At 49.2% G+C, this 230,686-nt stretch carries 203 protein-coding genes, 7 tRNA genes, 3 rRNA genes and 2 pseudogenes (1 of these 215 only partly in view); 122 read left to right on the top strand and 93 right to left on the bottom strand.

What is annotated here, in order from left to right:
- From HER31_RS08595 to HER31_RS18985, 3 genes and pseudogenes are all read left to right on the top strand, one after another.
- Window positions 1–252, top strand: the final stretch of a protein-coding gene (locus HER31_RS08595; protein ID WP_168660189.1) for a uracil-xanthine permease family protein. Its footprint begins 972 nt before the window's first position; only the last 252 of its 1,224 coding nucleotides appear in the window; the start codon falls outside the window, past its left edge; its stop codon occupies window positions 250–252.
- A gap of 122 nt (window positions 253–374) precedes the next feature.
- Window positions 375–503, top strand: coding sequence for a hypothetical protein (locus HER31_RS18895; protein ID WP_275060712.1), 129 nt, complete (start codon window positions 375–377; stop codon window positions 501–503).
- Between the two features lie 167 nt (window positions 504–670).
- A pseudogene (locus HER31_RS18985) lies at window positions 671–793 on the top strand (IS110-like element ISSpi6 family transposase); the annotation flags it as partial.
- A 633-nt stretch (window positions 794–1,426) separates the two neighbouring features.
- On the opposite strand, the gene HER31_RS08590 reads toward HER31_RS18985, so the two are convergent.
- Window positions 1,427–1,909, bottom strand: coding sequence for a hypothetical protein (locus HER31_RS08590; RefSeq protein ID WP_168660188.1), 483 nt, complete (start codon window positions 1,907–1,909; stop codon window positions 1,427–1,429).
- A gap of 472 nt (window positions 1,910–2,381) precedes the next feature.
- Between HER31_RS08590 and HER31_RS08585 the strand changes: the two genes are divergently transcribed.
- From HER31_RS08585 to HER31_RS08560, 6 genes are all read left to right on the top strand, one after another.
- A complete protein-coding gene (locus tag HER31_RS08585) occupies window positions 2,382–3,437 on the top strand; it encodes a DUF2066 domain-containing protein (RefSeq protein WP_168660187.1) in 1,056 nt (351 codons plus the stop codon).
- 45 nt (window positions 3,438–3,482) lie between these two features.
- The gene (hda, locus tag HER31_RS08580; protein WP_168660186.1) at window positions 3,483–4,190 is read left to right on the top strand and encodes a DnaA inactivator Hda; all 708 of its coding nucleotides are present in this window, start codon (window positions 3,483–3,485) and stop codon (window positions 4,188–4,190) included.
- Between the two features lie 97 nt (window positions 4,191–4,287).
- A complete protein-coding gene (locus HER31_RS08575) occupies window positions 4,288–5,196 on the top strand; it encodes a LysR family transcriptional regulator (RefSeq protein ID WP_168660185.1) in 909 nt (302 codons plus the stop codon).
- Between the two features lie 228 nt (window positions 5,197–5,424).
- The gene (locus HER31_RS08570) at window positions 5,425–6,489 is read left to right on the top strand and encodes an efflux RND transporter periplasmic adaptor subunit (protein WP_168660184.1); all 1,065 of its coding nucleotides are present in this window, start codon (window positions 5,425–5,427) and stop codon (window positions 6,487–6,489) included.
- Window positions 6,490–6,499: 10 nt separating this feature from the next.
- Window positions 6,500–9,550 carry an efflux RND transporter permease subunit gene (locus tag HER31_RS08565; protein WP_168660183.1) on the top strand — a complete coding sequence of 1,017 codons (3,051 nt, stop codon included), beginning with the start codon at window positions 6,500–6,502 and terminating at the stop codon, window positions 9,548–9,550.
- The gene (locus HER31_RS08560; RefSeq protein WP_168660182.1) at window positions 9,543–11,027 is read left to right on the top strand and encodes an efflux transporter outer membrane subunit; all 1,485 of its coding nucleotides are present in this window, start codon (window positions 9,543–9,545) and stop codon (window positions 11,025–11,027) included. Before HER31_RS08565 ends, HER31_RS08560 begins: the two co-directional genes overlap by 8 nt.
- A gap of 65 nt (window positions 11,028–11,092) precedes the next feature.
- On the opposite strand, the gene aqpZ is transcribed toward HER31_RS08560, so the two are convergent.
- From aqpZ to HER31_RS08545, 3 genes are all read right to left on the bottom strand, one after another.
- The gene (gene aqpZ, locus HER31_RS08555) at window positions 11,093–11,794 is read right to left on the bottom strand and encodes an aquaporin Z (RefSeq protein WP_168660181.1); all 702 of its coding nucleotides are present in this window, start codon (window positions 11,792–11,794) and stop codon (window positions 11,093–11,095) included.
- Window positions 11,795–12,210: 416 nt separating this feature from the next.
- A complete protein-coding gene (locus HER31_RS08550; RefSeq protein ID WP_168660180.1) occupies window positions 12,211–13,449 on the bottom strand; it encodes an NADH:flavin oxidoreductase/NADH oxidase family protein in 1,239 nt (412 codons plus the stop codon).
- The gene (locus HER31_RS08545) at window positions 13,446–14,069 is read right to left on the bottom strand and encodes a TetR/AcrR family transcriptional regulator (protein ID WP_168660179.1); all 624 of its coding nucleotides are present in this window, start codon (window positions 14,067–14,069) and stop codon (window positions 13,446–13,448) included. Before HER31_RS08545 ends, HER31_RS08550 begins: the two co-directional genes overlap by 4 nt.
- Window positions 14,070–14,298: 229 nt before the next feature.
- Between HER31_RS08545 and HER31_RS08540 the strand changes: the two genes are divergently transcribed.
- Window positions 14,299–15,093, top strand: coding sequence for a class I SAM-dependent methyltransferase (locus HER31_RS08540; RefSeq protein ID WP_168660178.1), 795 nt, complete (start codon window positions 14,299–14,301; stop codon window positions 15,091–15,093).
- Between the two features lie 75 nt (window positions 15,094–15,168).
- Here the strand turns inward: HER31_RS08540 and HER31_RS08535 are convergent, their stop codons facing one another.
- From HER31_RS08535 to bepA, 4 genes are read right to left on the bottom strand one after another with little or no spacing between them, the layout of a single operon-like run.
- A complete protein-coding gene (locus HER31_RS08535; RefSeq protein WP_168660177.1) occupies window positions 15,169–17,061 on the bottom strand; it encodes a hypothetical protein in 1,893 nt (630 codons plus the stop codon).
- Window positions 17,062–17,077: 16 nt separating this feature from the next.
- Complete coding sequence (locus HER31_RS08530) at window positions 17,078–17,458, bottom strand: DUF2069 domain-containing protein (RefSeq protein WP_168660176.1); 381 nt, start codon at window positions 17,456–17,458, stop codon at window positions 17,078–17,080.
- A complete protein-coding gene (gene arsC, locus HER31_RS08525; RefSeq protein WP_420811011.1) occupies window positions 17,455–17,805 on the bottom strand; it encodes an arsenate reductase (glutaredoxin) in 351 nt (116 codons plus the stop codon). The genes HER31_RS08530 and arsC overlap by 4 nt, the downstream gene beginning before the upstream one ends.
- Before the next feature lie 18 nt (window positions 17,806–17,823).
- Window positions 17,824–19,281 carry a beta-barrel assembly-enhancing protease gene (gene bepA, locus HER31_RS08520; protein WP_238786911.1) on the bottom strand — a complete coding sequence of 486 codons (1,458 nt, stop codon included), beginning with the start codon at window positions 19,279–19,281 and terminating at the stop codon, window positions 17,824–17,826.
- Window positions 19,282–19,420: 139 nt separating this feature from the next.
- Between bepA and HER31_RS08515 the strand changes: the two genes are divergently transcribed.
- The 3 genes from HER31_RS08515 to HER31_RS08505 all read left to right on the top strand — a co-directional run bounded on the left by HER31_RS08515 (window position 19,421) and on the right by HER31_RS08505 (window position 22,865).
- Entirely contained in the window at window positions 19,421–19,654 is a 234-nt protein-coding gene (locus tag HER31_RS08515) for a sulfurtransferase TusA family protein (RefSeq protein WP_168660174.1), read from the top strand.
- A 21-nt stretch (window positions 19,655–19,675) separates the two neighbouring features.
- A complete protein-coding gene (locus HER31_RS08510) occupies window positions 19,676–20,746 on the top strand; it encodes an AI-2E family transporter (protein ID WP_168660173.1) in 1,071 nt (356 codons plus the stop codon).
- Between the two features lie 565 nt (window positions 20,747–21,311).
- Window positions 21,312–22,865 carry an HAD family hydrolase gene (locus HER31_RS08505; protein ID WP_168660172.1) on the top strand — a complete coding sequence of 518 codons (1,554 nt, stop codon included), beginning with the start codon at window positions 21,312–21,314 and terminating at the stop codon, window positions 22,863–22,865.
- Between the two features lie 295 nt (window positions 22,866–23,160).
- On the opposite strand, the gene bcp is transcribed toward HER31_RS08505, so the two are convergent.
- Window positions 23,161–23,625 carry a thioredoxin-dependent thiol peroxidase gene (gene bcp, locus HER31_RS08500; RefSeq protein ID WP_168660171.1) on the bottom strand — a complete coding sequence of 155 codons (465 nt, stop codon included), beginning with the start codon at window positions 23,623–23,625 and terminating at the stop codon, window positions 23,161–23,163.
- A 10-nt stretch (window positions 23,626–23,635) separates the two neighbouring features.
- Window positions 23,636–24,175 carry a glycine cleavage system transcriptional repressor gene (locus tag HER31_RS08495; protein WP_168660170.1) on the bottom strand — a complete coding sequence of 180 codons (540 nt, stop codon included), beginning with the start codon at window positions 24,173–24,175 and terminating at the stop codon, window positions 23,636–23,638.
- A 167-nt stretch (window positions 24,176–24,342) separates the two neighbouring features.
- Here HER31_RS08495 and dapA point away from each other — a divergent pair, with 167 nt between their 5' ends.
- The 7 genes from dapA (at window position 24,343) to HER31_RS08460 (ending at window position 34,161) form a co-directional block, all read left to right on the top strand.
- Window positions 24,343–25,221: a 4-hydroxy-tetrahydrodipicolinate synthase gene (gene dapA, locus HER31_RS08490; protein ID WP_168660169.1), complete on the top strand. Its 879-nt coding sequence runs from the start codon at window positions 24,343–24,345 to the stop codon at window positions 25,219–25,221.
- 9 nt (window positions 25,222–25,230) lie between these two features.
- Window positions 25,231–26,313, top strand: a complete 1,083-nt coding sequence (gene bamC, locus HER31_RS08485) for an outer membrane protein assembly factor BamC (protein ID WP_168660168.1) — start codon at window positions 25,231–25,233, stop codon at window positions 26,311–26,313.
- A 530-nt stretch (window positions 26,314–26,843) separates the two neighbouring features.
- A complete protein-coding gene (locus HER31_RS08480) occupies window positions 26,844–27,917 on the top strand; it encodes an efflux RND transporter periplasmic adaptor subunit (RefSeq protein WP_168660167.1) in 1,074 nt (357 codons plus the stop codon).
- Complete coding sequence (locus tag HER31_RS08475; RefSeq protein WP_168660166.1) at window positions 27,918–31,040, top strand: efflux RND transporter permease subunit; 3,123 nt, start codon at window positions 27,918–27,920, stop codon at window positions 31,038–31,040.
- A gap of 736 nt (window positions 31,041–31,776) precedes the next feature.
- Window positions 31,777–32,802 (top strand): DUF2235 domain-containing protein, encoded by a 1,026-nt coding sequence (locus tag HER31_RS08470; RefSeq protein ID WP_168660165.1) that lies wholly within the window; start codon window positions 31,777–31,779, stop codon window positions 32,800–32,802.
- A 6-nt stretch (window positions 32,803–32,808) separates the two neighbouring features.
- Window positions 32,809–33,795 (top strand): alpha/beta hydrolase, encoded by a 987-nt coding sequence (locus tag HER31_RS08465; protein ID WP_168660164.1) that lies wholly within the window; start codon window positions 32,809–32,811, stop codon window positions 33,793–33,795.
- 207 nt (window positions 33,796–34,002) lie between these two features.
- Window positions 34,003–34,161 carry a hypothetical protein gene (locus HER31_RS08460; RefSeq protein WP_168660163.1) on the top strand — a complete coding sequence of 53 codons (159 nt, stop codon included), beginning with the start codon at window positions 34,003–34,005 and terminating at the stop codon, window positions 34,159–34,161.
- Between the two features lie 355 nt (window positions 34,162–34,516).
- Here the strand turns inward: HER31_RS08460 and HER31_RS08455 are convergent, their stop codons facing one another.
- The 9 genes from HER31_RS08455 to HER31_RS08415 form a co-directional block, all read right to left on the bottom strand.
- On the bottom strand, window positions 34,517–34,654 hold the full coding sequence (locus HER31_RS08455) for a TIGR02808 family protein (RefSeq protein WP_168660162.1): 138 nt from the start codon (window positions 34,652–34,654) through the stop codon (window positions 34,517–34,519).
- Window positions 34,655–34,668: 14 nt separating this feature from the next.
- A complete protein-coding gene (locus tag HER31_RS08450) occupies window positions 34,669–35,241 on the bottom strand; it encodes a NapC/NirT family cytochrome c (protein ID WP_168660161.1) in 573 nt (190 codons plus the stop codon).
- Between the two features lie 29 nt (window positions 35,242–35,270).
- Window positions 35,271–35,735, bottom strand: a complete 465-nt coding sequence (locus HER31_RS08445; protein WP_168660160.1) for a nitrate reductase cytochrome c-type subunit — start codon at window positions 35,733–35,735, stop codon at window positions 35,271–35,273.
- Between the two features lie 83 nt (window positions 35,736–35,818).
- On the bottom strand, window positions 35,819–38,305 hold the full coding sequence (gene napA, locus HER31_RS08440; protein ID WP_168660159.1) for a nitrate reductase catalytic subunit NapA: 2,487 nt from the start codon (window positions 38,303–38,305) through the stop codon (window positions 35,819–35,821).
- Window positions 38,302–38,577: a chaperone NapD gene (locus tag HER31_RS08435; protein ID WP_238786910.1), complete on the bottom strand. Its 276-nt coding sequence runs from the start codon at window positions 38,575–38,577 to the stop codon at window positions 38,302–38,304. Before HER31_RS08435 ends, napA begins: the two co-directional genes overlap by 4 nt.
- Window positions 38,574–39,059 carry a ferredoxin-type protein NapF gene (gene napF, locus HER31_RS08430; protein WP_168660158.1) on the bottom strand — a complete coding sequence of 162 codons (486 nt, stop codon included), beginning with the start codon at window positions 39,057–39,059 and terminating at the stop codon, window positions 38,574–38,576. Before napF ends, HER31_RS08435 begins: the two co-directional genes overlap by 4 nt.
- Window positions 39,060–39,737: 678 nt before the next feature.
- On the bottom strand, window positions 39,738–39,947 hold the full coding sequence (locus HER31_RS08425) for a DUF2897 family protein (RefSeq protein ID WP_168660157.1): 210 nt from the start codon (window positions 39,945–39,947) through the stop codon (window positions 39,738–39,740).
- Between the two features lie 4 nt (window positions 39,948–39,951).
- On the bottom strand, window positions 39,952–40,533 hold the full coding sequence (locus HER31_RS08420) for a cysteine hydrolase family protein (protein WP_168660156.1): 582 nt from the start codon (window positions 40,531–40,533) through the stop codon (window positions 39,952–39,954).
- Window positions 40,534–40,600: 67 nt separating this feature from the next.
- On the bottom strand, window positions 40,601–41,497 hold the full coding sequence (locus HER31_RS08415) for a LysR family transcriptional regulator (protein WP_168660155.1): 897 nt from the start codon (window positions 41,495–41,497) through the stop codon (window positions 40,601–40,603).
- 122 nt (window positions 41,498–41,619) lie between these two features.
- On the opposite strand from HER31_RS08415, the gene HER31_RS08410 reads away from it, so the two are divergent.
- Window positions 41,620–42,309, top strand: coding sequence for a type 1 glutamine amidotransferase domain-containing protein (locus HER31_RS08410; protein ID WP_168660154.1), 690 nt, complete (start codon window positions 41,620–41,622; stop codon window positions 42,307–42,309).
- A gap of 91 nt (window positions 42,310–42,400) precedes the next feature.
- Here HER31_RS08410 and HER31_RS08405 read toward each other — a convergent pair whose 3' ends face one another.
- Window positions 42,401–43,882: a peptide MFS transporter gene (locus HER31_RS08405; protein ID WP_168660153.1), complete on the bottom strand. Its 1,482-nt coding sequence runs from the start codon at window positions 43,880–43,882 to the stop codon at window positions 42,401–42,403.
- Between the two features lie 420 nt (window positions 43,883–44,302).
- Between HER31_RS08405 and recC the strand changes: the two genes are divergently transcribed.
- The 5 genes from recC to HER31_RS08380 all read left to right on the top strand — a co-directional run bounded on the left by recC (window position 44,303) and on the right by HER31_RS08380 (window position 55,832).
- Window positions 44,303–47,776 (top strand): exodeoxyribonuclease V subunit gamma, encoded by a 3,474-nt coding sequence (recC, locus tag HER31_RS08400; protein WP_168660152.1) that lies wholly within the window; start codon window positions 44,303–44,305, stop codon window positions 47,774–47,776.
- Window positions 47,773–51,360, top strand: a complete 3,588-nt coding sequence (gene recB / locus HER31_RS08395; RefSeq protein WP_168660151.1) for an exodeoxyribonuclease V subunit beta — start codon at window positions 47,773–47,775, stop codon at window positions 51,358–51,360. The genes recC and recB overlap by 4 nt, the downstream gene beginning before the upstream one ends.
- The gene (recD, locus tag HER31_RS08390) at window positions 51,353–53,428 is read left to right on the top strand and encodes an exodeoxyribonuclease V subunit alpha (protein WP_168660150.1); all 2,076 of its coding nucleotides are present in this window, start codon (window positions 51,353–51,355) and stop codon (window positions 53,426–53,428) included. Before recB ends, recD begins: the two co-directional genes overlap by 8 nt.
- Before the next feature lie 844 nt (window positions 53,429–54,272).
- Complete coding sequence (locus HER31_RS08385; protein ID WP_168660149.1) at window positions 54,273–55,190, top strand: polyprenyl-phosphate transporter; 918 nt, start codon at window positions 54,273–54,275, stop codon at window positions 55,188–55,190.
- Window positions 55,191–55,241: 51 nt separating this feature from the next.
- On the top strand, window positions 55,242–55,832 hold the full coding sequence (locus tag HER31_RS08380) for a DUF938 domain-containing protein (protein ID WP_168660148.1): 591 nt from the start codon (window positions 55,242–55,244) through the stop codon (window positions 55,830–55,832).
- On the opposite strand, the gene HER31_RS08375 is transcribed toward HER31_RS08380, so the two are convergent.
- Complete coding sequence (locus tag HER31_RS08375; protein WP_168660147.1) at window positions 55,829–56,974, bottom strand: GNAT family N-acetyltransferase; 1,146 nt, start codon at window positions 56,972–56,974, stop codon at window positions 55,829–55,831. The genes HER31_RS08380 and HER31_RS08375 overlap by 4 nt on opposite strands.
- A 315-nt stretch (window positions 56,975–57,289) precedes the next feature.
- Here HER31_RS08375 and HER31_RS08370 point away from each other — a divergent pair, with 315 nt between their 5' ends.
- Together HER31_RS08370 and HER31_RS08365 are read left to right on the top strand one after the other, a co-directional pair.
- Window positions 57,290–58,177, top strand: coding sequence for an aspartoacylase (locus tag HER31_RS08370; protein WP_168660146.1), 888 nt, complete (start codon window positions 57,290–57,292; stop codon window positions 58,175–58,177).
- 29 nt (window positions 58,178–58,206) lie between these two features.
- Complete coding sequence (locus tag HER31_RS08365; protein WP_168660145.1) at window positions 58,207–58,728, top strand: glycosyltransferase family protein; 522 nt, start codon at window positions 58,207–58,209, stop codon at window positions 58,726–58,728.
- A gap of 39 nt (window positions 58,729–58,767) precedes the next feature.
- Here HER31_RS08365 and HER31_RS08360 read toward each other — a convergent pair whose 3' ends face one another.
- Window positions 58,768–59,469 (bottom strand): SGNH/GDSL hydrolase family protein, encoded by a 702-nt coding sequence (locus HER31_RS08360; protein ID WP_168660144.1) that lies wholly within the window; start codon window positions 59,467–59,469, stop codon window positions 58,768–58,770.
- A 344-nt stretch (window positions 59,470–59,813) separates the two neighbouring features.
- Between HER31_RS08360 and HER31_RS18890 the strand changes: the two genes are divergently transcribed.
- Window positions 59,814–59,945: a hypothetical protein gene (locus tag HER31_RS18890; RefSeq protein ID WP_275060711.1), complete on the top strand. Its 132-nt coding sequence runs from the start codon at window positions 59,814–59,816 to the stop codon at window positions 59,943–59,945.
- A gap of 296 nt (window positions 59,946–60,241) precedes the next feature.
- A complete protein-coding gene (locus tag HER31_RS08355) occupies window positions 60,242–61,081 on the top strand; it encodes a 23S rRNA (adenine(2030)-N(6))-methyltransferase RlmJ (RefSeq protein ID WP_168660143.1) in 840 nt (279 codons plus the stop codon).
- Between the two features lie 101 nt (window positions 61,082–61,182).
- On the opposite strand, the gene HER31_RS08350 is transcribed toward HER31_RS08355, so the two are convergent.
- The 8 genes from HER31_RS08350 to HER31_RS08315 all read right to left on the bottom strand — a co-directional run bounded on the left by HER31_RS08350 (window position 61,183) and on the right by HER31_RS08315 (window position 66,839).
- The gene (locus HER31_RS08350; protein ID WP_168660142.1) at window positions 61,183–61,851 is read right to left on the bottom strand and encodes a M15 family metallopeptidase; all 669 of its coding nucleotides are present in this window, start codon (window positions 61,849–61,851) and stop codon (window positions 61,183–61,185) included.
- Window positions 61,845–62,978: a succinyl-diaminopimelate desuccinylase gene (gene dapE / locus HER31_RS08345; protein WP_202983619.1), complete on the bottom strand. Its 1,134-nt coding sequence runs from the start codon at window positions 62,976–62,978 to the stop codon at window positions 61,845–61,847. The genes HER31_RS08350 and dapE overlap by 7 nt, the downstream gene beginning before the upstream one ends.
- The gene (locus tag HER31_RS08340) at window positions 62,971–63,336 is read right to left on the bottom strand and encodes an ArsC family reductase (RefSeq protein WP_168660141.1); all 366 of its coding nucleotides are present in this window, start codon (window positions 63,334–63,336) and stop codon (window positions 62,971–62,973) included. Before HER31_RS08340 ends, dapE begins: the two co-directional genes overlap by 8 nt.
- A gap of 183 nt (window positions 63,337–63,519) precedes the next feature.
- On the bottom strand, window positions 63,520–64,029 hold the full coding sequence (gene crr, locus HER31_RS08335) for a PTS glucose transporter subunit IIA (RefSeq protein ID WP_168660140.1): 510 nt from the start codon (window positions 64,027–64,029) through the stop codon (window positions 63,520–63,522).
- Between the two features lie 267 nt (window positions 64,030–64,296).
- The gene (locus HER31_RS08330; RefSeq protein WP_168660139.1) at window positions 64,297–64,554 is read right to left on the bottom strand and encodes an HPr family phosphocarrier protein; all 258 of its coding nucleotides are present in this window, start codon (window positions 64,552–64,554) and stop codon (window positions 64,297–64,299) included.
- Between the two features lie 127 nt (window positions 64,555–64,681).
- Window positions 64,682–65,656, bottom strand: coding sequence for a cysteine synthase A (cysK, locus tag HER31_RS08325; protein WP_168660138.1), 975 nt, complete (start codon window positions 65,654–65,656; stop codon window positions 64,682–64,684).
- Between the two features lie 257 nt (window positions 65,657–65,913).
- Complete coding sequence (locus tag HER31_RS08320; RefSeq protein ID WP_238786909.1) at window positions 65,914–66,357, bottom strand: DUF3465 domain-containing protein; 444 nt, start codon at window positions 66,355–66,357, stop codon at window positions 65,914–65,916.
- An 8-nt stretch (window positions 66,358–66,365) separates the two neighbouring features.
- Window positions 66,366–66,839 carry a GFA family protein gene (locus tag HER31_RS08315; protein ID WP_168660137.1) on the bottom strand — a complete coding sequence of 158 codons (474 nt, stop codon included), beginning with the start codon at window positions 66,837–66,839 and terminating at the stop codon, window positions 66,366–66,368.
- Between the two features lie 482 nt (window positions 66,840–67,321).
- Here HER31_RS08315 and HER31_RS08310 point away from each other — a divergent pair, with 482 nt between their 5' ends.
- Window positions 67,322–67,855 (top strand): DUF4124 domain-containing protein, encoded by a 534-nt coding sequence (locus HER31_RS08310; protein ID WP_168660136.1) that lies wholly within the window; start codon window positions 67,322–67,324, stop codon window positions 67,853–67,855.
- Window positions 67,856–67,945: 90 nt separating this feature from the next.
- On the opposite strand, the gene HER31_RS08305 is transcribed toward HER31_RS08310, so the two are convergent.
- Window positions 67,946–68,866 carry a haloalkane dehalogenase gene (locus HER31_RS08305; RefSeq protein ID WP_168660135.1) on the bottom strand — a complete coding sequence of 307 codons (921 nt, stop codon included), beginning with the start codon at window positions 68,864–68,866 and terminating at the stop codon, window positions 67,946–67,948.
- A 563-nt stretch (window positions 68,867–69,429) separates the two neighbouring features.
- On the opposite strand from HER31_RS08305, the gene HER31_RS08300 reads away from it, so the two are divergent.
- Both HER31_RS08300 and HER31_RS08295 read left to right on the top strand, forming a co-directional pair.
- On the top strand, window positions 69,430–70,911 hold the full coding sequence (locus HER31_RS08300; protein WP_202983618.1) for an MATE family efflux transporter: 1,482 nt from the start codon (window positions 69,430–69,432) through the stop codon (window positions 70,909–70,911).
- Window positions 70,912–70,999: 88 nt separating this feature from the next.
- The gene (locus HER31_RS08295) at window positions 71,000–71,623 is read left to right on the top strand and encodes a LysE family translocator (protein WP_168660134.1); all 624 of its coding nucleotides are present in this window, start codon (window positions 71,000–71,002) and stop codon (window positions 71,621–71,623) included.
- A gap of 391 nt (window positions 71,624–72,014) precedes the next feature.
- Here the strand turns inward: HER31_RS08295 and cysZ are convergent, their stop codons facing one another.
- Window positions 72,015–72,767 carry a sulfate transporter CysZ gene (gene cysZ / locus HER31_RS08290; RefSeq protein WP_168660133.1) on the bottom strand — a complete coding sequence of 251 codons (753 nt, stop codon included), beginning with the start codon at window positions 72,765–72,767 and terminating at the stop codon, window positions 72,015–72,017.
- 141 nt (window positions 72,768–72,908) lie between these two features.
- Here cysZ and smc point away from each other — a divergent pair, with 141 nt between their 5' ends.
- The 4 genes from smc (at window position 72,909) to HER31_RS08270 (ending at window position 80,929) form a co-directional block, all read left to right on the top strand.
- Window positions 72,909–76,361, top strand: coding sequence for a chromosome segregation protein SMC (gene smc, locus HER31_RS08285; protein WP_168660132.1), 3,453 nt, complete (start codon window positions 72,909–72,911; stop codon window positions 76,359–76,361).
- A 29-nt stretch (window positions 76,362–76,390) separates the two neighbouring features.
- The gene (gene zipA / locus HER31_RS08280; RefSeq protein ID WP_168660131.1) at window positions 76,391–77,485 is read left to right on the top strand and encodes a cell division protein ZipA; all 1,095 of its coding nucleotides are present in this window, start codon (window positions 76,391–76,393) and stop codon (window positions 77,483–77,485) included.
- A gap of 75 nt (window positions 77,486–77,560) precedes the next feature.
- On the top strand, window positions 77,561–79,591 hold the full coding sequence (gene ligA, locus HER31_RS08275; protein WP_168660130.1) for an NAD-dependent DNA ligase LigA: 2,031 nt from the start codon (window positions 77,561–77,563) through the stop codon (window positions 79,589–79,591).
- 522 nt (window positions 79,592–80,113) lie between these two features.
- Window positions 80,114–80,929, top strand: a complete 816-nt coding sequence (locus HER31_RS08270; RefSeq protein WP_168660129.1) for an SDR family oxidoreductase — start codon at window positions 80,114–80,116, stop codon at window positions 80,927–80,929.
- On the opposite strand, the gene HER31_RS08265 is transcribed toward HER31_RS08270, so the two are convergent.
- Window positions 80,926–81,546 (bottom strand): helix-turn-helix transcriptional regulator, encoded by a 621-nt coding sequence (locus tag HER31_RS08265; protein WP_168660128.1) that lies wholly within the window; start codon window positions 81,544–81,546, stop codon window positions 80,926–80,928. The two genes, HER31_RS08270 and HER31_RS08265, sit on opposite strands and share 4 nt — an antisense overlap.
- A gap of 78 nt (window positions 81,547–81,624) precedes the next feature.
- On the opposite strand from HER31_RS08265, the gene HER31_RS08260 reads away from it, so the two are divergent.
- From HER31_RS08260 to HER31_RS18980, 4 genes are all read left to right on the top strand, one after another.
- Window positions 81,625–82,272, top strand: coding sequence for an SIMPL domain-containing protein (locus tag HER31_RS08260; RefSeq protein WP_168660127.1), 648 nt, complete (start codon window positions 81,625–81,627; stop codon window positions 82,270–82,272).
- A gap of 383 nt (window positions 82,273–82,655) precedes the next feature.
- The gene (locus HER31_RS08255) at window positions 82,656–82,922 is read left to right on the top strand and encodes a DUF4212 domain-containing protein (protein ID WP_168660126.1); all 267 of its coding nucleotides are present in this window, start codon (window positions 82,656–82,658) and stop codon (window positions 82,920–82,922) included.
- 9 nt (window positions 82,923–82,931) lie between these two features.
- Window positions 82,932–84,641 (top strand): sodium:solute symporter family protein, encoded by a 1,710-nt coding sequence (locus tag HER31_RS08250; protein ID WP_168660125.1) that lies wholly within the window; start codon window positions 82,932–82,934, stop codon window positions 84,639–84,641.
- A 192-nt stretch (window positions 84,642–84,833) separates the two neighbouring features.
- A complete protein-coding gene (locus tag HER31_RS18980; RefSeq protein ID WP_168660124.1) occupies window positions 84,834–85,160 on the top strand; it encodes a transposase in 327 nt (108 codons plus the stop codon).
- 28 nt (window positions 85,161–85,188) lie between these two features.
- Here HER31_RS18980 and HER31_RS08240 read toward each other — a convergent pair whose 3' ends face one another.
- Window positions 85,189–94,950, bottom strand: a complete 9,762-nt coding sequence (locus tag HER31_RS08240) for an FG-GAP-like repeat-containing protein (protein WP_168660123.1) — start codon at window positions 94,948–94,950, stop codon at window positions 85,189–85,191.
- 227 nt (window positions 94,951–95,177) lie between these two features.
- Between HER31_RS08240 and HER31_RS18795 the strand changes: the two are divergent.
- Window positions 95,178–95,745, top strand: a pseudogene (locus tag HER31_RS18795) (transposase); the annotation flags it as partial.
- Between the two features lie 789 nt (window positions 95,746–96,534).
- On the opposite strand, the gene HER31_RS08235 reads toward HER31_RS18795, so the two are convergent.
- On the bottom strand, window positions 96,535–96,762 hold the full coding sequence (locus HER31_RS08235; protein WP_168660122.1) for a hypothetical protein: 228 nt from the start codon (window positions 96,760–96,762) through the stop codon (window positions 96,535–96,537).
- A 49-nt stretch (window positions 96,763–96,811) separates the two neighbouring features.
- Here HER31_RS08235 and HER31_RS08230 point away from each other — a divergent pair, with 49 nt between their 5' ends.
- From HER31_RS08230 to HER31_RS08215, 4 genes are all read left to right on the top strand, one after another.
- A complete protein-coding gene (locus HER31_RS08230; RefSeq protein WP_168660121.1) occupies window positions 96,812–98,659 on the top strand; it encodes a DUF294 nucleotidyltransferase-like domain-containing protein in 1,848 nt (615 codons plus the stop codon).
- Window positions 98,656–99,327: a 3'-5' exonuclease gene (locus tag HER31_RS08225; protein ID WP_168660120.1), complete on the top strand. Its 672-nt coding sequence runs from the start codon at window positions 98,656–98,658 to the stop codon at window positions 99,325–99,327. Before HER31_RS08230 ends, HER31_RS08225 begins: the two co-directional genes overlap by 4 nt.
- Window positions 99,328–99,445: 118 nt before the next feature.
- Window positions 99,446–101,119: a GMC family oxidoreductase gene (locus tag HER31_RS08220; protein WP_168660119.1), complete on the top strand. Its 1,674-nt coding sequence runs from the start codon at window positions 99,446–99,448 to the stop codon at window positions 101,117–101,119.
- A gap of 112 nt (window positions 101,120–101,231) precedes the next feature.
- Window positions 101,232–101,810 carry a C40 family peptidase gene (locus HER31_RS08215; RefSeq protein WP_168660118.1) on the top strand — a complete coding sequence of 193 codons (579 nt, stop codon included), beginning with the start codon at window positions 101,232–101,234 and terminating at the stop codon, window positions 101,808–101,810.
- Window positions 101,811–101,920: 110 nt separating this feature from the next.
- Here the strand turns inward: HER31_RS08215 and HER31_RS08210 are convergent, their stop codons facing one another.
- The 8 genes from HER31_RS08210 to metN form a co-directional block, all read right to left on the bottom strand.
- Window positions 101,921–103,006 carry a ketoacyl-ACP synthase III gene (locus HER31_RS08210; protein WP_168660117.1) on the bottom strand — a complete coding sequence of 362 codons (1,086 nt, stop codon included), beginning with the start codon at window positions 103,004–103,006 and terminating at the stop codon, window positions 101,921–101,923.
- Window positions 103,007–103,045: 39 nt separating this feature from the next.
- Window positions 103,046–103,723, bottom strand: coding sequence for a GntR family transcriptional regulator (locus HER31_RS08205; RefSeq protein ID WP_168660116.1), 678 nt, complete (start codon window positions 103,721–103,723; stop codon window positions 103,046–103,048).
- Between the two features lie 150 nt (window positions 103,724–103,873).
- Window positions 103,874–104,656, bottom strand: coding sequence for an aldose epimerase family protein (locus tag HER31_RS08200; protein WP_168660115.1), 783 nt, complete (start codon window positions 104,654–104,656; stop codon window positions 103,874–103,876).
- Between the two features lie 61 nt (window positions 104,657–104,717).
- Window positions 104,718–106,484 carry a M48 family metallopeptidase gene (locus HER31_RS08195; RefSeq protein WP_168660114.1) on the bottom strand — a complete coding sequence of 589 codons (1,767 nt, stop codon included), beginning with the start codon at window positions 106,482–106,484 and terminating at the stop codon, window positions 104,718–104,720.
- Entirely contained in the window at window positions 106,484–107,074 is a 591-nt protein-coding gene (locus HER31_RS08190) for a LemA family protein (RefSeq protein WP_168660113.1), read from the bottom strand. Before HER31_RS08190 ends, HER31_RS08195 begins: the two co-directional genes overlap by 1 nt.
- A 404-nt stretch (window positions 107,075–107,478) precedes the next feature.
- A complete protein-coding gene (gene metQ / locus HER31_RS08185) occupies window positions 107,479–108,276 on the bottom strand; it encodes a methionine ABC transporter substrate-binding lipoprotein MetQ (RefSeq protein WP_168660112.1) in 798 nt (265 codons plus the stop codon).
- 52 nt (window positions 108,277–108,328) lie between these two features.
- The gene (locus HER31_RS08180; RefSeq protein WP_168660111.1) at window positions 108,329–108,982 is read right to left on the bottom strand and encodes a methionine ABC transporter permease; all 654 of its coding nucleotides are present in this window, start codon (window positions 108,980–108,982) and stop codon (window positions 108,329–108,331) included.
- Window positions 108,972–110,006, bottom strand: coding sequence for a methionine ABC transporter ATP-binding protein MetN (gene metN, locus HER31_RS08175; protein WP_168660110.1), 1,035 nt, complete (start codon window positions 110,004–110,006; stop codon window positions 108,972–108,974). The genes HER31_RS08180 and metN overlap by 11 nt, the downstream gene beginning before the upstream one ends.
- Window positions 110,007–110,200: 194 nt before the next feature.
- On the opposite strand from metN, the gene gmhB reads away from it, so the two are divergent.
- From gmhB to HER31_RS08140, 7 genes are all read left to right on the top strand, one after another.
- A complete protein-coding gene (gmhB, locus tag HER31_RS08170; RefSeq protein WP_168660109.1) occupies window positions 110,201–110,755 on the top strand; it encodes a D-glycero-beta-D-manno-heptose 1,7-bisphosphate 7-phosphatase in 555 nt (184 codons plus the stop codon).
- Window positions 110,756–111,202: 447 nt separating this feature from the next.
- Window positions 111,203–112,757 (top strand): 16S ribosomal RNA (locus tag HER31_RS08165).
- A gap of 95 nt (window positions 112,758–112,852) precedes the next feature.
- Window positions 112,853–112,929: transfer RNA gene (locus HER31_RS08160), tRNA-Ile, on the top strand.
- 34 nt (window positions 112,930–112,963) lie between these two features.
- Window positions 112,964–113,039: transfer RNA gene (locus tag HER31_RS08155), tRNA-Ala, on the top strand.
- Window positions 113,040–113,461: 422 nt separating this feature from the next.
- Window positions 113,462–116,350 (top strand): 23S ribosomal RNA (locus HER31_RS08150).
- 81 nt (window positions 116,351–116,431) lie between these two features.
- A 5S ribosomal RNA gene (gene rrf / locus HER31_RS08145) occupies window positions 116,432–116,546 on the top strand.
- Together the 16S, 23S and 5S rRNA genes with 3 tRNA genes alongside form the textbook arrangement of a ribosomal RNA operon.
- Before the next feature lie 47 nt (window positions 116,547–116,593).
- Window positions 116,594–116,670, top strand: a tRNA-Asp gene (locus HER31_RS08140).
- A gap of 1,338 nt (window positions 116,671–118,008) precedes the next feature.
- Here HER31_RS08140 and HER31_RS08135 read toward each other — a convergent pair.
- From HER31_RS08135 to HER31_RS08105, 7 genes are all read right to left on the bottom strand, one after another.
- Window positions 118,009–119,484: a DUF7467 domain-containing protein gene (locus tag HER31_RS08135; protein WP_168660108.1), complete on the bottom strand. Its 1,476-nt coding sequence runs from the start codon at window positions 119,482–119,484 to the stop codon at window positions 118,009–118,011.
- Window positions 119,485–119,757: 273 nt separating this feature from the next.
- A complete protein-coding gene (locus tag HER31_RS08130) occupies window positions 119,758–120,084 on the bottom strand; it encodes a hypothetical protein (RefSeq protein WP_168660107.1) in 327 nt (108 codons plus the stop codon).
- 115 nt (window positions 120,085–120,199) lie between these two features.
- A complete protein-coding gene (locus HER31_RS08125) occupies window positions 120,200–120,415 on the bottom strand; it encodes a TIGR02450 family Trp-rich protein (protein WP_168660106.1) in 216 nt (71 codons plus the stop codon).
- Window positions 120,416–120,435: 20 nt separating this feature from the next.
- Window positions 120,436–120,918 (bottom strand): DUF2878 family protein, encoded by a 483-nt coding sequence (locus HER31_RS08120; RefSeq protein ID WP_168660105.1) that lies wholly within the window; start codon window positions 120,916–120,918, stop codon window positions 120,436–120,438.
- Window positions 120,915–121,352 carry a nuclear transport factor 2 family protein gene (locus HER31_RS08115; protein WP_168660104.1) on the bottom strand — a complete coding sequence of 146 codons (438 nt, stop codon included), beginning with the start codon at window positions 121,350–121,352 and terminating at the stop codon, window positions 120,915–120,917. Before HER31_RS08115 ends, HER31_RS08120 begins: the two co-directional genes overlap by 4 nt.
- Window positions 121,342–122,670, bottom strand: a complete 1,329-nt coding sequence (locus tag HER31_RS08110) for a cryptochrome/photolyase family protein (RefSeq protein ID WP_168660103.1) — start codon at window positions 122,668–122,670, stop codon at window positions 121,342–121,344. The genes HER31_RS08115 and HER31_RS08110 overlap by 11 nt, the downstream gene beginning before the upstream one ends.
- A 1-nt stretch (window position 122,671) precedes the next feature.
- Complete coding sequence (locus HER31_RS08105) at window positions 122,672–123,619, bottom strand: YbgA family protein (protein ID WP_168660102.1); 948 nt, start codon at window positions 123,617–123,619, stop codon at window positions 122,672–122,674.
- Between the two features lie 176 nt (window positions 123,620–123,795).
- Here HER31_RS08105 and HER31_RS08100 point away from each other — a divergent pair, with 176 nt between their 5' ends.
- From HER31_RS08100 to HER31_RS08090, 3 genes are read left to right on the top strand one after another with little or no spacing between them, the layout of a single operon-like run.
- Window positions 123,796–124,296 (top strand): putative 4-hydroxy-4-methyl-2-oxoglutarate aldolase, encoded by a 501-nt coding sequence (locus HER31_RS08100; RefSeq protein ID WP_168660101.1) that lies wholly within the window; start codon window positions 123,796–123,798, stop codon window positions 124,294–124,296.
- The gene (locus HER31_RS08095) at window positions 124,296–126,137 is read left to right on the top strand and encodes an AsmA family protein (RefSeq protein WP_168660100.1); all 1,842 of its coding nucleotides are present in this window, start codon (window positions 124,296–124,298) and stop codon (window positions 126,135–126,137) included. The genes HER31_RS08100 and HER31_RS08095 overlap by 1 nt, the downstream gene beginning before the upstream one ends.
- Window positions 126,138–126,146: 9 nt before the next feature.
- A complete protein-coding gene (locus tag HER31_RS08090; RefSeq protein WP_168660099.1) occupies window positions 126,147–126,677 on the top strand; it encodes a BsuPI-related putative proteinase inhibitor in 531 nt (176 codons plus the stop codon).
- On the opposite strand, the gene HER31_RS08085 is transcribed toward HER31_RS08090, so the two are convergent.
- Window positions 126,674–127,378: a YIP1 family protein gene (locus HER31_RS08085; protein ID WP_168660098.1), complete on the bottom strand. Its 705-nt coding sequence runs from the start codon at window positions 127,376–127,378 to the stop codon at window positions 126,674–126,676. The two genes, HER31_RS08090 and HER31_RS08085, sit on opposite strands and share 4 nt — an antisense overlap.
- Before the next feature lie 66 nt (window positions 127,379–127,444).
- Between HER31_RS08085 and HER31_RS08080 the strand changes: the two genes are divergently transcribed.
- A complete protein-coding gene (locus HER31_RS08080; RefSeq protein ID WP_168660097.1) occupies window positions 127,445–128,239 on the top strand; it encodes an ABC transporter ATP-binding protein in 795 nt (264 codons plus the stop codon).
- The gene (locus tag HER31_RS08075) at window positions 128,239–129,432 is read left to right on the top strand and encodes an ABC transporter permease subunit (protein ID WP_168660096.1); all 1,194 of its coding nucleotides are present in this window, start codon (window positions 128,239–128,241) and stop codon (window positions 129,430–129,432) included. The genes HER31_RS08080 and HER31_RS08075 overlap by 1 nt, the downstream gene beginning before the upstream one ends.
- A gap of 68 nt (window positions 129,433–129,500) precedes the next feature.
- Here HER31_RS08075 and HER31_RS08070 read toward each other — a convergent pair whose 3' ends face one another.
- Both HER31_RS08070 and gloB read right to left on the bottom strand, forming a co-directional pair.
- Entirely contained in the window at window positions 129,501–131,066 is a 1,566-nt protein-coding gene (locus HER31_RS08070; RefSeq protein ID WP_168660095.1) for a lytic transglycosylase, read from the bottom strand.
- An 82-nt stretch (window positions 131,067–131,148) separates the two neighbouring features.
- Window positions 131,149–131,919 (bottom strand): hydroxyacylglutathione hydrolase, encoded by a 771-nt coding sequence (gene gloB / locus HER31_RS08065; RefSeq protein ID WP_168660094.1) that lies wholly within the window; start codon window positions 131,917–131,919, stop codon window positions 131,149–131,151.
- Between the two features lie 93 nt (window positions 131,920–132,012).
- Here gloB and HER31_RS08060 point away from each other — a divergent pair, with 93 nt between their 5' ends.
- Entirely contained in the window at window positions 132,013–132,771 is a 759-nt protein-coding gene (locus HER31_RS08060; RefSeq protein ID WP_168660093.1) for a class I SAM-dependent methyltransferase, read from the top strand.
- On the opposite strand, the gene rnhA is transcribed toward HER31_RS08060, so the two are convergent.
- The gene (gene rnhA / locus HER31_RS08055) at window positions 132,756–133,235 is read right to left on the bottom strand and encodes a ribonuclease HI (RefSeq protein WP_168660092.1); all 480 of its coding nucleotides are present in this window, start codon (window positions 133,233–133,235) and stop codon (window positions 132,756–132,758) included. The two genes, HER31_RS08060 and rnhA, sit on opposite strands and share 16 nt — an antisense overlap.
- Window positions 133,236–133,351: 116 nt before the next feature.
- Between rnhA and dnaQ the strand changes: the two genes are divergently transcribed.
- The 6 genes from dnaQ (at window position 133,352) to HER31_RS08025 (ending at window position 136,006) form a co-directional block, all read left to right on the top strand.
- Complete coding sequence (dnaQ, locus tag HER31_RS08050) at window positions 133,352–134,077, top strand: DNA polymerase III subunit epsilon (RefSeq protein WP_168660091.1); 726 nt, start codon at window positions 133,352–133,354, stop codon at window positions 134,075–134,077.
- On the top strand, window positions 134,058–135,329 hold the full coding sequence (locus HER31_RS08045) for a TIGR03503 family protein (RefSeq protein WP_168660090.1): 1,272 nt from the start codon (window positions 134,058–134,060) through the stop codon (window positions 135,327–135,329). Before dnaQ ends, HER31_RS08045 begins: the two co-directional genes overlap by 20 nt.
- A gap of 146 nt (window positions 135,330–135,475) precedes the next feature.
- Window positions 135,476–135,552, top strand: a tRNA-Asp gene (locus HER31_RS08040).
- 74 nt (window positions 135,553–135,626) lie between these two features.
- Window positions 135,627–135,703, top strand: a tRNA-Asp gene (locus HER31_RS08035).
- Between the two features lie 74 nt (window positions 135,704–135,777).
- Window positions 135,778–135,854, top strand: a tRNA-Asp gene (locus HER31_RS08030).
- 75 nt (window positions 135,855–135,929) lie between these two features.
- Window positions 135,930–136,006 (top strand) — tRNA-Asp (locus tag HER31_RS08025).
- A 164-nt stretch (window positions 136,007–136,170) separates the two neighbouring features.
- On the opposite strand, the gene HER31_RS18975 is transcribed toward HER31_RS08025, so the two are convergent.
- Window positions 136,171–136,452, bottom strand: coding sequence for a type II toxin-antitoxin system TacA family antitoxin (locus tag HER31_RS18975; protein ID WP_168660089.1), 282 nt, complete (start codon window positions 136,450–136,452; stop codon window positions 136,171–136,173).
- Window positions 136,453–136,816: 364 nt separating this feature from the next.
- Between HER31_RS18975 and HER31_RS08015 the strand changes: the two genes are divergently transcribed.
- Window positions 136,817–137,260, top strand: a complete 444-nt coding sequence (locus tag HER31_RS08015; protein ID WP_168660088.1) for an MbcA/ParS/Xre antitoxin family protein — start codon at window positions 136,817–136,819, stop codon at window positions 137,258–137,260.
- Window positions 137,261–137,403: 143 nt separating this feature from the next.
- Here HER31_RS08015 and HER31_RS18790 read toward each other — a convergent pair whose 3' ends face one another.
- Window positions 137,404–137,517, bottom strand: coding sequence for a YgjP-like metallopeptidase domain-containing protein (locus tag HER31_RS18790; protein ID WP_238786931.1), 114 nt, complete (start codon window positions 137,515–137,517; stop codon window positions 137,404–137,406).
- 412 nt (window positions 137,518–137,929) lie between these two features.
- Between HER31_RS18790 and HER31_RS08005 the strand changes: the two genes are divergently transcribed.
- From HER31_RS08005 to HER31_RS07985, 5 genes are all read left to right on the top strand, one after another.
- Window positions 137,930–140,806 (top strand): zinc-ribbon domain-containing protein, encoded by a 2,877-nt coding sequence (locus HER31_RS08005; RefSeq protein WP_168660087.1) that lies wholly within the window; start codon window positions 137,930–137,932, stop codon window positions 140,804–140,806.
- A gap of 201 nt (window positions 140,807–141,007) precedes the next feature.
- On the top strand, window positions 141,008–141,427 hold the full coding sequence (locus HER31_RS08000; protein ID WP_168660086.1) for a helix-turn-helix domain-containing protein: 420 nt from the start codon (window positions 141,008–141,010) through the stop codon (window positions 141,425–141,427).
- Window positions 141,428–141,717: 290 nt separating this feature from the next.
- Complete coding sequence (locus HER31_RS07995) at window positions 141,718–142,392, top strand: cold shock domain-containing protein (RefSeq protein WP_168660085.1); 675 nt, start codon at window positions 141,718–141,720, stop codon at window positions 142,390–142,392.
- A 131-nt stretch (window positions 142,393–142,523) separates the two neighbouring features.
- Window positions 142,524–142,790 carry a type II toxin-antitoxin system TacA family antitoxin gene (locus tag HER31_RS07990; RefSeq protein ID WP_168660084.1) on the top strand — a complete coding sequence of 89 codons (267 nt, stop codon included), beginning with the start codon at window positions 142,524–142,526 and terminating at the stop codon, window positions 142,788–142,790.
- Complete coding sequence (locus HER31_RS07985; protein WP_168660083.1) at window positions 142,781–143,284, top strand: GNAT family N-acetyltransferase; 504 nt, start codon at window positions 142,781–142,783, stop codon at window positions 143,282–143,284. Before HER31_RS07990 ends, HER31_RS07985 begins: the two co-directional genes overlap by 10 nt.
- 124 nt (window positions 143,285–143,408) lie before the next feature.
- Here the strand turns inward: HER31_RS07985 and HER31_RS07980 are convergent, their stop codons facing one another.
- The 10 genes from HER31_RS07980 to parM all read right to left on the bottom strand — a co-directional run bounded on the left by HER31_RS07980 (window position 143,409) and on the right by parM (window position 152,160).
- Window positions 143,409–144,191 (bottom strand): hypothetical protein, encoded by a 783-nt coding sequence (locus HER31_RS07980; RefSeq protein WP_168660082.1) that lies wholly within the window; start codon window positions 144,189–144,191, stop codon window positions 143,409–143,411.
- Between the two features lie 89 nt (window positions 144,192–144,280).
- Window positions 144,281–146,359, bottom strand: coding sequence for a flagellar biosynthesis protein FlhA (flhA, locus tag HER31_RS07975; protein WP_168660081.1), 2,079 nt, complete (start codon window positions 146,357–146,359; stop codon window positions 144,281–144,283).
- 5 nt (window positions 146,360–146,364) lie between these two features.
- Window positions 146,365–147,501 (bottom strand): EscU/YscU/HrcU family type III secretion system export apparatus switch protein, encoded by a 1,137-nt coding sequence (locus HER31_RS07970; protein ID WP_168660080.1) that lies wholly within the window; start codon window positions 147,499–147,501, stop codon window positions 146,365–146,367.
- 9 nt (window positions 147,502–147,510) lie between these two features.
- Window positions 147,511–148,284 (bottom strand): flagellar biosynthetic protein FliR, encoded by a 774-nt coding sequence (locus HER31_RS07965; protein ID WP_168660079.1) that lies wholly within the window; start codon window positions 148,282–148,284, stop codon window positions 147,511–147,513.
- Window position 148,285: 1 nt separating this feature from the next.
- A complete protein-coding gene (locus HER31_RS07960; protein WP_168660078.1) occupies window positions 148,286–148,555 on the bottom strand; it encodes a flagellar biosynthetic protein FliQ in 270 nt (89 codons plus the stop codon).
- A gap of 1 nt (window position 148,556) precedes the next feature.
- Window positions 148,557–149,297, bottom strand: a complete 741-nt coding sequence (gene fliP, locus HER31_RS07955; protein ID WP_168660077.1) for a flagellar type III secretion system pore protein FliP — start codon at window positions 149,295–149,297, stop codon at window positions 148,557–148,559.
- A complete protein-coding gene (locus tag HER31_RS07950) occupies window positions 149,290–149,646 on the bottom strand; it encodes a FliM/FliN family flagellar motor switch protein (protein ID WP_168660076.1) in 357 nt (118 codons plus the stop codon). Before HER31_RS07950 ends, fliP begins: the two co-directional genes overlap by 8 nt.
- A complete protein-coding gene (locus HER31_RS07945) occupies window positions 149,639–150,499 on the bottom strand; it encodes a FliM/FliN family flagellar motor C-terminal domain-containing protein (protein WP_168660075.1) in 861 nt (286 codons plus the stop codon). Before HER31_RS07945 ends, HER31_RS07950 begins: the two co-directional genes overlap by 8 nt.
- Complete coding sequence (locus tag HER31_RS07940; protein WP_168660074.1) at window positions 150,499–151,155, bottom strand: hypothetical protein; 657 nt, start codon at window positions 151,153–151,155, stop codon at window positions 150,499–150,501. Before HER31_RS07940 ends, HER31_RS07945 begins: the two co-directional genes overlap by 1 nt.
- A gap of 6 nt (window positions 151,156–151,161) precedes the next feature.
- A complete protein-coding gene (parM, locus tag HER31_RS07935) occupies window positions 151,162–152,160 on the bottom strand; it encodes a plasmid segregation protein ParM domain-containing protein (protein ID WP_168660073.1) in 999 nt (332 codons plus the stop codon).
- A gap of 684 nt (window positions 152,161–152,844) precedes the next feature.
- Here parM and HER31_RS07930 point away from each other — a divergent pair.
- The 8 genes from HER31_RS07930 to HER31_RS07895 are packed head-to-tail and all read left to right on the top strand — an operon-like array spanning window position 152,845 to window position 160,553.
- Window positions 152,845–153,792 carry a MotY family protein gene (locus HER31_RS07930; RefSeq protein ID WP_168660072.1) on the top strand — a complete coding sequence of 316 codons (948 nt, stop codon included), beginning with the start codon at window positions 152,845–152,847 and terminating at the stop codon, window positions 153,790–153,792.
- Entirely contained in the window at window positions 153,792–155,075 is a 1,284-nt protein-coding gene (locus HER31_RS07925) for a sigma-54 interaction domain-containing protein (protein WP_238786908.1), read from the top strand. The genes HER31_RS07930 and HER31_RS07925 overlap by 1 nt, the downstream gene beginning before the upstream one ends.
- Window positions 155,076–155,093: 18 nt before the next feature.
- Window positions 155,094–155,435, top strand: coding sequence for a flagellar hook-basal body complex protein FliE (gene fliE / locus HER31_RS07920; RefSeq protein ID WP_168660070.1), 342 nt, complete (start codon window positions 155,094–155,096; stop codon window positions 155,433–155,435).
- A gap of 8 nt (window positions 155,436–155,443) precedes the next feature.
- Window positions 155,444–157,120: a flagellar basal-body MS-ring/collar protein FliF gene (gene fliF, locus HER31_RS07915; RefSeq protein WP_168660069.1), complete on the top strand. Its 1,677-nt coding sequence runs from the start codon at window positions 155,444–155,446 to the stop codon at window positions 157,118–157,120.
- Window positions 157,121–158,131: a FliG C-terminal domain-containing protein gene (locus HER31_RS07910; RefSeq protein WP_168660068.1), complete on the top strand. Its 1,011-nt coding sequence runs from the start codon at window positions 157,121–157,123 to the stop codon at window positions 158,129–158,131.
- A complete protein-coding gene (locus HER31_RS07905; RefSeq protein ID WP_168660067.1) occupies window positions 158,131–158,805 on the top strand; it encodes a FliH/SctL family protein in 675 nt (224 codons plus the stop codon). The genes HER31_RS07910 and HER31_RS07905 overlap by 1 nt, the downstream gene beginning before the upstream one ends.
- Window positions 158,792–160,129, top strand: a complete 1,338-nt coding sequence (locus HER31_RS07900) for a FliI/YscN family ATPase (protein WP_168660066.1) — start codon at window positions 158,792–158,794, stop codon at window positions 160,127–160,129. The genes HER31_RS07905 and HER31_RS07900 overlap by 14 nt, the downstream gene beginning before the upstream one ends.
- Entirely contained in the window at window positions 160,119–160,553 is a 435-nt protein-coding gene (locus HER31_RS07895) for a flagellar export protein FliJ (RefSeq protein WP_168660065.1), read from the top strand. The genes HER31_RS07900 and HER31_RS07895 overlap by 11 nt, the downstream gene beginning before the upstream one ends.
- A gap of 3 nt (window positions 160,554–160,556) precedes the next feature.
- Here HER31_RS07895 and flgN read toward each other — a convergent pair whose 3' ends face one another.
- The 3 genes from flgN to HER31_RS07880 form a co-directional block, all read right to left on the bottom strand.
- Complete coding sequence (gene flgN / locus HER31_RS07890; protein WP_168660064.1) at window positions 160,557–161,000, bottom strand: flagellar export chaperone FlgN; 444 nt, start codon at window positions 160,998–161,000, stop codon at window positions 160,557–160,559.
- Complete coding sequence (gene flgM / locus HER31_RS07885) at window positions 161,000–161,305, bottom strand: flagellar biosynthesis anti-sigma factor FlgM (protein WP_168660063.1); 306 nt, start codon at window positions 161,303–161,305, stop codon at window positions 161,000–161,002. The genes flgN and flgM overlap by 1 nt, the downstream gene beginning before the upstream one ends.
- A gap of 128 nt (window positions 161,306–161,433) precedes the next feature.
- On the bottom strand, window positions 161,434–162,225 hold the full coding sequence (locus HER31_RS07880) for a flagellin N-terminal helical domain-containing protein (RefSeq protein ID WP_202983617.1): 792 nt from the start codon (window positions 162,223–162,225) through the stop codon (window positions 161,434–161,436).
- 736 nt (window positions 162,226–162,961) lie between these two features.
- Here HER31_RS07880 and fliD point away from each other — a divergent pair.
- From fliD to HER31_RS07830, 10 genes are read left to right on the top strand one after another with little or no spacing between them, the layout of a single operon-like run.
- Window positions 162,962–164,350: a flagellar filament capping protein FliD gene (gene fliD / locus HER31_RS07875; RefSeq protein WP_168660062.1), complete on the top strand. Its 1,389-nt coding sequence runs from the start codon at window positions 162,962–162,964 to the stop codon at window positions 164,348–164,350.
- An 18-nt stretch (window positions 164,351–164,368) separates the two neighbouring features.
- Complete coding sequence (fliS, locus tag HER31_RS07870) at window positions 164,369–164,749, top strand: flagellar export chaperone FliS (RefSeq protein WP_168660061.1); 381 nt, start codon at window positions 164,369–164,371, stop codon at window positions 164,747–164,749.
- Entirely contained in the window at window positions 164,742–165,050 is a 309-nt protein-coding gene (locus HER31_RS07865) for a hypothetical protein (RefSeq protein WP_168660060.1), read from the top strand. Before fliS ends, HER31_RS07865 begins: the two co-directional genes overlap by 8 nt.
- Window positions 165,028–166,233: a flagellar hook-length control protein FliK gene (locus tag HER31_RS07860; protein ID WP_168660059.1), complete on the top strand. Its 1,206-nt coding sequence runs from the start codon at window positions 165,028–165,030 to the stop codon at window positions 166,231–166,233. Before HER31_RS07865 ends, HER31_RS07860 begins: the two co-directional genes overlap by 23 nt.
- The gene (locus HER31_RS07855) at window positions 166,230–166,664 is read left to right on the top strand and encodes a flagellar basal body-associated FliL family protein (protein ID WP_168660058.1); all 435 of its coding nucleotides are present in this window, start codon (window positions 166,230–166,232) and stop codon (window positions 166,662–166,664) included. The genes HER31_RS07860 and HER31_RS07855 overlap by 4 nt, the downstream gene beginning before the upstream one ends.
- 9 nt (window positions 166,665–166,673) lie before the next feature.
- Complete coding sequence (gene fliA, locus HER31_RS07850; protein ID WP_168660057.1) at window positions 166,674–167,378, top strand: RNA polymerase sigma factor FliA; 705 nt, start codon at window positions 166,674–166,676, stop codon at window positions 167,376–167,378.
- 20 nt (window positions 167,379–167,398) lie between these two features.
- Window positions 167,399–168,271 carry a flagellar motor stator protein MotA gene (gene motA / locus HER31_RS07845; protein ID WP_168660056.1) on the top strand — a complete coding sequence of 291 codons (873 nt, stop codon included), beginning with the start codon at window positions 167,399–167,401 and terminating at the stop codon, window positions 168,269–168,271.
- Window positions 168,264–169,187, top strand: coding sequence for a flagellar motor protein MotB (locus HER31_RS07840; RefSeq protein ID WP_168660055.1), 924 nt, complete (start codon window positions 168,264–168,266; stop codon window positions 169,185–169,187). Before motA ends, HER31_RS07840 begins: the two co-directional genes overlap by 8 nt.
- A 50-nt stretch (window positions 169,188–169,237) precedes the next feature.
- A complete protein-coding gene (locus HER31_RS07835) occupies window positions 169,238–169,525 on the top strand; it encodes a hypothetical protein (protein ID WP_168660054.1) in 288 nt (95 codons plus the stop codon).
- Window positions 169,526–169,569: 44 nt separating this feature from the next.
- Window positions 169,570–169,869, top strand: coding sequence for a FliM/FliN family flagellar motor switch protein (locus HER31_RS07830; RefSeq protein ID WP_168660053.1), 300 nt, complete (start codon window positions 169,570–169,572; stop codon window positions 169,867–169,869).
- On the opposite strand, the gene flgA is transcribed toward HER31_RS07830, so the two are convergent.
- Window positions 169,866–170,519, bottom strand: coding sequence for a flagellar basal body P-ring formation chaperone FlgA (gene flgA / locus HER31_RS07825; protein WP_168660052.1), 654 nt, complete (start codon window positions 170,517–170,519; stop codon window positions 169,866–169,868). The two genes, HER31_RS07830 and flgA, sit on opposite strands and share 4 nt — an antisense overlap.
- A gap of 160 nt (window positions 170,520–170,679) precedes the next feature.
- On the opposite strand from flgA, the gene flgB reads away from it, so the two are divergent.
- The 13 genes from flgB (at window position 170,680) to HER31_RS07760 (ending at window position 182,876) form a co-directional block, all read left to right on the top strand.
- Entirely contained in the window at window positions 170,680–171,030 is a 351-nt protein-coding gene (gene flgB, locus HER31_RS07820) for a flagellar basal body rod protein FlgB (protein WP_168660051.1), read from the top strand.
- A gap of 4 nt (window positions 171,031–171,034) precedes the next feature.
- Window positions 171,035–171,451, top strand: a complete 417-nt coding sequence (gene flgC, locus HER31_RS07815) for a flagellar basal body rod protein FlgC (RefSeq protein WP_168660050.1) — start codon at window positions 171,035–171,037, stop codon at window positions 171,449–171,451.
- 2 nt (window positions 171,452–171,453) lie between these two features.
- Window positions 171,454–172,182, top strand: coding sequence for a flagellar hook assembly protein FlgD (locus HER31_RS07810; protein WP_168660049.1), 729 nt, complete (start codon window positions 171,454–171,456; stop codon window positions 172,180–172,182).
- A gap of 45 nt (window positions 172,183–172,227) precedes the next feature.
- Window positions 172,228–173,427 carry a flagellar hook protein FlgE gene (gene flgE / locus HER31_RS07805; RefSeq protein ID WP_168660048.1) on the top strand — a complete coding sequence of 400 codons (1,200 nt, stop codon included), beginning with the start codon at window positions 172,228–172,230 and terminating at the stop codon, window positions 173,425–173,427.
- Between the two features lie 2 nt (window positions 173,428–173,429).
- A complete protein-coding gene (locus tag HER31_RS07800) occupies window positions 173,430–174,161 on the top strand; it encodes a flagellar basal body rod protein FlgF (RefSeq protein WP_168660047.1) in 732 nt (243 codons plus the stop codon).
- A 5-nt stretch (window positions 174,162–174,166) separates the two neighbouring features.
- Entirely contained in the window at window positions 174,167–174,952 is a 786-nt protein-coding gene (flgG, locus tag HER31_RS07795) for a flagellar basal-body rod protein FlgG (RefSeq protein WP_168660046.1), read from the top strand.
- A 6-nt stretch (window positions 174,953–174,958) separates the two neighbouring features.
- Window positions 174,959–175,633, top strand: a complete 675-nt coding sequence (gene flgH, locus HER31_RS07790) for a flagellar basal body L-ring protein FlgH (RefSeq protein WP_168660045.1) — start codon at window positions 174,959–174,961, stop codon at window positions 175,631–175,633.
- Between the two features lie 8 nt (window positions 175,634–175,641).
- Complete coding sequence (locus HER31_RS07785) at window positions 175,642–176,745, top strand: flagellar basal body P-ring protein FlgI (RefSeq protein WP_168660044.1); 1,104 nt, start codon at window positions 175,642–175,644, stop codon at window positions 176,743–176,745.
- A 6-nt stretch (window positions 176,746–176,751) separates the two neighbouring features.
- Entirely contained in the window at window positions 176,752–177,162 is a 411-nt protein-coding gene (locus HER31_RS07780) for a rod-binding protein (protein ID WP_168660043.1), read from the top strand.
- Window positions 177,155–178,519 (top strand): flagellar hook-associated protein FlgK, encoded by a 1,365-nt coding sequence (gene flgK / locus HER31_RS07775; protein ID WP_168660042.1) that lies wholly within the window; start codon window positions 177,155–177,157, stop codon window positions 178,517–178,519. Before HER31_RS07780 ends, flgK begins: the two co-directional genes overlap by 8 nt.
- A gap of 8 nt (window positions 178,520–178,527) precedes the next feature.
- Window positions 178,528–179,442: a flagellar hook-associated protein FlgL gene (flgL, locus tag HER31_RS07770; protein ID WP_168660041.1), complete on the top strand. Its 915-nt coding sequence runs from the start codon at window positions 178,528–178,530 to the stop codon at window positions 179,440–179,442.
- Between the two features lie 2 nt (window positions 179,443–179,444).
- Complete coding sequence (locus HER31_RS07765) at window positions 179,445–180,443, top strand: hypothetical protein (protein WP_168660040.1); 999 nt, start codon at window positions 179,445–179,447, stop codon at window positions 180,441–180,443.
- Window positions 180,444–180,965: 522 nt separating this feature from the next.
- Window positions 180,966–182,876: an EAL domain-containing protein gene (locus HER31_RS07760; protein ID WP_168660039.1), complete on the top strand. Its 1,911-nt coding sequence runs from the start codon at window positions 180,966–180,968 to the stop codon at window positions 182,874–182,876.
- Between the two features lie 3 nt (window positions 182,877–182,879).
- Here the strand turns inward: HER31_RS07760 and HER31_RS07755 are convergent, their stop codons facing one another.
- The 3 genes from HER31_RS07755 to HER31_RS07745 all read right to left on the bottom strand — a co-directional run bounded on the left by HER31_RS07755 (window position 182,880) and on the right by HER31_RS07745 (window position 185,639).
- Complete coding sequence (locus tag HER31_RS07755; protein ID WP_168660038.1) at window positions 182,880–183,176, bottom strand: DUF3135 domain-containing protein; 297 nt, start codon at window positions 183,174–183,176, stop codon at window positions 182,880–182,882.
- A gap of 427 nt (window positions 183,177–183,603) precedes the next feature.
- Window positions 183,604–184,968, bottom strand: coding sequence for a sensor histidine kinase (locus HER31_RS07750; protein ID WP_168660037.1), 1,365 nt, complete (start codon window positions 184,966–184,968; stop codon window positions 183,604–183,606).
- On the bottom strand, window positions 184,965–185,639 hold the full coding sequence (locus HER31_RS07745; protein ID WP_168660036.1) for a response regulator: 675 nt from the start codon (window positions 185,637–185,639) through the stop codon (window positions 184,965–184,967). The genes HER31_RS07750 and HER31_RS07745 overlap by 4 nt, the downstream gene beginning before the upstream one ends.
- Window positions 185,640–185,875: 236 nt before the next feature.
- Here HER31_RS07745 and HER31_RS07740 point away from each other — a divergent pair, with 236 nt between their 5' ends.
- Together HER31_RS07740 and HER31_RS07735 are read left to right on the top strand one after the other, a co-directional pair.
- Window positions 185,876–186,697 carry a PhnD/SsuA/transferrin family substrate-binding protein gene (locus tag HER31_RS07740; RefSeq protein ID WP_168660035.1) on the top strand — a complete coding sequence of 274 codons (822 nt, stop codon included), beginning with the start codon at window positions 185,876–185,878 and terminating at the stop codon, window positions 186,695–186,697.
- Window positions 186,698–186,783: 86 nt separating this feature from the next.
- Window positions 186,784–187,086 carry a YebG family protein gene (locus HER31_RS07735; protein WP_168660034.1) on the top strand — a complete coding sequence of 101 codons (303 nt, stop codon included), beginning with the start codon at window positions 186,784–186,786 and terminating at the stop codon, window positions 187,084–187,086.
- Between the two features lie 401 nt (window positions 187,087–187,487).
- Here the strand turns inward: HER31_RS07735 and HER31_RS07730 are convergent, their stop codons facing one another.
- Window positions 187,488–188,600, bottom strand: a complete 1,113-nt coding sequence (locus HER31_RS07730) for an endonuclease/exonuclease/phosphatase family protein (RefSeq protein ID WP_202983616.1) — start codon at window positions 188,598–188,600, stop codon at window positions 187,488–187,490.
- A 183-nt stretch (window positions 188,601–188,783) separates the two neighbouring features.
- On the opposite strand from HER31_RS07730, the gene HER31_RS07725 reads away from it, so the two are divergent.
- Both HER31_RS07725 and add read left to right on the top strand, forming a co-directional pair.
- Complete coding sequence (locus tag HER31_RS07725; RefSeq protein ID WP_168660033.1) at window positions 188,784–190,568, top strand: ABC transporter transmembrane domain-containing protein; 1,785 nt, start codon at window positions 188,784–188,786, stop codon at window positions 190,566–190,568.
- Window positions 190,561–191,562 carry an adenosine deaminase gene (add, locus tag HER31_RS07720; protein WP_168660032.1) on the top strand — a complete coding sequence of 334 codons (1,002 nt, stop codon included), beginning with the start codon at window positions 190,561–190,563 and terminating at the stop codon, window positions 191,560–191,562. The genes HER31_RS07725 and add overlap by 8 nt, the downstream gene beginning before the upstream one ends.
- A 33-nt stretch (window positions 191,563–191,595) precedes the next feature.
- On the opposite strand, the gene HER31_RS07715 is transcribed toward add, so the two are convergent.
- The gene (locus tag HER31_RS07715) at window positions 191,596–192,477 is read right to left on the bottom strand and encodes a LysR family transcriptional regulator (protein WP_168660031.1); all 882 of its coding nucleotides are present in this window, start codon (window positions 192,475–192,477) and stop codon (window positions 191,596–191,598) included.
- Between the two features lie 181 nt (window positions 192,478–192,658).
- Here HER31_RS07715 and HER31_RS07710 point away from each other — a divergent pair, with 181 nt between their 5' ends.
- Window positions 192,659–194,602, top strand: a complete 1,944-nt coding sequence (locus HER31_RS07710) for a DNA topoisomerase III (protein WP_168660030.1) — start codon at window positions 192,659–192,661, stop codon at window positions 194,600–194,602.
- Window positions 194,603–194,610: 8 nt separating this feature from the next.
- On the opposite strand, the gene HER31_RS07705 is transcribed toward HER31_RS07710, so the two are convergent.
- Complete coding sequence (locus tag HER31_RS07705; RefSeq protein ID WP_168660029.1) at window positions 194,611–196,518, bottom strand: PAS domain S-box protein; 1,908 nt, start codon at window positions 196,516–196,518, stop codon at window positions 194,611–194,613.
- 390 nt (window positions 196,519–196,908) lie between these two features.
- On the opposite strand from HER31_RS07705, the gene HER31_RS07700 reads away from it, so the two are divergent.
- A complete protein-coding gene (locus HER31_RS07700; RefSeq protein ID WP_168660028.1) occupies window positions 196,909–197,742 on the top strand; it encodes an SPRY domain-containing protein in 834 nt (277 codons plus the stop codon).
- 298 nt (window positions 197,743–198,040) lie between these two features.
- Here the strand turns inward: HER31_RS07700 and HER31_RS07695 are convergent, their stop codons facing one another.
- Both HER31_RS07695 and pdxY read right to left on the bottom strand, forming a co-directional pair.
- Window positions 198,041–199,543: a hypothetical protein gene (locus HER31_RS07695; RefSeq protein WP_168660027.1), complete on the bottom strand. Its 1,503-nt coding sequence runs from the start codon at window positions 199,541–199,543 to the stop codon at window positions 198,041–198,043.
- A gap of 44 nt (window positions 199,544–199,587) precedes the next feature.
- Window positions 199,588–200,442 carry a pyridoxal kinase PdxY gene (pdxY, locus tag HER31_RS07690; RefSeq protein ID WP_168660026.1) on the bottom strand — a complete coding sequence of 285 codons (855 nt, stop codon included), beginning with the start codon at window positions 200,440–200,442 and terminating at the stop codon, window positions 199,588–199,590.
- Window positions 200,443–200,674: 232 nt separating this feature from the next.
- Between pdxY and HER31_RS07685 the strand changes: the two genes are divergently transcribed.
- A complete protein-coding gene (locus HER31_RS07685) occupies window positions 200,675–201,106 on the top strand; it encodes a BamJ family beta-barrel-assembly machinery protein (protein WP_202983636.1) in 432 nt (143 codons plus the stop codon).
- A gap of 348 nt (window positions 201,107–201,454) precedes the next feature.
- Here HER31_RS07685 and HER31_RS07680 read toward each other — a convergent pair whose 3' ends face one another.
- From HER31_RS07680 to HER31_RS07670, 3 genes are all read right to left on the bottom strand, one after another.
- The gene (locus HER31_RS07680) at window positions 201,455–201,847 is read right to left on the bottom strand and encodes a MerC domain-containing protein (protein WP_168660024.1); all 393 of its coding nucleotides are present in this window, start codon (window positions 201,845–201,847) and stop codon (window positions 201,455–201,457) included.
- 67 nt (window positions 201,848–201,914) lie between these two features.
- Complete coding sequence (locus HER31_RS07675; RefSeq protein ID WP_168660023.1) at window positions 201,915–202,325, bottom strand: hypothetical protein; 411 nt, start codon at window positions 202,323–202,325, stop codon at window positions 201,915–201,917.
- A 650-nt stretch (window positions 202,326–202,975) separates the two neighbouring features.
- Complete coding sequence (locus HER31_RS07670) at window positions 202,976–204,451, bottom strand: methyl-accepting chemotaxis protein (protein ID WP_168660022.1); 1,476 nt, start codon at window positions 204,449–204,451, stop codon at window positions 202,976–202,978.
- 302 nt (window positions 204,452–204,753) lie between these two features.
- Between HER31_RS07670 and pheS the strand changes: the two genes are divergently transcribed.
- The 3 genes from pheS to HER31_RS07655 are packed head-to-tail and all read left to right on the top strand — an operon-like array spanning window position 204,754 to window position 208,444.
- Window positions 204,754–205,737, top strand: a complete 984-nt coding sequence (gene pheS / locus HER31_RS07665; protein WP_168660021.1) for a phenylalanine--tRNA ligase subunit alpha — start codon at window positions 204,754–204,756, stop codon at window positions 205,735–205,737.
- A gap of 14 nt (window positions 205,738–205,751) precedes the next feature.
- Entirely contained in the window at window positions 205,752–208,139 is a 2,388-nt protein-coding gene (gene pheT, locus HER31_RS07660) for a phenylalanine--tRNA ligase subunit beta (RefSeq protein ID WP_168660020.1), read from the top strand.
- Window positions 208,140–208,141: 2 nt separating this feature from the next.
- Window positions 208,142–208,444, top strand: a complete 303-nt coding sequence (locus HER31_RS07655; protein ID WP_168660019.1) for an integration host factor subunit alpha — start codon at window positions 208,142–208,144, stop codon at window positions 208,442–208,444.
- A gap of 47 nt (window positions 208,445–208,491) precedes the next feature.
- On the opposite strand, the gene HER31_RS07650 is transcribed toward HER31_RS07655, so the two are convergent.
- From HER31_RS07650 to hisG, 9 genes are all read right to left on the bottom strand, one after another.
- Window positions 208,492–209,247, bottom strand: a complete 756-nt coding sequence (locus HER31_RS07650) for a hypothetical protein (protein ID WP_168660018.1) — start codon at window positions 209,245–209,247, stop codon at window positions 208,492–208,494.
- Between the two features lie 779 nt (window positions 209,248–210,026).
- Complete coding sequence (gene hisIE / locus HER31_RS07645; protein ID WP_168660017.1) at window positions 210,027–210,626, bottom strand: bifunctional phosphoribosyl-AMP cyclohydrolase/phosphoribosyl-ATP diphosphatase HisIE; 600 nt, start codon at window positions 210,624–210,626, stop codon at window positions 210,027–210,029.
- On the bottom strand, window positions 210,623–211,396 hold the full coding sequence (gene hisF / locus HER31_RS07640; protein WP_168660016.1) for an imidazole glycerol phosphate synthase subunit HisF: 774 nt from the start codon (window positions 211,394–211,396) through the stop codon (window positions 210,623–210,625). The genes hisIE and hisF overlap by 4 nt, the downstream gene beginning before the upstream one ends.
- Window positions 211,378–212,115, bottom strand: coding sequence for a 1-(5-phosphoribosyl)-5-[(5-phosphoribosylamino)methylideneamino]imidazole-4-carboxamide isomerase (gene hisA / locus HER31_RS07635; RefSeq protein ID WP_168660015.1), 738 nt, complete (start codon window positions 212,113–212,115; stop codon window positions 211,378–211,380). Before hisA ends, hisF begins: the two co-directional genes overlap by 19 nt.
- Window positions 212,112–212,699, bottom strand: a complete 588-nt coding sequence (gene hisH / locus HER31_RS07630) for an imidazole glycerol phosphate synthase subunit HisH (protein ID WP_168660014.1) — start codon at window positions 212,697–212,699, stop codon at window positions 212,112–212,114. Before hisH ends, hisA begins: the two co-directional genes overlap by 4 nt.
- Window positions 212,699–213,766, bottom strand: coding sequence for a bifunctional histidinol-phosphatase/imidazoleglycerol-phosphate dehydratase HisB (gene hisB, locus HER31_RS07625; protein WP_168660013.1), 1,068 nt, complete (start codon window positions 213,764–213,766; stop codon window positions 212,699–212,701). The genes hisH and hisB overlap by 1 nt, the downstream gene beginning before the upstream one ends.
- Complete coding sequence (gene hisC / locus HER31_RS07620; protein WP_168660012.1) at window positions 213,766–214,830, bottom strand: histidinol-phosphate transaminase; 1,065 nt, start codon at window positions 214,828–214,830, stop codon at window positions 213,766–213,768. Before hisC ends, hisB begins: the two co-directional genes overlap by 1 nt.
- Window positions 214,827–216,107: a histidinol dehydrogenase gene (gene hisD, locus HER31_RS07615; protein ID WP_168660011.1), complete on the bottom strand. Its 1,281-nt coding sequence runs from the start codon at window positions 216,105–216,107 to the stop codon at window positions 214,827–214,829. The genes hisC and hisD overlap by 4 nt, the downstream gene beginning before the upstream one ends.
- A gap of 5 nt (window positions 216,108–216,112) precedes the next feature.
- The gene (gene hisG / locus HER31_RS07610; RefSeq protein WP_168660010.1) at window positions 216,113–217,009 is read right to left on the bottom strand and encodes an ATP phosphoribosyltransferase; all 897 of its coding nucleotides are present in this window, start codon (window positions 217,007–217,009) and stop codon (window positions 216,113–216,115) included.
- 323 nt (window positions 217,010–217,332) lie between these two features.
- Here hisG and HER31_RS07605 point away from each other — a divergent pair, with 323 nt between their 5' ends.
- The 8 genes from HER31_RS07605 to fadD (HER31_RS07570) all read left to right on the top strand — a co-directional run bounded on the left by HER31_RS07605 (window position 217,333) and on the right by fadD (HER31_RS07570) (window position 226,856).
- Entirely contained in the window at window positions 217,333–219,240 is a 1,908-nt protein-coding gene (locus HER31_RS07605) for a DNA repair helicase YoaA (RefSeq protein ID WP_168660009.1), read from the top strand.
- The gene (tsaB, locus tag HER31_RS07600; RefSeq protein WP_168660008.1) at window positions 219,240–219,932 is read left to right on the top strand and encodes a tRNA (adenosine(37)-N6)-threonylcarbamoyltransferase complex dimerization subunit type 1 TsaB; all 693 of its coding nucleotides are present in this window, start codon (window positions 219,240–219,242) and stop codon (window positions 219,930–219,932) included. The genes HER31_RS07605 and tsaB overlap by 1 nt, the downstream gene beginning before the upstream one ends.
- Before the next feature lie 29 nt (window positions 219,933–219,961).
- The gene (locus HER31_RS07595; RefSeq protein ID WP_168660007.1) at window positions 219,962–220,231 is read left to right on the top strand and encodes a hypothetical protein; all 270 of its coding nucleotides are present in this window, start codon (window positions 219,962–219,964) and stop codon (window positions 220,229–220,231) included.
- Between the two features lie 96 nt (window positions 220,232–220,327).
- Entirely contained in the window at window positions 220,328–221,143 is an 816-nt protein-coding gene (locus tag HER31_RS07590; RefSeq protein WP_238786907.1) for a class I SAM-dependent methyltransferase, read from the top strand.
- 76 nt (window positions 221,144–221,219) lie between these two features.
- Window positions 221,220–222,092, top strand: a complete 873-nt coding sequence (locus tag HER31_RS07585; RefSeq protein ID WP_168660006.1) for an alpha/beta fold hydrolase — start codon at window positions 221,220–221,222, stop codon at window positions 222,090–222,092.
- Window positions 222,093–222,178: 86 nt separating this feature from the next.
- The gene (fadD, locus tag HER31_RS07580) at window positions 222,179–223,855 is read left to right on the top strand and encodes a long-chain-fatty-acid--CoA ligase FadD (RefSeq protein WP_168660005.1); all 1,677 of its coding nucleotides are present in this window, start codon (window positions 222,179–222,181) and stop codon (window positions 223,853–223,855) included.
- Window positions 223,852–224,964, top strand: a complete 1,113-nt coding sequence (gene rnd / locus HER31_RS07575) for a ribonuclease D (RefSeq protein WP_168660004.1) — start codon at window positions 223,852–223,854, stop codon at window positions 224,962–224,964. The genes fadD (HER31_RS07580) and rnd overlap by 4 nt, the downstream gene beginning before the upstream one ends.
- 224 nt (window positions 224,965–225,188) lie before the next feature.
- Window positions 225,189–226,856 (top strand): long-chain-fatty-acid--CoA ligase FadD, encoded by a 1,668-nt coding sequence (fadD, locus tag HER31_RS07570; RefSeq protein WP_168660003.1) that lies wholly within the window; start codon window positions 225,189–225,191, stop codon window positions 226,854–226,856.
- A 569-nt stretch (window positions 226,857–227,425) separates the two neighbouring features.
- On the opposite strand, the gene minE is transcribed toward fadD (HER31_RS07570), so the two are convergent.
- The 3 genes from minE to minC are packed head-to-tail and all read right to left on the bottom strand — an operon-like array spanning window position 227,426 to window position 229,173.
- Window positions 227,426–227,680 (bottom strand): cell division topological specificity factor MinE, encoded by a 255-nt coding sequence (gene minE / locus HER31_RS07565; RefSeq protein WP_168660002.1) that lies wholly within the window; start codon window positions 227,678–227,680, stop codon window positions 227,426–227,428.
- Between the two features lie 3 nt (window positions 227,681–227,683).
- Window positions 227,684–228,496 (bottom strand): septum site-determining protein MinD, encoded by an 813-nt coding sequence (gene minD, locus HER31_RS07560; protein ID WP_168660001.1) that lies wholly within the window; start codon window positions 228,494–228,496, stop codon window positions 227,684–227,686.
- A 14-nt stretch (window positions 228,497–228,510) separates the two neighbouring features.
- Window positions 228,511–229,173 carry a septum site-determining protein MinC gene (minC, locus tag HER31_RS07555; protein ID WP_168660000.1) on the bottom strand — a complete coding sequence of 221 codons (663 nt, stop codon included), beginning with the start codon at window positions 229,171–229,173 and terminating at the stop codon, window positions 228,511–228,513.
- A gap of 127 nt (window positions 229,174–229,300) precedes the next feature.
- Between minC and HER31_RS07550 the strand changes: the two genes are divergently transcribed.
- Together HER31_RS07550 and HER31_RS07545 are read left to right on the top strand one after the other, a co-directional pair.
- Window positions 229,301–229,591, top strand: coding sequence for a YcgL domain-containing protein (locus HER31_RS07550; protein ID WP_168663214.1), 291 nt, complete (start codon window positions 229,301–229,303; stop codon window positions 229,589–229,591).
- Between the two features lie 16 nt (window positions 229,592–229,607).
- Window positions 229,608–230,573 carry a lytic murein transglycosylase gene (locus HER31_RS07545; RefSeq protein ID WP_168659999.1) on the top strand — a complete coding sequence of 322 codons (966 nt, stop codon included), beginning with the start codon at window positions 229,608–229,610 and terminating at the stop codon, window positions 230,571–230,573.
- Window positions 230,574–230,686 lie beyond the last annotated feature (113 nt).

Below are 230,686 nucleotides of genomic sequence, written 5' to 3'. Positions count from 1 at the left end.
GTGCCGGTAGTAGTAATGGGCGGTATCATGATTTTGCTGTTTGGTTCGATTGCTGCTGTGGGCATGAATACACTGATTAAACATCAAGTTGATCTCACCGATGCGCGTAACCTAGTCATCGTTGCGGTTACATTGGTATTCGGTATCGGTGGCATGGTATTCCCACTCGGCGATTTTCAGCTGCAGGGAATTGCGCTGTGTGCGGTAACGGCGATTTTGTTAAACCTATTGCTGCCAAAAAGTCATACCTGATAGGTAACGATTGCTGTCCCAAAGCCCAGCGTTCCGTTGGGCTTAGTTCGATGGTCTGCCTCACCCTCAACCCACTAGGCTTGAGGGTGAATTCTTAATAGCCAACTTAAGGCTAACCATCTTTGAACATTTCAGTCCCAGGCATCGAGTTAGGCAAGCGCGCTTTTTACGTAGTTAGTCATGATGAGCGTGGCAATGAGCTACTTCCTAAGCAGCTTACTCGAGTAAAGCTACTCGCCTTGCTTCAGTAACATCCACCAATCACTGTTGTATTTGAAGCTTGTTGTGGTGCTCACTAGCTTGGTTGTCGTCGCCAGTATTCTGGGCATAACCTCAAACTTTCCCCTCCAATACGTTTGACCGTACGTTAAAACCAACAAAAATAACTTTGCTGATGCCGGCACCATTGCAAAAGTGGCTTTTAGGGATAAGTAAGCGGGGTAACCAATACCTGCGAACGATGTTTACCCTTGGGGCTAGGACTTTACTAACTCGGCCTGTATTAGCAGATAAACACATTGGTAATTGGATAACGGACTTGCTTGACCTTCTACGCAACGATTTAACCTCTGCGTTGGCAACTTCATAGCTAATCAGTCGGGTTAACTTAATGGGCAACGTCCGATTGGGTTGCTTCTGATGGATTCGGTGAACTCAATAGAATCAGATGAGTGCTGTTGCAGTGAGAGGCGGTAGTGACCCATATCTACGGCACCGTCGCATTGAAACCACGACGATGAATATCACCAGCAAATAATGCTGTGTACCAACTAAGTGTTGTTCTTTCCAATGCATTAAAGCACCGGCTAGGTAAGTTTCTATACAAGGGGAAAGCACTACCGCCGTTGATCTTATGCCGCATAGGAGCAGTCCAGCGAAGCGTTTTAGACTGCGACCTAAGGCAAAGTGGGATTTCAAAGGGGGACGGAGCTCCCCCCAAAAAAGGCATACAAGAATGTGCCGTCGCCACCGCGACATAGCCCCAAATAATGCCGATTAACGATTTTTGGCTGTTACTGCTGTTCTTCTAACCAATAGTTTTATCGTTATACCGAATGAAGCGCAAATGGTAATTTGTTACTTGTTTGGTTGAGATGCTTTAAAGAATTAGCTGTTATTTTTTGAGCGCAGCCAAGCTAGAATTCGACGGAGTCCTAGCTTGGTAAACAAGGCGTTAGTTTGCTTGTTTAATTGGCGAGTAGATGAGTGCAGTTTCGATAACCAGTTTGCCCATCATGGCATCAAGAGACTTTAGCCCCTCTTTTCCAAGTTGCTCTTCAACCATCGAGGTTAGTCGTTTCAAACCAGATGAGGCGATTTCGGTAACGCCGTGGCCTTCACTGATGTGGCTGATTAACAGGAATACAATATTTCGGAAGCCGGCGTCTTCAATGGCATTAATCCAAGTTTCTTCAAACTTCTCAATAGAGCTGAAGTCTAATTTTGAAGTGAAGTACGGAAAAGCTCTTCCGATTAGCGCGTTACCGAAAGTTTTAGTGGTGTGATATGGCTGCAAGCTACTCATGCTTAAGCCGGTTTTTAAAGAGATGTTTCTAAAGGTGAGCGAATTAAATCCCTTTTCTAGGAATAGCTCAAAAATTTGAGAGTTGATCCATTCCTCTTTTTCCGCTCGTGCAGCAGCAGTAATTCTAGCCATAACAATGAATTCCTGATTTTTCTATGTATACCGTAACTAGTTACACAACATTAGCACAGGTGCTTAAAAGAAACAGTGAACAGCAGTTCTCTTATCGATTCCATCACCTATAAATGGCTCAAAACTGCAGGTCAGATCACTTTATTGGTGGTTGGTTGGCTTGATGCTAAGTGACTACTATGTTGCGGGTGTGTTAATTGGTTGATTGTAACGTGGTTAGCTGTTGAAGTTTATCTTAAGGCTTCGGCTTCAGCGATTGCGGTGCTTTTAGAGGAGGACGTCGCGGTGGCGACGGCACATTCTTGCATCCCTTTGGGGGGAGCTGTTGGTTAACCTTAATCAGTAATGCGTAACTGGTTTGTTTCGCTACGCAGTCGACGTGCTGAATTGTTCGATGAGTTCGCTCTGGGCTGCGATCAATTGGCTTTGTCGTGATACACTTAACTTACTAATTGCCAAGGTAGGAACGCCCGTGCGCGCTGGTTTATTAATTGCTCTGTGTCTTTTCAGTTTGTCGTCTTATGCGGTCGAGTTTGCCGATCTGTATCGCGGCGAGGTCGAGGTTAATGAACGGGACAATGCGGCACGTAACGCCGGCGTTCGTTCGGCTTTAGCTAAGGTGTTGATAAGGGTTACTGGCGATGATGCACTTCCGAGTAGTGACGCCGGCAAGGCACTAATTCGTCGAGCTGATAGCTTCATGCTTACCTATGCATTTCAGACAACAGTGCCGATGACCCTATCGGTAAGCTTTGATAAAGCGAAACTGCAACAGCAAATGCGACAGATGGGGTTACCTATCTGGGGAGCCCAGCGACCAACCACCATTCACTGGTTGGCGTTGGAGCAACAAGATGGCCGCACTATTCTGATTAATGACGCAGTTGAACAGGGAGAGTTGGTGGCTAGTGAAGCTGAAGCGCGTGGTCTACCGCAACTGCTGCCGCTGCTTGATCTAGAAGATAGCCTTAAGGCCAATATCAATGACGTCAATGGTAACTTTCCTAAACCGGTGATCGAAGCGAGCCAGCGTTATGGCTCTGATTTCGTTTTGATGAGCAGCATCTATCCTGAGCAAGGGCAGTGGCACTACCGTATTAATCTCTATAGCGGCACCGTTGCCGATAGTGACTTCTATATCCCCCGCAGCCTGCTGCACAGCGATGGACAAGTAGCATCGGTTGAATTAGCAGTAGAAGCCTTGTTGGCTGAAGTGGCGAAATACTATGCGGATCGGTACGCCTCGGTCGTCAGTGCCGAGCGTCAGCAAACTCAGCTTCGTTTTACCTTAACTGGCGGAGTTGAGCAGTTGGTGGCCCTGCGAGGGTATCTGGTTAGCTTAGCGCCGGTGCAAGCCGCCCACGTTGTCGCCATTACTGGTACTCAAGTTGATCTTGAGCTCGACTTAGTTGGTGGCCTTGAAGAGGTCGAACAGCTGCTTAGCTTAGAGCGTCGCATCAGTAAAATAGAGGTGGTTGATCAACTGCAACAGCGTGATGTTCAATACCAATGGAGCGACCTTGACTAGACTTCAGTACAACGTTTTCACAATTAACAAAGGGCTGTGCCAATAGTGACACCAAGTTCTCCAATTCAACTCTCATTGCCGGTTCACCTACCGGACGATGAAACCTTTAATAGTTACCATCCTGCCGGCAACCAGCAATTGATTGAAAGCTTACGACTTGCTGCTGCAGGACAGGGGGAGCGCATTACTTATCTCTGGGGGGCAGGGAAGAGTGGGCGAACCCATCTGCTTCATGCTACCTGTGCACTTGCCAGCGATGCCGGTTTAAAGACATTCTATTTACCACTAGGCATTCATGCCTCGATGTCACCGGCGATTTTGGAAGGCTTAGAGCAACTCGATCTCATCTGTCTCGATGACATTGATCAGATTAGTCGCCATCCGGTTTGGGAAGAAGCGTTGTTTGATCTGTATAACCGAGTACATGAAAATAGAAATAGTCGCATTGTCGTGTCGGCCAGTGCCCCCGCCAAACAAACCGATTTCCTGCTGCCGGATCTGGTGTCCCGCTTGAGTTGGGGCATCCACTATCAGCTGCATCCATTATCTGACAGCGCTAAATTAGCGGCATTGCAAAATCGAGCCAAGGTGCGTGGATTGGAACTACCAGAAGATGTCGGGCGTTTTTTACTTACTCGGTTAGCGCGGGATCTCCGCACCTTGTTTGAGGTGTTGGACCGACTCGATAAAGCTTCGATGGTGGCGCAGCGTAAGTTAACGATACCGTTCGTGAAAAAAATTCTTCATCTCTGATTGACTTGGACACGACCGCATAAGCAGCGTTACCTACAAGCAAACTTCCTGAATCGAACCTTGCTATAATCCCAAAAAACGAAATAATAAATTCATAATGCCCATGAAATTAGATGATCTACGTTTATTCCATTTGGTCGTCGAAAGTCAGAGTTTTACTCGGGCCGCCGAACTAGCTGATTTACCGGTAACCAATGTTAGTCGGCGTATAAAAGCCCTTGAGGTGCAGCTGCAGGTAACGTTGTTGGCTCGAACCACCCGGCAACTGCGGGTCACCGATGCCGGTGAGGCGTTTTACCACAGTAGCAAAGCAACTCTGCAGCAATTTGAACAATCGATTGAACTGGTGAGAGGAAGCGAGCATCGTCTGCAGGGCAAGATTCGTATTCAGGTTTTCTCTGGTGCCTCCATTATGGTACCAACCATGCAGCGATTTCAGCAGCAACATCCCAATATCACCATCGATTTGGTTACATCCGACCGAGAATTGGACCTAGTTGAAAACAACTTTGACCTGGCTATTCGACTTGGCCCGCAACGAGACAGCAACCTGGTTGCTCGCAATATTGGTTGGCTCGACTGGGTGGTCGTTGCAAGCCCTAACTATATAAAAAATAATGGTAAACCCCAGCAACCAGAGCAGCTGTCTGAACACAACTGCATTCGCTACCGGATGCCGAACGGTAGAATTTTGAGTCAATGGCAGGTAAACGGCGAGCAGAGTATTGGGGTTGAAGGCAATATTATCGTTAACGAATTACCGCTGTTAGAGAGATTGCTGTTACAACATCATGGTGTTGGCCATTACCCCATCATTATGGCTCAACCGCTTATTGATAATGGTTGTCTCGAAGAGCTCTTTCCACTGAACCCAGAGGCGGGGCAGGAGATTTGGTTGGTGTATTCGGCTGCCAATCGACGCAATCAACTGGTCAAACACTTTGTCGATTTCCTGTTCGAGCAACTCGATATAGACCCTGAGTTTAAACTGCTACGACGCCAATGATTATCCCATTTATTGAAAAAGTAATTCACGGTTAACCCCGTTTAAGGAATGCAGTTCGAACCATAGAATAGTTTCCAACTTTATTAGCCCGATGCCATTGTGAGTCTCCTCACTGGTGGTTTCTTCAAAGCGTCAACCGATAGCTAACGTGTCGATGCTCTGCAATTAGATGTTGGATCCTGCCTTATGATTCGCCAATGCAAACCCTTTTGTTTAAGCCTTGTCTCGATGGCTCTCGTTGCCACATTACTCAGTGGGTGCACCGATAGCGCTGTCACTGCAGATAAGTCCCCCAGACCAGTAAAAGCCATTACCTTAGTCGCCGCGGTTTCGACCGAATCGGTATCATTGCCGGCACTGTTGGTGCCTATTGAAACTGCCAATTTGTCGTTTCGAGTAGCTGGGCCGGTGAACACCATTAATGTTTCGGAAGGGCAACCTGTTACCGCTGGTACAGCTTTGATGGCATTAGATCCCCACGACTTCCAGGTACAGATAGCTGAATATCAAGCGCGTTTGGTTGAAGCGAAAGCGCAAGCTCGTCAAGCCAAACAGGAACAAGCACGGGTTATCCGTGCTAATGCCGGTGACGCCATTGCCTCGGTTGAGATTGATCGTGCAAAAACCGCGGTAGAACGCACAGCAGCGTCAGTGATCATTGTTGAACAACGACTACAGATGATGCGCGACGGTTTACGTTATAGCGTACTGAAAGCGCCGTTTGATGGGGTGATTGCCAGTGTTGATATCGAAGCCCATGAACAGGCCGTGCCAGCGGTTGACGTGGTAACTATTCACGGTAACAGCGGCTTTGAGATTGAACTGGATCTGCCAGAAAAGATGGCAACGCGGATCAGCAAAGGAATGAGCGGGCAGGTGATACTCAATGGCAGCGAACAGCCGTTGAAGGTGGTGATCAACGAAGTCAGCCGCAGCGCCAATATGCTCACCCGCACTTTTACCGCTACGGCTCGTTTGCTGGAGCAACCGCTTAACGGTTGGCCAGAACAAACTGGTCTATTGAAGATTGATCTGCCACTTCAACAACAATCGGGCTTCATGGTGCCAAGCAGTGCAGTGCAAGGTGAAAGTACCAGTCAGTATGTGGTGGTTGTTCGTGACGGCGTAGCGCAGCAAATTGCGGTAACGGTCGACGGTTTTAGCGGTGAGCTGATGCAGGTCCATGGTGCATTGAATAGTGGCGACTCCTTGGTTGTCGCCGGTGCGCCGTACTTCAAACACGGTGATCCGGTTGGAGCAGTGCTGTTAGGCGATCGCGCTGCGGCGCTGTAAAGGAGGCCCAATGAATTTTGCCACCCTAACCATCAACAAACGCTTCTTCGCCAGCTTCCTAACTACCTTGCTGTGTATCTTAGGGATCTACGGCTACTTTGCGTTGGGTAAGTTGGAAGATCCAACCTTTACCGTTAAAACTGCTGCCATCGTTACCCTATACCCAGGCGCGAGTGCCGAAGAGGTTGAGGAGCGGGTTACCGACGTACTTGAGCGAAAAATCGAAGAGATGGGTAACCTATGGAAGCTGCGCTCGGTAAGTCGTCCGGGGCAGTCGATGGTATTCGTACATCTTTACGACACGGTGCCATTGCCAGAACTGCAACAAAACTGGGATTTGCTCCGGCGTAAGGTAAGTGATGTGCAGATGGAGCTGCCGTTAGAGGCCAAAGCCCATGTAGTGATCGATGAATTCTCAGAAGTGTACGGCATGCTGTTTGCCCTGCGTGGGGAAGGCGTTCCTAAGCGTGAGATGAACCATTACGCCCGCATGCTGCAGCGCGACTTGAAGGCGGTTGCCGGTGTCAATAAGGTCATTGCCCATGGCTTGTATGAACGCAATATCATTATTGAGATTGATGAAGCCAAATTAGCCAAGATTAACCTCACTCCAGTGCAGTTGTTTGATCAACTTCAGAGCCAAAACTTGGTTAGTCACCCCGGTGATTTCACCTCGGGAATTGAGCGGATCCGCATCGGTAATCAAGACACCCTCGATTCAGTCGAAGCCGTAGGTGATCTTATTTTACGCGGTGGAGCCGGCGAGCTTGGTAATGACCGTTTTCGTTTAGCAGATGTAGCTAACGTCTATGAAGACGATAGCGAAACCCCGTTGCTGCAGACTCGTTTTAATGGCCACTCCACCATTACCGTGGCGGTAAACCCACAAGATGGCATCAACGTCGTAGCTATCGGTGACACCATAAAACAGGCGATAGCCGACTTTGAAGCTAAGGTGCCAGCTGGCATCGTTGTCGACGCTATCGTGTTTCAACCGGATGAAGTGAATAAGTCCGTTTCTGACTTTACCGGCAACCTGATTAGTTCTGTGGCGATTGTAGTGATTGTGCTGTGGATCTTTATGGGCTGGCGAAGTGCATCGATTGTCGGCGGCTCATTGGCGATTACTTTGCTGATGACTCTGGTATATATGCTGGTTACCGACATCAACCTCCATCGAGTATCAGTAGGTACCTTTATTCTGGCGCTGGGGATGTTGGTTGATAATGCCATTGTGGTGACCGATCTGTTTATCGCCAAACTGCGCACGGGAATGGAGCGAGGCAAAGCGGCAGCAGATTCTGTTAGCGAGACCGCAGTACCGCTATTGGCGGCAACGCTTATCGCCATTGCCGCAACCACTCCGGTATTGTTTAGTGTTACCGCAGCAGCGGAGTTTGCTATCGACCTGCCGATCATTATGTTTGCATCGTTAATGCTTAGCTGGATTGTGGCGATGACCATCACTCCGCTGATGTGTTGGCAGTTTTACAAGCTTGACCCCAATGGCGAAACCGAACCAAAGTGGATGGGCCTTGCTCGTCGTGTGGTTACCTGGATTGTTATCAACCGCAAAAAGGCGTTAACGGTAATCTTTATCGCCATCAGTTTGACCTGTGTGGCGTCAACCAAGGTGTTGCTTAACTTTATGCCGGGCTCAGACCGACCAATCACCTTTGTCGATTACTGGTTGCCACAAGGTGGTAACGTGCAGCAAACCGCTGCTGATATGAAGCAGATCGAAGCGTGGTTAATGGTACAGCCAGAAGTGGAATCGGTTGCCAGCTTTATTGGTGGTGGTGCCCCTCGATTCTCGATGACCTATGAGCCGGAGCCTAACGACCCATCTTATGGCCAGTTGTTGGTAAACCTTGAGTCATATGAGCAGATCCCGGAGCTTCGTCGCCGTGGTGATGCGTGGCTCAAAGCCAACTTCCCAAAAGCGGACCCACGCTTCCGGCCGTTGAAGTTAGCGACTCAGGACAAGTTTAATATTGAAGCTCGTTTCTTAGGGCCTGATCCGCAGGTATTAAAACAACTAGCCGATCAAGCTAAAGAGATAATTGCGGCGCATCCGAATACTAAATATATCCGCGATGACTGGCGCCAAAGCAGCAAGGTATTGGTACCTCAGTTCAACCAAGACCGTGCCCGCCTTGCGGGGGTCACCCGTAACGACGTTAATCGCGCCTTAGCTCGTGCTACTGATGGGCTAACTGTAGCGAGTATCTATGACGGTCGAGATCGTTTGCCGGTGAAGATTCGCTTAGAAGAAGCGCAGCGCAATGACTTTAGTGCGTTGATGAACCTGCCAGTAACACCCGCGTTAGGCAATCAATCGGTGCCGATGAGCCAAGTGGTTGATGGCTTTGAGCTACAGCACGAGCCGGGGCAGATCTGGCGCTACTATCGTCATCGCACCATGAGCGTGCAAGCGGATGTCGAAGGGCAGTACGCGTCATTGGTTCGTAACGATTTGGCCGCTGAGGTCGAAGCGATTGAGCTACCGGCAGGTTACCGCTTTGAGTGGGGGGGTGAGTACTACGATGAGCAACGGACCGTACTGGACGTTATCACTCAGGTACCAAAATCTGGGCTGGTCATGCTGCTGTTGATGGTGGCGATGTTTAACGGCATCAAGCAGCCATTAGCAATCATCTTGACCATCCCACTAGCGATTATGGGGATCGTACCGATGTTGCTCATTTCGAGCCAACCGTTTGGATTTATGGCGCTGGTAGGAGTGATTTCATTAACGGGGATGGTGATCAAAAACGGCATTGTCTTGATGGACCAAATCAACCTTGAGATCGGCAACGGTCGTTCAGCTTTTGACGCCATTATCGAATCGGCGGTTAACCGTACCCTCGCGATCAGCATGGCGGCGCTGACCACAGTACTGGGTATGGTTCCACTGTGGTGGGACCCTCTGTTTGGACCAATGGCGGTAACCATTATCGGTGGTTTGAGTGTGGCAACCTTCCTAACCTTGTTAATCATGCCGGTGTTTTACGCCATATTGTTCCGCGTAGAGACACCAAAGGAGCGAATCGATGCGTAATTTAGTCTCCCTAACTGTTGCGTTGCTGCTGACTGGTTGTGCGGTTGGCCCAGATTATCAAGGGCCTGAGAGCGCACAATGGCAGCCACAACAATGGCAGCTAAATGGCAGTCAATCGGACCTAACCGCGACCACGGTGCAGCAACAATGGTGGCGCCAATTCAACGATCCACAACTGGATCAATTGGTTGATAAAGCACTGCAGCAAAACTTAACGGTGTTAGCGTCGCAACAACGCGTTAAGTTGGCTCAAAGCTATCGTGAAGCCGTGTCAGCCACTAATCTGCCGCAAATTGGCTTAGGAGTTGGCTATACCGCTGGCATGCTTAGCGAACAGGGGCCCATTGGCGGGCCACTTCGTGGTAACAATGATTTTGGCATTCCATTAGCGTCACGCCACTACGATGCAACCTATATGGGCGGCAGTGTAGGCTGGGAACCGGATCTCTTTGGTAAGACTTCACGTTTAGTTGAAGCGACCAGTGCCAGAGCAGAGCAGGTAGAGATCTTAGCCGATGGTACTCGATTGATGGTGGTTAGTGCTGTGGTAAACAATTACCTCAGTCTGCGCTCTGTCCAACAACAACAACAGATTCTACAGGCACAATTAGCTGATCTTGACGCGCTATCAACACGCATCGATGCGTTGCGTCAAAGTGGTTTAGCCTCTGGTATTGAGACCGCTCAGATCGCCGCGCAACGTGCCAGTGTTGTTGCTATGCAACCACAATTGGATACCGTCGTTGATGTGCACTCGCGCCGACTCGCGATATTACTAGGGCAAGCCCCATCATCGTTAATCGAGCCATTGAGTGAAGCTAAGCCGATGCCGTTTATTGATGGCGCTATTCCGATCGGCTTGCCATCGGAGTTACTAACCCGCCGGCCAGATATCCGCTTTGCTGAACGGCAGATGAAGGTGGCGAATGCTGAATTGGGGGTGGCAATTGCCCGTAAGTACCCAAGTTTCTACATGACCGGTTCACCGGGCGTTGCTGCCAGCAGTTTTGGTGATCTGTTCGCTGGAGGCAGCGGTCTATGGAGCTTCGGTGTCGGTATGAACTGGAGCCTATTTGATGGTGGAATGCGAGAGGCGCTTGAAGCAGTAGCAGAAAGCCAAGTAGACATTGCTGCAATGGACTATCAGCGAACGCTGCTAACCGCCTTTGGTGAGGTTGAAACCCTGTTGCATGCATACGGTAATAGCCAATTGCGCTTAGATGCGGCAGAGCAGTCACGAGCACAAGTTGAGAATGCGGTAGCGCGTACTGAAACTCTGGTTAACTCAGGTTTGGTCAGTCGGATTGAGCTGCTTACCGCGCGCTCGGCGTTGCACCAAGCGGACGCCAATGTAACTCAAGCTCGTGGCAGTCATAGCCAATTGGTGGTCTCGCTTTATAAGGCCCTAGGCGGCAGTTGGATCGATTCCGAAGCTCAGAGACAAGCGGATGAGTTAGCACAAACGCCATCGCAGTAAACAAAAACACCAACAAGGCGCTCTTTGCACAGAGCGCCTTTTTACTGTCCATTCTCGAGCTTTAATCAATGCTCGGTACTATCACCTAACCAGCGATAAACCACGCCAGCTAAGATCGCACCAACAATTGGTGCTAACCAAAATAACCACAGTTGCGAGATAGCCCAATCACCTTGAAATAGCGCTACACCAGTACTTCGTGCTGGGTTAACTGAGGTGTTGGTTACCGGAATGGAAATCAGATGGATTAACGTCAGCGCTAGGCCTATGGCAATTGGTGCCAACCCTTGCGGTGCGCGTTGGTCCGTCGCCCCGAGAATAATAATTAGGAACATAAAGGTCATTACTACTTCGGTAACCAGCGCTGCAACCAGAGAGTATCCGCCAGGAGAGTGTGCGCCATAACCGTTGGCGGCGAAACCGGCACCTGCGTCGAAGCCGGCTTGACCAGAAGCAATTACATACAGCACCGCTGCACCAGCAACAGCTCCGATAACCTGAGCGACGATATAGGGGAGCAACTCCGCTGAACTGAAGCGTCCTCCGCTCCATAATCCAAATGATACTGCTGGGTTAAGGTGGCAACCGGAAATATGGCCAATGGCAAATGCCATCGTCAGTACCGTTAAGCCAAATGCCAATGATACGCCCAGTAAACCGATACCAACATCGGGAAAGGCCGCTGCAAGTACCGCACTACCACAACCGCCTAACACCAACCAAAATGTGCCTAGGCATTCTGCTGCTAGTTTTTTACTCATCGACATTATTCAATCTCCCTATATGTCGTTAGCGCATGCGCGAAACGAAAAAAGCACCATCTATCAATATGGTGCTTAAAGCTTAGAAGATATTATTGCTAGTCGGGGGTTTCTGAAGGCTGTGTAGCAACTAAGTGTTGTTCTCTCCAATGTTGTTAAAACACCGGCTAGGCCAGCGCCGATACAAGGGGTTAAGCCTACCGCCGTTGTTCTTCTGCCGCATTGGAGCAGTCCAGCGAAGCGTTTTGGACTGCGACCTAAGCCAAGGGGGATTCCAAATGGGGCGGAGCTCCCCCCTAATACATACAAGAATGTGCCGTCGCCACCGCGACATTATCCCCTAAAGCACCGAAATCGGCGAAGCCGAAAAACCTCAACACTTAACTACGACACAGTCTTTCTGAAGCCTGTGGGCCGAACGGCTAGCCTCGGCGCTTCGCGAACGCAAATTTGCCTAAGCGGGTAAAGGTATCGAAGACAGCATACCAACCGCTTAGGTTGTATTTAGGCTCTCGGCCTCGACCAATACGACGTAATTGCGCTTCATACCAGGTGATGCTGAGCATAGCGGCAGCATCAAGCCCCTTAAAACCTGTGGTTGGGTTGTTCACATCAATCACAAAATTGTCGTTGGCGACCGCCTGTTTAGCGAGATCGGGCATCAAAGACAATGGACGTGCAAGACCAATCATATCGGTTGCGCCGCTGGCTAATGCCTGGTTCATTGCTTTAGATGAGCGGAAACCACCGGTTACCACCAAAACACAATTTAGATGTTGACGGGCTTGTTCTGCGTAATCTAGGAAGTACGCTTCGCGTTTGGCAGTTGAGGCTTTAACTGGGGCCTTCTTATTTGCCCCCATCATCGATGGTGACTCGTAGGTACCTCCAGATATCTCAATCAGATCAATACCGCCGCTATCAAGTGCTTTAAGTACCGCCATCGATTCGGTTTCATCAAAGCCGTCTTTCATAAAGTCGGCAGAGTTCAGCTTGATGCCAATCGGGAAGTCGTCGCCTACAGCGGCGCGAATCGCACTGTAAACGGCAAGTACAAACCGCATGCGGTTGTCGCTGTTGCCGCCCCATTTATCATCACGTTGGTTGTGTCGAGGGGACAAAAATTGGCTGACAAGATAACCATGGGCACCGTGGATCTGTATTCCAGCAAAACCCGTCTCTTTGGCCAGTTTGGCCGAGGTGGCGAAATCAGCAATGGTTTGCTCGATCTCGGCTTCGGTCATGGCGCGCGGAGTATTGAATGATTTCTCCAAGCCGCGACCTAATGATATGGCTGATGGCGCCACAGGCTCAGGGCTTAGTACTGCTGGGATCTGCTTACCTGGGTGGTTAAGCTGCATCCATAGACGCGAATTATTAGCACGGGCGGAGTCAGCCCAATGGCGAAATTTGGTTAAATCGCTGTGTTTATCCAGCACAACGTTACCGGGCTCGCCAAGGGCGGTGCGATCGATCATGACGTTGCCACTGACGCAGATCCCCACTTCACCTTCCGCCCAAGTTTGATAGAGCTTCGCTTGTTGGGGCAGGGGGTTGTGTTGTTTATCACCCAACTGCTCGCTCATAGCAGATTTAAATACGCGGTTAATACTTTGAATTCGACCACTGTCGAGGCTGTGGCCTAAGGTAACGACGTTCATGCTGCATCTCCTTGATGTTGTAGTTTGATGCCGAACAATTGTGTTAGCACCAGTTCCATCTGTTGATTAAGTTGTTTGGTATTGCCTTGCAGTTGCATGCGGATCAGCCCTCCTTGCCAGCTGTCCCAAAACAATCGTGCTAATTGCAACGAAGGCAGCGATGAGGTAATAACCGCGCTGGCTTTACCTTCATCAATGAGTGCCGCAAGCCATTGATCAAACTCATGCCAAAAACGCTGCATCGCCTCGTGACAATGCCGATTCTGGCTGCCGAGCTCTGCGGCTAGTGAGCCAACCAAGCAGCCTTTATCGCATTGGTTTTGGCGGTATAACTGAGCACCTTGCACCACAATCTGCTCGATCACTACGGCAGGTTGTTGTGGCGTACTTGCTTGTAGCAGCAGTAGTCGCTGCATAATTTGCTCACGGTAGTGGTCAATTACCGCGGCGACAAAATGCTCTTTGCTTTCGAAGTAGTGATAGAAGGAACCCTTAGGCACACTGACGGTGTCCAATATTTGCTTTAAGCCGGTGCCGTGATACCCCTGTTTAGCCAACAGTTCGAGGCCGGTTTCGATAAGCAGTTCGCGATTGTGATCGTTACGTCGTGGTCTGGCCATATGCTGAGTTCCTTACATCGATACAGTCACAATAAGACCGGTCGTCTAGAAATCATAATCGAAAGATCCGATTGCTGCTTGAAATTGATATCGCTGGGTGAAAGGAGCGCGCCGTGGCGGCGGTGGTGACTTTGGTTTCGCCGCGCATTCGAAGCTGTACTAATGGTGTTATCACAACTTAAATACGCTTAATATGTGTGCAACTAATGGTCGAAAAGGACGGTTCGCCATGGTCATTCATGATCAATCTGAACAGGTACTACTGCAGTTGAATCAGCAGGCGTGGGATCGCCGTACCCAAATTCACATCAAATCTCGCTTCTATGATGTCGATGGTTTTCTCGCGGGCAAGTGCCAGCTTAATCCGCTGGAACTGCAACTTATCGGCTCTGTGCGCGGTAAGTCGATGCTCCACCTACAGTGCCATTTTGGCCTTGATAGTTTGAATTGGTGTCGTCGTGGCGCTTGGGTTACTGGGGTCGATTTTTCCCCAGTAGCGATTGAACAAGCGCAGCATCTGGCTAAGCAAAGCCGGCTGGCAGGGCACTTCATCTGTGCTGACGTATTGTCGTTTGCCAATGAAACTCAGCCGGAATTCGACTGGGTTTATACTTCGTACGGGGTGCTGTGCTGGCTCGCCGACATTGACCGTTGGGCACATACGGTGGCTAGTGCGTTAAAGCCTGGTGGAAAGCTATGTCTTATCGAGTTTCATCCTGCGCTGGATCTGTTGCAAGGCTATGGCTATTTTAACCGTGCCAAACCTGATATCGAGGTGGAAACTACCTACACCGAAAATGCCGGCAGTGAGAAGCAACGCGTAGCAGTGTGGTGCCATAGTATTGGTGAGGTGCAGTCAGCCTTGCTGAAACAGGGCATGCAGATAGAGCACTTTCAAGAGTATGATTACAGTCCCTATGATTGCTTCGATAATTTAGTTGAGCGGCAACCAGGCCAGTTCGTGTGGGAACGAGATGGCCACAGTACTCCGTTGCTCTATTCGCTGGTAGCGAGCAAGAAATGAGATTGTAATTTTGACTCGGCTAGACGAAGGTCTCAAACCAGTGTTTGCGACCTTCGTTATTTAATTTATTGGTGTTTAGTGGTGATGGCCGTGGGGTAATTGATGACGCCCACCAAAATAGGTAACACCTGCCGGTGCGGCATTGGTGCTGGCTTCGGCCACGGACTGAGTGCTGACTTCCATTTTTGCCGCACTTGTGTTGCCAACATAGATTGCCTCAAACCAGTTGAGCCCACGAGTTAGGTCTATCGGTGTGCCTAAATTACCCTCGAGTTGACCGACCTCAGGCAGCAGCATGTTGATGATTAACTGTGCTCTTGGCACGATCGAGGCATCGCCGATACGGGACCGCTGGCCTTTGGCAACAATAAGGTTGCTACTGGATTGATCTGAAAAGCCGCTGGTTACCGCTACATCTCTCAAAATACCGTAACGAAGCTGCATCAGGGTTTCTTCGAACAGCATCGCTAAGTCTTCTCTATTAGAGCTGTAGGCGTAGTCATCGGCGGCACGGTCGCTGAAAAACTGGGCCGCGACGTCGTCCGGCTGGAGCAATTTTTGCGCCTCGGTCGGTTCTGCACCGTAAAACATCACCTCACCTAAGCCAAACATGATGGAGCTGTTAAGGGGGTAGCTGCTGGTTAGGAGATCTGACGGTAAACCACTGCTTTCAACCCGAGCGTAATACGCCTCCAGCAGAGTATCTTCACTAATGCTATTGTGAGTTGAGCGAGGGAAGTAGTCATTGGCATGCGCCAATTCGTGATAGAGCAAGCTGGTGAGCTGCGACGATAAATCCTCCCAAGGGCGGGGAGATTTGTTTCCTGGCAAATAGTATGGGCTAGCGTAGTTGTCGCCATCGACGTAACGCCATGGCGTTAGGAAGCTGAGCTCAGAGCCAAAGCCGATACGGTAATCGGGATCTTCATTGATACTCGCCCGCTGCCACGGCTGTTGCCATAGGTTAGCGGGATCGAGGTAGATGGCTCCGGTAGCCACCCAGTAGAACGATGGACGTATGTCGGAGCTGATAACAATGGCGCTAACGGATGACAAAAGTCGTCTAAAATCGCCAAATTGGTCGTTATCTCGCAGTAAATTTTCAAACTGTTGGCCCATCCATGGATGCGAGACTACCAGCCGTTCCAGAATATCGTCAATACTCGGCTCAGGAGAAACTTGGCCTATCAACGGCAGTGCATCGACACTGCATGGGGAATTAATCTGATTGCTATAAACGCATTGTACTAGCGCTGTCGACCACGGCGAGTCGTCTATATATGGCGTCATACGGGCAACAGGTTGGTCGAAAAAGGCGTTATCTACCGGGGCTGGCTCAGCTGATACTAACACCGTTACTACATCGCTACCCAAGCCACTACTGCTGTTTAACTCAAAGCTGAGTAAGGTATCTTGACTGACCATTGGGGCAGTAAAGGTCGCGAGCTGGTTGGCCGTGGCATCGGTAGAGCTGAGATCGGCAACGCTAGGACCTGCGGTTTGGACCCAACTCAGATCTTCGGGGTAATTGTTGCCATTGTCATCGAGCGCTTCCGCACGAAGGCTAACCCGACCACCGCTAACCACATGTTGGTCACTATAGCTGTTGATGGTGTCGTCGTTGCCTTCAACCGTAAAGCTAACGACTTCGGTTGCATCCCCTACGGTGACTTGCAACTGATAGCTGCCTGTTTGCGTGGTGGCAAAGGCAGCAATCGGGCTGATAGGATTGACAATATTAACGGCAGGGCCAGACAATTGTTGCCATTGATATTGATAAAGGCGACTGCTGCCATCGCTGACTTGAGCATAGAAAGCTGCGCCATCGCCGAGAGTGATTGTTGTTGCACCAACGATGGTAACGTCGCCATCGCCGAGTGAAGGGGGAGACGAGCCGTCACTACCATCACTGCCACCGCATCCGCTTAAAAGTGTTACCAAAGCCAAACCTATCCATTTGTTTACCATCGGTATTCCTCAATTGTTAGGATTTTAGCTTCTTTAACCCTAAGCCAAGTTCACGTCCCCGTGAACGGGCAAAGTAGGTTGAGGCAACGATCCAAATTAATAGCACCACAATGGTTGCAGAAGCGATAATGCGCTCCTGTGGGTAAACCCACCAAGAGGTGGCGCTACTGAGTAAGTATAGTGATGCCACAAAGCCAGACCAGGCGTGAGTATATGGTTTGCCTTTGAGGAGTCCAACGGCTGGGAACAGCAGTGGGATCAATAATCCATACTGAAAGGCAACGCTATAGCTACTTTGTCCAATGACAGACCAAGTACTGAGTAAGGCTAACGATAATAGGTAGCCGGTAACAGCAGTGGCTTTCAAACGCTGACTTGGAGCCGACATCGTGCTCATTTGAATAGACCTAAGACCGATTCTGGTGGCCGACCAATTGCGGCTTTACCGGCGTGAATTACTACCGGTCGTTCTATCAATTTAGGGTGTGCAGTAAGGGTTTCAATCAGCTGTGTTTCGGATAAGTCGGTTAGGTTGAGCGACAACTCTTTAACTAGCTGCTCTTTAACTCGGGTGAGTTCAATTGCGCTTTTGCCTAACATGGCCAATACCTGAGTCAGCTCAGCTGCTGAAGGGGGGACGTCCAGATATTTTACAACCGTAGGCTCGATACCTTGCTGTTGCAGCAGCTCAAGTGTTTGTCGGCTTTTGGAACAGCGCGGGTTGTGCCAGATGGTGGTAATCATAGTCATCCTTGAAGATTGTTATTTCAGTTGGTTGAGCTGCTGCTGGGCGACACGCATCTGCTTGATACGGGCATCAATCCGTGCCAGTTGCAGTGGATTGTCATCGGTTTGACGATAAGCGCGTTGCAACTCGTCTATGCCGTTGCTGTAATTTGCTCGCAATGCCAATAGCTCCGCTTGCGCGATATGCTTCTTTGCTGACATCTTGAGGCGGCCATATACGGTGGTCAGTAAACTATATACGGTGCTGTTTTCTGGGTCCAAGCTGCGTTGTCGTTCTAACAGCTTTCTGGCGGTCTCCCAATCGCCCTTTTTTAGGTGGGCATTAGCGAGGTTGATCTCAATTACGGCGTTATCTGGTCGGTTCTTTCGAGCCTGTTCTAGTTGTTTGATTGCGGTATCAAACTGTTTGGTTTCCAGCATGACGTCAGCAAAGGTATCGAGATAAAATAGGTTATACGGATCGAGCTTTATCAGTTGGCGGATTAAAGTTTGGGCTTTATCCAATTGGCCCATTTTGAAATAGGTTAGTGCTAAACCATATTCACTGGCAGCCTTAAATCGCTGATCGACCTCTTTGAGCTGGCGGCTAAAGACATCAATAGCGTACTCGTTGCTGTAATTTGAATAGCGAACCTGCACCCGAGCTTTAGCTAATCGAAACATTAAGCTGTCTTCTACCGGTCGCCGAGGGTAGCGCGCGGCTCGGTTGCGACTGTCAGTGATTCGCGATTCTGGTAATGGGTGAGTCAGCAAAATGGCGGGTGGCTTGGCGGCGAAACGGGTTTGTGCGGCCAAGGTGCCAAAAAAACTTGGGAAGGCGTAGGGATCGTAACCCGCCGCAACCAGTGTTTTCATCCCAATTCGGTCAGCTTCTTGCTCATTCATACGGGTGTAGTTGATCTGCGCCTGTTGCCCTAACGCTAGTGTTGATTGCAGCGCAGCAATCCCCGCTTCTGGGGCAGCCATAGCTAATAAGATAGATCCTAAGACACCGGCAACGGTTGCAGGAGTGTTCTTCTGTTGCGCCTCAATCGAACGCGCTAAGTGACGTTGCGTTACGTGGGCAACTTCGTGGGCAAGCACTGACGCCAGTTCACCTTCATTGCCGGCAAACAGGAACAGTGCGGTATGCACCCCAACGTGGCCACCAAAGAAGGCAAAAGCATTGATCTCATTGTTATTAATGAGAAAGAACTCAAATGGGGTTTTGACATTGTCTGAGTGTGCGACCAAGCGGTTGCCAACATCAGTAAGGTATTCACTCATTACTGGGTCAGTAATGATTGGCAGCTGTTGTCGCAGAATCCGCATATAAGCATCACCCAGCACATTTTCTTGCTCGATCGACAAGGTATTGAGTGCGGCTGTGCCCAATTCGGGGAGATCTGTGGCTGCATAGGCTGAGGTTGCGCTGTACAGAGCGGAACAACAACATAACAGAGCAGCAAGGTAGTGGCGTTTAATATACTTCACGAAATCCGTTCTTTGGTTTAAACAGCAATAGTTTACCGTTAATAAAATCAGCTATACCAGAGGTTTGTGGTTTCACCAGCTGCGGGTGATAATGGCATGGATGAGATTCATCATACTATCACCTTAATTGGAGTTATGGATGCACGAGCCGGAACAGGAACTGATTGTCGATCTGCGAAAACTTCGCTGTCCGATGGCGTTTGTTCAGGCTAAGCTCGCTATCCTTTCCCGACAGCAGGGAAAACCTCTGGTGTTGTTGTTATCTGACCGCGGTACTCGTACGGATGTTCCTCGTTGGTTAGAGAAAAAACAAATAACTTTTAACATATTAGCTGATCATAAAGCTGAAATGTCTGTTCGAATTACAGGCTAAGCCTAGGAAATCAAAGTAAAAATGTGGAATTTCGTCCAAACATGGTATCGAGAGAAGTTCTCTGACCCACAAGCTGTCACCCTTGCAGCGATCCTATTGTCTGGATTTATTGTTATCTATTTCTGTGGCCACCTACTGATGCCACTGTTGGTTGCGGTGGTGTTGGCTTACATGCTTGATTGGCCGGTTACGCGCCTTAATGTACTTGGCGTCCCTCGTGCAGTTGGCGCTGGCTTGGTGTTGTTGTTATCGGCATTGATCACCGGCGTGGTGGTCTTGATTCTGTTACCGGCATTATGGCAACAGGGGGTTGCACTGGCAGTAGAGCTACCGTCGATGTTAGCTAAGTGGCAAGCATTATTGTTAGAACTGCCGGAACGTTATCCTAACTATATCGCCGAAGGCCAGTTGGCCTCATTGCTGCAGCCCTTGAATGAATCGTTATTGAATACCGGTCGTAACTTAGTGTCGTTGTCGCTGGCGTCGTTACTGGATCTGGTGGCCCTGATGGTTTATGCGATTGTGGTGCCGTTGCTGTTGTTCTTTTTTCTTAAAGACAAAACCGAGTTACGCCAAAGCTTGAGCCGTTTCGTGCCCAAAAATAGAGAGCTGGCAAAAGTAGTGGCGCAGGAGATGAACGTTCAAATCGCCAATTATATTCGCGGCAAGGTTATTGAAATTCTGATCGTTGGTGGTACTACCTTTATCGGTTTCGCCTTTATGGATCTTCGTTATGCAGCGCTGCTATCGGTATTGGTTGGCCTGTCGGTGTTGATTCCGTACATCGGGGCGACCATCGTAACCATTCCTGTGGCCATTGTGGGTTTCTTCCAGTTTGGGATCTCGCAAGAGTTTGGCTATGTCATGCTGGTATACGGGGTGATCCAAGCGTTGGATGGCAATCTGTTGGTGCCATTGCTCTTTTCCGAAGCGGTTAATCTGCATCCTGTCGCGATTATCATCTCAGTGCTGATCTTTGGCGGTCTTTGGGGATTTTGGGGGGTATTCTTTGCAATTCCCTTGGCAACCCTAGTCAAAGCGGTTATCAATGCCTGGCCAGATCGTGAAACAGTTACCGCAACCCAAGCGTAATTTTAGGCCGTGTCGTAGTGAGCTGTTGAAGTTTATCTTAAGCCTTCGGTTTCACCGATTTCGGTGCTTTGAGGGGACTATGTCGCGGTGGCGATGGCACAGTCTTGTATGGATTAGGGGGGAGTTTCGCCCCCTTTGCTTTAGGTCACACTCCAATACGCTTCGCTGGCCTGCTCCAATGCGGCAGAAGATCAACGGCGGTAGTGCTTTCCCTTTGTATCAAAACTTGCCTAGCCGGTGCTTTCACAGCATTGGAAAGAACAACACTTAGTTGGTACACAGTGTAATTTTAGGCCCACTATTGGTTAACTTAACCCGCTAAATGGAGCTCTTTTAGAGCTCCGTTTTTGGTTATGATCGTGGTGCTTCAAAATAGTCGTAAACCTACGCAGTGGTAATTGCAAAATTACTCTATAAATTAAGTGCTTCCTCTTGCGAATATAATTAAGGCAAAGCCAATTTAATGAACTAATCTTCGATTGTTTCCGATCTCTATTAGCTGCTTAAGTCATAACATTTTAGCTGGCTCAAATTAGGTCATCAGGTCCAACAAGGAGAAAGGGTTATGATGAGTCTCTCGGAAGAGGCAGAGGCGAAGCTCAAACAGAAAAAGTTAAAACAGATGAGGCGGCAACAGTTACAGATTGAACGGGCAGCCACTACCGATAAGGTTATCGAGTCGGTCAACGGCAGCGATGACGATACGTTATTGTTTATTGATTTTGATGAGACCTTGTGGCTTCGCAACTCGACCGAGATGTTTTTAGCCTCCATCAAGCCAAGTCTTGTCGTTAGCTTGTTGTTGCAATGGATGATCCTGCTCCGGCCGTGGCTATGGTTTGGTTCGCATCGTAGTGAAGAGGGCCGAGAGCGATTTAGAGTAAAACTTGTCCTACGGTTGATCCCTTCCGCTAAAGCACGTTGGCTTGAACATGCCAAAGTATTAGGGCCGCAATTCGCCAATAGAGCGTTGATAACAGCCTTACAAACTAAACCTAGCGGCAATGTCCATATCGTTACCTACGGCTTTGATTTTATTGTGCAGCCACTGTTAGATGCAATTGCCCCTGAGTTTCAACTGACCTTGGCATCCAACTTCGATAATGCGGTTGCGATGCGACAGCGCGGCAAAGCTGAATTACTGCAGCAACAGTTTGGCGACGCAACACTGCAACACAGCATCTGTATTACTGATAGCACCGACGATATTGATCTACTTGAATTAAGCCAAAGGGGCTTATTCTGTCACTGGCCAGATGCTAGATTTGAGGAAGCCGGGTTGACACCGATGTTGCCGTTTGTGTTTACCAAGAAGGTCAATCGACCAAAAGAGAAGTACTTTACTCGAGTGATTATTGGCCATGATTATGTCGGGCTGTTACTTGCTTTTGCACTAGTGAGTGAGCAACCGCTGCTGACTTTAGTAAGCCTATTTTTGTTTGTCTTAGCGTTCTTCACTATTTACGAAACCGGATATTTTGAAAACGACAGACTTGGCTTGGTGCTGGAGCAAAACCCACGAGTCTCTGAGGAGTTCCTGCGCTTTAATCACCACTTTAAACCATGGTTTGCGTGGCTGTGCGGTGTGCTGTTAGCCGCACCGGCGTCGCTGATAGCTTCTAACTCTTCTAGCTGGATTCCTAGCTATTTTAATGTTTCCGGTTTGGCCGCGTTTGCGCTGATCTGGTTGGCGTTCATGCTATTTATGTTGTTCGTTCGAGCCACCTTCTATTGGTTTAACCGTACACCGGTGAAAGGGCGCTTGATCCCGATGTTAGTTCTGCAGTTTTGCCGTAATTGTGGCTATTTGGTGGTGTTCTCTACGTCGGTAACTGGTGCGTTATTTTGCTTATCATGGACGCTCGGTAAGTGGTTCCCGTATATCATCTATCGCTTTGGTGGCAGTGCAATGGGGTACCCCAATCACCTAGTTACGGTGTTAATTATGCTGAGTATGATGCTGGTGGTTGGCCTGAGTCATCAACAAGGTTTTGGGATCTTTGCTGACTGGCCGAGTGTGGTGATGCTGGCATACGCATTGGTGCGCGGCGGTAAGGATTTGTGGTCGTTTCGTAGCAGTCTCAAGCCGTTGCGACCGGTGGAGCAGCGAACGTCCTAACGGCTTATTACGTTCTAATGAATAAGGCGCTACCTAGCAAGGGGAGCGCCTTTATTGTTTTATTTGTCTGTACCGGTTGCGATGTTTGCTAGGGGCTACGTCGTGGTGGCGATGGCAGCCAAAGAGGGGCGTCGTCCCCCTTTTTGCCTTAGGCCGCAGTCAAAAACGCTTCGCTGGACTGCTCCAATGCGGCAGAAGCACAATGGCGATAGTGCTTTGCCCCTTTTATCGGGATGAGTCTAGCCGGTGCTTTAACCGTATTGATTAGTACAACCTTTAGTTGGCACACAGCCTTTTATTTGGCGAGCAAGTCCAACACCACCTGGTGGTGATCTTTGGTTTTGAATTTATTGACAAAGTGCTCGATAGTGCCATCAGGACCAATGATGAAGCTAAGGCGGTGAATACCGTCGTACTCCTTGCCCATAAACTTCTTTAACCCCCAAACACCAAAGGCATCAGCAACTGCATGGTCTTCATCACTAAGTAGATGAAAGTTTAACTGGTCGCGCTCTGAAAACTTAGTTAAGCGTTTAACTGCATCTGGGCTGATACCCATTACAACCACGTTGTGTTGTTCCAACTCCGTCTTAATATCACGCAGTTGTTGTGCTTGCACGGTACAGCCGGGGGTCATCGCCTTAGGATAGAAGTACACCAATACCCGCTTACCAGCAAAGTCGCTTAGGGTAATGGTTTCGTCATACTGATTTTGCAAAGCAAAATTTGGTGCTGGGCTACCAGCTTGTAGGGTATTCATGGCTAATCCTTTAATCGCTTACTTGGTTTTCCATTCGAGTAATATTGCAGCTTAGTCCGATCTGTTGAGCCAATGCTTGCAGGCTTTGTTCAAGATCATCTAGATCAACCTTAGAGGTGAGGTTAATCCGCACCTCTAATTGCTGCAGTCCAGAGATATCGTCATCTTTATCTGCGTGGGAGCTAAAACCAGCCAAACTCAGTTCTCGGTCCGCAAGGAATTGAGTGATCTTACGCATGGTGCCTCGTTTATCCTCACCTTCGAACTGAACCACTAAGCGGGCGGTGTAGCTCTCGGCGCTGTGGCGGGAGGTTCGCTTGGCGATGGTCATCAGGTCAAGCTGTGCTGCCTGAACCGGTAGCTCACTCTCAAGCCGAGTAATAGCACTGTAATCACCGGCAACCAACATGATAAGGGTAAACTCATTTCCGAAAATGGCGACACGACTGTCGATAATGTCGCAATCACAGGCCGAGGTAAGTTTGGCCAGTTCATACACAATACCGGGACGATCGGTGCCCATGGCGGTAACTGCCAAAAAGTGACTCATGCAATGACCTTATTATTATGGCCTTTAACAACTCTAAGTGGTTGGTAGGCTTAGGATGATATCGGATAGTTAGTTATGCTATCACAACTTGTTTTCAAAGGTGGCTCCCTTGTTTTACGCCAACACGGTAAGTAGTATGGCTTGCCTACGAAGTGGGGAAAAATAACATGTTTCGCGGAAGTATTGTGGCGCTGATCACGCCAATGTATTCAGATGGCTCTGTCGACTTCGACGCCCTGAATCAATTAGTTGAATTTCATATCGAACAAGGCACCGATGCCATTGTTGCCAATGGCACTACCGGTGAGTCAGCAACTCTTTCCAAGCAAGAGCAGATTGCAGTGGTTCAAGCTACGGTAACCGCTGTTGCTGGCCGGGTGCCAGTTATTGGTGGCAGTGGTAGCAATAATACCGCTGATGCGATAGCGATGACCAAAGCGTTGGATGAAGTTGGTGTTGATGCGATGTTGAGCGTTACGCCGTACTACAACAAACCCGGTCAGGCTGGCTTGATTGCCCACTATAAAGCGATTGCAGCGGCAACCACCACCCCGCAAATCCTTTATAACGTCCCTGGGCGAACCTGCTGTGATCTCAGCAATGAATCCGTTGCGGAACTTAGTCGCGTAGAAAACATCATAGGTATCAAGGATGCAACTGGCGACTTAGCCCGTGTCACGCCAATGCGTGCCGCCTGCGGTGCTGATTTCTTGCTACTGACCGGTGACGATCCCACCGCCATGGCGTATATGCTCAGCGGTGGTGATGGGGTTATCTCAGTAACGAATAATGCTCGTCCAGCACTATTTAAAGCGATGTGTGACGCCAGCTTAGCGGGTGATCTGGTCGCTGCACGTAAGCTTAACACCCAATTGGCGCCGCTGTTTGCTGCGCTGTTTGTAGAAGCGAACCCTATTCCGGTTAAATGGGCAGTAGAAGCAGCAGGGCAGACTAGCCAAACCCATTTTCGACTGCCACTAACCACACCAACCAATAATACTAAAGATATCGTGCAAAAGGCGCTTGTTGCGTCTGAGCAAGTTTAAGGGAACCAGATGAAACGGAGTGTAATTGCACTGACGGTAGTGGCTCTAGCCGGGTGTACTACCCCTCTAGAACGCCGTCAAGCAAGTGGTGGCTTTGACTATCAACAAGAACAGGCAGGACAGGCGCTGGTGATCCCAGCGACGTTACAACAGCCTAGCTACAACACTGAATTTGACATTCCCGCTGTTGGGGACCAAACAGACAGCAGCATCATTGGTAAGCGGGTTGATGTACGCCCACCATTACAGGTTATGCCATTAGCACAAGGTACGCGCCTGCAAGATAATGCCGATAGTATTACTGTATTGATTGAGAGCAACGATGACGATCGGGATCTCCGCCAAGACATCAATGACACGCTGTTAACCTATTTGGGCAAACGCGACATTAAGATACTGACAAACAATAATGGCGTAATTCAAACCGACTGGATTGAAAACGAAGAGGAGGTGGATAAATCGTGGTGGAGCAAAGAGGTTTACCACATCCGCCAACGTTACCAGTTTGATACTCAAGTTAAAGATCACGGCCGCTCCGGTTCAATTACCATTAGCGTAATTGATCACGAAGAGGGCATTAATGTCATTGATGACAGTATCGTATTGGCTGACGCCGATCGCCGTCGTTACGCCATTGATATGCTTAATGGTGCTATTAGTTACTTGAACTACGAGCGTAAAAAGCAGCAAGTAGCTAAAGACCTAGCAAACGGTAAAGGCTTTAATAGTGAGCTTGGTTTCGATGCCGAAGGTAACTCTGCCTTTATTGCTAACGCATCGTTCGAGCGGGTATGGACGCGGATGCCGCGGCTGTTGCCGGCGATGGGTTTCCAAGTACGTGACTTAGATGAAGAGCTTGGCACCATATTCGTTGAATATGAAGCCGGCAGCGGTTTCTGGCAAAACCTATGGGGCAACAACGATACCCTGCCGATTGACGATGGCGCTTACCAAGTGAAGATGGCAGAACTTGGTGAGACCACCTCGATTACCTTCTTCGACGCTGACGTAAATCCACTTTCAGCTGAGAAGGTAACTGGCATGGCCAATACCTTTAAAGAGCTAGTGAAGAAAGAACTCGACGATTTGTAATAGCGGTCGACGTTATCGCAGCACTTAGCGCTGCTGTTATCAGCATATCTAAAGCCAGCCGCTGTTAAGGGCTGGCTTTTTGCTTGGTAACGTTTGGATATCAGCAGCTAAAACTGTTATTGCCTTCAATTCGATTGATCTCAACCACCTTATCAACGTAAAGCCCAGTTAGCCTGTCAAAATTGCTTGTGTACCAATTATGTTGTTCTTCTGCCGCATTGGAGCAGTCCAGCGAAGCGTTTTGGACTGCGACCTAAGGCAAAGGGGGATTTCAAAGGGGGCGGAGCTCCCCCCTAATGCATACAAGAATGTGCCGTCGCCACTGCGACATAGTCCCTAAAGCACCGCAATCGGTGAAGCCGAAGGCTTAAGATAAACTTCAACAGCTAACTACGACACAGCCTCAAAATTGACCGATGTTAAATGGTTTACCGACAAGTTGAAAAACCTGTAAGAGTTTGTATCAGGTGATTGTTTCGAATTAACGTCGGAGTACACTAAAACGCATAACGATAACAAGGACGAACGATATGAAGAAAACGGTGATCATCGCCGCGGCATTAGCTGCTGCGCTCGCAGGCAGTGTCTATATGAAAGAGCAAAATGCAGCAGATAACGTGCCTCAAAAGCGGAAGGGAGGCAGCGTTAGTGTGGTGGTATCACCGGTTGAGCAAACCCAGTGGCAACGGCAGGTAGAAGCACTTGGCACCATTAAGGCAAGAGAGTCGGTTGAGCTGGCGGCCAAAGTCACCGAACGCGTGGCGCAAATCCATTTTGACGACGGCGATTCTGTGAGCAAAGGTCAGCTGTTGGTTACCCTCAATCACGCCGAACAAGATGCCAAGTTGACCGCAGCAAGAGCCAACCTAGTAGAGCAACAGCGAGAATACCGTCGTATTGAAGATCTGGTAAAGACTAAAACCATTGCTAGTAATGAATTGGATAAGATCCGCACCGGCATCGATGTCGCTGCCGCCATTGTCGCCCAAACCGAAGCCGAAGTGGACGCGCGCTATATCCGAGCCCCATTTGCTGGCTTGCTGGGATTTCGCTCTATCAGCACCGGCGCCTTAGTTAGCCCCGGCACAGAGATAAGTACCCTTGATGATATCTCAGTAGTTAAGCTCGATTTCCCAGTACCAGAGCGTTACCTCAATGAGTTGCGCCCCGGTAGCAGCATTAGTGCCATGGCGGCGGCGTTCCCAGGGCAGCCGTTCGTTGGTACCGTCGCCAATATTGATAGTCGAGTTAACCCAACGACTCGAGCTGTGGTGGTGCGGGCCGAGTTGGATAACGCAGATGGAAAGCTGCGCCCAGGTATGTTGATGACATTAAAGTTAATTGTCGACGAGCGCCGCAGCACCATTATTCCAGAGGAAGCGGTTATCCCTCGTCAAAATCGCCAGTATGTATTTGTGGTTGCTGATGGCAAGGTGGTAGAGAAACAGATAACCCTTGGCAGCCGTCAACGGGGTTGGGTTGAGGTTGAAAGCGGTCTGGTTGAAGGCGAGTTGGTTATCACCCGCGGCGCGCAGCGAGTGCGACCAGGGCAGACGGTAACACCGCGTGAGCGTGAGAACTTCTCCTATCAGGAGATCAGCTAAATGATGATCACTGATCTATCGGTTCGAAGACCGGTCTTCGCTTCAGTCTTAAGCTTATTGATTATCGCGTTTGGTATGGTGTCGTTCGACAAACTACCGCTGCGAGAGTATCCAAGCATCGATCCACCGGTGGTTGAGATTCGCACTAACTATAATGGCGCCTCTGCCGCAATTGTTGAGAGTCGAATAACGCGTATCGTTGAGGATCGAGTCTCTGGAATTGAGGGGATCCGTGACATCATCTCCTCCAGTAGTGATGGCCAGTCGTCGGTAACCTTAGAGTTTGACATCGGTCGAGATATTGATGCAGCAGCGAACGATGTACGAGATCGTATCTCACGGATCTTAGACAACCTGCCTGATGAAGCGGATCCACCGGAGGTAAACAAGGCCTCCGGCAGTTCTGAAGTTATTATGTGGCTCAATTTGGAATCTGATCGCCTTAATAGTATTGAGCTAACGGATTTCGCTAACCGTTATCTGAAAGACCGTTTTTCGGTGTTGGATGGGGTGGCAGATGTTTACCTTGGTGGCGCTAAGAACTATGCGGTGCGGATCTGGATTGACCGGCAAAAACTTGCGGCTCGTGGTGTTACCGTTGGCGATATTGAAGCCGCGCTGCGGGCGGAAAACGTTGAACTACCAGCGGGCTACCTTGAATCGAAGTCGCGAATCTTTTCGGTTCGAGTGCAGCGCAGCTACGTCGAGCCAGATGACTTTGCCCAACTGGTGATTGGTAGCGGTGAAGATGATTATCGGATCCGTCTTGCAGACGTTGCCACCGTTGAGCTTGGCTCGCAGGAGGAACGCATCACCTTCCGTGGCAATCAACAAGACATGATTGGTGTTGGTATTACGCGCCAATCAACCGCCAACACGCTTGCGGTTGCTCGCGACGTTAATAAGCTAGTGGAAGAGTTAAACCAAACCCTGCCTGAAGGGATGCATCTGGCGCGATCCTACGACTCATCGGTATTTATTCAAGCCTCCGTTGATGAGGTTTACAACACCCTGTTTATTGCGATGGGGTTGGTGGTATTGGTGATCTTCTTGTTCCTTGGTAGTGTTCGCGCCATGTTAATCCCAGCGCTTACGGTCCCGGTTTCGCTTATTGGTACCTTTATCGTGCTGTATGCACTGGGTTACTCCATCAACCTGCTGACCTTATTAGCGATGATCCTCGCCATCGGTATGGTGGTCGATGACGCCATTGTTATGCTCGAAAATATCCACCGTCGTATCGAGATGGGCGAACCACCGCTTAAAGCGGCATTTCTTGGTGCCCGTCAGGTTGGTTTTGCCATCGTCGCTACTACCTTAGTGTTGATTGCGGTATTCCTACCTATCGGTTTTTTGGAGGGAGACCTGGGCAAGTTGTTCCGAGAATTTTCAATCGCCATGAGTTCAGCGGTGTTGCTGTCATCGCTAACTGCGTTAACGCTGAGCCCAATGATGGGAGCCAACATCCTCAAACCAGTAGAGACAGAACCTTGGTTGAGCCGGAAGATAGATGCGGCGTTGAATGTGGTTAAGCGCCACTACCGTAATTCGCTAACGGAGTGGGTTCAGCACCCACTGCTAGTTGTGCTGATTATCGTCGTGGCGTTCGCTGGTACCGGTTGGTTGGTGACCAAATTACCGAGTGAGTTTTCTCCAAAAGAAGATCGTGGTTCGATGTTTGTTATGGTCAATGGGCCTGAAGGCGCCTCCTTTGAACAAATATCCGAGTACATGAATGAGGTTGAACACCGGCTGATGCCATTGGTGGAAACAGGTGAAATCAACCGCTTGTTGATCCGAGCGCCTCGCGGCTTTGGCAATACCGCTGATTTTTCAGGTGGTATGGCGATCATTAATCTGGCTGATTGGTCACAGCGGCGCCCGGCCAATGAGATCACTGCTGACATTCGTCAGCGTCTGAGTGATCTGGCTGGAGTTAGAGCGTTTCCGGTAATGCGCCAGGCTTTTGGTCGCGGTGTTGGTAAGCCAGTGCAGTTTGTTATAGGTGGTGGTTCCTATGAGGAGTTAGCGCAATGGCGAGATATTTTGATTGCTGAGGCGCGCAACAACCCCGGTCTAACTGGCCTAGACCACGATTATAAAGAGACCAAGCCGCAGTTTCGGGTTGAGATTGACCGCGACCGTGCCGCTGATCTTGGGGTTTCCATCCGTAACATCGGCTCGACGTTGGAGTCGATGCTAGGCTCCCGCTACGTCACCACCTTTGTTCAGCGTGGTGAAGAGTACGATGTGATTATTGAAGGGCAACGGGATAGGCAAAACAACGCGACCGATATGGAAGGGCTTTATGTTCGTTCTGAACGCAGTGGCGAACTTATCCCGCTCTCCAATCTCGTCACAGTTGAGGAGTACGCCAGTGCACCGCGGTTGAACCGCTTTAATCGTCTACGTGCTATCACGATTGAGGCCAACCTAGCGGAAGGGTACACCTTGGGTGAAGCTTTATCCTCACTCAATGCCATAGTAGCGGACAAGCTCCCAGAGGAGGTGGTGGTTAGTTATAAAGGGCCATCGCGCGACTACCAAGAGTCCGGTTCCGGCGTGATATTTGTATTTGCGCTTGCATTGGTTGTGGTGTTCTTGGTTTTGGCGGCGCAGTTTGAAAGCTACGTGCATCCGTTGGTGATCATGCTGACCGTGCCATTAGCAACCTTTGGTGCTTTGCTGGGGCTGTACTTCACCGATCAAAGCCTCAACATCTATTCAGAGATTGGCATCATTATGTTGATCGGCTTGGCAGCTAAGAATGGCATTTTGATAGTGGAGTTCGCTAACCAGCTACGTGATCAGGGCAGCCCGTTTGAGGAGGCGATTATCGAGGCAGCACAGGCTCGCCTGCGACCAATCCTAATGACTGGGATCACCACCGCAGCTGGCGCGATCCCATTGGTGCTCGCCAGTGGTGCCGGCGCTGAAACACGCTTTGTGATTGGTGTAGTGGTGATGACCGGTATTACGGTCGCGACCATGTTTACCCTATTGGTGATCCCAGTTGTGTATCACTTGCTCGCAAGGCACACCAACAGCCCTGAGTTTGTCAGTCGAAAGCTGGAACAACAGCTCAATGAAGAAAATACGGTGTTGATGAAAAAGGTGAGTTAACCAACTTGCTGTTCATCACATAAAAAATATAACGCTGGAACCTCGGTTTCAGCGTTTATTTAGGCTCTGTACCAACTAGGTGTTGTGCCAACCAATACTGTTAAAGCACCGGCTGGCTGCGTCCCGATACAAGGCAGAGAGCACTACCGCCATTGATCTTTTGCCGCATTGGAGTAGTCGAGCGAAGCGTTTTGGATTACGACCTAGGGCAAAAAAGGGCTGTGTACTAATTAAGTGTTGTTCTTTCTAATACAGTTAAAGCACCGGCTAGGGGAGCGTCGATACAAGGGGTTAAGCACTACCGCCGTTGACCTTCTGTCGCATTGGAGCAGTCCAGCGAAGCGCTTTGGAGTGCAACCTAAGGCAAGGCGGGATTCCAAAGGGGACGAATCTTCCCGCTAATGCAGACAAGAATGTGCCGTCGTCACCGCGACATCCTCCCTCCAAAGCACCGAAGTCTTAAGATCAACTTTAACAGCTAACTACGACACTGCCTCAAAAAGGGTGGACGCTCCTCGTTGGGGGCCGTCGGCATCGCGACATAGGCCCTCTCAAACACCACAGCCAAAGGCCTGAGGTAAATCTCAACAGCTGGCTACAACAGAGCCGTTATTTATGACCGGTTCATATTTTGTGTTCAACCAATACGGCTAACTCGATGGTATTACCACAATCAACTGTACATTGGCGCAGAGTTAGCTAGCTTTAACCACTACTGCGTGGAGGGATAACCACTTTGGCAAATATTGTAGTTTGCGCCGATGGCACATGGAATCGACCCGAGCAAGACTCATCTGATTACCCAACCAATGTATTGAAGTTGGCACGAGCAGTGACTGCGAGTCAGGGAGAGATAAAACAGCACGTCTTTTATGATTGGGGGCTTGGCTCTTACTATCACGCTGTAACTGGTGGCGCGTTTGGCCGTGGTATTGAAAAGAACATTATCGATGGCTATCGCTATATTGTTCAAAACTACCACCAAGGAGATCAAATCTACTTGTTTGGTTTTAGTCGTGGGGCCTACACCGTCCGTGCACTTAGTGGGCTGATTAATAACTGTGGCATCCTCCGCCGTGAACACGCAGCGCGGATCCCAGAGGCGTGGAAACTCTATAAAAGTGCGGTAAAAAACAAGCGTCCAAGCGGCCCAACCGCAGTTAACTTTCGGCAGCAATACAGCCATCAAGGTAAACAGGTTCGATTTATCGGGGTATGGGACACCGTTGGTGCACTTGGGATCCCGCGTAGCATCATCGGTTTTTTCTCCGATAAAGATGAATTTTACGATACGGAGCTTGGTTCCAACGTTGAGATTGCCCGGCACGCGCTCGCAATAGACGAGAAGCGTACCGATTTCGAGCCAACGCTGTGGGAGGCAAAGCAGGGCTTGGATCTGCAGCAAGTTTGGTTCTGCGGCGTTCATTCGGACATTGGTGGCTCCTACAAACCAGATAAACAAGGATATCTAGCCTCTGATTTGCCACTGCAGTGGATGCTAACTGAAGCCGCTAGCGCGGGCTTGGTGATTGAGCCCTATATCCATAATCGGTTAAGCATTAACCCCGTGGCTAAACTTAACCAGTCTCGTCGCCGGTTATACCGTTTGTCCAAGCCATTACATCGTGACTTAAAAACTGGGGAAAAAAAACCGTCCACATTGCACCCCAGTGTGCAACAACGCTTCTTACAAGATCCAAATTATCGACCACCACAGCTAGTTAAATGGGCAGAACAACAAGGCTGGAGTGAAAGCGAATAGGAACTGATGATGAAGATAGCTTTGAGTTTACTGCTGGCATCGCTGCTTTATCTTGCCATCGCGATGGTATTGGTATGGCTTCCGATAAAGCGGGAGCAGACTGACAATGGGCTGCATTTTGACCAGCTCACCATCGTTAATCCTGTTAACTTTGGTGGTGCTACCCAGTATTTCATCGCTCGAGATGGTAAGTCATTGTTTTATCGCCAGCTCAATGGTGGTGGTGAATTAGTCATCATATTGCTCCATGGTTCCGGTACCGAGGGGCGTTATCTACTACCACTGGCTCAACAGCTTAACCAACAACTTGATGCAACAGTTGTGGTTCCAGATCTACGAGGTCACGGCAAGTCATCACTGACTAACCGCGGCGATATCGATTATCTTGGTCAGTTTACCCACGATCTTGATGATCTAAACAGTCACCTACGACGGCAGTATCGACACGCGAAGTTTGTGTTAGGTGGGCATTCCTCTGGAGGTGGCTTAGCTATCCGCTACGGCGGCGAAGGGCTACAACAGATGGATGGCTATCTATTGCTTGCCCCCTACTTGGGCTATCAAGCACCAACAGTCCGGGAAAACAGTGGCGGTTGGGTGCAAGTGGTTGGTTACCGTTATGCTGGTTTGGCGATGCTTAACAACATCGGCATTACTCAGTTTAACGATAAAGCGGTGTTGTTTTTTAACCGGCCAGCGGCGCTGACAGGACCAATGCAGGCCGAGCACTATTCGTACCGTCTGAATGAGTCACTTGCCCCACAAGACTACGGCATGCTGCTTGGTAATAATAAGGCCCCCATTTTAGTGTTGGTTGGTGCTAAGGATGAGTCGTTTTACGCTGATAGGTTTGAATCGACCTTTGCTGCTGTTGCCCCTCATGCGAAGGTGCAGATAATTACCAATGTCACTCATTTGGGGTTGCCCAATGATTCCCGGGCGATGAAGTCGATAAATCAATGGGTTCGGTCGCAGTTAATAGCGCCAAAGTAGTGCGCTTGCTATAGGCACTGTACGAAAGTGAGTTAAATTCTTATCGATGCAATCTATTGAGAACGGCTGTTGGTTTAGGCACTAATACTGATGAATCTGAGATCCGTTTTGTGTTTGTTCGGCACCAATGGGCGCTTGCAGTTAACTATTTTGCTGCTAGTTATCTACACTAAAAATTAGCCTAACTCGTAATGATTGAGAGCCACCATGAAAGCCTTACAACTGATCATGCTGAGCACAGTATTGATGCTTACTAGCGGCTGCGCTTACCACACTGAAACAGGGCAGCAAAAACGTGCGCAACTAGACGAAGCCCAGCAAGCGTTCCACAAACAGAAAAATGAGCAACCTAAGGGCGACAATTGAAACCAATGTTTTAACAACGGTCTGTCAATCCACAACTCATAAAAAAGGGCTGTGTCGTAGTTAGCTGTTGAAGTTTATCTCAAGCCTTCGGTGCTTTAGGGGAGGATGTCGCGGTGGCGATGGCACATTTTTGTATGCATTAGCGGGGAGCTCCGCCCCCCTTTGTATTCCCCCTTGCCTTAGGTCGCACTCCAATGTGACAGACGTTCAAAGGCGTTAATGCTTTATTCTTCTGTATCGGGACGCACCTAGCCAGTGCTTTAACAGTATTGGTTAGCACAACATTTAGTTGGTACAAAGCCTAAAAAGGGCCCTAAAACCATGTTTAAGGGCCCTTTACTGTGGCGCTAATTAATTAGCTTTGTTTTTTGTCTTGGTTTAGCGACAGGACCCACAGCGAGATTGCGGCGACTGCGGCAAAACCAGCGAGGATAATTAACGGCATGGCGATATAACCTAGGACATGCCAAATTACTGACTCTAACGTACTCATTAAGATCTCCTAAGTTACCAGCCTTCAACACCGGCCATGTCAGGTAGCTTGTGAGCAATACCTTTGTGGCAATCGACGCAGGTTTTGTCACCGGAAGCCAACGCGGTAGAGTGCTGTTTCACACTGCGAGGCCCCTGTTCTGAGAAGTCCATAAAGTCGAAGTTGTGACAGTTACGACACTCCTGCGAATCGTTCTTCTTCATCCGCGCCCACTCACGAGTAGCTAGGTGCTCTCGACGAGCTTGGAACTTTTCCTCGGTACTAATGGTGCCCATCGCAAAGGCCACCAGTTCTTTCGATGCTTGCACTTTGCGAACGATCTTATCGGTCCAGTTATGAGGCACGTGACAATCACTACAGATAGCACGCACACCAGAACGGTTAGAGTAGTGAATGGTTTCACGAATCTCTTTAACGATTGGTGCGTGACAACCAGAGCAGAACTCTTCAGTATTGGTGGCTTCCATCCCAGTGTTGAAAGCCCCCCAAAACATCAGCCCGCCCATAAAGCCCATAAAAAGGACGATACCAGCTGCCGCCTTACTTGGGCTTTTCAGCCTAAGCCAAAACGTTTTCAATATATTCATTAATAGCCTCCTTTACCTTTCGGCTATCACTATTGCAACGCATCAACACGTTGGAATTCGTTTTCAACCAGAGGCTTAGCATCAGCTTGCGGTACGTGACACTGCAGGCAGAAGTAGCGACGAGGAGAGACGTCGGACAGCACCTGACCTTCACGAGTTTGGTAGTGGGTAACGCTGATCTTGGTGGCACCCATCTCTTTAGCATTCTTCCAGCTGTGACAAGATAGGCATTTATTGACGTTGAGCGACACCTCGTAGTTACGAATGGTGTGCGGCACTAACGGTGGCTGGTAGACGTAATCACTGTCGATGGTGCCTTGGTCCCGAGGGAAGCGCTTAAGTGCATCTGCTGGGCGCGTGGTTTCCAGCTCACTGGCGCCACGTAACGATTCAACACCACCGATGCCACGGATCGGTGCTTGTGCGTCTTCGCTGTGGACGAAACCGGTAAATGTTACGGCAACCGCCATAACCGCTAGAACGAAACGTTTCATAGTATTCTCCGCCTATTGGCAAATTTCGGATCGTGGCGTTGATCGAGGTTAATATTCAACCAACGCCATGAGCTATTCGGTTGCTATACCTTGGTGATCTTGATTGGGCACTTCTTGTAATCGGTCTGCTTCGATAACGGATCGGTTGCGTCCATAATCAACTTGTTAATCAAGATACGAGCATCGAAGAACGGTACGAACACTAAGCCTGCTGGCGGACGATTACGGCCACGGGTTTCAACTCGACAACGCACCTCACCTCGACGAGAAGCAAGCAGTACTTCGTCACCGCGACGTAGGCCACGTGCTTGGGCATCGTCTGGGTGGATGTAACACAACGCATCGGGCACCGCTTTGTAGAGCTCGGGTACTCGACGAGTCATAGTGCCGGTATGCCAATGCTCAAGTACTCGGCCGGTACATAGCCACATATCGTATTCAGAATCGGGCGATTCTGGTGCTGGCTCGTATGGGGCAAAGATGATGTTGGCTTTGCCATCTTTCTGGCCGTAGAAACGGAACCCTTCCCCTTTGGGTACGTATGGATCTGAACCTTCTAAGAAACGCCACTTGGTTTCTTTACCATCAACGACAGGCCAACGTAGGCCGCGCTCTTGGTGGTAGCGGTCGTAAGGGGCAAGATCGTGACCATGGCCGCGACCAAATTCGGCGTACTCTTCGAATAGGCCTTTTTGCAAATAGAACCCCTGGGCCTGTGCGTCATCGTTCAGTTCTTGCGCCTCCGACAGCGGGTATTTATCGACCTGGCCGTTGCGATATAACACCTCGTACATGCTTTTACCGCGATACTCAGGTTTCTTCGCTAACAGCTCTTCATCCCAGATCTCTTCCATCTGGAAGCGCTTAGAGAACTCCATCAGCTGCCATAAATCGGATTTGGCATCACCTTGTGCTTTAACTTGTTGATACCACACTTGAGTACGACGCTCGGCGTTGCCGTAACCACCCTCTTTTTCAACCCACATGGCAGTAGGCAAGATAAGATCCGCTGCTTGTGCCGTTGCAGTAGGGTAGGGATCGGAACAGACAACAAAGTTAGCTGGGTTACGGTAACCCGGTAAACGCTCTTCGTTGATGTTCGGCCCCGCCTGCATGTTGTTGTTACACATCACCCAGTAGGCGTTAAGTTCGCCATCTTTGAGCTTACGGTCCTGCACTACTGCATGGAAACCGGGCTTTGGCGGGATGGTGCCATCTGGCAGCTTCCAGATTTTTTCGGCCAACGCACGATGCTTTGGATTCGCCACCATCATATCCGCAGGTAAGCGGTGGGAGAATGTACCCACTTCACGGGCAGTACCGCAGGCTGAGGGCTGGCCAGTCAATGAGAACGGGCTGTTACCTGGTTGCGAGATCTTTCCGGTCAATAAGTGAATGTTGTAAACCAAGCTGTTCATCCACACGCCACGGGTATGTTGGTTCATTCCCATGGTCCATAGTGACATCACCTTAGTGTTTGGATCTGCGTATTGCTTGGCCATCTGCAGTAGTCTATCTGCTGGTACGCCAGACATTTCAACCGCTTTTTCAATGGTGTATTCCGCTACCGAGGCTTTGTATTGCTCAAAGCTCATCTCATGCATAGTGCCAACATTCGGGTTCTTGGCTTGCTGTTGCAAAGGGTGCTCATCTCGGAGACCATAACCGATGTCGGTCGTAGCACGTTTGAATTTGGTGTGCTTTTCAACGAAGTCCCAGTTAACTGCATCGTTTTCGATGATGTAGTTAGCAATGAAGTTAGCGATGGCTAAATCGGTTTGCGGTTCGAAGATCATACCGTTATCAGCCAGTTCAAACGAACGGTGATAATAGGTCGAAAGTACGTTAACTTTTACGTGTGGATTACTTAGGCGACGATCGGTAATGCGGGTCCAAAGAACTGGGTGCATCTCAGCCATGTTTGAGCCCCAAAGCACAAACGAGTCGGCATGTTCGAAATCATCGTAGCACCCCATCGGCTCATCGATACCGAAGGAACGCATAAACCCACCAACAGCGGAAGCCATGCAATGGCGTGCGTTTGGATCAATGTTGTTGGAGCGGAAGCCGGCCTTCATCATCTTCGATGCGGCGTAACCTTCCATAATAGTCCACTGGCCAGAGCCAAACATACCAACGCTGGTTGGCCCCTTGTCTTTAAGGGCGGCTTTCCATTTCTCAGCCATGATGTCGAAGGCCTGATCCCAAGAGATTGGAGCGAAATCACCATTCTTATCAAACTTACCATCCTTCATACGAAGCATTGGCGTTTGTAGACGGTCTTTACCGTACATGATCTTCGATAGGAAGTAGCCCTTAATACAGTTAAGGCCGCGGTTTACTGGCGCTTCAGGGTCGCCTTGAGTTGCAACTACTTGGCCATTTTGAGTACCAACTAAGACGGAACAACCGGTGCCACAGAAACGACACGGGGCTTTGTCCCACTTAATTTTGGTTTGATCTGAGCTGACGATAAGGTTGGTTGCGGCAGCGGGGAGGGTAATGCCAGCAACAGCTGCAGCGGATGCAGCGGCGTTTGCTTTAACAAACGCACGTCTTGTCATTTTCATGAAGCGTCCTCTTCTTGGGAGTCAAGATGTTCAATTTGGTGGTAAACCAAGAACGTATTCAGCACGTTTGGTAGGTTGTTGATTTTATCGATGGTGTCGGTTACGAAGCCTTGATTGGCTGTTTCCAACACCACAACCAGCTTTCCTTCGGCGCTCTCGCCGTGGATTTCGGTGTTGGCCAGAGCGGTAATCTGCGCCTTGATTGCGTCTAAATGTTCGGGTTTAACCTGAACAACTAGGCTGGATATATGTACTTCTTCCAGTGCCATCATTGTTTCTCTTGTTTGGATATCATGGTTATCGCGGTTGTTGGGCACACTGAAACACAGGCGCCACAACCATTGCATTGGTCTAAGTCAATCTGTGGCAGAGCTGCCATGCCCACCGTTAACTTAAAGCGGATTGCTTGCGGCTCGCAGCTATCGCCACAGCTACGGCATTCAACCCGTTGTTGCGCAAGGCAGCCATCATTGATTTGCGCCTTGAGCTGCCACGGCTGTTCATCGATAGAACGAAACACCGGTTCCGGGCAAGCCTGGACACATTGCTGGCAAAAAGTGCATTCATTGTGGCTAAAGTCGATGCTAGGAAATCCACCGGAACCCTTAACTATGATCTTTGGTTCACAAGCATCGATGCACTGATTGCAGCGAGTACAGTTGGCTAGGAAGTCGTTCTCGACGACGGTCCACGGCATCCGAATTGGTGCGTCTTGTTGAGGGCGAAATAGTGCTCGCCGACCTTGGTTGATCATCAGTTTCCTAGCTAGCAATGGCTAAAACGGCTTAAACAGGAGGACCTTTGTATAAGTCACTAGGTATCCCGCAGAGACTTGCTAACAAATTATTAAATAACATGCTTATTGTTGTTATCTTAAAGTAAGTGGCCGCAATGGATATACTCATTTGTGGTTGAAATGCGGAATCGGTTAGTTTGTGTTGAGTGAAATAGGGTTACGTAGTGTGATCTGGCGTAAATTTGTGGATCGGCAGGGGTAAAATGATTCGTTTGGCGAAACAAGCAAAGTAGGTAACTTTAGTTTCGGGGTAGGGAAGTGGCATTAACAAGGCTGTGTCGTAGTTAGTTGTTGAAGCTTATCTTAACTTCGGTGCTTTTAGGGGACGATGTCGCGGTGGCGACGGCACATTTTGTATGCATTAGCGGGGAGCTCCGCCCCGTTTGTAATCCCCCTTGCCTTAGGTCGCAGTCCAAAACGCTTCGCTGAACTGCTCCAATGCGGCAGAAGAGCAATAGCGGTAGTGCTTTACCCTTTGTATCGCGACTCGCCTAGCCAGTACTTTAACAGCCTTGGAAAGAACAACACTTAGTTGGTACATAGCCATTAACAATGCCGGTGGCTTTGCCTGAATGGAGGGGGCTGCTGTGGTGATATACCTATTTAGTTTTGAAGTAGATCCCTTAAGCTGGCTAGCTACTCTTGGTTGTTTTGGGGTCTACTTTGGTGCAGCTGCAACTCTTTCTCGACCTTATCGAGTTTAGATTGCAGCTCTGCCGAGAGTGACGGCTGTTTTTTCAGTAGTGGTGGTACCTTGATGTTATCGAGGCGTTTGATTGCCAGCATATTGCTGACGATGACCCCGAACACCAATAAGATAAGTAGATAGAGAGGCCAGTTATTCATGTGGTTATTGTACCATCGGCGAGGTTGCACGCTTTGCTACGGATTCAGTATCTACCAGATTGTTACTGTGAGCTAACTGGGCACCCATAGACTCCATATCAAACAGATTGGCTTCTGCAATCACGCTGCTGTTGGCGGAGCAGGCGTCAGTCACTACGGTGACCCTAAGATCGCGATAGAGGGCGTCAGCGACGGTGCCACGGATACAGTTAGGCAACTGGGTACCAGTTACAACAATGTGGTCGATTTTGTCTTCGTTGAGCCACTGGTTTAAATCGGTTTCAAAGAAGGCGCTGAAACGGCGTTTAATGATCACCTTTTCATTATCAATAGGCTCTAGGAGCGGGAATGGCTGTGCTCCCCAACTGCCCTCTACGCAAACTGGTGCATGACGGCGAAATCGCTCTGAATCGCTGCCGTCGGCGCTATGGCTGCGAACTACATGGATGATCGGCCAGTGTTGGTCACGCCAATATTGCAATAATTGACGGATAGCAGTAACCGTGTGTTCAGCTTGCGTTACCCGAGCTTTCCCCTGTCGGTCGACAAAGTCGTTCTGCATATCAATGATCATTAGTGCTTGCATGTCACCGTCCATAGTAATCGCATTCGTTCGATCACCTTACGCCTCAATGATCGCTGGGTAAACCTGATTACTGTTTATCTTGAAAGTAGTGTTTTAGGTGATCAAGCAGTATCCGTAACTTCTTGGTTGAAGTGTTACCGGCAGCGTAAACAGCATACACCTCAATCGGTTGGAATTGATATTGGGATAATAATTGCACCACGGTGCCTTGCTTTACTTTTGGAGTGGCGTCATATAACGGGATCCTTGCTATGCCATGGCCCCCCTCAACAAATGCAGTACGAGCAGCGGCATTGTTAGTACTGATGCTGCCATTAGGTTTGATGCTATAGCTGCGGTCGTCATCTTGAATCTGTAGGGTTTTAGCACCGGTTTGATAGATCACCCATTGATGCTCAGGTAGTTGTTGTGGCGTTTGGGGAGCTCCATGTTCAGCAATATACTCAGGAGCGGCGAATAACCCGGTATTTAACGTCGCCAATTTGGTTGCATGTAATGTCGAGTCAGGCAGCGGGGCCCCACGCACTGCAAGATCAAACCCCTCTTCGACGAGGTTTACCACGTCGTCGTTGAAGCTTACCTCTAACGCTATTTTTGGATATAGGCGTTTAAACTGGTTTAACGCTGGTACTAACAACTGCAGCCCGACATTCACCGGGCAGCTAAGCTTAAGTAAGCCCTCAGGCTCATCCTTGGTGTTTTCAATCTGTTGTTGCGCAAGGCTGGCTTGCTCAGTAATAACTCGACAATATTGGAAGTATTGCTGTCCTGCTTCGGTCAATGATAGCCGTCGGGTCGATCGGTTAATAAGTGATACACTGAGCTGTTGTTCGAGCTTTTTAACATGATAACTAACGACGCCGCGGGATAGTCCAATTTCGGCTGCAGCCCCGCTAAAACTTCGATTTTTGGCAACATGTGCGAACACCACCATGCTTTTCAGTTGTTCGAATGAGAGCTCCATTCTCACCTCTATTGTTCTAATTATTAGAATAGAGTAACTCAAACGCTGACCGTTATCTAATGACGCCAATCAAGTAATAATGACCACCGTCACTCACATTAATCGATGCAAGGATATATAAAATGGCAGCTGCCAAACGGATTTTGATGGTGCTTACTTCTCACGCTGAGCTAGGTAATAGCGGCGAAAAAACCGGCTTTTGGGTGGAGGAGTTCGCTGCCCCTTATTACGTTTTTAAGGATGCTGGTGCTGAGGTGGTGTTGGCCTCGCCATTGGGTGGACAACCGCCGGTTGACCCTAAAAGTGAGTTGGCCGATTATCAAACCGAAGCAACACGTCGGTTTGATAATGACGTTGATGCCAAAGCGAGCTTAGCGACCACAATTACCTTGGCAGAAGTTGATAGTAGCAACTTTGATGCGGTATTTTTTCCTGGCGGACACGGTCCACTCTGGGATCTGGTTGATAACCCTGAATCATTGGCGTTGATTGAACAGATGATTGAGGGTAATAAGCCGGTTTCAGCTGTTTGCCACGCTAGTGCGGTGTTGTTGCAAGCGCAAGACTGTGCTGGCCAACCCTTGGTTAAGGGTAAAGCTATTACCGGATTCAGTAATAGCGAAGAGGATGCAGTGCAACTTACTGGGGTGGTACCGTTTTTGTTGGAAGATGAGTTGATTGCTCGCGGTGGAGATTATCAGAAAGTGGCTGATTGGCACCCGTTTGCGGTTCAGGATGGCTTGTTGATCACCGGTCAAAACCCAGCGAGCTCAGAGTTGGTAGCTGAAAAAGTGTTGGCGCAGCTTGGTTAAGGGGGGCTGTACTTACGCTCATTAAACTAGCACCCAACAAAAAAGCCACCCCTGTATTCAGTGGTGGCTTTTTCACAACTCTTGTTTGAGCTTACGCTTTTACTGCTTGGGCACCTTCGGTATCGCTTTCTTGTGCCTTGGCACTGGCAAGCATCTTAGTGATAGCAGAGGATGATAAGAGGGCGATGATTACCATCACTACAGCCGCATTAGTAAGCAACTGATAGAAGTCGCCGTAAGTGGTTTGTACGAACGACTGGGTGATCTCTTGGCCTTTCTCCATTGCAATGGTGGTTGAGATTGCAGCTCCAACAATGCCAGACATGGCAATGGCAACTGAGAACAGACTTACCGAGAAGTTTTCAATCGACTTAGGCGCGACCGATAAAATAAATGCAACCACCATGGAACCAACGATTACTTCACCAAAGGCCAAGAAGCCGTGAATAGCGAAAAACCACTCAGGGCGGATAACTACATCGGTACCAATGGTTTTGACCGCAAAGGTTAAGATCCCAAAGGCGATAGCGGTCAGAATAAACGATCCCGCTACTCGGGTTGCAGTAGAAATGTGGATGTTTCGTTTGTCCATGCTGGCAAAGAACCAAGCGATGATAGGGCCTGCGACCATACACCACAGCGGGTTCATCGCCATAGCTGCTTCTGGCTCAAATGGGATAAAGCCGAATAGGTCACCGCGCATGGTGTTGATTGATACCATGTTCATTGAGGTCATCATCTGGCCGTAGTACACGAAGAAAGCCGTGGTCAGAATCACCATGATTAGAATGGTCCCCATTTTCAGCGCTTGGGCTTTATCGGACTTAATCATCAACCATGTAAAGTAGGCGATGGCAGCAAGGCCAATGGCATATACGATGTTTTGACCAATATCCATGTTGGCAAACATAAAGAATACCAAGCCAATCATTGCTACTGAGGTAAGGCCAAACAGCAGCCAATTTTTTTGGCTTACCGGTTGTTGGTCTATCTCAGCGGCTATCGCTTTCATCTGTTGACCGTTCAATACCATTACCGCTAGCGCCATTGCTGCGAAGCTTGCTGAAAGCGCAAATGAGCCGTTGAAACCAACCGCGAGCGCCAACATAGGGAACAGGTACTGTCCTAAAAACGCGCCAATGTTGTTGACAGAATAGTTAACCGGAAAACCGTTTTCGAAGTCTTCTTGGGTTTTAAAGGTGCTGCGATAGAGACTTGGGTAGGACGGAGACATCAAACCACGAGCGTAAGACGCAAGGGCAATACCCATCAGCGCCATTGGAACCTGCTTGGTGATCGCGCCCGCAACTAACATCGAGTAACCGGCAGCAAAGCCTAGATAGGCTATGGTTAACGAGCGATATGCTCCTAAAAATTTGTCGGCGATGAAGCCACCGGCAATCGCAAATAACGGGCCGATAGCGGAGAACGCGCCAACGACCATCATGGTATCGGCTTCGCTGTAGCCCATATCATCCAGGAAGAAGCGGGTTAAGATCACCATCACGCCATAGAACGACAAGCCAAACATCATTTGGCAAAACATCATCGACTTATTCAGTCTATTCCACATCACTACATCTCTATAAAAGGCTGAAGTCACACACAAAAAAGCGGCAGGTATGAAGCTTGCTAGCTTCAGTAACTACCGCAAAAGTTGTAGTACAACAGCGTTAATCCTTTGTTAATTCTCGCAATATCTGTCGCCGTTGGCTTTGACCTCGGTCGCAAATCAATGTTTTTGGCGAATTCTTAGGTTGGTTGTGCCAGAGAGGGCTTATTTCTCCGGTTTATGTGGTGTTGCTACGAATCATCAGCCATAGGCGGTGGGTCTGTTCCGTGGCAACAATTAAGTCGGCAGTGAATAGTGCTTAATCATCGATTGAATGATAACTGTTCGGGCCGCTGGCTTGCTTAATACATTCGCTAGGTAGCGGCTTATGCATTGGTTATGATGGGCACAGATACCATTGTTGCTAATCGAGGAAATCCTTTGAATTCCCAGTCACTTCCGCCTGTTGGTACTCCCTTTACCAATGGCTTGATGATGCTCCATTCCAACCAAATTGAGCAATTAAGGGATCTGGTAGTGCATTGGCTTGGTGAACATCCATTGATGCCACTGGAGCAAGAGATTTTTCTAGTGCAAAGCAACGGCATGGCGCAATGGTTAAAGTTGGCGTTAGCGGCCGATAGTGGCCACGGTATCGCCTGTGGTTTGCAAATGCAGTTACCCTCGCGCTTCATCTGGACCGTATACCGAACGGTATTAGGCGCCGATGCGGTGCCGCAAGTATCGCCGTTTGATAAGCCGCAACTGCGCTGGCGATTGTTACGGATGCTACCAACCTTGGTACAGCACAACGATTTTGCGCCGCTACAACGTTTTCTCGAAGGGGAGAGTTCGTTGCGTAAGCGCGATCAGCTGGCCGAACAATTAGCGGATCTGTTCGACCAATATCAGGTGTATCGCGCTGATTGGTTGCAACGTTGGGCAGCAGGCGAAGACGTTATCGTCTCTGGCCATGGCACTATCAGTCCGTTGCCAGAGAAACAGCGCTGGCAAGCGCAACTGTGGCGAGCGGTATTGGCAGATATGGATGACGCTGAGCGAGATACCAGCCGTGCCCAGCTGCATCAGCAGTTTATTGATGCGTTGCAAGAGGGAGCCACCCCGAAAGGCTTACCACGTCGCTTGGTGGTGTTTGGCATCAGCACGCTGCCCAAGCAAAGTATTGAAGCGTTGGCAGCGCTAGCGCAGCATTGTCAAATTTTGTTGTGTATCAATAACCCTTGTGAACATTTCTGGGGTGACATTGTTGAAGATAAAGATCTGTTGAAAAAGCAGCTCGCCAATGCCCGCCATCAGCGCAAACAAGGCTTACCGATTGAGCTTGATGACACCCTGCAACACAATCACGTTAATCCGCTGCTGGCGGCTTGGGGCAAGCAGGGGCGAGACTACATCGGCATGCTATACGAATACGATCAGCCCCAACAATATCAAGGCAATTTTCAACAGATCGACCTATTTGAACCGCCCCAAGGGGAACAGCTATTACAACGATTGCAACGGGGGATCTTTGAGTTAGCGCCGTTGAAGGATAAGCCCGCACTGATTGCCGCCGATGATGACTCGATCCAATTGGTGCTAGCTCATAGCCGTCAGCGTGAAGTGGAGATCCTGCACGATCAACTTTTGCAACGGTTTGCTGATAATCCACAGCTGCGACCATCGGATGTGATTGTAATGATGCCAGATGTGGCCCAATACGCGCCCTATATTGAAGCGGTGTTTGGTCGCTTAGATCGCAGCGATAGCCGTTATCTGCCGTTTACTATTGCCGACCGCCCCCAACGCGGCCATCAAGTGATGTTATTGGCACTGGAAACCTTATTCTCCCTCAACAATGCCCGTTTCTCGGTATCAGAACTGCTCGACCTGCTTGCAGTACCGGCGCTTCGCGCTCGTTTTGATATCGATGAAACCGAGCTCCCTTTGTTACAACGCTGGGTTGAGCAGGCCGGGATCCGTTGGGGCTTGCATGGCGAACAGCGACAGCGGTTAGCTTTGCCTGACGCACTTGAACAAAACACCTGGTCGTTTGGCCTCAAACGGATGTTGCTTGGCTACGCGGTTGGTGATGGCCAGCGCTGGCAAGATATAGAACCCTGTGAAGAGATCGGCGGACTTGACGCAGCCCTAGTGGGCAAGTTGTCCGCTGTGCTCGATACCCTTGAGGGGATCTGGCGTTTCTTTGGTGATAGCTGGAGTTCAGCGGATTGGAGTTGCGGCATGGCGTCGGCACTGGATTGCCTATTCACCCCACAGGATGAGATTGAAGCAACCATTGTTAGCAAACTAAAAGACACCATGACCGGCTGGCATCAAGCCTGCGAAAATGCGCGAGTGGAGGAGTTACTGCCGCTAACGGTGTTAAAAGAGGTGTGTTTGGCACCGTTTGACAGTGAAGGAGTATCGCAACGCTTTCTTGCTGGTAAGATCAATTTTTGTACCTTGATGCCGATGCGCGCCATTCCATTTCAGCAGGTGTGTTTGCTTGGCCTTAATGATGAAGATTACCCACGCTCGCGACCGCCGCTGGATTTTGATTTGATGGCGATGGCCGGTCAGCTTGATGGTAACGGCCAGACAATACCATCGCAGTATCGACCGGGAGATCGCTCCCGCCGGGAAGACGACCGTTATCTATTTTTAGAAGCTCTGTTGGCAGCACGGCGTTGGCTATCATTTAGCTATGTTGGCTTTAATGCGCGCGATAATGCCGAACGAACCCCATCAGTACTGTTAGGGCAGTTGCTTGATCACATCAATAGCGGCTATGCCATCAAGCAACGTGGCGATTTGGTACAGCATTTAACTCAGACCCACCCACTACAACCCTTTAGCCGTAACTACTTTACCCAAGATACCAAGCTCAGCTCCTACGCCCAAGAGTGGCATGCTATTCACACCAAACTGGCGCCGGTAACCGAAGAAGCGTTGCCACAGTGGCAACCGCAGGCAGCCATTAACCTTACCGATCTTACCGCACTGCTGAAGGACCCCGCCAAGCTTTTCTTAGGGCGACGACTGGGGATTTGGCTTGGTGACGAGGATGATGTCGCCAACGATCTTGAGCCGTTTAGCTTTAATGGCTTGGAAAACTATCAATTGCGTAATCAACTGTTTGAACAACTTCGTTTGGGCGGCAGTGATGGGATTGAAACGGTACTAGCGGAGCAAATTCGGCGCTGGAAAGGCCGTGGCGAATTGCCAATGGGACCCTTTGCAGATATCGCTGCTCAAGGCTTAACACAACCGGCGGTAACCGCGTTTCAGGCCGCGCTAACATTAACCGCAGGCTGGCAGCCGTTAGCTCCGCAAGAAGTTAAATTCAGTCATCAACAGTTGCAGCTAGAAGATTGGTTAACCGGGTTGATGAGTGATGGTAAACAGCGCTTTCAATTGCTGGTATTGCCACAAAACCTCGCCGATGGAAAAACGCTAAAACGGCCAATCAAGGCGGCCAGCTTATGGCTGCAACATTTGGCAGCGAACAGCCAATACGTTACTGCTCAAGAACAGGTTACTAGCTATGTAGTAAGTAGTGATGGCATTTGGATGTTTGAACCTCTGGATGCAGCAACAGCACGGCAACACCTAACAACGCTGTTATCTGCTTACCAAGCGGGAATGAGCAGTCCGTTGCCGTTGGCCGAAGGGGCAGGGATCGCTTACCTCAAAACGTTAGCAAAAACCGACGATAGCGATAAAGCCTATGGCGCTGCACAGTTGGCATTTGAGGGCAGCTCCCGCTTTGGCGGCGATCTCAGCTATAGCGCTTACCAAGCTCGTTGTTGGCATAGTTTTCAACAGATAAGCGATGCAGCGTTTACCACTTGGGTTGATAACCTATACCAACCATTACACGCTGCTGCGCAGTGGCAGGAGTGTGGACAATGAGCCATATACTGGATCCTATTACTTTCCCGTTGGGCGGCACACGCTTGATTGAAGCCTCCGCTGGAACCGGAAAAACCTTCACTATTGCCGCGTTATATCTGCGGTTGGTGTTGGGGCATGGTGGTGATAACGGCCACCCTCAAGACGCCTTGATGCCGGATCAAATCTTAGTAGTTACCTTTACCAAAGCGGCTACTGAAGAACTCAAAGACCGGATCCGTACGCGGCTGGTTGAGGCAGCGAACTGCTTTCGAGGAATGGCGCAGCCTGATGGCATCATCGCTGCACTGATGGCGGATTATCCGCACGAGGAGCACCCGTGGTGTGCACGGCGATTAGAGCTGGCAGCTCAAATGATGGATCAAGCAGCGGTGCACACCATTCACAGTTGGTGTCAGCGAATGCTGCGTGAACACGCTTTTGACAGCGGTAGCCTATTTAATCTCGAGTTGGAAACCGACTTGTCGGCCCTGCTTGAAGAAGCCGTTCGAGATTATTGGCGGAGCCATTTCTATCCATGCAGTGCTGAAGCGTTGGCGCCAATAGCACAGCTGTACAGCGAACCGATGCAGCTGCAAAAGGATCTCTATGGCTTACTTGGTAAGGTAGAAGCCGGAGATGACCCTACCTCAATTGCGGCAAAACAGCAGCAGAAGATCTGCCGATGTAAAAAGGTGTGGCAACAGCAGTGGCCTAGCCTGCGGCCGCAAATTGAGGAAGCGTTAGCCAATAAACAGCTCAAGTACGTAAAGGCCGCTCAACTTGACGAGCTGCAGCGCTGGTTTGAAGGGGATGCGCCTTTACCGAGCACGACCGTAGCCAATCGATTTGGTAGCGGAGGCATGAACGCTGCCGCCAAGAAGGGCGTCGACCCGATTGAATCGATAGCATTCGCGGCGCTGGAAGATCTAACTATTGAGTTGGAGAACCTTGACCTTAAACAAGCGTTATTACGCCACGCTTCGCAATGGGTTGCCGATCGTATTGTTGCTGAAAAACAACGCTTGGCCTTGATGGGGCAAGATGACCTGATTATCGATCTGGGTAAAGCACTCGATAATGATGTCGACAATCAGCTTGGCGATAAGATCAGGCACCAATTCCCAGTGGCGATGATCGATGAATTTCAAGATACCGATCCAGTTCAGTATGGTATTTTCAGTGCACTCTATCTTAATCAAACCAATACCGGTTTGATGATGATTGGCGATCCAAAGCAGGCTATCTATGCCTTCCGTGGCGCTGATATCTATACCTACCTGCAGGCGCGGGACGACACCGTCGGTAACCATTACACCCTCGAAACCAACTATCGCTCCAGCATCGACATGGTTGCTGCAGCCAATGCATTGTTCGAACAAGCTCAGGGATACCCTGATGGCCCATTTATGTATCAGCAGCGGATCCCCTTTGCCAGCGTTAATGCCAATGGCCGTGAGCGTCATTGGCAACTCAATGGCGAACCGCAAGCGGCATTGAATCTATGGTGGGATAACGACAACGCCGAGCCGATTAATAAGGCCAGCTACATCGACAACATGAGTCATGCTTGTGCTGAGTCGATTACTGAGTTTCTTAATCAGGGTAAGCAAGGTAACGCCGGTTTCGCTGCTAACGGCGAAGACGGCGAACTAGAGCCGTTGCAGGCATCAGACATAGCTATCTTGGTGCGCGACTTTGGCGAAGCAAATGCGGTCCGCGATGCCTTGACAGCTAAAGGCGTGCGGTCAGTCTACCTATCTGATAAGGAATCAGTTTACAGCAGCGACGAAGCCGCTGATCTGCGCTTAATCCTCAATGCTGTGGCACACCCGCAGGATGATCGCGCGGTGCGCGCCGCGCTGTCGACCCGCACCATTGGTCTGAGCTTCAACCAGTTGGAACAACTTGGCCGCAATGAACAAGCGTGGGAGCAACAGCTTGATGGTTTTAAGCTGCTGCTGCAAAGCTGGCAAACCCAAGGGGTATTGCCGATGGTTAGAAATCTGTTGGTCCGTTTTGATGTAGCGCAGCGCCTATTGGCTGAACCAGCCCGGGGGGAACGCTGCTTGACCAACCTGCTGCACTTAGCAGAACTATTGCAAGCAGCGGCGGCCAGTCTCGACGGTGAACTGGCGCTGCTGCGTTACCTCAATGAACAGTGCAGTGACAAAGGCGAGAAATCCGACGAGCAGGTGATGCGGCTCGAGTCCGACGCCGAGCTGGTCAAAGTGATTACTATCCACAAATCGAAAGGGTTGCAGTACAAGCTGGTGTTCTTACCGTTTGTGTTTAACTATCGGCCAGTGAATACCAGCGCACCGGTGCTGTTTTTTCGTGATGCTAATGGCCAAAATCAGCTCAGTTTTAACGCCGATGATGAAGCCAAGGCGAGCGCCGAACGCGAACGTTTAGCCGAGGACATTCGTTTGCTGTACGTTGCCGTTACTCGCGCGGAATATGCCTGTTATCTAGGTTTGGCACCGCTTAAAATTGGCAAGGGCAAAAAGGTCAACGTGCACCTAAATGCACTGGGTAAATTGCTTGCTGATGGCGCTGAATTAGATGTCGCAGATATTGGCCAACAGCTGCAGCGGCTGGCGCAGCAGCCACATACCAGCATCAGTGCACCAATGGCTCGGTCCAATCGCGTTTATAGTGGCGATGGTGAGCCGGCGCCGCTGCCACCGGTTCGCCACTATTCACGCAAGCCACTGCCAAATTGGTGGATTAGCTCCTATTCTGGCTTACTCCGAGATATGAGCCATCAACACGACGATTACGCCACTGAAGCACGGCCAGAACAGTTGGCAGAGATGATGCTCGCCAGTAGTGACGAGTTGGAACTGCCCCAGCAGCCGGAAATAGGCACCATTCACGCGTTTCCTAAGGGAGCGGCACCAGGCACCTTCTTACATGATCTGTTTGAGTGGGCCGCCATTGACGGCGTATTCCGTTATGACGCCGACGAAGTAGAACAACACTTGCACAGCATCTGCCCAAGTAACGGTTTTGCCGGTGAAGAGGCGGTGCTTGCCTCTTGGTTTGCTGCTGCGCTGCAGGTGCCATTACCGCTGTTTGAGCAGCAGGCGTCGTTACTTGAACTGCCATTAGCGCAGCCGGAACTGGAGTTTTGGTTTGAAGCAACCAATGTCGATGTCGGTCAATTGGATCGTTTGGTCACCGAGTCTATTTGGCCCGGAGAGATACGGCCTCAGTTGCAGCCAATACAGCTGCAGGGCATGCTCAAAGGCTTTATCGATTTAACCTTCTACTACCAAGGGCGCTATTACGTTGCTGACTACAAGTCCAACTACCTTGGTCCAGATCAAAGTGCTTACCAAGCGGAGGCTATGCGTGCTGCCATGCTGGAACATCGTTATGAACTGCAAGCGGTGTTGTACAGTTTAGCCTTGCATCGGTTATTACAATCACGATTGCCAGATTACGACTACGAGCGCGATGTTGGCGGTGGTTTGTATATTTTCCTGCGAGGCTTGGAAGCGGGACAACTTGGGCAGGGGGCACTGACGGTGTCGCCGCCTAAACAACTTATAGAACAATTGGATTGTCTGTTTCGCGGCGAGGAGCTGGTAGATGGCTGAAGTAACAACCCCACAAACGACCCTCAATGCTGAGCCGCAGGCGCCGTTTCAGTTTGGCCCAAAGCCACTGCCAACGGAACTCGTACCGCTGGAGCAGTATCAACAACTAGGCTGGTTGCGCCAACTCGATCTGGCCTTGGTGCGGCTATTACAACAGCAGGGGGAAACGAACCCGGCGGTGCTTACGTTAGCTGCTCTTGCCAGCCATCAGGTGGGCCGTGGCCACATCTGTTTAGACCTAACTATGTTACTCAACGAGCCGCAGTTAATCTTAGGATTACCTCCCCAAGGCCGAGAGTTTTTGGCGCCGTCACTACCGCAACATTGGTTGCAGGGTATTACGCTGGAACAGCTATTGAGTGGATTAGAGGCTTCGACGGTGGTTGATAACGACAATCGCGGTAGTGCACCCTTGGTGCTTAGTGGAGCGCTCCTGTACCTACGCCGCTACTACGAATATGAGGTGGAGGTTGCGGCGGTTCTCACCGAGCGATTGCAGCAACAGTTTGAGCTACCGGAAGACCTGCCTCATCGTCTTAATCAGTTGTTTGCTCCCTTAAAAGACAGCGCTGAAAACGATGGCAGCAGTGTTCATTGGCAGAGTGTTGCGGCGGCGTTGGCAGCTAGGGCAGGGGTTAGCGTTATTTCCGGCGGGCCAGGCACCGGTAAAACCACAACCGTGGTGCGTTTGCTGGCGCTACTGCAGTCATTGGCGCTAGAGCAGCAGGGTAGCGATGGTACCGGCTTACGGATCCAGTTAGCTGCACCAACCGGCAAAGCGGCTGCCCGCTTGTCGGAGTCTTTGTCCGGCACTCTAAGCGCGATTCGGGCCGGCAACGTGGCTGAGATCCCGACCGAGATTGCTGAGCTTATTCCTGCTGAGGTGGCAACCTTGCATCGACTGTTAGGAGCGAGACCAGACAGCCGCTTCTTTCGTCATCACCGCAGTAATCCGTTGCATCTTGATGTTCTGGTGGTCGATGAAGCATCGATGGTCGATCTGGAGATGATGGCGAGTCTACTGGCGGCGGTACCGCCGACCGCCCGATTAATTCTGTTGGGCGATAAAGATCAACTATCTTCCGTCGAAGCAGGAGCGGTATTAGGCGATCTGTGTCAGTTTGCCGAGCAGGGCCGATATCAAGCGGATACTCAAGGTTTTGTTTATCGAGCCAGCGGTTACGATCTCTCCCCTTGGGTTGGGGCAGGTACCTCGCTTGAGCAGCAGGTGGTGATGCTGCGTAAATCGCACCGCTTTGGAGCTGATTCAGGTATTGGCCAACTGGCTAGTGCCGTTAATCGTGGCGATGTCGATCAAACCCGTTGGCAGCTAATGAACAGTCAAGGTGATCTCGCTTTCTTATCGCCTAAAAGCACACAGGACAGCGGCTTTGATAGGCTGCTGCTTGATGGCGATGCTAACGGTTTGGCACCACGCAATGGTCACAGCGCCGCTGGCTACCGACGTTATCTGCAATTGGTTAATGAAGGGGTTCAACCGGAGCAAACCGAACTGCAATGGCAGCAATCTATCTTAACCGCCTTTGGCGAATTTCAATTGCTTGCAGCTATACGTGAAGGGGAGTGGGGTGTTTCCGGCTTAAACCAGCGCATTGCCACCTTACTTAAAAGAAAACAGCTGATTAGCGATGATAAAGGTTGGTATGCGGGCAGGCCGGTAATGGTGATGCGTAACGACTATAGCGTTAATCTAATGAACGGCGACGTTGGGATCTGTTTGCCAAGCGCAAGCGATGGCGGGCAGCTTCGAGTGGTCTTTCCTATGCCTGATGGCAGTCTTAAAGCGGTGTTACCTAGCCGTTTGAGTAGTGTCGAGACGGTGTTTGCGATGACGGTTCATAAATCACAAGGCAGTGAATTTTCCCATACTGCGTTAGTGCTGCCCGATAAGCCTAATCCGGTATTAACCAGAGAGTTAATCTACACCGGTATTACTCGAGCAAAGCTATGGTTTAGTTTAGTGATAAGTGATGGCAGTTTGGTTGCTGAAGCCATTCGCAGTCAAACGGTGCGCTCAAGTGGGCTTAGTCAAAGGTTGGGTTTTTAGCGGTAGGTTATTACCAAGTATTAGATAAAAAAATGACCACTGTACCTCCCAGTACAGTGGTCAATATGTATCAATTTCGCCGTTATTTATTGTTCTGAAGTCCCCATTCCCCTAACGGAAACAACATGGGGCGAATGCAGCTAGATTACCCCTAAATAGGTATCTTGTCTGGTTAAGATTTGTCTAAATTAGGTAATTGTGCAGTTGTTCACGCTGATGGTGATTCGATGTGAACTTGATCCATTTAAGAATCGTAATTAGTAACTGTTAGCTATAAATGGCTAATAAAAAACCACTGCACATCCAAGTGCAGTGGTTAAATCAAAACTTTCGCCGTTGTTCATTCTTATGATGTGCCCATTCCCCTAACGGGAACAACATGGGGCGAATGCGTGCATACTACCCACTATTAGGTATCTTGTCTGTTGTTGATTTTAACAACAATAAATAACTGTGGAGTGGTTCACGCAAGCGTGGGCAATTTGTGAACTTAATCCATTTAGGTTAGCTCTAACGGGTAGCTAATGTATTGAATAGGCAATAAAAAACCACCGTACATCCAAGTACGGTGGTTAAATTAAACTTTCGCCATTATTAATTATTGTTGATGTGCCCATTCCCCTAACGAGAACAACATGGGGCGAATGCGGGTAGAATATACACCGGTGCATGCATTGTCTTGCGCTAATTTGTCTGAATGTAACAACTTGTGTCGCCGTTCACGTTCTGTCCAGCGCCGCGTGATCGCAGTCACTCAAAGCGAGAAACTAAGGTACTACCTCAGTGCCTATCGCAGTGATTAGTCGTTATAATTCGCACTCACTTTTTGAAGAATACAGTATCCATGCAAATCGATTTTCGTACATTTTTGAAGGGCGTTGCTATGGGAGCCGCCGATGTGGTTCCCGGCGTCTCTGGCGGCACTATTGCCTTTATTTCTGGTATTTATGATCGCTTACTCGAGTCGATTCGACGGATAAACCCAAGCTTGATTGGCCGCTTAAAACAAGAGGGCGTAGTCGCAGCATGGCAACATATTAACGGCACCTTTTTGTTGACGCTATTGACTGGTATCGTCACCAGTATTGCTAGTCTTGCTCGCGTCATTAGCTATCTATTAGAAAACCACCCAATCCCAGTTTGGAGCTTTTTCTTTGGCTTGATTGTGATCTCGATTGTTCACATTGGTAAACAGGTTGGTGGAGCTAAACCTGCCAATATTATTGCTGCGACAGTGGGCTTTGGTTTTGCCTACTTAATTACCGCAGCCAACCCATTAGCGTTGGATCCCACGCCAGTAAACATTGTATTAGCCGGTATGGTGGCGATTTGCGCAATGATCTTACCGGGCATAAGCGGTAGTTTTATTTTGCTACTACTCGGTTTGTATGTGCCAATTATCGGGGCTATTAAGGCTGCTGAATTTTCCATTATTGCCATGTTTTTGGCTGGCGCGGTAATGGGGCTGCTTACCTTTAGTCACGTACTGTCATTTTTGTTGACACGCTTTCGGACAGTGACGCTTTCGTTTCTGTGTGGCCTGATGATAGGTACCCTTAATAAGGTTTGGCCATGGAAACAAACGCTGACTACTCGTATTAACTCTAAGGGCGTCGAGGTACCGCTGACGGAGCAGTCGTTAACACCATGGCAGTTTATAGAGGTTACCGGCAGCGACCCGCAGATTATTATTGCTATTATGTGTGCGTTGGCTGGTTTTGGCTTAGTCTGGGGATTAGAGCGTTTTGCTAGTCAAGATTAATTGGTCGTACCGACAACATTAACATTGATATTTTATCGCCAAGGAGGGCCAATGTTAGCGCCATTTTCACAAGCGTGCGAAAACAATAAAGCACCTATTTTTGAACGATTACAACAGCACTTTGCGGCGTCGCAGCGAGTGTTAGAGATCGGTTCTGGTACCGGCCAACACAGCGTCTATTTCGCCCCACGACTGCCGCATTTACAGTGGCATTGTAGCGACCGCAACGACAATCATGAGGGTATTAATGCTTGGCATAGGCAGCTCCCGGCAGCTAACCTGCACCAACCAGTGTCGCTCGATGTTAATGATCAACTGTGGCCACTAACAGGGTTTGATGCAGCCTTTAGCGCCAACACCATCCACATAATGTCATGGCCTGAAGTAGAGTTGATGTTTCAAGGGGTGAGCCGAAATATGGCCTCATCAGGTCGCTTCTGTTATTACGGTCCATTTAACTATGGTGGTCAGTTTACTTCTGCTTCGAACCAAGCCTTTGATCAACACCTGCGCCGCACCGCCACGCATATGGGAATCCGCGATATTGAAGCGGTTATCGATCTGGCACAGCAAAACGGCTTTCAGCTATGTAATGACGATGCCATGCCCGCCAACAATCGATTGTTGTTGTTTCAACGCTAACGGCTCTGCTTGAATGGCAAACTTGCGTTAAGTTGATTCATTCGCTGTTGCAGTAATTGCAGTTCTTGGCGGCAGTAATTGTCGATAGCGTCAGCAAATGGGGAGTCAAACAATAGTGCGGCACCATAAACCCAGGTCGGTTCAAATCCGCGGGCGATCTTATGTTCGCCTTGAGCACCGGGATCAAATCGGCGTAATCCATGCTTGATACAGTACTCAATCCCTTGGTAATAACACAGCTCAAAGTGCAGCCCTGGAATATCGACTAAGGCCCCCCAGTAACGGCCATAGAGGGTGGTGTCGTCGCGCAAACAAAGTGCGGCGGCCAATAGCTTCTGTTGGTTGTCAAAAGCCGCAATCATGACAATATTGTCTGGCATGGTTGTCCCCAACTGCTGAAAGAATTGTAAAGACAGATAACCGGGACGATTGGCGCGCTTTAAGTAAGTGGTGTGATAGCAATGGTAAAATCGCTGCCACATGGCGTTGTCGATTTGGTGCCCGCTAACCACCTTTATTGACATCCCACTGGCATGAACACGTTGGCGCTCTTTGACGATATTCTTTCGTTTACGTGCGGTTAGGCGAGCGAGAAATTGCTCAAAGTGTTGGTACTGGTTGTTGTGCCAATGAAACTGGATCTCTCGTCGCGCCAGCCACCCTTGTTGGCTTAGTGCTTGCTGCAACCTGTCTGAGCCAAAAAGTAGTTGGGCATTGCTCGCCCCTAATTGCTGTGCTCGTTGTTGCATACTGTCACTAAATGCACGAACTACAGGCTCCAGCGCTTCACCCTTAGCCAAGCCGATTCGAGCACCTGTTGACGGGGTGTAGGGAATAGCACAGAGCAGTTTAGGATAGTAATCAAGCCCATGTCGTTGATAAGCCTCAGCCCATGCCCAATCAAATAGATATTCGCCATAAGAGTGCAGTTTGATGTAATTCGGAGCCGCTGCGATTAAGCTATCGTTACGCCACAGCAACCAGTGTTGAGCTAGCCATCCAGACTTGCCGCCAACGCTACCACTTTGCTCTAACGCCAATAGATACTTATGGTTGGTAAATGGATTGGAGTTAGGGAACAACTGGCACCATTGAGATGAGCTAATCGCGTCAATCGAATCGACAAATTCGGCACGTAACATCGAAATGCCTAATGATGAATGATAGTCACCAAGATAGCATTGTGATCGCGATCATCACACTACTAATAAATGACTGCTTTTCAGCCATATAGATCGCTCAAGATCGTGCTGGTGAAAAAATCATCACGCCATAAAGCTAGGCGGCTCAGGGGTTGTTACAGTTATCCACAGATTTACCCCCGAGATTTGTGGGTAACCTATCGATGATAAAATCGATCATTGTTGTTGTAGATATAAGCAGTTGATTCAGAGGTGCTATTATCGGGCTGACTGTTTTGGCACACTGAGTGAATAACAATTCAAAGGGGTAAGATCATGACGTCGGCTTTGCAAGTACTTATTGTTGGTGGTACTCACGGTAACGAGTTCTCTGGTATTCAACTGTTGCAGCGCTGGCAGCAGCAACCATTGCGGTTTGATAATCTAATGGTGCAAACCCTGTTTGCTAATCCTAAGGCCAATCAAGCGAATCGGCGTTTCCTTGATGATGACCTCAATCGAGAGTTCACGCCAGAGCGCCTATGTGACTTTAATCTAGTCAATTATGAAGCCTTGCGTGCTAAATCGATCAACCAACAGTTTGGCCCTAAAGGGGCGAGCCAGACCGATTTGGTTATCGATCTGCACAACACTACCGCCAATATGGGGCCAACGTTGATTTTGCTGCAGGATTGCCCATGGGAACGTCAACTGGCTGCATACGTTAAGGCGCAGATGCCTGAGGCGGTCATCTTGATGGAGCTTGAGAAGTCGTATCAGCAATGGGGCTACCTGTGCACCATTGGAAAGCGAGGGGTTATGGTAGAGGTTGGGCCCCAGCCACAGTCGGTATTACGCCACGATATTTTAGATCAGATGGATCAGATGACTCAGCTGATTTTGGAGTTTGCCTCACTGCATTGTCGCCAAGAGTTGCCGCAATTGAGTCATGAGGTTGAGGTGTTTACCAGCGTCGAAAACATTACTTTACCGTTGAACGACGAGGGCAAACCATTGGCGATGGTGCACCGTCGGGTGGAAGGCAGTGATTTCACAGAGCTCGCCCCTGGTGAACCTATTTTCCAATACTTTGATGGCAGCGTTGGCTACTTTGAAGGTGAGCGAACGCTGTACCCAACCTTTGTCAATGAAGCGGCCTATTACAACACCTTTGCTGCCTTTTCGTTAGCGGACAAACTTAAGCTTGAAGTGCCAGCAGTTTGATATGTTGATTATTCTTATAGGAGGGTTCGATGAGCCATAAGCTGGTTACGCTGTTACTGGCAACGGCTGATGCAACCATTGCTGCTAACCAGTCGTTATCGACGTCCTTTGGTGATACCACAGTGTTTGAGCATTGCGCTGGGCAGCTCTATCGGGCTATTAATGCCCCCCACTATGTGGCGCACGCACCAAACTCGCTATTGCCGCATTGTATCCAAGGTATTGTTATCAAATCCGATCTGGCAGAGCAGGGGTTGGCGCTACTGTTAGCGGAAGGTGTTAGCCGCATTAGCACCACCAAAGCGGAGCAAATCTATCTGGCATTACCGCATCAAGTGGAGCTAACCGCGGTGGATCATCAACAACTATTGATGCGCCATATGCGAACGACTAAAGCGGTGTGCACGGTAACTGATGGCAAAGTGGGTCTTCCGGCAATTTTTCCAAGAACTGACTTTAACAAGCTGCTAATGCTCAAAAACGACTCAGAGTTGATGGCACTATTGTGTCAATTGCCGCCTGAACAACAGCTGCAGTTAGGCGGAGGTTAATTGGCTTACTGGTAACTTAGGCCGCGCTACCAGATAAGATTAGCCTAGCCGTTGGGTAATTCTTTCCGCAACAGCTTGGCCCCACAAGCGGTAGGTGTTGGCGCCGGGATGCAAACCGTCAATGGCGAGATCAGCGCCTAATTCCGGTACCGAGGTTAGCTCGGTATTGGGCTGCTGTTGCACCCATTGGCGTAGATGCCGGTTAAAGGTGTTGGCTCGCCATCCTAGCCATGCGCGTAACGGTTGTGGAAATTTAGGAAAACGCCCCATCGGTGGTAGCTCCGCAATCAAGATCAGCCTTGGTTTGGTCTCATTACGAAGCTGTTCTACCACTGTGTTAAGTTGCTGCAGCCAGCGCTTAGCAGAGTCGGTGCTTTTGGCGTCGTTTACTCCTAATGATATCACTAGGACGTCAAACTCTTCGGTTAACTCACCCGTTAAAATTTGCTCGGTTTCAGCGGTTTTGAGGCCACTTTGGGCACGTAATTGCCAAGTTAGATCAAACTGTTGTGACAAATGATTTGCCAACTGGCCAGACAACGCCTGCTGTTGTTGCGCTACCCCCACTCCCGCGGCGGCGCTATCGCCTACAATCATCAACGATAGTGGCTGTTTATTACCGATACCTATCCGCCCTTGCCGGTCTCCAGCTGCTTCAGGCAGTTTAGGTAGACGCCAACGCAGCCACTTTCCTTGCAGTATTAAAATTGGTGCGAGCAATATAGTTGCGGTATCTGGCACGGGGTGCGCTCCTTGAATGTAGTCGACGCTCATTGGCAAATACGATGCCAGTGAAGTTTAGCGATAACAAATAGGTAACATTATTTTGGTAAATTAACGAGTGTTGCGTTGGCAATTGGGAGCCTTGCTGTCTCTTTAGTTGTTGAATTCACCAATTGTGGCGACAAATGTAATTAATGTGAGTTAGATCACCAAATATAAACATCCAATAATCAGTTAGTTAATTTTAAGCGCTGCGATAATGTCGCATTAGTGAGTTTCAACTATGCAATTCGTTAATTTCAGTTGTTACACTCCGCCGCATTGAAGCTTGGTAGTCGAGCTTTCCTATAGTGGAGCTCAGCATGTTTGAAGTGGTGTTATTGGCCTTACTGGCAATCCCAATTACGTTGTTTTTACGGCCGATATTGGCGTTCTTATGGGCATTTATCGTTGATGCCATTGCGCGTCGGTTGGGTGAAGACATCGACGATTAAGCGCGTATATCAAGGTACAGTTTTGGCACGGACCGCTAAACATTAGACTAAAGTCGTATATGAGGTTTGTTAGCTAGGTTCGTTATGAGTATTTTATTATCTTTGGTGGTATCCGCCGTATTAGTGCCATTTGTGTCGCCACTGGTTGACCGTGTAATCGATAATTTGGCAGAGCGGCTGTCTTCGGAAAAGCGTAAATAGGTTCAACAGAACTAGAAAATCTGCTTAAGAACCATCGTAAGCGCCTCCGAGTTTGGTATATTAGCCGGTCTTTCCAGTAACCGAGCTTCCTCACTATGCTGAGCTATCGCCACAGTTTTCACGCTGGCAACCATGCTGACGTCTTAAAACACACCGTTCAAGCGCTGATCATCGATGCCCTTAAAGGCAAAGATAAGCCGTTTGTTTATCACGACAGTCACTCTGGTGCCGGGCGTTATGATCTGCAGTCTGAACACGCCGAGAAAACCGGTGAGTTTGTGGATGGCATTGGACGCTTATGGGGCCAGGACTGCCCACAAACACTGCACCCGTACCTGAAAGCGGTAAAAGAACTAAACCCAAATGGTGATTTACGCTATTACCCAGGCAGCCCAAAGCTTGCCGGTTTAATGCTGCGAGCGCACGATCGCCTGATGATGACCGAGTTGCACCCAACTGATTTTCCCCGCCTTAAGCAGGAGTTCGGGGGTGATCGTCGTGCCCAGATATTGAAAGCCGATGGTTATCAACAGATTAAGGCCAGCATGCCGCCTAAAGAGCGTCGTGGTATGGTGTTAATTGATCCTCCGTACGAGCTAAAAACTGAATATGATGATTTGGTTAAGGGCGTTGTTGAAGGCCATAAACGTTGGGCTACTGGCACCTTCGCTATTTGGTATCCGGTGGTTTACCGTGAGAACGTTGATTTTATTGAACGTCGCTTAAAGGCTTCAGGGATCCGTAGCATTCTCAAGATTGAAATGAATGTGATGGGCGATGCCAACACTCACGGCATGACAGGTTCGGGCATGATTGTTATTAACCCGCCGTGGAAGTTAGAGCAGCAGATGAATGATTTACTACCATGGTTAACCGAGAAGCTAACTCAAGGCATTGGTGCTCGCTTCAGCGTTGATTGGATCGTACCTGAGTAACTCAACAGCAACGGCTAGGGTTAACAGATAGAAAAATAGGAGCGTTAAGCTCCTATTTTTATTTGTGCAGTGGTTTGACTACTTGGCCAAGAAACACTTTATTACGGACTACTTATTCGGTAGCAGTAACGTTCAATCAAACCCGGTAGCTGCGCTAATATTGTTGCTTTTAACGAGATATCGCTATCGGTTAGGGTTTTTTCTAACAGCGATAGACTGAGCTGCTCGAGCGCGTTAGCAGCGACCGGTGCGTAGCTTAAATGCCATAATTCTGGCGCAACCCCTCCCAACTCCTGTTGGTAGGGACGAAAAAAACCGTAAGCAGCCATATTGGCATCAAGCCACTGGCTCAGGGCATGGTTTGGGCCACCTTGTTGGTATTCCCATGGTTCCAACGCTAAATCAGCCAATGTGATCTGTTTGGCGTCATAGATATCAACATCAGTCCCCCAATGATGACGTGAACCCCCGGGCAGTGCTGACCAGGCTAAGATGGCGTCTAATAGATCCGCATCACTCATCTGCTCGGCGCTACAGAGTTCCCCTTGGCGGTTATTGAGTGGTCGCTTGCCCTGCGCCTTGCCGTTAAAGATTGCCAGCTGGCGTTCAAAGGAGCGCCAGCCAGAGCAGATTTTAATATCAAAACCAGCATCTGCTGCCCCATGTTGTAAGGCAATAAATGCCTTAGCACAACGCCGCTCGAGCCGTTGCTGACCGATCTCGATTAGGTGCGATTGGTCGATACCGACAAGTTGCTCTGCATTCAGCACAGCAGATTTTCCAAGAGCTGCTCGTAGATGTCAGCCAATGTGTCTAAATCGTCAACGGCAACGCACTCATTGACCTTGTGGATAGTGGCATTACAAGGGCCAAGCTCGACTACCTGCGCACCGGTTGGGGCGATAAATCGTCCGTCGCTGGTGCCGCCGCTGGTTTGGGGATCAGTAGGGTAGCCGGTTACGGCTAATATGGCATCCTGAGTAGCCGTTAGTAGCTTGCCCTCACCGGTAAGGAAGGGTTCACCATTCAGAATCCAGTTTAGATCGTATTCGAGGTTGTGACGGTCTAGGATCTCTTGAGTGCGAACCTTGAGAACATGGGCGTGACTTTCGGTGCAAAAACGAAAGTTAAATTGTACCTCCAGTTCACCTGGAACAACGTTAGGTGCGCCAGTACCTGCGGCGATATTAGCTACCTGAAAGCTAGTTGGTGGGAAGTACTGATTGCCTTCGTCCCAACGGGTATGTGCTAGTTCTGCTAGTGCAGGGGCAGCAAGGTGAATTGGATTTTTGGCCAGATGAGGGTAAGCAACATGACCTTGAATGCCATGCACCGTCAGGCTACCGGTAAGGCTACCGCGGCGGCCGTTCTTTATAATGTCACCAACCTTGTCGGTGCTCGAAGGCTCGCCAACTAAGCACCAATCGATCTTTTCATTGCGAGCTTCAAGGGTTTCGACGACCTTGACGGTGCCGTTAATAAACGGCCCCTCTTCATCGGAGGTGATCAAAAAGGCGATTGACCCTTTATGCTCAGGGTGCTTTGCCACAAAGCGCTTAGTGGCGACCAGCATAGCAGCTAAAGACCCTTTCATATCGGCAGCACCACGACCGTAGAGCATGCCGTCGATAACCGTAGGCTCAAAAGGAGGGGTATGCCAGTGTTCTAACTTTCCGCTAGGAACCACGTCAGTGTGGCCGGCAAAACAAAAAAGTGGCCCTTGTTTATTGCGGCGGGCCCACATGTTGGTGGTGTCGTGAAACACCATCGACTCAATATCAAACCCACAGTTGCGCAGATAATCTGCCATTAACTGCTGGCAACCGGCATCATTGGGAGTGACTGATTCACGCCCTATCAGGTTCTTTGCTAGCGCCAGTACTTCAGAATCAATCATGCTGTGCCACCCATTGTTCAAAGTCTGCTGGCTTGAAGCCTACCGTTACGGCAGTGCCCAACTCAATCACTGGACGCTTTACTAGCGTTGGGTTAGCGAGCATTAGCTCAATTGCTTTCGCTTGGTCAACGTCTTGTTTGTCGCTGTCATCCAATTGGCGCCAGCTGGTTGAGCGAGTGTTGAGCAGCACTTTAAATTCAACTTGAGTTAGCCAGCGTTCAACTGTCTCGAGATCGAGTCCTTGTTCGCGGAAATCATGAAACTGGTAAGGGCGAGATTGCTGCTCTAAGTGCTTGCGAGCTTTTTTGACGGTATCGCAGTTCTTAATGCCAAAGAGAACCAAGTTGTTGCCAGACATATCGAGTGTTATTCCTTTTATCGTGCTTTAAGGCAGCATAACAGAGCGACCAGAATGGTTCACATGTACCAAGCAATTGGGTTGATAGCTGAAAGAGATAATATCGACAAGCTGTGGTTGCAAGGGGAGGGCATGGGCAATTTGGAACTAACCAACGCCACTGAATGCGGCGTTGGGCAGAGCTTAAAGTTCGATAGTGAGAATAGGAGTTACGCCAGCTTCTACTGTGCCTTCAAGCTTGTTTAGCTGTTTTACGTCTTCCATGTTGGCGATTACAACTGGAGTTAATACGCTTTTAGCGTGCTCTTTGAGGTACTCAAGATCAAACTCGAGAATTGGTTCCCCTGCTACGACCTTTTGCCCCTCTTCAGCTAAACGCTTAAAACCAGTACCGCGCAGTTCGACAGTGTCGATACCAAAATGGACAAAAATCTCTAAGCCAAGGGGGGACTCCATTGCAAAGGCATGGTTGGCATCAAAAATACGGCCGATAGTGCCATCAATCGGTGCTACAACTTGATTGCCGCTTGGATCGATAGCAACGCCATCGCCAACAATCTTTTCAGAAAAGACCACATCTGGGACGTTTTCGATAGGCACCAATTTCCCTGAAACCGGTGCGACTAACTCCACCCCTTCAATGGGTGCTTCGCGGTTATCGATGATGCGTCGTAAACGACTAAGAAAACCCATCTATTGTCCTTCCGTATACGTGAGACGGTGCAGTGTTTCAACCATCATATTAGCTTTTTGGTTTGGGATACAACCAATTAACTCATTTCGGACAACGAGTTTTTGCTTCGTTGATACGCTCATACTGATAACGGCGCATGCTACCGTTAATCATAGTTTGACTGGTGGTGATTTACTGAGCTTATTCGTTAGCGCGGGATAATCGAACTGTATAAATAGCGCTATGCATTTATCAACCATGGAGTGCTCCCCTAAGGGATATTGTTATCAAGTAAGGGTTTCAAGCAGTTGTACCAGCTCTTCAACTGCTTGTTGCTCATCTTCACCATCGGCGCTTAGGTTTACTTCAGCCCCGTGGCTAAGGTTGAGCATCTGCAATCGAAACAGGCTTTTGGCGTTGGCTTGTTCACCTTGGCAGGCAACCACTATCTCAGATTTAAACTGTTGGGCTTTGCGGACGAGAAGAGCGGCGGGGCGAGTGTGGATCCCGTGTGGAGCGGTAATTGTGATTTGGCGTTGGTACATATATGTCCATTGCGAATCTAATTTTTGTGGCGTAAGCATACGGTGAGTAATTGCACTGGGTCAAATCTGCGGTAACAAAAAAGACGACTCGCTTGAGTCGTCTTTAATTTATCTTAAGCTTCAGATTTTATTGAACGTTTTCTGAATCAGTAAAGACACCAGCGAACAGCGCAGAAGAGAGATAACGTTCTGCTGCAGACGGTAAAATGACTACAATCGTCTTGTCTTTTAACTCTGGTTTGGCTTCGATTAGCTTATTAACAGCAACCACAGCAGCGCCAGAGCTGATACCAGCTAAGATTCCTTCCTCTTCCATTAAGCGACGAGCCATTTCGATAGCGTCGTCGTTATCAACGGTTACCGCTTCGTCAACGGTGCTTAGATCGAGGTTGCCTGGAATAAATCCAGCGCCGATGCCTTGAATTTTGTGTGGCCCAGGAGTGAGCTCTTCACCCCGCAGTGCTTGGCCGATTACAGGAGAATCGGTTGGCTCAACCGCAACGGTATAAACCGCTTTGCCTTTAGTGTTTTTAAGGTAGCGAGAGGTACCGGTGATGGTACCGCCAGTGCCAACACCGGCAACAAACACATCTACCTCACCGTCGGTATCGTCCCAGATCTCTGGGCCAGTGGTTTTTTCGTGGATAGCTGGGTTGGCTGGGTTTTCGAATTGTTGCAGCAGTACAAAGGTTTCTGGATTGCTGTCACGGATCTCTTCCGCTTTAGCTACTGCGCCCTTCATGCCTTTAGCCCCTTCGGTTAATACCAGATTGGCACCAAGTGCTTTGAGTAGCTTACGGCGTTCCAAGCTCATGGTATTGGGCATGGTTAGGGTGAGTTTGTAGCCACGGGACGCAGCAACAAAAGCCAAGGCGATACCGGTGTTACCGGAGGTCGGTTCAATGATCTCTTTTCCAGCTGAGAGCGTGCCGTTTTTCTCAGCTTCCCAAATCATGTTGGCACCCAAACGACATTTTACACTGAAAGAGGGGTTACGAGCTTCCACTTTCGCGAGAACGTTGGTGCCGTTGGTGACTCGGTTGAGGCGAACTAAAGGTGTGTTGCCGATGGTTTGCGAGTTATCTTGAAAAATCTTGGCCATGATCTGCTTTCCTGCAATGACGTGAAATAAATCCTGTAGTTATGGAGTTAGCATATAGGGCAAGCGCTAACGGTGAAGTGATGGTTCGTTATCTCTTATATCCTTATGGAATAAAGGACAATTCAAAAGCTATATGAATTTTATTCGTCATGGGTGTGAATGCCGATAATTAGATACTGTTCGGCAGTAGCGATATACAAATTAGAACTTACTAACTGATAGTTAGTCTTTTTATTGGCACCGCTGGTGCCCCAAAACTACTGATAAACTCGGTTGTGGTGCCTTAACCATCCATCCACGTGATGACCTCGTGGGTCATGATGGGTCCAGTGCAATACGCCACCCCGTTGGTTCCATTCATATTCACCATAAAAGTAGACAGTATCGCCGACTGCAAGTGCGTCGATTCTTGGCGCTAAATCGATGTTATGGGCAATGAGTAGAGTGCGGTTCGAAGCTAAGGTAATGATAAAGCGTTGATGGCGACTGCCCTTAAGATCATCAGCTAATAGCTTGGTTACGGTGCCACTGCCCTCAACCTGCACGTCGCTCTGTTGGTTGGTAAAAGCCTGCTCTATTAACGAGGAACCAGTAACTGATGCTGTTGTTTTGCCAGCATCTAATGGTGGTAGATCAAGTTCGACTTGGCTGAGCGCCAGTGCCACAGCAACTATGGCAAAAATAATGCGTTGGACCGACACACGCACTCCTATATATGTGGTTGATTAAGAAGCGCTTTTATCAGCTTACTGGATAAAGCTAACTGACTACGCGCAAAGCCATGATACTTATCGAGAGAATCATCGATTTCTGCGACTCGTTTATCGTAGAAGATATGCAACGATGGCCGCGGAATATATTGCTCTTGTTTGATGTTGGCAGTTGGCACCACCACCAGTTTCGGTAGCAGTGGTAGATCGACTAGCTCAATAGCAGGTGAGCCGCAGTGACTACAGCTTCCCCGTTGAACTGCTGGGGGAGACTTGTAACGCTTGAACTGGACGCTGTTCGGTGCAGGCATACGGACATCTTCGGTGCGGAATATGGTGACGTCGGCGAAGGGGGCATTATTAAATCGTTGGCAAATGGTGCAATGGCAGTAGACCCGCAATAGTGGCGCTGAAAACACCTGAAATTGGGTTGCTCCACAAATACATAAACAATTAGGTGTCCGATCCATCATTCTGTCCTGCGCTGTAACATAGAGACAAGTTTATTCAATTTATAGGGTTAGGGTAGATTCTGGCTACCGTTATTGTGCCTTTAAAATGTAAGCGATCTCTGCCACGCGACGACTGTGAATTGTCTGTTTTGTCTAAAACGGCGTGGTTTTGTTCAACGCTATCCATATCGTGACGCAGTAAGTTGCTGTTGGAGGCGGGCCTGGCAGTGACTCGCGCCTAAAAAGTGGTGTCTATGTTAGAGCATTGTGTGTTTTGTGGGCTACTCAGTAACAATTAGAATTCGAGCTATAATGTTGAATAATGGTCACTTGTAGCCAAATACAAGCAGCTTGCTAAAGGTGTATTGTTTGGCAACTGTGATAACATTCTTGAAACGTGAGCTTGGATTACCGTTGCGGTTTGCAACGATTCAGGTGAAGTTAGCGTTCAAAATGTGAGTGACCTAAACGGAATTGGTCGTTCTAATGCACAAGGAACTGTGATGCGAAGTTTGGTAATACTACTAATACTCGTGAGTTGCCCTGCGTGGTCGACAATCTATAAGTGGGTTGACGAGCAAGGGCAGGTTCACTATAGCGAACTGGCCCCGCTTGAGGGCAGTAGGGACTTACAAGAGTTTGTGCCTGAGAAACCCCGCAGTGCTACGGTCGTCACGCGCTTACCGCCGGATCGCGGAGTAAACTTATCTGAGCAAGCTGAGCAGCTTGCTCAAGAGCTCGATAGTTCCATTATTGATATGGCGTACAACAATCAGCCACTCGATTGTAATCGAGCGGACGGTAACATTACCTCGAGCTTAGCGATGTTGAAGCGGATGGCGCAAAAGAAGTATAAAAATGGCGACATTACTGAAGTGCAGTTGGTTAAAGTCCAACATTTAGCACGTCAGCTCAATCAACAAAGTAGTCCTAGTCAGTGTCGTAAAGCGGTGACCAATGAAAAAGCATTCTATAAGTGCATGTCTAGCGATCACAGTCACGTTTTTGCTTGTCTAAACAAGTATCGGCCACGCTAGATCATTCGCCAAAGCAAACCATCCTAGGCTAATACAATGGCTCACTGAAAACGGTGCGCCATTGTTGGTTTTGGCCAATAGCAACAACATCTAGGAAGCGCAGTTATCAAGCCAAGCTAGCACCGTCTTAGCCCAGTTTTCGCCATCATACTCCTGTACGAAATGGCTACCCTTTAAAGTGGTGTGGGGTTGATGTCGGCAACCAGGAACACGGTTAATGAAGGCTTTGTCACCCCCTGCCGTGATCGGATCGTTATCACTAAAGCACATCAACATCGGTTTGTTCCATACCATTAATGCTTGCCACGCTTTTCGATTAGCTTGGGTGGCGGGATCGTCAACTGTTATCGGCACCAAGCTTGGAAAGGCGCGAGCAGCGGCAGTAAAGCGTTGATCTGGAAATGGTGCTCGATAGGCTTGGATAATCTGTTCACTAAGGTATTGGGTTGGATCCTTGGTGAGGTAACCACCACAGATTGCTCCGGCATCGAACTTCGCAACACTCAGCGCATACTTTCGCCACGCTAAAAATGCCGCTTGCATCGGCTGGTCGCCGGTAGGCAAACCGGTATTAGCTAAGCTTATCTGTGCAAATCGTTGTGGATGTTCGGTGGCAATGCGTAAGCCTAACAATCCGCCCCAGTCTTGGGCGATTAGAGTGATCCCAGCAAGCTCTAACGTTTCAATTAGACTCACTAACCAATCGATATGGCGCTGATAGCTAAAATGCTCTAGTTGTGTTGGTTTATCGGAACGACCAAAGCCAATTAAATCTGGTGCTATTACCCGATAACCGGCGGCGACAAAGATAGGAATCATCTTGCGATAAAGAAAGCACCAACTTGGCTCTCCATGCAAACACAAGATCACCTTTCCACCTTTGGGGCCTTCATCTAGGTAGTGCAGACGCAGTGTGCCTAATACCGCATCATCGATGTCATGATAGTTTGGGGAGAACGGGAACTCCGGTAAGTCGGCAAAGCGATCATCAGGGGTACGTAATACTTCCATGTGCTGCAGATTCCGTTAGCGGTTATCGATATAACCAGCTTGGGCGAACTAAGATAATAAATGCAGCTTCAATCCCGCCAACTTCGAGGTGATAAGTGCCATGGTTCGGCAACGCTTGGCTATGGTACTGAGCAAGCCACTTTCGATTCGGCTGTGTACCAATTAAGTGTTGCTCTTTCCAATGCTGTTAAAGCACTAGCTAGGCGAGTTTTGATGCAAAGGGAAAGCACTACCGCCGTTGAGTCTCTGCCGCATTGGAGCAGTTCAGCGAAGCGTTTTGGACTGTGACCTAAGGCAAAGGGGGGGGGATTGCAAAGGGGGCTAAGCTCCCCCCTAATGCATACCAGAATGTGTCGTCGCCACCGCGACATAACCCCTTAAGAGTACTGCAATCGGTGAAGCTGAAGGTTTAAGATAAACTTCAACAGCTAACTACGACACAGCCTTCGATTAGGGCCGAATGGCAATGTGATCAGTATCGTAACCTGCCAAAGCGAGTATACTAGCCCACCAATGCAGTTGGTTTAGAACATTCGCAACATCCCCCCATTTAAGGAGTTACAGTGACCCAAGCGGTTTTCACTCAAGGCAGTACATTGCGTCATATTTTAGTGATGACGAGCACCAGCAGCATTGGCCTTATGACCATGTTTGCCGTCGATTTGGCTGACATGTATTTTTTGAGTTTACTGGGTGAGCAAGAGTTGGCCGCCGCCATCGGTTTTGCTGGAACTCTATTATTTCTATTAACGGCCATCAGTATTGGTTTGAACATCGCGATGGGAGCGATGGTTGCCCGAGCCGAAGGTGCACGTGACCGCGATGGCGCCAAGCGCTATTGCACCAATGTGTTGCTGTTAAGTGCATTACTGGGGTTGGTGCTGACCATTCCGCTGTGGTACGCACTGCCATATCTGTTAACCCTGTTAGGCGCTGATGGACTAACCCATCAATATGCGTTGAGTTATGGTCAGATCTTGTTACCTAGCACCGTATTCTTAACCATTGGTATGGGGGCGGCGGCGGCCCTCCGTGCAGTAGGCGCAGCAAAGCTGTCGATGTACGCAATTATGCTTGGTGGTATCGTTAACGCAGTACTAGACCCATTGTTTATCTTTACCTTTGGTTGGGGTCTTGAAGGTGCTGCGTGGGCATCGGTGGTTGCGCGTTTAGCAATTGTGCTAGCGGCGTTGATCCCGTTACATCGCAAATATCGACTGTTGGCACAACCATCGTTGACTCACTTTATTGCCGATTTCCCAAAGGTAATGGTGGTGGCTCTGCCCGCAATGCTAACCAATTTGGCCACGCCGATTGGCAGTAGCTACGTCATTAAAGTGATGGCTGAATTTGGTGACTCAGCTGTGGCGGGAGCAGCAATTATTGGCCGCTTAGCACCAGTTGCCTTTGGGTTTGTGTTCGCATTATCTGGCGCTATCGGGCCAATCATTGGCCAGAACGTCGGCCAACAAGACTATGGCCGGGTAAAGGAGGCGATCCGCAATGCGTTACTGGTCAACTTGGCATACGTAACGAGCGTGTGGGTGTTGCTTGCTAACATCTCTGGCTGGATCGTCGCTGTTTTTGATGTCGGTGGTGAGGCGGCAGAGCTTATCTATTTCTATCTGCACTGGTTAGTTGGTGGTTTTATCTTTGCGGGTACACTGTTTATTACCAATGCATGCTTTAACAATCTTAACCGGGCTCATATTGCGACCATGTTCAATTTTGCCCGAGCGTTTTTAGGTACCGTTCCGGCAGTGTTTATTTTGTCTGAACTGTTCGGCGCTAAAGGCGTGTTAGCCGGTGAAATGGTCGGGGTGGTGTTATGGTCGCTGATTGCGGTGTGGTTGGTGCGTCGTACTGTTGAGCGCATGGCTAGAGGCACCGAGCCAGAAGCTAACGAAGTACAGGAGCTGTTTGAGCCTCTAAAAGAGGATGAAACTTGTCAGTGGGCGTATTGTTCCGGTCAAGCGCAGTTAAACCAGCAATGCCACTCACACAGTGACGATGGCGTTGTCGTAGAGCCAAGCTCGGCTAAATAGTCAAAGGCAGTGTTGTGGGTAACTCATCCACAGCGGCGCATAGTATTGCCGAAGTGGGTTCAGGTTATTAGTTAAATAGGAAGTAGTAATGACGTTGGTAAGTTGGTTGCCGCTGGCAGCAGTATGCACTTTAGGGGCAATTAGTCCGGGGCCGAGTTTGGCGTTGGTTATCAGTAATACCGTTGGTGGTGGTACCTCAAGAGGGGTTGCCACTGCCGTTGGGCATGGCGTTGGGGTTGGCTTATATGCGTTGATAACCGCCATGGGGTTAGGGTTACTGATCAGTAATACACCATGGTTATTTAGCACCATCCAATACGCTGGTGCGGCGTTTTTGCTCTTTACCGCCTACAAACTGTTGCGCAGTGCAGTGGCTACAACAGATCAACAACAGGAGCAGCATCAGCCTCGTTTTAGTGGTTTTGGTGGTGGCTTTTTGGTTGCGTTTTTAAATCCTAAATTGGCGATCTTTTTCCTCGCCTTATTCAGTCAATTTGTCACTGCAGAATTAACCCTTGCCGATCAGTTGTTGATGATGCTCACTGCCGGTGGCATCGACGCGATCTGGTTTGCTTTAGTGGCGTTGGGTATTGGCCGGACTGGCTTACTGGCGCTATTGAAGCGCAACAGCGTTTGGGTTGATAGGATCAGTGGGCTAATATTTATTAGCCTTGCCAGTGCAGTGATATTGCAGCCTGCGCTTTCTAGTTAAATAGAACAGATATAACGAGATTAGTCCCAGATAGGCGGGATTAAAAAGGCTGTGTCACAGTTAAGTATTGAGGTTTATATCAAGCCTTCGGCTGTACCGATTGTGGTGCTTTAGGGGATTATGTCGCGGTGGCGACGACACATTCTGGTATGCATTAGGGGAGAGCTTAGCCCCCTTGCATTGGAGCAGTCCCAAACGCTTCGCTAGACTGCTCCAATGCGGCAGAAGATCAACGGCGGAATGTTTTCCCCTTGTATCAAAAATCGCCTAGCCGGTGCTTTAACAGTATTGGTTAGAACAACACCTAGTTGGTACACAGCCATTAAAAAGGCGGCATCAATCGAATTGATGCCGCCTTTTTGTTTCACTCAAACTCGATAATGCGTAAGTGCTAGTTATCTAAACGGTGTACTTCACGGTATTGGTCAACCCAATAGGCGGTAGCGCCGCAGATAGCAACTGGCATCAGGATCAGGTTCACTATCGGTACCATGGCAATAACTGCGCAGGTAGCACCGAAGGTAAAGGCTCGCCAGCGCTGCATCTTAAGAGCACTCTTCATACGTGAGAATGGCACCTTGTGGTTATCAAACGGGTAATCCAAATATTGGATAGCCATCATCCAGGCGGTAAAGGCAAACCATGCGACGGCGCCGATACCAGGCACAAAAAACAGTATGATAAGAAACAGCAAGGCTCGAGGTAGGTAATAGCCTAGTTTGGTTAGCTCTCGTCCTAGTAGCCGTGGGGTGTCTTTCAATAGATCAACCATGCCACCGGTATCTAAGGTTTCCCCGGTTAACTTCTTTTCAACTTGCTCCGCTAACAGGCCATTAAATGGGGCAGCGATAAAATTCATTACGGTGGTGAACAAGTAGCTGGCACTGATTACTACCGATAAGAAGATCAGTGGCCACAACAGGAAGTTTAGCCAATCTAGGTATTGTGGGAGTGAGCCTAATAACTGTTCCATCCAAACATTAATCTGTTGAAACAGAAAGTAGAAGGCGGCGGAGAAGAGGATCAAGTTGATCCCCAATGGGACCACTACAAACCGACGTAGGCCGGGCTGACGAATAAGTTCTAACCCTTTGAGCAGATACTGTACGCCGCTCGCTCCTGCTGGCAAAACTGGTTGATTCATAAAGTGCTTACTTATTAACTGCGATGGCCTAATTGTGTTGCTTTGGGGGCCTCTAGGTCAAACCCAAGCTGTTACAAAATATCGCGGTAGATGGTAAAGTTGGCGGCAATTACCTCCTATTAATAGCGTCCTTGTGCCTTCATGCGGCTAAAACACATTAAACTGGCCGGCTTCAAATCTTTTGTTGATCCCACCAAAGTAGCTTTCCCTGATTCAATGACCGCCATCGTTGGACCGAATGGCTGTGGAAAATCCAATGTCATCGACGCCGTTCGTTGGGTTTTAGGCGAAAGTAACGCCAAAAACCTTCGTGGCGACGCCATGACCGACGTGATATTTAATGGCTCGACCGGACGCAAGCCAGTGTCGGTTGCTAGCGTTGAATTGGTGTTTGATAACAGCGAGGGGCGCCTCGAAGGGCAATTTGGCAGCTACGCCGAGCTGTCGGTTAAGCGCCAAGTGAACCGCGAAGCTCAATCCAGCTATTTCTTGAATGGCAGTAAGTGCCGTCGTCGGGATATTACCGATCTATTTATGGGCACCGGTTTGGGCCCACGTAGTTACGCGATTATTGAGCAGGGCACGGTATCGCGACTTATCGAGTCGAAGCCACAGGAGCTGCGTGTCTTCATCGAAGAGGCGGCAGGGATCTCTCGTTATAAAGAACGTCGTCGTGAGACGGAGAGCCGAATCCGCCATACCCGTGAAAACTTAGAGCGGCTGGCGGACATTCGCAATGAACTTGGAAGCCAGATAAGTAAGCTGCAACAACAAGCCGAAGCTGCCCAACAATACCGTTTGTTGAAAGGGCAGGAGCGAACCTTGCAAGGGGAGATCATCGCTCTGCGTTGGCGCGATGCTGATAGCAAAATGAAGCAACTGGCTGAGCAGATAAAACAGCTGAGCTACCGTCTAAATCAGTTAGATGGCAGTTTGGCGGGCGATGACGCTCAGTTAGCGCTGTTACAGCAGCAAAAAAGCGACGTAATGGCGGCGGAGAAGCATAGCCAGCAACGTCGTTTTGAAGTGAGCGATGAGATCACCAAGATTGAGCAACAGCTGTTGCATTTAAAAGAGCGGCAACAACAGTTAACTCAGGAACAGCGCCGCACCCAACAACAATTGGCAGACGCTCAGTCACAGCAACTGGATCTGCAAAGTGCTCAGCAAACCCTCGAACAAGCGGTGCAACAGGCCAGCCCAATGTTGACGCTGCTGCACGATACCGCCGCTGCAATAAAGAGCCAATATCAAACCCTCGAACAGCAGCATGAGCGGCTAGAACAACAACGTGAAGGAGCTCGTGCGGACAAGGCGTCAGCGGAGCGAGAGGTTCACGATGTGCATTCAGCGCTGCAGGTTAATCAGCGCGAACAACAGCAGCAACAACAGCAACAAACTCGACTAGAGCAACAATTACAGCAGCTAACACTGCCGCAACTGCAAGCGAGCAAACAACAAGCTCAAAAGACCGTTGCCCAAGCTGAGCAGGATCATGCTGAGCAGAAGAATAAATTGCAGGCGAGCCAGGAGCGACAACAACGGCTTCAGGCTGAGCAGCAGCAACTGCTTGAGGCTCAACAACAGCTGCAACACCAGCAGACGCAAGTGGCTGCACAATTTAATGCTAACGAGACACTACTAGCGGCTCGTCAGGGGGAGCTACCACCTGCCTTTGCTAAGATGACAAAAGCATGGCAACAACTGCAGATTGATGCCGATTGGGCGCTAGCGGTGGAGTCGGTGTTGGGGCCGCGTTTGCAAGCAGTTGTTGGTGCAAGCAGCGATTTGCCCGCTGGCGTTTGGCAATTGCAGTTAAGCCCGACGGCAAGTGTATCCCCTCGGACTTGGCCGACATTAGCTTCCAAGCTTGAAAGTGGCTTCAACCTCGAACCATGGCTCGGTTGGGTCTACTGCGCTGAAGACGATAACCAAGCACAGCAGTGGTTAGTGGATTGCTTGCCTCATGAGTCAGTTATCCTAGCGGATGGCCGTTGGTTTGGCGTTGGTTTTCAGGCTAATGCAGGCAGCGTTAAACAAATAACGCTAACGGAGTTGGTTGCTCAGCAGCGCAGCCTTGAACAGCAGTGTCTGCAATTGTCGCAAACGATTGCAGCGAACGAACAAAAGATAACGCGTAGTAATGAGCGAGTGGCGACGGCGACGCAACAACTGCAGCAGCATCAGTTACAGTTGCAGCAAGGGCGTGAGTGGCAACTGGCACAACACCATGAACTGGAAAAGTGGCAGCATCAACTCACGTTAGCTGAACAACAACAACAGCTGCTATTGGAACAGCAACAAAGTAATTTAGCCCAGCGACAGCAACTAACGGAGCAGCAACAACAGCTGACAACGCGACTGGAGCAAGCCCAGCAACGGTTACAATCGGTCGAAAGTGAGTTAACCCAGCACGATAACAATTTGGTGCAGCATCGGCTCGATCTGCGCAATCAGCGCGAGCAACTGGAGCAAGTTGGCACCAAGGTGCAGCAGAGTCAGCTGCAACAGCAAAGCGACAAGGCACGCCTGGCTGGGATTGCTGATCAGTTGTCGCAAGCCCATCACAGTGTGCAGCAATGGCAGCAACGTTTGCACGACGGTGACCAGCAGCAACTTGAACTGCAAAGCCCGATTGAACCACAACAATTGAAATTAGCTGAACTCAGACAACAGCGCAGTGAGCTGGAGTTAAGTTTAAAGAACCAACAGCAGCAACTCGCCGATTTTGAAGGCCAATTGCAGGCGATGGTTGACAATTCACGCGGTCAGCAAGGGTTGCGACAAAAGCTAATGGAGCAGCGCAGCAAGCACGAATTGGAACATGAAGGTTTGCGAGTAAAAGCGCAAGGTCAGCTGGATCAGCTAGCTGAAACGCAAAACAACCTTGCAGTATTACTCGAAGGGCTCGATGCCAGTGCATCTCTACCGCAACGAATTAAGCTGATTGACCTAGTTAAACAACAGGTGGCGCAATTGGGGGCGATTAACCTTGCGGCTATCGAGGAGTTTGATCAACAGAACCAACGTAAACTGTATCTAGATCAGCAAAACAGCGATCTAACCAAAGCGATTGAGATGCTGGAAGGGGCAATACGCAAGATTGACCGTGAAACCAAAGCACGATTTAAAGTGACCTTCGATGCAATTAATGCCGATCTATCGGTGTTGTTTCCGAAGGTGTTTGGCGGTGGCAGCGCGGCGCTGGCGCTTACTGGTGATGACCTACTTGAAGCTGGCGTTACCATCATGGCGCAACCGCCGGGGAAAAAGAACAGTACCATTCACTTGCTGTCTGGTGGTGAAAAAGCACTGACCGCCTTATCATTAGTGTTTGCGATTTTCCGACTAAATCCGGCACCGTTTTGTTTATTGGACGAAGTAGATGCACCATTAGACGATGCAAACGTCAGTCGTTTTTGTCGATTGGTCAAAGAGATGTCAGAAACTGTTCAATTTATCTTCATTAGCCACAATAAGGTGAGCATGGAGATGGCAGATCGCTTAACGGGCGTTACAATGCATGAGCCAGGATGCTCTCGCATTGTGGCCGTGGATATAGAAGAGGCCGCTGCGATGGCCAGCGTTAAATAACTACAGGGTATTGCGCCACTATGGATGATATGCGTATCGTTTTTCTCGTTGTCGGTACTATTGCGATTGTGGGTTTGATGGTGCACGGATTTTGGTCTGTGCAAAAAAAGAAACCGAAAGCTCAGAATCGCCGCACCGCTAGCACTAAATCAAAAAAGGCAGTGCCGCGCGTAGCGCCAGAGCCACAAATTGAAGAGCCAGAGTTGGTTCCTATCCGTGCGGTTGAACCAGACCCCGTAGTGGCACAGCCAGCGCAGCAAAGCTTGCTGGCGGAAGAGTTGGCGCCAACCCCTGAGCCGCCAGTTAAAGTCGCTCGGCCGCGCGCAGCCAGTCCCGTTCGTCACGAGCCAAGTTTAGGTCAAGATCAGATTGAACTTGGCCTTGAGCCAGCTCCAGCAGTAACGCCGGTTCAACCTGAAGTTGTTATTGTTGAAGAGCAGCCGCCAATTGTTGCTAAGGCGCAACCGGAGCCGGAATCAGAGCATGAGTTGCCAACCTTTCATAGCGCAGTTGTTGCACCGCCAGAGCAGCCTGTGCAACCAGAGTCCAGTGTTAAAACTGAACCGGCATTTCAGCATGATTTAGAGCCTGAGGTTGAACAGCGAGCGGAAGAGCAGGTAGAGCTTACACTTGAACCGGAGCCGATGTTTATCGAAACACCGGAACCGCAAGTGGAAGTGGCAGAGCCAGAACCACAGGATCCGACCGACGTGTTGGTGTTATACGTGGTTGGTAAAGATGGCAGCCAGATTATGGGCGAAGAGTTATTACCTAACCTGACCTCAATGGGCTTTAAGTTTGGTGATATGGATATTTTCCACCGCCATCAGCACACTAATGGCCGTGGCCCAGTCCAGTATTCATTGGCGAATATGCTCCAACCAGGTACCTTTGATCTGGATACGATGGAACAGTTCAGCACGGAAGGAGTGCTGCTGTTCTTAACCTTGCCAACCAAGAATGATGCCCGAGTGGCGTTTTCGATGATGCTTGGCAACGCCAAAGGCCTTGCTGATTTTCACGGTGGTCAGGTGTTAGATGATCAGCGCAATGTATGGAATGACGCCTCACAAGAGCGTTACATGCAGCGAATTCAAGCCGCTGAATCCACCCAGAGTGCCTAAATCAGCAATTATAATTGCAATCAAAAGGCCGCTTATTGCGGCCTTTTGTGTCACTAGCGAAAGATTGAGATTTTCATGAGCGAACAAGCCCAACAACGTATCGAGCAGTTGTGCCAGCAACTAAATGAACATAACCACCAGTATTATGTTCTTGATAATCCGACTATTCCAGATGCGGAATATGACCGTTTGATGCGTGAATTGCAGCAGTTGGAACAAGACTTTCCAGAACTACTGCGCCAAGATTCTCCCAGCCAGCGTGTTGGTGGTGAACCATTATCTCAATTTAACTCGGTGGCTCACTTAAAGCCGATGTTGTCGCTTGACAACGCGATGAATGAAGAGGAGTTCAGTGCTTTCCACAAACGTTTGCAAGAGCGTTTGGGCAGCAATGATATCCATTACTGTGCTGAACCCAAGCTCGATGGCATTGCGGTTAGCTTGCTGTATCGCAATGGCCTACTAGAACGTGCCGCCACTCGCGGTGATGGCATGACCGGCGAAGAGATCACCCATAACGTTAAAACCATCGGCTCGGTGCCGCTGCGTTTGCATGGCGGCAAGTTCCCTGAACTGGTTGAGGTTCGTGGTGAAGCCTTCATGCCTAAAGCTGGCTTTGATGAGATGAACCGCAAGGCCCACGCTGCTGGCGAAAAGACCTTTGTTAATCCTCGTAATGCTGCCGCTGGCAGTCTGCGTCAACTCGATAGTCGCATCACTGCGAACCGACCGTTGGCGTTTTACGCGTATGCGATGGGGGTCGTTGAAGGAGAGCGCGATGCGCTAGCCCAAGGTCACTTTGAGCAGTTGCAGCAGCTCAAAACGTGGGGGTTGCCGGTTTCTCCTTTGGTTGAGCTAGCCGCTGGCGAGGAGGGTGGTTTAGGTTATTTCCGCCGAGTTAATGAAGAACGTGCAAGCTTGCCGTACGAAATCGATGGCGTCGTTATCAAGGTTAACAACCTTGAACAGCAGCACCAGCTCGGCTTTGTTGCTCGTGCACCACGGTGGGCTATTGCCTGTAAATTCCCTGCCGAAGAGGAGCTCACTACCCTTAATGATGTTGAGTTTCAGGTTGGTCGAACCGGAGCGGTTACGCCAGTCGCCCGCTTAGAGCCAGTGTTTGTGGGCGGCGTGACCGTGTCCAACGCTACCTTGCACAATGGCGATGAGATTGCGCGTCTCGGGGTAAAAATCGGCGATACAGTGATCATCCGTCGCGCTGGTGACGTAATCCCGCAGATTGTTTCTGTGGTGCTAGATCGCCGCCCAGTCGATGCCGGTGATATTGAGATCCCCAGCCAATGTCCGGTGTGCCAGTCGAAGGTAGAACGATTTGAGGGTGAAGCGGTTGCCCGTTGTTCTGGCGGATTGTTCTGCGAAGCGCAACGCAAAGAAGCAATTAAACATTTTGCTTCACGTAAAGCCATGGACGTTGATGGCTTAGGCGACAAGTTGGTTGAACTCCTCGTTGACAAAGAACTGATAAAAACCCCGGCCGATCTATTTGGCTTATCGGCATCAACCTTGACCATGTTGCCACGCATGGGGATGAAATCCGCAGAAAAACTGATTAAGTCTCTGCAAGCCGCTCGTGAAACAACCCTTCCTCGCTTTCTATACAGCTTAGGTATCCGTGAAGTGGGCGAGGCGACTGCGGCTAACCTTGCGCGTCACTTTAAAACCTTGGAGGCATTGGCAGCAGCGGATGTTGATGCCCTAATTGAGGTTGATGAAGTGGGTGAAATTGTCGCTAAGCATGTCTACTACTTCTTTCGGCAGCCACACAATCAGGAGGTGATAGCCGCTTTGATCGATGTGGATGGTGCTAATCTGCACTGGGCCGCTATTGAAGAGGTAGCTGAGGACCAGCAGCCATTGAAAGGCCAGACTTGGGTGCTAACCGGTACCATGAGCCAACTCGGGCGTGCTGATGCTAAGGCGGCATTAGAAGCCTTAGGTGCCAAGGTATCCGGCAGCGTATCTAAAAATACCACCACCCTAGTTGCCGGTGAAAAGGCCGGTTCTAAGCTAACCAAGGCTACCGATTTAGGAGTGGCAGTATTGGATGAGCAAGGCTTGCTGGCATTATTGGCGAGCCATTCGTAACGGTCACAAAAGAATATACGCCTCGGTATCCACTGAGGCGTTTTTATATGACGAGTTGGAGTTAGCTGTTGAGATTTATCTCAAGCCTTCGCCCCTACCGATTATGGTGTATGAGAGGGGCTACGTCGTGGTGGTGACGACACCCAAAGGGGGGGCAGCGCTTTTGGAATTCCCCTTTGCCTGAGCAGTGCAAAGCGCTTCTCTGGACCACTCCAATGCTGCAGAAGATCAATGGCGGTAGTGCATTACTCCTTGTAATGAGGCGCGCCTAGCCGATGCTTTAACAGTATTGGTTAGCACAATACTTAGTTGGTACACCGTTTTTTTGGGGGGCGGTTAACGATTAAAAACGGACCGTAACACTCGGTAAATGAGACGATAGTAGCGGTTGTCGTCTGCTTCGGCCGCCCCTTGACCCATTACTCAGTTAGACGGCTTCTTATCAAACCGTGAAACTCGCTTAGGCCGAGCTGGTTGCTGTGTTATGTTGCCGCAACTATTGAATTTTCAACGAGGCGTGACATGAAGCAATTGTCCATCGCAGGCTGTGGTTGGCTTGGTTTAGCGTTAGCACAGCATTTAACAGCTAAGTCGTGGCAGATAAGCGGCTGTAGCCGTAACCTTGAGACCTTAACCACCTTAAAACAACATGGGATTGCGGCAACCTATATGGATCTGGATGGCGAATTTCGTTGTCCTGAACCGAGTACGTTATTCGCTAGTGAATGGTTGTTTATTAATGTGCCACCGGGACGCCATCAGCAAGATAATGCCTACGCCGATCGAGTGGCTTTGTTGGCACAGGCAGCTAAAAGCCATGGGGTTAATAAGGTGATCTTTGTTAGCTCAACGGCTGTTTATCAAGATGGTGCGGATTACCCTAATGTCAACGAGCAAAGCGCCTTGGCAAGTGATGTTCGAGCAGCAACAATGCTTGAAGCGGAAGCGGTGATTAAGCAGCATTTCGAACAGTGGATGATTTTACGTCCGGCGGGACTGGTTGGGGGAGAACGTCATCCAGGGCGTTTTTTAGCGGGTAAAGTAGGTCTAGCTGGCGCTGGTGCCCCAATCAACTTGGTGCATCGGGACGATGTTATTGCCGCGGTAGAGATGTTGTTAGAGCAGCCGCAATGGGGAGAGATATTTAACCTGTCGGCACCGAAGACCTGTAACCGCGGTGAGTTTTATCCTCAAGCTGCTCAGGCTTTAGGACTAACAGCTCCGAGTTTTAGCGACGAACTGCAAAATGGCAAAAAAGTTGATAGCAGCAAAATCTGCCGTGCAGGGTTTGAGTTTTGCTATCCAAACGTTATGACAATGCCACCGTTAGCGAACTAGTGTGGCTCAATGATATAGGCACAACGTCTTGCGCCATTAAGCAGATGTTCACTGCGTGACACCTGAGCTAGCCCATTAAGTAGGAGTTGAAACAGCTGCAACTCCTGTTGGCATAATCCTTGGCAGCACGCAGCAGCGGCGCAGATGGGACAGTGATCCTCAATCAGTAACCACCCATTGTGACTCTGTTCAACTCGAGCCATATAGCCCTCTTGTTGGCGTAGCTCCGCTAATGCTTCAATCTTCTCGGGTAAGGAGGTATAGCTTGCTAACTGGGTGAGATAACTGTGTTGCTGCAGTTTACTGCGATGATCAATAAGTTGGTTTAATCCTTGCGGGCCAAAAAGTTGTTCGATTGAATCAAGTAGTTGAATCGTAAAGTCTTGGTGTCGATCGCCAAAGTGGTTATGGCCCGTTGTCGTAAGTTGCCAATGGCGAGTTGGGCGCCCTGGACCATTGGTAATATCTTTGAACTCAAGCAGTTGTTGTTGCTCTAACTTATGGAGATGGCCGCGAGCCCCCATTGTCGTTACCCCTAACGCGGAGGCAATGTCGTTTAACGGTGAAGCGCCGTGCTGTTTGATATAGAACAAAATTTTACTGCTGGATGACGACATATACACTCCTTGGCCAATGGGCTTATTGTTGCAGCAGCCGCTATTTAATCAAGTGTTAAGTTTATATACGGAGTAAAGATGAAGCAGATCTTATGGTTATTATGTTTCTGCGCCGCCAGTGCCAGCGCCGGTATTATTGAAGTAACCGGCTCGGCCTCGTTAGTGAGCGAGCCAACCATGGCGATATTAACGGCATCGGTTTCTAGCGAGGCTCAAACTGCTAAAGAAGCCAAAAAGCAAACTGACAAGGTGATGTCGCGGGTACTTAATGCGTTCGAATCCGCCAATATTGATGGCCAACGTTATAAAGCAGGCCACCTGCAATTGGGGCCCCAATATAACTATCGAAGTGATGAACGCGAGTTATTAGGCTATCAAGCTCAGCGTCAATTGGAGCTTGAAGTCGATATCGATCAAGTCGGCTTTTGGTTGGAACAGTTTACTGAGCTGGGTATCAATAATGTCAGTGCCCCGCAGTATCAAGCACCATTGAGCCAGAAGCAACAAGACCAACTGCTGCAACGCGCGCTGAAAAACGCGCTTCATAAAGCGCAAGTGTTGGCTGATGCTACCGAACAACAGTTAGGCAAGGTGGTTGACGTACAAGAGCAGGGTGGTTCACCGCGACCAGTAATGTACAAAGCAACAATGGCAGATGCAGAGAGCTATCACGCGGGAACCGTTGCCGAGCAGGTGTCATTGCGACTAAAAGTTGAACTAAATTAAATTTTGTCATCCCTAAATCACTAACTGTCAGCCCTGCTCCAGTTTTGGCGCTGACAGTTACCAATGTCGCCGCGATATTGAAACGGAAAGATGGGTGTTAAGCGTTAATTAGCCAGCACTACTGAACATAAACGACTGACGTATTACCTTCCCCTCGAATAGCGTATTGAACCTGTCTTGGCCTTCTAACTGCCATCTTATACCAAAGTCTACCCTAGCTGGATTTTTATAATTTTCGTTTAATATCAATTGCTTGTTCCCTTTTTTCTGACGGCAGCAACAGCTAAATGAAGTTCGTTAGACTAAGGTCGCGCATTCACAATCGGGTCGCATTGCTAGGTTACTTGTGACAACTCCAATAAACAGGACATGGGGAGCGACACATGGCTTTTGAAAGCAATGATCAAGCAAAGGCATATTGGCGGGAAAACCTAAGGTTAATGCTCGGCCTATTGGCTATTTGGTTCGTGGTCTCATACGGCTTCGGCATTCTATTAGTAGATCCACTTAATGCAGTCTCATTCGGCGGTTTCAAGTTGGGCTTTTGGTTCGCCCAACAAGGGGCTATTTACGTGTTTGTCGGATTGATCTTCTTCTATGTATCGAAGATGAATGCCCTCGACAAAAAATATAACGTTCACGAAGACTAGGGGTCAGCAATGGAACTGCAAACGTTAACTTATATCGTGGTCGGCTTTACTTTCGCCGTCTACATCGGTATTGCCATCTGGGCTCGGGCGGGCTCTACCCAAGAATTCTACGTTGCTGGCGGCGGCGTACACCCAATCGCTAACGGTATGGCTACCGCAGCCGATTGGATGTCTGCTGCGTCGTTTCTATCGATGGCGGGCTTAATTGCCTTCATGGGCTATGATGGCTCGGTTTATCTTATGGGTTGGACTGGTGGTTACGTACTGCTTGCAATGTGTTTGGCCCCCTATCTGCGAAAGTTTGGCAAGTTTACGGTACCGGACTTTATCGGTGACCGTTACTACTCCCAAACAGCGCGAACCGTTGCGGTGGTATGCGCTATCTTCGTCAGCTTTACCTACGTAGCCGGGCAGATGCGTGGGGTTGGGGTAGTATTCTCGCGCTTCTTGGAAGTTGACATCACCATGGGTGTAGTCATCGGTATGGGGATCGTATTCTTCTATGCTGTCCTAGGCGGTATGAAAGGTATTACCTACACTCAGGTCGCTCAGTATGTCGTACTTATTACCGCGTATTTAGTTCCGGCAGTGTTTATCTCGATCATGTTAACCGGTAACCCGATTCCACAGATTGGCTTTGGTTCAACCTTAGCTGACGGCAGTGGTATGACGGTGTTGGATAAGTTGGATGGTCTGGTTACTGAACTTGGATTTACCCAGTATACCGACGGCTCCAAATCAACCATTGATGTGTTCTTTATTACTGCGGCACTGATGGTGGGTACCGCAGGTTTACCACACGTAATCGTCCGCTTCTTCACTGTACCTAAGGTGTCAGATGCGCGTGTATCAGCAGGTTGGGCGTTGGTATTTATTGCCATGCTTTACACCACGGCCCCAGCTGTGGCGTCGTTCGCTCGCTTAAACATGATTGATACCATTAACGCTAGCGATGGCAGTGGTACTCTTTATGCTGAACGCCCTCAGTGGATTAAGAACTGGGAAAAGACCAAGTTAATCGAATGGACCGAAGACAAGAACGGCGATGGCCGTATGTTCTACTCCGGCGACGAGCGTAACGAGATGAAGGTCGACCGTGACATCATGGTATTGGCTAACCCAGAAATTGCGGGTTTGCCAAACTGGGTGATTGCCTTAGTAGCCGCTGGTGGTATCGCTGCGGCACTGTCAACCTCGGCAGGCTTGCTGTTGGTGATATCGACGTCGGTATCGCACGATCTATTGAAACGAAATTTGATGCCAGATATTACCGATAAACAAGAGTTAACTTACGCCCGAATTGCCGCGGCGGTAGCAATCTGCGTAGCGGGGTATCTAGGTATAAATCCCCCAGGCTTTGTGGCGCAGGTGGTCGCCTTCGCGTTCGGCCTGGCGGCCTCCTCATTCTTCCCTGCAATTATTATGGGGATCTTCTCTACCAAGATGAATAAAGAGGGTGCGATCGCCGGTATGGTTAGTGGTATCACGTTTACTGCGGCTTATATCATTTACTTTAAGTTCGTCAATCCAGCCGGTAACGTTCCAGCTAACTGGTTTATGGGTATCTCCCCTGAAGGGATTGGTACCTTAGGTATGTGCCTTAACTTTATCGTTGCCTTTGCGGTTAGCCGTGTAACAGCGGAAACTCCGATTGAGGTGCAAGAGATGGTTGAACGCATCCGTTTTCCTAAAGGGGCTGGTGAAGCCACCCACCATTAACCTTTAGCGTTGTTAGCTAAAACCCAAAGCCCAGCATTGATGCTGGGTTTTCTTTTTTAGGCAATGGCAAATGCAGGACGAGAACAGGAGTGTGCGTTTTTCAGCGCGAGAATTTTCGAAACTTCAAATCTTTCAAATTCATCGGCCTAACTGCATAAGGCTTGTACGATATTAGTTTCTGCGGTTCATGAAATGTGGACTACATTCCTTCGTGATATCACCTTGCTGGTTGATAACGTGTTAGGCGCGGGCTCATTTATTGCGAACCAGGACTACGACAGCAAAGCTCTGCGGCAGCACATTGACGATTCAGCCTCAAAACTAGTGATATCCAAGAGAAACTACGATAGCAACATAAATAAAGAAAGAGTGGGTTGGTGTTGGTATAAATATCGACATCTAGTTGAAAACGCTTTCGCACAGGTCAAACATTTTCGCTCTGTAGCAACCCGATACGAGAAATTAGTGAGAAATCACGCCAGTATGGTAACGCTGGCGTTCATAATCAGGTTGGCATAAGGCATCCAAGCGGTTGCCTTTGGTTTAATTAGCAACGGTGATACCGCCGCCTCGCTGCAAAGCCAAACAGCAGAAGTAGCACGCCTAAACCCAGAGAGCCACTGCTAGAATCATCGCCCTGCGCCGCTACGACCGTTACTAGCGCCTGCCCCGACTCGGTATCAATGCCATCGGACACCTGATAACTGATGATCACCAAACCCACAAAACCTTGCTCAGGGGTGAAGTGCAGCATGGCTGTATCTTCAATGCTTACCTCACCGCTGTCAGCCACTGCCGAAACGATGGTCAAGCTATCACCGTCAGCATCGCTGTCGTTGGCAAGAACATCAATACTCACTGCGATACCCTCAGTCACCGTCAAGGCATCATCAACCACCTCCGGAGGAGAGTTGACAACCATAGAGACAATTACCTGAGCCATCGCTCGCCCGCCATGACTGTCGAGAACACTGTATGTGATCGTATCCTCACCAACAAACTCGCTGTCACTCTGATATAGGACGCGATTATCCGCAGTAATCGACACCTCGCCATAGATCGCTTCTACCGAACCGACCGATAGTGAGTCACCATCAACATCGCTGTCATTAGCCAGCACATTAATGACCGTGCTTTGACCTCGCAACAGACTAAGTGCATCATCGACGGCATCGGGGTTGTGGTTCTCACTCATCATTACCGCCACGCCGCCTAGGTTAACGATGCGGCCATTGGCCTCACCGTCGGCGTCGTTAGGACCACCGTCCTCAAGATAGAGGTTGACGCACCAATGTCCTGCGGTCAGGCCCGATGTCCAGCTGTCATCCAGAGGTGATGGACAATAGCCTTGGTCTCCGGCCGCTGAGGACACCTGGTTACGGTCATCCTCAACAAACTCCACCCACCCCACAGCATCCAGGTAATTGCGATACACGGCGTTATTCGGGATTGGACTGCGCTGAGGGATCACCACATGGTAGCTCCCTCCCACTTGCGACAAATCGGTAACGACAAAGTCGTACAGCCCGCCTGTGTAGTCAGCCTCGGAACACATACCAATCGATTGTTCGATCTCCTCTTCACTCACTAACAGTCCCCCACTAGCTTGGCCATATAAGGTCTCCCCCAGATGCAGGCAAGCACCAGTTTCAACCTCAACGAGGTATTGCTCTTGAGTCTCTAGGGATTCGGGTATCAGCTTGCAATCGTCAATTGCGTCCAGATAATCGGGGATCCCATCGTGGTCAGTATCACCGTAGCCTTCGTCTTGGTCAGACTGTTGGTCGCCATCGCTGTCCTCCTCGCCGAGCTCAACCAACTCGGAAGACAGTTGCAGATACTCCACAGCAATAGCAGAGGCCGGCGTTGCGGCATCGTCACTTACGGTCACCTGTATCCGATACTGGCCAGAGCTTAACGCGCTCGGCTCAAAGCTAAACTCATCCCCTTGTGGCTGAGCCGCCATCAACCCTTCGTCAATCACCCAACTGAGCGTGAGCGCATCGTTATTTGCATCGAATGCCTCCGCCGTCACGGTTACCGTTCCTTGGTCCGCCGCAATCAGGGTTCGGCGCTCACCAGCTTGAACGACCTGCAGCTCAACCTCCGGTGCCACATTTCCTTCAGCAATGGTGATAAGTTGCGTCGATACCTCACCAAGGTTGCCTTCAGTCAGGCTTACCTCAATGGTTTCATCACCTTCAAGCACTTCGTCTGCGATGGTCTGCAATATCACGCTACCACTATGCCCCTCGGAAATAACCACCTTGCTGATGTCATCGGTAACATAATCATTAGCATCAGCGCTGCCAGAAAAGCTAAGCGCGGCTTCAATTGGATACTCAGGCGCATCACCACTGAGCACTACCTCAATGCTAACTGCACCGCCCTCGGCAACGGTTTGCATTGGTGCCAACGACAGTTGCGGGTGTAGTAGCAGCAGTTGCTCAGCCTCAACTCGAAGGCCGGTGGCGGGATCTTCGGCTTGCCACACCACTACATGATTACCAGAAGAGTAATAAACCTTAGGTTCAGCCATGCTCACTGCCACAGCTTCGCCCATGAAGTTCACCGCAGTCGCAACGCCCAACTCCACCTTAGTTAACACGCCAGTAGCATCAAGCTCAAGATCCGCTGGAGCGATTATCAGCGGCACATCAGACGCACTTGCAGATATGCTCACACTGATCACAGCGGTGGTCGATGCCTGACCGTCAGTGACGGTGTAGCTCAGCGTGAAATCGCCGAGATAGAACTCCGACAGTGTCAATACGAGCTCACCATCGATAGTCAGATCACCAACCTCACTGGTTGCGGACTCAATCCATAGATCGTCGCCATCAGCATCGCTATCATTGGCAAGCACATCCAATCGATAACTGTCCTCAGCATCACGCAGCAGGGCAAATTCATCACCCAGTGCGGCCGGTGCATCATTTTCACCTGGGTAGGTTTCGGTGTAGTCAACGGCACCGTCGTTATCAGTATCCAACGCAGTGCCGCTGGCATCAACATAAGTGCCAGTCACAAAGCCCACACCAGCGAGGTCGTAGTAATCTGGTACGCCATCACCATCGCTGTCTATTGGCGTGCCCGTTACGTCGACATAGGCACCCTCACTATAAAGAGAGCCATTTAAATCGTAGTCATCAGGAATGCCATCACCGTCAGCATCCGCAATCACCTCTATGTATACAGAGATGCTGATAATGTCGTTTGCTGACGACGCAGTAACCGTGACCTCATAGACATTGTTACCGTCGCTATCCAGAGGGGTGTCGTAATTGGGTTGGTTAACAAAACTGAGCTCGCCCGTCTCGGCATCAATCGACAACTGTACGCCATCAACATTGCTGACATCGATGGCGTAGCTGATGTCATCACCATCGGCATCCGTCGCTTGCACGCTCGCCACCAGCATGCCACTTTCGGGCACCCCAAATTGATATTGCGGCTCGCTTTGATACCAGGCAATGGTGTCGTCAGAAGCTGAGGCCGATAGCACGTCCATATTGCCATCACCGTCGATATCTGCGGCGTATACTGAGGTTGCACCATTGGCGCTGGTACTAACGTCATGGGCAGCAAAGCTAACGCGGCTATCTTCGGCAATATCAGCCTCATACCAAGCGATGGTGTTGTCACGTGACGAGGCCGACAGCACGTCCATGTCGCCATCGCTGTCGATATCTGTAGCGTAAACAGAAGTGGCGACGACAGCGCTAGTGCTAATATCATGAGTCGTAAAACCGACGCTGCCATCTTCGGCAATACTGGCCTCATACCAAGCGATGGTATCGTCACTTGATGAGGCCGACAGTACATCCATGTCGCCATCGCTGTCGATATCTGCGGCATACACTGAGGTAGCATAATAGGCACTGGTGCTAATGTCGTGGGCAACAAAGCTGACGCTGCCATCTTCGGCAATATTGGCTTCATACCAGGCGATGGTGTCGTCACTTGATGAGGCCGACAGTACATCTATGTCGCCATCGTCATCGATATCGGCAGCAAAAACTGAACTAGCACCGTCGGCGCTGGTGCTAATATCATGAGCCGTAAAGCTAACGCTGCCATCTTCGGCAATACTAGTCTCATACCAAGCGATGGTGTTGTCACGTGACGAGGCCGACAGCACATCCATATCACCATCGCCATCGATATCGGCAGCAAAAACCGAACGGGCACCAAAGGCGTTAGTGCTAATATCATGAGCCGTAAAGCTAACGCTACCATCTTCGGCAATATTAGTCTCATACCAAGCGATGGTGTCGTAACCAGCTGAGGCCGACAGCACATCCATATCACCATCGCCATCGATATCGGCAGCAAAAACCGAACGGGCATCATGGGCGATAGTGCTAATATCATGAGCCGTAAAGCTAACGCTACCATCTTCGGCAATACTGGTCTCATACCAGGCGATGGTGTCGTCATAAACTGAGGCCGACAGCACGTCCATGTCGCCATCGCCGTCGATATCGGCAGAATAGGCAGAGTGGGCGCCATCTGCATCGGTGGTGATGGCGTCAGAGCTTAACCCAAGCTCAAACTGATAATCTATCCAGACCGGTGCATCGCTTTCGCCTGGGTTCTGCTCCAGATAATCGACGATGCCATCACCATCGCTATCTAGCGCATTGCCATCGTTATCAACAAAGACACCAGCTTGATAACCCGCCCCAACCGTGGTGCCATCTGCGGCAACATCATAATAATTCGGTACGTCATCAGCATCGCTATCGGCGAGCACCACACTAAAAGAACTGATGGCTAACGTGCGGCTATTTCCAGCTAAGTCGGTAACCGTCAGCGCGCAATCCGTGTAACTGCCTAATCCCAAGTCGGAGCTGTTATCTGTCGCGGTTAGGGGCAGGGTGTTGAAACCTTCAGATACCTCTGCGTCGGAGCTGGTGCCGCAGCTGCCACTCATAGTCAAAGAGCCCAACTCACTGCTCCAGAAACGATAACTGACTGCGGTTGTTGCGCTGGGGGTATCAATCACAACCTCATCCAGAGATGAGTCTTCAAACAAAGACGGTGCAAAGTCATCCGCCTTAGTTTCTATCTCCACACCAATGCGGATGGTCTCGCTCCCAGCTGTTGCAGTAACCGTCAACTCATAGAGACCGTCACCATCACTATCCAAAGGGGTGTCATAATTGGGTTGGTTAACAAAACTGAGCTCGCCTGTGCTGGCGTTAATTGATAACTGCTCAGCGTCAATACTGGTCTCATCAATGGCGTAGCTGATGTCGTCACCATCGGCATCCATCGCTTGTACGCTGGCCAGCAACTCTCGCCCTTCAAACACGCTGAATTGGTATTGCGGCTCGCTTTGGTACCAAGCAATGGTGTCGTCAAAATACGAAGCTGATAACACGTCCATATTGCCATCGCTGTCGATATCGGCAGCATAGACTGAGCGGGCGCCATTGGCGCTGGTGCTAATGTCATGGGCAACAAAGCTGACGCTGCCATCTTCAGCAATACTGGTCGCATACCAGGCAATAGTGTCGTTGTCATATGAGGCCGACAGCACGTCCATGTCACCATCGCCGTCGATATCGGCGGCATAGATAGACTGGGCATAATTAGCGTCGTTGGTGATGTTACGGGCGGTAAAACTGACGCTGCTATCATCGGCAATATTGGCTTCATACCAGGCGATGGTGTCGTCATTAGCTGAGGCCGATAGCACGTCCATATCGCCATCGCCATCAATATCGGCGGCGTAAGCCGAGTGGGCACCAACAGCGTCATTGGTGATGTCATGGGCGGTAAAACTGACGCTGCCATCTTCGGCAATATTGGCTTCATACCAAGCGATGGTGTCGTCATCAGCTGAGGCCGATAGCACGTCCATGTCGCCATCGCCGTCGATATCGGCAGCATAAACCGAGTAGGCACCATCGGCGCTGGTGCTAATGTCATGGGCGGTAAAACTGACGCTGCCATCACTGGCAATACTAGTTTCATACCAAGCGATGGTGTCGTCATCAGCTGAGGCCGATAGCACGTCCATATCACCATCGCCGTCGATATCTGCAGCATAAACCGAGTAGGCACCATCGGCGCTGGTGCTAATGTCATGGGCCGTAAAATTGACGCTGCCATTTTCGCCAATGGTAGCCTCATACCAAGCGATGGTATCGTAACGTGACGAGGCCGACAGCACATCCATATCACCATCGCCATCGATATCGGCAGCATAGACTGAGCGGGCAGTATCAGCGCTGGCGCTAATGTCGTGGGCAGTAAAACTAACGCTGCCATCTTCTGCAATACTGGTCTCATACCAGGCGATGGTGTCGTCATTAGCTGAGGCCGACAGCACGTCCATGTCGCCATCGCCATCGATATCGGCGGCATAGACAGAAGTGGCGCCATTTGCACCGGTGGTGATGGCGTCAGAGCCAAATTCAAGCCCATAATCCACCCATACTGGCGCATCGTTTTCGCCTGGGTTCTGCTCCAGATAATCGACGATGCCATCACCATCGCTATCTAGCGCATTGCCATCGTTATCAACAAAGACACCAGCTTGATAACCCGCCCCAACCGTGGTGCCATCTGCGGCAACATCATAATAATTCGGTACGCCATCAGCATCGCTATCGGCGAGCACCACACTAAAAGAACTGATGGCTAACGTGCGGCTATTTCCAGCTAAGTCGGTAACCGTCAGCGCGCAATCCGTGTAACTGCCTAATCCCAAGTCGGAGCTGTTATCTGTCGCGGTTAGGGGCAGGGTGTTGAAACCTTCAGATACCTCTGCGTCGGAGCTGGTGCCGCAGCTGCCACTCATAGTCAAAGAGCCCAACTCACTGCTCCAGAAACGATAACTGACTGCGGTTGTTGCGCTGGGGGTATCAATCACAACCTCATCCAGAGATGAGTCTTCAAACAAAGACGGCGCAAAATCATCTTCCTGAACTTCTATCTCAACGCCAATATGAATGGTCTCACCCCCAGCTGTTGCAGTAACCGTCAACTCATAGAGACCGTCACCATCACTATCCAAAGGGGTGTCATAATTGGGTTGGTTAACAAAACTGAGCTCGCCTGTGCTGGCGTTAATTGATAACTGCTCAGCGTCAATACTGGTCTCATCAATGGCGTAGCTGATGTCGTCACCATCGGCATCCATCGCTTGTACGCTGGCCAGCAACTCTCGCCCTTCAAACACGCTGAATTGGTATTGCGGCTCGCTTTGGTACCAAGCAATGGTGTCGTCAGAAGCTGATAACACGTCCATATTGCCATCGCTGTCGATATCGGCAGCATAGACTGAGCGGGCGCCATCGGCGCTGGTGCTAATGTCGCGGGCCGTAAAGCTAACGCTGCCATCATCGGCAATGTCAGTCTCATACCAGGCAATGGTGTCGTCAACGCGTGAGGCCGACAGCACGTCCATGTCGCCATCGCCATCAATATCTGCAGCATAAACCGAGTAGGCGCTATCGGCGCTGGTGCTAATGTCATGGGCCGTAAAACTGACGCTACCATCTTCGGCAATACTAGTCTCATACCAAGCGATGGTGTCGTCATAAACTGAGGCCGACAGCGCGTCCATGTCGCCATCGCCGTTGATATCGGCAGCATAAACCGAGTAGGCACCATCGGTGCTGGTGCTAATGTCATGGGCCGTAAAACTGACGCTGCCATCTTCGGCAATATTAGCTTCATACCAAGCGATGGTATGATCAAACTCTGAGGCGGATAGCACGTCCATGTCGCCATCACCGTCGATATCTGCAGCAAAAACTGAACTAGCGCCGTTGGCGCTGGTGCCAATGTCGTGGGCAATAAAACTGACGCTGCCATCACTGGCAATATTAGTCTCATACCAAGCGATGGTGTCGTCGTCAGCTGAGGCCGACAGCACATCCATATCACCATCGCCATCGATATCGGCAGCAAAAACCGAACGGGCACCATAGGCGCTGGTGCTAATGTCGTGGGCAGTAAAACTAACGCTGCCATCTTCGGCAAGATTAGTCTCATACCAGGCGATGGTGTGGTCATAAACTGAGGCCGACAGCACATCCATATCACCATCGCCATCGATATCGGCAGCAAAAACCGAACGGGCACCATCGGCGCTGGTGCTAATGTCGTGAGCCGTAAAACTAACGCTGCCATCTTCGCCAATGGTAGCCTCGTACCAAGCGATGGTGTCGTCATAAACTGAGGCCGAAAGCGCGTCCGTGTCGCCATCGCCATCGATATCGGCGGCATAGACAGAAGTGGCGCCACTTGCACCGGTGGTGATGGCGTCAGAGCCAAATTCAAGCCCATAATCCACCCATACTGGCGCATCGTTTTCGCCTGGGTTCTGCTCCAGATAATCGACGATGCCATCACCATCGCTATCTAACGCCGTACCGTCGCTATCAACAAAGTCACCGGCTTGATAACCCGCCCCAACCGTGGTGCCATCTGCGGCAACATCATAATAATTCGGTACGCCATCAGCATCGCTATCGGCGAGCACCACACTAAAAGAACTGATGGCTAATGTGCGGCTATTTCCAACCACGTCGGTAACCGTCAGTGCGCAATCCGTGTAACTACCCAATCCCAGGCCGGAGCTGTTATCTGTCGCGGTTAGGGTCAGGGTGTTGAAACCTTCAGATACCTCTGCGTCGGAGCTGGTGCCGCAGCTGCCACTCATAGTCAAAGAGCCCAACTCACTGCTCCAGAAACGATAACTGACTGCGGTTGTTGCGCTGGGGGTATCAATCACAACCTCATCCAGAGATGAGTCTTCAAACAAAGACGGCGCAAAATCATCTTCCTGAACTTCTATCTCAACGCCAATATGAATGGTCTCACCCCCAGCTGTTGCTGTAACCGTCAACTCATAGACATTGTCACCGTCGCTATCCAGAGGGGTGTGGTAATCGGTTTGGTCAACAAAACTGAGCTCGCCTGTGCTGGCGTTAATTGATAACCGCTCAGCGTCAATACTGGTCTCATCAATGGCGTAGCTGATGTCGTCACCATCGGCATCCGTCGCTTGCACGCTCGCCACCAGCATGCCACTTTCGGGCACCCCAAATTGATATTGCGGCTCGCTTTGATACCAGGCAATGGTGTCGTCAGAAGCTGAGGCCGATAGCACGTCCATATTGCCATCACCGTCGATATCTGCGGCGTATACTGAGGTTGCACCATTGGCGCTGGTACTAACGTCATGGGCAGCAAAGCTAACGCGGCTATCTTCGGCAATATCAGCCTCATACCAAGCGATGGTGTTGTCACGTGACGAGGCCGACAGCACGTCCATGTCGCCATCGCTGTCGATATCTGTAGCGTAAACAGAAGTGGCGACGACAGCGCTAGTGCTAATATCATGAGTCGTAAAACCGACGCTGCCATCTTCGGCAATACTGGCCTCATACCAAGCGATGGTATCGTCACTTGATGAGGCCGACAGTACATCCATGTCGCCATCGCTGTCGATATCTGCGGCATACACTGAGGTAGCATAATAGGCACTGGTGCTAATGTCGTGGGCAACAAAGCTGACGCTGCCATCTTCGGCAATATTGGCTTCATACCAGGCGATGGTGTCGTCACTTGATGAGGCCGACAGTACATCTATGTCGCCATCGTCATCGATATCGGCAGCAAAAACTGAACTAGCACCGTCGGCGCTGGTGCCAATGTCGTGGGCAGTAAAACTGACGCTGCCATCTTCGGCAACATTAGTCTCATACCAGGCGATGGTGTCGTCATCAGCTGAGGCCGACAGCACATCCATATCGCTATCGCCGTCGATATCGGCAGCGTAAACAGAAGTAGCACCATCGGCGCTGGTGCTAATGTCGTGGGTAGTGAAACTGACGCTGCCATCTTCAGCAAGATTGGCCTCATACCAAGCGATGGTGTCGTCATCAGCTGAGGCCGACAGCACATCCATATCACCATCGCCATCGATATCGGCAGCAAAAACCGAACGGGCACCATCGGCGCTAGTGCTAATGTCGTGAGCCGTAAAGCTAACGCTACCATCTTCGGCAATACTGGTCTCATACCAAGCGATGGTGTCGTCATAAACTGAGGCCGACAGCGCGTCCATGTCGCCATCGCCGTCGATATCGGCGGCATAGACAGAGTTGGCACCGTCGGCACTGGTGTTAATGTCATAAGAACCGAACTCTACCTCAACATCCTGCCAAAATAGCGAGCTTTCAACTGCTGATGAACTTGCACTAGTACTGCCTATACTCACCAGCAAACCAATAACAGCAATCAAACTATTAATTGGTAAGCAACAGCGAATGTCCATCCCTGACATAGCAACACCACCACAACAAACGGCAACAATGATTTAACGGTGCATCTGGGTGGTTATTACGTCAACTAAGCAACCTGACTTGTGTGAACCTGCTTGCAAATTAGACACCTAAACTGAAAACTCTTTCGCACCCGAATGCTTTTGTAGTGGCATACTAAAATCCTCCCAGCCAGTGGTTCAGTAACAACCAGATCGATACCAATAAACATCAAGTACCGCAGTGACGCTCCATTGCGGATGTTATGGTGGAGGCCACAGGGCTGAAAGTGTTTGGCGACGGGGAGTGGAAAATGCGTATGCACGGCAAGGAAAAGCGCCGTACCTTACGTAAGCTCCATTTGACTGTGGATGCCGTGACCGAAGAGGTTATTGCAGTCTAAGTGAGGGTGGTGAGTGTTGCGGATAACGGAGTGCTACCACCCTTGAACAACCCGCTAAGGCGCACGTTAAAACAAGTTTCAGTAAACGGTGCTTACCACCCGAAAGCCTGCCATCGGCTGTTGCAAAAATAGGCACGAAAGCCTCAACTCCATCGCGAGTGAATGCAGGTTTCTGCGAAGATGGTCACCCGCGGAACGAAGCAGTTTCCGCGCTGTAAGATGGCAAGTTAAAAGCGTGGGAGGAGGGCGCTGGTTATCATCAACGCTGGCAGACAGAAACGGCGACGCATCGTTATGATTAGCCCGCCCTTAAGTTCAGTGATTACAATGTTCAGGCTGGGAAGCTTTGGCTGGCGTAAAGGCGATGAACAAAGTCATAGGGCTAGGTATGCCTGCTCGTCAGCAGGATGCATAGTTATCAAAGCTCTTTGATATAGCCGTGCTTGATGGTTTGATTTTATCCCCCCCCCGGAGAGCGGTAACAATTTCTAGATCATGAATTTTCATCTGTTGTTCTTATTGTAATGCTTAGATGACCAAACTATGCCATACAACAGGGTTTAAGGTGTCGCAAAACCACTTCATATAAACCACATCAACACACTTTGAGGTATTTGGATGTCAGGATAAGCTCAACATTACTGCAGTTTGTGCTTCAAGTTTTTGCGGTTGTTGCTTGATAGCGTTGAAATTCAAATGAACGCCAAATGCAATCGTCAGCTTCATTGACTTCTCAGGCCTAAATTGAGGCTGTGTACCAATTAGGCGTTGTTCTTTCAATACAGTTAAAGCACCGGCAAGGCGAGTGTTGATATAAGGCGAAAGTACTACCGCAGTTGATCTTCTGCCGCATTGGAGCAATCCAGCGAAGCGTTTTGGACGGCGACCTAAGGCAAGGGGGGACAAAGGGGGCGAAGTTCCCCGCTAATGCATACAAGAATGTACCGTCGCCACCGCAATATCCTTTCCTAAAGCACCGAAATCGGTGAAGCCGAAGGCTTAGGATAAACTTTAACAACTAACTACCATACAGCCTAAATTTACCGGGTGTTTTGACGACCACGAATCTCAATTTTTTTGCGTTTTGTTAACACCGAAGTCGTAAATCTGACGGCACCTGGCGATGCCGGATTTGAGTATCGGCCAACAAAGCCAATGAGCCGATATGGAATTGCCCTTACCCTACTTATGGCTAATAGGTTACTTAGCCGTTGAGGGTTAGATTAACAATACGCAAAATGATGGCGAGAAATAGCAGCAGAATCGCGCTTCGGAACAGGCGAAATTCGGCTGGATTGAAGTCTTTCAACTGACCAACCCAAATCTGCCAGACACCGTGCCAATTGCCGCTACGGTTGATGTATTTGGCGAGGGAGAGAATCACTAAACTCATCCCGATTAACAGCATTATGGTTTGCAGTAACAAAATCATTGAGCACCTCCATTTGCTTACTATGGTACCAATTAGGGAAGCTGTGCCTATGACACTTAAGTCCAATTCGCCGGTACTTGATTTCTATCAACAACTTCTGCCGTTCAATCAACTTAGCGATAGCCAAACGCAGCTTGCGGTTGCTGGAACCAGTATCAGCTATTTTGCAAAAGCAAACAAAGTCGTCGACGTTGATTATCAACAACCTAAATTATATGTCGTGCGCAGTGGCGCTTTTGAAATTCGCGACGACCAAGGGCAATTGCTTGACCGGATCGGCGAGGGCGAGTTTTTTGGTTATCCAAGTTTGCTCACTGGAGAGAAGGTAAGTAATCAAGTTCGCATCTTGGAAGATGGCATTGTTTACGTCCTTACTGAAGCCGTTTTTACTCAATTGAGCGCTGAAAATCGTCAGTTCGGGCGTTTCTTTAATCGTCAGCACGCCCAACGGCTACGCCATAAAACACGTTACCAGGCTCGAGATATCGCCAGTACGTCACGAACGCGCGCGGTGATGTCCAGTCCGGTTCTCTCGGTGGTTCCGACTGCCACAGTACAGCAGGCAGCCGCGCTGATGGCACAACATTGTTTATCGGCACTGGTGGTATTAGAGCAACAGACTTTAATGGGTATCATTACCGACAGAGATCTCCGAAATCGCATCCTTGCTAAAGGTTTGGGGCCAGAGGTGTTGGTGAGTGAGGTGATGACCACTAACCCGACTACGATAGACGCCGATGCGTTGGTGTTTGAAGCCACACTGATGATGGGCCAACATCGAATTCATCACCTGCCAGTAATGGCCGATGCACAGGTCATCGGCATGATAACCAGTTCTGATCTATTACGGCTCCAGAGTACCGACCTGCTTCATCTGGTTCGAAAAATAGGCCGTTCTGATTCTGTCGCTCAGTTAATAGAGCACAGCCGTGAATTCCCTGCGCTGCTACAACAGATGATAACTGCCGATGCACGTGCTGAGGAGGTTGGACGAGTGCTGACCCAGTTAACCGACAGCCTTACTCGGCGCTTGCTCGAACTTGCCCAACTTCAGTTAGGGGTAGCGCCGATGGGATGGTGTTGGCTGGCATTTGGGTCACAGGCCAGAATGGATCAAGCGGGTAAATCAGATCAGGATAATGGTTTGTTACTGGCGCACGAACCAGACAGCACAGCTAAAGAATATTTTAGTGCGCTAGCTACGATAGTCTGTGACGGCTTGAACGCCTGTGGTTATGTACATTGTCCCGGCGGTATCATGGCTTTGAACCCCAAATGGTGTTTGTCGATAGCACAGTGGCAGCGACAATTCACTATCTGGATTGATCAGCCGGAACCCAAAGCGACCATGCATGCCAGTATATTTTTCGATATGCGACCGATCGCTGGCAACCTCTCCCTTGGTGAGCAATTGCAACAACATGTATTGCAGTTGTGTAGTGACAAGCAACTGTTCTTTGCGCAACTGGCCGGCAACGCAATGAAGCTAACACCACCGTTAGGTTTTTTCCGGCAACTGGTGCTTGAAGCCGATGGTGAGCACGGCAAAGCGCTGGATTTAAAGCATCGAGGATTGGCGCCTATCAACGATATTGGCCGGATCTACGCTTTGGCTTGCGGTAGTAATGAAGTCAACACTTTAAAACGCCTACAAGCTGCGATGGAAGCGGGGCTACTGAACCGTAAAGATGCGCTTAATCTAGCTGATGCACATGAGTTCATCGCTCATCTTCGTTTGCAAAATCAGGGGAGACAATGGCAACAGCAACAAAACCTTTCCAACTACCTGTCGCCTAAACACATATCGGATTTGGTGCGGCATCAACTCAAACAAGCATTTTTGGTGGTTAATCGTGGCCAAGATGGAATCCGTTTGAAGTATCAACGAAGCCTATGATTGCTAACCTTAACAGTCGATGGCGGGCGTTACGAAGCAAACAGCCGTTATATCAATCGTTTTATCGTCACCGGCCGTTGCCATTGCACCTTGATTATCGGCAGCTACCGATGTTGGCGTTAGATCTTGAACTGACCGGGCTGACGGTGGGCGAGGATCAGATTGTTGAAATCGGTGCCGTGGCGATTGATAACGGTAAAATTGATATGGCTACCGCGCTTGATGTGGCAGTGACCATTGATGGCAGTGTCGGTGACAGCGCCACAATTCACGGGATACGAGATGTCGACTTAGCCACAGCGGTTTCGCTTAAAACAGCACTCATATCGTTGCTGCCACTATTGCAGGGGCGAGTATTGGTGTGTCATCACGCCCCATTAGATCTAGCGTTTCTCGCGAAGGGCTATCACGACTGTTTGGGTGAGTCGTTGCCTTTGGTAGCGATTGACACTCTATTAATCGAACGCGGTCGGTTAGCACGGCAATCACAACCGATGGGATCTAGTGAACTACAGTTAAATCATTGCCGTATGCGTTATCAGTTGCCGAGCTATGACGGCCATCATGCGTTGTGCGATGCGATTGCCTGTGCAGAGCTATTATTGGCTCAAGCTGCGCAGATATCAGGCCGGGGGAGGTTGCCAGGCAAGGCGTTGTTACGGCGTTAACTCATTCAAAGTGTGCTGTTAATTTTGTTCACTGTCGGTAGTGCTGAGCTGTAGTAGCGTTTAAGTGTGGGCGGTTATCGCTACGGTAACGGTAGTATTAACAAGTTGAGGGAAACGCATGACCCAAAAATATGATTATGTAGTCGTTGGTGCTGGATCGGCAGGCTGTGTGTTAGCGAACCGATTATCAGCGGATCCCGCAACCAGCGTATTGTTGCTAGAAGCGGGCAAAAGCGATAAAAGTCCCTTTATCTATACGCCACTTGGAATCATTTTCTCAATGTTAACCGGCTTTAGAAACTGGAGTTACCGCAGCAAGGCTCAGCCATATATGAAACAACGAGAAATGTTTTGTCCTAGAGGTAAAACATTAGGAGGAAGCAGCTCGGTTAACGCTATGCTCTATATTCGCGGACAAGCAGAGGATTACAACGGTTGGGCGGCGCTAGGAAACAAAGGCTGGTCGTTCCAAGAAGTGCTGCCCTACTTTAAAAAAGCTCAACATCAAGAGCGTGGTGCCTCTGCTTTTCATGGTGTTGGTGGCCCATTGAACGTCGCTGAGCCACGCAGCAAACATCCACTCTCGCAAGCGCTGTTTGAGGCTGCCATAGAGTGCGGAGAAAAACCCAATAGCGACTTTAATGGCATTGATCAAGAAGGGGTTGGTTGGTACCAAGTGACGCAGAAGGCAGGCCAACGATGCAGCGCTGCAGCGGGCTACCTCCATCCCATAATGGCTCAACGGCCTAATCTAACGGTGTTAACGGAAGCGCAAAGCCAGCGCATTATTTTAGAGGGGAAACGTGCCACTGGCGTTGAGTATCGACATGGCGGCGTCACTCATTTAGTTACCGCAACCAAAGAGGTGTTGGTTAGTGCAGGAGCTTTCGGTTCACCACAGCTATTGCTGCTTTCTGGTATTGGCCCCAAGGACAAACTTCAACCACACGGGATTGAACAGCAACACGAACTGGCGGGAGTAGGGGAAAACCTACAAGAGCACGTGGACGTATTGGTGGTTGCGAAGGACAAAAGTGCCTCTTCTTGGGCAACTATGCGGCCGTTGCAGATGGTTCGTTCGATGGCGGCGGTCGTTGATTATGGTCGTCATCGCCGCGGCATGCTAGCCAGCACAGTGGCAGAGTCTGGAGGCTTTATTAAGTCGCATGATGATGTGGCCACACCGGATCTACAGTTGCACCTGTCGCCATTAGCGATGGATGATCACGGTCGAAACCTGTCATTTATGCTCAAGTATGGAATCAGTGCTCATGTTTGCTGCTTGCGTCCACATAGCCGTGGTAATGTCACGCTAGCCAGTAATGACGCCGCAATGGCACCGATTATTGACCTTAATCTATTGAGCGACCGCCGAGACGTAGAGGTGATGACCGCTGGTGTGAAAAAAGTACGTAAATTCTTACGAGCGGAAGCATTGAAACACTGCTTCGATGGCGAGATTTTTCCCGGTGAAGCGGTACAAACTGATGATGAGATTGAGCAGTTTTTACGTCAGAAAGCGAATCATGTCTATCATCCAGTTGGTACCTGCAAGATGGGCGACGACCCGCTGGCGGTAGTGGATGCGGAACTGAAAGTTCATGGTATCGATGGACTGCGTGTAGTCGACGCGTCGATTATGCCAACCTTGATCAGCGGTAACACCAACGCTCCCGCTATCATGATTGGCGAGAAAGCTGCAGCAATGATTTTAGCGGCTAAGACCAATGACGATGAAACAGAGCAGTTCACTGAGAGTCCAACCAAACTTACGGCAGCGTTAGCTGAGTAGAATATTGCAGTTGATCATGAGTTTGTTAGATTTTGTTAGCGGATAGCATGATGCCTCAAGTACGAGTTAAACTGACTTTATTGGCTGGTTTAGCGTTTAGTGGGGAAGGGCGATGGCATTACCTTGGTTGTTGATGATTGCGGGAGTAGCTGTAGCGGCTGATTATCGCTCCAAGCGTAAGACCGTCCAAACCGACCGTTACTTGCGGCCAAGCAGAGATCGTAGCTTGGCTCTTAGACCGTCAGAATTTCTCCCTGGTAAGCGCTTTGTTTCGCCGCAACCAGGATCGGTCGTCGTGTGCCATGTATACGGCGTAGTTGAGCACAGTGGGATCTGGTTGGGTGATGACACCATCGCTGAACTACACGGAAGTGGTTTGATTCGAGGAATATCAGCCAAGCGTTTTTTAACTGGACGTACTGGCGCCACCATATTTACCTGTTGTGATCACCTGCATAGACCTTTTGCAACTGCATCAGCGGTTGATCGTGCGGCACAACAATTATTTACCCATCGTGATTATCACCTGCGCCGCAATAATTGCCATCGTTTCGTTTGGTACTGTTTAACTGGTGAAGAGCTGATGATCCGCAGCTTTGACAATCTTAATCGCATGCTTGCTGATTTTTATGGGGCGGCGTTGTATTGGGATCCAGTTGAGGTTGACGAAGACCTCTCGTTGGCACAATAACACGAGTAATACCTAACCGTGTTAAAGCCCTGTTTAGGGTTAATGCAGTATATCCACTAAGAAGTAATGATACGGACAACACGAGGGTGCCGTATCATCGCAATTTCAAACTATTCTATGGGGCGTTTTTTTTGTTCTGCGGCGGTGTGGGCGATCAACTCTAACGCCGATTGTTCACACGGTGGCAGTTGTGCATCACTGGCGCTAACTGGTGTGGTGCGCTCCCCCCATTTGATGACCGCAGCGGCAGAGGTTAAGCCAGCGCCAAAGGCACAGCTAAGTAGCGTGTCGTGGGGTTTGATGCGGCCCTGTTCAATTGCGTCACATAGAGCTATCGGAATAGTGGCAGCGGAGGTATTGCCATATTGCTCTATGTTGACAAAGGCTTTTTCTGCCGGCACACCCATCTTGGCAATTAACGTTTCGATAATGCGTACGTTGGCTTGGTGAGGGATGACCAAATCGATGTCGTCAGTAGTCAATTGAGCTTGTTCAAGCACCTGTTTACTGAGTTTGCCCATGCCGCCTATTGCCCGCTTAAATACTTCGCGGCCATTGAATTGAAGATGAAAGTTTTCAGCCTCTTGATCAAAGCGTTTCATATCAGAGCCAAAGCCATCGACCTTGAGGTGCTCGCGGCCGCTTGGATCGTTGTGCATGGCATAACTGATCACCCCTGCTGGCTGATCGGATGTAACTGCTTCCAAAATAACGGCACCGGCACCATCGCCAAACAGTACTGCACTTTCGCGCATAGTCCAATTGATGTAGAAGCTTAATCGTTCGGCACCGACGATAAGAATTCGTTGCATTTGGCCGCACTTGATCTGTGCTGTAGCCAAGCCAACGCCGTAAAGGAAGCCAGAACAAGCAGCATTAATATCGAGTGCAGCACAACTAGCGCCAAGTTCAGCTTGAACCGTTGCAGCGATGTTGGGCAGCAACGTATCTGGAGAGGCGGTTGCGATCAGAATCATATCCAGGTCAGAGGCTTGCAAACCGGCGCTGGCCAACGCGTGTTTTGCTGCAACAGTAGCTAAGGTTGAGGTACTGACGTGACTGATATGACGTTGACCAATGCCGGTCCGCGTTCGAATCCATTCATCATTGGTATCCATTACTTGCGATAAGTCGTCGTTACTCAGAACGGCCGGTGGTAAACATTTACCCCAACCGGTGATTTGTGCGGTTAGCATGCTGACTCCTCAAAAGTCCGATCAGTATTACTGTCGTTATTATCGATTATGCTTTTCAATCTGCTGGGCGACGATAAGGCTTTTGGCGCCTTTGCCTGCAGCCAAAATATGCTGTTCTAACAATAGTGCCGCGCCGTCAGCATTACGTTGCTGGCAGAGCTTAAGTAGCTGATGATGCTCCTGCTCTGCTGTTGGTCGCCCACCGGCGAGTAACAGTTGCAATCGAATGTAACGATCTGAGCTGGTATTTAAGCCGCGAACAACTTCAATGGTATGAGGGCGATCTGCCCCTTCGTACAAACACTGATGAAACAAACTATTGAGTTCACTCCAGCTATCTATTGTGTTTTCCGATTGCAAGGCCGCGTCTAGTTGCTCGAGATAATCCGCGGCAAGGGCCAATTGGACGTCGCTCAGATTGGGAACTGAACGTTTAAGCAGAGGAGGTTCGATTAAGGCTCGCAGCTCAAATAGTTCATCCATTTGCACCAGCGACAGTTCGGTCGCAGTAGCCCCTTTATGAGCTTCAAATTTAACTAACCCTTCAGCTTCAAGCTGGAGTAAGGCTTCTCTTACCGGAATGCGACTGACGTTTAACTCGTTAGCAAGGTTACTCTGCCTAAGTGGTTCACCGGCGCTAATTTCCCCACAGAGGATTTTTTCGCGCAACACTTCGACCACCATTTGAGTTCGTGTTTTATGAATTAGTTGCTGCATCGATTCCGTGATGATTAGTTTGCAATTACGTTACAGAATACAGTTGCGACACTAATAGATAAAGGAGATTAATGGTTGATAAAAGCTTAAAAAACGTAGGTAAGACCATTATTAGCTTAATCGTTTAATTAACGCTCAGCTCAATAAAGTTTATTTTGATAGTGAAATTCGTTGGCTTAATTGATGCTGTTGGCGTGGTTGTAGCGTTATTAAGTTGTTGACGATAGCACTTTCAAAACAGATGAACTGCCACTGTTGCTTCTTGGATACATCAGTAGGGTGATTGTTAGCTGGGTTCCAGATAACGCAGCTGTCGTTCCCATCCTGATCAATGGTAACGGTATGACTGGCTGCTATCGAGGGCAAAAATTGGATCTTATTGACGCTTGGTACTATCGCGTCGATGGGGTTAGGTAATTGACACCCATTGAACTGTTGCTCAAGACCGGTTAGTGAGTTGTGAAACATTAAACCATCAAGACTCGCGACATTAATAGCCCGTGCATTGTCACAACTAAAGTAGCTGTGCAAGGCTCCGCCGAATTGCCAAGATTTACTATCGGTGTTATCGAAAACCAAGCTCAGCAATAGTGTATCGTCACTTAGCATTACGGTGAGCGCGATCCGGAATCGATTGGGCCATATCTCGAGTGTGCGTTGATTGTGCTTTAGCTCAAGTAGCGCCTCAGTCTCAGTATGTCGAATTAACTGCCACATCTCTGTTCGGGCAAAGCCATGTTTGGGACTGCCTTGCTCTGCAAACCAAGGAAAACAGATCGGTACACCACCGCGAATTGCGGTCTCACCGGATAGATCAGCGAGTTCGCTAAGCCAGAAAATAGGCTGGTTGTTATGGTGCCAGCTAAGAACATGACCACCGTAAAGGCTAATATCGACGCTGTTGTGGCGATTGCTCAGGGTAATAGTGGACATAGAAAGCTTCCTTAGATGAACAGCAACGGCTATTTATCAGTATTACTGACAGCGTAGGTTGCTAACTCTGTACGTTGTTGTTGCTATCGAGCGGTGATGGGGCGTCCAATAGCAAATCTAAACAGTGTAACAGCGCTTGCTCGTCATCATTGATGTGATTGTCTTGCTCTGCGCAACGGCGAAAAGCCAATAATAGCCGCTGTTTCTTAAGTGGCGGAGTTTTTCGTAGCTGTTGTAAGTCTTGCCCAGCAGCTTGCCAACTAACCTTTGGACAAAACTGTGCCTGATACAGCCCTAAACTGTTGCTTGCTCGATAAAATGCTCGTTGTTGCTGAGCAATGTCGGTACTGCCATGTATCGCCAGCAAGGACAATAATGCGGTCGTCGCTTCTGCTTGGTTCGAACCTTTCTGTTGCTGCTGGTCCGTTAGTAGGTAGTGGTTGATAAGTTGAAAAATACACCAGTTTGCTAATGTTGGTTGCTGTTGACCGAAATGACGATCGAGACGTTGTTGCAACTGTTGCGCTTGCGGTGGCGACAATTCCGACAGTGTTGGCAGCATAAGTTGGGCAGCAGTTAATCGTTGCTGCATGGTTAACGTCTTAAGTGGGTTGCCTTGCTCAAGATCGTCACTTGATGTTATCAGGGATAATGCCAAGGTTGAGAGTTGTTCTGGCTCTCTGGCTTGGTGTTGCACCTGTTGCGGCAATTGCGCCAACAACACCGCGCCAATGGTAGCTATTGGCGCAAGTTGTTCTTGTGTTGTAATTGGTTTGGGGTCAACTTTAGCAGCTGAACGTCCGGTTGAACGCTTGGTTTTTAGTACTACTTCGGCAAAGCGGCCGTCCCATTTTGGTTCTATCGCACGAATTCGTTTATCGATGGGGGGATGACTGGCCAATAAACTGTTAAATGACTTATAGCTGCCGAAGAATAGGTGGCTAGACTGGGCTGCATTAGGGCTTTCGATAAAACTATGGTGTGAATTGGCCGCGATGACCTTGAGTGCATCGGCAATAGTGCTTGGATCTCGGGTAAATTGTACTGCAGCAGCATCAGCTAGGTATTCTCGCTGGCGGTTTACTGCAGCCTTAATTATGTTCGCAAAAAAGCTGCCAATAAGGCCAAGTAGCATTAAGCCAAAACCGAGCAGAGCTATCTGACCACCATTTTTACGATTGTGCGCACCACCTCTAAGAACTAGCTCACCAGCATGGGAGATAAAAATGATCCCACTTAGTACGGCTATTAATCGCATATTCAGGCGCATATCGCCGTTAAGGATATGGCTAAATTCATGGGCTACCACCCCTTGTAATTGTGGTCGGGTGAGTTGATCTAATGCTCCTTGAGTAATCCCTATAACGGCATCCCGTTGTGTGTGTCCGGCGGCAAAGGCATTAATGCCTTGCTCCTCCTCCATCAAATACACTGGTGGTACAGCCATGTTGGCGGCCAGCGCCATCTCTTCGACGACGTTGAGCAGTTGCCGTTGTTTGAAGTTTTGGGTATTGGTTTGAATGCGCATGCCGCCCAGTGCCTCTGCAACCTTGCGACCGCCCCCCCGTAAGCCAAGCCATTTAATCATCACGACTGAAGCGATGACTAATAGCATAGAAACAGATAGGGCAACGCCACTCTCTGAACTCATTTGCGCCAATAAAGTAGCACCGTTAACGCTAATTTGTTGATCATTCAAAAGCGGTAACGCGAGAGCAACGAACAACAAGTTACAAAGCAGTAGGATGGCAATAACAGCAACGGTGAACAGGCCCATTAACAACAATGTGCGTTGGCGGGCTTGCTGTTGTTGGGCGAAGAAGTTCACTAAAACTGAACCTTCGGTGCAGCTTGGATCTCATTGGAATCGTCGAACTCAAGCAGTGCTGCGTCTTTACCGTGGCCAAAACTTGCTGCAAGCATAACCGCCGGAAACTTCTGTTTGTACTCGTTGTACGCCATCACGGCATCATTAAATCCTTGGCGAGCAAAGGCCACTCGGTTTTCAGTAGCGGTAAGTTCTTCTGAAACCTGCATCATGTTTTCATTGGCTTTTAGTTCTGGGTAGGCCTCCATTACCACGTTCAGTCTACCAAGTGCGCCAGTCAGCGCTGACTCGGCTCCACCAAGTTTACCTATGGCGGTGGCGTTACTCGGGTCATTACTTGCAGCTGAAAGCCCGGCCAGCGCTTGATTACGGGCAGATATCACCGCTTCGAGGGTCTCTTGTTCGTGCTTGAGGTAGGCTTTGGCGGTTTCTACCAGATTTGGAATCAAATCGTAACGTCGCTTCAATTGAACCTCTATTTGGGCAAAGGCATTTTGGTGGCGATTACGAAGGCTAACTAAGGTGTTAAAAATAACGATAACTAAAGCGATCAGGGCGATCACTATCGCAAGGGTAATATAGAACGACATAGGGACATCCTGTCTGGTCGAAAAATATCAATTTAGCGTGCTTGTGGTTGGAGTTAAAGTTTTGCGTATGAAAAACAAAATGAAAAGAGGAAGCCTAGGCTTCCTCTTATTTTGGTGGTGTACTAGCTAAGTGTTGTTGTTTCCAATGCTGTTAAAGCCCCGGCTAGACGAGTTTTGGTATAACGGGAAAGCACTACCGCCGTTGATCTTCTGCCGCTTTGGAGTGCGACCTAAGGCAAGGGGGATTCCAAAGGGGGCGAAGCTCCCCCCTAATGCATACAAGAATGTGCCGTCGCCATCGCGACATCGCCCCCTAAAAGCACCGCAATCGGTGAAGCCGAAGGCTTAAGATAAACTTCAACAGCTAGCTACGACACATCCCTTATTTTTGGTGGTGTCGTTAATTACCAGCCTTTAACGATGTTGCCATTAAATAGTTCAGAAGCGCGTTGGTAAACGGCGTCGGAGTGGTAAGCATCAACAAATTGCTTTACTCGTTCATCATTTTGGTTGTTGCTGCGGGCAACAATTAAGTTCACATACGGGCTGTCTTTTGATTCAACAAACAGACCCTCTTTTTCCAGCGTGAGGCCAGCTTGACCTGCAAAGGTGTTGTTGATTACGGCGAAGCTAACATCTTGCAGTGAACGCGGTAGCTGTGCGGCTTCAAGTTCTAAGATTTCAATCTCTTTAGGGTTCTCGACGATGTCACGTGGGGTAGCAGCTACACCAACGCCAGCTTTTAGTTTGAGTAAACCTTGTTGTTCCAACAGCACCAGTGAACGACCGAGGTTGGTTGGATCGTTTGGCACAGCGACCTTAGCGTTTTGCGGTAGCTGCTCCAGCGATTGAATGCTGCTGGAGTATGCTGCAATTGGGTATACAAAGGTGTTGCCAACGGCAACGATTTCGTAGCCACGAGCGTCAATTTGCGCGTCCAAGTACGGACGGTGTTGGAACGCGTTCAAATCGATGCTGCCATCGTGTAAAGCCGCATTCGGTGTTACGTAGTCAGTAAAGGCGATGATTTCGACATCAAGACCATACTTCTCTTTAGCAATCTTTGCGGCAACTTCAGCTACCTGTGCTTCTGGGCCAGCAATAGCGCCTAATTTTAGAGTATTGCTTGCAGGCTCATTGCCACATGCAGCTAGAACTAAAGTTGCGGCTACTGCGAATAGATTACGAATTGTCTTTTTCATTGGGGATTCCTTATTCATTTTTAATTATTTGAGTTGTTATGTGAATGTACGGCTATCGATGGTCGATGCGTCTTACAACAGCATCACCAAGCGATTGAAACAGTTGCACCAAAATAAGCAGTACGACGATGGTGGCGATCATTACGTCGGGTTCAAACCGATAGTAGCCATAGCGAATACCTACGTCGCCCAGACCGCCGCCGCCAACCGCACCAGCCATGGCTGAGTAGCTAACTAAGGTAACCAAGGTGATGGTGATGCTATTAACGATTCCTGGCAGCGCTTCTGGCAGTAAGATCTTAATAATGGTTTGCTTCTTATCGGCGCCCATTGCTTGGGCGGCTTCAATCAAACCAACTGGTACTTCAATAAGGGCAGCTTCAATTAGGCGAGCGATAAAGGGAATTGCACCGATAGTCAGTGGCACAATTGCTGCGATGGTACCGATACTGGTGCCAACGATCATGCGAGTAAACGGAATGATTGCTACCAGTAAAATAATGAACGGGACTGAGCGACCGATGTTTACCACTAGACCGAGGCTACGATGCAACAATCGGTTTTCTAGTAACTGCCCCTTTTTACTCAGATGCAGTACAACACCTAGAGGAACTCCGAAGAGGGTAGCCATAGCGCCAGCCACTAACACCATCTGTAAGGTTTGTAAGGTTGCGTCCCACAATAGCGGGATAAGATCAGTTGACATATCCAAGTACCTCTACGTCAATGTTGTGTTGTTGGAAGTACTCAATTGCGTGGTTGATTGCGTTGGCTTCACCTAAAACCTCAGCCAGCAATAAGCCGAATTTGCTGCCGCCGATAAACTCCATCTGAGCACTGATAATGCTTAAGTCGACGTTAAATTGCTGGGCAACCTGGGTAATAACCGGGGCATCAACAGTATCGCCATGGAAACAAAGTTGGATAACTGGCTTGTTATTATCAGCAGCACTGTTACTAAGAAGCGCTTGATAGGACTCCGGTAACTCAACGTGCAAGGTGCTGCGCACAAAGGTACGAGCCAATTCGGTTTTTGCGCCGGCAAAGAAAGCCCCAACTTCGGCTTGCTCAACTAGTTGGCCATCGTCAATTAGTGCCACTTGATCGCAGATCTGTTTGACGACATCCATCTCATGAGTAATCAGTAAGATGGTCAAACCGAGCTTCTGATTGATGGTCTTAAGCAGTTGTAACACTGATTTGGTTGTAGAAGGGTCTAACGCTGAAGTAGCCTCGTCACACAGCAACACCTTAGGATCGTTAGCCAATGCACGAGCTATCGCCACACGTTGCTTTTGACCACCGCTTAGGTTTGCTGGATAAACATTAGTTTTGTCACTGAGGCCAACCAAATCTAGTAACGGAGTGATCTTTGCTGCGATGGCGTCTTTACTTACACCGGCCAATTCCAGTGGCAATGCCACGTTTTGGTATACGGTTCGTGATGCCAGCAAATTGAAATGCTGAAAAATCATCGCAATATGTTGGCGTTCTTGACGCAGTTGCGAATCATTAAGCAGGGTAAGGTCGTTACCATCAATTAATACTGCGCCGGCATCAGGGCGTTCAAGCAAGTTCACGCAACGGATTAAAGTACTTTTACCTGCACCGGATGAACCGATAATGCCAAATATCTCGCCCTTGGGCACATGCAAGTCAGTTGGTTTCAGTGCTTCAATGCGCTTGCCACCTGATTGATACGTTTTGCAGATGGCGCTGAGAGTAATCATCTGTTGCCTTGCCCTTTATTATTTTCGTTTTGTTAGCGATAGCCAGTCTAATTAGACGTCTAGATTTCTGTCAATGGACATTTAGCCATTTGGACGTCTAAATGTGTTGTTTGCCGATTTTTACACCAGAAATTGTTGAAACAGAAGGGTTCGATGGTAATACTTGCGCCCAATCTTATTGGAGTGAACTACTAATGAACCAAAGCGCTGTATTTTTAGACCGAGATGGTGTGATTAATGTCGATCATGGTTACGTCCATGATGTCGAGTCGTTTGAGTTTATACCTGGAACACTAGAAGCCTGTGTAAAACTGCATCGAGCGGGTTACGCACTTATTGTTGTGACAAACCAAAGTGGCATCGCTCGTGGTTATTACGACGAACAGCAGTTTTTGCAGTTGTCTCAATGGATGCGTGAACAGTTTCAACAGGCTGGAGCACCGCTAACAGACGTTTATTACTGTCCGCATCATCCAGATAAAGGTAATGCACCTTATATAGGTAAGTGCGAATGTCGTAAGCCAGAGCCGGGAATGTTGTTACGTGCAGCTAAGGAACACAACATCGATCTATCCGATTCAATCATGATCGGCGACAAATATGGCGATATGTTGGCGGGTAAGCTGGCAGAAGTTCGCCAATGCGTATTAGTCCGCTCTGGTAAGTCGGTTGATGGTAAGGGTGAAGTCTTAGCTGACAGTGTCGAAGACAATTTAGCTGCGGCAGCAGAATGGGTCTTGAACCAATAAGGTCAGAAAACCACAACATCTAGTGGCTGATAATAGGGTGCTGGTTTAATTTTGAACGGTCAGATTAAATCGTTCAAAAATGGCTTGTCAGAAATAATTCGCTCCCTATAATGCGCATCTGTCGACGGGGCACAGCCACTTACCAAGTAAGTCGCTGAGCATTAAATCGACACCGCGAAAAGCCTTTGCGCTCTGGTTTTTACTTTTAAAAACTAAAGTCAAAAAGGGGCTTGACGGGGAAATAGGAAAGCGTATTATACGCCTCCTGCTTCGGCAACGAAGCCAAGTTCGCAAGAACTGCTCTTTAACAATTTGTCAGACAATCTGTGTGGGCACTCACGTAGAATTGAGAAATCATCATTTTCTCGATATTTACTGAGTGACTATACGAAATTCAGTATTCATTGAGTGTCTAGCTCTTAGGAGTTGGACAAAAAATCAAATCTTTAATTGAAGAGTTTGATCATGGCTCAGATTGAACGCTGGCGGCAGGCCTAACACATGCAAGTCGAGCGGAAACGATGATGATGAACCTTCGGGGGATTCATTAGGCGTCGAGCGGCGGACGGGTGAGTAATGCTTAGGAATTTGCCCAGTCGAGGGGGACAACAGTTGGAAACGACTGCTAATACCGCATACGCCCTACGGGGGAAAGGAGGGGACGCTTCGGCACCTTCCGCGATTGGATAAGCCTAAGTGAGATTAGCTAGTTGGTGAGGTAAGAGCTCACCAAGGCGACGATCTCTAGCTGGTTTGAGAGGATGATCAGCCACACTGGGACTGAGACACGGCCCAGACTCCTACGGGAGGCAGCAGTGGGGAATATTGCACAATGGGCGAAAGCCTGATGCAGCCATGCCGCGTGTGTGAAGAAGGCCTTCGGGTTGTAAAGCACTTTCAGCGAGGAGGAAAGGTCAACGGTTAATACCCGTTGGCTGTGACGTTACTCGCAGAAGAAGCACCGGCTAACTTCGTGCCAGCAGCCGCGGTAATACGAGGGGTGCAAGCGTTAATCGGAATTACTGGGCGTAAAGCGCATGCAGGTGGTTTGGTCAGTCAGATGTGAAAGCCCCGGGCTCAACCTGGGAACTGCATTTGATACTGCCAAACTAGAGTCCTTGAGAGGGGGGTAGAATTTCGGGTGTAGCGGTGAAATGCGTAGAGATCCGAAGGAATACCAGTGGCGAAGGCGGCCCCCTGGCAAGAGACTGACACTCAGATGCGAAAGCGTGGGGAGCAAACAGGATTAGATACCCTGGTAGTCCACGCCGTAAACGATGTCTATTAGGAGGTTGTTCCCTTGAGGAGTGGCTTCCAAAGCTAACGCATTAAATAGACCGCCTGGGGAGTACGGCCGCAAGGTTAAAACTCAAATGAATTGACGGGGGCCCGCACAAGCGGTGGAGCATGTGGTTTAATTCGATGCAACGCGAAGAACCTTACCTACTCTTGACATCCAGAGAAGCGACCAGAGATGGACGTGTGCCTTCGGGAACTCTGAGACAGGTGCTGCATGGCTGTCGTCAGCTCGTGTTGTGAAATGTTGGGTTAAGTCCCGCAACGAGCGCAACCCTTGTCCTATGTTGCCAGCACGTAATGGTGGGAACTCATGGGAGACTGCCGGTGATAAACCGGAGGAAGGTGGGGACGACGTCAAGTCATCATGGCCCTTACGAGTAGGGCTACACACGTGCTACAATGGTCAGTACAAAGGGTTGCCAACTAGCAATAGTGCGCTAATCCCATAAAGCTGGTCGTAGTCCGGATTGGGGTCTGCAACTCGACCCCATGAAGTCGGAATCGCTAGTAATCGTAGATCAGAATGCTACGGTGAATACGTTCCCGGGCCTTGTACACACCGCCCGTCACACCATGGGAGTGGGCTGCAAAAGAAGTGGGTAGTTTAACCTTTCGGGAGGACGCTCACCACTTTGTGGTTCATGACTGGGGTGAAGTCGTAACAAGGTAGCCCTAGGGGAACCTGGGCTGGATCACCTCCTTAAACGACATGATTACTTGTTTTGCGCTGAGTGTTCACACAGATTGTCTGATGAAATGTAAAGAGTGATTGAGAACCCATTCTCAATCAACGGTGACGGGTCTGTAGCTCAGCTGGTTAGAGCGCTCGCCTGATAAGCGGGAGGTCGGTGGTTCAAGTCCACTCAGACCCACCAACTTCTTTGAAGTTGTCACCAGGAAAAACTCGATGGGGCTATAGCTCAGCTGGGAGAGCGCCTGCCTTGCACGCAGGAGGTCTGCGGTTCGATCCCGCATAGCTCCACCATCTTCCTCCCCTAGTTTGGGGATGAGAAGCCAAAGCTAATTGCTTCTAGATAATAGAACAATTTACCTTTGGCTTTTTTTAGGCCTAGGCCTAATGAAAACCTTGCTCTTTAAAAATTTGGAAAGCTGATAAAATTTTCTCGAGAAACTGTAAGAGTTTCTAAATAAACAATCTTACAAGTGTCTAAAGATATCCGGCGTTACACCTCCTACCCGGAGCGTGTAACTAACGAAAACATTTGGTTGCGGCATATTACGATGCTGAGTTTGCATACTCAGAAGCGTATTGCGCAGGTATTTGGTTCTCAATCGCGGAGAAACGAGAGTGAGCGAGGAAGTTAGCTTTTGCTAATGACCGAAGTGAACGAACGGTTCAACAAAGAGTGAGATTCAAAGACCAAGCAAGACCCCTTGGGGTTGTATGGTTAAGTGACTAAGCGTACACGGTGGATGCCTTGGCAGTCAGAGGCGATGAAGGACGTAGTAACTTGCGATAAGCGTAGATTAGGTAGTAACAACCGTTGAGTCTACGATTTCCGAATGGGGAAACCCACTTGCATAAGCAAGTATCATTAACTGAATACATAGGTTAATGAGGCGAACCTGGGGAACTGAAACATCTAAGTACCCAGAGGAAAAGAAATCAACCGAGATCCCCCTAGTAGCGGCGAGCGAACGGGGGTTAGCCCTTAAGCATTTTAGAAGTTAGTGGAACAAGCTGGAAAGCTTGGCGATACAGGGTGATAGCCCCGTACACGAAAACGACTTTAGTGTGAAATCGAGTAGGACGGGACACGTGATATCCTGTCTGAATATGGGGGGACCATCCTCCAAGGCTAAATACTCCTGACTGACCGATAGTGAACCAGTACCGTGAGGGAAAGGCGAAAAGAACCCCTGTGAGGGGAGTGAAATAGAACCTGAAACCGTGTACGTACAAGCAGTAGGAGCCCACTTGTTGGGTGACTGCGTACCTTTTGTATAATGGGTCAGCGACTTACATTCTGTAGCGAGGTTAACCGAATAGGGGAGCCGTAGCGAAAGCGAGTCTTAACTGGGCGTCGTAGTTGCAGGGTGTAGACCCGAAACCCGGTGATCTAGCCATGGGCAGGTTGAAGGTGCCGTAACAGGTACTGGAGGACCGAACTCACTAATGTTGCAAAATTAGGAGATGACCTGTGGTTAGGGGTGAAAGGCCAATCAAACCGGGAGATAGCTGGTTCTCCTCGAAAGCTATTTAGGTAGCGCCTCGTGTCTTACCATTGGGGGTAGAGCACTGTTTGGACTAGGGGGTCATCCCGACTTACCAACTCCATGCAAACTCCGAATACCAATGAGTACAATCACGGGAGACACACGGCGGGTGCTAACGTCCGTCGTGGAGAGGGAAACAACCCAGATCGCCAGCTAAGGTCCCAAAGTACTAGCTAAGTGGGAAACGATGTGGAAAGGCTTAGACAGCCAGGATGTTGGCTTAGAAGCAGCCATCATTTAAAGAAAGCGTAATAGCTCACTGGTCGAGTCGGTCTGCGCGGAAGATGTAACGGGGCTAAGCTAGTCACCGAAGCTGCGAATGCTTATTTATAAGCATGGTAGAGGAGCGTTCTGTAAGCCGTTGAAGGTGGATTGAGAAGTCTGCTGGAGGTATCAGAAGTGCGAATGCTGACATGAGTAACGTTAAAGGGAGTGAAAAACTCCCTCGCCGGAAGACCAAGGGTTCCTGTCCAACGTTAATCGGGGCAGGGTGAGTCGACCCCTAAGGCGAGGCCGAAAGGCGTAGTCGATGGGAAACGGGTTAATATTCCCGTACCGCTAATTACTGCGATGGAGAGACGGAGAAGGCTAGGCTAGCGCGGCGATGGTTGTCCGCGTTTAAGGTAGTAGGCTGTTCACTTAGGCAAATCCGGGTGAACATTAGGCTGAGAGCCGATGACGAGGTGCTACGGCACTGAAGTAGTTGATGCCATGCTTCCAGGAAAATCTTCTAAGCTTCAGGTAATTAGAGATCGTACCCCAAACCAACACTGGTGGTCAGGTAGAGAATACCAAGGCGCTTGAGAGAACTCGGGTGAAGGAACTAGGCAAAATGGTACCGTAACTTCGGGAGAAGGTACGCCGCTGACGGTGATGGGACTTGCTCCCTAAGCTATTGGCGGTCGCAGATACCAGGTGGCTGCAACTGTTTATCAAAAACACAGCACTGTGCAAACTCGTAAGAGGACGTATACGGTGTGACGCCTGCCCGGTGCCGGAAGGTTAATTGATGGGGTTAGACTTCGGTCGAAGCTCTTGATCGAAGCCCCGGTAAACGGCGGCCGTAACTATAACGGTCCTAAGGTAGCGAAATTCCTTGTCGGGTAAGTTCCGACCTGCACGAATGGCGTAATGATGGCCACGCTGTCTCCACCCGAGACTCAGTGAAATTGAAATCGCAGTGAAGATGCTGTGTACCCGCGGCTAGACGGAAAGACCCCGTGAACCTTTACTACAGCTTGGCACTGAACATTGAACCTACATGTGTAGGATAGGTGGGAGACTATGAAACTTTGACGCTAGTTGAAGTGGAGTCAATCTTGAAATACCACCCTTGTACGTTTGATGTTCTAACGTAGGCCCCTTATCGGGGTTGCGGACAGTGCCTGGTGGGTAGTTTGACTGGGGCGGTCTCCTCCCAAAGAGTAACGGAGGAGCACGAAGGTTGGCTAATCACGGTTGGACATCGTGAGGTTAGTGCAAAGGCAGAAGCCAGCTTAACTGCGAGACAGACACGTCGAGCAGGTACGAAAGTAGGTCTTAGTGATCCGGTGGTTCTGAATGGAAGGGCCATCGCTCAACGGATAAAAGGTACTCCGGGGATAACAGGCTGATACCGCCCAAGAGTTCATATCGACGGCGGTGTTTGGCACCTCGATGTCGGCTCATCACATCCTGGGGCTGAAGTCGGTCCCAAGGGTATGGCTGTTCGCCATTTAAAGTGGTACGCGAGCTGGGTTCAGAACGTCGTGAGACAGTTCGGTCCCTATCTGCCGTGGGCGTTTGAGAATTGAGAGGGGCTGCTCCTAGTACGAGAGGACCGGAGTGGACGAACCTCTGGTGTTCCGGTTGTATCGCCAGATGCATTGCCGGGTAGCTAAGTTCGGAATCGATAACCGCTGAAAGCATCTAAGCGGGAAGCGAGCCTCGAGATGAGTTCTCACTGGAACTATAAGTTCCCTAAAGGGCCGTCGAAGACTACGACGTTGATAGGCAGGGTGTGTAAGCGTTGTGAGGCGTTGAGCTAACCTGTACTAATGACCCGTGAGGCTTAACCATACAACACCCAAGTGGTTTTGCGGATATCGCAGAGCTTGTGAGATTGTAGAGAAAGTCAGCTTACCAAATTTACGTTTTTTGTCTGATGACAATAGCGCTGTGGCCCCACCTGATCCCATGCCGAACTCAGTAGTGAAACGCAGTTGCGCCGATGGTAGTGTGGGAGTTCCCATGTGAGAGTAGGTCATCGTCAGACACCTTTTTAGATAATGGCTGAATGCAATTATCTGCACAGAATAGTGCGGAGTGGTAGTTCAGTTGGTTAGAATACCGGCCTGTCACGCCGGGGGTCGCGGGTTCGAGTCCCGTCCACTCCGCCATTATTTCGAATAAGCCCTGTCCTTTGGACAGGGCTTTTTTCGTTTCTGGCGTTTGGGAAAATGGCGGTTGCGATATATGCGTCGTTGCGGGAGTGAAGGATGAACGAGTCGATAGTGGTGAAGCGTCAGTTCAGTTAGTTGACTCCTCATTTACAACTCAGCGGCCTGTCACGCCGGGGGCGCGGGTTCGCTGGTGATAAGGGACGAGTCCACTGGGCCATTATTTCGAATAAGCCCTGTCCTTTGGACAGGGCTTTTTTCGTTTCTGGCGTTTGCGAAAATGGCGGTTGCGATATATGCGTCGTTGCGGGAGTGAAGGATGAACGAGTCGATAGTGGTGAAGCGTCAGTTCAGTTAGTTGACTCCTCATTTACAACTCAGCGGCCTGTCACGCCGGGGGCGCGGGTTCGCTGGTGATAAGGGACGAGTCCACTGGGCCATTATTTCGAATAAGCCCTGTCCTTTGGACAGGGCTTTTTTCGTTTCTGGTGTTTGGGAAAATGGCAGTTGCGATATATGCGTTGTTGGGGAGTGAAGGATGAACGAGTCGATAGTGGTGAAGCGTCAGTTCAGTTAGTTGACTCCTTATTTACAACTCAGCGGCCTGTCACGTCGGGGGACGCGGGTTCGCTGGTGATAAGGGACGAGTCCACTGGGCCACTATTTCGAATAAGCCCTGTCCTTTGGACAGGGCTTTTTTCGTTTCTGACGTTTGGGAAAATGGCAGTTGCGATATATGCGTCGTTACGGGGGTGAAGGATGAGCGAGCCGATAGTGGTGAAGCGTCAGTTCAGTTAGTTGACTTCTTATTTACAACGCAGCGGCCTGTCACGCCGAGGGTCGCGGGTTCGCTGGTGATAAGGGACGAGTCCACTGGGCCATTATTTCGAATAAGCCCTGTCCTTTGGACAGGGCTTTTTCGTTTCTGACGTTTGGGAAAATGGCGGTTGCGATATATGCGTCGTTGCGGGAGTGAAGGATGAACGAGTCGATAGTGGTGAAGCTTCAGTTCAGTTAGTCGACTCCTTATTTACAACGCAGCGGCCTGTCACGCCGGGGGCACGGGTTCGATGACTGATTGATGATTAGTTAGGGTAATTCAAGCTTACAATTGGCGCTAAAAGTTGTTCTTGTTAGTTTTGCCATGGGCACCCGCTTGCGTATGAGGCGCATGGTAACCCCCTTAACCAGATAGCCAATTTTAGTGTTTAACAACACAGGGAACGTGTTTAGTAAACCTTAGTTTAAGTTACCATCTGCTATGGGCAGGAAGAATAAACAGACGCCCTGTTACAATAAGTGGGCGTCTGTTGCTGTTCATTACTACTGAGGTGGTGATTAATTATGTCCTTTTTTGTGTTTCTTACCGCGCTTTTTTTTCTTATCGTGGCGTTTGTCTTTATGACTGCAAGTGCTGCATTGATTACCCTCTTCAAAGCCGACTAGCACTAACGGACCAAACTGATCACCAGTAGCGAGTGGTACCGAACACGATGTATGAATATCTAAAAAAATGCTGTCATCGCCATCACTTAGCAATATTTTCGATTGCGCCGGTAAGCGCCCACGTTGACCACCTACTGCATTGCTAATCAAGCTAAACTCTTGCCCAGTAGTAACTTCGTTACTACTTAGTTCAATACCACTGCGACGGCGCTTATTAGACGTGACTTCAATATCCACGTTGTCAGCACCGTTTAAGTTTCCATAACATGAAAACTTATCGCCTTGGTCGTTGTTGGAGGCATCACAACTACCACCGATGTATTTGAATGTAAGCACCTTAGGCCGGCACTCACAGGCATTCTCGACCTCCTGGGGAACTGAGATGCCAGCAGCCAACCATACAAACGATGCAGGGTTGTTACCATTGTTCGGATCTGGGGCTGCACCATCACCGCGCTCGGATAGTATTTGAATTTCGATATAATCTGCGCCGGCTGGGATCCTTACATTTCGTACGTAATCATCCCATTCATCCCCTTGGCTGCTGGTTAAGGCATCTATATCTCTGGTTAGATCTGCAGGGTCGTCACCTACTTGGATCTCAACCACAGAGTGGCGCATGGTGCCAGACTGGACCGTCCCCTCAACACTGGCAACAAACATCGACAGATCGGCGAAGCGCTCGCTATCCGTTGCCTCGAAGTCGAAACGAACTTGGCGAGTGTAAGTCAGATTGTCATTGCTGGTACGAACACCGCCCCACCAACCGGCATCGTGTCCATCTACAAGTTGAACGGTTGAGCTGCTGCCGTCACTGTATATTAATAAAATGCCTGCGCCATTCTTACCATCGTCTCCCTTGCCAGGTGGCAAAGATATATCGTCAAGGCCGGTAATACTGAATGTGTTACCTCCGCTGCGGAGGAGATCAGTTATGTCAGCTCGAATGGTTGCTGAGAGGGCATCGTAGAAAGCGAGATCTTGAGTGCCGCTATCGTTGACGTGTGTGCCAATAATGGTACCAAATACGTCATACATGTTACCGTCATCACGAACGACTTGGAGGCTGGTGTCGAACTGTGAGTCCACGTCGAAGACCTGCCAATACAGTAATGCTCGTTCAATGGTTTCGCCTTCGTTTACCGTAATCGAGATAACACCGGGCTGCTCCGGCAATGAATGTAGACCCGTCCCTGATATCCTGATCTTGTTACCGGCGTTAATAGCAGTAACGATGTCTGGATCGGTAGGAGTTTGTAATACCTCATCGCCGTCAGCCAACACGGATATCGGCATAAATAACGTAAATACCGAAAGGATGGCAGCTGCGGTTAGCCTGCTAACGTTGATTAAGTGATCTGCTCGCATGGTTGCTCCGTTTAATTTTCATCGTCGTTAGATGAGGGGCAAGAGCTCCGTCAAATGAATGTTGCTGCGCCTAAACCCTATAAATAAAGCATAAAATAGTTAATTTGCGAGCTTATCGGCGAGAACACACTGTGCGGTACATGCGGTACATGCGGTTAAGGCTAATCGAAATTGATCCGAATCAGCCAAGGTTAACAGGCCAGTTTGTTAGGCGATGGGCAGGTTGTGGTTTTGCGGGGGTAAAAAAGGTGGCTTATGCCACCTTTTAATTAACTACTTTTTTACGGATTCTAAATCCACCATGGTAGTTACTAGTTCGTCATAGCTCATGTTCAAATCGCGAGCCATATTAATAAGTTTAGCTCGATAAGTTTGCAGCCGTTCAGCCTTTTGCGCTTTCTCAGAGCGATCGTGGATCATCTGATCTAGGGTATCGCGAAAGGTTATTAACTGTTTATCGTTCCATTCTAAGTTTTCGATGTAACTACGCATCTGCTTAGCGGAGCGAGTGCTAGACGTTAGCTCAACCCCTTGTTGTTTTTCTTGTTCTATTTCAATTAATGCAGATCGGAATGCATCTTCTAATTGTAAGTTGCTCATATATGGGTATGAGACCTCTTGAATGTTCGAGTGAATTACGCATCCATGCTGTATTAAAAACTTATCCCCAACGCATATTATATAATAATATATTTTGCCTTTTAAGCAATCAACTTTACGTCCAGCCGATGCGCCAACGATCAGAGTCTTCTAGTTGATTAATTGGCATTTCGTAATGGTGACGATTGTTGATGCCTTGCAGTACCACAGATTTTACTTCGCCGTGGGTGTCATGTAATACCGATTGCACTAAGAAGTGAGTCTCATCATGGAACCGATTGGTTGCGGTCCACTTGGAGCGAAGTAATAGTCGAGAACTAATAACATTCATAAATACGACTCCTGACTTTGTTAAATCTTATCTTCTAACCAGTGATAGGCTGCAGTTATCCACGTCATCCATGCGAATACAATAATTATGGCAGCTATTGTAAAATTTGGGCTAAGAACCGTTGTTCCGGCTAACGTAGCCGCGCTGTAGCCGCTAGCTCCAGCCACCCCAAACAACACTGACAGTGTTAACTTTTTAGTTGGTAACGAGCTTTTCATCTTTATGATTAATATAGAAAAGCTGAGCCACAAAAGCGCTAGATAGAGTGGGATGAAGTCAGTGCTTGGTACGAATGAAAGTACTCCCGTGTAATGTAAAACTGAATCTAGTATTACACCTGCTGTAGCGAACAAGATAACCGGCAGTGCTAAACGAATTGGCGTTGTTACCACAGCGATTGTTACGATTATAAGCTGTAACCATAACCAAGCCTGTTGGCCAAAAATCGCGACTAGCCAACTGAGTTTGAAAAGAGCGATTGTTATAAGGTCAGTACGGCTCATGGTGCAAGCTTATGTTTTAAGTGGGTTACGACTCGTCCCAAAATTGGGATAGATTCATAAATCATCTCGCCCATATCGAAATAGTCCCGGTGGCTAATAATCAAGCCATTTTGTGTTTTTAGTATTGAAACACCGTTCACGCTAATGTTGTTCCCAGAGTTTAATTTTGGATGCCGAAAGGTCATAACCCAGGGTTGTGCGGCTGTTGATTGGCTGCTGCCAATCGGTTCCATTAGCTCGTAGCTAATAGCTGAGACATTCCGGTATAGCTCAGCCATGTGTTGTTTTAATTGATCCCTTCCGTTGATGGTTCCACAGGGATCTTGAAATATTATCTCAGGGTGATAAAGCTTATCGATACTATCCATATTGGATGTATCTAACTGTTGCCAAATATTTCCGAAGCAAACTAACCAATCTGGTTTAGACTCCATTGGATAGCTCCTTAACTCGTGCAGAAAAGCGCTGGCATTGTGCTTTATGGTCTACCATCGGTGGCGGATAACCATTGATTAGCTCGGGCAGGTGGCGTTGTTGATAGACGGCTTTGGCGTCAAAGCGCTGTGCCTGTCTTGTTGGACTAAAATGGCGAAAATAGGGTGCGGCGTCGGCGCCACACCCTGCAGCCCATTGCCATCCGCCGTTGTTGCTAGCGAAATCTCCATCAATCAACTTCGACATAAAATAGGCTTCGCCTAAGCGCCAATCCAAGTGCAGATCTTTTACTAGAAAGCTGGCGCACAGCATACGTAGCCGGTTATGCATCCAACCAGTATTATTCAGTTCTCTCATACCGGCATCGACTAACGGGAATCCTGTTTTACCCTCAGCCCAGCAAGAGAACCAGTGGCTATTGTTGTCCCAGCAAGGCTCTTTATTCGGATACATTGCAAGGTTTTTAGAAAGCCTTGGATAGTGGTGCATCAAGTAACGATAGAATTCGCGCCAAATCAGTTCGTTTAGCCAAGTTGTTTCGCCGTCGCCGTGAGACAGCTGTTGGAGTTGTTTATAGATATTGATTGGGCTAATGGCGCCGATAGCCATATATGGTGACAACCGCGAGGTACCTGCTATCGAAGGAACATCTCGTGCTGTCTGATATTGCTGTATGGGGCTATCAATGAACGCTTGCAGGGTACGCCATGCTTGTAGCTCTCCCGGAGGCCAAGATAATTGATAAGGTGGTCGACTGTGCCATCGGTCAAGTTGTTGTCCCAGCACTTGTGGCAGCGTGGTAATTGCTGGTAATGGTTGCGGATTGTTGCTCGATAGCCAGCGTCTTGCGTTGCGCAAAAATGGCGTGAACACTCGATAGGGAGCCCCCTTGCCGGTTAAAATTGCGTCATAATCGAGCAGGTTGCTTTCAGCAAATCGCTGCCACGAATAACCACTGTTGACCAGAATCTCCTGTACACGGTGATCACGTACTGACTCATTGAAGCCTGGTTCAGCATTACAGAGCAGTGAGGTGGCCCCAAGCTCTGCCATTAACTCATTTAGATGCTGTGGTACGTTTTCAAAGGCGTCGCAGCTGCTGATGTGCAAGGGAATATTGAGCTGATTGAGTTGTTGCTTTAGTGATTTTAGGTTTGCCGCGACCCAACTTATTTTGTTACTTCCCCAGTTGTGTTGTTGCCATTGACCTGGGGTGGCTATGAATACTACTTCCACCGGTTGAGCAGATTCACAAGCTGCGTACAGTGCTGGGTTGTCGCTGACACGAAGGTCATTGCGGAGCCATACTAATTGCATATTAAAGGTTACACCGCAGCGCGAGTTGTTCAGGGGTCGGTTCTAAGTAGCTTTGTCCAATAATATAGGGCTTAGGGTACTTAGATAGGATGTGGTTAACGATAGACAGTGGCGCCATCAACGGCAGCCGACCGTTTCGATAAGCCAAGATTGACTCCTCTAGGTGTTTCTTTTCGGCAGAATCTAAGTCCTTTTTGAAATAGCCTTGGATGTGTTGCAGCGCATTGGTATGACCCTTACGGTTAGCGGGCTTCGCGAGTGCGGTCATCATTAGCGTTACATACGCCAATGTTTTGTGGTAGCTGTCACCGTCAAAGGCTTCAGCCACTAAAGGCCCTAATTGGCGGTAAATTGTTTGGTTGTGCGCCAAAAGCAACAATTTGTGCTGTTGATGAAAGGATTGCAGTTTTGCTTGGCTCGGTGCAGCTAGCAATTGCTGCGCTTGTTGGAAAATAAGCACACGCAAAACGAAGTTTTCTCGTAGATGTTGATCGTTAAGGCGGCCATCTTCCTCCACCGGCAGGAGCGGATATCGTTCCATCAACGCCTTGGTAAATAGTCCACGGCCTTTATACTCAGCGCCCTTAGTGTCTTCTTGAAGCACCTTAACCCTTTCCATGCCGCAGGTAGGTGACTTAGCGCATACAACATAACCGGAAAGCCCTTCCAGAGAGGGCAATATGTTGTTGTTGAACTGAACCATTTTGTCGGTGTGATCGATGTGATTTTTATCGTCCATTAAGCGGATTGATTCGCCGACCCAGCGCAACCTAATTGTCGGGCGAGGCACGGTAAGTCCGATGCCGACTTCTGGGCAGATTGGCTTAAACGAAACTAACTGACGTAATTGCGTGTCTACAAACACAGAGCGTTTGTGGCCACTGTCGTAACGAACTTCTTCACCAATTACGCAAGCACTTACACCTACAACGGGTTTTGATTGAGTCATTGTTATTCCCTTTTCAATGCAATACGTACGGATGTCCTATTGGGATCATCCTATATTTGAATTATCGGCTACGGAATCCCTTTCCGCAGTTCAGTTTAGCGGACCCTGTCTCGGCAGAACCAATCTTTTCATATAAGATATTGGTAAATATATTCATTTTACCAAGGAGAGGTTAAATGTTGGACCTTCTACCCGAGCTGTGTGATCACTATCCACAGCACGTGAGACTATTCCCTCCCATTTTCAAGCGATTTGGCGGCCGTAATATCTTTGGTGGCGAGGTCGTAACCATCCGTTGTTTCGAAGATAACTCGTTGGTGCGAACTGCTGTCGCAGAGCCTGGCTTAGGTAAGGTGTTGCTTATCGATGGTGGTGGTATGAGCCGCAGAGCATTGCTGGGTGACATGCTTGCCCAAAAAGCGGTTGATAACGGTTGGAGTGGCATTGTTGTGTTTGGCTATATTCGCGATGTAAACGCCATTGCGGCGATGGATATCGGTGTGATGGCGTTAGGCGCAGTACCGATGAAAACAGATAAACGAGGGTTAGGAGACAGAGATATTGAGGTCAATATTGGTGGTTGCGTGGTTCACCCAGGTGATTCACTGTATGCCGATGCCAATGGCGTATTAGTAGCAGATGAGCCGCTGTCGATTGCACAACAGGAAATAAAATAATGCAGTTTGTAAAATGGATTTTAATTGGTTTGCTAGCGATTATTATCGCTATAGTCGGTTATGTAGCGTTTGTACTCGATTTAAACAGCTATAAGCCAGTGATCAGTGAAAAGGTAAAGGAAGCGACTGGCCGTGAGCTAACCATAGCCGGAGATATTGGTTTGTCTTTCTATCCTACGCTCGGGATGGAACTACAGCAGGTTTCGCTGAGTAACATACCCGGGGAGCAATTGCCGCCATTACTTCAGATTGATTTAGCATCAGTCGGGGTTGCGGTAATGCCAATCTTACAGGGCGAACTACAGGTTGAAGCTCTAGTTGTTAATGGTGCCGATCTAACTATGGTGACACTCGCTGATGGCCGTACGAGCACCACAGGCTTAGGGGAGTCAACCAGCTCAAACGAGGATAGCGGGACATCTTCGACCACTCAGTCTAAAGCGAATCAGGATTGGAGCTTAGGTCTATTTCAATTGAACGATCTGCGCCTTGTTAATGACAACCGAGCAGCGGGCACGGTGCAAACTGTTACCATTAGCCAACTGCAGTTAAATGATTTAGCGCCGAACCGGTCGGCACCGCTCAAGCTCATACTGTCGATAGATGATGGCACAACGCAGATCAATACCGAGGCCGACTCGATGTTGGCGTTTGCGAAAGATTTTAGCCGTATTCAAATTGATGGTTGGCAGCAAAAAGTTACTGTGGCCGGTGAAGCGGTTGGCGAACAACCATTGCAGTTAACCTTGGGTATGCAAGCCGATATCGATCTAACCGCACAGAAAGTATCGTTACCAGCCTTCAGTTTTGGCCTAGGTGAATTTCTGTTTGAGGGGCAAGGTTCAGCTGCGTACGGCGGTAAGGTGCCGCAACTTAACTTGACAGGTAAAGGCAATCGCCTCGACGTTACGCCATTTATTGGGGGCGATACTACCGCAGCAAACGAAGACAACCAGTCAGAGACTCCGCCATCATCTGAGCCGGCACCAGAGCCAGACTTGTCTGTACTGTCATCCATCAACGCCAACATTAAATTGGCTCTTGAACAGCTGGTCGCTGCAAATATTCGTGTCGATGACATCAACACTACCGTCGTGCTTAAAGATGGTGTTTTATCGTTAGATAAGTTGACTGGAACCAGTTTCCAAGGCGCGTTTTCTGTCAGTGCCAAGCTCGATGGAACTGCGGTGCCAGCGACCTATGAGTTTTCGAAACAGCTTAAAGGGCTGGCTATTCAACCATTGCTGCAAGCGTTGGCTGAATCCGATCTGCTCGAAGGCAGCGGTAACCTAACTCTAGTTGGTAAAGGTAAGGGGTTAGCTGGTGGCGCACTTATCAATAATCTGACTGCTAACGGCGAACTAAGCCTGAATGATGGGGCTGTGAATGGTGTCAATTTGGCGCAGATGATCCGCAATGCCAAAGCAACATTCTCTGGCGATAAATCGGCGGTGGAAGATGAGGTTAAGAAAACCGATTTTTCAAGTTTTGACGTATCGATACGAATCGCAGATGGCAAGTTAACGCTGCCGGATCTGGCTCTGGCTTCGCCGTTATTGCGAGTGTCCGGCGACGGTGAGGTTGGTATTACTGACCAAAGCGTACAGATGGCACTGGTCGTTGCGTTAGTTGGTAGTATCGAAGGGCAAGGCGGCGGCGATACCGATACCCTCAAAGATATCCCGATCCCTTTGAAAATCGGTGGCTCTGTGAGCGAACCAACCTTCGGTATCGATATGAGTGGCTTAAAAGATGAAGTCATCGAGCAAGAAACAGATAAGATAAAGAAGAAATTAGAAGACAAGCTGAAGGACAAATTATTCGGTTCTTTCAGCGGATAGGAGATACAAATGAAAGCGTATTGGTTGGTGTTACCCTTTTTAGTCGGGTGTGCAGATTTAAATACAGAGGCAACACCTATGGTGGATACAAGTGCTGGTAATGCGAAAGCGAAGCTAGGACAAGCTCAACCGGATAACAGTATTGCTGAACCTTCGCTAAAACAAGCGAACTCACCGGTTACTGCAACTTTGGTAACCGCAACCCATTGGGATCGCACCAAAGCAGCACAACCGAAACTGGTGCTGGCCAATACCAGCAATGCTTCAGTCAACTTTACCATTCGTTCTGGCATGGTGGCTGACTTTGCTTTAAGCCATAAAGGTGAAGTGGTTTGGCGCTATTCCGAAGAGATGATGTTCACTCAAGTGTTGTCAGATCTGACTATCGCTGCAGCTGCAGAGCAGCATGTGAGCATTGCTATTCCGGCTAACGTATTAAGTAACTTGGCCGCTGGCAGCTACCGCTTGCATGCGTCCGTGAATGCCATTGAGCAAGAGCGGCTGCCTGCAATTCAGCCGGTTACGGTTGAGCTGCTCTAAATTAGGCTAAGCCATATTCCGTAGCACACGGCGTATGGCAGCAACACAATCAGTAACGTCATAAGGGGTCCGAGCTTAGTCCAAGCTCGGACCCCTTTGTATTGCAGTACCATAACCCACAAGCCAAGCAACGATACCGATGAGGCCAAGTTGTACCATGCGCTGTCAGCGCCAATACTCGCGAGGTTGGCTAATGATAATGGCGCAAGTACCAGCAGTGGATCTATCCGCTCACTGCCGGCCACAATCATGCCCACGCCAATGAGTGCTGAGATAACAAGCGGCAGTTGCATCCACCAACATAAGCCATACCAATCAGTAAAACCTTGAATGTTATCTTCGTCCATCTGCGTCATTTTACTTAGATAGAATGCCAATGCAGCGACGATGGCAGGCGTAAACAACAGGCCGGTCATCGCTGAGGAGATAACAAAGGTTGATGGCTTACTAAACTCGAGTGCCATCTCAATCTCGGCAGGAGCTAAGTTACTCAGCGACGGCAATACAAATTGCTGTTGATACCAACTCCAATCAACACTGTAGAAATACAGAGTACTGACGCCCACCGTTACCACCAGCTGCAATAGAAACGGAATCCAAGACCAATAACGCACAGCTTTGACTTGTTTCATCACCGCTGTCGGATGGAGTAACATTTGCGCTAAAGCATGGATTGGCGAACTGATTTGGGTCATAGTCATCGATAAATTGTTCGTTTAGTCATAACGTTAACATGCCTAAATAGTTACCACTACAAGGAAGTTTTCATGATTAAGGTTACTGATCTGCATAAACGTTTTAAGTTGGCAGATCCGAAAGCGGGGGCTGCCAGTGGCAGTAAAGATCCGCGTCAACGGGGGCGATTTTTTTATTCGGTCGAAGGGGCGTCACTGAGCTGTCGTCCGGGACAGGTACTTGGTTTGATTGGCCCTAATGGTGCAGGTAAAACCACCACACTACGAATGATATCTGGCGTGCTTAAACCCGATCAGGGCAGTATATCGATCAACGATGAAGATCTGCATAGTAACGGGGAACGAGTAAGAAAAAAGATCGGCTTTTTGTCTGCATCCACCTCGCTGTACGAGCGCTTTAGTGTTGAGGAAAATCTGCGCTACTTTGCCGGCCTTTATGGTTTAAGCAACTGCGATAGCAACGACCAAATAGATCTGCTGTGTCAGCAGTTACAGATGGATAGTTACCGCCACCGTCGCGTCATGGATCTCTCCAGCGGCATGAAACAGCGAGCGAATATCGCCCGTGCGGTGGTACACCAGCCTCAAGTTATCATCTTGGATGAGCCAACTACCGGCCTCGATATTATGTCGACCGAAATTGTGATGGAGTTTATCCGGCAACAGCAACAACAACAGGTTCCGGTCATCTTTTCGACACACCATTTGGAAGAGGTGAGCTTGTTGTGCGATCAACTGTGTGTCATCGACAAGGGCCACTCGGCGTTTAATGGCAGTTTGGAAGAGTATGCTGGTGATCGCGATGCCGTTTCGTTGCGGCGACGTTTTATGGCAGAACATCAACAGCTGTTGGCTGAGGCGGTGTAATGTTTGGACTTATCTTTCAAAAAGAGCTTAAAGAGATCCTCCGGGACAAGAAGACCTTTTGGTTTGTGGTGTTATTTCCAACGGTGATTTTGCCCATCTTGATGGGGGGGGCGATCTGGTTTGCTGGGCAGTCACTTTCGAGTAAACAAAGCGAGGTACTTGAGTTTGCGGTGGAGGCTCCAGAGCAGTGGCAACAACAAATTGCAGAGCTACTGGCCGATGATGAACAACTCAGTTGGCAGCAGCAAAAATTGGGAGCGACCATCGAGCAAACAGTAAACCAACAACAGTTGGATTTTGTGTTGCAGTTGCCGCCAGATTTTGACCACCAACGCTTGGCTGCACAAACGTGGCTGCTGTATTACAACCAAGCGGAAGACATTGGTCAGTTCAGCCGAGTTAATGACCGTCTTGTGCCGTTGTTTAACAAATGGCAACAACAACACCGAATCAATCTGTCGCTATCTGAAGTTGAATTAGCGGGCTTGATCGCCCCGGTTACGATTGAACGCAAGGGAACTGCGGCCGAGCGCGAAGATGTTGGCCAAAAAATTGGTGGGATGCTGCCTTATATGCTTATTTTCCTATGCATGCTCGGCGCGATGATGCCAGCTCTGGATATCGGCGCAGGCGAGAAGGAACGGGGCACCCTCGAAACCTTACTTCTAACCCCCCAAAAGCGCCGCACCATTATCTTGGCAAAGTTTGCGGTAGTTAGCTGTAGCAGTGTTGCCGTTGCGTTATTAACGGTGGTTAGTGGTGTGGTATGGCTATTGGGATTAGGGCAAGCGTTTGCGCTTGAACAGCTCACTGAGATAGTGCAAGCGGTTGGCTTTGTCGACTTAGGTTTAGTGGTTTGCTTGCTGGTGCCGATATCGATGACGCTATCGGCATTGATGTTGGCGATGTCTATTTACGCGCGCAGCTACAAAGAGGCACAAAGTTACCTTGCTCCGGTTCAGTTTGTGGCAATTGTGCCAGCGATCATTGCCCTTATCCCTGGCACTGAACTTAAAGGCGCGATGCTATGGACTCCGATAGTTAACGTGATGATCGCGAGCCGCGAGCTTGTGAAGGGTACCTTGGACTATTGGCTACTGGCTCCAATTGCGCTAAGTAACATGCTTGTGGCTGCAGCTGGGGTGATGTTTTGCGTCTATTGGTTTTCGCAGGAACGGGTGTTATTTCGCTAACACCGTGCATCACTTTTCATCATAAAACGTTAAAGGCCAGCAGTTTGCTGGCCTTTTTTTGTTAGCGATTAAACGTCGATTTTGGTGACGTCGACGTAAAGTTTTAGTTTTTGCCCCGGCTGCAGGTAATTCTGCTTTGAGAGGCTATTCCAACGAAGTAGATCGGTTACCGATACTTGAAACTTCTTACCTATTCGAGCCAACGAGTCGCCGGAGCGAACGGTGTACTGAACTTTACGCATAACCGCATTGTTGCTTTGGTTACTGCTTACCTTATTAACCCAAATTGTCAGTTGTTTACCCTGACGCAGCGGATCAGATGGTGCCATACCGTTCCAACTAGCCAGTTGCTTAACGGTAACCTTATTCGCGCGGGCGATGGTCCATAATGAATCGCCAGCGACAACGGTATGGGCCAGCTTAAAGGAGGCCCGTTTGCTAGATTGAGTTCGAGCCAAACGTTGATCAGCACTAAATACGTAATCTTGAGGATCTTTTGCGGCGACTGGAATGAGCAAGGTTTGACCAACACGAATGGTATTGTCAGACAGCTTGTTTACCGACTGAAGTATCGCGGTGCGAGTGTGATGTTTTTGAGCGATCACACTTAAGCTGTCGCCAGATTTGATGGTGTAGCGAACCCAATTTATTCGTTCGCTTGGATCGGTTTGCGCCAGTGCAGTTTCAAACGCTTGGGCTTTTTCAATCGGTAGCAACAGCGCATGTGGCCCGTCTGGTGAAGTTGCCCAGCGGTTGTAGCCAGGGTTTAGTTTGTGCAGTTCGGCAACGGTCATGTCGGCCAAGTTTGCCGCCAGTGCCAGATCAATCTGCGAACCGATGTCAATCCGTTTGAGTTTTGGCTCGTTAGCGATTGGCTTTAATGCTACGCCATACTTTTCTGCATTGTTAATTACGTCAGCCAGCGCCAATAGTTGCGGTACGTAGCGCTCGGTTTCTGTCGGCAGATCAAGGGAGAAGTAGTCAGTTGGTTGGCCGTTCTGCTTGTTCTTCTTGATGGCGCGAAACACGCGGCCTTCACCGGTATTGTAAGCTGCTAAAGCGTAGTTCCAATCCGGCCCCATCTTATTGTGCAGGTACTCCATCATGTCCATCGCGGCGATGGTCGACGCGTACACGTCACGGCGGCCGTCGTACCACCAGTTATGCTGCAAGCCGAAATGCTTACTCATTGGGGTAGTAAATTGCCAAATCCCCGCGGCGGCACCGGCTGAGTAAGCAAATACGTCGAAAGAGCTTTCGACGATTGGTAACAACGCTAGCTCGATTGGCAGTCCGCGACGTTCAACCTCTTCCACAATCAGGTGCATAAAAGGTTCGGCACGCTGCGAAACAATCTGCAAATGTTGTGGATGGTCGATATACCACTGACGCTGTTTTTCGATCCGTTTATTGGTGGGGATCTCCATCGCCATTTGCGAGCGGATCCGTTCCCACACATCCGTTGGTGGCAGTGCTACTTCGGGTTCTGGGGTAACGGGAGTTGCCGGCGGTGTGGCAACGTCAATGGTACTTTCATCCGTGTTTACGCTGCTTGGCTCATCAACCGTTCCGCTTAGCGATTGGCAACCGGCAAGCAAAAACGTGCAGAGTAGCGCGGAATAAGTATTTTTCATCAATTAGTTACACTCTTAAAACCCAAAAAAAAGACCAGATATATATCCGGCCCATGATTGCAGTACCTATTTTACCAACCTGTTAGGCGTTGTCTTTCCAGCTCCGCAACGCCGCGAAGCGGCTCACGTTATCCACCAAAGAGTGTTGTGAATGTCGTTCGAGGCTGGTACGCACGCTATTTTGGTCACAACGGAGAAAGGGGTTGATCGCTTTCTCTACTTCGATGGAAGAGGGCAGTGTTGGTTGTGACTGAGCTCTTTTATCTATGCACTGTTGTTGGTAGTCGAGCAGTTGTTGATTATCTGGTTCGACCATCACGGCGAAGCGTAGATTGGCACAAGTGTATTCGTGAGTGCAATATACCTTTGTTGCATTTGGCAATTGGGTTAATCGTTGTAAAGAGTTGTGCAGTTGTAGTGGTGTGCCTTCAAACAGCCGGCCACAGCCGCCGCTAAATAGCGTATCGCCGCAAAATAACATTTGCTCGTTATAGTAACCAATGTGATCGAGTGTATGCCCAGGCAGTGCAACCACCGTTAACTCGAGCGGCAACCCGCTCAAATCGATGTGCTGTTGGTCGCTGACTATGGTGGTTAAGCCGGTGATGTTCGCTGACTGCGGGCCGATGACGGTCAAATTGCTAAACGAGTGTTTTAGCTCTTCAATGCCACCGGTATGGTCGGCGTGATGATGAGTAACTAGTACCCCTTTAAGCGTTAACCTATGCTCATTAATAAAAGCGCGGACGGATTGTGCGCAGCCAGGATCAACAACCCAAGCATTACTGTTATGGATCAAGCACCAAATATAGTTGTCATTAAACGCAGGGATTGGTTGTACTGAAATGTTCATTGGTTATTATCATCGCAACGGGTTTGGTTTAGCTATCTTATCAAGGTAATTAAGCCAGCTGCTATGCTTTGACTAAATGGAACTGGAGAAGCGATGCGTCCTGCGTTAAGTCCTAATACCATAGTGCCGCTCCAACAATGGCAATCGTTGCCAAGTGGCGAATGGCTGCAGCAACAAGTTGAAGCCAACTTAAGTGATTGGCTACCGAGATTGTTTGGTTACCATTTACTTAAGCTCGGCCCTTTGGCGTCTCAACTATCCAGTTCGGCTTGCCCAATTCAGCATCAGATATCGCTCGCCAACAATGACGGTAGCGTCCACGCCGATTTGAATGCATTGCCGTTCCAACAAGGTACAATTGACGCTTGTATCGCCTCATTTTGTTTAGAGTTCGACCAAGACCCTCACCGGATTTTACGCGAGATTGACCGAGTGATGATCTGTGGTGGCCATCTTGTTCTAATCGGCTTTAATGGCTTTAGCCCGTTAGGTATTGGCTATATGTTGCCGCATTTGCGTAAACGACCGCCGTGGAATGGACGCTTGTTCAACCCAAGTCGTGTTGAAGATTGGTTAGGCGTATTGGGCTATCGAATTCTTGAAACCGAGCCAGTGACTCTACACAGTTTTTTGGCTAAACCTGAGCGTTACAGTCTAGTGCGACAAGCGCTTGAGTTGTCCCTGCCCAAATGGGGCAGCGTTTATATGATTGTTGCTCGTAAGACTGATTGCCCTCTCACTCCCGTCCGCAAAAAGTGGCGGGTTCCGCGGCCGACCGTACTGAATCCAATTGCCGACCTCGCCAGCTTTGATCGCGACAAGAGCCGCGCCTCAAATCAAGAGGTAGATTGATAGCCTGTATCTTCGCTGTGATTTGCTTTATCGCCGGCGGCATTTCGAGCTAGTACATCACAGCGTTCGTTTTCAGGATTACCTGAATGGCCTTTGACCCAACGCCAATCCATCTCATGGAGTTGACTGGCGGCGTCTAACCGTTGCCACAGATCAACGTTCTTTACCGGTTCCTTTGCCTTTGTTACCCAACCATTGCGTTTCCAGCCATGGATCCATTGGGTGATCCCCTGACGCATATACTGCGAATCAGTATGCAGTACCACTTCACAAGGCTCGATCAGAGTTTCTAGGGCGACAATGGCAGCAAGCAGCTCCATGCGGTTATTGGTAGTCTGCTGATAACCGTGACTTAGCTCTTTACGGTGTTTGCGGAACAGCATTACCGCACCATAGCCGCCGGGACCTGGGTTACCTAAGCATGAGCCATCGGTGTAGAGCGTCACTTGTTTTCGTTGCGTCATCAATCGAGTACCATATCCAGCAAAGCGCAACAGTATAACCAATACTGCCACTATCGCAGCACTCGATGGTGCAGTAGTTGAAGTGATAGCCTTCTTTTAGATTCTCTGGATATTTAATGACCGAAGTAACGCCACACAAACGCCAGATCGTATTTGATACTGAAACCACCGGTATGAACCAAGATGCGGGCCCGCACTACTTGGGACACCGGTTGATTGAGATCGGCTGTGTTGAGTTGGTAAACCGAAAACTGACCGGGCGCACCTACCACGTTTATATCAAACCCGACCGAATTGTTGATGAAGAGGCGATCGGGGTACACGGCATCACCGATCAGTTTTTGGCGGATAAGCCCACCTTTGACCAAGTGGTCGGCGACTTTTTCGAGTTCGTAAAGGGTGCAGAGCTAATCGCGCACAACGCCAACTTCGATACCGGCTTTATTAACTATGAGTTTGAAAAGCTCGGTCGTACAGATCGCATTGAAGATCACTGCACCATCGTTGATACCTTGCAGTTGGCACGGGCGAAAAAGAACCGTGGCGAAATTCAAGGAAACCTAAACCTTGATGCCTTGTGTCGTTTCTACGGTATCGACAACAGCCACCGCACCTTGCACGGCGCGTTGCTCGATTCCGAGATTTTAGCGGACGTATACCTTTACCTGACCGGTGGCCAACATAAGCTGGAGTTCTCGGTAGAGGGCGCCGCCACCGATGGTAGCTTTAAGCCCGCCGCTGAAAATCGTCGAAAAACTAAAGTGATCAAGGCATCGGCCGAAGAATTAGAAAACCACAAAAATCGGATGGAGTTGGTTTCTGATGCTATTTGGTTCCGTTAAATCGGTTCTACTTGGATTATTGCTATGGTGTGTTGTCGGGCCAGCTTACGCTGCGGTGGTACAAAATATCCCACTGCTGGACAACCGCTTTCGAATTGATCACCAAGTTGAGTCAATCACCCTACTGATTCAAAGAGAGAATAGGGTAAAGCCGGTGGTGGTGGTTCAGCCTGACGGCAGCAAATGGTACAGCGATCGTCATCCTGATAATGTTCGTTGGAGTCAAACCGATTCCTCCGACATGATCCGCATTGTTGGGCCAACTCCTGGCCCGTGGCAGCTTGTTGGAGCAATCGAATCCGGCTCTCAAGTACGGGTGCTCAGTGGTATTGAGTTAAAGCATCAACCTTTCCCAAAAGATGTCTACCGTGGTCAACGACTGAAAATAAGTGCGGAAATTGTCGGTGATGGTGATCGCATAGTTATGCGAGACTTCTATCAACAGTTAAACTGGGTGGTTCGTTTGGCCAGTGAAAACCGCACTGGCGATGAGAACTTTGGCTCAGGCCCGTTTGATATTGGGTCCTATCAAGATAGCGGTAAAGGCTTAGATGAACGACCAAACGATGGCGTCTTTGCAGCCAACTTGAACTTCAATTATCCCGCTGGGCTTTATAACATTGCGGTTAAGGTGCACAACGATGTGTTTAGCCGTCAGTCGGAACAGAAGATCGAGATCCTGCCGCAACCGGTGCGGTTGGCGGTAACGACAGCTGAAGAGGAGGTGCCACAACTCGCTATAACCACCAATACCGACATTGTGCCGAGTAAATTACATCTGAATTTGCGGTTATTAACGCCAGAGCAAACTACGATTGCACTTAATGTCACCCCAGATGGGTTTGACTATCAGTTGCCGCTGGAGATGGTTGAAGGTTACGGCAGTTTCTACCTCGATGGCGAGGCCATTGGTACCACAGTTGCTGGGCGAGACTTCTACGTTGTGCTGCCTAAGCTCAATTTCTACATTACCCCTCCGCCGCCGCCACCACCAAGTGCAGAGGTGATTCGTGCACGTGAACTCGCCGATGCTCTGGCTCGAGAACAACAAGCGAAAAGTGATGTTATCTTCACGGTTTTGGCCGCAACCGGTTTGATGTTATTACTATGTGGGTTGGCCTTTGGCGGTTGGGTGTGGCGTAACAACCAGCTTAAGCAAAAGGTGCAACAACAGATGAGCGAACAGGACAATGTCGAACTGACACCAGATGGTGTCGATCTGAGTATGTTTGCACCGAAAAAAACGGAATAATTAGCGATAATTGATGTTCCTACAGCCAGCTTGATTAAAGTTTGACTGAACAGTTCAGAATGTTGGAAAAAGGGTTTGACGGTGTCGGAACCTTTACTTAATATGCGTCTCGTCTTCGGGACCACAGCGGTTCCAACAGACAGTGCGGAGTGGTAGTTCAGTTGGTTAGAATACCGGCCTGTCACGCCGGGGGTCGCGGGTTCGAGTCCCGTCCACTCCGCCATTTATTAAGTTGCCTTGGCAACAACAGGGAATTGAGTCACCCCAACTCAGTTAGCTGTCTAAACCAGTTTCGGTGGAGTGGTAGTTCAGTTGGTTAGAATACCGGCCTGTCACGCCGGGGGTCGCGGGTTCGAGTCCCGTCCACTCCGCCATTTATTAAGTTGCCTTGGCAACAACAGGGAATTGAGTCACCCCAACTCAGTTAGCTGTCTAAACCAGTTTCGGTGGAGTGGTAGTTCAGTTGGTTAGAATACCGGCCTGTCACGCCGGGGGTCGCGGGTTCGAGTCCCGTCCACTCCGCCATTTTATTAAGTTGCTTTGGCAACAACAGGGAATTGAGTCGCCCCAACTCAGTTAGCTGTCTAAACCAGTTTCGGTGGAGTGGTAGTTCAGTTGGTTAGAATACCGGCCTGTCACGCCGGGGGTCGCGGGTTCGAGTCCCGTCCACTCCGCCATTTATTTAAGCCCATAGCTAGTTGATAGCTATGGGCTTTTTCGTTTTTGTTCTTTGCTATGGCATTATCCGTTAAAGTTGTTCGTGACCCGATCGTGACTTAACGGTGACAGTGAGTGTGATTAGGCCGGTATTCATCTGTGAACCTACATAACGGCGAAGCAGCTACCCTTTACCAAGTACTTTGTTGTGCTCGGAAACAGCCATTTGAAACCTTTTGTTAGGTTTATGCGGTTCATCTAATACATATGAAAAAACAGCTGCATCATCATGACTCAGCCGAAAAGTGCTGCGATTTTTACAGATCTCATTCGCTTGATTGAGTGCAGACTGGATGACAAATTCACTTACTGATTCGCAGCCAGCAAGGCAGCTAGCGACGCTAAGTAGTTTTTGGTCCGTACTCGATAACTTGAGATGCAGTGTTAAATTTGATTCTGGTTTCATAGTCTGTTGCTCAGTAAACAGAACGGATTAGCAAAATACTACCATGGCTATAGCCGTTTGATACGGTATTGAGCTGATTTAGTCTCGTCACCTATAAGATTAAGGGCTTGGGCCCCATGTTCCACACCTCGAAACCCTAATACCGATATCTTCTATTTTTACCTGCGAATTGGGCAACCACAACAATCAATGTTCGTTATTTGGTCAGCTACTTCAAGGGTTATGGTAACTTTATGATGATACGATTTAGTTCGATAGCAAATGCATAGAGTCGATTCATCGCATTCAAAATGCTAGCTTGCAACTATCTAACTCAAAGCGGCTAAAGCTATGTACTAATTGAAGTGAAGGTGGGAACGTTCTTATGGATCCAACTTACTACCGCTCAACTAACGACTGGTCTAATCAGATTAACAGTCTAGTGCCTGATTTTGATTTGAGTACAATCCAAGGGAGATGGCTAGCTGTAATGCCGGGCCTAAAACGTTCAGAGGTTCAAGACGTTGTTGGTTTTTTAGGAAGCGAATCGATTTTCATGTCAGTTCTTGGCGAAGACTATCTGCTTGACGCTGAATCAAATCGGGATGCACGACTCAGTAGTGCAGAGTCAGATCAAGTGGTCGCGATACTCTTTCTTATAATGCAAACTGCGGACGTATTTGGTGATAAAGAACGAACAATTCGCTGGTTGAGTTCGTCGATTCCACTACTCGAAGGAAAAACTCCGACGGAACTAATAGGGCTCGATGTAGGTAGGAGTTTAATTACCCAAGTACTGAAAAAGATGCATTTCGGTGACTTTAGCTAGCCGATCTGGGCGTATCGCCGGCCATGTCTGCGCTGATTCTGCGAAACAGTGGTACGAGATTGGGCACTCTGGAACGCTGATTACCAGAGCAATTCCGTTTGTATACCTAATACTGGCAATCATCATAAGCAGGCGGCAGGCTGTTAAGCAGGTCGCGGCGTTCGCGCCAAGTTGGGAAGGAACTTATCCATCAGATCCTTAAAACGGGCATTGTGTTGGCGTTCTTGCTGGTGAACTAGCTCATGTACTAGAAGGATAAACTCAAGGTACTCAGCTAGCTTTTTTACGAGCTCTAGGTTCTAAATTTGCGCAAAGTTAGAATTGGCGGTAGGTTTGTCAGTAACCATGATTGGCGTTGATCTTATCGATTTCTGGGAAGCACTGAGTAGCTATCCATAAGGAGTTAACTATGCATGCAATGTCGAATGAAAGCCTTCTAATGGCAGCAGGTGTGCTTCAACTTTTCGTTTTAGTGATAGCCTTATATGCCCGCTACCTAGGCAAAAACAAGTAGCACTACGGTTTTTGTGAACGGTGGCGCTGGAAACGGTCTAGGATAGCTGCTGACTCACATGAAACTAGGGAGGCAAAGTAGGCAGTGCTATGGCATACCAATGCAATAAGGTTCCTATTCTAGTGCAGCTCTATAGTTCACGAAATACGGTACCATTGTCTCAAATCACCACTGGCAGCAATTGCTATTACTGGTTCAACTGTTTTTTTTGTGGTGAACGTGTATCGCTGAGTCCCAATTACCTATGCCGCTATGGCACCCTAAAACCACATCGTATTTGCTGCAAGGACGCCAAATGCCGCAGCAAGCAACGTATCCTGCGCGATCGAGATAGCTTCCTAGTAAACGGGAAGCCGAGTTTTGCATCACGCTTCCCCAAACTGGTGCTGGAGTTCGTCCGCTGGGTTGAGCCTCTGCATCGGGGACTATTGACGCTCAACGACGTACCGGGCGATACGCACAAGGAGGCATGGTGGCGCTGCGCCAGAAAGCACTACCATGTATGGCCTGCTCGGCTTTCCAACCGTAACCGGTTCCCTCACTGCCCGTTTTGTCCCGGTGGCGACCGCACTCATATCCGCGACTCTGTATACACTTTGCTCAAGCAGCAGCACTGGTTGGGTTACCTGGCCACTGAGGCACACCGAAAAGCTATGCGCATTAAGGATGGAGCATATATCACTTTGCCGTTCACGTGCCGCCGCTGCGGGGTTGAACGACATCGAACCTACCGACAGTTTGCCGATTACAGCGGATGCACCGAATGCATCAATAGCACCGACACCCGTCGAGAAACCTACCGTGCTGAGCAAGGTACGGTGGCTGATCATGACTGGCTGGCGAAACAGTATTGTTATGATCAGTCAGGGTTAGATCCAAGCAAACGTAATAGCGAGCCGCCAGAGCTCGTTCACGTCGGCTATACGAAATCAGTGCACTGGCTCTGCCCTAGAGGCCATTACACGACGGCCAGTCCAAAGGCCCGATATCAAGATGGCACCATTTGTGGACGTTGCTCGCATCAGCAGACCTCTCGGGCCGAGTGTCTGCTGTATCTGGAAATCCAAGCCAACCTACCCGACGCCGAAGTCATCCACCGTCACCGAGTTGACGGGGTAGAGATTGACATCGCGATTCAGTGGCAACGAATAAAAATTGCCATCGAATATGATGGTAAGCATTATCACAAAGAACAGAAAGTAGCCATACGCGATCAAAAAAAAGACGAAACGCTGCGTGCGGCAGGCTGGCAGGTGATTCGGATACGGGAACAAGGTCTTTATGCGCTGCCAACCACCACGCACACATTATTGAGAAAAACGAATGGCCTTGGCGAACTCCTTCCAGACCTGAGGACGTTATTGCTCCTTGTTGGCAGATTGCTGTCACGCCCAGTGAACCTACCGTCGGCGTTAAATCAATTCGATGTCGCCGCAGGCTACTTCTTCCATATGGTCAACATCGACGCGGCAGAATCAGCGGCGGCGAAGTTTCCGCACTTGGTGTGTGAGCTAGATATCGCTCGCACGCCGTTGCGACTGCATGAGTTGTCGCCGACTTATGACCAATCACTGCCGTGGCGCTGCAGCAAAGATGGCTGTGGACATCGCTGGAAGACGTCACTCTACAGGCGTACGGTGCAAAACACAGGTTGCCCCGCTTGTGCCAACCAGGTTGTTACGGATAAAAACTGTATTCAGGCGCTGTACCCAGACCTTGCGGATTACTTTGATGCTCCGGAGTCCATCGTGCCGGGTTCGGCAAAAAAAACCGGCCTAGTCTGTTGCTATCCGCATCAGGTGGTCGACGGTCAATGGATCGCAAACGGGGCAATCTGTGGTGCATCTATGACACGTAAGCCGGTCAGTGTGTTTATACAACTAAAACAAAAAGGGCAAATTTGGCGGGCAAAATGCAACCACCCTGGGCACCGCCGGATGACCTCTGAGCAACTAACGGAGGTGGCAAAAAAAATAGCGACCACCCATCGCGCACTAAAACAACAACGACTCCTTGAAGCATTAGGTGAAAAATTGCTGGCAGCACTGCCGGATAAGGTGTTAATAAGTTTTTATGCGCTGTCGGAGCAGGGGCTTGAATGTCCCGATTGTGGTGCCGCAAGTTTTCGAGGTCGAAGCGAAGCTCGAGTGCTTCAGCAACTGGTCGATGATCACGGGTTCCGTTGCCCACATTGTCTGGGCAGCGGATGGCGAATCCATCCCTCACGGGCACTAAGCCGGGATCTGACTGTCGCCCATGCGGAAACTGTGATGACAGCGCTCAGTGAACGCGGCTGGCAGGTAGGTCCTTTCCCAAACCGATTGGGACTATCCTACCATGCGGGAGAATACTGGCTTACAGCTACTAGGGGAGAGCAACACCGGGTGACACAGAAGTTGGTCGAATGGCGTCAGTGGCTAACGCAGAACACGACCGGTTGCCCGTGCGCAGACTGCCAGACAGAGAGTTACGCCCAAGCCAATGCCGACAAGAAAGCGGAGTTGCTGGCACAGCTACGGCAGCGCTACCCGACAGCAACACTGCAAGAACTAAGGGATAATCATTACCAGTTGTGTTGTGGCTGTTTTGAAAGGCATAACGGGCAAGTCCTAGCTCACCCGCCTATATGCTGCAGCGCTCAAACTTTGCTGAAACGCCTGACGAAAGATGAGCACCTTTGCCCTGTTTGCTCGTCGCTGGCGGGCGAACGAAGTAATTCGTTTGGCAAGACACTAGCTTTGGCGCAGTTCTTGTGGGCATTCCATGCTAGCATACTAGACCAGCAACCGCTAGCACTCCCTACGTTGGAAGAGACGCCTGAAGCGCCTGTCAATACACGCCTGAGCACTACAAAACAGCGACTGGTCGCACGCTGCGGGGTGGCCGAGCATGGTTGCTCTTCAGGCAATTACGACAACCTACTACGCAACGGTCGTCAAGGATACTGTCGACGTTGCCTGACGGAAGCTGGCTTTAGTTCCTGCAATGAATTTAGTGTCTACCAGCGATCAAGAAACCAATATGAGCAGTGACTGTTTCTAAACAGAACGCGCTCTTACGTCGGCAGTGGACCACCAGGTTTGATACCGTCCGACCTCTACTTTTAACCGCGGTTAAAAATGGGAGCACTAAAACCTTAGGAGGTAAATGCTTCGTTAAGAACATTGTGAGCCATGCGGAGTACGACCGCATTACAAAGCAATACCGTAAAAAGAAACTTAAGAGGTAACACAATGTTAGATATAGCTGTATTGGACAAAGCCGCAGCTCAGTTGCATCAAGTTATGCCTTGGGTGAGCGGTATATCATCACCTGAGCAATATCAAGAACTGATTGCCACGATGGGAGTGCTTATTGAAGATTATGATGCTCATCAGCCATTGATCGACTTGATGTTTCCAGTGATTGAAAGGTATGAAGAAGCTGAGCAGTTTAGTGAGTTCAACCAAGCGATTGATAAGCTCGATTCAGGTATCGCCATGCTAAGATTTATCATCGATCAGCATAAATTGACGTTAAGTGACTTCAAGAATGAAATTGGAGCAAAATCGACGGTATCAATGATCTTGAGCGTAAAGCGCGCTCTAACTATCAACCACATCAAGGCACTATCGGCGCGTTTTGGAGTGCCTGCGTCATTGTTTATTGGCTAGTCAAATGTTTCATCTTTGAGAAGGTTTTAGGCTCTGCCAATCGCTATCGATTAACTCTTTCGATTTGGGTCGATTCTAATGATCGCTTTGTGCCGCCAACAGCCTGTGAGTTGTTGGCCTACGTCTTGATGAATCCCGTATCAAGATTAACCGACTATGAATCTTTACTACTCGCTCGTACAGCCTTCTCTGCCATCAACGATTGCATAACTGGGAATTGCTCGATGATAACTGGTACCAAATCGGCTCTATTAGATAATGCGCTTGCATGGTGTTAATGGATTAGTTTAATGAAAAAAAATGGAACAATTAAAAAAGTATTAGCCGACGAAGGCTTTGGTTTTATTAAATGTAAAGGGCTCCAAAAGGATGTCTTTTTCCATAAGTCAAAAAACAGCACCTTCAGCAAATTAAAGTCTGGTCAGCTTGTTGAATTTGATTTGTTTAAAACCGCAAAGGGTTATGAAGCCCGAAATATGGAAGTGTGCGAAACGACAACCATCGAGCAAAAGGTAAACGGATTCATTTTTACCAAAAACCATAAACCAAAATACGGCACTGTTACTCGATCTACCTATATCGAATCGCCGTGGTTTAACTCGCCTCAAGAGGGACGTAACTACTTAGAGAAAGCCGCGAAACACGCTGGCTGTAACGCCATCTTGAGCCTTGCCTGTGAACGCCAAGAACGCTCAAAAGGCGGTAATCATTATGGTACGTATCACAGTTTTAATGGATATATGGCCGTTGTCACCGAAAACGTTGCGATAAAAAAAGATGAACTTAGTGAAAGTTTTAAAGAGAGCCAACGCATACAATTAAACGCCATCCAGCGCCGCGCCAAATTAGAGTCATTATCAAGTCGCAGCCAGAAAGATGACCAAGACTCATTCGACCCGCACCAATTATTCTCTGCGCTGTTCATATTCTTCGTGATCGCTGCAATCGTTTTTGGCAACTCTTGACCTGTCCGCTGACAATATAGTGTGTTCAAATTGCGCAGGCTAGCCTTGCAAACAGCCTCCTGTGTAGCTATTGACTACACGGGCATGGTTGCTATTATGCTGTGTATCTATTAGATATACAGGATCGGGCTATGGCTACCAAATCAGCTGCTATCAACATGCGAGTGCTACCATCCGTGCGCGAAGTGATTGACGCAGCTGCATCCTTGCAGAGCATGGATCGAACCGTCTTTATCCAACAGGCCGCATTAAACGAAGCGTATAAGGTGCTAGCAGATCAAAAAGACTTCAAGTTGGAACAAAGAGCATTTGAAGCATTTGAAACTGCATTGGATGAACCTGCAAAAGTTAGCGAAGGCGTACAGGATCTATTTCAGAGGAAAAGTCCTTGGGAATAAACAAACCTCGCATCATTACCGACAATGATAGCACTGCCTCGTTTAGTTGCGGTGTAGCCTCTCTGGACGTTTGGCTTCGGCAACAGGCTTTAAGAAGCAATGCTCGCGGGACCGCCAAAACATATGTTGTCACAGACAGCCAAACGGAAGAAGTTGTGGGCTACTACGCGATCGCAATGGGATCGGTATCAAGAAGCTCAGCGTTCAGTTCCTTAAAGCGCAATAGCCCTGATCCCATCCCTATGGTTGTGCTAGCAAGGTCAGCGGTAGATGCGCGTTATCAAGGTCAAGGTGTCGCGATTGGACTGCTCAAAGACTGTATGTTGCGCTCAGTAGCCGCAATGGAGGTTGTTGGTGGTGCAGGAATTTTGGTTCATGCAGTCGATGATCAAGCACGAAACTTTTACACTAAGTTTGGCTTCAGAGAATCCCCTATCGACAGACTTGTATTGATGATAAGAAGCTGCGATTTAGTAGCCTCGTTAAAGAAGTGATTGTGGGAAGCCTAATCACAGATTGCGTATCAAACTATATTGTGAATGATCAATCTTTATGTCAGCGGATAACAGTTACTTAAGACACAGCCCAAGAAAAGCAGCAACGTAATAGAATATAAACCTAGGATGAAACGCTGCCGTGAACATCTTTTGAGCTCGAATATGCATCGTCACCATAATCTCTGGGTGAACCAATGATTTCTAACTGATAGTCAGATAGGCCAAACTTACCTATGGTTGGCTTGCATGTGGCGACTACTCGAACAGACAAATCTTGACCCGGCATGTCAGTCTCTTTTCTGTGATGGCCGCTGGCGTATCCGCTCATCGTAACTTCAAAAGCGGTATCAAGGTCGAAGCGTTCAACTTCTAAATACAGATCTTCGAAAACAGTATCGCTTTCAGCTCTTGGGCAAGATAGCTCCTCACTATCAAGAATATCGTAACTATTTTCGTTGACGCTCTCGCTGATCCTCTCAGCAAGTGACTCATCAGATAACAGTTCAAAGGGGTAGCCTTCTAAAATATCTTGCAGATGGTCGAAAAGCATTTCGCCGGACAGGTCTTCATTATCCGACTCTTCACTTTTGACAATGTTATCGAGCCTTTTGGCAAGAAATGATGAGTCATGATAGAGGTATTTGATTTCATTCAGTCCCTTGTTGCTGAAGCTTTCATCATCCATCATTTCTTTGGCGTCGCTATATCCGAACAGTGTAGCTACGGTGTTGGAAAGCCCATCAAGACTGAGAATAATGTCATCTTCAAGTAGGCTTTGGGAGAGCATATCCATCAACTGATAAGCCGCAGGGAACCGAGAAGAAGCCATTGTCGCCTTATGAACTGCGGTTTGTGCGTTAAATCGTAGTTTTTCGCTGTCGTCTAGCCGCTGCTTTAACAGCATTAGAAAGAGCAACACTTAATTGGTACACAGCTAAGAAAAACGCCTCGAAATGAGGCGTTGATAGTAGTCAGTTAAGAGGCAGTTATTGGTTAATTTATCTGCGCTTGGTTGAGCAAGTTTCGATCCTCAGGAATCTCATTATAGGACAGCACGTGAACGCCCTTAGCGAAGGCCAGTGCGTATCGAGAAATCAGCGGCCTAAGCTGCGGTGATACCAGCAAAATTGGCGCTTGTTGCTGATTTTGCTTAAGCAATTCTGGCATTTGTTGCTGAAGTTTTTGCAGTGTTTTTTGATCAACTGGGAAGCTATCAAGGCTTACTTTTCCAGCCTTCTGAGCATGGTTTAGACCTGCCAGTAGTGCTTGCTCTAAGGCTGGAGCAAGTGTGGTTACTTGTAACTCTTTGTTTGAACCAGCGATTTGACTAACGATGTTAGCTCGGAGGGCACAACGCACATCCGCTACTAATAAGATCGGCTCTTTACTGTTGTCAGCGCTTTCCACCAATGTGGTCGCGATGGCTCGAATATCGCCAATTGGGACGCCTTCTCGCAGTAATAATCTATAGACCTTCAACTGCAATATTGGGGTTAGAGCTGTGCCGAGTGACTCTGCCAGTTTTGGGGCAATCTGCGCCAAGCGTTTATTCAACTCGCTTACGTCATCGTGTTGTAACAACTGATCAGTGGTTTCTCGCAACACCTTACTGATGTGAGTGGCAATTACGGTGGCGTGTTCAACTACCGAGTAGCCCATGTTCAACGCGCGTGCTTTATTGTCTGGATTAATCCATAGCGCTGGCATGCCATAGGCAGGATCCTTGGTGATTTGTCCCTCAAGCTTGCCGTACAGTTGGCCACTTTCAATAGCCATTAACTTCTCTGGTTGCAATTCCGCAGTGGCTATCATCCGGCCGCTCATCTTAATTTGGTAGGCATTTGGTGCTAAACCAAGGTTATCGCGCACACGGATCTCTGGCAGAAGGAAGCCGACCTGCTCAGATAGAGTACGACGCACGCCGGTAAGTCGCTTAACCAGTTCGGCCCCCTTGCTGCGATCAACCAAGTGAACTAAGCGATAACCGACGCTGAGCTCAATTAAGTCCACATGAGGAAGAGCGTCCCAAGTTGGTGCTGGAGCTTCTTCAGTTAACTTTTCAGTTTTCTGCTTTACCTCTTTTGGAACCACTTTGTTCTTTTGCTTGCCCATTCGCCATGCGGAAAACACCAATACCGCAGCGAAGCCGAGAAAAACAAAGGTAGGCATGCCCGGTACGATACCGATGACGGTCATTACTGCTGCGGCAGAAAGTAAGGCAACTGGCGATGCTAACAACTGTTGTTGCAGCTGGTTAGGCATATCTTCCGCACTTGAGGTGCGGGTAACAATAATGGCTGCTGCGGTCGCAAGCAGCAGTGATGGGATCTGCGCCACCAGACCATCGCCGATGGTCAACAGACCGTACACCTTGAACGCTTCGCCAATGCCAAGATCGTACATCATAGTACCGATGCACAGGCCGCCGATGATGTTGATAGCGAGGATCAATAAACCCGCGACTGCATCACCACGGACGAACTTAGAAGCACCGTCCATGGAACCGTAGAAATCCGCTTCATCGGTAACGTCTTTGCGACGCTGTCGGGCCTGATCTTGGCTGATGGCGCCGGTGTTAAGATCCGCATCGATTGCCATCTGTTTGCCGGGGAGAGCATCAAGGGTGAATCGTGCACTTACCTCAGATATGCGCTCGCCACCTTTGGTGATCACCACAAAGTTAATGATCATCAAGATAAGGAAGACAACGGCACCGACGACGTAATTGCCACCGATAACCACATCACCAAAGGCTTGAATTACCTTACCTGCAGCGTCACCACCTTGATGGCCTTCGATCAACACCACTCGGGTCGACGCCACGTTGAGTGTTAACCGCAGAAGTGTTGCTAACAGCAATACGGTTGGAAACAGGCTGAACTCAAGTGGCCGTCGAACCGACACCGATACCAGCAAGACCATAATTGCCAGAATGATATTGAAGGTAAACAGGATGTCCAATAGCCAGCTTGGGATTGGCAAGATAATCATCCCCAGCATGGCCAATAGCAGCAGCGGAACCGCTATCACATTAGTATTTTGCTTAAGCGCAAGTGGCAGTGATTTTAACATGCGACTCAGTTTGGCTCCGTTTGTAGATGGGCTGGTATATGTGGTTGAATTAGTGGTGGTGGCGCGTTCGATTCGCCTCGACGAGCTGCCTGCAGTTGACTGACGTAGCTAAGGATCTGCGCAACTGCACGGTAAAGCGCTGGCGGGATCTGTTGTTCAATTCGGGTGGAGTAATACAGTGCTCGGGTTAAGGTGGGTGCCTCAATAATCTCGAGATCGTATTTGGGCGCAAGTGAACGCATGTACAGCGCCACTTGATCAATCCCTTTAGTTACCACAAAGGGAGCCTCGGCGCGGCTTTCATCAAACTTTAGCGCAACCGCGTAATGTTCGGGATTAACCACTAACACATCGGCGTGGGGTAGCGCTTTACTGGCTCGAGAGCGTGCCATCTGTTGTTGCAGCTGGCGGATTTTAGCCTTTACTTCTGGCTTGCCTTCTTGTTGTTTATGCTCATCTTTGACCTCTTGCTTGGTCATCTTTAAATCGTTAGTGGTTTTCCATAACTGGTAGGGAAGATCGATTAATCCAATCAATAAGGCCGCAATTGCCAATACGAAAATCCCTTCAACCACATAGGCTAACGCTGAGAAGATGGCCTGATAAGGGTGAAGGCCTACCAACATGGGTAATTTAGGGCCCACTTTCAATAGATACCACACCGAGACAGTGATAAATAAAGTTACCTTTAATATCGATTTACCTAGCTCGACCCAAGACTGGCTACCAACAATTTTCTTCAAACCGTTGATCGGGTTTAGCTTGCTGAATTTGGGCAGCAGGAGGCTAATCTGAAACAACGGTCCTTTAGGCAACATTGCGGCTAGCATTGCCGCCACCCATAGCCACAGTGCCGATTGCAGTAAAAACGTAATCAGTGATTTGATCGTCGCGACCAGATGGGCTGCCATCACATCAGGCTGGCGCAACTCCTCAGCAGTAACGATTAAGTTATTGCTGAAAAACTGCCCCAATTGTTCTAACAGCGATTGTCCGTTGACAATGAATAGAGCTGGCGCAGTAAATAAGAGGATGCCACTGGTGAGATCACGGGAACGGGGAACTTGCCCCTGCTTATTGGCTTTCTCCAGTTTTTTCCTACTGGGCTGTTCTGTTTTTTCGCTGCTGCTGGAATCACTCATAGTGCTAACTCAGGGGTGAATACTTAGGTGCAGCATTTCGAGCGCTTGCACGGTGAGATCGCCGTAGCGCATCGGTAACAATTGTTGCAGTAATGCCAAGCAGCCAATCCCCATTAACATCGCCATCGGAAAGCCCAATGCAAAGATGTTGAAGCTAGACGCTGCTCTGTTCATCACACCGAAGGTTAGGTTCACTAATAGCATCGCCACCACGGCGGGTAGGGCGGTCAGTAGTGCTGCTGCCATCAGCCAACTGAATTGCAATGCGAGCTCATACAATGGGAAATCAAAAATGCCTTTACCGACCGGCCAACTATGGAAGCTCATCACTAAGCTTTGCAAGGCAACATTAGGCCCATCCATACCGATAAATAGTAAGGTTCCGTAGAGGATCAACCACTGACCTAGCAGGGCGTGGCTAGAGCCGTTAGCGGGATCGTTCATAATAGCCATCATCAAACCCATCTGCATTGATAGGATTCCGCCCAATACCGATAAAATGTTGAGGCACAGGAATAGTGGGAAGCCCATTAACACGCCCAATAACACCTGCTCTGCACTAAGCAAGACCGCACTGACTGAAGCCGCTTCGACGAGCGGCATCTGTGGCATCAGTGGTGCCGCAATCACCGCAATAGTTAGGCTGAGCAGCAGCTTCACCCGGATTAATATGTGCTTGCTCGACATCATCGGCATAACTACAAACAGGCCCATAATACGGCAGAAAGGCCACCATATTAGGCCGATCCAGGCGCTGATTTGAGCAACGGATAGCTCCAACATGTTAGCTAATCAAGTTAGGAATGTTGAAGAACAGGAAGTTAAAGAAATCGATAATCAATCCCAGCAACCATTGTCCGCACAGCAGTAACACTGCGAGGGTCAAAATCAGCTTTGGCAGGAAGCTCAGGGTTTGTTCGTTAACCTGAGTCGCCGCTTGAAATACCGCAATCAGCACACCCAAGAGTAAGCCGGGAATGACCAACGCAGAGACGGCTTTTATTACCACAATAATGGCGTCGGAAAATACCGAGGTAAGGCTTAGATCGGTCATGCTAGTTCCAATAACTGGCGGTAAGCGTTGCCGATAACATCGACCAGCCGTCGACCAGCACAAATACCATTAGCTTGAATGGTAGTGAGATCACCAACGGCGATAACATCATCATTCCCATGGCCATCAACACACTGGCAACGATGAGGTCGATCACTAAGAACGGCAGGAATAACAAAAAGCCAATTTGGAAAGCGGACTTGAGCTCACTGAGAACGAAGGCTGGCACCAATACCATCAGCGGAACCTCATCATCTTGCAACGATACCGATTCACCGGAGATCCGCAGCATCTGCTCGACATCACTGCGGCGAGTATTCGGTTGGATAAAGTCTCGTAACGGCTTTTCAGTGCGCTCAATCGCAACCACTAAGGAAATCTCACCGGCATCATAGGGAACCACCGCATCGGTATAGATAGCCTTACCGACTGGACGCATAATGGCGAGGGTAAGAACCAGCGCTAGCCCAACCAAAACTTTATTCGGTGGCGACTGCGCCAAACCAATAGCTTGGCGCAAAATGGCTAATACGACGATGATACGAGTAAAACTGGTCAGCATGAGCAGCATTGCTGGTAGCAAGCTGAGTATGGTCATCAGCGCTAAGATCTCGAGCTTAATACTGACTTGCTGAGTCTCGTCGCCATTGGTGAGATTTAGCACCGGCAGTGATAGATCAGCCAACGCCGTTGGTGCTATAAGCAGTAATGCCAGCGCCAAACCGGTTTTAATGTTATTCATGGTCATCTTGCAAAATCGACGGAGCAACTTTCACCAGGCGAATGTTGAGCCAATCACCTTGGCGCCCAAGCTCGGCCTTGCCAATAGCGGTATTATTCACCCGCAGAGTCATTAACGAGTCCTGATGCTCAGGCAGCACCAATACATCGCCACTTTGCAACTGTTTAAGTTCCGCTAGCGGTACAGCCAACCGCGCCATCTCGACGCTTAAAGTAATGGGCAAACCTGGGAAGGCATCGATGTTAGCGTCGGCTTTGCTTTGGTCTACTGGTGCAGTTTCTTCGCCTAACAGCAGGTCGTTAAGCAGATCGTCGTCGTCCATTAGCATTGGTGAATTGGTCTTATTCATCTGCAATCTTTACTACCATGCTGTCTTCTTGGGTGTGAACTTGGCCGCTGAATAGGCGTCTACCAGCAATCGAAATTGGGCTGCTTTGATGGAGATTGATCGGCAAAATATCCCCTTGCTTTAACTCATTCAGGCTGTGCAGTGGAATGGTAATTGATGCCAACTCAACCTCTACCGTAATCGGAACCTGCTCCAGTTTTCGTTTAAGCTCTCGACTGAAATCGCTGCGCTCAGGCAACACCAATGAGCTGTCTGAATAAAACCGATTGGCAAAAGCGGGGGTTAACCACAGTAGCAACGGTGGTAGCTCACAACCGTCAGGCCACTGAACGCAGAACTCAACTCCACCATCAAAGTGATCGGACTCAAGCATACCCAGTGGCTGAACCTGAATGTCATTGGTACGTGGATAATTGCTGTCTAGTTGCTCATATACGCTGGAAAATATCCGCTTTGCTTGGCGCTGTTCCGGTTTCGGTTGCGGCTGCAAAGGAGACAACCACTGAAACTCTTTACTGCCATAGTAGGAGCCCGCAAGTTGCATTAATGAGCATGGGTCAACCCGGAGTATGGCGATCAATTGCTGCTGTTCATAAATGGCAAACAAACGCCAACAAGCCATCTGCGTTGGTTTTTGTACTTCGTGCTCGTTGGCTACAGAGGCTTTAGAGAACTCTGGATAGCCCAAGCGTTGCAGTGGCGTCATTACCTGATTTAATGCCATCAACACCGTTGGGCTCAACTGTTGCCAAAATTGCTGTTGGTGAGTAAATGCTGCGTCGCCAAGGATCAGGCTTCGCTTTTGGTAGTTTGACGTGTGCTCGCCACGATCAATGTAAGATTGGTAATTCATTACCATAGCCCTTTCGCTTTAACGTTGGCGACTTTGGCGATAGCCGCTGCAACTGCAGCCTGCTCATCACTGGTGTGTGCTTCTATCTGGTTGGTTGCTGCGCTACTAGCCGGTGTTGCGGCAGGCAACGCCAGCTTTGCAACTTGTTGCTGCAGTTGCTGTAGTTGGTTACGCAGCTGTTCGTTACCAGCGACGATCTTGTTTGCGGCACTAAGGTGTGCGCTTAGGTCATCATTTAAAGTGGGCGCAGGTCGCTCATCTGTTTTACGAAAATCATCAAAAGCTTGCCGCAAAGACGCCAGCTGGTCGCATTGAGCTTGCTGTTGCAGTGCCAATTCAGTCAGCAAGGGGGCGGTAGCGCTGGCATCAGTATCAGCTAACGGCACTAAATTTAAGTGCTCACATAAGATGTCAATGCCAGCAGATGTTGGACCAAAGCTATTGGCAAGAGCTGCGGGTAGCGTTGGCGCTAGCAGGTGCAAAAACAACCCCGACAGATAGATCTGTCGATTAAATTGGCTAACGGCTTGCGGATCGTGCTGTTGCTGCGCCAACCACTGCTTCAACACAACTAAGGCGTAATCGTGTGCCGGGTTTTCATCAACGTCTAGGGTAAATTGGCAACGGATCTGCTTGGGCCCAATTCGCTCGTTCATGATCGACTACTCAGCGCCAGCGGCATGGTATATGCAAATCTCTTGCGCTAGCGCGGTCTGAGCGTTGTCGACCTGAACCACCTTATCGCCCAAGCTTGGGTAGGCGTTGCTAATCGCATCGACAATCAACGATGAGCCGCCACCCACTAAGTAGACGCGATGTGGGTTTTTACAGAACTTCTTGGCTTCGTAAGCCACTTGGGTGCCTAGCTCATCAATTTTCTCTTCAAGCTTTTGCAAAATTCGTGGGATCTGAGTTTCGTCATTAACCACTTGCTCGATGAAGTCGGTGTCTGTCCGGCGGCGGACTAATTCGTTCGCGACCAAAAAGCTGGCATCGCTATCAGCTGCTGCTAGCACTTTTTTGGCGGCATCGGTAACCATTGAAACGCCAATCTCTTTATTGCCGTAGATATCCGATACTTCATCGAACTCACCAGCAATGACCCCCATGTCGAGCGTGGTACCGCCCAGATCAATGACTAAAGATTTGGTTAGTGGATTGACGTTAGAGTTGACCAACGTTGATAGCACAGCAGGTAAACTCTCTGGCATGACACTAACGTCAACAATCTGAAAAAGCTCACTTTTATTCAAAGTGATGGCGCGCATCAAGTTGTCTTTCTTGCGCTGGATATTGGCTTCGTTCTTTTGACAATCATCTGGGTTGTAGTACTCAGTGATTGGCAGAGTAACCACAATTTCTACTGGCTGAGGGGCAATGCCGGTTTGCAGTAACGCATGGTGAACCGCCAGGAGATTTTGATCATCGTATTGGTAGGCAATGTGAGTTGTTGACAGCGCCTTGTCCGAGGTGGCGTCATAAGTATATTTGGTATTACCTATCAGGTAGTTATATACCGAATTGGTTTGTCGAAGTGCTGCGCTCTTCCAATCTTTACGAAAGGAATTTGGTGAGGTTAATCGTTTAATTTGACCATTATCTAACCAGCAAACTTTAACATTTGTCGAACCATCATCAATTGCAAACTTTAACACGTTCATCTCAACACTGACCAAATAGGGATAGCAATAAATAGAGCGGAGGTTTTTAACACGACAATAGCAGTTCAGGCAAATATAACTAATAAATAGTTCGGTCTATTATATATGGACCAAAATAACCACAGGATGAATTTTGCGCCGAAATGAAGGTTTTTTCATTTTCTGTTGTTGCAAATGTCTAACTCTTTTCTTTTAATGAAATGTAAATTATTGATTGGGCGCTTATATTTGTATGATAGCAAAAACCTTCCAATTAGATGTTGGCTGGTTTTTGTTCATTATGGTGTTGAGTGTGTAACCTTTGGCGCGCAATCGTTTACGCTGATGCTCCTGATCACATTTGTTAGTGTCATTTAGAGATTAATTTAACTAATGTTAACATTTTTTCACAAAAGCATAAGTGCAGAGTAGCTGTATTTGTGGTCACTGCTTTGCCATTTGCCAGTTATTACTGACCTCTATCTTTTTGTTATTCATGGTAATAGACACATTTCTGAATGCTTTCTGAATGAGAGTGTGTTCATTTATAATATTAATTCTAATGAATGGCATTGCGGTTTAATTTGGTCGCACGTAATATCTGCGCGAATTTCTAGTCAGAAATATTCGATTTAGCTGATTAAAATAAAAGCTATCAATTGCGTTAAATAAAACAACTTGAATATGTTGGTGTAAAGTAAATAGATGAATATACGACTTCACAATTTGATATCTACGTTCTTTATGCTGTTTGCCGTGGCAATCAACCATGCCCACGCTTTACCACTAAACGTCAACATAGCCACTGATATCGATTTGGCAAGGTGGGACTATCATGGCAGTAAGTTCCAATGCAGTTTGAGCCACCCTGTTGATGGTTTTGGGGAATATGTACTGTTCAATAAGGCTGGCTACCCATCTCGATTGGAGTTGCATGCGCAATGGTTGCAGCAGCCCGAATCCGAATCACCGATTGAGATTACCTTCCCTGCATGGCAGTCAAAGGAGTCGGTGGTGCCTTATCAAGGGGCACTGCAGTGGCATGCTAATGTGGCCAGCTCAGAGCAACAGGTCGAGCTATTCTTACAGGCTCTAATGCGTGGTTGGCAGTGGCAAACGAAAGTTCATGCCGGTGATCGCCAATGGCAAGTCGTTGCTACCAACGTCAACTCCAGTATTGCGGTAGAACAGTTTCTTAACTGCCAGCAACAGCTATTACCACGTTCGTTCGAGCAGATTCGCAATATTCAATTTAACCTGGCGTCAGGACAGGTGCGTATTAACGAGCAGCAGCAACAAGAACTGAGTGCTGTTGCTGCATATGTAGATGCTGATCCTCGAATTACCAAAGTGATGGTAGATGCGCACACCGATAGTGCAGGAGACTCGCTGGAGAATCTGGTGCTTAGTCGTGCACGCAGTGATGACGTTGTAGAGGGGTTAATCGCTGTCGGGGTTCCAGCTGCAATGATTGAAGCACGTGGCCACGGTGACCGCTATCCCATTGCGAGCAACCGCACTGCCGCAGGAATGCAGCTAAACCGTCGGGTCAATGTCCGTTTATTGTTGAAAGGGCACCAATCGGTAAATGATGCTGGTTCCGAGGTCGACTTGCGTAACACCCTAAGTAAACCTGTCGATGGAGCATGGTAATGATGCTATATCAACTAAACGGCATTGAACTTGATTTAACCCAACAGCGCACATTAGCGAAGTTAGGGTGGCAAGCAGTAACCGATGGTCACAGCGACGTTGCCTTGGTGTCACTGCAAGGCCAAGGTGAATCTCATGTTGCTACTAGCCTCAAACAAGCTGCTGCAACTACCAAGATCGCCTTGATTGAAGCCGACGACTGTAATTTAGCGAGCACCGCGCTGGCCAACGGCGCCGACGATTATCTGCTGCTGCCAATAGAGCCGATCCAGCTAGAACAGCTGTTTGTACGCTTGCGCAAGGTTCACAGCAATGACGGTTCGTTTATTTCGGTTGCTCCGGTGAGCCGACAGATGATGATGCTGGCGCAACGGGCTGCGTTGGTGCCAGCAACGGTACTGCTGACCGGTGAGAGTGGCGTCGGTAAGGAACGGGTGGCCCGTTATATCCACGAACAATCGCCGCGAGCGAAACATTCATTTGTAAGTGTCAATTGTGCCGCAATTCCAGACAGCATGTTGGAAGCGTTGTTATTTGGTCACGTTAAAGGTGCCTTTACCAACGCCTATGCTGAAAAAATGGGTAAGTTTGAGTACGCCAACCACGGAACTTTGCTGTTGGATGAGATCAGCGAGATGTCACCAATGTTACAAGCCAAACTGTTACGGGTATTGCAGGAGCGTGAGGTTGAGCGTCTAGGTAGCCATACGGCGGTGAAACTTGATATTAAGATCATCGCTGCGACCAACAAAGATCTGCGTCAAGAAGTGGCTGCAGGGCGCTTCCGCCAAGACCTATTTTACCGTCTCGACGTTTTGCCGCTGCACATCGTACCGTTAAGAGATCGTTGTGAAGATATCCTTCCCATCGCACAAAGTTTACTTGGCCATTATGAAATGCAGTACAACGCTGGCCAATGTCAGTTCAGCAGCGCAGCCAAAAGCGCACTGATTGCTCACAGTTGGCCCGGCAATGTCCGCGAGCTAGACAACCGCATTCAGCGAGCGCTAGTTATGCGCCATGGCGCGAGTCTACAGCCCAGTGATTTGGGGCTTACAACGCCCAAGGCGGCACCGGTGTCGACAGCAAAAACCATCGCTAAATCAAAAAAGCAGATCGAATTTCAATACATCGTCGACATACTGAAGCAGCAGGGCGGCAGCCGCAGTCGTTGCGCTGAAGAGCTCGGGATAACTCCTCGAGCACTGCGTTACAAGCTTGCTCAAATGCGCGACAACGGCATCGATATTGATGAACAACTCAAAAATGTTGCCAGCTTTTAACAGCAGGAGAATTAAATAATGGCAATTTCAGCAATTGGTACTGAGCTGCTCAATGTCAGCGATGCTGCCATTAAGCAAGATCGGTTTGAAGGCAATATTGCACCGGCAGATTTCGATCAGTTCGTGCAAGGAACCGATCCGGGTTCCTTTGGCGACTTGATGCAATACAAGTTAAACGCCATCAACAACGAACAACTGGCGTCGAGCGAATTGGTCAAAGCGGTAGAGTTAGGCCATAGCGATGATTTAGTTGGGGCTATGGTTGCTACGCAAAAGGCAGGGCTGTCGTTTACCGCGATGGTGCAAGTACGAAATCGACTGGTGCAAGCCCTCGATGAAATTATGAATATGGCGATATAGGATTTTCAATGACAACCCTCGTTCGTGAAGCTCCGTTAACTTCATCGGAGCTCAGCGCCAGCGGCATTGCGGCAAAGTTCAAAAGATTGAAAAACCCGAGTGTTGGTATGGCCTTAGTGGCCCTACTATCCGTCGTAGTAGCATGCTGTATTGTCATGATTCTTTGGTCGGTTACCGTTAAGTATCGGCCAATCTATGGCGCTCAAGAAAATTTCGATAGCGCCCAAGTAATTGAGGTTCTCGAAGCTGAAGGCATCCGTTACCAGATATCACCGAAAGACGGCACCATCTTAGTTGCCGACGACAGCGTCGGTAAAATTCGCATGATGATGGCGGCTCGAGGTATTCAGGCCCGTTTGCCAAGCGGTTATGACGGCTTTCAAGGCGACATGACCAGCAGCCAGTTTATGGAACAAGCCCGTTATCGCCAAGCGCTCGAGGGGGAGCTTGCACGGACGATTATGGGCTTACAGCAGGTCCGTACAGCGCGGGTTCACTTGGCCATACCAAAGGCGCAAGTGTTTATGCGCAAAGACGATCCAAAGCCGACGGCATCAGTGCTACTGGAGCTGGAACAAGGCTCTCAGCTGGCCCGTGCCCAAGTGACCGGCATCGTTAATTTAGTAGCCGGTAGTATTACCGGGCTAACTACCTCGGCTGTCCGGGTTGTCGATCAGCAGGGGCAACTCCTCAGCGGCAGTGGTAATGCCGATGCCTTGGGATTAAGTGAGCACGATACCCACTATCAGCAGCAACTCGAACGCACCTTGATCGAGCGTGCTAGTTCGATGCTGGAGCCTTTAGTTGGTTTTGGTAACTATCGGGTACAGATTTCCGCGCAAGTGAACTTTGACAAAGTAGATGAAACCCGTGAACTGTTAGATCCCAACACCGTGTTGACGCAAGAGAGCAGTAACAGTACCAGTCGTACCCTACCGAATGCGACAGGTGTACCTGGAGCGCTGGCTAATATGCCAATCGACACTGGCATTGGTGAAGATGAGTCTGGTGCGGTTAAATCAGTCGATGTCACCAATCAAGACGAACAGTTGAACCGTCAATTTGAGGTCGGGCGGACGGTGTCACGAGTGCGTAAGCAACGTGGTGATCTTGAATCGTTATCTGTTTCAGTACTGTTGAATCAACAAGTCGTTAATGAACTGGCACTGCAGCCTGCACAAGTGGCTAGCATTGAAACCATGATTAAGGATGCAGTTGGATTTTCCGTCACGCGAGATGACCAATTCAGTATGGCTTCGCTGCCATTTAGAGCGCTTGAACCGATTGAAGTGCAACCTACCGTGTGGTGGCACGAGAGCAACAACCAAGCTTATATCCGTATTGCTATCGGCATTGTTTTAACCCTGCTGATGCTATTTGTGGTGGTTAAACCATTGGTGCGATCTATTACTCGCAGCCACGAAAAACAGCAGGACGGTAAAGCGGAAAGCGCTGCAAGCCCTGCGACCATGCCAGCCTCAGTTGGTAATGCTGTAGTAGCCGCGGCCAGTGAAGCATCACCAGACCAGCTTGAGTTACAACAAAACTTGGCCCAGATCCCGTTGGTTCCAGCGTCAGATGCCACCTTAGATGTGCAGTTGGAACACCTTGGTTTACTTGCTGAGCAGGCCCCAGAGAAAGTCGCAGAAGTGATCGAGTTGATGCTAAATGGTGAGGACCGCTAGATGAACGATAACCAGCCACGGGAATTAGATCGGGTTGAACAAGCGGCAATGATCTTGTTGAGCTTGCCTGAAAGTCAGGCCAGTCAAGTGATGCAGCGATTACCATCGGTAGATATTCAAAAGCTAACTCAGACTATGGCATCACTGCGACAGGTCAGTAACAGTAACGCCAGCTCGGTGTTGGCCAACTTTTTCGATCTATACAAAAAGAATGCCGGCATTAAAAAAGCCAGCCGCGACCTGCTTGGTCGCATTCTTCACGATGCGGTCGGCCAATCTGCCTCTAAAAGCTTGATTGAGCAAGTCTATGGTTATGATGTCTATGACGCGGTGCAGCGTTTAGAGTGGGTTGATGACCTGCTCTTAGCGGATGAACTAGCACAAGAACATCACCAGATGCAGGCCAACTTATTGGCGATGCTTACCTCGAAAAAGTCAGCCACCGTGTTGGCATTGTTGCCAGAGTCAAGTCATGACGATCTACTCTACCGGATTGCGACGATGGAAAAGGTCAACAACGCCGCGGTTGATGAAGTAGAACAGCTCATTGAGCGCTGTATCTTGCGCTCCAACCAAACCAAAGCCCCTAAAGTGGATGGCATCAAACGGGTTGCAGATATCGTTAATAACTTCTCCGGTAAGCAAGAGGTACTGCTTAAAACCTTGCGCGAACAGGACCACAACGTGGCAGAGCAGGTCGAGTCGAGAATGTTCGACTTTGCTGTGCTTGGCCGTCAGAAGGATGATGTATTGCAGTCTTTGGTTGCTCAGGTTGAACCTCAGCTACTGGCAATGGCCCTTAAAGGCGCTAACGAAGGTGTCCGTAACGCCATTATGAATGCGCTGCCTAAACGCATGGTTCAGGGCTTGACCAGCGAGATGCAAGCACTTGGTTCGGTGCCGTCATCGCAGGCCGCCGCAGCACGAACGGAGCTGATGCTAAAAGCTAAGTTAATGATGGAGCAGGGCGAGCTGGAACTGCAGTTGTTTGAAGATCAGGTGGTGGATTGATGAACCAATCCAGTTGGCGTTTGGCTAATGTTGACGCACGCAACTACCGCTTTATGGCACTCGACAGTGAGCAGCAAAGCCAGTGGAGCAGTTACCAAGATGCCATCGATAAAGGTTACCAAGCAGGGTTAGAGCAGGGCACCCAAGAGGGGCTGCAACAAGGCCAAAAGCAGGGTTACCAGCAAGGAAAGAAAGAGGGCTACTTAGTTGGTGAGGCGCAAGGGCTTGCCGCCAGTAAGAAGCAATCTGAGCAGGAGTTGTTGCAACTCACGGTGCCGATTGAAGCGATTAAACAACAGTTGTTGCAACATCATCAACAGCAGCTCGTGCAACAGCAACAGGTTATCATTGCGCTGGTACAACAGATTTGCGACAAGGTAATTCGGCAAGAGCTGCAGCTGCAACCGGAGCGGATTGTCCCTTTGATTGAGGACACCTTGGCGTCGTTACCTTCTGGAGCGCAACAGGTTCGCGTTCGGCTGCACCCTGCAACCCATAAGGCTATCGCGGCTCTGCCACAGTTAGCTGCATGGCAGTTGGACAGCGATCCTGAGCTGAATATTGGCGATCTTATCGTGGAAACCGAGCAGAGCGAAGCAGACGCCTCGGCTGAGCTCCGATTGCAAGCTTGTATGGAAAAATTGGTGGAGCACCTAACCTGTGACCGCACTTAACAGCGCCATTGATGAGATCCAGTGGAATGATATTCAACTGGCACTGGTCTACGGCAAGTTAACCCAAGTTCACGGACTATTGATGCAAGCAGTTGGGTGCACGTTGGGTATTGGCCAGCGCTGCTATGTTGAAACGCCAACCGGGACGGAAATTGAAGCAGAAGTAGTTGGTTTCAATAAACAGGCGCTGCAGTTGATGCCGTTAGAGTCGGTACAAGGGTTACAGCCTGGTGCGAGAATAAGACCAGCGGTAAACAGCCTGCAAATCCCATTGGGCGACGGCCTATTAGGAAGGGTACTCGATGGCTGCGCCCGTCCTATTGACGGCCTCGGCAAACTCACCAATGTTAGTTACCATCCCGCTCGCATGCACAGCCCTAATCCGTTATTAAGGCAGCCAATTGGCAAGCAGCTTGACGTTGGTGTTCGGGTACTTAATGGGCTCTTACCCATCGGTCAGGGCCAGCGGCTAGGGCTGTTCGCCGGGTCCGGCGTGGGTAAAAGTGTGTTGCTTGGGATGATGACCCGTTATACCGAAGCCGAGATAGTGGTGGTCGGTTTAATTGGTGAGCGTGGCCGCGAAGTTCGAGAGTTTATCGAACATGCTCTGGGTGAAGCAGGACGCAAACAAGCAGTTGTTATTGCTGCGCCTGCCGATGCAACGCCGTTAATGCGGTTGCGAGCTGCGCGCTTGTGTCATCAGATTGCCTGTGGTTATCGTGATGAAGGTAAGCGAGTGTTGCTGTTGATGGATTCACTTACCCGTTACGCCCAAGCCCAGCGGGAAATTGGTCTTAGCGTTGGTGAACCTCCGGCGACACGAGGTTATCCGCCATCGGTGTTTTCGATGCTACCGAGTCTGGTCGAAATGGCAGGTAACGGCGAACACCCTCAAGGCTCGTTGACCGCGTTTTATACGGTGCTGGCGGAAGGCGATGACCAACAAGATCCAATTGCTGATTCCGCTCGAGCCATCCTTGATGGCCATATGGTATTAAGCCGTTCGCTGGCTCAGCAGGGTCACTATCCTGCTGTCGATCTTGGTGCTTCTGTTTCTCGCGTTGCTGATCAAGTGGTGCAGCCAGAACAGATGGCGCATATAAACCGTTTACGTCATCTATTGGGGCGCTACCGCGAAGTTCAGGAGTTGATCCCACTAGGGGGCTATCAAGCTGGGCAAGATCATGAGTTGGATAGGGCTGTTAAGGGCTACCCACAGATCAGCGAGTATTTGCAGCAGTCACAGCAACAGGCAGTCTCTATCGATGAAGCGAAGCAACAGTTGGAGCAATTAATGAGCCATTTCGGTACTCATGGCAACTAAGGCACTCGACCGACTTGCAGAGCAGATGGAGCAGCAGTTACATCGAATTGGAAAACAGCGGGCGGATAATCAATCTCGGTTAACCAAATTGGAGCAAGTTGAGCGTCAGATTGCTGAGTTTTTACAGCAACAACAGGGTCAGTTCAACTGCATTAACCAACTTCAGAATCAGCAGCAGATGGCTATTCAACTGCTGCAGGTTAGTGACAAAAACCAGCAGAAGATCAGCTTGTTGCAAACTGAGCGACAGCGTTTAGACAAGCTGTGGCGCTACTTTTTGCAACGTCGACAGGGGTTACGGTGGTTGATTGAGCAGCGCTTAGAGCAGGCTAGAATCAGTGAGAATAAGGCGGAACAACGGCAGTTGGATGAGCTCGCAATGCGGTGTCATCAAAATAGTGGCAACCTTGATGGTATTTGGTAAAGACTAGGCTATCGGACCATAGTCGTTCAGTTGTTGTTGGGCCTGTTGTGGGTTCAAAAGCTGATTTAGTCGCTGCTGTTGCTGAATCAACAACTGACCATTGCGGTCGTTTAGCATTTGACAGCTACGCATCTGCGCCAGCAACTTACCGTGACTGTCCTGCAGTTGTTGTGCAACAGCCTTAGGTAGGCGTGTTAATAAAGCGGCAAAACCATCACTATCACCGCTAAATCCCAACGTTTGTAACCATTGCTGGCGCTGCTGGGAGTGATGTTGCAACTGGCTATACGCTTTGTCTAACTTGAAATTGAGCTGAGTGAGTTGCTCCAGTGCGCGATCGAGCATCAGCTGACGTTGCTGCTGCAGTTGAGTTTCGATAGCTTGATAGTGACGAACATCTTGCTGGATCGATTTTGCTAGCGCCCGAATCAACTCATTGGTGGACATTAGCGTTTCCCGTGTTGGTCGGTCATTGCCGTGGCAATTTCATTAAGATCGATATTAAAGCTGCCATCGGCGAGTGCTGCGCTCAATGCGGCTACGCGGTCGATGTCGACCTCTGGTAGTTGTGCCAACTGTTGTGCCCCATCTTCCAACAGCTGAAACTGCGACGATATCGCCACTTCTTCGATGTTTATGGCTGCGGAATGAGCAACGACCGTGGCGTCACTCTTATCAGACTTAGCACTGTTGTCGACGGTTTCAACCCGGACTTGGGCAGAACGTTGCGTCTCGTTGGATAAAATATTCATATGTGGATCCTATCAAAGCGGTAACAGATTGCTCTGTTTTTGCTGGTTGTACTAATTAGCATTAACCAATACAGCCAGCAAAAACAGCTGAGCGAACTCAGCTGTTGCAGTATAGCGGCTATCTAGCCTTAGCCCAACAGGCTCATTACCAAGCTGGTGTTCTGGTTTGACTTAGCCAGTACGTTGGTGCCAGCTTGAACCAGCATCTCGTTCTTAGTCATGTTAGAAGATTCAGTAGCGTAATCGGCGTCTTTGATGTTGCTCAACGCTTGTTGAGTGTTTTCATCAATGTTGGCGTTGTTGTTGGCGGTGTGCTGCAGACGGTTGATACCAGAACCCAATACAGAGCGGGTGTCACCTAGAGCGTCGATAGTGGTGTCAACAGTCGCAATGTCGGTAACGTCTAGCGCAGCAATAGCAGTATCAAGTGCGGCGATCTCAGCAGTTGCATCAACAGTTACGGTTTTGCCAACACCGGCATCAACGGTCACTGCAGCATCAAATTTACCAAACAGGTCTTCACCAGCGAATTCAGTCTCGGTAGTGATAGAGATTAACTCGTCTTTAAGACCGTCGAATTCAGCGGTAATCGCATCCTGATCGTCGGCACTTACAGTCGCGCTGCCGTACTGAGTACTCAGCTCGGTCATGCGCATAGCGATGGACTCAACTTCAGATAAAGCACCGTCAGCAGTTTCTAGCATAGCGATGGCGTCGTTAACGTTACGAGTACCCTGTTGCAGAGCGGTAGAGTCTGCTTCTAAACGGGAAGCAATCTGCAGGCCAGCAGCGTCATCAGATGCGCCGTTGATACGGTAACCGGTAGACAAACGCTCCATAGCGGTAGTCATTTCGTTGTTGGCTTGAGTCAGTGCGTTTTGGCCTACTAAAGAAGCGTAGTTAGTCTGAACTGATAGCATGATTATTTTCCTATTGATAAGTGCCTAAGGCATTTTTGTCATTCATCACAATAGGGCGGCATGCAGTTGTAATTACTTAACCCCCAATACGAAAAAATTTAAAATAATTTTTGTTTGCAGCTGATTGAGCGTTGTTGCTGTCGGTCTAAGTTGGTAAAACGCTGGCACGGTTAACTTAGGCTGTGTACCAATTAAGTGTTGTTCTTGCCAATGCTGTTAAAGCAGCGGCTAGGCAAGTTTTGATACAAAGGGTAAAGCACTACTGCTATTGATCTTCTGCCGCATTGGAGCAGTTCAGCGAAGCGTTTTGGACTGCGACCTAAGGCAAAGGCGATTCCAACGGGGGCGAAGCTCCCCGGAATCCATACAAGAATGTGCCGTCGCCACCGCGACATCCTCCTCTAAAGGCACCGAAACTGGTGAAGCCGAAGGCTTAAGATAAACTTCAACAGCTAACTACGACACTGCCTTAACTTAAACCCACTGGTTGGTTTCGCTCCTTCACCGCTAATATCTTCCCCTTTTCACCCTCCGTGCGGAAAAGTTACTTCCGCTTCGATTATTTATTTAAGTTTCACCGCAAAGGTGACGCCCTATATAGCTAGGATTTGTAGCAATGGTAACTAGCTGGCCTGAATTTTGCTTTGGGTACGGTATAGCGCCCCTTCCAGCTTATCGTCTGGTACTACCAGCAGGTATCGACTAAGTCGTGGGATTATTTAAATAGAGGTAATGCATGAGCACAATGCCGGCGAGTAATTCGTCACTCATGGCGCAACAGTTGGTTGCAGCCGAACGGATGGCGCAGGACGAGATCTATGCTGAAAAAGAAGCCAACCTTGAAGCGCAGGCCGATGCATATGACACCCTAGAATCCGCGTTAAAAGCGATGCAGAGCGATTTAGCTGCGCTGGATGGGGATGCCTTTGATGCTAAAAAAGGCAGTTTAAGTAACGAAAGTGTTGGCACTGTCGATATCGATTCAGCAGCTCCTGCCGGGATCTATGACATTGAAGTTACCCAACTTGCAAAACAACATAAGATCTCATCGTCGTTTGCTAGCGCTGCAGAGCCTCTGCCAACAACTGGCACGGTTGAGATTGCTGTTGGCACACCACCGGAGTCGATGGTTATTGATTTTAGTGTGGTTAACGCCAGCGGCGCAGCAACGGTCACTGACTTGGTCGATTATATCAATGATGCTCCTGATAACCCTGGGGTAACTGCAGCATTGATTCAGACCGGTGATGGCGAAGTTGAGCTGATGTTGTCTGGCGACGACTCTGGTGCGCAAAACAACCTTACGGTTACTGCAACTGGCACTGGTAATGACGCCCAGTGGAGTTTCCCTAACGAACTCAACCCTGCTCAGGACGCACACTTCTCTATTGATGGTGTACCTATTACTTCGAGCAGTAACCAAGTCGAAGTAATTGACGGGGTAACGTTGGATCTCAAGCAGGTGGGTTCGACCACCTTAACCGTTGAGCAAGATATCGAAGCTACTCAGGATGCGGTTGAGGAGTTTATCGACTCTTTTAATACCCTGATGACCACCATCGATGAACTAACCCAAACGGTTACAGTTGATACCGACGACAGCGAAGATAGCGAAGACGACGAGGATGCTGACGAAGACGATGATTCTGACGAAGATGAAGACACCGTTGAAGTAGGCGTTGATGAAGTTGGGGTACTAAAGGGTGACTCGTCGGTTCGGATGCTGCGCTCTGATCTACGTGAGTTGGTGTTTGTCCCAGCGCCTAACGGCATGACGCTATCTGATATCGGCGTTGAGATGGATCGCGACGGCCAGCTATCACTGAATGAAGAAAAATTTGAAGAGGCGCTAGCAAACGACAGTGGCGCTGTTGAAGAGATGTTCGCAGGCCCTGGCGGGATTATTGAAAGCTTCGACGCCAAGATTGATCCGTTTCTCTCCTCGTCGGGGATCATCGATGTCAAGCAGGACTCGATTGAGACTCAACAGCGAACCCTCGAAGATGATATGGCTGAATTCGATTATCGAATGGAGATGAAGTATGAACTTTATCTCAGTCAATTTGTTGCTGCTGAGCAGTACCAAACGCAGATGCTTGCTACATCACAAATGTTTTACGCCTAATTACGAGTCTGACCTTAGATGTTTACCAATAACGATCCATTTGCCGCGTACCAACAAAGTTCAGTAGAAGCTCGCGCGGCTTCTGCCAACCAGCATGATTTAGTGCGCATGCTACTCGAGGCTTGCCTTGATGAACTGACCAAAATCGAAGGCCATATCGACAATAGACGTATCGCTGAAAAGGGCGCATCGGTCGATAAGTGCTTGAACATTATCATGGGTATGGATGCCATGCTCGATATGGAAAATGGCGGTGAATTAGCGGCTAATCTGCATCAACTGTACGATTTTTGCCATCGCCAATTGTTGAGTGCCAGCATTAACAGCGACACCACCAAACTAGCGCCAATTGTTCAAGTTATCACTGACATTAATGATGGTTGGCAGCACTTTGAATAACTTGTGGCGTCGCTTTGCGGTCGCGTTGGAGCAATACAGTGAGTGTGAGGACTGGCCAAAACTCTCCAGTGTTGACCGAAAATTGGCCACTGTACTTCAGCAGCACGGTGCTAAAAAGCCCGGCGACGATAAAGCCTACGACCAAATGGTTGCTGCTCACCATCGTGCAATAGAACGTTTAGCGCAACACAATCAACGGCTGCAGCAATTGATGGAGCAAGAGCGAAGTCAGCGTCAAGGCCTGCGCGCCTATCATCAAACAGAATTAATGAATCAACGTGAACATAGTTTCTATCAATAGTTCGTCGCCGCACCGCGACCCAATAGCCCAAGTAGATAAAAGTGATCACAGTGCTGTGGGCACTGACGATTATCCGGGAAACCGAAAAGTGGCGGCGGATGATTCCGATAGCGATTTCACCGCTGGGGTTTCTGAGCCTGACCAAGCTTGTGAGCTAAAAGCTAGTGACCTAGCTGATCTTGATTTAGGGGCCGATTTGACTCCGCAAGTTGATAACAACACTGAGGTCAATCAGCTGATCACTTTCGCTCAAATGGCATCTGCAACTGACTCAGCTCAAAGGTTACCAAGTTCATCGCTGCAACGTGCTGAAACCGCTTTAGCACCATTGAACGTTGAACGGCTAATTCAGCCGTTACTCGATGCTACATCTGGGCTAGTAGTTGAACAGTTAACCAAACAATCAATTACGCCTCAGCCACAGCCAATCTCAATGGTGCAGATTGGAGCTTCAACCTCGGTGTTAACTGCAGAGGTGGTTAAGCCAACCCAGAGTGGTGCGAGTGCTTTTAGTCGCACCGATAGCGCAGCAACGAATAGCTCGCTACCGACTTCAGAATCACGTAACACGGCGTTACTTAGCACTATGCCGATTAGTGCCACGCAGTCTCCAACCGCAGTTGCATCAATGGAACTGATAACGGCTATTAGCCAGCCTGCAGATGCGGCTGATAACACTATCGTTAACCAGCACAGCGCAGCCAAATTGAATGGTGACGCGGCTAACAACAGCCAAGTGGCAAAACCAAGTTGGGGACCACTAAGTGTCAGCGCCGATCAGCTGACCATGGGACGGGAGCTGCAGCAGGCATTAGGAGAGCAGCTCAAGTTTCAGATAGACCAAAAGTTTCGCGGTGCTCAGCTTCGCCTCGACCCACCGGATTTGGGCAAGATTGATCTTAACGTACAGCTTGACGGTAACCGCATGAGTGTTGTGGTTACCGCGGTTAACCCTCTGGTTAAAGATGCATTGATGCAGCAGCTCGACCGGATTCGAACCGATCTCGAGCTCCACTTCGATGGTGCAATTGATGTATCGGTCAATGATCAACCACATTCGCAGCAACAACACAGCGCTGATGAGCTAATTGAGTCTGAGCCGGTAACCGTTGCCTCATATCATGACGACGACATGTCGAATACTGATCCACAAACCAGCTCTGATCTGGATGTAACCGCATGATGAAAATAGATAAAAAATGGCTTCCATTGTTAGCTCTAGTCGTTGCTCTAGTGGGCTCTGGTGGCTTTTGGTGGTTTGCCAATGGGTCGGCCACCACCGAACAGCATGAACTGGTTAAAAAACAAAAGTATTTCAAGGTAAAAAAGATAGTTTTGTCGTTACCTAGCGATCGCTATCTGTTGATCGAGTTCTCGCTCAAGATGACGGAGTATCAGGAGGACACCAGCCAGTTGATCGAAGACTTTTCGCCGGTGATTCGTAACGCCACCATTTTGGTGATGGGACGAAAGCCGATCGAGGAGCTCATTGATTCTAGCTACCTTAAGGCGCATCAGGACAGTATCCATGGGCACATTGCTCAACAGTTTGCTGACAATGGCATCGATATTGTTATTGACGACGTCCTGATCACTAAGCTGGTTGTTCAGTAGGAAATTACGATGTTTTCTGGTGCCCATGATTACAGTGCGAATACTACGAGTTCAGCCATTAATGAACAGGCCGTACTGCAGCAATATCTGCCGCTTGTTAAACGGACTGCGTCGAAGTTAGCTTGCCATTGTGACGGCGTATTAGATCGTGATGATTTAGAACAGCTCGGCTTAATGGCATTGCTGGATATTGTCAGGCGTTATCCTGGTGAAATAGATAATAACTTCGCAGCCGTTGCCTCCAAGCGCGTTAGAGGAGCGATGTTGGATGAGTTCCGTCGGTTGGATTGGCGCAGCCGTCAGGTTCGTCAAAGTGCACATCAGTATAATGATGCCCAGCGGGAACTAACCAAAAAGCTCGTGCGGCAGCCGAGCCAGCAGGAGATTGCTGATCATCTGGGGCTGTCACTTACCGAGGTGCATCAAAGTTGTTTGGATAGTCACGCGGATGTGCTTAGCAGTTTGGATGAGTTGCTGGAAAACCATGAACCGAGCCAAGGTGACGATGACCATAATGAACAGCAGGAAATGTTAGTACATGGGCTCAGTAAGTTAAATCAACGACAACAACTATTGATGTCACTTTACTATCAGCACGAATTAAACCTCAAAGAGATAGCTTTGGTATTAAAGGTGACTGAGGCAAGGGTATGCCAATTACATAAAGCTGCGGTAATCGCGTTGCGCAAAGTGATTTTAGAATTAAAACAATAAACGTTTAAGGAAGTTGCGTAGTGTTTAAAATATTGTTTTTTATAATGCTTAATATCGCCGTTTTTGGTGGATTTATGCTTGCTGGTGGTAACTTGTCGACAATTTGGCAACCAGCGGAGTTTGTCATTATTATTGGTGCGGCAATTAGTGCGTTGTTGATAAGTGTACCAATGGCGGTTATTAAAACAACAGGTCAGCAGATTAAAGCGCTGTGGAGCAAGGAGCAAGAAGACCCAGACTTTTATAAAGAATTAATCTGTTTAACTTATGAGCTATTTAATCAACTAAGGCTGAAAGGCTTCAAGGTTTTAGATGAACATATCGATGAACCTGAGACTAGCGAATTGTTCAGTAAATATCCAGCCGTATTAAAGCAGCCACAAATTTTACAGTTTCTAGCTGATAATTTGCGCATTCAGTCGATGGCAAAGATATCGCCGCACGATCTGGCTCACTTAATGGATGAAGAGATTGAACAACAAGAGGCGGATATGATGAGGCCCTCTGAAGTGTTGTTTAAGATCGGTGAAGCTTGTCCTGGTTTCGGTATTATGGCCGCGGTAATGGGGATCATTATCGCCATGGGATTTTTAGATGGTGCGCTATCGATGATCGGGGTCAAGGTTGGTGCAGCCTTGGTCGGTACATTTGTCGGCATCTATCTATGTTACGCATTATTGCATCCTATTTCATCGGCCCTTGAACACATGGTCCAGATGCGTATCGCACGTTATAAGGCGTTGGCAAAGATGATCACTTACTTTGCTAAAGACAAGCCGCCGCTGCTAGCAGTGGATGCAGGTCGCCGCCAAATTCAGACTGAAAACCGTCCTAGTTTTATTGAGATGGAACAATGGTTAGTCGCGCCGTCTGAGACTCCGGTAAATGAGTAAAGAGCAACCGGTGGTGTTTACCAAGAAACACAAACGACATAAACCGCATGGGGGCGGTTGGAAAGTCGCCTTTGCTGATTTGATGTTAGCGTTAATGGCATTTTTCCTGTTGCTGTGGATTCTTGAGGCGTCAAGTGTTGAAGAGCGGCAAACGGTGGTGAACAATCTGCGAACCGGGGTACCGATTGAAGCGGAGAATATTTACCAAAGTGCTAACCTATCGATGATAGATTTTGGTGAGAGCGGCGGCAAAGAGCGCGGTGATACAGGCTTCTTTTCTAACGGCAATGGTCAAACTGAAGGTCTCGGAACTAACAATGAGGTTGCCAATAGTAGTGCTACTGAGAAGGTTGAGGTTAGCGAAACTGCGGCCGATTCAACCGAGCAGGTTGAGTTAATAAAGCAGACCCTGTCGCAACAGTTTGGTGAAGGCAAAGTAGCCGACCATGTTCGCTTTGAGTCAAGAGAGGACGGCTTACGGATTGTGCTGAGTGATAACGTCGAGCAATTGATGTTTCGCCGAGGCAGCGACCAAATTGAGCCATTCTTTCAAGATCTATTGCTGACGCTAGCGGAATTATTGGTCCCGTATGCGCAGCCAATGTTGGTTTCTGGTCATACTGACTCATCTAAGTTTAGCAATGGTGATGGCAACTGGGCGTTGTCGACCAATCGAGCTCTGCAAGCACGGCGTGCATTGCAGCTTGGTGGGGTGCCCAGCTCTCAGTTCCTACATGTAGCTGGTTATGCCGACATCATTCCGTTAGACGAAAAACACCCAAAAGCGATCGCTAATCGCAGAATTGAACTGTTCTTATTGAATAACGATGCCGCTCAAGGAATTATAAAACGACAGCGAAGACTTGGCTCTAATTCTAACTTTACAATACCTGATAAATACTCCCAGAAAGGTTAATGAAACGCTAATGGGTAAATGGATTTATTGAAGTGCCATGGAGGCCCAAAATGGAAAGTATAAAATCTAGAAAAGCAGATCGTTTACAAAAATTATTCTTAACAACAATTATTGTCAGTTATGTTGTTGGTTGCTGTTGGGGCGCATTTGCTCCATCACTTGATTTTGAAACGGAACTGCTGTTTGCAATCAGCCTGATATCCATTTTTCTGATATTGACTAAATTGGTGTATATTCGAGCAAGACGAGATGGTGATAATTACATTCGGCTTCCAATTCTTGTTTCTGCTATAATGACGATAATTTTAATTCAATATCGGTTTATATTTATTGCGTAGTCGCCCCATCGCAATAAAAGTGACCTAGGATGAGGAAGTTACCTATGGGAAATGAAAGTTTGGTGATTGATGACTTGGTCGACAACACGATCTCATCAACCGCTGCAACGTCAAATAGTTTTTTTCAAAGTCTCCCGGTTGATGTAACGCTTGAAGTTTCCAGCACTGAAATGACCTTGAGTGAATTGTCTAAACTTGGCCATGGTGATGTGGTGCAGCTGCAAGCACGAGCAGGCGACCCCATTAATATTAAGGTCAATGGTCAGCTACTGGGTCGAGGCGAAGTCGTCGACGTAGATGGGCGTTACGGTGTCCGTATGCTGGAAGTGTTTGCCAAGAATTAAAATTTGGTTTCAACTACACCAAAATCGATAACATATGCGCTAATCACTTTACCGCTTCGACTGTTTTTCACTTTAATTACTTGGCCCTGATTGGCCGAACTAAGTGCAACCCCTTTTGTCGTAGCGGTAAAGCCGCCTTGTTTGGCACTAATTACTACCTCTTGTCCCTTCGAAACCATCCATGCATCAGCGATAACCATCGCTTTGATGGCAGAGTTTGCCGCAATTCTCCGAGTCGCTCGGTGGCCAATGATCTGCTGTTTATCAAGCACCAACCTATCACTGCGGTCGTCAACCCACTGCTGTTTCGGTTGAATGTCTGTGGCGCTGATTATCTGGTTGCGAGGTAATTCATGCTGGGTCATCCACACCTGAACCTTAGCCTGATAGGTCACACGTACTCGTCTTTCCCATAAAGGTTGGTCACAGCTGAGATTGACACGATGGGTACCCAGCGGAGTGCCGGTTAACGGTTTGGCCAAGCGCAGTGAGCCACTGCAGCTAGGCAACGGTGCTGTTCTGCGGCCAAACTGCAGTCGAGTCTCTCCCCATACCCCTTGCTGTTGGGTTTTCCAATCTAGTAGTTGTTGATCAAACTGCTGTTTAAGCCAGCTTTCTGCGCTTGCTGCTGATGCGGAAGGAGCAACCAAAAGTAGCGCTGCAACGGAAATAAAACTTCCTTTCCTTTCCCCAGTGAACCCTCTAAGTAACTGTAAAATCATTAGTTTATATATTGGCACGATGGTTGCTTATGTCGGTGCGGGCAGACTTAGCCTCAACTAATTAGCGCACACGGTACTTGGAGAGTCGATGGCAATCAACTTTGAATCAGCCTTAGGTTTACACGCTCAAGCTTTAGACGTACGGGTTGAACGAACCAAAATCCTCGCGGCGAACATCGCTAACGCTGAAACCCCAGGGTATCAAGCGCGTGATATCGACTTTAAGTCTGAGTTGGCCGCGTTTGAAAGCGGTATGGATGTAAGTAGGAACTACGACATGATGTTTCGTATTCCGGCGCAACTCGCTGCGGACGGCAACACGGTGGAGATAGGCCAAGAGCAGGCGCGTTTTGCGCAAAATAGCATGGACTTTGAAACCAGTTTGACCTTTTTAAATATGAAAATTAGCGGGCTTCGATCCGCAATTAAGGGGGAGTAATCCAGTGTCTTTCGCCAATATTTACGATATTGCCGGGTCGTCGATGGCTGCCCAGACAACACGCCTAAATACCATTGCCAGTAATCTCGCCAACGTCGACTCGGCTGCGGCCAGTGCCGAAGAGGCTTATAAATCGATCAAGCCTATCTTTGAGGCGGTTTACCACGGTACTGGTGTAGATGCCAATCCTGCCGCTAGCGTCGCTGTGACAAACTTAACGACCACGCTTGATAACGCGGATATGCGTTTTGAGCCAAACCACCCATTAGCTGATGCCGATGGCTACGTCGCTTATTCCAATGTTGATCCCATTGTTGAAGTGGCAGATATGATGTCGGCAACTCAAAACTTTGAAGCCAGTGTCAATGTGATGAACCGTGCCCGTTCAATGCAGCAATCGCTACTGAACTTAGGGACCTAGTGATGGAAGTGACCAGCACAAGTAGCTCATCTAGCTCATCCAACGAGTTAACTGCGATCAGTGGAAATGGTACCCAAGACGATCTGACCAACCAGTTTTTAGTACTGATGCTGGCGGAGCTTGAGCATCAAGACCCGACCGATCCTATTGATTCGACCGAATACGTGACGCAGCTTGCTCAGTTCTCTCAAGTTGAAAGTTTGGAGAATATTCGTGCCAACCAGAACACCCAAATGGTGTTGATGGAAAATGCCAGCATTGTTCAATCTTCGTCACTTATTGGCAAAGATGCATACGTGCCGAGCAACCAGTTTACGGTTGATGATAACGACGTCATGTACGGTAAAGCCTACCTTGAGCACGCCACCGAAACGACCTCAATCGATGTTAAGAATGATCAGGGCGAAGTGGTCAAGACCATTCAGTTGGGCCCGCAAGAAGAGGGTGATCTGGAGTACCGAATCGACCCGGTTGAGCTGGGCTTAGCCCACGGAGATTACACCATTGAGGTTGCCGCAATGGCTGATGATGAGGTGACTAACCCACAAACCTTCTTAGCCGGCGAAATCGAGCGTATTCACTTTATCAGTGCCTCTGGGGTAATGATGGCTCAAATGAATAATGGCCTAGGCACGGTATCGGTGCTGGATATCTCTGAGGTTGCTGAAGGGGCACTCGATGAACTTGATGCCGATCCGATCGAACAGCAAGCGGCGCTCGCATATCAATAACAACCCTAGCGTTAACCAATAATAATTAATTAGGAATCGACAAATATGTCTACTCAAATTGCCATGAGCGGCTTGCGAGCCACCAACCAAGAACTGGCAGTGATCTCAAACAACATCGCTAACTCCTCTACTGTCGGCTATCGAACTGCGCGGGCGGAATACTCATCGGTATACACCGGTGGCAACCCAGGCGGCGTATCGATGGGCGGTTCTTCGCAAGATTTCTCGATGGGGGGAAGCCTTAACTACACCGGCCGGGAACTCGATATGGCAATCGAAGGCAATGGTTTCTTTATGGTGCAAGGCAGCGACGGCACCATGATGTACAGCCGAGCGGGCATGTATGGTCAAGATGCGGAAGGTAATATTGTTGACCCTTACGGCAACACCCTGCAGGGTTACCCAGTAACCGCTGGTGGTGATATCAGTACTGGTCAGGTAACCGATCTCACCGTTGACAGCAGTGCCTCTGCAGCCAAAGAAACCAGCAGCGTGGAGATGGTAACTAACCTAGATTCTCGTAGTGAGGTACCGACAACCCCGTTCGACCCTAGCGATATCAACAGCTATAACAGCTCTAACACTGTTAATGTGTATGACTCCCTCGGTAACGAGCATGCGTTTACCCAGTATTACGTAAAAACGGGCGCGAACACCTGGGAAGTTCACTATGAAGTGGATGGTGTTGATTACACGCCAACCCCGCCTGATGAATTAAACTTCGATAGTAACGGCGCGCTGATCGCCCCAAGTGGCACGGGCAGCTTAACCATCCCTGCAAGCGATCTTGACGGTGCTGGTGAGATGACTATCGATGTGGATTGGGCCAGCAGTACCCAGTATGGCAGTGACTACAATAACTCCAGTATTCAGCAAGATGGTTATGCACCGGGTGAGCTTACTGGGATTCGTATTGCTGAAGATGGCATGGTATACGGCACCTACACCAACGGTACTGAACAGCTGCAAGGGCAGGTGGTACTCGCTGACTTCACCAACCCTAATGGCTTGGAGCAAACTAACAACACCACTTGGACTGCAACTCCAACCTCCGGCGCTGCAATTGTTGGTGCTCCGGGTAGCGGTACCCTTGGTACTCTTAATGCTGGCTACGTTGAAGGCTCCAATGTTGACGTAACCAATGAATTGGTTGGCTTGATGGCGGCGCAGAGTAATTACCAAGCGAATGCCAAGGTACTAACTGCTGCTGACACCATGACCCAGTCGCTGATGAACGCTATCTAATTATGGATCGCTTAATCTACACCGCGACAGCAGGGGCGCAGCGGGTAATGCAACTGCAAGCAAGTCATGCCAACAACCTTGCCAATGTCGATACCGCGGGGTTCCGAGCAGATCTTGAACTGGTGTCTTCGCAGGCGCTAGGTAACATCGGTAACACCACCCGTGTCTTTCCAACCATTGATGGTCAAATGGTTAGCATGGGCCAGGGGAAATCAATTCCCACTGGCCGAACGCTTGATCTTGCCATTGTCGCTGATGGCTGGTTTACGGTGCAAACCGAAGGTGGCGAGGCTTATACCCGCAATGGCGCCATAAGCCTCGATAACGAAGGTACCTTGCAGCTAGAAGGGCTGCCGGTTGTTGGTGAAAATGGCCCCATCGTTTTGCCAGAGCACAAAGACGTATTTGTCGGTGATGACGGCATGATTAGCATTATCCCTGCTGAAGATGGCCCACCATTGACTATCGACAAACTTAAGTTAGTCGCGCCGGATCCGGCCCAGTTTCGTAAAGGTCTAGATGGGCTGTTGCGCGGTGCAGATGGTGAAGCTTTTGCAGCAAACGCACAAGTCGCGGTAATCAGCGGCTTTTTGGAAGGCAGTAATGTTGATGCCTTCAGTGAGATCACCGCGGCGATGGATCTCAATCGCCAATTTGAAGTCCAAGTTAAAATGATGTCGAGTGCAGAGCAGCTTGCCAAGGTTGGCAACTCTCTTCTGACTAACGCAGGGTAATATCAATGAGTTCCTCTTTATGGATCAGTAAAACCGGCCTAGCGGCGCAAGATGCTAAGCTGCAAGCCATTTCTAACAACTTAGCTAACGTTAATACCACCGGCTTTAAGCGCGATCGTATTGCTTTTACCGATTTGTTCTATCAGGTTCAGCGTCAACCGGGTGGCCAAGTTGATGAGTTAAACGATTTGCCTTCGGGCACTCAAATGGGTACTGGCGTAAAGATCGCTGGCAGTCAAAAAGTGTTCACAACCGGTGCGCTAGTAACGACTGATCAACAGTTGGATTTGGCGATTGAAGGACAAGGGTTCTTCCAAGTTGAGCAATCAAATGGTGAGCTGAGCTACACCAGAGATGGTCAGTTCTTTCGCAACGCCGATGGCATGATGGTTACCTCTGGAGGTTTGCCATTGATTCCAGAGATTGCCATTCCGGAAGATGCAACAGCTGTAACGATTGGCGAAGACGGCACCGTAACCGCAGAGATTGCCGGTCAAACCGGTGGCGATACCTTAGGTCAAATCAACACCGTTAACTTCATCAATCCAGCCGGCTTAGAAGCGCTTGGCGGCAACCTATATGCCGAAACCGACTCATCTGGTGTTGCCGTTGAAGGGATCCCTGGTGAACAGGGGTTGGGTCGATTGCAGCAAGGAGCGCTCGAGTCCTCCAACGTTAGTGTGGTGGAAGAGATGGTCGAGATGATCTCAACGCAACGCGCTTACGAGATGAATGCCAAGGTGATGAGTGCGTCAGACGAAATGATGCAGTTTCTAAACCAGACGGTATAAACAACGATGAAAAACTTAGCATTATTGGGTGCTTTGTTGCTGCTGGGAGGGTGCGCCTCGCACTTTCCCGAGCCAGAGCCTGAACCTGATCAGCCTCAATGGGCGCCGCCAAAGTTAAACTACTCGCAGGTACAGCCTGAACACGGTAGCGCCTATCGCAGCGACTTTATGCTCAATCTGTTTACCGATCGCAGTGCTTATCGTGTGGGCGATATTCTGACGGTAGCGCTGGATGAGCAGACCCAAGCCAGCAAGAAGGCCGACACCTCCACCAGCAAGCTTAGCAACCTGCAAACTGGCTTTAGTGCGAATACCACGTTAGGCAGCGGTTTAGATGATTCGTTAACCGGCACGGGCAGTGTTGGTAATGATTTTTCTGGAACTGGCAGCTCTAGTCAACAGAACAAGCTATCTGGCTCTATCACGGTGACCGTGGCTGAGGTTTTGCCTAATGGCGTGCTATTGATACGCGGTGAAAAGTGGTTGCGACTCAATCAAGGGGACGAATACTTGCGGATCCTTGGTTTGGTTCGACCTGATGATATCGACAACGATAATACCCTGAGCTCTCAGCGGATTGCCGATGCGCGAATTATCTATGGTGGAAAGGGAGCGATAGCTGATTCGAATCGAATGGGGTGGGCGCAACGCTACTTCCAAAGCCCATGGTTCCCAATGTAATGGTGTTTATGAAGCCTTTTTTTCTCTTTCTGTTGGTACTAATTGCACCGTTTGCTGGGGCACAACAGAACACACGTCCGTTGTTGGATATTGTTGATGTACAAGGTGTGCGCGATAACCAATTGGTTGGCTACGGTTTGGTGGTTGGTCTAGCTGGCACCGGTGATCAATCGCAGGTGAAATTCACCAGCCATTCGATGCGCAATATGCTGGAGCAGTTCGGGGTAAACCTCGACTCAAATATCAATCCTAAGCTGAAGAACGTCGCTGCAGTTGCGGTCCATGCTGTTATTCCAGCGCAAGCTAGTGCAGGTCAAACCATTGATATCACGGTATCTTCCCTCGGTGATGCCAAAAGTCTCCGTGGAGGGTCGCTATTGGTCACTCCGTTGCAAGGGGTTGATGGTCAGATCTACGCGGTTGCGCAAGGCAGCTTGGTGGTTGGCGGGATCTCCGCCGAAGGCCGTGACGGCACCAGTGTGACCATTAATACGCCCACAGTAGGTACCATTCCAAACGGCGCTATTGTCGAACGTGGCATCCCATCGAGCTTTAACAGCGCCGAAGAGGTGGTGTTAAACCTTAAAAGACAGAGCTTTACCACCGCCCGCAATATTGAGCGAGCCATCAATGCAAGCTTCGGCCCAAATGTGGCTCGAGCAGACAGCAATGCCAAGGTGTTGGTACGAGCACCAGCGGAGCCACGACAGCGGGTGACGTTTATGTCGATGTTGGAATCGATAGAAGTGGAGTCAGGGCGAACCCCTGCTCGGGTTGTATTTAACAGCCGCACTGGCACCGTTGTTATGGGCGCTGACGTTAAAATAAGCCGTGCTGCAGTCAGTCACGGAAACTTGTCGGTTGCCATTAGCGAGGTCCCATTTATTAGTCAACCCGGGCAGTTGTCTAACGGCACCACCGAAGTGGGTAGCAATACCTCCATTGACATCGACCAAGCTCAGGCAACCAGCTTTATTTTGCCTGAAGGCACATCGCTAGAGGTTATTGTTAACGCCATTAATAGCCTTGGCGCAACTCCTGCCGATCTTATGGTGATACTGCAGGCATTGGATGAAGCCGGCGCATTGAACGCCGAACTAGTTGTGATTTAAGGATTGATGATGGACAACAACTCTGGATATTTAAGCAACCTGAATGCTCAGGATCTCAAACGTCAGTATGGCCAAGAGGGAGCCATCCATAAGGCTGGTGAGCAATTTGAAGCTAACTTTTTACAAAATGTGCTGAAGCAGATGCGTTCGGCGACTGACGCAATGATCGACAACGACGATGACAACCCCTTATCTGGTGGTGACAGCGTTTTCCGAGATTTTTACGATGCGGAGTTAGCTCAAGCGATAACCAAAAACAGCAATCTTGGTTTTGCCGAACAAATGACAGAACAGTTGGCGCCAACGCTTAAGTCTGACTCGAATGTGGTCGCAATGGACTCATATAAACATTCACCGGCAATGCAGCCGTCACTTATTCAGCTAGAGATAGCGTCACAAGGCACAATTGATGAGTAACATAACCAATATTGCTAAATCTGGTATTTACGCAAGCCAAGCCGCATTAGCAACGACCTCTATGAACATCGCTAACGCTTCGGTAGCAGGTTATTCGCGCCAAGATACGGTATTGGCCACTGACATGGGCGGCGCCGTTTATGTCGATTCTACGCGTCGAATCAGTGAGCAATATTTGGTGACCAGCATCTGGGACAGCACCAGTGCGGCGACCTACTACGATACTCAAAGCAGCTACCTCGGCCAGCTAGAAAACATCTTTGCCTCTGATGGCAACAGCATTGCTAGTGGTTTGGATATGCTGTTTGCGGCGTTGAATGCTGCCATGGTAAACCCGGATGATAACGCTACCCGTCAGGCTGTTATCAGTGAGTTAAGTAACATGGGACTGCGCTTCAACAACATCAACGATAGCCTCCAGCAACAGCGGGATCTGGTGACCTCGGAGATGGAATCTACGGTTATCGAAATCAATGGCTTGATCAGCAATATTGCCGAGATTAACGCCATGATGTCGGACTACAGCGATCCCAGTGAGATCCCTTCGTCACTGCTTGATCAGCGCGACAACGCCATCGCTGATCTGAGCAATTTGGTCGATGTTTCAGTCACCAACAACGCCGATGGTACTGTTAACGTTGCGTTGCAAAATGGTCAGCCTTTGGTTGTCGGCTCTACTGCGGCCACACTAGGGGTTGAGGCGGATCCTCTGGATCCAAGCAAAAGCCAACTGACTTTGGACTTTAACGGTAACGATTTTCCCCTGTCTACCGATGTCGGCGGTAGCCTAGGGGCGCTAATTGATTACCACGATAATGAGTTGAATCAGGCGGAAGCCTTTATCGACGAGTTAGCGATGACCTTTGCCGATGCTTTTAACGAGGTGCAGGTGGCTGGTTATGACCAAAATGGCAATCCCGGTCAGCCGATGTTCAGTTACGATCCAACTGATCCTGCCGGTACCTTGAAATTAGTCGACGACTTCTCGTCAGACATGTTGGCCTTTAGTGGTTCTGCAACTGGCGGCAGCGGCGATAACACCAACCTTCAAGCAATGGTAGATTTGTCTTCCCAAGAGTTTCACTTCGACAGTTTAGGCGGCATTGATTCTACGTTGAGCGATGCCTACGTCAGCCAGATTGGCACCATCGCTTCCGCAACCAGACAAGCGGAGCTAGATGCACAAGCAGCAGAACAAGCGCAAATGCATGCCAAAAACGAGTGGGTATCGGTGTCTGGCGTCAACCTCGATGAAGAAGCGGTCAATCTGATTGCATATCAGCAAGCCTATCAGGCCAACGCTAAAGTGCTCTCGACCGCTGATCAACTGTTTACCACAATCTTAAACGCTTTCTAGGGCTAATTATGCGCGTAGCATCTCAACAACTTTACACCAGCAGCGTCTACAGCATGCAGCAAACCACTCAGGCGATCACCGATACGATGCTGCAGATGTCGTACGGTAAGTCGATTCTAGCGCCGTCTGATGATCCAATTGGTGCAGTAAAGGTCATGGGCTTGGAGTCTGACACCAACCAAGCAAACCAATACCTCGACAACATATCAACCCTGTCCGACTATTATGGTCGCGCTGAATCAACCTTGTTGTCGATGAACGACACGCTATTGCGAGCGACAGAAATCGTCACTGCTGCTGGTAGCAGTACCACCACCGCCGAAGGGCGCCAAGCTTACGCTGAGGAACTACGTTCGATTCAGTCATCGTTGGTCGATTTTGCCAACAGCCAAGATGACAACGGCAACTATCTATTTGCGGGCAACGCAACCACAACGGAACCAGTTACCATCGATAGCAATGGTGATTACGTTTATGCAGGCAACAGCGACACCCGTGAGGTGCCAATCTCGGAGTCTTCCTCGTTAGAGGTGAACTATCCCGGCGATGAGCTGTTCTTCTCCGGTACTAACGACATCTTTAATGAGTTGAATGACTACATCGAAGTACTAGAAGATCCAACGTTGAGTCCTGGCGATCCACAATTTGACGCCGCTCAGGCGGAGATGACGGCGGTACTCGATGAAACGCGTGGCTCAATTAACTCGGCGATGACATCCATGGGTAGCAAACAAAACACCCTTACCATGATGGAAACGCACCACAAAGACATGGTGCTGTATAACAGCAAGGTGATCGGCGAGACCGAAGACCTCGATTATGCTGAAGCAATGACCGATTACACTCAAAATCTCACAGTTTTACAGGCAACGCAGTCTACATACGTTAAAATTGCCAACCTGTCTTTGTTTAACGAGATGTAATCATGATCAATGCCGTCACTAAACGGCTCATTGGTGTACCGGATCCGATTGCGGTACGCCAAAGTAACCAAAGTGAAGCCAGTGGTGCGATTACCAGCCCCAAGGCAACGCAAACGCTGCCATTGGTGCCCATCTCGCGGCAACGCTTAGCAACCTATACCCATTGGGAGAAGTTGCATCGCGGCCATAAAGAATCACAGCGGCTAGAGCTCGGTTTGGAAGGCATACGGCGAGTCTTACAACTGTTAGTGCCGTTGCAGCAGCAGTTACAACAGCAACCGCAACGGGAGTCGCTGATCTCCCGCTTGCAGCAACATCTTATTGATTGGCAACAGCAACATGGCCTGCAGCACGGTATCGACCATCGACTGCAAATTTTTAGTGCTGAGGCATCGCCGCGTCAATTTCGATTGCCCTCGGTTGATCTGCTCTCGAAAAGAAAGCACGATGAAGTTGTGACCATTCGGGCGCTAGGCAAGCAGCAAGCGGTGTTGTTACCGCAAGGCGCTAATTCGCAACGGTTGAAGCAAGAGCTGAGCCGTGCGTTTGCTCAATTCGACATCAAGTTATTGGTGACAAACGGCGCAAGTTTGTTTGAAGCCAGCGAATCGATTTGGCAGGCACTTGGCGGGGAACTTTCGGTCCAAGGACAGGGACAACGGCTACCTGCTGGTGAACTGCGACCATTGCGATTGAAAGAGCACTTTCACCAACAAGATCCGCGTAGTTGGAAGTTGGGCAATGTTGACCACCAGCAACTAGTGGCTAACGCCATCAATATGCTAACGGAACAACAGCGACGGCTATTGCATAAACAAAGCGCGCTGGTTGAGCAGTTAATCGGTAAAGACTTCCAAGTCGACTATCAGGCATTGGAGCAACAATTGCTTCAACTTAAGCAGCAACTGGATCCGCAAACCTATGCTGAACAGCTTGCGGCATTGATGGCGCAAGCCAACTTAAGCCGCTTACAAAGCCAAGCGTTGATTCTGCCTAAATAACATAGCGCCAGTGAAGCAGAGGGATCTGCTTGTTGTCAGCCGTAGTTATCGCCACTGCAATTCCCCTCGTTGAATTCCGGCTGTGTACCAACTAAGTGCTGTTCTTTCCTATGAAGTTAAAGCACCGGCTAGGCGAGTTCTGATACAAGCGGAAAGCACTACCGCCGTTGATCTTTTGCCACATTGGAGCAGTCCAGCGAAGCGTTTTGGAGTGCGACCCAAGGCAAGGGGGCGAAGCTCCCCGCTAATGCATACAAGAATGTGCCGTCGCCAGCGCGACATAGCCCTTAAGGGTACTGCAATCGGTACAGCCGAAGGCTTGATATAAACCTCAACACTTAACTGTGACACAGCCTAAATTCCTCGCCATTTAAGCGCCTTGTAATCCCCTGTAGGCAGCAGTCACTAACTCGATTTATTACTGTTTCAACCGTTTGCTTTTCAGTGGCTTATACTTGAATTAACTAAGGCTTAGCCGACGTTGATTTAAACGGCGCAAACTAGCACATTATCAAGGAGTCGATGATGACGTTGTTCCGACAATTGGTATTGCGTGTTGCAATCACAGGGATTATTGGCGCGTTGATTTTGCTGCCATTGAGCGGGTATTTACTCTCTGAGCGGTTGCAACAGCAACAGATTGAGCAAGCACAAGAACACTTTAATTGGATTAAGCAACAGCTTGATAATCAATGGCGTGACCAGCAAAAATATGATCTTTTGGCGCTAGCACGGTTGCCGGATACCATTAGCCCACTCGCAAGCGTCAGGCTTACTGCTCCCTCATCGACCCAACAGGTTGATATTGCCGATAGCTATTCGGTACCCACATTTGTTGCCGCCTCCGGTTTATTTGATTTGAAAGATTTTAGGGCGTCATTACAGCATCAACAGAATGGGCAAACCATCTTGGTTGCCACCAGTAATACCTCTAAATTTTACTGGCAGTGGTGGCAACGTCTCACCGGTGTAGCCGCCATTTTGGCTATTTGGATGGTGGTTAGCTTTGTTTGTGTTTTGGTTGGTATTCGTGGTCATTTATCGGTGCTGTCAAAAATTGCCAAGACAGCACAAGACTTAAGTCACCTGAAGTTTTCGTCACCATTGCCATTGCCTAAATCCGGCGAACTACGGCGCTTAGGCCAAGCCATAAATACTATGTCATCCAAACTACGGTTTGAAGTGGAGGGCTATAACAAACAGGTTGATGGACTTAAGCATGCACTGCTTACTGATCAGGTCTCGTCGTTGCCCAATCGTGCCTACATTGTTGAGCGCATTGACTCATGGCTGAAGGAAGCCGACGGCGGGGTACTGGTGTTAATTAACATGAGTTTCCTCGACGAAGTTCGGTTGAAGTATGGCTTCGCCGCGCGAGATGACATTGTCAGTAAGTTCGCGGCACACATTCGCGCTTTAGATAGCAGCCTACTTGGTTTCTTAGCGGCGCGGATCAGTGCCGATGAGTTTCTAATTGTTGTTGCCGGAGACGCCGTTGAAGATCCGGTGGCGGCGCTGCAACAACGGGCACAGCAAGCTTACGAAGACTCCAATGTTGGGCTATCCAGTTCGTATGGACTCGGAGTGGTACCAAAAGACCTGCAACGTAATGCCGAGGAGATTTTAGCTCAAGCTGACACAGCGTTGATGACAGCAATGCAATCACCGGATCACATCCATTGGTATCAACAACCGGATGAGGCGCCGATGTTCAGACAGCAATGGCGAGAGGCACTGTTGAGCGGGATTGAGCAGGGCAAATTCCGCTTCAATTCTAACCCTGTCATTGATCAAGGTGGCGACCGTATTCAACTGGACTTAGACATCAGCTTAGAAATTAACGGCAAACCGATGTTGGAATCGGATTTAATGCCTTATTTGAAGATGCTTCGACTTACTACCGAGTTTGAACAGAGTAAGATCCGCGCGGCGACGCAGTTGGTATTGCAGTACACCCCAGTGGTATTTGGTTTACCGCAACAAACGGTAGAGGATCCAAGCTTCATCTCATGGTTGCAGCAACTGCTGCGGCATCAACAGTATCACTTCCAGTTTGAGGTAACTGAGCGACTGGTGTTAACCAATCCGAGCGCGGTTAAGTCGCTTCGCTCTGAACTGAAAAACCTTGGTTATAAACTTGGGGTAAATCGATTTGGCGTGCATTTGGCCGATCTTGATTACGTCAGCTGGTTGCGTCCAGATTACGTTAAATTGGACCCAGCTTTTGTTGCCACACCACAGTCAGAGATGCAGCTCCAGATGTGCCGTACCATGTTTAACACCTTACAGACCTTGAATATTGCCTTGTATCTCGATGATGTGCCTAATGACGAGGTGTTGTCGCAGTTCTCATCAATGCCATACAACGGTTTTAAGCGACGTGGGGAGCAGATGGAAATTTTGTTGCCCGAAGTGAAACAGGTTAACCGATAGTGGCTACTTCTTGAATGGCAGCACCTTAGCTTGACGACTGAGGTAGTCTGGACTGATGAGTATTTGTGACAACTGGTAGAGCTTGTCGTGCATCATACTGTTGATGGCGAGAAGCCGTGCCGTTGGGTTGCTGCAACGGGATAGCCGTTGATCGATATGATGTTGCACAGTAGCAAGTTGAGACAGTTTGCTGCTATTACTGATGGTCTCGGCGATCATCTCTTGGCGTAATTGCTCCAGCTGTCTTGGGTCGTTTACCGCTAACTTCCTAAGTTGATCAAAGTTCGGTAATGCACGCATATTGCCTCCAATAGGGCCTGATTAGGTTAGGCCATATTGTTAACTAAAGTGCATCATTTGATTTTTGCCAAATTTTGAGTCACTAAGAAAGCGGTAACTTTTTGATTTACCGCTTTCTTAGGCTGTGTACCAATTAAGTATTGTTCTTTCTAATACAGTTAAAGCACCGGCTAGACGAGCGCCGAGACAAGGGGTTAAGCACTACCGCCGTTGACCTTCTGTCGCATTGGAGCAGTCCAGCGAAGCGCTTTGGAGTGCAACCTAAGGCGAGGGGGATTCCAAAGGGGGCGAAGCTCCCCGCTAATGCATACAAGAATGTGCCGTCGCCACCGCGACATCCTCCCCCCAAAGCACCAAAATCGGTGAAGCCGAAGGCTTAAGATAAACTTCAACAGCTAACTATGACACAGCTCTTTCTTAGCTAAATCTATGCGAATCGATTGTCGTTGGGTAACTTAAAGGCAATCTTGGCGCCACCCATAGGACTTCGCTCAATCGACATCATGCCGCCATAGCTCAAACAGATCTCTTCACATACCGCGAGTCCGATCCCTTGGCCCTCACTGCGTTCATCAGCGCGCTCACCACGACGAACAATTCGCTCGATTTTGTCTTCATCAATGCCTGGACCATCATCTTCGATGGTTAACAGCGTCTGCTCAATACTTTGATTGAGTGACACCACCACTTGTTTATTGGCAAAGCGAAAAGCGTTGTCCATGGTGTTGCCGAGCAGCTCCATTAAATCGGTGGCATTGCAGCTTATCTGCTGCTCTGGCGAGATCAATAGATCGCAGCGAATATGACGTTCGGCGTGGACCTTATGCAGCATCATCTTAAGCTGCTCACAGGTATACAGTGCGTTGGTGAACTCTTGCTTCAGCCCCTGACGTCCGAGCACGGCTTTACGCAGCTGATATTGAACCAACTCATCCATCTGGATTAACTGTTGTTCAAGCAGTAATCGTTGTTGCGGGTTGTGTTGATCATCAAGCAGCGCATTGATGGCTGCGATCCGAGTCTTAAGGCTGTGTGCCAGATCATTCATTGCGTCTTGATAGATCTGCTTGCGTTGGGTGGTTTGCTCCAGCAGTTCGTTGATTGCTTGCGCAGTACCTTGCACTTCACGGGCTTTGATGTGCTCAAGTTTGTCACGTTTACCACTGATGATCTCCTGCAATTGATCACGCAGTTGCAACAATGGTTGTACCCCCCAGCGGGCGCCAGCAACCAATAGGACAAACAACGCCAACAGTAACGCGATGGTTTTGATGACCATCGTTTGAGTTTGCTGCTTAGCGACTTCTTGAATCGCTGAGGCAGGGCGGATCAACACGACAGTAATCGGTTTTGAGTCGGTTTCGATCGGAAACGGGATCAAAAAGTAGGGCAACTGGTTGTCGAGGGTTATAGCTCTAAACGGCAGTTCTTCTGAGTGCTTTGGTATGGCGTTACAGGCACCGGTAGCACTGATGGCGACGATATCCTGCGAGTTGTAGACAGTGGCGTTTTGATCATCACAGATACTGAACAGTAATTCACCAGCGTGAACCCGGGAACTGTCTTTCCACCGAGCCAAAGGGGTTATGTTGGACTGTCTAAATTCACGGCCGACGTAACCCAATTGACTCGCCGCTACTGTAGCGGCATTAGCATAATGTTGGCGGCTGCGGCCACGTTCCTGTAGATAAACCAAATACAGTACTGCAACAATCAACAACATCATCGCGATGGCGATAACCCGACGGTAAATCGTTGGCTGGCGGACTCGCTCGAATAGAGAAGCTATCATTGGCACTCGTAGTTAAATCGGTAGCCTTGACCTCGTACCGTTGAGACCGGATTATCCATGCCCGCGGTAGTCAGTTTTTTACGAATTCTCGATACCATGACTTCAATGGTATTTGGATCACCTTCCCGGTCTTCGTACAGTACGTCTAACAGGCGGTGTTTGGAAATTACCTGCTGATGATGGCGCACCAAGTACTCTAAAACTTTGTACTCAAAAGCGGTCAGTTCAAGTTGGCTATCGTATACTGTGACCCGTTGACCAGTGAGGTCGATACGCATCCCTTCGCAGCCGATTTCAGGCTTTACAAAGCCAGCGCTGCGACGAACCAGTGCTTGAGTGCGAGCAACTAGCTCTTCTATGCGAATTGGCTTTACCAAATAATCATCGGCGCCGGCATTAAGGCCTTCAACCTTGTCTTGCCAGTTACCACGGGCAGTCAGAATAATTATTGGAAAGGTTTTGCCACTGGCGCGGAGGCGACGGATTAATTCGATGCCATTACCGTCTGGTAGGCCTATGTCGATGATCGCCACGTCCAATGGGTAGTTGTCAGCAATGTATTCACCTTCGCTGGCGGTCAGGCTGGTTTGGACATGGTCGCCCAGCTCGGACAGGCGAGTTTTCAAGTGGTGGCATAAAAGCGTGTCATCTTCGATAACCAGTATTTGCATAGTAGGGGCACCAAAACCATTTTAATTAGATGAATTATATCAAGCTTCAGTTTGACACAGTTTTGATGGTCAAAACTTGTATCGGAGCTGAATATAACTGTCGAGCTGATGATTAAGTTCAAAGTATTGATAAAAAATTGAGTTAATTGTGTTGCATTTGCGCTGCGGAAGTTAAGATGCAAACCTTCGTTAAGCTGTTGGTTTTATAAATGTTGTTTCGGATAGCCTGTCTTTTTATGTTAACTACTTCCTGGTCGCTGGCGGCTCAGGGGCTTAGTTTTGCTGTAATGAAAGATGATGCGAAGGGTTTAACCAAACAACAACTCGTTGGTGTAGCAGCGTATTTATCTACCGAGTTAGGCGTAGTGGTTAGCCATCAACCGGTCAATTCTAATCAACAGCTTATTAGCATGATGGCTGCTGGCAAGATTGACTTGGCTTGGGTTAATGGAGCCATCAGTTATAGCATTCGCAAAACAGTCCCTGATGCCAATGCTGTAGCTCAGGGTTACTTAGACCAATACTACCAATCAACATTAATCGCCCGGCGTGACACAGGCCTAACTCCGAAAAAGCGCTTTAATGGCCAAACGTTTAATGGCCGAACGATAGCTCTGGGACCAGAACATGATACTTCATCGAATTGGTTGCCACGTTATTGGGCCAAGTTGTTTGAGATCGAGATCAGCGGCGACTTTGCAATGGAAGTGCTGCATGCAGAGTCAAAAACTCAAGCAGTAGAATGGGTGCAGCAAGGCAAGTCGGAGTTAGCATGGACCAGTCATCAGTTCTATAGTCAGGCGGTTAGATCTGGTGTCATCGATCCTAGTATTGTTCGAGTGCTTTGGACCAGCCCAACCTATCCTAATCATCATTGGCTGTTACACCCCGCGGCGAAACAGTTTGAACAACCGTTGCAAACAGCGTTGTTTAACTTAAGCCAGCAACCACTACTCGAGGATGTTGAGCCCAGCGGCTTTGTCGCGGCTGAGGACGATATGCTAGAACAAATCGATCGCTATATGGCGACGATGGAACAGTTGAATAACGGTCAATAACCGCCGTTGATAAATACTGTTTTTTTATCCAGTTTACTTTGCTAACATACTGTATCAGTTAATAAACTATTTTAAGGGGCGCAGCCATGGCGGTTATCGTCAAGTACGTGGTAGAACGCAACGGTGAGGAAGTGATGACTTTTTCCAGTAAGCAAGAAGCTGATGCCTACGACAAGATGTTGGACTTAGCTGATCAGTTGGTACCGTTGCTTGCGGATGCGGATATGCTCAGCGATCAGCAGCAGGAAGACTTAGCGCTGTATCTTGCAAAGCAAAAAGAGAGCCTGCTGAATCTATTGAAAGGTAAACGACCCGCTCCAACTGCTGCCGTTAAAGCTGAACCTAAGCCCAAAGCTAAGCCTCGCGCAAAAACCGCTTCCGCAGCTTAAAAGCCAGCACAGCTAAGTTTGAGCCAACAATGACTTGGTACACAGCCTGAATAAGCCCATCGATAGATGGGCTTTTTGCATTTGCGGCCATTAAAGGACTGTGTCGTAGTTAGCTGTTGAAGTTTATCTTAAGCCTTCGGCTGCACCGATTTCGGTGCTTTTGGGGGAGGATGTCGCGGTGGCGACGGCACATTCTTGTATGCATTAGCGGGGAGCTTCGCCCCCTTTGGAATCCCCCCTTGCCTTAGGTCGCAGTCCAAAGCGCTTCGCTGGACTGCGACCTAAGGCAGAAGGTCAACGGCGGTAGTGCTTAACCCCTTGTATCGGCGCTCGCCTAGCCGGTGCTTTAACTGTAATAGAAAGAACAACACTTAATTGGTCCACAGCCCATTAAAGCGTGGTTAGCATAAAGCCAAGTCGATCCACACCAAACGGTGATCTGATGATGCCTGCCGAGATTGAACCAACCGATGCAGCGGATCTGATTTAGTTGGCCAGAATACACCGCCCCCCTTAATCTCAAACCCCAGAATTGATGGCAAAACATAGTCAACTCGCGCCCGCCACGCGGCGGTGTGAGTTTTCGCGTGGGGCAGCGTGGGAGTATGTTGTTTGCCACCGTTCGAGGTTGGGGTGTAAGTTGCGTTGATCTTTGGGTGGTGCAGTAGCTGCTCAATGGCACCAACTAAGCTGTTACCTTCATCTGCGGAGGCATTGTAATCGCCCACCACGACAAATGGCTCGTTGTCAGCAATGCCACCGTAAGTGCCAGTGTCGTCGACGATATATTGGCTATGACTCGGTTGTAGGTAATCCGCCCAGAGCTTAATCTCATCATAATTACGGGCACTGTTACGGCGCTCTTTGCCATCAAAGACCGGTGGGGTTGGGTGTGCTGCGAGCAGGTGTATCCGTTTACCACCAACCACTATCGGCACATCCCAATGAGACTTTGATGATAATCGTAACCCAGTAAAGGTATCGTCAGCGTAGAACGGCGTTCCATCAGCGTTGGTAATGGTTTGGTGATTTGGCATGGTATGCCATAGCAAGTGGCGAAAGGTTCTTATCTGCTCAATCTCTATTGGGAATCGTGATAGCAATGCCATCCCATAATGGCCGGGATAAAAACCAAAACCAAAGGCATCCCCACCGGTGCCAGTTGCTTTGCCATCACCATCAATATCGTAGGGGCTGGGTTCGCCACTATTGACCGGAGCGACATAGTAATAGGGGTAGTCGATGGGTTGAGCACCAGTTTGAGACTGCTGCAGATAGTTGCGGATAAATGCACTAACGCCGTGGCTTTCATCTTCAATGAAGTCGAACTCATTTAATAACAGTACATCTGGTCGGTTACGTTGAATTATTTCGGCAATGTTGCGGATTTGTGGATGGTTGCCGCGACGTAATCGTTCCGTTAGTGCCTGTGGGTTAAGCGTTGCATTACGGCCACGGCGGTAATTAGTTGCTTCCATACTAACGTTAAAGGTGGCAACACGAATCGTTGTCATGGGATCGCTCAAGCTCAATATAATGAGCGCAAGTATAGCCACCGTCGACAGTCGGAGCACGGTAAAATCAATAGTTAACAATGAGCTGATTGTTCAGAGCGGGTAAGCAATTTGATAAATTTGATTGCAACGACCGACCGCTTCGAACAGGGTGGTGGTAATAGGCAGTAAAGGACAATTTGCGTGCAAACAGATAAACGCGGTGTAGTGAGTTGGGTGTGGCAGTTCGTTAAACCCTATCAGCGACAGGTGGTGGCAGCAGCAATTGCATTGTTGGTTGGCTCAGCAACGTGGCTGGCGTTGGGGCAAGGGGTGCGACTGTTGGTGGATGACGGTTTTCTCTCTGGAAATGCCGATGCCTTAAATCAAACGATGCTGCTGGTGTTGCTGATAAACCTAATTGGTGCGTTAGCGGTATTTGTTCGATTCTATTTGGTCAGTTGGTTGGGCGAGCGAGTCAGCGGAGATATTCGTAAGCACGTCTTCGATCACTTGTTGTCGCTATCGCCGAGCTTTTTTGAAACCACTCGGACCGGTGAGGTTATCTCCCGTTTTACCGCCGATACTACTGTGCTGCAAACCGTTGTTGGTATGAGTTTGTCGATGGCCTTGCGCAGCAGCGTCACTCTCATCGGGGCCATGGTGATGATGCTGTTCACCTCGATGAAGCTCACCTTAATGGTGATGCTGGCGGTGCCACTGGTGTTGGTTCCTATCTTCTTCTTTGGCCGCAAGGTACGAATCTTGGCACGCAGTAGCCAAGATAGGGTTGCTACCTTAGGTGCTCATATTGATGAAACCCTTCACGAGATCCAAACCGTGCAGGCCTATGGGCATCAACAACGAGATAAAGAGCAGTTTGATTCCCAAGTTGAACGAGTGATGACCACCGCGAGTCAGCGGATTCAATATCGTTCCGGCTTGATTGCTGCGGTAATGGTGTTGTCGATATCGGCGATAACCATTGTTAGTTGGCTTGGCGCGCTGGAGGTAATGGAAGGCAACCTTTCTGCCGGTGAGCTTACCGCATTTATGTTTTACGCCGTAATGGCTGCGGGTTCGGTAGCGACTATCAGTGAAGTAATCAGTGAAGTGCAGCGGGCTGCAGGTGCGACCGATAGATTACGCGAGCTCACCGAAGTTGTTCCTGCAATTGTCGCTCCGGCCGCTGCGCAAGGGTTTGTTGATGAGGTTGCCGGAGAGCTGCAGTTTGATCGGGTTCGGTTTGCCTATCCTAGCGATCCGAACAAACCGGTACTGGTTGATTTTAATCTCAACATTGGTGCCGGCGAACGGGTCGCGCTGGTTGGGGCCAGCGGCGCAGGGAAATCAACGCTGTTCCAACTGCTTAAACTGTTTTATCGGCCGAGCTCTGGTGACATTCAACTGGATGGCGTCAGTGTTGGTAGTGCTGATCCGATCCAGTGGCGGATGCAATTCGCACTGGTGCCACAAGCACCGGTTATATTCGCTACTTCGGTACTGGAAAATGTTCGTTATGGTCGACCTGAGGCCACCGAAGCTGAAGTAATAGCCGCCTGTCAGGCAGCATGTGCAGAAGAGTTTATCGTCACCATGAAGGATGGCTATAACAGCTTATTGGGCGAGCGTGGGGTTAATCTTTCCGGTGGTCAAAAACAGCGTATCGCGATTGCCCGCGCTATTTTAGCTGACCGGCCAGTGCTGCTGCTTGATGAAGCCACCTCAGCGCTTGATGCCCACAATGAAGCACTAGTAAAACAAGCGTTAGAGCGGTTAATGATTGGTCGAACTACCATTATCATCGCCCATCGTCTCGCTACGGTGGTCAATGCCAATCGCATTGTAGTGATGGAACAGGGTGTTGCCCGAGCAGTTGGTGACCACCACAGTTTATTACGTGACGATACGGTTTATCGTAAACTGGCAGAATTACAATTATTAACGGACACCGATAACGGGTCGCCTGCAGGAGTAAAGGATGATTGATACGCATTTCCCATTGGTGGATCTCCATCGCCACCTCGACGGCAATATTCGTCCTCAAACGATACTCGAGTTAGGTCAACAACATGGTATTGAATTACCTGGGCACGATCTTGATACGCTTATCCCTCATATCAGCGCGGTAACAAAGGAGCCGAGTTTAGTCGCGTTCCTGCAAAAACTGGATTGGGGGGTTAAGGTACTCAAAGATGCCGATTCGGTTTACCGGGTTGCTTATGAGAATGTCGCCGACTTGTGCCAAGATGGTATCGATTATGCCGAACTGCGTTTTTCTCCAGGCTATATGGGCCATTTTAACCAGCTCGACAACAACCTTGTGGTTGAGGCGGTTATCGCTGGGGTTGAGGCAGGGATCAAAGCGTTTGGTGTACAAGCTAAGCTGATTGGCATCTTAAGCCGCAGCTACGGTACTGAAAACTGTCAGCAGGAGCTAGATGCGATCTTATCGCACCGCCAACACTTCGTTGCGGTTGATCTAGCTGGTGACGAGATTGGCTTTCCTGGCCATCAGTTTGAACAGCATTTTAATCAGGTCCATCGCAACGACCTTCAGGTTACCATTCACGCTGGTGAAGCTGCAGGTCCAGAAAGTATTTGGCATGCCCTGCAACACCTTGGTGCTCAGCGCATTGGCCATGGGGTTAATGCCGCCGCCGATCACAAATTGATGGAGTACCTCGCGACGCGACAGATCCCATTGGAAAGCTGTCTCACCTCAAATATTCAAACCACAACAGTGGCTGGATTTAAACAGCACCCGATCGTCGATTTTGTTGACGCAGGTATGATGATCACCCTCAACACCGATGATCCAGGGGTGGAGTTCACGACCCTTAGCAATGAATACCACATTGCGCATCAACAGGTTGGTTTGTCTCAGGCCCAGTTAGCACAGATCCAACGTAACGGTTTACAAGCGGCGTTTCTGTCCGACTCTGAGCGACAAGCATTGATTGTCGCCAAACAGAGTCGCTAACCCCCCGACTTATAGAGCGGTCTAAGTGCCGCTCTACAGTTCCCCATTAAGCGCGGTAGCAAATTGCTGCTGCAGCAGTTCGATTCGACTAGGGCTTACTTGATAGCGCCGTTTTACCAAATAGATTTGTTCCTCAACAGGGTTTGGGAGGGTCCAGATGGTGATTTTATCTTGCCTAGAAAATGCGTTGGTGGCGTGCAGCGGCAACACCGTAAAACCCAACCCTAACGCTACCGGCTCTAACAGCAACCCAATCTGGTTGGAAAAACCACGGCGGGGAAACTGTTCAATCTGTTCAAATTGAGGGTAGTTGGCACCAAGTAGCATGGTGGTGTGGTGGCGACCATCCGGATGATCGATATAACCAAGCGACATTAGCGATTTCCAACTTACGTCAGTAATGGCTGGCGGAGTTACCAAACACAGCGGTTCACTTGCAAACTGGTGATAGTGCAACTCCGGCAACTCGGTTATACGAGTCATAAGGCCGATATCGAGCTGACGTTCAGCCATCATCCGTTCGATGCCGTCGTTAGGTGCAAATTGATATTCGATTTGCAACTGTGGATAGTGCCGCTGCAGCTCAAGCCCAACTGGATAGAGCTTTAAGCCTACGCTGCCCGGCGAAGCGATGCGGCATCGACCTATATGGGGATCATCTTGTCCTAGCTGGTATTCGAGCTGCGCTAGCTCAATCAGGCTTTGTCGAGCTTGGCGATAGACCTGATGACCCGCCTCCGTTAAGGTAAATTTCTTGCCTTCACGCAGTAGTAACGGCTGTTGAAAATGTTGCTCTAGCTTGCGGATCTGCTGGCTCACCCCAGGTTGAGTCATCGCTAGCTTTTCTGCGGTTCTAGTGAAGTGGCGAGTTTCGACTAGAGTGCAGAAGGTTTGGAGCCAGTCTAAGTTAACCATAATATTATGTTATAAAAATGCGCAATGCTGATAACTATACCACTGGATATAGGGTTGATGCGGCATTGGTTACCGGTTTTGATCACGATTTAACACCTATCTGTGTTTTTATACAGTGTTTTGTTGCTGGCGCCGTTAATGCTGGGTAATCTAATACCAACCTATTTTAATCTGCGTAGCTATGAACCGTCTTATCATTGCCGAAAAACCGAGTCTTGGCCGTGCTATTGCTGCGGTTTTGGCTAAGCCCCACAAAAATCAAAATGGTTATATCGAGGTTGGTAATGGCGATTGCGTCACCTGGTGTGTCGGGCATTTGTTGGAGCAGTTGCAGCCTGATGAGTACGACCAGCGCTTTAAACAATGGCGTTTGCAAGATCTGCCGATAGAGATTGAACAGTGGCAACTTAAGCCACGACAGGGCATGAGTAAGCAGATCAGCGTAGTACGTAAACTACTCAAAAACGCTAAGCAGATTGTTCACGCCGGAGATCCAGATCGAGAGGGGCAACTGCTGGTCGATGAGCTGCTCGACTACCTAAAACTTAGTAAGACTCGTAAGCAACAGGTTCAACGGTTACTGATTAGCGATCTCAACCCGAGCGCGGTAACTAAAGCGCTTGGCCAGCTCAAACCCAATAGTGACTTTGTTGCGCTATCGATATCCGCGTTAGCACGTTCTCGAGCCGATTGGTTGTATGGCATGAATATGTCACGAGCCTATACATTATTGGGCCAGCAAGCCGGTTATGGTGGAGTATTATCGGTAGGGCGGGTACAGACGCCGGTATTGGGATTGGTGGTGCGCCGAGACCAGCAGATTGCCCAGTTTGTGGCTAAACCCTTTTATCAGCTCGATGCCATTATCCCTCATGATGGCAATACCATACGAGCACGCTGGCAACCCAGTGATGCCTGCGAGCAGTGGGTAGATGAAGATGGGCGCTTGCTGGCTAGAAAGCTGGCGGAACACGTTGCTGGCCGAATTGCACAACAACCGGCGCTTGTCAGTTCAGCGGTGCATAAGCAGACCAAACAAACTGCGCCGTTACCTTATTCGTTATCGGCGTTACAAATTGATGCCTCGAAGCGATTCGGGTTGTCTGCCCAACAGGTGTTGTCGGCCGCGCAAAAACTCTATGAACAGCACAAGCTGATCACCTATCCACGTTCCGATTGTCGCTATTTACCCAAGGGACACTTGGGTGACGTTAGCAAGATTATGACGGCGATATCGACCAACGACGACTTCTTGCAAGACGCGGTTAGCGGTGCTGATCAAAGCCTGCGCTCTCGTTGTTGGAACGATGGCAAGGTAACGGCCCATCACGCTATTATCCCAACACCTAAGGCGGCAGGTTCCAGTCGACTTGGTATCGATGAAGCCAAGGTCTACCAGCTTATTGCTCGCCAATATCTGATTCAATTTTATCCACCGGCGCAGTACAGCGAGGGTGAACTGAAGTTCGAGATCGCTGGCGGTTTGTTTGTCGCCAAGGGTAAGCAGTTGTTGAAGCCCGGGTGGAAGGCGTTATTACCGACACCGAAAGATAAAGTGCCAGATTACCTGCCTAAACTGAGCCAAGGCGAAGTTTTGACCTGTGCCGAAGGGCAGATCAAAGACTGCATGACTGAGCCGCCAAAAGCCTTTACCGAGGCGACATTACTACAAGCGATGACAGGTATTGCACGCTTCGTTAAAGACAGTTCACTCAAAAATATCTTGCGGGAAACTGATGGCTTGGGCACTGAAGCAACGCGAGCGGGGATCATTGAGTTGCTATTTAAACGGTCATTCTTGCAGCGGCGAGGTAAAGCCATCAATGCAACAGCCGCAGGCACGGCTCTAATAACCGCCTTACCAGAGAGTGCGAGCTACCCAGATATGACAGCCCAGTGGGAGCATCAACTACAACGAATGGCTGAAAGACAAATGCCATACCAGCCGTTTATGGTTGGTCTATCAAGCAGTATTAACGACATTATTACACGGGTAAAAAGCGAACCCGCACCAGCCTGTTTAGCGGGGTTGCCTGCGGTGGCAAAGCGACGCTTCAAGAGTAAGTCAACTAAGCGAAGCAGCGCTAAAACCGCGCCTAAACGAATCAGTAAAAGCGCCAGTTAAAGCGAGTTTCAAGCACGGTCGGCACGAGCAGAAAAAGACCCATGTTTAGTGGTTTGTACTCCCTGTCGCTTTTCACTTATGGAGGTTATCCGCTCCAAAACCCTAGCTACTTGGATCAATAATAATGGTTGCTCTGACTGCATGTTTTGTAGCGGCATTATGGTAATTCTAAGCCAGATAATTTCGCCGTTACGATGGGACAGTGCCGCAGTCTTGGCGTTTATGCACTCTCCAGTGAGGCACTGTTGTTTGGTGGCCTGACGGAAGTTAGCTGGCACCAAATCGATCAGGTTGGTATTGATGAGATCTTGCGAGCGGTAGCCTAAGGTTTTTGCCAACGCCGGTGAAATTGCCACGATTCGTTGCTCACTATCCATCATGGCGAAGCGCATCTTTTTAACCGGATGGATGTCGACTAGGCCATCACTGGCCGTAACCGGTTCGATAGCGGTGGAAATTGGTTTAAATATGCCGGTGAGGCAGTAGTTACCTCCCAGCTGTTGCTCAGTAAGGGTTAGGTTAACCAATACGGTGGAGTTATCCGCTTTGCGTAAACGAACATTGGAGTCGCGTTGATTGTTAACGGAAAATGGCCTAAATGGGTCGTTAAATTGCGTTTTGGGGTCGCTATTCTCAAGCTCAGTTAATTCGCTAATGTGGCGATTGAGCAGTTGCTGGTCAGGATAGCCAAGAAGCTGATGACCAGTGAGATTCAAGCTACGAATGGTACCAGCGTGATCAACTTGAATGATGGCAACTTCGGTTAACTTAGACAGGGCATCGAGGCGATGTTCGGCATTACTGGCTTTGATCTGCTCTAACCGCAATGACTGCTGCTGTCGTACCGACTCGGTGACGTCGATACTGCAGCCAACTAATGTTTGCGAGCGCATATCATCACAACTGAAACTGGCACTGCATTTGATGTGACGCATCTCGTTGGTGTTATTGATTACTCTTGCGACAAATTCCATCGCCCTATGGTTACGTTGTAATCTATCAAACTGAGATTTTATCTGGGTCAGATCCTCTGGGTGGATGCGCGCTAATAGATCGTGAACGTGTAGATGTGTTGGCATATCTACTAAGCCGATATTAGCCAACACAGTTCGGTCGATTGAGAAATCGCCATTGTTGATGTCGATCTGCCAGTTATAACTCGGTTGCAATTGATGGGATAGTTGCCGCTGTTGGTGCTCTTCAGCCAGTCGTTGCTGCCGCTGCTGCAGTCGCTGTGTCGACCGTTGCAATGCCTCGAATTCGGCATTAATTAGCCGGGTCAGTGCAGTTAACAACGACGAGGTGTATTGGCTTGGTAATTGTCGTACCGTGCCACGATTGCTACACCACGCTGGCTCGGTCAATAACTGCTTAAGAGGGTCAATAAACAGTAATCGTTGTCTTAAAGTGAGAAATCCAACCAACAGCAACAATGCCAATACCACATAAAGAAATACCCCTAATACGTGTTGTGAGATGGTTTGATGCAGTTCGCTGCTATCGAAGCCGATGATGATAATGCCATAGGCGGGCTTACCGTTTACCTGCTGCGGCAGCTCAATTCGACTCGAGCTTAGGACAATATTTTCATCTACCATATCGATAGATTGAAATTCGGGGTGACGTTGTTGTTTTCGCTCTAGTCGATTAATGGCTTGGTGTACCCTCGCGGAGTAATTATGGGTACCGTGGCTGTAATTGGCCAGTTGACTGAGGTTGTGTTCCAACCGCATCTGCAAAAATTTGATACGAGGGTAGAATGCCAGCGCCCCTAACTGCTCAATGCGCTCCTCGTTAGTTCGTGCAGATTGATGGCTCAGAAGCCGATGCCAATGTTGGCTAAGGGTATTGGATTGCTGGGCAGCCAATTGGTGCACCGAGTACTTGCCACCCCAGTAGAGCACTACAAGGGTCACCGCAACGATAGACCATGCCCAAAATGCATTTCGGTTTCTTACGAAATTAATTAGCCTCAGCTTGAGTGTCACGGATGTCGCCTCCAATGTATTACCTAGCCGAATACCCCCATAGGAGTTGCTACCGCTGTTGAATCTTTTGCGCTGCTCACGGCGTGAATAATTAAATTTGTTGCGAGTTTGTTAATTTTAACTTTACGGTGAGATTAAGCTGATGCCAATGGTTTTTGTTAATTGCGGGATAATTTTTTAGAATGAACACAGTGGTTTAATAGTGTTAACTGGATAGCGTAGGGTTTGCTGGCGCTACTTCTAACCCAATTCAACTGCGATTCTGACAACACCAGCGAGTTACTCTGCTTGGTATTACGCTGACAACGGGAAGCGACAATGAGCAAAATGATTTCCACATCGGCATTAGCCAAACAGATGAATGTCACCAGCAAGGTGCTATTCAGCCGATTTGAGCGGGCGGGTTATTTGGTTCGATGCGATAATCAATGGGTACTTACGGCATTAGGCTTGAGTGCTGGCGGTGAAACCACCTTACATGAGAAATATGGCCGTTACGTAGTTTGGCCTGAAACCCTGTTGTTGGCGGAACCGGCTGAACTGCAGTCTGCACGAGATCTAGCGCAATCACTGTCAGTATCGGAGTATGAATTACGGCAATTGTTATTGCAGTTAGGCTGGCTGCAGCAGGGAGCGGGTGGGTTGGTGCTAACCCCAGAAGGGCGGCGAAATGGCGCCGGCCAGCGGTTGTTTGCTAGTGGGCCGGTAAGTTATTGGCCGGTAGATATCGACAAACACGGCTCACTAAAACGAGTACTGAATACCTATCTTGGTCTGGATGCTGAAGCCAACTCGACCCATAAGTCGGTTAAAGCGTTTCAGCATCGCTTCAATAGCCGTTACCGCACCATGAGTGGTCATTGGGTTGCTAATTTAGCCCATTTGAAGTTAGCCAATTGGTTCTACTTACACGAGATCAACTTCGCCTTTGAGCAACCGTGGCCTGAGTCGCCGCAGCTGATATCTGATTTCTTTATCCCGTCGTTGGCGCTCTATATCGAGGTTCTTGATAGCGATAATCAAGAACAACAACAGCGTTTGGCTCAGTTCCAACAGCATCAACATCAATACTTAGTTTTGTCTGAGGATGAGATCAGTGCCGGTAGTGCTCAGTTGATGCCCAAGCTACGCGCGATGGGACTGACGTTTTAACGCTAATAATAGGCTGTGTACCAATTAAGGGTTGATCTTGCCAATGCAGTTAAAGCAGCGGCTAGGCGAGTTTTGATACAAGGGGAAGCACTACCGCCGTTGTTATTTTGCCGCATTGGAGCAGTCCAGCGAAGCGTTTGGGACTGCGACCTAAGGCAAGGGGGATTCCAAAGGGGTGGCATACAAGAATGTGCCGTCGCCACCGCGACATCGTCCCCTAAAAACAACGAAATCGGTGAAGCCGAAGGCTAAGATAAACTAGCTAACTACGACACAGCCTAATAATAGCCTGAACGATTTACGGTGCGGCAACCGAACCAAATTCGACCTCTAGGTTGCGGTAGCTGCACCAAGCTTGCCCTTGTTGGTGGCTAAACTGTGTCGCTGCCCCCACGTTGAGCAACACACCAATGGTTTTGTCCTTAGTCGCTATGTGCCCCAACCCTTGACTAGCAAGGCTGTGGCAGAGCTGTTGTGTTAACCCGTGAAAGCCAGCGCTGTTGTGGGTCAGATGGTTAAATATCACCTCCTCGTTGGAACGAGGCTCGGGATCGGGGTTGGCCAACGAAATGACTAGCGGTGCGAGCGTGGCGCTATCGTTAGTTTGAATGTAATGGCTGCTAAATCGTGCGCTGTCACCTGGATGGCGTTGCCCCAACCACACCCCGTTATCACCGATAACTTTAATGTTGTTAGCTGAGATGAGTGCGGCAGTATCATTATCAACCCCTAGTATGAGCGCTTGTTGCGGTGGCAGTGTTGCGAGCTGCAGTTGCGTGCTTAGTAATGATACCTCGGTCGCTAACAGCCGCCACTGCGGTTGTCTGCTAGCAGTCTGCGGTTCTAACTCCCGAATCCAATCGAACAATACGTTGCTTTTGCCGATAGCCGCGATAGCTAAAGTGCTGCTGTTAAACCGTTGCGCAATTGATAGTAACTCGGGTGTTGGTTGGCCGTCGGGTAAGAATAGGGCGTGCCGTAAACGTTGTGGATCACCATCGGCAACCACTAAGGTCGACGTGGTTTCAAGCTGTTGTAGGGTCTTTGCTGGTAAACGGCAATGACCTAGCTGGTAAGAGGCTAGCTTGCGGTATAGTCGCTGCCGGTCGACGTTGCTTTGGAACTGCTGGCGATACTGGGTTAGTGCGCTGCATCGGTTGTCGCTACGGGCGTGGATAAGACTGCCATCGAGGGGCAGCCATTGGCTCTGTGGTGGCAACATCTGCCCGTAGCGTTGGGCTGCGGCAAAGGGATCGCGCTGGGCTGCGGTAAGATAGCTTAGCTGTGCAACGTCGGCACTCAACTGGTTAATGCTATTAAGGATGCTAACCGCGCCAGCGACAGTCGATGACTCTGGCCAAAATTGAGGCAGCAATGGTGCGCCGTAACGATCGATTGGCGCTACCTCGATTAGATCGAACAGAAGTTCAACCTGCTGTGGTTGTAACTGTTGAAACCACTGCAGAATCGCAGGGTTTAGTTGAAACCAATCGAGCAGTTCGTTGTTGTTTAGTTTGTTTGGTAGCGGGGTATCGGCAAACAGCACAAGCCCTTGTTGTCGCTCAGTGGCGGAGAGCCAACTGATGTTGAGCCAGCGCTCGTTAGTGAGCCGAGCTGGGCTAAATAATCGGTGACGTTTACTTTGCTGCAATGCTAGCCGGTCAACCGAGCCTCGGTGGCAGTATTGAGGGGACAGGCTGCTGCACAACTTGAGTTCAGAGCCGATCAGCAAGGCAACCGATGCGTTGCTGCTAGAGCAGACTAAAGCCAGCAGAGATAACAAAAGGCGAAAGAGGTTCATCAAAACCCTTAGTTACGTGGCTGCTGGCTGAAGTGGAGGCAAAGCTAAACCGCTTTCGCTTCGGTAAGATAGGTTGGCGTTACTAACTCATTTTGGGCAGCAATGAGCAATAATTCACGGCTACCTTCAAGATGGGTTTGACGGAACAGACCATACATTGCCGCTGCCACATGCTCCAACGCAATTTTGAGGTCGCGACACTGCAAGTACTTGGCTAAGAACAGTGCCGAAGTGGCGTCGCCAGAGCCGTTCATCGGGGTAGGGAACTCCAAACATGGCGCCGCAACTAACCACGCTGATTCCGGCGTTACGGCCAGCATCTCGATGGTTTCTGGCGCGGCGTCGCTGCGCATCAAACTGGTGATAAGCACAATGCTTGGGCCCTTGGCGAGCAGTTGCCGTGCTGCAAAGATGGCTGAATCCAAATCGTTTATCTTGTGCCCAGTAAGGAACTCCGCTTCAAAATGGTTCGGAGTAATAATGTCAGCATGCTGAATCACATTGTCGCGAAAATGCTCTGGTACACCGGGGCGAACGAAGATGCCACGATCAGTATCGCCAATAACTGGATCACAGCAATACAGAGCGTTAGGGTTGGCGGCTTTAACTTTAGCGGCACTGGCGACAATCACATCGGCCATCTCAGGGGCACCCATGTAACCCGAGATAACGGCATCACAGGTTGGCAGAACATTGCGCTCGGCAATCCCTTCAATTACATCTGCAACGGTGTCGGGGCTAAACATCGGGCCTTTCCAGCTGCCGTGACCGGTATGGTTGGAAAACATTACCGTGTGTACAGGCCACACATTGATGCCCATACGTTGCATCGGAAAAACGGCAGAAGCGTTGCCCGCATGGCCGTAGGCAACGTGGGATTGGATCGATAAAATATTCATAACATGGCTCTTTTTTATTTTCTTCAGCATTTTTAGCAGATTTTAATACGGCGGCGTTAGTGGCTAGCTCTCCTTCAGCGCAATTTACTATCAACTGACTAATTGTTGCCCATTACAACAGTTTGGACGCTGTTGTGTTTAACAGCCATTTGCTACAGTGACGTTTTTGAATTGGCGAGAGTTTATTGTGGTTAAAATCATTGTGGCGGTTGTGATCTTGGTGTTGAGCTTGATGATGTTTCAGCGCTCACGCGCCAACAGTAAGATCGCCGTTAAAAACCTAGAGATTGGTGCCACGTTTTTAGCAGAAAATGGCGCTCGTGAAGGGGTTGTAACAACCCCTTCGGGATTACAATACGAAGTACTGACAGAAGGCAGTGGCGATCGTAAGCCAGTAGCTAGCGACAAAGTAACGGTGCACTATCACGGTACGCTGATTAACGGCACTGAGTTTGATAGTTCGGTAACCCGTAATAAACCGGCCAGCTTTAAGTTAACTCAGGTGATCAAAGGCTGGACCGAAGGGGTGCAAACAATGGTGGTAGGTCAGAAGAACCGCTTTTACATTCCAGCATCATTGGCCTACGGTAAGGGGAGTGTTGGCTCAATTGAGGCCGGCTCCACCCTAATCTTCGATGTGGAATTGCTCAGCATCGACAGCTAAGTGACCATTATCTATTAAGAACACCCCGACCCGTCGGGGTGTTTTTGCTAGTGCTGTGTCACAGTTAAGTGTTGAGGTAAATATCAAGCCTTCGGCTTTATCGATTGCGGTGCTATAGCGAAGGATGTCGCGGTGGCGACGGCACATTCTTATATGCATTAGGGGCGGGGTCTTCGCCCCCTTTGGAATCCCCCTTGCCTTAGGTCGTCGTCCCAAACGCTTCGCTGAACTGCGCTAATGTGCTAGAAGATCAACGGCGGTAGTGCTTTGCCCTTGTATCAACACTCGCCACGTAGGTGCTTTATCAGTATTAGAAAGAACAACACTTTGTTGGTACACAGCCTTTTGTTAGTGCTGGCAACCGCTCGCACGACATTGTTTGAAGTTTAAACCGTGCGCAATGACCATTAGGATACTGCCAATGATGGTCAACACGGTTTCCGCGTCATGGCCATACCAATGATGTACCCATAGGCTGGCGACGACTAAGATCGCTAGTCCGCTGAGGCCGAGGGAGAGCACGCTAAAATTGCGGTGTTTTCTGCAGCCGAGGAAGAGGGCAAGGCCACTTAGTGGTAGCACTACAAACAGGATCATCTGATGAAAATGTTGCTCTTCTAACATCACACTCGGCACGCTCAAGCCAAGCAATAACAGCGCAGGGGTCGCTAAGCAGTGAACTACACAGATTAGTGATAGACCGATAGAGGCTTGATCTAAAGCTTTTTGCTCAATGGACATAGTGAGGCCGCCGTAATTAAAGAGGCGGCATTAAATCACGGCGCCAAGATCTAAACAAGAATTATTATCAACTGCCTTGGATGAGCAATTCTTGGCATGGCTGTTTGAATTTCTGCATCAGCGGCCCGAGTTGATCGGGAGAATCTAGCATAGCCATCAAGTTGTGGTTAGCGTCGGTAACCAGTTTGGTTGTTATCGCTGCGCTGCTCTGCGCTGTTAATCGCTCTTTAAGTGCTACGGATGAAGCCGCGAGCCTATCTGCAACGGAAGCCATGCGTGCAACACCCATACGCTTAATGGTACCGGAGCTAATATCGTAATAAGCGCTGCACTGAGCAATTTGAACCATCTCGGCTGACTGTGCAGCCGTTGTCGTAGTGGTACTATCCTCGCGTTCGCTTGTGGTTGACATCGCCCAGATGGCAAAGCCTAAACCAACGGCGATGGTACCAATACTCAGCAGGGTGGTTTTATTCATGGTTCACTCCGTTAAACCGTAATGGATGTCAGTACCGATGTAACTGGTAATCGAACCCTACATTGGGTGGGTTACCATTAAATCTAGGATATTCAGGTGATTATTGGTTCAACTGAAGCAAATTAAGATGCCCTCATGTTAACGTGGTGTTGCTAAAAGGTACAGTGTGTCGATAAGTTCCACCGCAGGGGCGAATATCAGTTGCACTAAGAAGGGCTGTGTCGTAGTTAGCTGTTGAAGTTTATCTTAAGCCTTAGGCTTCACCGATTTCGGTGCTTTTAGGGGACTATGTCGCGGTGGCGACGGCACATTTTTGTATGCATTAGGGGGGGAGCTTCGCCCTCTTTGGAATCCCCCTTTGCCTTAGGTCGCCGTCAAAAACGCTTCGCTGAACTGCGCCAATGCGGCAGAAGATCAATAGCGGTAGTGCTTTACCCGTTGTATCAAAACTTGCCTAGCCGCTGCTTTAACAGCATTGGAAAGAACAACGCTTAATTGGTACACAGCCCTAAGAAGCGCTGCGGTATCAAGCAGATCAGCTGCTAGATTAACTTGGATTAGGTTAGGGCTTTACTCTAAGGCCCAGATCCCAAAAACCGCCTCAAGGGCGGTTTAGTAAGATGATTAGTAAAGTCGTCAAGTCTACGCTATTAAACTCGCAGCTTGCTTAGGCTGTCGCTGAGTGAATTAGCCGTCGCACCAACTTGTTCAGATGCTTGTTTTGAGCTCGTTGAGGCAACTTCAAGTTCGTGCGATTCATTACGGATCAGTAACAGGTTGCCAACAATCTCTTGAGCAACTGCGCTTTGCTCTTCAGCGGCAGTGGCGATCTGAGCACTCATAGAAAATACTGTCTGCGAGTGGTTGGTGATCTGGGTTAGATCGTTTCCTGCCTGGCTGACCATTTTTCGGCCGCTCTCCGCTAGATTAACGGTGTTGCGCATGATCTGCTCCAGCGAGTTCATTCCCTGTTGCAGCTCTTCGATCATCTGCTGGATCTCAACTGTCGCTTGCTGAGTGCGACCAGCCAACGAACGGACCTCATCAGCGACCACCGCAAAGCCACGACCTTGCTCGCCAGCCCGTGCTGCTTCAATGGCGGCGTTCAGTGCCAGTAGATTAGTTTGCTCTGAGATGGCATTAATTGTGGTTACAACATCATCAATACCGGCGGCGTTGGTATTAACTTGAACAACCGCATCGGAGGCGTTGTGAACGTCTGCCACTAACTTTTCGATACTGCCAATGGTGTCGCTAATCTGCTGCTGGCCGCGGGTAGCGTCAACGGTGGCTTGTTGGGTTTCTTGCGAGGTTTGCTCTGCATGGCTGGCCACCTCAGCAACGGTGGCATTCATCTGTTCCATTGCGGTGGCTAAATTGTCAATATGCTGGCGCTGCTTAACGGACAGCTCGTTGCTGTTGCCAGCATCCCCCTGCAAGGTTGTCGCGGCACGCTGTAACTCGCCAGAGACCGCTAACAGATTGGTTACAACCCGCTGTCGGGTCGCAATCAACTCATCGATGTGATTCGCCAATGGGCTGAACTCATCGCGGCCAGGGGGGAAGTTAATGCGTACAGTTAAATCATTAGCTGAACCCAGCGCCATGACCTGTGTCAGTCGTTCTACCGAGTTGCGGAAATAGCTTACTACTAAGTAACCAAACCAAGCACTGAACAACACCGTCACAGCCAGCAACAGCATCAGTTCGGTATGTTGCTTAACTACTTGATAAGGGGCAATTCGTGCGGCGTACGCATACACGTAGTGATGGGACCCAAGTGCTGCAGTGGCATGGTATTGGTTGCCCTTAACCGTAATCTCGCCATGACCGCTGCCATTATCATTTTTACTAATGCCACCGGATTTGATGCTGTTATTGAGCTGCATTATTTGTGCTGGGGAGAGTGAGTCAATTAAAGGCGTTAATGTCTCACTTAGTTGGTTAACGGTGGCGGTAAGTTGCTGCTGAGTATGGTGCTCAATAATCTCCGTTTGTTCATTGAGTAGCGTTGCAGTAAAGAACAGCAAAGCGAGTATGGGGCCAATGGAGATTACCCAGAGCTTCTGGTTAATCGAAGTTTTGATCAATAGCGAATCAAAATGGCCAAAGGGGGTGGCTGTCATAGTGTGATGTACTCAAAATTTGAGAGGTAGTCAGTGTGTCGGCACCTTAGATGTAATCTAAAGCTTCTATCGACCATTTGCGGTTAACTGTGAGTAGTTGGGTAAATTTTCTCGTCGGAGAGTAATAACTTTTTCCCAATGTGCTCAGTTGGTGAACAAAACAACTACAACTACACTTTTGTGGCACCTTATCGTGAGTTAGTACGATAACGGGCTTTTGCTCAACGCTTTGATAAAGTAGAATTTCACCCCTTTATCACGTAAGTGACGAATTTTTCAGCCGATCGGTACCGAGAATACACATGCAGCAATTAGCAGATATCGTTGCTCAGGCACTGGAAGCCATTGAAGCGACCAACGACCTGAAGGCATTGGATGAGCTTCGGGTTAACTACCTGGGTAAGAAAGGCGAGATCACCGCCTTGATGAAATCTTTGGGGCAACTGTCCGCCGAAGAACGTCCAGCAGCAGGCCAGAAAATTAACGCTGGCAAGCAACAGGTTCAACAAGCGCTAAATGCGCGTATTGAAGCGATGCAAACTGAAGCTCTGAATGCCAAATTGGCAGCAGAGTCAGTTGATGTAACGCTTCCTGGTCGCAAGTTAGCGACTGGTGGCATCCACCCAGTAAGCCGTACCATAGAACGTATTGAAGCGTTTTTTGCTGATCTTGGCTTTGAGGTTGCGGCAGGTCCAGAGATCGAAGATGGTTTCCATAACTTTGATGCGCTGAACATTCCAGCCCACCACCCAGCTCGTACTGATCACGATACCTTCTTCTTTAATCCAGATCTGATGCTGCGTACCCATACCAGTGGCGTGCAGATCCGTACTATGGAAAAGAAGCAGCCGCCAATTCGCATTATCTGCCCTGGCCGTGTGTACCGTAATGACTACGACCAAACTCACACGCCAATGTTCCATCAGGTTGAAGGCCTGTTGATCGCAGAGAAAGTGTCGTTCAGCGAGCTTAAAGGTGTGTTGTACGACTTCTTGCGTAACTTCTTTGAAGAAGACTTAGAGGTTCGCTTCCGTCCGTCTTACTTCCCATTCACTGAACCATCTGCCGAAGTAGATGTACGTCGTAAAGGCGACAAGTGGTTGGAAGTTCTGGGTTGCGGCATGGTTCACCCGAAAGTATTGGAATCCGTTGGTATCGATTCCGACAAGTACTCCGGTTTTGCTTTCGGTATGGGCGTAGAGCGTCTAACCATGTTGCGCTACGGCGTCAACGATCTGCGGGCGTTCTTCGAGAACGATCTGCGTTTCTTGAAGCAGTTCCAGTAAGAAGGGCATAGATAATGAAATTCAGTGAATCTTGGCTACGTCAGTGGGCCAATCCATCTCTGTCTACTGAAGAGCTGTCTGAGCAGATCTCCATGGCAGGTCTTGAAGTTGATGGCGTAGAACCAGTAGCGGCAGAATTTACCGGTGTGAAAATCGGTCAGGTAGTTGAATGTGGCCAACATCCAGACGCCGACAAGCTGCAAGTAACCAAAGTTGATATCGGCGCCGAAGAACTGCTCGATATCGTTTGTGGTGCGGCCAACTGTCGTCTTGGTCTTAAAGTGGCTGTGGCTACCGTTGGTGCGGTACTACCGGGCGGCTTCAAGATTAAGAAAGCAAAACTTCGTGGTCAGCCTTCTCACGGCATGCTGTGTTCGTTCACCGAGCTGGGCATCGACGTCGAGTCCGATGGCATCATGGAGCTACCAGAAGATGCAGTACTGGGTACTGATATCCGAGAATTCCTAGATCTTGATGACAACATCATCGAGGTTGACCTAACTCCGAACCGCGCCGATTGCTTAGGCTTAAATGGCTTGGCTCGTGAAGTAGGTGTACTTAACCGCATCGCCGTTAACGAAGCAGTAATCGAAACCGTTGCTACCACTATTGACGCTGCTCATGGCATCAATGTTACCGCACCGGAGCATTGCCCTCGTTACTTAGCCCGTGTGATTAACAACGTCAATGTTAAAGCAGCAACTCCGTTGTGGATGCAAGAGCGTCTGCGTCGTAGTGGCATTCGCTCAATCGACCCAGTGGTAGATATCACCGCATACGTGATGTTAGAGCTGGGTCAACCACTGCACGCGTTCGATCGCAGCAAGCTGGCGGGTGATATTCAAGTTCGTCTGGCTAATGGTGAAGAAAAGCTGACACTACTGGACGGCAACGAGATCACTCCACGCACCGACACGCTGTTGATCGCTGATGATAACGGCCCTTTGGCATTGGCAGGGATCTTCGGTGGTGAACACTCAGGTGTTACTACTGAAACTACCGAAGTACTGCTGGAGTGTGCCTTCTTCAACCCGTTGTCTATCATCGGCAAAGCACGCTCTTACGGTTTGCACACCGATGCATCGCACCGTTTTGAGCGTGGCGTAGACTCGCTTTTGCAAACCAAAGCGATGGAGCGTGCAACCGCACTGTTGGTTGAAATATGTGGTGGCGAAGTTGGTCCGGTTGTCGAAACAGCATCTGCTGCGCACCTGCCAAAGCAAGCGACCATCACCCTGCGTCGCGAAAAGCTTGATAACCTGCTTGGCCACGTGATTAGCGATGAAGACGTAGAGCAGATCCTGACTCGTCTGGGCTGCAACATCAGCGCAGTTAATGGCGGCTGGCAAGCGATTGCCCCAAGCTGGCGTTTCGACATGGAGATCGAGCAAGACTTGATTGAAGAGGTAGCGCGTATCTACGGCTACAACAACATCCCTAATTTGGCACCTGTGGCGCAGTTGCAAATGACCGATCACCGCGAGGCCTCGCTGCCAGTAGCACGGGTACGCAGCCTAATGGTTGATCGTGGTTTCCAAGAAGCCATCACTTATAGCTTCGTTGATCCTAAGCTGCAAGAACGGCTGCATCCGGGTCAAGACGCGTTGATTCTCCCAAATCCAATCAGCTCTGAAATGTCCGCCATGCGCGTATCACTTTGGACTGGATTACTGGGCGCCGTAGCACACAACCAAGCTCGTCAGCAGGGGCGCGTTCGCTTCTTCGAATCTGGCTTGCGTTTTATCCCTGATGAAGCTGCTGAAAATGGCATGCGTCAAGAGCCTCGCTTAGCGGCTGTTATCGCTGGTACTACCGGTGAAGAGCACTGGGACATGACAGCCAATAGCGTAGACTTTTTTGATCTTAAAGGTGATCTAGAAGCGGTTATGGGCCTAACCAACGATAGCCACAAGTTCTCGTTCCGTAAGGCTAACCATCCAGCTCTGCACCCAGGTCAAACCGCTGAAATCATGATGGGCGATGAAGTAATCGGCTTGATTGGCGCTATCCACCCACAACACGAGAAGAAGCTTGGCCTGAATGGTCGAACGGTTGTGTTTGAGGTGTCGTTAGCTGCCATCACCGAGCGTCGTCTGCCTAAAGCCGTTGCTGTTTCTAAGTTTCCTGCGAATCGCCGTGATATCGCTGTTGTCGTTGATGACAACATCGGTGCAGGAGATGTAGAGAAATTGATAAGAAAAGTTGGCGGAAATCAGTTAGTTGGCGTAAACTTGTTCGACGTATATACTGGTAAAGGTGTTGCGGATGGTCAGAAGAGTTTGGCTATCGCGCTGACACTGCAATCGGTTGACCGCACTCTTGAAGAGAAAGAGATTGCTGATATCGTCGATAATGTTGTCGCATCACTGCAATCAGAATTCAACGCACAGTTGAGGGACTGAATATGGCACTGACCAAAGCCGATATGGCAGAACTCCTTATTGAGGAGTTAAAACTGCACAAACGTGACGCTAAAGACTTGGTGGAGGCCTATTTTGAGGAGATCCGCTTAGCCTTGGAGTCAGGTGAGCAGGTAAAACTGTCGGGTTTTGGGAACTTCGATCTTAGGGAAAAGACAGAAAGACCCGGACGGAATCCAAAAACGGGCGAAGATATTCCAATTTCCGCTCGCCGGGTTGTGACTTTCCGACCAGGGCAAAAGTTAAAAGCCCGGATTGAAGAGTCAGCACAGCTTCACGGTGAATAAATGAAAACGCCGCCCAACTTGGGCGGCGTTTTTTTTAGTTGTCCAACCTACTTAGTCGGCTTCATCGACATCTCGGCATTGTGTCGGTAGATGGTCGATTCACTATGCTTAAAATGCTTCGACCAGCGCTGCATTAGAGCCTTTGCCTCATCCTCCGAGTCCATCTGCTTGGCTAAGCGTTCTGCGAAACTTGGCTCCGGTTGTTTCATGTCCGCCCAATTAGTGTACGGGAACACCAACGTTAGCTCTGTCGGGCCACCAATGGTCCAACGCCAAGCCCAGTGCTCATCCCACTCCATCGCCTTGGCTGCATCACTAATGGCCTTCATATCTTTACCAATCTCACTGCCATGGCCCTGCTTGGGGTAGAGCGACACTACTTCAAAGTAACGATAGTCTGGTGCATCTTCTGGCCAGTGTGAATTTTCCGCATCAAGCTCAGATAGGTAGTGCGATACCTTACCAACCAGCTGGTTGACGTTAGTCTGCCAATGCTCGCCGGTTTTAGCGTTTCCGGCCCAATCGCGGTAGCTGTCCATGTCGGCCCAACTAAAGCAACAAGCTCGAACGATATAGTGATCAAGATCAGCACCTACTGCAGGGGTGAATACTTGCCAAGAGCGAGGATCATTTTGTTTCTCTCGAAAGGCGACGTGTTGTTTAAATGCCTTTTCAAACTCTGTCCGTTTTCCCTCTTTAGGCGTGATAACCCACATGTCAGCAAGATCGTTAGCCCAGGCGTGGCTGCCAATTGCTAATACACTCAAGCACATTGCCACTACGTATTGTTGAATTCGACGCATCTCATCCTCCTCAGGATTGTGAAAGCGAGGCAAGTGTGGCAAAACGGTTACAGAACGCGCGTGGAAACTGAATTCTGTTGTCGCAAAATTGGCACAGATTTAAGACATCACAAAATAAGCTTCGATATAACTGTTAGTTAAGCTGTGTAATTTATTTTCATCAGGTTGGTTTAGCCATAACAGTATTATTGTTGTTTACTCAGCATAGCCGTGTGGTACGTCTCAACAAAAATCGCGTAAAGCCATACAGTTGGGTTACCGTTAACTAGGTTATTACTAGTAGTGGTTGCTATATATGGCTTTACTTAGGCTGTGTACCAACTAAGTGTTGTTATTTCCAACGTTGTTAAAGAAGCGGCTAGGCGAGTGTTGATACAAGGGGAAAGCACTGCCGTCGTTGATCTTCTGCCGCATTGGAGCAGTTCAGCGAAGCGTTTTGGACTGCGACCTAAGGCAAAGGGGGGATTCCAAAGGGGGCGAAGCTCCCCCCTAATGCATACAAGAATGTGCCGTCACCACCGCGACATTGTCCCCTACAAGCACCGAAATCGGTGCAGCCGAAGGCTTAAGGGAAACCTCAGCAATTAATTGTGACACTGCCTTTACTTAACCTTATTGATATTGACGTATTTATCCGTATTCACCCGTTAAATCTATGATCCCTTTCTCGATTCCAGTTGAGGTGGTAGTGCGATTATTGAATTATAGGGCGCGATCAAGAAAGCCAACTACATAGTAGCTGGCTTTTCGCTGTAAGCGCTGTCTACGAGGTAAAGCGGCTATTTAGCGCGCTTTAATAATACTTGCGCAACCTCTGCAAAGCTTACTTGCTGCTGCTCTAACAGTACCGTCAGGTGGTACAGCAGATCTGCGGCTTCATCCTTAAGGTTTTGCTTGTCGTTGGTGGCGGCAGCAAGGGCAACCTCTACTCCTTCTTCACCGACTTTTTGTGCTACTCGGCGAGGATTGCCCTGCAGCAGTTGGGCGGTGTAGCTACTGTCGGGATCGCCGTCGCGGCGGGAGGCAACCACTGCCGCTAGCTTGCCCAGTAATGGTTGGTTAGCAACATCGGCAAAACAGCTGGTTGTCCCTAAGTGGCAGGTTGGGCCTACCGGTAACGCTTGGATAAGAATGCTGTCGTGATCGCAGTCGGATCCTAGGGTAACCAGTTTTAGGTGATTGCCAGACTCTTCACCTTTGGTCCATAAACGTTGTTTACTGCGGCTGAAAAAAGTAACCATTTGGCAATCGATGGTCCGCTGCAGCGCAGCAGGGTTCATGTAGCCTTGCATTAACACTTGGCCGGTAAGGTGGTGCTGCACGATTGCCGGAACCATGTTGTCGACTTTTTCCCAATCGATGTTCGGTAGGGTTGTCATAATCGTATTTCCACCTGTTGTTGTTGCAAATATTGTTTTAGTTTTGGAATGGCGATGATCTGTTTGTGGAACACCGAAGCAGCGAGGGCGCCGTCAACCTCTGCTTGCTTAAACACTTCGGCAAAGTGTTCCATAGTACCAGCACCACCGGAGGCGATTAATGGCACGCTGCAGCGTTTGCGGATCATTGCTAATTGACTGATATCGTAGCCACCGCGGACACCATCTTGGTTCATCACGTTGAGCACAATCTCACCGGCTCCGCGGTGTTGCACCTCTTCTACCCAATCTTCGGTGTGCCAACCTGCTTCCTGGATTGAGCTTTCACAGCCAGTGTATTGCTTAACCCGATAGTGACCGCTGTCGGCGTCAAACCACGAGTCAATTCCAACTACCACGCATTGACGGCCAAAGCGGTCATTCAAGCGGTTAATCAGGTTAGGATCGGCCAAAGCAGGGCTGTTGATGGAGATTTTGTCAGCACCGTCGGCTAAAATCTGAGCAGCATCGTCAACAGTTTTGATGCCACCGGCAACACAGAATGGAATATCAAGCTGCTCGGCAACTCGGCTTACCCAGCTTTTATCGACGGTACGGGCATCAACACTGGCGGTGATGTCATAAAACACCAGTTCGTCAGCACCTTCTTCGGCATAGCGTGCTGCCAGCGGCACAATGTCACCCACGATCTCGTGGTTTTTGAACTGGACCCCCTTAACGACTTTACCGCCACGAACGTCGAGGCAAGGGATTATGCGTTTTGCCAACATGCCAACGCCTCCTCACAAGTAAACTTGCCAGACAGCAACGCTTTACCGATGATTACTCCCCCAACCTTGAGCTGCTTTAGCTTGGCTAAATCATCAAGGGCGTGAATGCCGCCAGAGGCTTGCCATTGGAGCATTGGGAACTGTTTGCGTAAGCGGTAATAAAGATCGAAGTTAGGGCCAAACATCATGCCGTCGCGATCGACGTCGGTACAAAGAACGTGTTTCATGCCAGCGGCCAACAGTGGCTCAACAGCGTCGCTCATGCGCTTACCCGAGCCTTGTTGCCAGCCATTGGTGAGTACCTCTGGGTTACCGTCAGCATCGAGTAATACATCTAAGGCAATGGTAATGTGCTCGGCGCCATACTGCTCCAGCCAAGAAGCCACTAATTGCGGCTCTTTTACCGCCAAGGAGCCGATAACCACACGGTTGACGCCAAGTTCCAGTAGAGTCTCAACCTCTTTTTGGGTGCGAATACCACCCCCAACCTGAATTGGTGCGTCCAGTGCCGCCGCGATGTTGGCAATGGCGTCTAGTTGACGATCGACGGGGTTACGGGCACCATCCAAATCAACCAAGTGAAGATGTTCGCTGCCTGCATTTTGGTAGCTTAAAAGCTGTTCGATAGGATCGAATGCAAAATTGGTGACCTTGTCGAAATCGCCTTTTTGCAGGCGTACCACTTGGCCGTTAATCAGATCGATAGCAGGAATGATCACAACGAAATCTCCAGAAAGTTCTTTAAAATACGAGCGCCGACGGCACTGCTGCGTTCAGGGTGAAACTGCACTCCTAGCAAATTGTCGCGGCCAATGGCTGCACTAAAAGGCTGGCCATAGTTGCTTTGCGCGATGGTCAACTCACCCACCGGCACTGCGTAACTGTGAACAAAGTAAACGTAGTCGCCGTGATTGATGCCACTAAACAGTGGGTGGTCGAAATTGCCGATACGATTCCAACCCATGTGCGGTAGTGGCTGACCATTGGCGTGCAACCGCTCCGTTTGCACTGGTAATAAGCCCGGTAAGGCGGTGTTGCCCTCTTGCGAGAATTCGCCTAGCAGTTGCATCCCTAAGCAGATCCCCAATAACGGTTGCTCTATCTGGGGTAAAAGCTCGCTGATGCCGCGCTCGGTAAATTTTTGCATCGCCGCTTGGGCGGAACCAACACCGGGCAGGATCAACCGATCGGCACTGAGGATGGTGGCCGGGTCAGCGCTGATTTGCGCGTTACAGCCCAGGCGCTTCAAGGCAAATTGTACCGAGGCAAAGTTCGCGCAACCGGTATCGATGATGACCGTCATTACAGCACTCCTTTGGAGGAAGGCAGTTCGTCACCTTGTTTTCGAATGGCTTGACGTAACGCTCGCCCTAGCACTTTAAACAGCGCCTCGACCTTGTGATGTTCATTGTCACCATTAACCGATAAGTGCAGGGTGCAGGCTAAGCCGTCAGCCAGTGAGCGGAAGAAGTGCGGCACCATCTCAGTTGATAAACCACCGACAGCATCGCGGTTAAATTCCGCTTCGAAGCGCAGGAAGGCGCGACCGGAGAGATCAAGCAAACACTGTGCTTGTGATTCATCCATTGGTAGGGCAAAACCAAAACGGCCAATGCCACGTTTGTCACCAAGGGCTTGGCGCAATGCCTGACCAAGCGCTAGCGCGGTGTCTTCAACACTGTGGTGATCGTCGATGTGGTAATCGCCATCTACAGTAACTGCGAGGGAGAAGCCGCCGTGGGTACAGATTTGTTCCAACATGTGGTCGAAAAATCCAACGCCAGTGGCAATTTTTATTGGTGCCGTTTGGTCTAAGTTAACGGTGATACTGATGTCGGTTTCTTTGGTGGTACGACGCACTGTTGCTTGGCGATTTTGGCTAGTCAGTTGGTTAACAATTTCAAGCCAATCGTTGTTGCTCGGCTCGTATTTGATACCGCGTATACCCATCGATTGCGCTAAGCTGATGTCAGTGTCGCGGTCGCCAATCACAGCGGATCGTTCGAAATCGATCAAACCTTCGCTAAGGTATCGCTGGACTAAGCCCAGTTTGGGTTTTCGGCAGCTGCAGTTGTCTTCATCAAAGTGAGGGCAGATTAATACCTCATCGAAGTTGATGCCTTGGCTGGAGAAAATCGTCATCATGGCGTCATGGGGGGCATCGAAGTCCGCTTGCGGGAAGCTATCGGTGCCCAACCCGTCTTGATTAGATACCATCACCAAGCGGTAGCCGGCATTTTGCAGTTGCTGTAACGCTGGGATCACCATCGGCTCAAACTTTAGTTTGTCGAGGCGGTCGAGTTGCTTGTCGATTGGTGGCTCTTCGACCAAGGTACCATCGCGGTCGATAAATAAAATGGGCTGGCGCATTACACGCTCTCCTTGTTCATTAGCAGCTGTTTGGTTAGTGCAGTTAACAGCGATTCCATCTGTTGTGCTGTGCCAATACTGGCCCGTAACCAACCTAGCAAATTGTGGTTGCGGTAGCGACGGATCAAGATCCCATCTTTGGCAAGTATTGACTGAATTTCTTCACTATTTTCACATTCAAATAGCACGAAGTTGGCTTCGCTATTGATCACCCTGCCTACCCCTGTGAATGCAGCAATGGCATCACAAAAGCGTTGACGTTGCAGGTTAAGCTCGGCCACTTGCTGTTGCATTGTGGCAACCCCTGCTGGACTGGTGGCAGCGCTAGCCAATTGGGCGACCGGCTCTGGTACCGGGTAGGGGGCGATTACCTTTTCAAGCATGGCAATAATGTCGCTATCGGCAATGACGAAACCACAACGAGCGCCGGCCAAGGCGAAAGCCTTGGAGAGGGTGCGCAACACCACAATGTTAGGGTTGCGCTCAATCAAGCCAACCGCGGTACGACTTGGGCTAAATTCAATGTATGCCTCGTCAACCACCAACAATGAATCTGGCAGTTGTTGTGCTAGTTGTTCAATCGACAGTGGCGAGATTGTGGTGCCGGTTGGATTGTTGGGGTTACACACAAACACCAGTTTGTGGCCTTGGTTTTGCTCAGCAAAGTCGTCTGGTAGCTGGTAGCCGTTGGCCCAAGGAATTTCGGCACAGGCTACCGCATTGGTGGCGGCGCTGATGGCGTACATGCCGTAGCTTGGGGTTAAACAACCTACAGCGTCTTGTGCTGGGGTACAGAAGGTTCGAAATAACAGATCGATTCCCTCGTCAGCACCGCGGGTGATCAACACCTGCTCGGGGACAACACCTGCGTAGTTGGCGTAATTGCGGCGCAGCTCACTTGGTTGGCAATCTGGGTAGCGGTTGCAGTTCGCTATTTCGGAGTTATTCCATGGCGATTCGTTGGCATTCAAAAACAGATCGCCACCGCTGTGCTCTCGCCGTGCTGAGGCGTAGGGCGTCAACGCGACAATCTCGGGCCGGGCAAGCCGATGGGCTAAACTCATTGTATCGTCTCCATTCGCACCGCAACTGCATTAGCGTGGGCATCTAACCCCTCGGCGTTGGCCAATGTCATTACAGTATCGGCAAGAGAGCTCAGGCCAGAGTGAGTGAGTTCTTGCACTGTAAAGCGGCGCTGAAAATCGGCTAGTGATAGGCTCGAAACTGTGCGAGATGCGCCGTAGGTTGGTAACACGTGGTTAGTGCCACTGGCGTAATCGCCAACAGACTCCGGGCTCCAAGGGCCAACGAACACTGAGCCCGCAGCACGTACACTTGGCAACAGCTTGCGAGGGTACTCGCTTTGAATGATCAAGTGCTCTGGGCCGTAAGCATTACTTACCGCCACCGCTTGCTCCATGGTTTCGGTGATGATTATGCGGCTCTGCGCCAACGCTGCGGTGGCGGTTTCCACTCGACTAAGCGCGGGCAGTTGCACAGCAACCTCGGCGGCGACTGCTGCGGCTAGCTCGGCGCTATCGGTAACCAGCAACGCTTGGCTGTCTTCGCCGTGTTCCGCCTGTGATAATAGATCGGCAGCGATGAAACGGGCGTTGGCGCTACCATCGGCGAGCACTAGCACTTCCGATGGACCCGCAGGCATGTCGATAGCGACACCTTGCTGGCTTACCTGTTGCTTGGCTTCGGTTACAAAGCGGCTCCCCGGGCCATAGATTTTATCTACTTTGGGGATACTGTCGGTACCAAAGGCGAGGGCGGCTACCGCTTGGGCGCCACCAATGGTGGCAATCATATCGACATTACACTTGGCGGCGGCATAGGCCATGGCTGGGTGTAATGGCGGTGGGGTAACTAATACTGTTTGTTGGCAACCGGCTATCTGCGCCGGTTTAGCGAGCATGAGTACAGTGCTTATCAGTGGTGCAGTGCCGCCGGGAACGTACAAGCCGACTCTTTCGATCGCTTCGGTTCGCAGCTCGCAGCGGATCCCAGCTTGAACATCCAAGCTTAGAGGCTGCTGTTGTTGGGCACGGTGGAAACAATCGATGTTATCAAGTGCAACGTCGATGGCTTGTTTTAACGTTAGTTCCGTTTGCTCACCAATGGCAGCAAATTGATCGGCGTTGAATAGCCATTGTGATGGCAAGCCGCCGTCGAACTTGGCGCTGAGTGCCGCCAATGCATTGTCACCGTTGTTTTTTACCTGTGCGACGATATCCGCTACGGCATCAACCAAGCTAGCGTCGCTTACACACTCAGCACGGGCCAATGCTTGTTGCTGTTGCCGTTGATTAAGTTGTGCCCAAACCAGTTGTTGCATCGCTATTACCCCAACATTTTTTCGATTGGCAGTACCAGAATAGAGCTGGCACCCAATAGTTTTAACTCTTCCATGGTGTCCCAGAATAGGGTCTCGCTGCTGACAGCGTGCAGAGCGACGCGAGCATCGTCTTCGGCAAGCGGAAGAATGGTTGGATTTTCAGCGCCGGGCAGGAGATCAATAATCTGCTGCAGCTGTGCTTTCGGGGCGTGCAGCATGATGTACTTGCTTTCTTTGGCTTGGATAACGCCGTTGGTACGGACCAATAGTTTGTTAACTAAGGCTTGTTGTTCGTCACTCAGTGGTCGAGGCCCCTGAATCAAGGTCGCTTTAGATTTGAAGATAACTTCGACCTCTTTGAGGCCGTTGGCCTCTAAGGTGGCACCGGTACTTACCAGATCACAAATGGAATCGGCCAGCCCTGCACGGGGAGCTACTTCAACCGAGCCTTTAAGCATGCAGCTAGAGAATTCGACGCCGCGTTCACTTAGGTAGCGCCGCAGGAGATTAGGGTAAGAGGTGGCAATACGGCTTTGTTGTAGGTCTTGTGGGCCGTTGTAATCGAACTCTTCTGGCACGGCCAAAGAGAGGCGGCAACCGCCAAAGTCCATACGTCGCAGAGTAGTAAACTCAGTTGGCTGCTCCATCGCTTCGCGCTCTAGGCGTTCCTCCTCTAAAACGTTCTCACCGATGAAACCGAGATCAACCACGCCGTCCATTACTAAGCCGGGAATATCGTCGTCGCGGACCCGAAGAATGTCGATTGGCAGGTTTTCTACCGGGCTAATTAGGCGATTGTCACGGAAGTTAAGCTTCAGTCCACAGCGCTTTAGAAGTGCTTCGGTCTCTTTAGATAAGCGACCAGATTTTTGCATTGCGATACGTAGTCGATTGTTTTGCATTTTTTTTGTCCCTTTAAAACGAAAAATCCTCTGGCATCTGCCAGAGGATTTTGTCGAGTTAGGACTACTACCACTGACGGATGCCGAAATAAGCAGCCACCAGCGAAACGCCTTAGGCTACCGCTTAATATGGTGATGGTGGTGAGCGGTAGCGTAGTTAGTCATGGCGTCTAAAAACCTTTTAAAAATACAGCGGGTTGATTACCAACCTCGTTAACTTGCTTATTACGCTAATACAGCCAATTGCAGTTTGCAACCGTCATATTCAACCTTTTTTGATATCGCTTATGACATAATACCGTTCACGCAATTTAGGGTGTTCGATGAGCAAGTTAGAAAAAGCGGTAGAGCTGGCTCTATCGGCTAATGGATTGTTAGCCAAGGGAATTATTGGATTTAGACCGCGCCAGGTGCAGCAGCAATTGGCGCGGGCGATATGTTCGAGCATCGATACCAAGCAAACGCTGATGGCTGAGGCGGGAACCGGCATTGGTAAAACCTTCGCGTATCTTCTGCCAGCACTGCTCAGTGGCAAGAAAGCCGTTATTAGCACCGGTAGTAAAAACCTCCAAGATCAGCTCTTTTTCAAAGACGTTCCCGCTATTTTATCACTACTTCCACAAGCGCCTATGGTGGTGATGTTAAAGGGACGTAGTAACTATTTGTGCCATTACCACTTGCAGCGCAACATGGTTGACCTGCCGTCGGATCCAATTGTTGTCGATCACTTGATGCGACTCAGAGCGTGGTCGAGTGGCAGTGAAAGCGGCGATTTTGCTGAGGTAACATCAGTTCCTGAAGGGGCATTGGCGTTCCGGTTAGCGGGCTCAACCCATGATTCCTGTTTAGGCAAACGTTGCAGTGAATACGACCGGTGCTATCTACGCAAAGCGCGCGAACGAGCGCAAGAGGCGAGCTTGGTGGTTATAAATCATCACTTGTTCTTCGCTGATATGGCGTTGAAAGAGGGAGGTTTTGGCGAGATTCTGCCAAATTTCGAGCTGTTTGTATTTGATGAAGCACACCAGTTGCCAGACATCGCGCTAAACCATTTTGCTGATTCAGTGAGTTCGCGAGTGTTGGCTGATGTCAGCCGTGAAATGGACAAAGCCTACCGAACTAAGCTGACTGACTGTCGCCAATTGCAGAGCGCTGGACATAGGTTACAAGCGGCGAGCGCTGATCTGTTTGACTGCTTAAACAATCGTGGCAGCGATTGGCGTAAGTTGATGCAATATGACGATGTATCGTTGGCCATCGAGCAACTGCAATCTGCCATTAAGTTTTGCCAAACCGTATTGCAGACCCAATTGGGCAGAGACGATGTGCTCGATACGGTGTTTGAGCGGATCCCTATCTTGCAAAGTCGCTTGCAGCACTTTATTGAGCCCCAAAATGAAGCACTGACAGTTGAAACCCGCCACAACCATTTTGTTCTGCGCAGTTGCCCACTCTCGGTCGCTGAGCAGTGTCGTCAGTTTTACCAACGGCTGCAAGGCAACTGGGTGTTTACCAGTGCCACCCTTACTGTTGCTGGCAAGTTCCATCATTTTCAACGACAGATGGGTATCGATAAGCCCCTCAGCGTCACGTTAGACAGCCCATTTGATTATCCTAAGCAAGCGTTGTTATGTGTGCCTCGGGATCTTTACGAACCGCATCGGGTTGAGGTTGGCCAACAACTTGCCAATGTTGCAACTGAGCTGATTGAAGCGGCCGATGGTCGAACTTTTTTGCTGTTTACCAGCTATCGGATGATGCATGAGGTTGGTGCAATTCTGGCGCGCCGAGTCGATCAACCGTTATTGGTGCAAGGGCAGGGTTCGAAACGAACGATGCTTACTAAGTTCCAACAGTTAGGTAATGCAGTGCTACTTGGCACCAATAGCTTTTGGGAAGGTGTTGATGTTAGAGGCCGAGCGTTGTGCTGTGTTATGATCGACAAACTCCCATTTGCTTCCCCAGACGATCCGTTAATCAAGGCCCGTTCTGATGAAGCGATGCGCCGCGGTGGTGATCCTTTTAACGAGGTGTTGTTGCCACAAGCAGTGATTGCACTAAAGCAAGGAGTGGGTCGTTTGATCCGAGGCGAGCAAGATAAAGGGGTAATGGTTATCTGCGATCCACGCTTGGTTAACCGCCCTTACGGTAAGCTGTTTTTAACTAGCCTGCCGCCGATGCGCCGCACTCGTGATTTGGCTAATGCCGTTGCCTGTTTAAGAGAGCTTTAATGTCTGACACCATTTTGATCCTCGATACCGCTACCGAGAATTGTTCCGCCGCCCTGTACCATAACGGTCAGGTATTTGAAGATTGTGCTGAAGCGCCACGCGAACACAGCCAACGTATTTTACCAATGGTAGAGAGCTTGCTTAGCCAAGCGCAGATCAGCCTTGATGATGCGGCTGTTATCGCCTTTGGTTGTGGCCCGGGCAGTTTCACTGGGATCCGCATTGGTACCGCGATGGTGCAAGGATTAGCCCTTGGCGCTGAGTTGCCGGTGTTACCACTGTCTAACTTGGCTGCAATGGCGCAGGGTGCTATTAATGCTGGCGCGACTGAAGTGGTTGCCGCAATTGATGCGCGCATGGGGGAGGTGTACTTCGGTCACTACCGTGCTGAAGAAGGCTTAGCAGTGCTGCAAGGTCAAGAAGTGGTGATTAAACCAGATACGTTGCAACCGCAACTGGATGCCATTGGACAAGCAACCACTGCGGTGGGTACCGGCTTTGAGACTTACCCGCAGCTTATCGCCAATCAACATATTGAAGCAGATACCAGCTGTCGCTTGCCGAGCGCGGCGATGATGATGCCATTGGCACAACATGGTTGGCGCACCGATGCCGCAATCAGTATCGACGATGTTGAACCGGTTTACCTGCGTAACGAAGTAACATGGAAAAAGTTGCCGGGCAGGGAATAACCGCAGGGCTATCGAGATAGGGAGATCAGATGATTAATCCGGTTGGCATAAGTCCGTTTACCCCAAAAGCGACGCCTAAAACGGACAACAATCTTAGCTTATCAGCAACCGCAACCAAGGTTGCTGAAACGTTGATTGTGCCAACCGATGGTGCAGACTGGGATAGCTGGCAGCAGCAACGAGCTTTGCTCCATCACGACAATCAAAACAATGCGGCAATTGCCAGTTATCGCGATATTGCCAATGCGCCGTTGCGAGAACAGCTTCAACTGATGGTCGGCGTCGACCTTTTTGTGTAGATGTTGCCAGCTTAAAGCCGACCATTGTGGTCGGTTTTCTTTTTTGTTGGTTAATGGTTTGTTAATGTCATTCGGTCTATTCAAGGAGAGAACCTAATGGCTTTATTGAAACAACACTTGCTCAGCGTTGCCGCAACAGCGGTATTAGCCCTTCCTCTATTTACAGCCCCTGTTACTGCTAGCAGCTTGAGTGAGTTGGCGGTTGCGGAACACCGCAGCGACAATAACATCAACCGTAATGAGTTCCGTCATCCGGTGGCAACTCTCGAGTTGTTTGGCCTGCATCCAGATATGACGGTAATCGAGTTGTGGCCCGGCGGTGGTTGGTACAGTGAGATCTTAGCGCCTTATCTTAGAGCAAATGGTAAGTTTATCGCTGCCAGTTTCGATACCAGCGGCAAGCCAGACTCCTACTATGTTAAAAATGGTTTGCGCTATCAGCAGAAGCTAGCAGCCAATCCCGAGATTTATGGCAAAACCGAAGTTATTGCGTTTCAGCCACCGGCCAAGCTGAGCCTAGGGGTCGATAACAGTGCCGATCTGGTGTTAACGTTTCGTAACCTGCACAACTGGGCGACGCGAGGCCATTTGCCGGCAGTGTTCGAAGCGGCGTTTAGCGTGTTGAGCCCCGGTGGTGTCTTTGGCGTAGTTGAACATCGTGGCTATCCAGGTATTGATCCTAAAAGTGGTTACATGGATGAAGCCGAGATTATCGCTTTGGCTGAAAACAGTGGTTTTAGGTTGGCTTTGAAGAGCGAGATCAACGCTAACCCTAAAGATACTAAAGATTATCCAAAGGGCGTTTGGACGTTGCCGCCGTCCCTGCGTATGAAACAAACCGACCAAGCAAAATATCTTGCAATAGGTGAATCTGATCGGATGACTCTAAAATTCTTTAAGCCTGAAATTTGAGTCGTTTAACAGTGGTCGTTATTGAGGCAAGCGGATACAATTAGCAGTCAAAATGTGAACTTGATCGGGAATCTCAATGACGGCTATGGCACCCTGCGACACGCAGCGTCAGTGCGTATTTGAACTGGATGGACTGACGCTCGCGGGGCAATACTGGGGTGACGAAAACGCCCCATTGGTTGTCGCGGTGCACGGTTGGCTAGATAACAGTGAAAGTTTCGCACCGATTGCGCCAGCCATGGTTGCGGGCGGCTATCAGCTTTTGGCGTTAGATTGGACCGGCCATGGCTATTCCGGTCATCGTGGCCAAGCTGCCAGTTATACCTTTCTAGAATACCTCTATGAATTGCATCAAGTATTGCTGCAACTGCCTAAAAAACCGGTGTGTTTAATGGGGCATTCGATGGGAGGGATCTTAGCGGGTCTATACTTGGGCACTTATCCTGAACAGTGTGACAGTTTGGTTGTTATTGAAGCGCTTGGGCCGTTAACCCAACCCGTAGATCAAACCACAGCTCAGATCCGCCGCGGCATCGACAGTCGGTTGCGTGCACGTAGCCCGAGCACCGACCTTGATGTCGATGACTTGGTGCAAGCGCGCAAGAAGCTAACGGATCTTCCAGAGGCCTTGCTGCGTCCATTGATTGTAAGGAATCTGCAACAACTGGATGGTAAGTGGCGCTGGCGTAGTGATCCGCGCTTACGGCTGCGTTCATTGATAATGATGAATGACCAACAGGCACAACAGGTTACTGAATCGATAACGGCGCCAACGCTTATTTTGCTTGGTGAAGATGGGTTTGAGGCGCTGCAGCAAGCGTGGCCACTTCGAGCTAAGTGGTTTAGCAACAGCCATATGGCAATGGTACCCGGTGGGCATCATTGCCATATGACTGATGTGGCCGAATCGGCACAACAAATTATCAAATTTTTAGACGCTAAACAGTGATGTGTTAGCGTTTGGGTAGAGTTAATGCTCTGCACTGATTAGCAGTACCAACCCGTGCAGTACTGTTCCATATTAAGGAGAACAGAGTGGAAAAGCTTTGGCTTGATAGTTACCCAGCAGGCGTGCCTGCTGAGATTAATCCAGATCAATACGGCAATTTGCTGGAGTTGTTTGAAACGAGTTTTCGCGAATACGCCGATCAAGTCGCTTTTATCAACATGGGCGCGGTATTGACCTATCGTCGCGTCGAAGAGCAAAGCCGTGCCTTTGCAGCTTACCTGCAAGACGAACTGCACCTACAGCCAGGCGACCGCGTTGCGCTGATGATGCCCAACTTGCTGCAATACCCTATCGCATTGATGGGCATTTTGCGTGCCGGCATGGTAGCGGTAAACGTTAACCCGCTGTATACCCCGCCAGAATTGAAACATCAGCTGTGTGACTCCGGTGCGGTGGCCATTATTGCAGTGACTAATTTTGGTTCTAGCTTGCAGCAAGTAGTGGCAGAAACCCCAGTTAAGCACGTTATTCTTACCAAGATTGGTGATCAGCTGTCTGGCCCTAAACGTACCTTGGTTAACTTCGTCGTAAAGTACGTCAAGAAGATGGTGCCTAAGTACCACTTACCTAATGCGGTATCGATGCGTAAGGTGCTAGCCCGTGGGCGTCATATGCAATACATCAAACCTAATACCAGTGGCGATGATATTGCATTCCTTCAATACACAGGTGGGACTACAGGGGTCGCCAAAGGGGCGATGCTGACTCACCGCTCAGTTATCGCCAATATGCAGCAATCTGATGCGTTCTTTGGGCCAATCTTACTGCCGGGCAAAGAGCTGGTGGTAACACCTTTACCGCTCTATCACGTATTTGCCAACACCGTAAACTTACTGTTGTTTATGAAGAAGGGCGCGCAGAACCTGATGATCACTAACCCACGTGACATCGAAGCCTTTATTGGTGAACTCAAACAGCATCCGTTTACCGCTATCACCGGTGTGAACACGTTGTTTAACGCCATGGTTCATCATCCTGAATTTAAAAACGTCGACTTTTCTAAGCTTAAACTTACCATCGGCGGTGGCATGGCGGTACAACGAGCCGTCGCTGAAGAGTGGAAACAGATCACCGGCGTACCGTTGATTGAGGGCTATGGCCTTACTGAATGTTCACCTGTGGTTGCCGCAGGTCGGTACAACCAGACTGATTATAACGGCGCCATTGGTCTGCCATTGCCTAGCACCGATGTACGCTTGGTTGATGATAACGGTGACGTGGTTAAACAAGGTGAATCTGGTGAACTGCAGGTCAAGGGGCCGCAGGTGATGCTAGGTTATTGGCAGAGGCCGGAAGAGACCGAAAAAACATTCACTGATGGTTGGTTGTGTACCGGTGATATCGCTCGAATGGACGAAGACGGCTTCCTGTTTATTGTTGACCGCAAGAAAGACATGATTCTGGTGTCCGGCTTTAACGTATACCCTAATGAGGTTGAGGACGCGATTGCGCTCAACCCGAAGGTGCTTGAAGTTGCCGCGGTGGGGGTGCCGCACCAAGTGTCTGGCGAGTTGGTTAAGGTGTTTGTGGTTGCCAAAGACAAAACCCTGACCGAAAAAGAGCTAATCAGCCATTGTCGCAATCATTTAACGGGGTACAAGATCCCGAAGATAGTTGAGTTCCGGGATGAGCTGCCAAAATCAAATGTAGGAAAGATTTTACGTCGTGTTCTTCGCGACGGGCACCAAGGTGGAACTAAATGATGCAGTGGCATTGGATTGATAGTGATGCCGGTTTGGCTGAGGTATGTGATGAGACCCGTCTAGGTGACTATGTCGCGATCGATACCGAGTTTGTGCGTACTCGTACCTACTACGCTCAACTAGGTTTGATCCAACTTTATAACGGCACCACGCTGGCACTTATCGACCCGTTAGCGATTGATGATATGTCGCCATTCTGGGAGCTGCTTAGTGACGAATCGGTAATCAAGGTATTGCACAGTGGAAGTGAGGATCTTGAGATCTTTGCTCAGCGCGGTGGGGTAGTGCCTAAACCGTTGTTTGATTCTCAGGTAGCGGGAGTTTTGCTTAACCTTGGTCCGGCGATGGGTTATGGCAAATTGATTCAGCATTACACCGATATTGAGCTGGATAAAGGCGAGTCCCGCACCGATTGGTTAGCGCGTCCGTTGCGACAAACCCAGCTTGAGTACGCTGCCGCAGACGTGTTTTATCTGTATCAAATCTTCCCGCAGATGCATGCTGCGATCGAAGAGATGGGTCGATTGGATTGGGTTTGGCAAGAAGGTGAACGTGCCTGTCGTGGCCGACTCGACCCGGAACAGCCAGAAAAAGCCTACCTCAAGGTCAAAAACGGATGGCAACTTCGACCAAACCAGCTGGCGGTATTGAAGTCTTTGGCAGCGTGGCGTTTGGAAGTGGCGCAGCGTAAAGATCTTGCACTTGGTTTTGTGGTTAAGGATGCGGTGTTGCTCAACCTTGCTAAGCATGCACCTCGTTCATTGGCTTATCTTGAGCGTTTGGAAGGCCTAGACCCACGCACACTGCAACGCTACGGCAAGTCAATGCTTGGTGCCATCAGTCGTGCTGACCTAAACAATCCGCCTGAGCCAATCGATCCGACCGCACTTGATCCGGATTATCGTGAGGCGGTAGCCGAAGTTAGGGTGGTTATGCAGAACTTGGCCAAGGAGCATCAGGTTCAGCCTGAATTTTTGGCTTCTAAGAAGTTGGTTAGCCAATACGTCAGTTATGTATGGCGTGGTTGCGAGGGTAACTTGCCAGAGATCTTAATCGGTTGGCGAGGTGAATTATCTTCCGACACCTTATCGAAACTATCACTTAGATAGAATAAAGACTCAAAAACAAGAGAAGCCTCGGCTTCTCTTTTTTTTTGCCAAATTTTATACCAATGGATTAAAGCCCTGTCGTTATCCATTTAACGCTAACGTTGATTCACAAAGGTTGCATTTCTTTGGTGTCGATCACACAATCGAGTAGTCAAGAAGTTCAAACATTCGTTTGATAACGATAAGAATAATGCACTGGCACCGATCGCCAGACAGGAGGCAAAATGGATTTTCCCTGGCTCAAGAGCTATCCCGAAGATGTACCCCATGAAATCGATCCGGACAAATACAACTCGCTGGTAGATCTGCTAGAGCAGTGCATTTCGGACTACAGCGACAAGCCCGCATTTTCAAATATGGGTCAGGTGCTTAGCTATCGAGAGCTAGATCAACAATCTAAGGCGTTTGCTGCCTACCTTCAACATAAGCTTGGGTTGAAAAAGGGCGATCGGGTTGCGCTAATGATGCCCAATTTATTGCAGTATCCAGTTGCACTGTTTGGTGTACTCCGTGCCGGGCTAGTGGTGGTTAACGTTAACCCACTCTATACTGCTCGCGAACTTGAGCACCAACTGAAAGACTCCGGTGCCACAACCATTGTTATTGTTGCCAACTTTGCCGATACGCTGGCAGGTGTGATTGAGCACACCCCAGTTAAGAATGTCATTCTTACCGAACTTGGCGATATGTTGGCGTGGCCAAAGCGCAGTATCGTTAATTTTGTGGTTAAACGCGTTAAAAAGATGGTTCCTACCTTTTCGTTACCGCAGAGCGTACCATTTCGCCAAGTGCTCGCTGCTGGCACTAGCATGCCATATTCACGGCCTGAGGTGACTGGCTCTGATATTGCCTTCTTACAATACACCGGTGGTACCACTGGTGTTTCTAAGGGAGCAGTTCTGATCCACCGTAACCTAGTAGCAAACCTAGAGCAGGTTTGTGCTTATATGGGCGATGATATGCTTGGCGAAGATGAGGTAGTGATTACCGCTTTACCGCTCTACCATATCTTTGCATTAACGGCTAACTGCCTGATGTTTATGAAAATTGGTGGTTGTAACCTATTGATCACCAACCCTCGTGATATGCCAGCCTTTGTTAAAACGTTGCAAAGTAACCGCTTTACCGCCATCACTGGGGTAAACACCCTGTTTAATGGGTTATTGAATACACCGGGATTTGAACTGGTTGATTTCAAAGAGCTGCGCTTGGCTCTTGGTGGTGGTATGGCTGTACAGCGTGCAGTGGCAGAGAAGTGGCAGTCGGTCACTGGCAGCCGTTTATTAGAAGGCTATGGCCTAACCGAATCCTCGCCTGGTGCGTCGTTCTCACCACACAATGCATCAGGCTACGACGGCACCATTGGTTTGCCTATCCCTTCGACACAGATGCGCTTAGTGGATGAACTCGGCGATCCAACTGCTCCGGGTGAGCGTGGTGAGATCCAGATTAAGGGGCCACAGGTGATGGCTGGTTATTGGCAACGTCCAGATGCAACCGCTGAGGTGCTCAAGGATGGTTGGCTATCGACCGGTGACATCGGAGTAATGAGCGACGACGGTTACTTCACCATTGTTGACCGCAAGAAAGATATGATCTTAGTATCCGGATTTAACGTGTTCCCTAATGAGATTGAAGACGTCGTGGTAATGCACGATAGCGTAGTCGAGGTAGCCGCAATTGGCGTGCCCGACGAGCGTGCCGGTGAGGTAGTGAAAATCGTCGTGGTGAGGAATGATGATTCCCTTTCTAAAGAGGAGCTTGTCGCTCACTGCCGCGAGCATCTAACCGCCTATAAGGTGCCACGCCATATCGAATTCAGAGATGAGTTACCGAAAACGAACGTGGGTAAAATATTGCGCCGTGCACTGCGAGAAGAGAATGCCGCATAATAGGGTTAAGTAAGGCTTTGTCACAGTTACGTGTTGAGGCTTATAACAAGCCTTCGGCTCTACCAATTGCAGTAATCTTAAGGGGTTAGGTCGCAGTCCAAAACGCTTCGCGGGACTGCTCCAAATGTGGCAAAAGATCAATGGCGGTTGTGCTTTACCGTTATATCAACACTCACCTAGCCTTCGCTTTAACAGCATTGGAAAGAACAACATTAAGTTGGTACACAGCCTTAAGTAATAACCCGCAACAACAAAGGGAGCCATAAGGCTCCCTTTTTATTGGCTGTGTCGTAGTTAAGTGTTGAAGTTTATATCAAGCCTTCGGCTCTACCGATTGCAGCACTCTTCAGGGGGGGTAGGGGAGCTCCGCCCCCTTTGGAATCCCCCTTCCTTAGGTCGCCGTCCAAAACGCTTCGCTGGACTGCTCCAATGCGGCAGAAGATCAACGGCGGTAGTGCTTTCCCCTTGTACCAAAACTAGCCTAGCCGGTGCTTTAACAGCATTGGAAAGAACAACACTTAGTTGGTACACAGCCTTTTTATTTTAATAATGCTTGTGATAACGAGCAGTTACTTAGGTAAGTTGGCGTTCAGCTCCAGCACTGACAAGTTGTTGTCGGTGTGCTCGATGTTGAAGTGCAGGTCTTCTGGATCGATATCCACGTACTTGCTTATCACTTGTAGGATGTCCTGTTTCAACGCCGGTAAGTAATCTGGGCCGTCACGCTGGCTGCGTTCATGTGCGACGATAACCTGCAACCGTTCCTTGGCTGTTTGTGCGCTCGCTTTTGGCTTAGTCCGCTTAAAGTAATCTAACAGTGCCATTGTTTATTTCCCTCCAAACAATTTTTGGAACCAACCCTTTTTCTCGATATCTAGAAAGCGCATCGGCTTTTCATTACCTAGTAACCGCTCGATAGCGTCATTGTACGCTTGCCCCGCAGGGCTATCTGGGCTCATGACCACTGGTTGGCCTTGGTTTGATGAGTTTAGCACCGAACCACACTCAGGAATTACTCCCAGTACAGGAATAGCCAAGATATCTTCTACGTCATCGAGGCTCAACATCTCATCGTTGGCAACGCGCTCTGGGGAGTACCGAGTTAGCAGCAGGTGTTCTTTTACCGGCTCAAGGTTCTGTTCAGCGCGTTTAGAACGGCTTTGTAGCATGCCGAGAATACGATCACTGTCTCGTACTGACGACACTTCGGGGTTAGTCGTAACGATGGCTTCGTCAGCAAAGTAGAGTGCCATCATCGCACCGTGTTCGATCCCTGCTGGGCTGTCACAGATGATGAAGTCGAACTGCTCTTTTAACTGCTCTAACACTGCACCAACACCGCTTTGGGTAAGGGCGTCTTTGTCACGAGTTTGGGAGGCGGGCAAAATGAATAACTTGTCGCAGCGTTTATCTTTAATCAGGGTTTGATTAATGTTGGCTTCGCCACGAATGACGTTAACAAAGTCGTAGACCACTCGACGTTCGCAGCCAAGGATCAAGTCTAAGTTACGCAAACCGATATCGAAGTCGATAACCACGGTGCGATAGCCGCGTTGGGCAAGGCCCATAGAGATAGATGCGGACGTAGTGGTTTTGCCTACACCGCCTTTTCCTGAAGTAACAACAATGATTTTGGACATATAATTTTTGTCTTCTAGTTTTTACCGAACTGCAAAGGTTGATGAATGAGTTGCTGATCCTGCAGGGTCAGCATGACTGGTTTGGCCCAGTACTCAGCAGCAATTTGGTCAGTAAGTTGGTAGGTGCCGGCGATTGATAGCAGTTCTGCCTGCTGGTTGTGGCAGAAGATCCGAGCATCAGTCATGCCATTAGCACCGGCGAAGGCGCGGCCGCGCATTGCTCCGAAAATATGGATATTACCGTCCGCAACCACCTCAGCCCCTGCACCTACTGCACCAAGAACTATGAGATCGCCGCCTTCGGCGTAAATTTGTTGACCCGAGCGAATAGGGCGCTCAATTACTCTTGCAGGTACGATTTTGTTGGTTTGGCTACGTCCATGCTTGAATAGTGGTAAACCTATGTCCGCGGCTTGTTGTTGGTGCGCATGTTGATCGGCCTGAAGTGCCATTGGTGCTAAGCCAGCGCTTCGAGCCATATCAATAACAGCGGTAACCGAAATGGATGCACACAAGCGATTAAGTTCAAGTACCACCGGCATCTGCGCAAACAGTTTGGGGGCACGTTGAATATGGGTAGATAGTTGATGTTGCAGTGAGGTCAGATCTGAACCAGCCAGAGATAATACTGACAGGGTAAATCCACCCCCTTTAAATTGGATAGCAGTGGCGTCCATGATGCCTTGAAACCTCTATATACAACGGCTTTGGCAGCCTTCGCGGGATTCTATTTATAGAATTGCATGTTATAGTGGCAGCATCCTAATTCGCAAGACTCTTGTAAAGATATTAATTCTAATAATGATGATTTGTGCAGTATATAAAAGCAGCAAAAAGGCCGAAACCTATCTTTATGTTAACAAACGAGACGATTTCTCGAGTGTTCCACAACCGCTGATGGATATTTTTGGCGTTCCTAAATTTGTTATGCTGCTGCCAATGATTAAGTTGACCAAATTGGCCAACGTTGATCTAAACAAGTTAAAGTCTGAACTCGATGAGAAAGGCTTCTTTTTGCAATTGCCACCGCCGGAAGAAGATTTGCTAAAACAGCATAGAAAAGATAACGGATTGGATGCCAACCCAATAAAATAACAACGATGAGGACGCCATGTTAACAAGGACTTTATTGGCTACTGGCCTGTTATTTAACGCCACTGTAGGTGCTCAGCAAGTTGAGTTTGCTGACTACGTAGAAACCCTGAAAGTTGAAGCATCAGAAAAAGGGGTGTCTCAGGCTACTATTGATTCAGCTTTTGCTGATATCAAGTTGTTTAAACGCGCTATCGCTGCAGATAAGAACCAGCCAGAGAAAAAGAAAACGCTTGATACCTATCTGCCGCAGGCTGTTCCGCAGTGGAAAGTGGACAAAGCAATTAAACTCTACAGGCAGCATGAAACCTTGCTTCAAGAGGTTGGCGCTAAGTACGGGGTTCAGCCTCGCTTTATCGTGGCGTTATGGGGAATTGAGACCAATTTTGGCAGTTATACCGGTAACTATTCGGTTATTGGTGCTACCGCATCGCTAGCCTACGATGGCCGCCGCGAGGAGTTCTTTAAGAAGCAGCTGTTCTCGGCACTGAAGATTATCGATGATGGCCACATTAGCGCCGATAAAATGAAAGGCTCGTGGGCCGGGGCTATGGGACAAACCCAATTTATGCCGACCTCATTTTTAAGCTTTGCTGAGGATTATGACGGTGATGGTCGCAAAGATATTTGGGGTACTTTACCGGATGTGTTTGCTTCGGCAGCAAACTATTTGGCTTCGGTTGGTTGGAACGATGATGTTACCTGGGCTCGACAAGTTAAACTGACCGCAGATATCGCTGAGGCAGATCGTGGCCTCAAGGTTAAGAAAACCTTGGCGCAATGGCAACAGTTAGGGGTTCGTCGCTGGGATGGCAAAGATTTACCTAGCCGTGATATTAACGCCTCTTTAGTCTTTCCCGATGATGCGTCAGGCCGAGTTTATCTTGCCTACTCAAATTATGATGCATTGATGCGCTGGAACCGCAGCAACTACTTTGCGGTGGCAGTTGGTTATTTATCTGACCGGATAAAATTCGAAATCTAATCGCCGTATCGCAACTAAAAGGGTGGCTTTAGTCCACCCTTTTTGTTGGAAAATTGTGCTAACGCGACGTCATCACTCACAAAATCACTACCGACTTATCAATGTGGGATTGT

This window comes from Ferrimonas lipolytica (genome assembly GCF_012295575.1).
Lineage (GTDB): Bacteria > Pseudomonadota > Gammaproteobacteria > Enterobacterales > Shewanellaceae > Ferrimonas > Ferrimonas lipolytica.
Note: the sequence above shows the minus strand (reverse complement) of the source record. Positions and strands in the feature narration are given on the sequence as shown.

Excerpts from the sequence above, each read along its gene's own strand:
- HER31_RS07680 (WP_168660024.1), bottom strand. The coding sequence starts at position 201,847 with ATGTCCATTGAGCAAAAAGCTTTAGATCAAGCCTCTATCGGTCTATCA.
- HER31_RS07740 (WP_168660035.1), top strand. The coding sequence starts at position 185,876 with ATGTTAACTACTTCCTGGTCGCTGGCGGCTCAGGGGCTTAGTTTTGCT.
- HER31_RS08210 (WP_168660117.1), bottom strand. The coding sequence starts at position 103,006 with ATGCTAACCGCACAAATCACCGGTTGGGGTAAATGTTTACCACCGGCC.
- hisH (WP_168660014.1), bottom strand. The coding sequence starts at position 212,699 with ATGACGGTCATCATCGATACCGGTTGCGCGAACTTTGCCTCGGTACAA.
- fliE (WP_168660070.1), top strand. The coding sequence starts at position 155,094 with ATGGCAATTTCAGCAATTGGTACTGAGCTGCTCAATGTCAGCGATGCT.
- HER31_RS08590 (WP_168660188.1), bottom strand. The coding sequence starts at position 1,909 with ATGGCTAGAATTACTGCTGCTGCACGAGCGGAAAAAGAGGAATGGATC.
- HER31_RS08200 (WP_168660115.1), bottom strand. The coding sequence starts at position 104,656 with ATGTCCACTATTACCCTGAGCAATCGCCACAACAGCGTCGATATTAGC.
- HER31_RS08080 (WP_168660097.1), top strand. The coding sequence starts at position 127,445 with ATGATTAAGGTTACTGATCTGCATAAACGTTTTAAGTTGGCAGATCCG.
- hisD (WP_168660011.1), bottom strand. The coding sequence starts at position 216,107 with ATGCAACAACTGGTTTGGGCACAACTTAATCAACGGCAACAGCAACAA.
- hisIE (WP_168660017.1), bottom strand. The coding sequence starts at position 210,626 with ATGACAACCCTACCGAACATCGATTGGGAAAAAGTCGACAACATGGTT.
- fadD (WP_168660003.1), top strand. The coding sequence starts at position 225,189 with ATGGATTTTCCCTGGCTCAAGAGCTATCCCGAAGATGTACCCCATGAA.
- aqpZ (WP_168660181.1), bottom strand. The coding sequence starts at position 11,794 with ATGTCGATGAGTAAAAAACTAGCAGCAGAATGCCTAGGCACATTTTGG.
- HER31_RS08250 (WP_168660125.1), top strand. The coding sequence starts at position 82,932 with ATGGAACTGCAAACGTTAACTTATATCGTGGTCGGCTTTACTTTCGCC.
- HER31_RS07670 (WP_168660022.1), bottom strand. The coding sequence starts at position 204,451 with ATGACAGCCACCCCCTTTGGCCATTTTGATTCGCTATTGATCAAAACT.
- HER31_RS18980 (WP_168660124.1), top strand. The coding sequence starts at position 84,834 with ATGTGGACTACATTCCTTCGTGATATCACCTTGCTGGTTGATAACGTG.
- HER31_RS07590 (WP_238786907.1), top strand. The coding sequence starts at position 220,328 with ATGGCTTTATTGAAACAACACTTGCTCAGCGTTGCCGCAACAGCGGTA.
- HER31_RS07550 (WP_168663214.1), top strand. The coding sequence starts at position 229,301 with ATGATTTGTGCAGTATATAAAAGCAGCAAAAAGGCCGAAACCTATCTT.
- HER31_RS08265 (WP_168660128.1), bottom strand. The coding sequence starts at position 81,546 with ATGTCGTCATCCAGCAGTAAAATTTTGTTCTATATCAAACAGCACGGC.
- HER31_RS07970 (WP_168660080.1), bottom strand. The coding sequence starts at position 147,501 with ATGAGTGATTCCAGCAGCAGCGAAAAAACAGAACAGCCCAGTAGGAAA.
- HER31_RS07810 (WP_168660049.1), top strand. The coding sequence starts at position 171,454 with ATGGAAGTGACCAGCACAAGTAGCTCATCTAGCTCATCCAACGAGTTA.
- HER31_RS08260 (WP_168660127.1), top strand. The coding sequence starts at position 81,625 with ATGAAGCAGATCTTATGGTTATTATGTTTCTGCGCCGCCAGTGCCAGC.
- HER31_RS08475 (WP_168660166.1), top strand. The coding sequence starts at position 27,918 with ATGATGATCACTGATCTATCGGTTCGAAGACCGGTCTTCGCTTCAGTC.
- flgL (WP_168660041.1), top strand. The coding sequence starts at position 178,528 with ATGCGCGTAGCATCTCAACAACTTTACACCAGCAGCGTCTACAGCATG.
- fliA (WP_168660057.1), top strand. The coding sequence starts at position 166,674 with ATGTTTTCTGGTGCCCATGATTACAGTGCGAATACTACGAGTTCAGCC.
- HER31_RS08445 (WP_168660160.1), bottom strand. The coding sequence starts at position 35,735 with ATGAAACGTTTCGTTCTAGCGGTTATGGCGGTTGCCGTAACATTTACC.
- HER31_RS08545 (WP_168660179.1), bottom strand. The coding sequence starts at position 14,069 with ATGGCCAGACCACGACGTAACGATCACAATCGCGAACTGCTTATCGAA.
- HER31_RS08130 (WP_168660107.1), bottom strand. The coding sequence starts at position 120,084 with ATGAGCAACTTACAATTAGAAGATGCATTCCGATCTGCATTAATTGAA.
- HER31_RS08365 (WP_168660145.1), top strand. The coding sequence starts at position 58,207 with ATGAGCCATAAGCTGGTTACGCTGTTACTGGCAACGGCTGATGCAACC.
- HER31_RS07835 (WP_168660054.1), top strand. The coding sequence starts at position 169,238 with ATGGAAAGTATAAAATCTAGAAAAGCAGATCGTTTACAAAAATTATTC.
- flgM (WP_168660063.1), bottom strand. The coding sequence starts at position 161,305 with ATGAATATTTTATCCAACGAGACGCAACGTTCTGCCCAAGTCCGGGTT.
- arsC (WP_420811011.1), bottom strand. The coding sequence starts at position 17,805 with ATGATTACCACCATCTGGCACAACCCGCGCTGTTCCAAAAGCCGACAA.
- HER31_RS08000 (WP_168660086.1), top strand. The coding sequence starts at position 141,008 with ATGTTAGATATAGCTGTATTGGACAAAGCCGCAGCTCAGTTGCATCAA.
- HER31_RS07750 (WP_168660037.1), bottom strand. The coding sequence starts at position 184,968 with ATGATAGCTTCTCTATTCGAGCGAGTCCGCCAGCCAACGATTTACCGT.
- HER31_RS07585 (WP_168660006.1), top strand. The coding sequence starts at position 221,220 with ATGACGGCTATGGCACCCTGCGACACGCAGCGTCAGTGCGTATTTGAA.
- flgG (WP_168660046.1), top strand. The coding sequence starts at position 174,167 with ATGAGTTCCTCTTTATGGATCAGTAAAACCGGCCTAGCGGCGCAAGAT.
- pdxY (WP_168660026.1), bottom strand. The coding sequence starts at position 200,442 with ATGAATATTTTATCGATCCAATCCCACGTTGCCTACGGCCATGCGGGC.
- HER31_RS07650 (WP_168660018.1), bottom strand. The coding sequence starts at position 209,247 with ATGCGTCGAATTCAACAATACGTAGTGGCAATGTGCTTGAGTGTATTA.
- HER31_RS07930 (WP_168660072.1), top strand. The coding sequence starts at position 152,845 with ATGAATATACGACTTCACAATTTGATATCTACGTTCTTTATGCTGTTT.
- HER31_RS08100 (WP_168660101.1), top strand. The coding sequence starts at position 123,796 with ATGTTGGACCTTCTACCCGAGCTGTGTGATCACTATCCACAGCACGTG.
- HER31_RS08090 (WP_168660099.1), top strand. The coding sequence starts at position 126,147 with ATGAAAGCGTATTGGTTGGTGTTACCCTTTTTAGTCGGGTGTGCAGAT.
- HER31_RS08330 (WP_168660139.1), bottom strand. The coding sequence starts at position 64,554 with ATGTACCAACGCCAAATCACAATTACCGCTCCACACGGGATCCACACT.
- HER31_RS08015 (WP_168660088.1), top strand. The coding sequence starts at position 136,817 with ATGGATCCAACTTACTACCGCTCAACTAACGACTGGTCTAATCAGATT.
- HER31_RS08205 (WP_168660116.1), bottom strand. The coding sequence starts at position 103,723 with ATGCAGCAACTAATTCATAAAACACGAACTCAAATGGTGGTCGAAGTG.
- HER31_RS07730 (WP_202983616.1), bottom strand. The coding sequence starts at position 188,600 with ATGACAACGATTCGTGTTGCCACCTTTAACGTTAGTATGGAAGCAACT.
- fliP (WP_168660077.1), bottom strand. The coding sequence starts at position 149,297 with ATGAATAACATTAAAACCGGTTTGGCGCTGGCATTACTGCTTATAGCA.
- bamC (WP_168660168.1), top strand. The coding sequence starts at position 25,231 with ATGAAACGGAGTGTAATTGCACTGACGGTAGTGGCTCTAGCCGGGTGT.
- HER31_RS08425 (WP_168660157.1), bottom strand. The coding sequence starts at position 39,947 with ATGAATAACTGGCCTCTCTATCTACTTATCTTATTGGTGTTCGGGGTC.
- minE (WP_168660002.1), bottom strand. The coding sequence starts at position 227,680 with ATGGCACTGTTAGATTACTTTAAGCGGACTAAGCCAAAAGCGAGCGCA.
- gloB (WP_168660094.1), bottom strand. The coding sequence starts at position 131,919 with ATGAACATTTCAGTACAACCAATCCCTGCGTTTAATGACAACTATATT.
- hisF (WP_168660016.1), bottom strand. The coding sequence starts at position 211,396 with ATGTTGGCAAAACGCATAATCCCTTGCCTCGACGTTCGTGGCGGTAAA.
- HER31_RS07760 (WP_168660039.1), top strand. The coding sequence starts at position 180,966 with ATGATGACGTTGTTCCGACAATTGGTATTGCGTGTTGCAATCACAGGG.
- HER31_RS07910 (WP_168660068.1), top strand. The coding sequence starts at position 157,121 with ATGAACGATAACCAGCCACGGGAATTAGATCGGGTTGAACAAGCGGCA.
- HER31_RS08105 (WP_168660102.1), bottom strand. The coding sequence starts at position 123,619 with ATGACTCAATCAAAACCCGTTGTAGGTGTAAGTGCTTGCGTAATTGGT.
- hisG (WP_168660010.1), bottom strand. The coding sequence starts at position 217,009 with ATGCAAAACAATCGACTACGTATCGCAATGCAAAAATCTGGTCGCTTA.
- HER31_RS08075 (WP_168660096.1), top strand. The coding sequence starts at position 128,239 with ATGTTTGGACTTATCTTTCAAAAAGAGCTTAAAGAGATCCTCCGGGAC.
- dapE (WP_202983619.1), bottom strand. The coding sequence starts at position 62,978 with ATGATTGATTCTGAAGTACTGGCGCTAGCAAAGAACCTGATAGGGCGT.
- HER31_RS07840 (WP_168660055.1), top strand. The coding sequence starts at position 168,264 with ATGAGTAAAGAGCAACCGGTGGTGTTTACCAAGAAACACAAACGACAT.
- HER31_RS18975 (WP_168660089.1), bottom strand. The coding sequence starts at position 136,452 with ATGAAACCAGAATCAAATTTAACACTGCATCTCAAGTTATCGAGTACG.
- hisB (WP_168660013.1), bottom strand. The coding sequence starts at position 213,766 with ATGCGCCAGCCCATTTTATTTATCGACCGCGATGGTACCTTGGTCGAA.
- HER31_RS08315 (WP_168660137.1), bottom strand. The coding sequence starts at position 66,839 with ATGATGGATCGGACACCTAATTGTTTATGTATTTGTGGAGCAACCCAA.
- HER31_RS08415 (WP_168660155.1), bottom strand. The coding sequence starts at position 41,497 with ATGGAGCTCTCATTCGAACAACTGAAAAGCATGGTGGTGTTCGCACAT.
- HER31_RS07945 (WP_168660075.1), bottom strand. The coding sequence starts at position 150,499 with ATGAATTACCAATCTTACATTGATCGTGGCGAGCACACGTCAAACTAC.
- HER31_RS07785 (WP_168660044.1), top strand. The coding sequence starts at position 175,642 with ATGAAGCCTTTTTTTCTCTTTCTGTTGGTACTAATTGCACCGTTTGCT.
- flgK (WP_168660042.1), top strand. The coding sequence starts at position 177,155 with ATGAGTAACATAACCAATATTGCTAAATCTGGTATTTACGCAAGCCAA.
- fliF (WP_168660069.1), top strand. The coding sequence starts at position 155,444 with ATGACAACCCTCGTTCGTGAAGCTCCGTTAACTTCATCGGAGCTCAGC.
- HER31_RS08060 (WP_168660093.1), top strand. The coding sequence starts at position 132,013 with ATGCGTCCTGCGTTAAGTCCTAATACCATAGTGCCGCTCCAACAATGG.
- HER31_RS07765 (WP_168660040.1), top strand. The coding sequence starts at position 179,445 with ATGATCAATGCCGTCACTAAACGGCTCATTGGTGTACCGGATCCGATT.
- HER31_RS07695 (WP_168660027.1), bottom strand. The coding sequence starts at position 199,543 with ATGAACCTCTTTCGCCTTTTGTTATCTCTGCTGGCTTTAGTCTGCTCT.
- HER31_RS08420 (WP_168660156.1), bottom strand. The coding sequence starts at position 40,533 with ATGCAAGCACTAATGATCATTGATATGCAGAACGACTTTGTCGACCGA.
- HER31_RS08515 (WP_168660174.1), top strand. The coding sequence starts at position 19,421 with ATGCACGAGCCGGAACAGGAACTGATTGTCGATCTGCGAAAACTTCGC.
- HER31_RS08450 (WP_168660161.1), bottom strand. The coding sequence starts at position 35,241 with ATGAATATATTGAAAACGTTTTGGCTTAGGCTGAAAAGCCCAAGTAAG.
- fliD (WP_168660062.1), top strand. The coding sequence starts at position 162,962 with ATGAGCACAATGCCGGCGAGTAATTCGTCACTCATGGCGCAACAGTTG.
- HER31_RS08240 (WP_168660123.1), bottom strand. The coding sequence starts at position 94,950 with ATGTCAGGGATGGACATTCGCTGTTGCTTACCAATTAATAGTTTGATT.
- HER31_RS07995 (WP_168660085.1), top strand. The coding sequence starts at position 141,718 with ATGAAAAAAAATGGAACAATTAAAAAAGTATTAGCCGACGAAGGCTTT.
- HER31_RS08190 (WP_168660113.1), bottom strand. The coding sequence starts at position 107,074 with ATGTCGTTCTATATTACCCTTGCGATAGTGATCGCCCTGATCGCTTTA.
- HER31_RS08575 (WP_168660185.1), top strand. The coding sequence starts at position 4,288 with ATGCCCATGAAATTAGATGATCTACGTTTATTCCATTTGGTCGTCGAA.
- flgE (WP_168660048.1), top strand. The coding sequence starts at position 172,228 with ATGTCTACTCAAATTGCCATGAGCGGCTTGCGAGCCACCAACCAAGAA.
- HER31_RS08550 (WP_168660180.1), bottom strand. The coding sequence starts at position 13,449 with ATGAACGTCGTTACCTTAGGCCACAGCCTCGACAGTGGTCGAATTCAA.
- minD (WP_168660001.1), bottom strand. The coding sequence starts at position 228,496 with ATGTCCAAAATCATTGTTGTTACTTCAGGAAAAGGCGGTGTAGGCAAA.
- HER31_RS08215 (WP_168660118.1), top strand. The coding sequence starts at position 101,232 with ATGGCATTACCTTGGTTGTTGATGATTGCGGGAGTAGCTGTAGCGGCT.
- HER31_RS07800 (WP_168660047.1), top strand. The coding sequence starts at position 173,430 with ATGGATCGCTTAATCTACACCGCGACAGCAGGGGCGCAGCGGGTAATG.
- HER31_RS08460 (WP_168660163.1), top strand. The coding sequence starts at position 34,003 with ATGAAAGCCTTACAACTGATCATGCTGAGCACAGTATTGATGCTTACT.
- HER31_RS08535 (WP_168660177.1), bottom strand. The coding sequence starts at position 17,061 with ATGGTAAACAAATGGATAGGTTTGGCTTTGGTAACACTTTTAAGCGGA.
- HER31_RS07780 (WP_168660043.1), top strand. The coding sequence starts at position 176,752 with ATGATGGACAACAACTCTGGATATTTAAGCAACCTGAATGCTCAGGAT.
- HER31_RS08570 (WP_168660184.1), top strand. The coding sequence starts at position 5,425 with ATGGCTCTCGTTGCCACATTACTCAGTGGGTGCACCGATAGCGCTGTC.
- HER31_RS08120 (WP_168660105.1), bottom strand. The coding sequence starts at position 120,918 with ATGAGCCGTACTGACCTTATAACAATCGCTCTTTTCAAACTCAGTTGG.
- HER31_RS07545 (WP_168659999.1), top strand. The coding sequence starts at position 229,608 with ATGTTAACAAGGACTTTATTGGCTACTGGCCTGTTATTTAACGCCACT.
- rnd (WP_168660004.1), top strand. The coding sequence starts at position 223,852 with ATGATGCAGTGGCATTGGATTGATAGTGATGCCGGTTTGGCTGAGGTA.
- HER31_RS08095 (WP_168660100.1), top strand. The coding sequence starts at position 124,296 with ATGCAGTTTGTAAAATGGATTTTAATTGGTTTGCTAGCGATTATTATC.
- HER31_RS07905 (WP_168660067.1), top strand. The coding sequence starts at position 158,131 with ATGAACCAATCCAGTTGGCGTTTGGCTAATGTTGACGCACGCAACTAC.
- recB (WP_168660151.1), top strand. The coding sequence starts at position 47,773 with ATGAGCCATATACTGGATCCTATTACTTTCCCGTTGGGCGGCACACGC.
- HER31_RS08505 (WP_168660172.1), top strand. The coding sequence starts at position 21,312 with ATGATGAGTCTCTCGGAAGAGGCAGAGGCGAAGCTCAAACAGAAAAAG.
- HER31_RS08375 (WP_168660147.1), bottom strand. The coding sequence starts at position 56,974 with ATGTTACGTGCCGAATTTGTCGATTCGATTGACGCGATTAGCTCATCT.
- HER31_RS08310 (WP_168660136.1), top strand. The coding sequence starts at position 67,322 with ATGCGAAGTTTGGTAATACTACTAATACTCGTGAGTTGCCCTGCGTGG.
- HER31_RS08340 (WP_168660141.1), bottom strand. The coding sequence starts at position 63,336 with ATGTCTGGCAACAACTTGGTTCTCTTTGGCATTAAGAACTGCGATACC.
- flgN (WP_168660064.1), bottom strand. The coding sequence starts at position 161,000 with ATGTCCACCAATGAGTTGATTCGGGCGCTAGCAAAATCGATCCAGCAA.
- flgH (WP_168660045.1), top strand. The coding sequence starts at position 174,959 with ATGAAAAACTTAGCATTATTGGGTGCTTTGTTGCTGCTGGGAGGGTGC.
- napF (WP_168660158.1), bottom strand. The coding sequence starts at position 39,059 with ATGATCAACCAAGGTCGGCGAGCACTATTTCGCCCTCAACAAGACGCA.
- metQ (WP_168660112.1), bottom strand. The coding sequence starts at position 108,276 with ATGAAAAAGACAATTCGTAATCTATTCGCAGTAGCCGCAACTTTAGTT.
- HER31_RS07710 (WP_168660030.1), top strand. The coding sequence starts at position 192,659 with ATGAACCGTCTTATCATTGCCGAAAAACCGAGTCTTGGCCGTGCTATT.
- HER31_RS18890 (WP_275060711.1), top strand. The coding sequence starts at position 59,814 with ATGTTTGAAGTGGTGTTATTGGCCTTACTGGCAATCCCAATTACGTTG.
- HER31_RS07990 (WP_168660084.1), top strand. The coding sequence starts at position 142,524 with ATGGCTACCAAATCAGCTGCTATCAACATGCGAGTGCTACCATCCGTG.
- HER31_RS08410 (WP_168660154.1), top strand. The coding sequence starts at position 41,620 with ATGGCAGCTGCCAAACGGATTTTGATGGTGCTTACTTCTCACGCTGAG.
- HER31_RS08220 (WP_168660119.1), top strand. The coding sequence starts at position 99,446 with ATGACCCAAAAATATGATTATGTAGTCGTTGGTGCTGGATCGGCAGGC.
- pheT (WP_168660020.1), top strand. The coding sequence starts at position 205,752 with ATGAAATTCAGTGAATCTTGGCTACGTCAGTGGGCCAATCCATCTCTG.
- bcp (WP_168660171.1), bottom strand. The coding sequence starts at position 23,625 with ATGAATACCCTACAAGCTGGTAGCCCAGCACCAAATTTTGCTTTGCAA.
- HER31_RS07960 (WP_168660078.1), bottom strand. The coding sequence starts at position 148,555 with ATGACCGATCTAAGCCTTACCTCGGTATTTTCCGACGCCATTATTGTG.
- cysZ (WP_168660133.1), bottom strand. The coding sequence starts at position 72,767 with ATGAATCAACCAGTTTTGCCAGCAGGAGCGAGCGGCGTACAGTATCTG.
- minC (WP_168660000.1), bottom strand. The coding sequence starts at position 229,173 with ATGGACGCCACTGCTATCCAATTTAAAGGGGGTGGATTTACCCTGTCA.
- HER31_RS07715 (WP_168660031.1), bottom strand. The coding sequence starts at position 192,477 with ATGGTTAACTTAGACTGGCTCCAAACCTTCTGCACTCTAGTCGAAACT.
- flgB (WP_168660051.1), top strand. The coding sequence starts at position 170,680 with ATGGCAATCAACTTTGAATCAGCCTTAGGTTTACACGCTCAAGCTTTA.
- HER31_RS07830 (WP_168660053.1), top strand. The coding sequence starts at position 169,570 with ATGGGAAATGAAAGTTTGGTGATTGATGACTTGGTCGACAACACGATC.
- tsaB (WP_168660008.1), top strand. The coding sequence starts at position 219,240 with ATGTCTGACACCATTTTGATCCTCGATACCGCTACCGAGAATTGTTCC.
- HER31_RS07965 (WP_168660079.1), bottom strand. The coding sequence starts at position 148,284 with ATGTTGGAGCTATCCGTTGCTCAAATCAGCGCCTGGATCGGCCTAATA.
- HER31_RS07675 (WP_168660023.1), bottom strand. The coding sequence starts at position 202,325 with ATGAATAAAACCACCCTGCTGAGTATTGGTACCATCGCCGTTGGTTTA.
- HER31_RS08380 (WP_168660148.1), top strand. The coding sequence starts at position 55,242 with ATGTTAGCGCCATTTTCACAAGCGTGCGAAAACAATAAAGCACCTATT.
- HER31_RS08435 (WP_238786910.1), bottom strand. The coding sequence starts at position 38,577 with ATGATGGCACTGGAAGAAGTACATATATCCAGCCTAGTTGTTCAGGTT.
- HER31_RS08115 (WP_168660104.1), bottom strand. The coding sequence starts at position 121,352 with ATGGAGTCTAAACCAGATTGGTTAGTTTGCTTCGGAAATATTTGGCAA.
- HER31_RS07980 (WP_168660082.1), bottom strand. The coding sequence starts at position 144,191 with ATGCTGTTAAAGCAGCGGCTAGACGACAGCGAAAAACTACGATTTAAC.
- HER31_RS07925 (WP_238786908.1), top strand. The coding sequence starts at position 153,792 with ATGATGCTATATCAACTAAACGGCATTGAACTTGATTTAACCCAACAG.
- flhA (WP_168660081.1), bottom strand. The coding sequence starts at position 146,359 with ATGTTAAAATCACTGCCACTTGCGCTTAAGCAAAATACTAATGTGATA.
- HER31_RS08180 (WP_168660111.1), bottom strand. The coding sequence starts at position 108,982 with ATGTCAACTGATCTTATCCCGCTATTGTGGGACGCAACCTTACAAACC.
- HER31_RS07735 (WP_168660034.1), top strand. The coding sequence starts at position 186,784 with ATGGCGGTTATCGTCAAGTACGTGGTAGAACGCAACGGTGAGGAAGTG.
- HER31_RS07755 (WP_168660038.1), bottom strand. The coding sequence starts at position 183,176 with ATGCGTGCATTACCGAACTTTGATCAACTTAGGAAGTTAGCGGTAAAC.
- HER31_RS08085 (WP_168660098.1), bottom strand. The coding sequence starts at position 127,378 with ATGACTATGACCCAAATCAGTTCGCCAATCCATGCTTTAGCGCAAATG.
- HER31_RS08270 (WP_168660129.1), top strand. The coding sequence starts at position 80,114 with ATGAAGCAATTGTCCATCGCAGGCTGTGGTTGGCTTGGTTTAGCGTTA.
- add (WP_168660032.1), top strand. The coding sequence starts at position 190,561 with ATGATTGATACGCATTTCCCATTGGTGGATCTCCATCGCCACCTCGAC.
- HER31_RS07855 (WP_168660058.1), top strand. The coding sequence starts at position 166,230 with ATGATGAAAATAGATAAAAAATGGCTTCCATTGTTAGCTCTAGTCGTT.
- recD (WP_168660150.1), top strand. The coding sequence starts at position 51,353 with ATGGCTGAAGTAACAACCCCACAAACGACCCTCAATGCTGAGCCGCAG.
- HER31_RS08510 (WP_168660173.1), top strand. The coding sequence starts at position 19,676 with ATGTGGAATTTCGTCCAAACATGGTATCGAGAGAAGTTCTCTGACCCA.
- smc (WP_168660132.1), top strand. The coding sequence starts at position 72,909 with ATGCGGCTAAAACACATTAAACTGGCCGGCTTCAAATCTTTTGTTGAT.
- HER31_RS08110 (WP_168660103.1), bottom strand. The coding sequence starts at position 122,670 with ATGCAATTAGTATGGCTCCGCAATGACCTTCGTGTCAGCGACAACCCA.
- HER31_RS07655 (WP_168660019.1), top strand. The coding sequence starts at position 208,142 with ATGGCACTGACCAAAGCCGATATGGCAGAACTCCTTATTGAGGAGTTA.
- HER31_RS08530 (WP_168660176.1), bottom strand. The coding sequence starts at position 17,458 with ATGAGCACGATGTCGGCTCCAAGTCAGCGTTTGAAAGCCACTGCTGTT.
- hisC (WP_168660012.1), bottom strand. The coding sequence starts at position 214,830 with ATGAGTTTAGCCCATCGGCTTGCCCGGCCCGAGATTGTCGCGTTGACG.
- HER31_RS08235 (WP_168660122.1), bottom strand. The coding sequence starts at position 96,762 with ATGATTTTGTTACTGCAAACCATAATGCTGTTAATCGGGATGAGTTTA.
- pheS (WP_168660021.1), top strand. The coding sequence starts at position 204,754 with ATGCAGCAATTAGCAGATATCGTTGCTCAGGCACTGGAAGCCATTGAA.
- HER31_RS07745 (WP_168660036.1), bottom strand. The coding sequence starts at position 185,639 with ATGCAAATACTGGTTATCGAAGATGACACGCTTTTATGCCACCACTTG.
- HER31_RS08370 (WP_168660146.1), top strand. The coding sequence starts at position 57,290 with ATGACGTCGGCTTTGCAAGTACTTATTGTTGGTGGTACTCACGGTAAC.
- HER31_RS07685 (WP_202983636.1), top strand. The coding sequence starts at position 200,675 with ATGATGTTTCAGCGCTCACGCGCCAACAGTAAGATCGCCGTTAAAAAC.
- HER31_RS08230 (WP_168660121.1), top strand. The coding sequence starts at position 96,812 with ATGACACTTAAGTCCAATTCGCCGGTACTTGATTTCTATCAACAACTT.
- HER31_RS08305 (WP_168660135.1), bottom strand. The coding sequence starts at position 68,866 with ATGGAAGTATTACGTACCCCTGATGATCGCTTTGCCGACTTACCGGAG.
- HER31_RS08480 (WP_168660167.1), top strand. The coding sequence starts at position 26,844 with ATGAAGAAAACGGTGATCATCGCCGCGGCATTAGCTGCTGCGCTCGCA.
- HER31_RS08465 (WP_168660164.1), top strand. The coding sequence starts at position 32,809 with ATGATGAAGATAGCTTTGAGTTTACTGCTGGCATCGCTGCTTTATCTT.
- HER31_RS08405 (WP_168660153.1), bottom strand. The coding sequence starts at position 43,882 with ATGTGGAATAGACTGAATAAGTCGATGATGTTTTGCCAAATGATGTTT.
- gmhB (WP_168660109.1), top strand. The coding sequence starts at position 110,201 with ATGAACCAAAGCGCTGTATTTTTAGACCGAGATGGTGTGATTAATGTC.
- HER31_RS08295 (WP_168660134.1), top strand. The coding sequence starts at position 71,000 with ATGACGTTGGTAAGTTGGTTGCCGCTGGCAGCAGTATGCACTTTAGGG.
- HER31_RS08355 (WP_168660143.1), top strand. The coding sequence starts at position 60,242 with ATGCTGAGCTATCGCCACAGTTTTCACGCTGGCAACCATGCTGACGTC.
- HER31_RS07595 (WP_168660007.1), top strand. The coding sequence starts at position 219,962 with ATGATTAATCCGGTTGGCATAAGTCCGTTTACCCCAAAAGCGACGCCT.
- HER31_RS08255 (WP_168660126.1), top strand. The coding sequence starts at position 82,656 with ATGGCTTTTGAAAGCAATGATCAAGCAAAGGCATATTGGCGGGAAAAC.
- fliS (WP_168660061.1), top strand. The coding sequence starts at position 164,369 with ATGTTTACCAATAACGATCCATTTGCCGCGTACCAACAAAGTTCAGTA.
- HER31_RS07940 (WP_168660074.1), bottom strand. The coding sequence starts at position 151,155 with ATGAACGAGCGAATTGGGCCCAAGCAGATCCGTTGCCAATTTACCCTA.
- zipA (WP_168660131.1), top strand. The coding sequence starts at position 76,391 with ATGCGTATCGTTTTTCTCGTTGTCGGTACTATTGCGATTGTGGGTTTG.
- HER31_RS07895 (WP_168660065.1), top strand. The coding sequence starts at position 160,119 with ATGGCAACTAAGGCACTCGACCGACTTGCAGAGCAGATGGAGCAGCAG.
- HER31_RS08045 (WP_168660090.1), top strand. The coding sequence starts at position 134,058 with ATGCTATTTGGTTCCGTTAAATCGGTTCTACTTGGATTATTGCTATGG.
- HER31_RS07950 (WP_168660076.1), bottom strand. The coding sequence starts at position 149,646 with ATGAATAAGACCAATTCACCAATGCTAATGGACGACGACGATCTGCTT.
- HER31_RS08070 (WP_168660095.1), bottom strand. The coding sequence starts at position 131,066 with ATGAAAAATACTTATTCCGCGCTACTCTGCACGTTTTTGCTTGCCGGT.
- HER31_RS07700 (WP_168660028.1), top strand. The coding sequence starts at position 196,909 with ATGAGCAAAATGATTTCCACATCGGCATTAGCCAAACAGATGAATGTC.
- crr (WP_168660140.1), bottom strand. The coding sequence starts at position 64,029 with ATGGGTTTTCTTAGTCGTTTACGACGCATCATCGATAACCGCGAAGCA.
- ligA (WP_168660130.1), top strand. The coding sequence starts at position 77,561 with ATGAGCGAACAAGCCCAACAACGTATCGAGCAGTTGTGCCAGCAACTA.
- rnhA (WP_168660092.1), bottom strand. The coding sequence starts at position 133,235 with ATGACGCAACGAAAACAAGTGACGCTCTACACCGATGGCTCATGCTTA.
- HER31_RS08495 (WP_168660170.1), bottom strand. The coding sequence starts at position 24,175 with ATGAGTCACTTTTTGGCAGTTACCGCCATGGGCACCGATCGTCCCGGT.
- HER31_RS08540 (WP_168660178.1), top strand. The coding sequence starts at position 14,299 with ATGGTCATTCATGATCAATCTGAACAGGTACTACTGCAGTTGAATCAG.
- metN (WP_168660110.1), bottom strand. The coding sequence starts at position 110,006 with ATGATTACTCTCAGCGCCATCTGCAAAACGTATCAATCAGGTGGCAAG.
- dnaQ (WP_168660091.1), top strand. The coding sequence starts at position 133,352 with ATGACCGAAGTAACGCCACACAAACGCCAGATCGTATTTGATACTGAA.
- HER31_RS08135 (WP_168660108.1), bottom strand. The coding sequence starts at position 119,484 with ATGCGAGCAGATCACTTAATCAACGTTAGCAGGCTAACCGCAGCTGCC.
- HER31_RS08385 (WP_168660149.1), top strand. The coding sequence starts at position 54,273 with ATGCAAATCGATTTTCGTACATTTTTGAAGGGCGTTGCTATGGGAGCC.
- napA (WP_168660159.1), bottom strand. The coding sequence starts at position 38,305 with ATGAAAATGACAAGACGTGCGTTTGTTAAAGCAAACGCCGCTGCATCC.
- parM (WP_168660073.1), bottom strand. The coding sequence starts at position 152,160 with ATGAACGTGTTAAAGTTTGCAATTGATGATGGTTCGACAAATGTTAAA.
- HER31_RS07605 (WP_168660009.1), top strand. The coding sequence starts at position 217,333 with ATGAGCAAGTTAGAAAAAGCGGTAGAGCTGGCTCTATCGGCTAATGGA.
- HER31_RS08560 (WP_168660182.1), top strand. The coding sequence starts at position 9,543 with ATGCGTAATTTAGTCTCCCTAACTGTTGCGTTGCTGCTGACTGGTTGT.
- dapA (WP_168660169.1), top strand. The coding sequence starts at position 24,343 with ATGTTTCGCGGAAGTATTGTGGCGCTGATCACGCCAATGTATTCAGAT.
- HER31_RS07880 (WP_202983617.1), bottom strand. The coding sequence starts at position 162,225 with ATGCTATCAGTTCAGACTAACTACGCTTCTTTAGTAGGCCAAAACGCA.
- HER31_RS08565 (WP_168660183.1), top strand. The coding sequence starts at position 6,500 with ATGAATTTTGCCACCCTAACCATCAACAAACGCTTCTTCGCCAGCTTC.
- HER31_RS08125 (WP_168660106.1), bottom strand. The coding sequence starts at position 120,415 with ATGAATGTTATTAGTTCTCGACTATTACTTCGCTCCAAGTGGACCGCA.
- HER31_RS08455 (WP_168660162.1), bottom strand. The coding sequence starts at position 34,654 with ATGAGTACGTTAGAGTCAGTAATTTGGCATGTCCTAGGTTATATCGCC.
- HER31_RS08225 (WP_168660120.1), top strand. The coding sequence starts at position 98,656 with ATGATTGCTAACCTTAACAGTCGATGGCGGGCGTTACGAAGCAAACAG.
- cysK (WP_168660138.1), bottom strand. The coding sequence starts at position 65,656 with ATGGCCAAGATTTTTCAAGATAACTCGCAAACCATCGGCAACACACCT.